We start from the raw sequence: 222,149 nt of genomic DNA, 5'->3' as shown, positions 1-222,149 counted from the left end.
TCATGGAGCGCCAGTTCGGCCACATGACCCGGCTGCTCGAGGACGTCCTCGACACCTCCTATATCTATTACGGCCAGGCGGCGGTGCGGCCGCAGGCGCTGGACTTGAAGGACGCGGTGCTGGCGGCGGTCGAGGGCGCGCGCGCCCTGGTGTCGGCCAGGACGCATACCCTGCTGTTGTCGATGCCGCCGCAGCCGGTTCCGGTGCGGGCCGATCCGACGCGGCTGGCCCAGGCCTTCAACAACGTGATCGCGAATGCAATCAAGTATTCGCGCGCGCCCGTGCGCATTGAAGTCGACGTCGAGCTGCGCGGAACGCAGGCGCTGGTGCGGGTGACCGATAACGGCATCGGTATGTCGCCGCGCACGCTCGCACGCCTGTTCGAGCTGTTCACGCGCGCCGAGGGCGACGGCGATGTGCTGCCCGCGGGCGGGCTGGGCGTCGGGCTGTGGATCACGCGCCAGCTGGTCGAGGCCCACGGCGGGACGATCGGCGCCGACAGCCGCGGCGCGGATCAGGGCAGCACCTTCACGATCATGCTGCCGCTTGCCGACCCAGGCGACTGAGCCGCGCCTCCTTTGCGGTCGGTGGCTGATTAAATAAACAATCTCGTTTACTTATTGCCGAGCCAAGGCGAGAATCGGGGCATGCAAGCATCCCCGACCCGAACCAGTTTGCTCATCGCCAGCGCCTGCCTGCTCGGGCTGCTGTCGACGACCGGCGCCTCGCTGCCGTATCCGATCCTGGCGCCCCTGTTCGCGGGCGATACCGGCAACGGTCTCGTTTCCTTCCTCGGACTGCCGCCCAAGCTCCTGCTCGGCATCGCCCTGATGGTCAACCCGCTGGGCCTCTTGATTGGCAGCGCGGTGCTGGGCGCGGTATCGGATCGCTTCGGCCGGCGCCGCATGCTGCTCGCGACCGCCATCGGCGCGGCCGCCGGCCATGCGCTGACGGCCGCCGCCCTGGTCGCGGAATCCTACCCGCTGTTCCTCCTGGCTCGCTTCGCCACCGGCCTGCTGGAGGGCAACGGCGCGATCATGCGCGGCATGCTGGCGGAAAAGGTGAGCGGGGGCCTGCGCAACCATGCGCTGTCCTGGCAGAACGGCGCCTTCCACCTCGGCTGGCTGTTCGGGCCGCTGCTGGCCGGTCTGACGGTGGGCGTCTCATTGGTGCTGCCGTTCGCGATCGCGGCCGGCGCGCTGATGCTGGGCGCGCTGCTCGCGGCGCTGTCCCTGGAACGCGAAGCGGTGGCGCCAGGGCACGGCGCGCGCTGGTGGACGGTCGCGCGCGAGCGCCACGCCTTCACGCTGCTGCGCCATGCGCCGCTCAAACGCCTGTTCCAGGTGCATTTCGCCTACGCCTGCGGGGTCGCCGCCTTTTATGAATTCTTCCCGCTCTGGCTGGTCGACGTCGGCCGCTACGACGTGCCGCAGATCGCCTTCGTCAACATGGGCATGTGCGCCCTGATGACCTTCGCCGCGCTGTTCGCCGGCCGCGCCAGCGCCAGGGAGCCGCGGCGCCGCGCGGGTGCGCAAGCGGGCGCAGCGGCGCTGGCCATCCTCGCGGTCGGCTTCGGCAGCCTGGAGGTCGGCCTGGCTGCCATCGTCCTGTTCGGTTTGCCGCATGCCTTCTATAACGCCACCATCCAGGGCTGGGCCGCCGACCGGTTCGCGGAGCATGGCCAGGGCGCCGTGATGGGGCTGCTGTCGACTACCTTCTGCCTGGCGAACATCGTGATGGCCCTCGCCGGCGGCATCCTGGCCCTGTTCGATACGCGCATCGTGCTGATCGTCGGCGGGATCTTCGCGGTGGGAGCGGCGCTCGCGCTGCGCCGCTGGAGCGCGCACAGCGCCGTGCGTGCCGTGGAAGCCGCATGAATTCCTTCGACGAGATCCTCGTGCTGCTGAAGACGCGCGGGCCGCAGACGGCCCAGGCGCTGGCCGCGCTGCTGGGTCTGACCTCGATGGGCGTGCGGCGCCAGCTCGAATCCGGCGAGGACAGGGGCTTGCTGGCCTGGGCCGACACTCCCGGCAAGGTGGGACGCCCGGTGCGGCGCTGGACGCTGACCGAAGCGGGTCACGCGCGCTTCCCGGATCGCCATGCGGTGCTCACCCTGGAACTGATCGCGCAGGTGCGCGCCCTGTTCGGCGAGGAGGGCCTGGCGCGCCTGATCGCCGCGCGCGAAACGGCCAGCGAAGCGGCCTACCGGCGCGAGGTGGAGGCGGTGACGACGCTGCCGGAACGGGTGGCCGCGCTGGCGCGTGCCCGCGACGCCGAGGGGTACATGGCCGAGGCCGAAGCGCAGGCGGACGGCGCCATGCTGCTCGTGGAGAACCACTGCCCGATCCGCACGGCGGCGCGCAACTGCCAGGATCTCTGCCGTTCGGAGCTCGAGGTGTTCGGGCGGGTGCTGGGGCCGGGGGTGTCGGTGGTGCGGATCGAACATCAGCTGGCCGGCGCGCGGCGCTGCGCCTACCGGGTCGGCCCGGCCGCGGATGCCGCTGCCGAATAGCTCCCGCTGCCGAATAACTCGCGCTGCCGGATGATTGGCGCCGGCAGGGCCAAAAAAAATGCCGCTGTTTCCAGCGGCATTTCAATTTGCGGGTGCTACGCGGCTCAGTCGGCTGCGTAGATGTTGTTGTCCTTGGTTTCGCGAACGAACAAGCCGCCGATCACGACCGTGATCAGGGCGATGATGATCGGATACCAGAGGCCATAGTAGATGTTGCCGTTGGCTGCCACCAGGGCGAAGGAGATGGTCGGCAACAGGCCGCCGAACCAGCCGTTACCGATGTGGTAAGGCAGGGACATGGCGCTGTAGCGGATCCGGGTCGGGAACATCTCGACCAGCATTGCCGCGATCGGGCCGTAGACCATGGTCACGTACAGCACCAGGATGAACAGCAGCAGCACCAGCATCGGCTTGTTGATCCGGGTCGGGTCGGCCTTTTCAGGGTAACCGGCCGCCTTCAGGGTGCCGACGACTTCCGTCTTCAGCGCGGCTTCCTTGGCCTTGCTGTCCGCATCGAAGTTCAGGCCATCCGCGGTCATGCTGGCGTTGAAGGACTGGATGACCTTGTCGCCCACCTTGATCTGGGCCACGGTGCCGGCCGGCGCGTCGATGGTCGTGTAGTTCACGGAAGCATTGGTCAGCATGCGCGTCGCGATGTCGCAGGAAGCCGGGAACTTGCGCGTACCGCTCGGGTCGACCTGGAAGTTACAGGTGGCCGGGTCGGCGACGACGGTGACCGGCGCGGTGGCGATTGCCTGCTCGAGGGCCGGATTGCCGTAGTGGGTGATGGCCTTGAAGATCGGGAAGTAGGTCGCCGCGGCGATGATGCAGCCGCCGAGGATGATCCACTTGCGGCCGATCCTGTCGGACAGCGAGCCGAACACGATGAAGAAGGGCGTGGCCAGCAGGAGCGCGACGGCGATCAGGATGTTGGCGGTGGCGCCGTCGATCTTGAGCGTTTGCGTCAGGAAGAACAGCGCGTAGAACTGGCCGGTGTACCAGACCACGGCCTGGCCCATCGTCAGGCCGACCAGGGCCAGGATGACGATCTTGGCGTTCTTACCGTTCAGGAAGGCTTCCGACAGCGGCGCCTTCGAGGTCTTGCCCTCGGCTTTCATCTTGGCAAAGGCCGGCGACTCGTTCATCGACAGGCGGATCCAGACGGACACGCCCAGCAGGATCACCGAGAGCAGGAAAGGAATGCGCCAGCCCCAGGCGGTGAAGTCCTCTTCGCCCACGACGGTGCGGGTGGCCAGGATGACCAGCAGCGACAGGAACAGGCCCATGGTCGCGGTGGTCTGGATCCAGGCGGTGAAGAAGCCGCGCTTGCCTTCCGGTGCGTGCTCGGCGACGTAGGTGGCGGCGCCGCCGTATTCCCCGCCCAGCGCCAGGCCTTGCAGGATACGCAGGGTGACGAGGATGATCGGCGCCGCGATGCCGATCGTGGCATAGCCCGGCAGCAGGCCGACGATGAAGGTCGAGGCGCCCATCAGGAGGATGGTGACCAGGAAGGTGTACTTGCGGCCGATCATGTCGCCCAGGCGGCCGAACACGAGGGCGCCGAAAGGACGCACGATGAAGCCGGCTGCAAACGTGAGCAGGGCGAAGATGAACGAGGTGGTGGGATCGCCCAGGAAGAACTGCTTGCCGATGATGGCGGCAAGCGAACCGTAGAGGTAGAAGTCGTACCATTCGAACACGGTGCCAAGCGAGGACGCAAAGATCACTTTGCGTTCTTCCTTGGTCATCCCATGGGAGGAAGGCACTGCCTTGCCGCCCGCGGTCATGCCGGGTGTGATTGCCATTTTTTGTCTCCGTATAATATTTAGAACATCGGATAGCCGAGACTTTGTCAGCTGTGACGCAGTGTGGACCGATAAACTTACGTCATGCTTGCTCCAAACTTACCCGAAACTTACAGTTTATTGACGGGTTCGCTTGTGGAGAAACCGGCAGGGAGCGAACCGGACGAGTCGCTCCTTCATTGGACTCGGCAGCCGCCCCGAAGATCGGAAAATCGTGTTGAGCCCGGTCAGAGAGTTTACGAACGACCGTTCTTAATTGTGCTATTCTCATCTGATCCAATTCCAACAATGTCCGACAACAGGAGACCAGCATGCAAGACGCAGTGATCGTATCGACCGCCCGCACGGGCCTGGGCAAGTCGTGGAAAGGTGCCTTCAACATGACCCACGGCGCCACCCTGGGTGGCCATGTGCTGGCCGCCGCCATCGGGCGCGCCGGCATCGACGCGGGCGAGGTCGAGGACGTGGTCATGGGCTGCGCCAATCCGGAAGGCGCCACCGGTGCCAACATCGCGCGCCAGATCGCGCTGCGCGCCGGCTGCCCGACCACGGTGCCCGGCATGACCGTCAACCGGTTCTGCTCGTCCGGCCTGCAGACCATCGCCCTGGCCGCACAGCGCATCATCGCGGGCGAGGCCGAGATCCTGGCCGCCGGCGGCGTCGAGTCGATCTCCTGCGTGCAGCAGGAAATGAACACCCACATGCTGACCGACCCCTGGCTGCGCGCCCACAAGCCGGAAATCTACTGGCCCATGCTGCAGACGGCCGAGACCGTCGCCAAGCGCTACAACGTGTCGAAGGAGCGCCAGGATGCCTACGGCGTACAGAGCCAGCAGCGCGCCGCCGCCGCCCAGGCCGCCGGCCTCTTCAATGACGAAATCGTGCCGATGACGACCGTCATGGGCGTGGCCGACAAGGCCTCGGGCCGCCTCTTGACGCGCGAAGTGACGATCGCGGCCGACGAAGGCATCCGCGCCGACACCACCATCGAGGCGGTCTCGAAAATCCGCACCGCGCTGCCGGGCGGCGTGATCACGGCCGGCAATGCCAGCCAGTTCTCGGACGGCGCCTCGGTGTCGATCCTGATGAGCCGGTCGATGGCCGAAGCGAAGGGTCTGCAGCCGCTGGGGGTGTTCCGCGGTTTCGCGGTGGCCGGCTGCGAGCCGGACGAGATGGGCATCGGCCCGGTGTTCGCGGTGCCGAAGCTGCTGAAAAAGGCGGGCCTGACGGTAGCCGACATCGGCCTGTGGGAGCTGAACGAAGCCTTCGCGGTGCAGGTACTGTACTGCGCCGACACGCTCGGCATTCCCATGGATCGCCTGAATGTCAACGGCGGCGCGATTGCCGTCGGCCATCCGTATGGCGTGTCGGGCGCGCGCCTGGTCGGCCACGCGCTGATCGAAGGCAAGCGCCGCGGCGTGAAGTATGTCGTGGTCACCATGTGCATCGGCGGCGGCCAGGGCGCGGCGGGCCTGTTTGAAGTGCTGTGATTCACGTGCTCTGATACGTAAAACCATGCAAAGTTACTGCTGAGATTCGAGAAAGATATGATCAAACACATCGTCATGTGGAAGCTGAAGGACGAGGCGGAAGGCAAGGACCGCCTGACCAATGCGCGCGAAATGAAGCGCCGGCTCGACGAATGCGCGGACATCGTTCCGGGCATCCTGACCTTCGAAGTCACGCTGGCCCAGCCGGGCCTGGAAGCGACCTACGACGTCGTCCTGTACTCGGAATTCGAGAACAAGGCGGCCCTGGACGCCTACGCCGCGCACCCGACGCACAAGGCGCTGGTGCCCTTCATCGGCGCCATCCGCGAAGGGCGCCAGTGCATGGATTACGAAGTCTGATACCGACTCAACCCACCCATAAAAACACGGAGACAGCATGCGCACTACCCAGGAACTATTTTCGTTGCAAGGCAAGACCGCGCTGGTGACCGGCGGCTCGCGCGGGCTCGGCCTGCAGATGGCCGAGGCGCTCGGCGAGCAGGGCGCGCGCGTCGTGATTTCGGCGCGCAAGCAGGAAGAACTCGACGAGGCCGTAGCGCACTTGACGGCACGCGGCATCGAGGCGTCCGCCATCGCCGCCGACCTGCAGAGCGAAGCGAATGTCCAGCCCTTCGTGGAAGAAGCGCTGCGCCGCCTCGGCCAGATCGACATCCTCGTGAACAATGCCGGCGCCAGCTGGGGCGCCCCGGCCGAGGAGCATCCGCTCGAGGCCTGGGACAAGGTCATGAACCTGAACGTGCGCAGCATCTTCCTGGTGTCGCAAGCGGTCGGCAAGCTGTCGATGATTCCGCGCCGCTACGGCAAGATCATCAACATCTCTTCGATCGCGGGCCTGGCCGGCAATGCGCCGGGCACGATGAGCACGATCGCCTACAACACCTCGAAAGGCGCGCTGGTCAATTTCACGCGCACGCTGGCGGGCGAGTGGGGCCGCCACGGCATCACCGTCAACTCGATTGCGCCAGGCTTTTTCCCGTCTAAAATGACCAAGGGCGTGCTGGCCTCGATCGGCGTCGACCGCCTGGCGCAGGGCGCGCCGCTCGGCCGCCTGGGCGACGACGAGGATCTGAAAGGCGCGGTGGTGCTGTTCGCCTCCGACGCGAGCAAGCACATCACCGGCCAGATCCTGGCCATCGACGGCGGCGTGTCCGCAGTCTGAGGAGAGCGGCATGAAGAATTTCAGGGGCAAGGTAGCGGTGATCACCGGCGCCGGCAGCGGCCTGGGGCGTGAATTCGCCGACCGCGCGGCCGAACTGGGCATGAAGCTGGTGCTGGCCGACGTCCAGGCCGACGCGCTGGAGCGCGCCACCGACGAACTGCTGGGGCAGGGCGCCGAGGTGCTGGCGATGGTGTGTGATGTCAGCAAGGGCGCCCACGTGCAGGAGCTGGCCGACGCGGCCATCGCCCGTTTCCACGGCATCCACCTGGTGTTCAACAACGCCGGCGTCGGCTCGGGCGGCCTGATCTGGGAGAACACCGAGGCCGACTGGGAATGGGTGCTGGGCGTGAACCTTTGGGGCGTCATCCACGGGGTGCGCGTGTTCATGCACGCCATGCTGGAATGCGCCAAGCGCGATCCGGACTACGAGGGCCACATCGTCAACACGGCTTCGATGGCGGGTCTGCTGAACGCGCCGGCGATGGGGGTCTATAACGTCTCCAAGCATGCCGTCGTCTCGCTCTCGGAAACGCTGTACCACGACCTGCAACTGGTGGGCGCCCCGATCGGCGCCTCGGTGCTATGCCCGTATTTCGTACCGACCGGCATCCACAAGTCGCACCGCAACCGGCCCGAGGAACTCACCCCGGACACGCGCCCGACCGCCAGCCAGATGGCGGCCCAGGCGCTGACGGTCAAGGCGGTCGAGTCGGGCAAGGTGTCGGCGACGGACGTCTCGCGCATCACCTTCGATGCGATCCGCGAGGGCCAGTTCTACATCTATTCGCACCCGCAGGCGCTGGGCGGCGTGCAGGAGCGGATGGAAGCCATCGTGGGCGGCAAGAACCCGCCCGATCCGTACGCGGCGACGCCGCAGGTGCGCGAGATGTTGCGTTCGCGGATGTAAGCGCGGCAGTATCGGCAGAAAGGGCGGAGCCGCTGGGCTCCGCCTTTTTTTACCCGCCGGTGGCGAGTTCGGCGCTGGTGGCGGTGGGATTATTGTTGGGGAAGTCGCCGGCCGAGCCGCCGCTGGTGGTCTGGCAGCCGAGCAGCAGTGCGGCCAGGGTGGCCGAGAGCAATCGCAGTGTGCGCATGGTGAGCCTCCGCGCGGTGAAAGCCACGACGCTAAGCCCGTGGGATGCCACAGGTGCGATCTCGATCAACCGCGCATGCGGAACCAAGTCAGTGTAGGGCGGGCATGCCCACGCGTTACGTGTGCCCGCACGAACGCGGCAACAAACACATCTCGACACGCCCGCACGGCACCGCGTGGCACGGAGTGCCCACCCTACACATTCTCTACGGCTGTACGATCCGCTCGTGCAACTCCGCCGGTGCATTCTCGTACAGCTTCACCACCGTCGAGGTACGCGTGCCATAGCCCGGCGTCTCGATGCACACCGCCGACAGCACGCGCTCCAGGTCGAGCGGCACGCCGGTTTCGGGCAGGCGCATGTCGGGGGCGCGGGTGGTGTCGGCGAGCATCTCGAAATAGGCGTCCTCGGGCGCGCCCTGGCACAGCAGGCTGGCGAACTGGGCTTTCGTACGCGTGACCTTCGGCCAGGGCGCGTCGAGCAGGCCGTTCGAGACGCCGTAGATGCGCCCGGCTTCGAGCGGCTGGCCGTTGCGCGGATCGTCGCCGGCGCGGTTCGAATACCAGTACAGGTTCTCGCGGTCGCCCAGCACCAGGTTGAAGCCGTTGTAGACGTCGCCTCTCGCGTCGACTTCCGCCAGATACTCGGCCGCGGTCAGCGAGCCCTTGAGAAAGTCCGCCACCAGCTCGCCGCGCGAAGGGGCGTTGGCGCGGCCTTCGCCGGGGGCGCGGATGTTGGTCAGCGCCGCGAACTTGGGGCCGTTCGGCCCCTCGCGCGTGATGCCCATCCAGCTCCCGCCATGTTCCAGGTCGCGGCCGGCGATCAGGTTCGGGTGTTCCGGCCAGGGCGCGGCGGGGGCGGCCGGGCGGTCGTAGAACTCGTCGCGGTTGGCCACCGCGATCACCGGCACCCCGGGAATGACGCGCCAGGCGAAAACGATCAGGCACATGGTGGGAACTCCATGAAAACTTCGACCCGGCGCGGGCCTTCGATCAGGCCCTCGAAGCCGGCGCCGGCGGCGGCGGCCTCGAGTTCGGCGGCGAAGCTGTCGGGCACGTCGGGATAGACTTCCATCCAGGTCTGCAGGCCATCGCGGCTTTCCGGACGGCGCAGCAGGCGCGCGGCGCCGGGCTGGATCAGGCGCGCCTGGAAGGCGCAGACCAGCGGCGCGAGCGCGGCGGCGTGTGCGTCGCGCACCTTGTAATACACGTAGAGGTCGATCATGCTAGAGGTCGAGCGCATCCAGCGCATACGGCATCGGCAGGAAGCGCAGTGGCGCGCCACTGCTCGAGCCCAGGTGGACGTCTTCCTCGAGCGCGGCCAGCTTCATCTCGACCAGCAGGTCGGCGCCGCCCAGGCCATTCGGCGCGGCGTTGACCACCATGCCGCAAGGCTGATCCGGGTCGGCGGTGGAAAATACTTCATCGCCGGCGCGCGCCGCCGCGTTCTCGACCGAGGCCAGCGCCGTGCGGCGCTTCAGCTTGCCGAGATACTGGCTGCGCGCGACGATTTCCTGGCCCGGGTAGCAGCCTTTCTTGAAATTGACGCCGCCCAGCAGTTCGAGGTTGATCATCTGCGGGACGAACTGTTCTTGCGTCGCGAGCGTGACTTGCGGCACGCCGGCGTGGATGGCGGCGAGGTGCCAGGCAGCGTTGCCGCCCAGCGCCAGCGTGTTCGCCAGGGCCGGCAGCAGCGTCTCGCCAGCGGCGGTCGCGCCGATCCACAGGAAACGCGGCGCGCCGAAGGCGTCGGCCAGGCGGAGCACGGTGCCGCGCTCGGAAGCGAGGGTCGCGTAGGGCGCGGCCGGCAGGTCGAGGCCCTGGGCGCGCAGGGCCGCTTCGCCCGCGGCGCCGCCGATGCCGATCACCGCGCCGACCGCGTCTTCCTCGGACGCATCGCGCAGCTTGGCTTTCGCGCGCAGCACGAACATCGACAGGCGCTTTTGCAGCGGCGCTTGGATGGCGCGCGGCAGCTGCAGCCAGACGGTCTCGGGATCGCGCCACATCAGGAAGGTCGCCTGCAGGCGTCCCTTCGGCGTGCAGAAGCCGGCCAGGCGCGCCTCGTTCAGACCCAGGTGCTCGACGTCGTTCGTCAGCTGGCCGTGCAGGAAACGGGCGGCGTCCTCGCCGGACACGGCGATCAGGCCAAGATCGGTGACGGGGGCGACGAAACCGGCGGCCAGGTCGGCGGTGCTCAAGCTGCGGCCGAAATCCTCGACCTGGGTGGCTTCGTCGATATGGACGCGGGCGCCATGCCCGGCTAGATATTCTGTCCAGTTGCTCATAAATGCAATATGCTTTGCGGTTTAGGCTTTATCATTACGGCCTCATTATAGAGTTGTCGAGCAATTCGCGCCGGAGACGGCAAAACGAGGCGCCGTACATATGCAAAAGACTGACGAAAACAAATGGCATTCATAAAAAAAACACTCGTCGCCGGCGTCATCGTATCCATCGTGGCGGTCGGCGGTTTCTCGTGGTGGTCGAAGGGGCCGCTGACCACGGATGGCGCGCCCATCGAATTCACGATCACCCCGGGCAGCGGCGTCGGCGCGGCCGCCCAGCAGATGGTCAAGGCCGGCGTGCCCGTCAATCCGACCCTGTTCCAGATCCTGGCGCGCGTCACCGGCGATGCGGCCCGCATCAAGGCCGGCAGCTATGAACTGAAACCCGGCACCTCGCCACGGCGCCTGCTGACCCAGCTCGTGCGCGGCGAATACGCGCAGGAAGCGGTCACCATCATCGAGGGCTGGACCTTCCGCCAGATGCGCGAGGCGATCGCCGCCACCAAGACCCTGCGCCACGAAACGGCCAAGCTGAGCGACGCCGAGCTGATGGCCAAGATCTCGAGCGAATACAAGCACCCTGAAGGCCTGTTCTTCCCGGACACCTATCTGTTCGCCAAGGGCGCGAGCGACCTGCAGATCTACAAGCAGGCGCACCAGATGCTGCTCGACCGCCTGAAGGCGGCCTGGGAAAAGCGCGAACCGAACCTGCCGTACAAGACCCCGTACGAGGCGCTGATCATGGCCTCGATCGTGGAGAAGGAAACCGGGCAGAAGAGCGAACGCGCGATGATCGCCGGCGTGTTTGTGAACCGCCTGCGCACCGGCATGATGCTGCAGACCGATCCGAGCGTCATCTACGGCATGGGCGAACGCTACGAAGGCAAGATCGCGAAGAAGGATCTGACCACCGACACGCCCTATAACACCTATACCCGCTACGGCCTGCCGCCGACGCCGATCGCGCTGCCGGGCACCCAGTCGCTCGCCGCCGCACTGGCGCCGGCCAAGACGCCGGCCCTGTATTTCGTGTCGCGCAACGACGGCACCAGCCAGTTCTCGGACAACCTGAACGACCATAACCGCGCCGTGAACCAGTACCAGCGCGGGGCGAGCACGCCATGAGCGAAGCTGTGGAAATTCGCGGCAAGTTCATCTCCTTCGAAGGCATCGACGGGGCCGGCAAGTCCACCCACATCGGTTTCGTGAAGGATTTCCTCGAGTCGCGCGGCAAGACCGTCGTGTCCTCGCGCGAACCGGGCGGCACGCCGCTCGGCGAGAAGCTGCGCGATCTGCTGCTGCACGAGAAAATGCACCTGGAAACCGAAGCGCTGCTGATGTTCGCCAGCCGCCGCGAGCACATGGCGCAGGTGATCGAGCCGGCGCTGGATACCGGCTCCTGGGTGCTGTCGGATCGCTTCACCGACGCCAGCTTCGCCTACCAGAGCGGCGGACGCGGCCTGGATCGCGTGAAGATGGAAGCGCTCGAGGCCTGGGTGCACCCGCACTTGCAGCCCGACCTGACCCTGTTGTTCGACGTGCCGCTGGAAGTGGCGCGCGAGCGGCTCGACGCCACCCGCACGCTCGATAAATTCGAACGCGAGCAGGGCGAGTTCTTTGCCCGCTGCCGTGCCGAATACCTGCGCCGCGCGAACCAGTATCCGTCGCGTTTCGCCGTGATCGATTCGACGCGCAGCATCGCCGAGACGCAGGGCACCATCGGCGCGGCGCTGGAGAGACTGTTGTGACGCGAGTATTAAAATGATCTACCCCTGGCAGCAAACCGCCTGGACGCAGCTCCAGGCGATGCGCGAGCGCATGCCGCACGCGATCCTGTTCCACGGCCCGGCCGGCATCGGCAAGGCCGACTTCATCGAAGCCTTCGCCCAGGCCCTGCTGTGCGAGAACGTCCAGCCGGGTGGCCAGGCCTGCGGCGCCTGCGCTTCCTGCGGCTGGTTCGTCCAGCACAACCACCCCGACTATCGCCGGGTGCGTCCGGAAGCGCTGGAAGACGAGCCGGCGGGCGAGGGCGAGGAAGGCGGCGAGGACAAGAAGGCGAAAGCCAGCAAGGCGCCCTCGAAAGAGATCAAGATCGAGCAGATCCGCGCCCTGGCCGACTTCATGAACATCTCGACCCACCGCCAGGGCTTGCGCGTGGTGGTGCTGTATCCGGCCGAGGCGCTGAATATGCCGTCCTCGAATGCGCTCCTGAAGACGCTGGAAGAGCCGCCGCCGGGCACCGTTTTTTTGCTCGCCTCGAACAGCCTGGATCGCCTGCTGCCCACCATCCTGTCGCGCTGCCGCAAGTTCGGGCTGCCGATGCCGGATCACGCCGCCGCGCTGGCCTGGCTGCAGGCGGAGGGCGTGAACGACGCCGACAGCTGGCTGCGCGAGGAGGGCGGCGCGCCATTGGCGGCGCTCGACAAGGCCCAGGGCGGCAGCCGCGAGGAACTCGATACCCTGCTCGGTTTCCTGGCCCGGCCCAACGTCGAATCGGCGCTGCGCCAGGCCGACAAGCTGAGCAAGACGCCGCTCTCGTCGCTGGTCTCCTGGCAGCAGCGCTGGCTCTACGACCTCCTGTCGAGCAAGCTGGCAGGCACGGTGCGCTACTATCCGCGCTACCAGAAGGAACTTGCAGCCTTGGCCGGCAACGTGCACACTGCGAACCTGTTACGTGCAATCAAGTCCACGAACGAACGGCGCGCGGTGGCGGATCATCCCTTGTCCGCCAAGCTCTTCGTCGAGGACATGCTGCTGGACTATGCGGCCTGCTGCGGCGCCGCTTGAAAGGATGGACATGACCGGCAATACCACCGACCCGAACGCTTCGCTGGTGCCGCGGCCGTCGGTACTGTCGCTGGCGATCAAGGAAAAAGCGGCCTTGTACGCGGCCTACATGCCTTTCCTGAAGAACGGCGGCATGTTCGTGCCCACCAACAAGCCGTATAAACTCGGCGACGAGGTCTACCTGATCCTGTCGCTGATGGACGACCCGAACAAATACCCGATCGCGGGCAAGGTCGCCTGGCTCACGCCGGCCGGCGCCAACAACAGCAAGGCGCAAGGCATCGGCGTGCACTTCCCGGCCGACGAGACTGGCCAGCGCGCCAAGGCCCGTATCGAAGAAATCCTGGGCGCGGCGCTGCGTTCCTCGCGCGCCACGCATACCCTGTAATCACCCTTCATCTCCATGCCGTCCTACGTACACCGCCTTGCCCGCCGCGATGATCTGCCCGTCATCGTCGACATCTACAATTCGACCATCGCCTCGCGCGAAGTCACCGCCGACACCGAACCGGTGAGCGTCGCTTCGCGCGAAGCCTGGTTCGCCGAACACACGCCCGAACGCCGGCCGCTGTGGGTGATCCACGATGTCAACGACGTGTCCGACGCGCCGGCCGTGATCGGCTGGATGTCCTACTCGAATTTCTACGGCCGCCCGGCGTACTCCGGCACGGCCGAGCTGTCGATCTATATCGACGAGGAATGGCGCGGCCGTGGGCTGGGACGCTACTGCCTGGAACAGGCGATCGCCTTCGCGCCGCGGATCAAGGTGCATACCCTGCTCGGATTTATCTTCGGACACAACGTGCCGAGCCTGGCGCTGTTCCGCAAGTTCGGGTTCGAGACCTGGGCGAATTTTCCGCGGGTGGCGAATCTGGATGGGATCGAGCGCGACCTGATTATCCTGGGCAAGCGCGTCGTCGATTGATCGGGCGGTGAACGCGTGGGCTCGGTGAGCCCACCCTACGAGTGATCGTTCTCGGACGCCGCGTCGTCGATTGATCGGGCGGTGAACGCGCGGGCATGCCCGCGGGTTTCGACAAATGAACCGCGTTGCCTACGGCTGTGGCCACGTATCCGCCCCGCGTGACGCGAGGTCGCCGCTCCCCGTACAATACCGGCATGTACATCGATTCCCACTGCCACATCAATTTCCCCGAGCTCGCGAGCCGGATGCCGGAGGTGCTCGCCAAGATGGCCGAGAACCGCGTCACCCACGCCCTGTGCGTGTCGGTCGACCTGCCCGACTTTCCCTCGGTGCTCGCCCTGGCCGAGCAATATCCCCACATTTATGCCTCGGTCGGCGTCCATCCCGACTATGAAGACACGCTGGAACCAACGGTTGCGCAGCTGGTCGAACTGGCTGAGCATCCGAAGATCGTCGCCATCGGCGAGACCGGCCTGGATTACTACCGCCTCGAAGGCGACCTCGAATGGCAGCGCGAGCGTTTTCGCACGCACATCCGCGCCTCGCGCGAGACCCGCAAACCGCTGATCATCCACACCCGCGCGGCCAGTGCGGATACGATCCGCATCATGCGCGAAGAGGGCGCGGGAACGCAGGACGGCGGCGTGGCCGGCGTGATGCATTGCTTTACCGAGTCGCTCGAAGTGGCCGAGGCGGCAATCGAGATGGGTTTCTATATTTCCTTCTCCGGCATCTTCACTTTCAAGAGCGCGAAAGACCTGCAGGCGGTGGCGCGGGCGGTGCCGCTCGATCGCATCCTGATCGAGACGGATTCGCCCTATCTGGCGCCGGTGCCTTTCCGCGGCAAGATGAACGAGCCGGGTTATGTCGCGCATGTGGCGGAATACATCGCCACTCTGAAGGAAGTGCCGCTGCGCGAGGTGGCCGACCGCACGACGGAGAATTTCTTCAACCTGTTCCAGCACGCAAAGGCCTGACATGGATCCACGGCGCCGCAGCAGTCTTCGCAGTCTCGTCTTCGCCTTCGGCCTGGTGGGCGGCATCGCTCACGCGGCGGCGCCGACGGCGCCCGATCCATCCCAGCTGACCACCTTCTTCCGCGCAGTGCAGATCGACGACGCGCGCACGGTCAAGGCGATGATCGGCACGGTGGTCAACGCCAACCAGATCAATCCGATCGGAGGCGAGCCCGGCATTGTGCAGGCCCTGCGCGAGGATGCGATGGCGGTGTTCCGGGTCTTCCTCGATCATCCGGGCACCAATCCGGAAACGCAGGCGGCCAACGGCAACACGGCACTGATGATGGCCGCCTTCAAACGCAACCGGCCGGCGGTGGAAGCCCTGCTGGCGCGCGGCGCGGCCGTCAACCGGCCGGGCTGGACGGCGCTGCATTACGCGGCGGCAGCCGGCGACGACGAGATCGTGCGACTGCTGCTCGCGCGCGGCGCGAAGGTCGATGCCGTCTCGCCCAAGGCCAGCGGCGGCTACACGCCGATGATGATGGCCGCGCGCGAAGGGCACGACGGCACCGCCCTGGTGCTGATCGCCCATGGCGCCGACCGCCTGCGCAAGAATACCGAGGGCCTCACCGCCGTTCAGCTGGCCGAGCGCGCCGGCAAGCCGCGCGTGGCCAGGGCGCTCGAACAGGGCGGCTGAACGTTCCGCACCGATGAGCGGCCGGCCCTTCCAGGCCGGTTTTTTTTCGCCCGGCTCCACGGAGTCCGACACGCGCGTCGCCCGAACTGGCGGGTAATCCCGTCTTTCCTCCCCTGATCGACAAGCGGCGGCGCAGCCGATAATCTCGGCACCGAATCAAATATTGCGATACAGAAACCTGTGCCGCTCACGGAGGAAATCCATGCTGAACGAACGCGAAATCGAAAGCTGCTATCTCGGCCAATTCATCCCGGTGCACTACCACCACAACATGCTGATGGATCAGAACCGGATGGGCGCCTTCCAGGCCGCCATCGCGCACGCGGTGCGTCCCGGCATGAAGGTGCTCGAACTGGGCGGCGGTACCGGCGTGCTGTCCTTCTTCGCGGCCCAGCAAGCCGATCAAGTGTATTGCGTCGAATTCAATCCGGATCTGGTGCAGGAGGCGCGCCGCTTCCTGGCGAAGAACCCGAACGGCCACAAGGTCGAGGTGATCCACGCCGATGCGTTCGACTATCTGCCGCCGGAACCGGTCGACGTCGTCATCTGCGAAATGATCCACGTCGCCATGCTGCGCGAGAAGCAGGTGGCCGTCATCGAAGCTTTCAAGCAGCGTTACCTCGCGCGTTTCGGCGGCCCGCTGCCCATCTTCATGCCGGAAGCGGTCGTGATGGCGGTGCAGCCGCTGCAGCAGGACTACAATTTCCACGGCTACCACGCGCCCATCGTGCAGTTCCAGGATACCGCCGTCGCTTATCCGGGCACGGTCGAGCTGGCCCAGCCGGCCGTCTACAGCGTGCTCGATTTTGCCGAACCCGTCGACAGCCTGATCGCCTGGCACGGCAGCTTCACCGTCGAGCAGGACGGTGAACTGAATGCCCTGCGCTTCGTGACCAAGAACGTACTCTCCATCGTGGAAGAGCGCGGCAGCACGATCGACTGGCTGAACCATTACATGACGCTGCCGCTGGCCAAGCCCCTGGACGTGGTGGCGGGCGACGTGGTCAACGTATCCTTCCAGTACCGCGCCGGCGCCTCGATTCCGAGCCTGCAAGCCGCGATCCGCGCCAGCATCGCCTTCGACGCGGTGGAAGCGCCACGCCCGGTGGCCGTGCGTACCGTCGAGTTCGCGTAAGAAGCTCCCCGTACCAGGCCGCCCGGCCTGGTTCGTCCCGCTATTTTGCAGCTTGGCCGCGCCAGCCTGCCATTCGTCGCATTCCACCCGCCTGCCTGCCGGCCGCGCCTTACACTCGCTTCACATCCTGACCTGGAGCGACCGATGTTCGGATTCCTGCTGTGGCTATTGCTTCTCTTCCTGTGCTGGCCGCTCGCCCTGCTGGCGCTGGTGCTGTATCCCGTCGTCTGGCTGATCCTGCTGCCGTTGCGGCTGCTGGGCATCGGCGTCAACGCCGTCTTCAGCCTGCTGCGCGCGGTGCTGATGCTGCCGGCGCGCGTGCTGGGCTTGTCGCCGGGGCGCTGAGAAGCCGGTGGCTCTGTCCGGCAGAGTGTGGGGCAATTAACAGACGCCCCGAACGGAACCGCCTACTGTGGAGCCGTACGCTTTCATCCGAAAGCGCGCTTTTTCACTGTAAGGAAACGATTATGCGCCTGGACATTTACCGCAGAGCCGAAAGCGACGGCAAGTTCTCCTACTTGGCCGTGCCGGAAGCCCGCAACATCCCCGAAGAAGCAACCAATACCGACTGGGAAGTGGAGGCCCGCGCCTTCGAGATCGACGACAATGCCGATCAGCTGCCCGACTACGAGATCGACAACCTGACAGGCCAGCTTGCCGAAAAGGGCTATGCGATGACGGCGCTCCACTAAAAGAGCGTACGCTTCATCCGCATTTGCGGCGGCGGACGCACGCCGGCGTGCAAGCGTCGGCATGCACGCAACGAGCGACGCCGTTTTCACCGGGCCTCCAACGGACGCCTGGTGGATATGCTATTCTTGCGCCCTTGTTTAAGTTGATGCTGGCCACGCAGGCCAGGCTGGGGGAAAGATGAAGTGGGCGCTGGTTGGTTTTTATATCCTCGCGGTTCTTCATATTCACTTCCGGGGCAAGGTGCGCTTGCCTTTCGGCCGCCAGCTGTTCGACCATTCGTCGTTCATGGCGCCCATCAATATCTTCATGCACCTGTTCTCGCGGGTGCCGAGCACGCCCTACATCCCTGTTCGTGATTTCGCCGAGCTGGCGCCCTTGCAGGCGAACTGGCAGATCATCCGCGCCGAAGCAGAAAACCTGATCGCGCTCAATAAGATCAAGGCGGCCGAACAGAACGACGACGCCGGCTTCAATTCCTTCTTCAAGACCGGCTGGAAGCGCTTCTACCTGAAGTGGTACGACGCCAGCCACCCGTCGGCGGCGCGCCTGTGTCCGCAGACCCATGCGCTGCTGCAGAAGATCCCGTCGGTGAAGGCGGCGATGTTTGCCGAACTGCCGCCGGGCGCCAAGCTCAACCCGCACCGCGACCCGTTCGCCGGATCGATGCGCTACCACCTGGGCCTGGCCACGCCGAACGACGACCGCTGCTTCATCGAAGTCGACGGCGAGCGTCATAGCTGGCGCGACGGCGAAGGCGTGATTTTCGACGAAACCTATATCCACTGGGCCATCAACGGCAGCGACAGCGACCGCATCATCCTGTTCTGCGACATCGAGCGCCCGATGCGCACGCGCTGGATGGCGGCCATCAACCGCTGGCTCGGCCGCACGATGATGACGGCGGCCAGCTCGCCCAACGAGACCGGCGACCAGACCGGCCTGGTGAGCAAGCTGTTCCGCATTTCGCATGTGATGGGCGGGTACCGGCGCCGTTATAAAGCCTGGAACGGCACGGCCTACAAGGTGACCAAGGTCGCGCTGATCGCGGGCCTGGCTGTCTTCATCTACTGGATTTAAATTCCGCGGCGAACCATCACCGGCCTGCTTGAGCTCAGCGGTAGACCAGCACCGGGATCGAACTGTGCACCAGCACCTTCTGCGTTTCGCTCCCCAGCAGCAGGCCACCCAGGCCGCGCCGGCCGTGCGAAGCCATCACGATCAGGTCGCAGCCACGGTCACGCGCCGTGCGCAGGATGGCTTCGTGCGGATCGTCGGCGCGCACCAGCACCGTGGCGCACTCGACGCCGGCGTCCCTTGCCGCGTCGCTCACGGCCGCCAGCCATTTGCCGGCGCGCGCCTCGCTGGCGGCCAGGTATTCGTCCTCGGTGCTTTCGATCATGTCGGCATTCGCCGTGAAGGTTTTATAGCCGGGCAGGGCGGTCATGCCGATCACCTGCGCGCCGGCCTCCTTGGCGAAGCTCACGCCCGCCAGCCCGGCGCGCGAAGACAGTTCGGATCCGTCGGTCGGTAACAGGATGCGCTTGAACATGGTGGCTCCTCCGTGGGACAGCGGCGCGTCTCTACGCCTGCGAAGCCAGTCTGACGCCCGCCCCGGATGCGCGGTTGATGCGGCTCAAACGCGCGCCGCCACCAATCCGACGGGCGGGCTGGCTCAATCCACGCGAACGATCGTCACCGCTGGCTGGTCGTCGGCGATGCTATCGGCGCCGCGCAGCCAGACGAACAGGACGGCCATGATGAAGGGGCCGACGAACAGGCCGATCACGCCCAGGGTAGACACGCCGCCGAGCAGGCCGAACAGCACGGCCAGGAAAGGCAGGTTCACCTTGTGGCCGATGAGTTTCGGGCGCACGAATTTATCGACCAGGAACAGCTCGACCGTTCCCCACAAGAACAAACCCAGCGCCGCCGCCGAATGTCCCTGGCCCAGCAGCAGCAGCGAGACCATGGTGAACGAGAGCGGCGCGCCGCCCGGAATCAGGGCCAGGTAGCCGGTGATCACGCCCAGCAGCACCGGCGCCGGCGCGCCTGCAATCGCGTAGGCGCTGCCGAGCACGATGCCTTCCAGGATCGCGATCGAGAACAGCCCGAGCGCAGTGCCGCGCACCGACAGCGGCAGCACCCGCCGCAGCATGCCGTAGTGCGCCGGCAGCAGGCGCATGCCGGTCTGGTCGACGTGGCGGATCACGGTCGGGCCGTGCAGGTAGAGCACGAACAGGGTCAGCAGCGTGAGGAACAGGTAAAGCGCATTGGCCAGGATGGTCGAGCCCCAGCTGCGCGCGGCACCGGTCAGGTGCGGCATGAAGTCGCCGACGGTGGTCTGGATCAGGGTATTGAGGCCGCCGGGCACGGCCAGGTGCTTTTCCCACCATTCCTGGGCCGAGGCGGCGATGACGGGCAGATCGGGGATCCAGCCCGGCACCGGCACGCCGCTGGCATTGAGCTCGCTGACAAGGCGGTGCACACCGGCGACTTCGCTGCCCAGGGTGTCGAGCAGGAGGATGGCGGGCCCGACGAAGCTGACGATCAGCACGCCCAGCAGCACGCTCGCGGACAGCGCACGCGGCCAGCCGCGCGCGAGCAAGCTCAGGTGCAGCGGCCAGGTGATAATCGCCAGCAGCGCAGCCCAGGCCAGCGAACCGAGGAAGTGCCGCAGCAGGAGCGCGAGGACGACGGCGAATGCGATCGGGAGAAGCAAACTGGAAAAGCGCATACCGGTCATGGCCAGATCCTGTACTGCGCCGTGGACAGCGAGGCTGCACGGCATGAAGAGAGATTCCCGCTGGAGGGAGGCGTCGGTAGTTTCACTGGGCTGGTTGTTTGCGGCAAAGGCTGGCCGACGCGGGTCGAGATGCGCGTAGTATAGATCAGCGAGGGCTTGTGAAAAATGGAATTAAGCGAAGCCTAAGTGCGGGGAAACGGAAGTGGCGCATGGTGCGGCTTGGGTGAGCGTTGACCTGTGTGGAATAAGGAGAAATGACGGGAATGAGGTGCATAAGGAGTCCTGCTCGCCATTATCTAAAACTTCGCATAATCTATAGATTGGAAAATGCGAAGTCGAGAGGGACTTACTACCTACCCAAGCACGAAATGACGGGGCGTAGCCCGACGTTCCTTGCCGTCCCAAACGGGTAGGAGGTTACGAAAAGACACGGAAAATTTTTCCATAATGCCCGTCCAGCGGGCCTTTTGTTCGGGCGTTTTTGCGCGCTCCGCATTAGCCGCAGCAATCACGGCCAGCGGCTCAATTTGCAGAATCTCAGCAACAGTCAACGCGACGTCATCATCAATGCGGCTTCGGCCAGCGCGGTAGCTGGAAACCGCCTGTTGCGTTACGCCTAGCGCCTTCGCAAGCGCGTAATCGCTCTCAATACCCAAGCGCCGTTTGCACTCGGCCAGGTAATCCAAGGTGTTCATTTTTAGCTCTCCTCAGGGCTAGTTAACTGGCCGAAGCATACTTCAAGGGCTATGTGCACACAACACCACAACAGCCAATGTGCACATAGTCCTTTACCTACACAACGGGCGTAGTGTAGAGTTCGCTTGTCGCGCGGAAATCTTCATCACTCTCCTCGGGCGCAGGCGGCTTAGACCGCGCCGCGCGACATTCCCGCCAGAGGAAAACGAGCCTGAGGAGGCCACATGTCGGAAACACAATCTTACAAAAAAGCAATGCTGATACAGGCATTGCCCTATATCGGCTGCGCGGTCGGTTGCCTGTTCGTCGTCGCCTTCGACTACTTCGCTCGGGGCTGACCATGCGCGCCCACATCGAAAACGCCGCCGCCGCCGTCGTCGGCTCCGCACTGATCGCCGCGCCCTTCGTGCTGTGGTTCTTGGGCGTAGGGGTCTGATATGGCAGCGCCGCATAAGGATGAAGCTGTCGTCGTAAAGCTAAAAGGCCGCTATTTCTACGGCTTCGGCAGAAAGGGACAGGTACTTACAGCGTGGTCGCTCGTTGGCGCGCGCTTGTTCCGCGCTGGAGCGTGCGATCTGCGCGAAGTCGTCGGCAAGCTGGTGGCGAAGCGCCGCTCGTTCGAGGTGATGGTAATTGCGGAGGTCGCGTGAAAACCGCATCTGACAAGAAAACCGGCGAACTCCTGCCGGAGCACGATCTAGCAGGCGAGCGCACGCCAGCGCAGAGCGCCGCCGACAAGGCCCGCGCCCGCCTCGTGCGGTACGCCAAACACAACAAGCTCAAGGCTATGACCGTGTGGTTGCCGGTCGAACTGTGCGCCGAGTTCGATGCCTGGCTCGCCGCGCATCCTGAAAAGAAGCGCGCGGACGTAGTCGCCCGCCTCCTAAAAACGCAACTGCTGCGGAAGCGATAAGCCATGAGCCGCGTCTTTCTGATCCTGCCATCCGACACAGCCGCCGCTGTGCATGAAGTCATCCAAGCGCGCATTGACGAACTGCGCAATATCGAATGCTACAACCCGGTAGTGACAGCTGAGATTAACGCGGAAATCGCGGTGCTTACGCCTGTCGCCGGTCAACTGAAAGAGCCAGCATGAAGGCCGAGCGCATCGAACTCGCCGCGCTGGCCGCTGTCGGCGTCCAACGCACGCCGCAGGAAATCGCCACCGCCGCATACCTCGCCGAATTCGCCGCCGTGTGCGAAAGCATCGCGGCGACGCCTGTCGAAGTCCGTATCGAGCGCGTGCAGGCTGTCCGCAATCTCCTCGTGCGCCCGGCTGACGCCGAGGCCGTGCGCGCCGCCTTCTGGCTCCGTATGCCTCTCGGCGTGCGCACCGTGGCCGTGATGTCGGCGGGTCTGGACAAGGCCCGTGCCGAGGACACCCTGAACAAATTCGACGCGCTCGAGCGCGGCTTGGTGTGGGTCGCGCTCGATAAGCTCGTCGCCGATCTGCAAACCGTCAAAAAGTGCATGAACGGCGGGAATTCGACGCCGCCGCACGCGGTCGACAAGAGGGCGCCGATGAATGGCGGCTTGCCGAAAGGCGTCCACTGATGCGCGCTTTGAATTGGGGAATCCCTACGCGCATGGCGAAAGCCATGTACGGCGTTTTTCAACGCGACGGCCAAGAGGCGCACCAACCGAAGGTTGATCTGATCGACCGCCTGTTACTGGACGACGACCGCATTCCGCTCGCTACAGATACCGGCGCGATTACCGGCGCCGCCGCGATCTGGCACGCCGCCGAGCGGGCCGTCCGCTATGTGCATGAACATTGCCTCTCGCTGCAAACGATGGACGCGATTCTCGCCGCGGTTGGCGTCGAGTGCGCGCGCCGTGGTATCGAGGCGCCGAAGGGCGACACCGAGCAAGAGCAGATTGCGCGGGCGGTCGACAAGGCATGGTGGCGCCGCCACCTTCGCACGGAATGGAAACGCCGGTTCGAGCATGTGTCGATTCAACTTGGCCTGACCTCTGTTCGCAACGATCCCTATGTAAGCCGGGAGTCCGCGCTGTTGCAAGAGGCGCAGAACCGCGCGAACCGCCAATTGCTCGAACAGCGCATCGCCACCAATGAGCACGGCCAGTCCTACACCGTCGCCGAACTGGCCGACAAGGGCATGGCAAACAAGACGCTTCGCCGGGGTGAGTTGATGACTCGCATTCGCGGCTTCGAGGAGTGCGCCGACAGTCGGGGCGATGTCGGCATGTTCTGGACGATTACCTGCCCGTCGAAGTTCCATTCTGTCGGTGGCGCAAACCCGAACTACAACGGCGCGACGCCGCGCCAGGCGCAAGCCTACTTGGTCGAGGTCTACGCGCTGATCCGCTCGGCGCTGCACCGCGTCGGCATTCGTCCCTACGGGTTCCGCATCGCCGAGCCGCATAGCGACGGCTGTCCGCACTGGCACATGTTGCTGTTCGTCGCGCCGGAGCACGCCGAGCGCATGGAGGCCATTGTCCGGCACTACGCGCTGGCCGAGGACGGCGACGAAAAGGGCGCCCAGAAAAACCGCGTCAAGCTGGTGCGGATCGAGGCGGGCAAGGGCACCGCGGCGGGCTACATCGCCAAGTACGTGTCGAAGAACATCGACGGCGCCGGGGTCGGCGATCACAAGACATTCGAGAACGGGACGACCTATGTTATTGCGCCTGATGTATTCGGCGACGTTGAAATTACTCCTTCTGCTCGGGTTACTTACTGGTCGCAAGTGTGGGGCATTCGCCAGTTCCAGCAAATCGGCGGCGCGCCGGTCGGCGTGTGGCGTGAGCTTCGCCGCATCAAGGCTGAAACGATACAGGGCGCGCCGGAAGCGATTAAGGCGGCTCATGCGGCGTGCCAAAAGATTGAATCGGAAGATGCGGCGGTAGCTAAGCAAGCCAGCTTCGCCGACTACCTGAACGCGCAGGGCGGGCCGACTGTCGAGCGCCGCAAGCTGGCCGTGCGCATCGCCGCGCGCCCGGTGACGATCAAAGGCCGGTATGCCACCTATGAGGACGACAAACCCGCAGGCGTGTACGCCTCGGCCTTCCCGAATGAGGTCTACGAGTCGGTGCGGTATCGGTGGACTATCGAAGCCGCCGACGGCGCCGGGGTGGCTCTTGGGTCTCCTTGGACTGGTGTAAATAAGTGTACGGGCGAGCCGGAATTTAGCGGGCGCCCATCGCGCGGTATGTCGATGGAAAACCGGGGCGACGGCCGCACGGCGGGCGCCGGGTGGAGCTTCGACGCCGACAAGGCCCGCGACGAGCGATTTAAAGAACTATCCCCGCGCTTTGCGCCGATGCGCCAGGGCGCCCACCTCAACGAACTACGACGAAAGTACGAATGAACGAATCCGACGAATTGGAGCGCGAGGCTATGGCGCTTATCAGGCAGTACGGGCTTTTTTTGCCCAAGCCCGCTAAGGCGTTTTTTAAACGTCTGGCGGTTTATTTGAAGTGGAAGCAACTGGAGAAAATGCTGTGAACGAAAACGAATTTACCGAACTGGCCTACAACGACCATCGTGCCGCCTTGCTGGCACTGTGGGCTATCTCGCAGAAGATGGCCGATGCGATTACCGGCCTGACCGAGGTCGAGCAAGCGCGCGTCGAAGCCATCGGCACCGTGCGCGAGCAGGTGACGGCGCTGCAAGACACCGTCGCCGGTCTGTTCGAGCAGGTGAACGCGCCCGCAGAGGCGTAATCACGGCGGGCCGTCGACGCGCGGCCCGCATCCAAGACAAGGGAGAAAGACAGCATGGCGAAAGAAGAAAAAGCAATCTTGGGCATGATTCCATGCCCGCATTGCCCCGAGCAGATGGCGGTGAAGCACGACAAGAACGGCGATCCGTTCGGGCATTGCGAGGAGTGCCGGGGGCAACTGCGCGTCGGCGGTAATCCGGCCCGCGTGCGCAAATTCGTCGCGCGGTATCCGTGGGCCGCGCGCCCGGTCGTCGGCGCCGCCGATCCTGTAACGGTAACGGTAACGGAGAAACCCGCCGCGCCCGCGCCTGTAACGGCACCGGAAACGCCGCCAGCGCGCCGCCGCGCCAACTTCGCGGACGCCCTCGGCATCTTGGGGGTGAAACATGCAGCATGACGAACAAGGGCCGGATACCGGCCCAAGCCTGAGCGCCGAAGCCGCCGCCGATCTGCGCGCGCTCGAACGCCAAGCAGAGGACGACCCGAACGCGCTGCCCGATCCAGACGCGCCGCCGCCGCCGCCGCTGCCGCCGCCGCTCGATCAAGAATTGGCGGGCATGTTGCTCATGCTGTCGAAAGTGGTCGCGCCCGCGTTCCCGAGCATCGCGGCAATCTATACCGAGGAGTCGTGCGGCGCCGCTGGCGCGGCGGTGGCAGGGGTGTGTGACAAGTACGGCTGGCTGCAAGGCGGCGTCGGTGGCGAGTACGGGCCGGAACTAATGTGCCTGTTCGTCGTCGGCCCGCTCGCGTTCGCCACCTATGGCGCCGTGAAGGGCGATATCGAGGCCAGGAAGCCAAAACAGGCGCAAGTCGGCGCGGATGGTCGACAGGCGAAGCCGGAGGCCGTGCCGGGCGCGTATGCGGCGCCGGGGGCCGATACGGTAACCATCGGGGCGCCCGTAGCATGAAAACCGTCGACGGACGCCTATACGTCGTTTCGGGGGCTTCTCGGTGCGGCAAGTCGACCCAAGTCGCGCGGATGACGAAGAACAGCCGCCGCGCGGTTGCATGGGATCCGGAGGCGCAATGGTGCGAGCTACCGGGCTGGCGAAAGGTGACGACGCGGAAAGAGCTTCTGGCGGCGATTCAGACGCCGGGGCATATGCGGGTGGCCTATGTCGCGGGCGGCGATCTGAAAGAGGAATTCGACTTCTGTTGCGGCTGCGTGTGGTATGCCGCGCGCCATGTCGCGCCGCTCGATTACGTGGCCGAGGAGCTGGCCGACGTAAGCACGCCGAGCAAGGCGCCGGGGAATTGGGGCATTTTGGTGCGTCGTGGCCTGAAACGCGGGATCAACATTTACGCAATCTCGCAACGGTGGTCGGAGGCCGACAAAACCGCGATGGGGAATGCCTCCTACTACATCGTTTTTACGACGCGCCCGAAAGACATCAAGTATGTGGCGAACTCGACCGGACTCGATATCGAGGAATTAAAAACGCTCGCGCCGTTTCAATTCTTCATGGTCGACCCTGTAACGCACGAAATCACGAAGAAAAAACTTACTTTTTCGCGCTGAAAAAATGGCGAATTCCTGTAACGGTAACGGTAACGGATACGGGGTTTGCCGGGGTCGCTTTTCCTGCTCGACTATACGGTCTGATTTTTGAAAACGAGGAGGCGCCATGTGTGCCTGTTCACAGACCAACAAGGGAAAGACGATGAGTCAAGCTGACATGATGAAATACGGCATCGCTGCCGTCGCGCTGATCGGCGCATACAAGTTCGGCGGCAAGTATGGCGCCGCCGCCGCAATCGCAATCGGTGCTGTCGCTGTCGCTAAGCGCGTGCCGTACGTCAAAGAGGTGCTGTAATGTCGGTCGGCAAACTGACCCGCTACGGCCTGCCGTTCTCGAACGTCGTCGCCGCAGGCACCGCCACGAACAACATCATGGTTGGCCGCACGCTGGAAAACTTCCAACTGAAACTCGGCGGCACGGCGCTCACTAAGGCGATGATTACCCTGTTTCGCATGAAGGCGAACGGCAAAACCATCATCGAAGGCACCGGCACCGAAATCGACAAGCTGAACGCCTATCGTGGCACCGGCACGACCAACGTCAAGTTTCTGGACATTTTCTTCGCCGACTACAGCCTGAACAATGAACTCGACCGCCAAGTGGGTTCGCTCGACACGAATGTCGGTATCGCCAACCTCACGACCGAAGTCACCATTGCGGGCGCAACCGCTCCGGTGCTGACGCCGATCCTGAGCGAATCCGGCTCGCAGAAATCCCGCCAAGGCGAATTCCTGCCTTTCGCCGGTCTGCTGTCGAAAGTGCTGCGCTACCCGTACAACATCGCCAACGGCGGCAAGCTGCCGGTGACGGTTCCATTCGGCCCGCAGAATGGCGCGATCATCAAGCGCTTGCACATCGTGAGCAACAGCAACGTCGTGACCGGCGTCACCGTCAAGCAAGACAGCCTCGTCGTGCATGAATCGGTGAAGGACGAAAACGAGTTCATGCAAACCCGTCATGGCCGCGTCCCGCAGGCGAACATGTACACCGTCGACTTCGTGGTCGACGGCGACATTAAAAAGGCGCTCGATACCCGCGACGCTCGCTCGCTGGAATGGCTGATCGACTTCTCGGGCGCCGACTCCGGCAACATCCTCGTCGAGTACATCGACAGCCTGGGCAACCTGTAACCGGCGTCCGCGCCAGAAAAAGGCCCGCCGCAAACGCGGGCCTTTTTTGTAACTCATAAGGGGGAAAGCATGGAAAGCTGGTCTGACATGCTGCAAGACGCGGCGGGACTGTGGGCGAAAAGTGCGATTGACCATCGCTACAACCAACAGTTCCAGCTGCAAAAAATGGCGATGCAACAGTACGGCCCGAGCGGCGTGCCTTACTACGAGGGCCAGCCGGTGAGCGGTTCGGAGCCGGTAGTTACCGGCTCGATCCCGCAATCGTGGCTCGTGATCGGCGCGATCATCGCCGCCGTCGTGTTCTTGGGGGACTGATGATCGACGTTAGCCAACTCGGGGGTGGCGGGCTTGCGCCCGCATCGCCAGCGATGGCGGCGGCGGGCGGCATCTCGTCGGCGCTCAATAGCGCGATGCCGTGGGGCGCAGCAATCGGCGCAATCGGCCAGGCATTGTCCGCGCCGCCCGCAGGCCCGAGCGAAGCGAAGTCGGCCGGAAGCGTCGGAACCAACTTCGACGGCTCGGGCTGGGTCGTCACCTATGGCGACAACTCGGGCGTCGATTCGGTGCGTAGCCAATCGGCGCCGGGTGTGTCGTCAACGGGCGGCTCGCTGGCCGAGGTAGTGCCGGCATTGGGCGCGTCCATCGGCCTCGGTGGCCTCAAGCTCGAACATGTGCTGCTGGCTGTTGTGGCCGTGGTCGTCATTAAGCGGATGAAGAAAGCATGATTGTGCGCCGCGCGGAATGGTCGCCGGTAACGGAGGCGTATATCGAAAAGGCCGTCATTTCGGGCGGTCTGGACGACATCAAGCGACAGACCGAGCGCGGCGCGCAACTGTTTCAAGTCGAGGACGACGCGGGCGCCGTAGTGTGCGCGTTCGTTCTGCGAGTCGATTACTACGCCTGCCGCACGGTCGGCGTCGTGGTGGCCGCTGGTGGCGCCTGTGACGGCGTCGACCTCACGGCCGTTCTCATGCCGCACATTGAAAAACACATGTTCGTCGGCGTCGACGCTATCGCGGTGCATACCGAGCGGCGCGGGCTGGTGCGCAAACTTGAGCCGCAGGGCTACCGGGTCGCGGAAATCATTCTCGAAAAAGAGGTAAAGAATCATGGGTAGAAGTTCTAGCTCGTCGCAAGCGAATCAGACGACAAACAACGCGCTCAACGACAGCCGCGTAACGAACCGCGACGGCCTTGTCGTCGGCGCCGGGTCGACGCTCGACATGTCGCAAGTCCTCAATACGGACAATTCCATGTCGCTGTCGTCGTGGGACGCTAGTAGCTCGTGGGCCGATAACAGCCTCAAGCTGAGCAACACGAGTAGCAGCAACACGAGCACGAGCACGCACAAGGTCGACGGCTCCTATAACAACAGCGTCGATTCCGTCGTGACCGGGCAAGCCTTCGACTTCGCCAAAGGCGCGGACGCGACGCTTGGCGCGGGCCTGTCGAGCGTCCTTTCCTTCGCAAAGGACATTGCGACGCAAGCCAATGAAAAAACGTCGTCGCTCGCCAGCATGTTCGGCCAGGGCGTGAGCCAAGCCTACGACAGCGCGAACAACACGACGGCGGGCGGCATCGACAACAAAACAATGATCGTTCTCGGGGTGGCGGGCGCCGCCGCCGTGGCCGCGATCGCCATGAACAAAAGGGGCTAAGCCATGCAAGACTTCGACGTAACTTTGGCGCCCGGCGCCGTGCGCATCATCAACGTTCAAGCCGATTACATCTACTACCGCGCGGGCAGTGCGGGCGGCGCTGATTCGGCTATCGAATTCTCGCCGCGCTCGGGCGGCGAGAGCGTGTTCCTGTATCCGGGCCAGTCGTACCGAATTCCGTCGCAACAGCGCGCGCTCGGCTCCGAATGGGCGATGAAGAACCGCAAGGGCGAGGCGACGATTGTCGGCTACGTGCTGATGGGCGAGGGTGCTTTTCAGGACAACCGTATCAGCGGGGCCGTGGAGGTAATCGACGGTGGCAAAGCGAAAACGCTTGCGAATATGGCATTCATCGCGTCGGGTTCCCCTACGTCCGACGGCACCACTGCGCCCGCTCTCTACATGCGGAATCCGGCTGGCTCCGGCAAAAATATTATCGTAAAAACGCTAAGTGTGAGCGTGGGCACAGCACAGGCGTATGGAATGTGCATCGCTGACGGCGTGAGCGGCACGGATAACAGCGTAGCCGGGATCATTTCCAAAAGCCAGGACGGTGTTTTCGCTGCAAAGGTCTATGTCCACACGACCGGCGCGCAGGTGGGCAGCATATACCAAAGCTACGTGACGGCGGCACTGTCTAGCGGACAGATAGACAAAACCGTATTTCAAGAGCCAATCGTGGTCAAGCCTGGGCGTCAGATCAAGGTATTTGGCACGACCGCTGGCACTTCGCTGTTTGCAACGATGGAATGTGTCGAGGAAGCAATCTAATGAACCGGACGCTGTTAGCCGCGGCTGTCGTGGTGGCGGCGGCGGCGTGGTGGTGGACGCAAGACGATGAGGACGACGGCGGCGCGCTGCCGGACGTTCTCGACGCGGCGGCGCAGGCCGTCGACGGAATAACAGGGGGTGTAATGAAACTGTCCGAAATGGCGCGCGTGAGCGCCGTAGACCTGAAAGACCGGAATGTCGCGGCATTCCTGCGGGTGATCCGCAAAGGGGAGGGAACCGGGGACGATGGCGGTTATTCGCGCCTGTTCGGCGGTCGCCAGTTCGCCAGCTTCGCCGATCATCCGCGCGTCACCGTAACGGCTGGCCGCTACGTGAGCACGGCGGCGGGCGCTTACCAGTTCCTGTCCTCCACTTGGGACGAATGCGCGCGCATCATGGGCCTGTCGTCGTTCGCTCCGGCGTCGCAAGACTTGGCGGCGGTCGGCCTGATCGCCAAGCGCGGCGCGCTGGCCGATGTCAAGGCGGGCCGCTTCGAGGTCGCAATCCGAAAGTGCGCGCGCGAGTGGGCGTCGCTGCCGTTCTCGCCATACGGGCAACCGGTGATGTCGATGGATACGGCCCGCGCCGTGTTCGCCAGCGCGGGCGGTCGTGAAGCCGTGGCGGTGGCCGCATGAGCAACGATAAATTGATCCTGGCCGCCGCCGTGGGCTTCGCTGCCTTCATGGTCGCGCAGAAAAAGGGGCTGTTCAAGAAAGCCGCTCTGACCTCGGGCGCCTATCCGTCGTTCGTGTTCAACAACGATTCGGCATTCGCCGCGTCGCCGGAGGAGCAGGGCTACGACCCGCAGAATCCCGGCAAGTACGTGACGACCGACGACCTCATCAAAGGCGCGCTCGATGGCGATTGGGGCTATACCCCGAGCGTGTTCGAGCAGACCGCCAACGACCTGTTCTATTCGCCGAGCTATTACCGATGACCACGCTTTCCCAACGACAGATTCTCATAATCGGCGCGGGCGTCGTCGGCGTGCTCGCGCTCTCCTTCTACCGTCCGCGCGACGATAGCGAGGAGGAGGGCAACAACGGCGGGTTCCTGCAGGACATCGGGGAGGACGCGGGCGCCGCCGTGGTCGACCTTGTCGACGGCGTCGTATCGGGCGCGTCGAAGGGTATCGGCGACATCGTCGGAGTCCCGCGCACGAACAAGACGCGGTGCGAATTGGCGATTGCCGAGGGCCGCACTTGGGACGCTTCCTTCGACTGTTCGGCGGGGACGTTCCTGCAATACATCAATCCATTCAAGTGACCTATGAAAAACATTCAAATTCCGAAAGTCGTAAAAGACATCATCCCGCCGCCGACCGCCATGATCCGCGAAACGATCATCGTTCTTGCGGGCGTGCTCATGGCCGCGTACGTGATTAGCCGATTCCCGGCGCTGAAAAAATTCGTCGGTGACGCGAGCATTACCGTCAACGACCGCCAAGGCAACAACCTCTATTAAAAACGAAGGGATCCACATGAAAAAAGTATTGAGCCGTTTGAAAGAGCCGTCCACTTGGGCGGGCCTCGCCGCGCTGTCCGTGCTGTTCGGCGTCGACCCTGAAAAGGCCAATGCCGTGATGCAGGGCGTTGGCGTGCTGGCGGGCGCCGTGGCCGTCCTGCTGCCGGAAGCAAAAGCCGCGCTGGCGAAGGCGGGCGAGTAAATGACGCTGATCGAGGCAATCCAGCTTGCGCAGGCGCTGGGCTTGGGTTCGCTGGGCCTCGGTCTGGCGAAATGGGGGCTGACGGTCGAGCGCCGTCTGTACAAGATCGAAGTGAAAACCGGAGTCCAAAATGACGCGTAAAAAGAAAACGCCGCCGCGCGGCGCTAATGGTCGTTTCAAGAAGCGCACGAAATGAAAGAAGGTATCGGGGGCGCCTGATCCGGCCCGCCTTGCGCGGGCTTTTTTACGTCCGCGAGCGTGACGACATCGGCCGATACGATCCCGAGGCGCGGTGCGAGAGCGCCCATGCCCATCTGCCGCTGGCGAACGTCGGCCTCGATCTGCTGCAATCTGAGAATCTCGGGAACCCACCAAGGCACGCGGGTTCGGGCATTGATCCAGTCGCGGACGGTGCGCTCGTCGCGGCGTAGTCGGCGGGCCAGGATGGGGAGCGGGACGCCCATCGCGTAATAGGCCAGTTCGGTTGGATTGCCGTATCTCAAATTCGGGTAGCGCACGGGAAAACCTCCTGTGGTCGAGTCGAAAAAAAGCCTGAGAACAATAGTCTCAGGCTATCGAATTTCGGTCTGTGCGTATGTGTCTTGTGCGTTTTTAAACGCTGTGCCTGTCCCTCTCGAACTTCGCATAATCTATATTATGTCAAATGCGAAATTCGTTATGGTCAGCGCGGCGCCTGCCCGTTCCGGAATACAGGCGCGCCGGCGGTCTAACTGACAGCTGGATCAGCGCTGGTTGCACTCTGCTTGCCGCAAATCCCGATGAGTCGAGATCGTGTGGCCTGCTCTGTGACGATGGTCTGTGCGCCGCGATGCTGCAGGTGGCTATGCAAGTTCGCAGGACTGCAGTGCCAGACTCCTCCCTGCGAACCTTCCATCACTCATAGACGACATCGGATGCCACGCGCGGGAGCTGCGCGCAGGATTGAAACGCAGTGCGCCAGTTCTCGGCGCAGAAGCGCGTCGTCGTTGATTGCCGGACGGCTCACGCCAGCCTCAAGAGAAGTCGGACGGTTGCCGTAAGCGATTACGGATGCCTGACGGCGGCTGCGAGCTGGCCGAACCGCCGTAACAAGCTGGCGGCGGTTCGCTGCCGGACATGCTTGGCTGGCGGTACCCGGCAGCCCGCGTTTAGGGGCCGTGCGGCAGCATATCGACAGTGGTAACCGGGCCCCGGCCGATTCCGGCGTCCGCGCCCGGACTGATAGCCTTTCAACGACCATCTGGCGGACGTCGTTGAGCGCCGGCGAGAAACGGCGCCAGCGAAGGCCGTACGGGCGAGCGCAGCCTGGCGACCCCGGGGAATGCAGCTCGCAGCGTGCTTCCTCGCGGGTGTCCAAGGTGTCGTTCCCTCGAAGCGGCCGCCTGTACGGTCGCGGGCAAGACCACGCGGCGAGCCCACCGGCGCCGAATTTTCTAGCGGGCTCAACTTGGATAAAATAGCCGACTGCACGCGGCAGGGTGCTACCTATTCCCCCTGCCGACCGCCCTGATGCATTGAACTCGACAATATAATGCGTAATGTCGAGTTCGATACTGGGTGCGCGGAGCAGACCTTGCCAGGCGTTCTCGGTGTCCTTCGGGCACTCGATTTCCGATCCTCCCAATCAGTCATTCGATTCTTGGTGGCCGCGAGCGAGGCGCAGGCAGGCAATCAAGCGATGCGACCGGTGGTTGAACGCGTGGGCGGCGTCGATGCCGCGGCGAATCGGACAGCGGGGTGTAGCCGACCACCCTACGTCACTCAGCGCAAATCCCGAGGCGCGGCTCCCCGAGCGCCCTCTTCAGCCGGCCAGATAGGCGCCGTCTGGTCGACCTCTGGGGCTCCCTGGCACAACTATCCTATCCCTGCCCGCTCAGGCAGCCGCGCGATCATGAACGCGCAGCGCCCTTCCCTCAGCCTATTTCTCGTCCCGTTTCCGCACTGAGCCGATGATCTCGTCATGCCGCTCGTTATCGGTCTTGTGCAGGTAGCCCGCCGTCGTCGCGATGTTGGCGTGCCCCGCCGTGTCCTGCAGCGTCTTGAGTTGTACGCCATTGTTGGCATGGTTGGTCAGCATGCTGTGGCGCAGCCAGTGAGCCGAGGCGTGGCGCAGGCTGGCGGCGATGTCGCCCTGCCCGGCCCGGGCGGCGGCCTGGGCGGCCTCGGCGAAGACGCCCTTGATCGCTTCCGATGCCGCTTCGTCGGTGAGCCGGGTCACGGCCCGGCTGCGGCTGGACAGAACCAGCGGCATGCGGTCGGCGCGGGCCGTATGCGGTGGCAGGCCGAAGGCCTCGCGGTAGCGGCGGAAGGCGTCGAGCATCTCGGCTGGCACCGGCAGCCGGCGCGGCTTGTTGCCCTTTCCCATGACGTCGAGCCACCAGCGATCCTGCCCTTCCGCATAGATGGCGCCCATGTTCGCGCTGACCAGTTCGTTCAGGCGCGCGCCTGTATGGGCGAAGGCGATCAGCAGGAAGCGGTCGCGTTCGCGCCGGCGCAGGGCCGCGGGCGAATCGGGCACGCGCTGCGAGACCGTGTCGACGGCCAGGGCGATCGCATCCGGCGTGAGGTAGCGCGTGATGCGGCTGGCCACCGGGGTACGCACGTTGCGCACCAGCGCGGCCGGGTTGCGCCGCAGGTAGCCCGTCTGCTCGGCAAAGGCAAGCAGACCTTTGACCGCGATCATCGCCTGGCGCCGGCTGGCGTCGGACAAGGGGCCGGTAAAGGGCCGGTAGCGCGGATCGTTGCGCGGCCATTTGGTGGCGGAGACCCAGTCCGGCGGCGGGTCGCGCAGGAACTCCTTGTAGGCGTTGAGGTCTGCCACGTTCAGCTGCGCGAGCGTCTTCTTCGCTTCTTCGCGGCACCAGGTCAGGAAGCGGAATAATTCCTTTTGGCTGTTGGCGATCGATTTGGGGCCCAGTTCGCCGTTGCCGATGAACTCGCGCGCGATCTCGGCATCGGTCTGGGCTTCGGTGATCGGGTCGTCCGCAACACGAAACATCTTGACGTCGAGCCGGCCACTGGGCGTGTCGGGATCGGCGGCGGAGCGCGGGACGAGGTCGATGGGGGCGAACTTGGTCATATTGTCTTCATGTGATACTGTGTTTTTATACAGTATAACATGCGCTCGCATCGGCACCCACGGCGCCGCCGTGCTAATCTGTTTCGATCAAATAGTTCAATAGGACAAGATATGCAGACTATCCAGCTCAGCCCGGCGGACGCCCTCCTCGTCATCGACATGCAGGTCGATTTCCTGCCTGGGGGCCAGCTTGGGGTGCCGAAAGGCGACGAGGTGATCGCACCGATCAACGCACTGATGGGACTGTTCGCCAGCCAGGGCTTGCCGGTGATCGCCTCGCGCGACTGGCACCCGGAAAACCATTGTTCGTTCAGTGCGCGTGGCGGGCCCTGGCCGCCGCATTGCGTCGCCGATACCGCGGGCGCTGCGTTCTCCGAACGGCTCGCGCTGCCCCCTGGCGCCCTCGTCGTCTCCAAGGCCGATACCGCCGATGCGGACGCCTACTCCGCCTTCAACGGTACGCACCTCGGCGAGCAGTTGCGCGCACGCGGCGTGCGGCGCGTGGTGGTCGGCGGGCTGGCCACCGACTACTGCGTGTTAAACACGGTGATCGATGCGCGCGCAGAAGGTTTCGAGGTGATCGTGGTGCTGGACGCGGTGCGTGCAGTGGAGGTCGCGGCGGGTGACGGCGAGCGCGCCATCGCGCGCATGGAGGAGCTGGGCGCACGGACGGCCGCGCTGGCCGATTTCGAGGGCGTCGCCGCGGCCGCCTGAGCGCGCAAGCCTACCCAAGGAACGTAAAAAAACCTGGCGCGGCGCATGCCGCCGGCCAGGTTTTTTTTATGGCGCCAGGTATGGCGCCATTCTTTACGCCGATATCGCTCAGGCCTGCTTGTTCAGCAGCGAGCGCTGGCGGGCGTAGCCGAAGTAGACGGCCAGGCCCAGCAGCAGCCAGACGCCGAAAGCGATCCAGGTGGTCGCGCTGAGGAAGGACATCAGGGCGACGCAGAAGATGATCGCCAGTGCCGGCACGACCGGCACGCCCGGGCAACGGAATGCGCGGTGCAGATCCGGACGCTTTTTACGCAGGATGATGACGGCCAGCGAGACCAGCGAGAACGCGGCCAGGGTGCCGATGTTGACCAGTTCGGCCAGCACGCCCAGCGGCACCACGGCCGCGATCAGGCCGAAGATGATGCCGACCATCCAGGTGGCGAAGTACGGGGTGCCGTATTTCGGATGCACGGTCGAGAGCTTCTTCGGCAGCAGGCCGTCGCGCGACATGGCGTACAGGATGCGAGTCTGGCCGTAGGCCATCACCAGGATCACGGTGCTCATGCCGAGAATCGCGGCGAGGTCGACGAAGCCGGCGACCCAGTCCTGGCCGGCGTACTGCAGGGCCAGCGAGACCGGGTGGTCGACGCCCTTGAAGTTCATGAACGGGACGATGCCGGTCATGATCGCGGCGACCGCGACGTACAGCACGGTGCAGACGGCCAGCGAGCCGATGATGCCGACCGGCAGATCCTTGCTCGGGTTCTTGACTTCCTCGGCGGCCGAGGTGACGGCATCGAAGCCGATGAAGGCGAAGAACACCAGTGCCGCGGCGCTCATCACGCTGCCGGCGCCGAAGGGCATGAAGGGCTGCCAGTTGTCCGGCTTGACGTAGTTGACGCCCACGAAGATGAACAGCAGGACGACGCCGGTCTTGATCAGCACCATGATGTTGTTGACGCGGGCCGACTCACGCACGCCCAGCGAAAGCATGAAGGTCAGCACCATCATGATCAGGAAGGCAGGCAGGTTGAAGACGCTGTTCACGCCGGGAATGGCGCCCGGGGCCGCGCGCAGCGCCTCAGGCAGGACGACGCCGATGCCCTTCAGGAGCGACTGGAAGTAACCCGACCAGCCCACGGCGACCGTCGAGGTGGCCAGGCCGTATTCGAGCAGCAGGTCCCAGCCGATCATCCAGGCGACGATCTCGCCCAAGGTGACATAGGAATAAGTGTAGATGGAACCGGCCACCGGCACGCTCGAGGCGAATTCGGCATAGCACAGGGCCGCGAAGCCGCAGGCCACTGCGGCGATGATGAAAGACAGCGTCAGTGCCGGGCCGGCCGTGACCGCGCCGGTACCGGTCAGCACGAAGATGCCCGTGCCGACGATCGCCCCGATACCCATCAGGATCAGATCCATCGGCCCCAGAACCTTCTTCAGCCCGCCAGGCGTGCGGCTGTCCGCGACCATGGTATCGAGATTTTTCGTCCTAAAAATGCTCACTGCGTGTTCTCCTGTTTTTCATTATCGTCTCCTGTCGGAAGCCACTGGTGCTTGCCAACGGCTTTCCCGCTTACCTACAGCCCTGCTGCCCTGCTGCCCTGCTGTCCTGCAGTCTTGCCGTCCTTCGCCCGCCGCTGTTTCCGGGTGCGCGCCCTCCTCCGCATGCGCGTCGCGCAAACGGGCTCAGGTCAAGTAATCACCACCGAGGGAAAGCGCCTGCGCTGCCGCGAGGCGCCGATCGACCCACCTTGTCCGCCGCCGCGTCTTTACACGCGAATGGCGAAAAGCGATAACGATAAGCCAGCACATCCGCATTATTGCTCCGGCAACCCCGGTTGAGCAAGCACCGGTCGCACGTACGCGTGCTCAAGCGGCATTTTTCGGGTGCCGCAGCGCCTTTGCCTGCCGCCGGCGGCGCCATATCCACGCGTACAGCAGCAGGTTGATGGCGGCGACGGCTCCCGCCAGGACGAACTGGATGGCGCGCGTCAGGCCCTCGGGGTACAGCAGCCACAGCACATAGTGTTCGAGGAAGCCTTCGCTGTAGCCCGTCATCCCGGCGCGCAGGCGCAGCAGGTTTTCCAGCAGCGTCAAGGGACAACCGCGCCCGCTGACCTCGATGTAGACGCCCCACAGGGCCGCCGGCAGGTGCAGCCAGGCCATGCGCGGCCAGCGCAGCACCAGGACGGCCCCGAAGACGACGAACAGGACGAAGGCGAGATGGGCCAGCAGGACGAGCGCAGCGGCGATGGCGTACCACATGGCCGTTTCCAGCGCCGGGCTTATGGCGGCGGCGCGCCGTCCGTCGCGAGCGCGGCCCGCTCCGCCGCTGTGCCGGGCGCGCCGGCCGCCGCGATGCGTTCGCGCGCGAAATGCGCCAGCGCGCCGATGGCGTTCGCCGCCGAGCGCAGATAAAAGGCCTGCAGGTGGAACACGTGCCAGCGCGCGCGGTGGATCTCGAGCCTGCACGGCAAGTTGCAGGCAGCCGCATGTTCCGCGAGACGCAGCGAATCGGGCAGCAGCACTTCCTGGTCGCCGACCTGCAGCAGCATCGGCGGCAGGCCACCCAGGTCGCAGTGCAGCGGATCGTGGACGCAGGCGTCCGCCGGGCAGGCATACCAGGCCGCGCCCTGCCTCACCCAGCTGCTGCGCACCATCGGGTCGGGCGTGCTGCCGGCGTCGGCATGCTGCATGCGGGTGACCGGGGACACCAGCGCCAGCGCGGCCGGCGCGGTGTAGGAGCCTGCGCGACGCTCGCGCAGCCGCAGCGCGCTTGCCAGCGCCAGGCTGGCGCCCGCGGAGTCGCCGGCCAGCACGATGCGATCGGCCGGAATGCCGGCAGCCAGCATGGCGTCGTAGCAGGCCAGGGCATCGTCGAGTGCGGCGGGGTACGGATGCTCGGGCGCGAGGCGGTAGTCCGGCACCCAGACCGGTACGCCGGCGCCGCGCGCCAGGCGCGTGGTGATGCTGCGGTGGGTGCGCGGACTGCCCAGGCAGAAGGCGCCGCCATGCAGGTAGAGTAAGGCGCCCTCCCCGGCGCGCGGCGGCGTCACGATTTCAACCGGCAGCGCGCCCACCCGCAGCTGCTCGAAAGTCAGTCCGCGCACACCGGGCATCAGCGGCGACAGCAGCGCGACGAAGCGGCGCTGGGTGACCGCGCCGAACGGCGGCCCAATGAGGGGTTTGAAGCAAGTGCGCAGAAAAGCGCGCTGGAAGGCGGCGGCCAGCCGTTCCGGCCACGCGCGCGGCGCCGCCACTTCGACACCGCCCGGCTGGCCGGGGATCGGCGACGTAAAACGGTAAGCCAGCAGGCTCGCATGGCGCGTGAGAAAACGGTAGCTGAAGGTGAAGCCCGGCCAGTTGACGCTGTTGCGGCCCTTGCGGTCGTGGTACCAGCTGCGGCAGCCCTGCCAGACCGTCGTGGCCAGGCGTTCCTGGATGCGGCCGTCGAACGCAGTGTGCGCTTGTCCCTCGACCTCGACCGACGCGGCGCCGGCCGCACGCAGCGCGGCGCGGCAGCGCATGACGTGCGCCACCTGGCTCTCCAGCATGTAGACGATGGAATTGTGGCCGAGGTTCGTGTTCGGGCCGTAGAGCATGAAGAAATTCGGGAAGCCGGGTACCGTCATGCCAAGATAGGCGCTGGCGCCATCCTGCCAGGCGTCGTTCAGGGAGCGCCCCGCCCGTCCGCGGATCGCCATCGGCGCCAGGAAGTCCGTGGCGGCGAAGCCGGTGCCGTAGATGAGCACGTCGAGCGGATGATGGCGGCCATCGCCGGTCTCGACGCCGTCGGGCGTGACGCGGACGATCGGTTCGGTCACGAGCGCGACGTTCGGCCGCGAGAACACGGACAGGTAGTCGTCGCTCAGCAGGATGCGCTTGCAGCCGATCGGATAATCGGGCGTGAGTTTCGCGCGCAGCTGCGTGTCGGGAATTTCGCGCGCCAGCATCGCCTTGAAGGGTTTGCCGACGGCCAGCCACATCATGCTTTTCATGCGGGTAAACGCCAGCGCGCGCGCCTCGTATTTCGCGTAGATGAGGCCGCGGTGCAGACGCATCAGCGGCGGCAGACGGCGGAACAAGGTCTGTTGCCAGCGCGGATAGGCGCGGCCGCCGCGGGCTTTCAAATAGGACGGCGAGCGCTGGAACACGCTTAGCTGCGCTGCTTCGGGCGCGATCTCGGGAATGAACTGGGTGCTCGAGGCGCCGGTGCCGATCACGCCGACGCGCTTGCCGGCCAGCGCGCAGCCGTGATCCCAGTGCGCCGAATGGAAGGCCTGGCCGCGGAAACTCTCGGTTCCGGGAATCCGCGGCAGGATCGGCCGTCCCTGCAGGCCGGCGGCGCTCACCAGCAGACGCGCCAGCAGGCGCTCGCCATTGGCCAGGCGCACGACCCACAGGGCGCGCGCCTCGTCGAAGCTCGCCCCCTCGACCGCGGTGCGCGTGCGGATGTATGGTGCGAGCCCGAAGCGGCGCACGCAATCGTGCAGGTAGGCGTGGATCTCGGCCTGGCGCGCGAAAGTGTGCGACCAGTCCGGGTTCGGCGCAAAGGAAAACGAATACAGGTGCGAAGGCACGTCGCAGGCCGCGCCGGGATAGGTGTTGTCGCGCCAGACGCCGCCGACGTCGGCGCTCTTTTCCAGGATCAGGAAGTTGTCGACGCCGGCGCGGCGCAGCGCCACGCCCATGCAGATGCCGCCGAAGCCCGCACCGATCACGAGCGTCTCGTGGATCGGATCGGACGCGCTGCTGCCAGTGTAGATCCCGGTGTCCGGGGCGAATACTCCTGGGTTGGGAGGCAAGGCGGTCATCGATGGTCTCCTCGTCGCGTGGACGCTGGCGTTGTTGTTTTCACTCGCAACGATACACGAGGAGCCTGACCCTGGCTTGATTCCGGGCCGAAATATTCGCCCTCATGCAGGGCGGATGAAAGCGGTCGCCTCGATGCCAACAGGAGCGCCGTTGGACGCAGTCCTACAGCGCCACGCTGCACGCACCGATGCGGGCGCAGGCATCCAAGGCCATAATGGGAGTCACTGACTAACGGGAATACGGAGAACACCATGGCGACGAATGCCAGCGCACCTCAGGCACCGGGCAGCGTGCCGGATGCCGCCTCGACCACGATGGGCATCGGCGGCACCACCAGCGGCCAGGCCGGCGCCACGCCGGCGCACGAAACCCAACAGGAGACGGGCGGCAGCGGCGGCGATCAGCTCACGCAGAGCACGGGTGAAATCGATGAGGCCCAGAGGGAAGCACCGGCTGCAGCGCCGGATGCGGCCCTGCAGCCGGACGACAGCGCCATGCAGACCGGCGCCCGCGGCGCCTTCGACACACGGGCCGAACAGGCGGGCGGCACCGGCACCGGGCTCGGCACGTCGGAGAGCGGCGCCAACCAGTCCGAGAAGGATCTTCCTCCGGCGCGTTGAAGGACGACGGGTCGATGCGGCGGCGCCGGGCGGCCCGCCGCGCAGGCGTCAAGAGTCCAGCCTGATCGTCCCGTGCTCGCCTGGATCGACGTCGGGCGTCGTCCCCGTCACGGCCGCCTTGGCCATCTGGAACAGGCGCACCATCTTGCTGTCGTTCGAATCCCAGTATTCCGCGCTGTGCGGCGCCACGCGCACCAGTACCACATGCTCGTCGTCCGGGCCATGCGGGAACCAGGCCTGCACCATCGGATTCCACAGGGCGCGGATGCGCTCGCGATCGACCACGCGCTCGGCGGTGCCGCTGATCGACACGTACAGGCTGTCTTCAGGCTGGGCAAAGCTCACGTTGACCTCGGGCTGCTGGGCGATGTTCTGCCACAGCGGCGTATGGATCGAGGTGTAGAACCAGAGTCCGCCCTGCTCGTCCGTCTCCTGGTTCGTCATCGGATGGCTGATCAGGTGGCCGTGCTCGTCAACGGTGGTGAACATCGCAAAGCGCATCGAGCGGATCTTGTCCGCCAGCGCGGCCGCCTGGGTGGAGGCATTTGTCATGGACATGGCATTTTCCTTGAATATTGGATGAACCATCATCCTAGTCGCTGCGCTCATCGCGCTCCGTGCGGCGGCGAACGCAGGCCCGTCCTCACATGAAGACGGCCGCGACGCCGGGCTGGTAGCGCCCCGGCGCCAGGGTGCCGGCCGGGTCGAGCGCGGCCTTGATCGCGCCGACCGTGCGCCAGTAGCTGTCGCCCTGCGGATCGAGCCGTCCCATTGCGTGGTTGCCGACGCGGTAGGGAATGTAGCCGGCCTCGAACATATTGTCGAAGACTTCGTCGTGGCAGGCACGGGCGCGCGCCGCCTCGTTCGGGTCGTCCTTGTCGTAGACGACCCTCAGCACGCCGCCCACGGCGCGTTCGTTGATCATGCTGAAGGTGGCGAACAGGTCGAAGCCATATTGGTCGAAGCTCGACTGCGCCAGGTCGTACACGGCCAGCATGTCGGCGCCGCGCAGGGGCAGCACGGGCGATACCCACAGCAGGCCGCAGTTGTCCTGGGCCGGATTGGCGTTCGCAGGGAAACTGGCCGGCACACCGCCGCGGCGGCGCCAGTAGGCGCCCGCCAGGAAGCGGCCGTCGGGCACGCCGCGGTTCATCGCGAACAGCGACTCGCCCAGCGCGACCTTGGCGCGCAGGCGGCGTCCGGGGCCGGTTTCGCCGAGCAGGCGGGCCGCCAGGGCGCCGGCGCGCAGGCTGCGCTGGCTCACAAAAGCCGGCCGGCCCGCGGTGCCGCGCAAGGCTTTGCGCAGCGCTGTGCGCGCAGCCGCGACCTGGGCATGCGAGCCGTAGAGGGCGCCCGACACCGTCCAGGCGCCGATGCCGGCCTGGGCGCGCATCCGTGCACGCAGGGCCTCGGGCAGGCAGGCGCCCTGCGGCGCGGCCTCGCGCGGAAAGGCGCCGGCGCCCGAAAACACCCGCATGTCGTTCCCGATGTGGAGGATGCTGCGCAGGGTGCCGTCCAGGCGCAGCGGCCGCAGGGCGTCGACCACCGGTGCGATGTCAGCGTGCCGGGGCACGCTGCACAGGAAATGGTTCACGCACTCGGCTTGCGGCATCAGCCAGATGCCGAGTCGGGTGACGATCCCCATGTTCGACTGGGTGAACAGGCCGTCCAGGAAGGGCCCGACGCCGTAGGGGAACAGATGCGCCGCGCGCGCCTGGCGGTAGTGGCCGAAGCCGGTCTCGAGCAGCTCGCCGCTGGCCAGCACGACCTGCATGCCGGCCACGTGCTGCAGGCGGTTGCCGTAGGGGGAATGGCCGAAGCCGCGCTCCATGATGTTGCCGATATAGCTGGTATCCGGCCCGGCACCGGTGCAGTCGGCCCACAAAGGCAGGCGCTGCGCGCGCAGGTAGTCCGACAGCTGGCGCTGGGTCACGCCCGGTTCGATGACGGCATAGGCCAGTTCGGGGTCGACGTGGATGATCCGGTTCATGCGCGACAGGTCGAGGATCACCTGCCCGGCGCCGACGGCGCAGGCATCACCATACCCCCAGTTCTTGCCGGTGCTGATCGGGTACACGGCCAGGCGCGCCCGGCCGGCGATCGCCACCACGCGCGCCACTTCGCCCGCATCGGCCGGCCGCACCAGCGCCAGCGGGCGCACCGCACGCGACGCCGTGCTGCGCGCGTAGCGTTCGCGCGTGGCTGCGTCCGCCAGGACATGGGCGGCGCCGACAACGGCCGCCATTTCGCCAAGGGCGGCTTCCAGCGTCAGGGCGACGCCGGCTGCCTGCGGCAGGTCGTTGAGCTGGCTCATGCGCGTTCCCCTCCCTGACACAGGGCCGCCAGGCGCGCGCTGATGCTGGGCACGTCCCAGAGCGGGAAGAAGTACGGGTAGAAGGAGCGCTCGCCGGGATGCTGCTCGTGGCTACCGCTCCATTTGCGGATCTGCGCGCCCATCTGATCGAGCGGCAGGCGCAGCAGCACGGCGGGCGCGCCGACCCGGCTGCAGGGACGCTCGCCGCCGAAGTCGGTGAAGCCGAGCATGCCCTTGTAGAAGGCTACATGGCGCGGATTGACCTCGATGACGTAGTCGGTGAAGCCGTGCAGGTCGCCGGCGTAGAGGTAGGAGATGTGGATCAGCGCCGCGAACACGCGCTTGGACATGCCCGTGTCGATCGCCAGGCGCGAGGGTTCACACAAGCGCCGGCCCTCGGCGCGCAGCATGTCGAGCCGGTCGCTGAAGTTTTCGTCGGCGGGCAGCAGCTGGCCGCGGTCGAGGCAGAGGCTCATCGTGCCCACCAGTTCGCCGCCCGTTTCAGCGAACAGGGTGACGCGGTCGAAGCCGCCGCCGCCCACTTCGAAAGCGTAGCCGCGCCAGGCATACATGCGCCGTACCAGGGCGCCACTGTCGGCATGGCAGCCGGCGGACAGCGCCACCCGGATATTGAACACCTGGTTTTCGGCGCGCGCTGCCGCCTGGGCCGAACCCGCGGCGTCGGCCGTGCGCGGCGAGAGGATCGGTGGTCCCTGGAACGATGCGATCGGCATTTCATCTACCAACATACTGGTCTCCCTGAAGAAGCGTTCCGCCGTCATTGGCGAAAACGTCGTGACTGCCATTCAGACAAGGTCATCAGTAACAGGGTTCCCGGCGTTTTGCGCGAATCTTTGCTATCTGGATATAGATCAAGCTTGGGAGAAATTTGTCACGATCACTTGACTGATAGCGCTGTAAAGCAGGACATTTCGTAGGTGCACGGATCGCTTTGACCGGTATCAACCGGGAAAAGGGTTACGGAGTCGGCGCGGCCCGCAGCCATATAATTGCGTGAGCCTCGTTGCGTGAGCCTCGCGGCCTTCACCGGAGACCCATCCCCATGTCGCTCGCCCCTGCCACCGGCCGGCCCGGCCGCATCGTCCGTTCGCATTTTCACTTTGCATCGGCCCGTCGCCCGGCGACGTCCGCCGCGGCCGCCCGGCCATGAGCACGCACCGGCTCTTCCTGTGCCGGGCGGCGGTCTGCCATGGGTAACCGACCCGTCGCCGCGCTGGCGCCGGCCTTCGCCCCGCCGCGCCTGGTCGCCCACGTCGTCAACCGGCTCGACTGCAGCGGCGCCGGCAACGGCCTGCTCGACCTGATCGCCCACATGCCGGGCCAACGTTACCGGCACGCCGTGCTGTGCCTGCAGGGCGCCGGCGCGCTGCGCGCCGACCTGCATGCGCATCTGCGCGAGTACGGCGTGGAGGTCATCGACCTGCACAAGCGCGACGGCGCCGACCCGCGCCACTTCGTACGTATGGTGCGCGCCCTGCGCGCGCTGCGGCCCGACCTTGTCCACACGCGCAATTTCGGCGGCCTGGAGGGGCAGCTGGCCGCCGCCCTGGCCGGCGTGCGCCTGCGCGTGCACGGCGAGTACGGCCGCGAATTCTCCGAGTCCGGCCGCACCCGGCCGCCCAGCCTGCTGCGGCGCATGCTGCGTCCGCTCATCAAGCATTACATCGCGGTGAGCGCCGAGCAGGAACGCTGGCTGATCGAACGGATCGGCGCCGAACCCTCACGCGTGTCGCACATCTCGAACGGGGTCGACAGCCTGGAATTCCACCCGCGCCTGGGGCCGCACGCGGCGGTCGGCCCGGACGGCTTCATGCGCGACGACGCCTTCGTGATCGGCAGCGTCGGGCGCATGGACGACGCCAAGAACGACACCACCCTGATCGAAGCCTTCCTGCGACTGATCTCCTCGCCCCATGCGGCGCACAGCCGCCTGCGGCTCCTGATCGTCGGCGACGGGCCGATGCGCGCCGAGTGCCAGGCCATGCTCGATCGGGCCGGCGCCGGCCAGCGCGCCTGGCTGCCGGGCGAGCGGGTCGACATCGCGCAGCTGATGCGGGCGATGGATCTGATGGTGCTGCCGGCGCTGGCCGAGGCCAGCGGCAACGTGCTGCTGGAAGCGATGGCCACCGGCCTGCCGGTCGTCGCGACCTCGGTCGGGGTGCACAAGGAGCTGGTGCAACCGGGGCTGACCGGCATCCTGGTGCCGCCCATGTCGCCGGACGTGATGGCCGCCGCGATCGCCGACTATTGCCGGATTCCCGAAATGGGTGCGCGCCACGGCGCCCGCGCGCGCGGCCAGGTGATCGCCCACCACAGCCTGCCCGCCATGGCGCGCAGCTATCTGGCGGTGTACGACGCGCTGACCGGCGCCGAGACTTGAGGGCTGCGCGCGGATCGAACGAGTCCGCGCGCAGCCCTGGCCCTGTCAGCTGGGTTCGAGCGCGCAGGCGTCCGAGCGCGACTGGAACGCAGCGCCGCCGCGCCGGTCTCGTACCAGCCACTGTTCCAGCATCATCAGCCGCCAGATGGCTTGCCCGTGCGCGCCCGGCTCCTGCGGCAGGCGCCGCGCGAGCAGGAGGTCGATGAATTCGCGGCGCACGATGCGGCGCCGGGCCAGGCTCGAGAGGCTGTCGCAGGCCAGCGTGCGCAGGCGCGCATCGTTCAACAGCCAGCGGCCGAAAGGTAGCCCGGACGGCGTCTCGGCGCGTACGGGCGCAGCCCCGCCGACCTCGCGCAGCGCCCGCGCGAACAGCCGCCGCGGCCCGCTGCCGCTCTTCTGGCGCGGCGTCAGGCGCGCCGACATGGCGACCACGGCGTCGTCCAGATACGGAAACACGGCCGCCACCCCGGCCGCCGCACAGGCGGCCGCGAAGGCCGGCGCGATCCGGCACGGCAGGTCGCCCTGCAGTTCCAGGTCGACCGCACGGTTGACGGCGCTGCGCGCCTGCGCCAGCCACCAGCCCTCTTCCTGCACGCTGCCCGGGGCATCCGGGTCGACCAGCTCCAGGAATGCCGGTTCGAACACGTTGGCGATGCCGTGCGCGAACAGCGGATGGCGGCGCCGCAGCCGTACCAGCGGCGGCGCCATCGACTCCTCGATACGCGTACGCAGGCGCGCGAACATGGCCAGGTGCGCGCCCGGCCCGAACAGCAGCGGTTCGATCAGCAGCTGGCGCAGTGCGCCCGGCAGGCGCTCGTAGCGGTTCGGCCGGGCCAGGGCCGCATAGCCGCGGCTGAGGCCGAACAGCCCGGCAGCGCCGACGCCGCCATGGAGGCGGCCGAGCCCATCCGCGCCTGCCATGCGCGCCGCGAACAGGGTCGCCACCGCCGCCGGATCGCCGCAGGGCGCGTCGGCGCTTGCCGCAAGCTGCGCGACGGCCTCGGCAACGTCTTCGGCACCCAGCAGCTGCTCGCGGTGGCGGCTGCCGATCCGGCGCGCCGCCGTGCGCGCGTCGGCCAGCAGCTCACAGTCGCCGCTGCCCTTTCCGACTTTGTAACCGACCGCATAGGTGTGCAGCGGAACCTCCGCGCCGCGCTGCAGCAGCGTGGCCAGCAGCGAGCCGGCGGCGCCGCCGGTCAGCATGACCCCGGCCGGCGCCGGGCTGCGTTCAGGATCGAGCGCACAGGACAGGGCGTCCAGCAGCCCCGTGTGCGGAGCCGGGTCGAGCGCGTGTTCGGTATAGCGCATGCGCCAGTAGCGGATGCGTTCGACGCGCCCGCCATGCAGGTGCAGGCATTCGCCCGGCGCCAGGCGGCGCTGGCCGGCGAACAAGGTGCGCGGGCCGTGCACCGCGTGCAGGTAGAGATAGTCGAACAACGCCTGCGGATCGAGTTCGCGCCCGCTGCCTGGATGGCGCGCCAGCGCTTCGGAACTGGTCGCGAAGACCAGGCTGCGGCCGGCCATCTGATAGAACAGGGGCCGCGTGGCGCAGCGGTCGACGGCTAGCAGCGCCTCAGCGCGGCGCTCGTCCAGCAGCGCGAACGCGAAATGGCCGGACAGTGCCGCGCAGGCGCGCGCGCCTTGCGTGCGCCACAGGCGCGCCAGTACCTCGGCGTCGATCCCGAAGCAGGCGATCAGCAGGCCATCGTGATGGTACAGCGAGGCCGCGCCGGCTCCGGCCGCGAGCGCGGCGCATCCCAGGCTGTGGGCGGCGCTGCGCAGGGGGCGGCCGCCGGCGAAGGGCGCGGCCATGTCGGCCAGCGGCAGAGCGGCCGGCTCGCGCGAAAACCATCCGCAGAAACCGTCGGATGCGCCGTTCATGGCGCCACGTCCGCGAACAGGGGCGCCAGTTCGCCGGCCAGCAGCGCGCGATCGATCTGGCCGTCGCGCGCGCGCGGCAAGGGCGCGCGCCGCACGTCCACCATCGCCGGCAGCATGTGCTGCGGCAGGCGCGCGCGGCAGGCGCCGAACAGGATCGAGGAGTCGAGCCGGGCGCCGGGGCGTGGGGTGGCCAGCACGGCGATCACCTGGCCCAGTACCGGGTGGGCGACCCCGACCGCGGCCGCCTCGGCCACGAGACCGGTGCCGACGACGATCTTCTCGACCTCGCGGCCGCTGATGCGATAGCCGCCGCTGGTGATGGTGTCGTTGCGGCCCTCGCTCAGATACAGGTAGCCGTCGAGATCCTTGCGCGCGCTGAGGCCCGGCCAGTAGCCGATCTCGCGCCGCGCCAGCCCGGCGCCGGGCGCCAGAAAGCGGAAATGTTCGCCGCTCGCGCGCGCATCGTTCCAGTAGCCCTGGGCGACGAGGGCGCCGCGCCGCACCAGCTCGCCGCTTTCGCCCGGTGCGCATTCGCGGCCGTCGGCGCGCAAGACCAGCCAGTCGGAATACGGGGTCGCGCGCCCGATCGAGCCCGGGCGTTCGTCCAGCTGGGCCGGCATCAGGCTGGTCGAGCGGCAGGCGTCGCCGATGTCGTACAACAGGTGGAAGCGCGTTCGCGGCAGCGCGGCGCGCAAGGCCGCCAGCGCATCGCGATCGAGGCCGCCGCCGGCGCAGGCCGCGTAGCGCAGGCAATCGGCGGCGCGTTCGAGGTCGTGCGCAGCCAGGGCGTTCCAGGTCGCTGGCGCAGCAGCCAGCGCCGTGATCTCGCCGCGTTCGAGCAGGCGCGCCAGTGCCTGCGTCTCGAACGGCGCCAGGCCGGCGCCGGCGCTATCGAGGACAACGGTCGCGCCCGAAGCGAGCGCCGCCAGCATGGCGTTGATCCCGTAGTCGCTGTGCAGCGGCAGCGCCGCCAGCATGCGGTCGCCGGGCCGGATGCCGAGGCAGCGCGCCGTCGATGCCGCCCCGGCCACGAGATTGCGATGCGACAGCGCGAGTGCGCGCCGGGCGCCATCCTCGCCCGGCGCCGCGCCATATACCAGCGCACCGAGGGTGGGCTCGGCGCGGGCGGCGGCGCTGGAAGACGCTGCGGAGGCGAGGAAGGCGTCCCAGGGGAGTTGTGTGACGTTGGTGCTGAGCCGGGCGCCGGCGCCGTGCACGACGATCGCGCGCAGCGCCGCACAGTCGGCCAGACTGGCGCCGAACGTGTCGACGCCGGCCGAATCGGTGACTTGCATCCTTGCGCCGCTGTCGCGCAGCTGCGCCACGCTGGCGGCCGCGTCCAGTTGGGGGTCGAGGGGCACGAAGGCGCAGCCGGCGCTCGACGCGCCCAGCAGGGCCACCACCGCCGGCGTCGAGGCCGGCAAGCGAACGGCCACACGCTCGCCGCTTCCGATGCCGAGGGCGCTGAGCGCGCCGCCGAAGGCCGCGATCGCGCCGGCGAGCCCGGCATAACTGATGCGCTCGGCGCCGTGGCGCACGGCGGTTGCAGTGGGCGACCAGAGTGCCGCCGCGTCCACCAGTTCATGTGCCGGCTGGGCCATGTTTTCTCCAATCTTGCTCAGGATAAAAATCCATGATTGAGAAAAACTGCAAACCGGTTATTGACCCTTATCAAGTGATATTGCTTGGGTTCAGCTGTCTCCGCGCAAGGCGACCCTGACGCGGACATGTCAAATTGACATAAATGCATGATCGTTACACCGATAAACCGGCTTCGACACGCGCCCCTTGCGCGCCGGGCCTTTGAGTGCAGGAGACAACCGGCCATGAATGCTCCGCTGCTGACCACGCCGCGCGTGGAGCCGTTCTTCTTCGATGCCGAGCCTGGAACGCGTTTCAGCCTCTACCACGCCCCCAATCCGCAGGTCGCGCCGCGCGGTGCGATCCTGTACGTCCATCCCTTTGCCGGAGAACTGAGCCGCACCCGGCGCATGGCGGCGCTGCAGTCGCGCGCTTTTGCCAAGCTCGGCTACGCGGTGCTGCAGATCGACCTGTTTGGTTGTGGCGACAGTTGCGGCGAATTCAGCGCCGGCCGCTGGCAGATCTGGAAAGAGGATCTGGCGTTGGCCGCTGCCTGGCTGGCCGACCGCGACAGCGGCCCGCTGACCCTGTGGGGCCTGCGCCTGGGTGGCCTGCTCGCGCTCGACGCCGCCGCGCGCCTGGAGGCGCAACGGGTGCTGCTCTGGCAGCCCTTCATGAGCGGACGCGCCTGCATCAACCAGTTCCTGCGCTTGTCCGAGCAGCTGCAGGATCCGGCGCCCGGCGCGCCGCGCAGCACGGCCGCGCTAAGGGCGCAGCTGGCGGTGCACGGCGCGATCGAGGTCGGCGGCTTCGAAGTGGCGGTGCCGCTGGTGAAAGCCATCGACGCCTGCGACGCCGCCCATGTGGCCTTGCCACCCTGTGCCGTGCATTGGTTTGCCCATGCAGGCCCCACGCCGTCCAAGACGGCGGCCAGCGCGGCACGCTTGGGCGAACGCTGGGAAAAGGACGGCGCCACCCTGCACTTCCACCCGCTCGAGGGTTCGCCGTTCTGGAGCGGCGACGGCGAACTCGACCTGCCGGCCCTGCGCGCGGCCACCAGCGACCTGTTTTCAGGAGACCCGGCATGAAGCTCGAACAACGCGCCCTGCGCTTTCACGTGCGCGGCGAGGCCCTGATCGGCATCGTCGACGTCCCCGAGCGGCCGCTGGCGCGCGGCATGCTGATCCTCGCCGACAGCAGCCAGTACCGCGCCGGCAGCCACCGCCAGTTCACCTTGCTCTCGCGCCTGCTCGCGGCGCGCGGCGTTGCCGTGATGCGTTTCGACCGCCTCGGCGCAGGCGACAGCGAAGGCCAGGCCGCGTTGCAGGGACTCGACGATATCGCCGCGGCGATGAAAGAATTTTTCATCCATGTGCCCGAAATGAAAGAATCTGTCATTCTCTGCGCCGGCGACGCCGCCGCCAGCGCCGCCCTGTATGCGGCGCAGGACGCGCGCGTTACCGGCCTGGCCCTGCTCGACCCGGTGCTGGCGCCGCGCCCGGCGGCGACAGGTGGCGCAGCGGAGACGCCGCAGCCGGGATTACGCTATGGCCCGCGCTCGGCGGCCGACCGCCTGTTCCGCCGCGCCGCGGCTTTCCGCCGCGCCGCCAGCCGCGTTCTCGGCGGCGCGGTCCCGGGCCAGTCGGTTACACCCGCGCAGGCGCAGGCGCAGGCCGGCTTCGGCGGGCGCGTGCTGCTGGTCTGCGGCGGCGCGCAGCCCCCCGGCCAGGACGCCACGCGCGGCTTCGAGGAGCAGCATCCGCGCAGCCGGCGCGTCGAGATTGCCCATGCCGGCCTTGACGCCCGGCGCAGCGTCTGGCGCGACGCCGTCGCCTTCGCCGCCGCCAGCTGGCTCGGCTCCTGGTAAAGCTCTTCGTGCACCGAAGCTCGTTGGAACGCATCCGCAACAAATCGTCTATAGTGATGCTTCTGTACAAATTAAAAATGTGCCATGAAATTTGACGTCGCAATCGTCGGCAGCGGTCTCGCCGGCTTGTCGGTGGCCTTGCACCTCGCGCAGACGCGCAAGGTTGCCATCATCTCGAAACGCGCGCTGCTCGACGGCGCCAGCAACTGGGCCCAGGGCGGCATCGCCGCCGTGCTCGATTCCGGCGACAGCCACGACCAGCACATCGCCGACACCCTGGTGGCCGGCGCCGGCCTCTGCGACGAGGCCGCGACCCGCAGCATCGTCGAACACGGCCGCGCGGCGATCGAATGGCTGATCGAACAGGGCGTCCCCTTCACCCGCGACGCCAGCGCCGAACTGGGTTTCCACCTGACGCGCGAGGGCGGGCATAGCCAGCGCCGCATCATCCATGCCGCCGACGCCACCGGGCACGCCGTGCAGGTCACGCTGGAACAGAAGGTGCGCGCCCACCCGAACATCGCCCTGTTCGAACACCACTGCGCGATCGACGTCATCACCTCCGACAAGCTCACCGGCAAGGGCGTCCACAGTGGGACGCCCCACCTGGTCGGCCAGCCGCGCTGCCACGGCCTCTACGTGCAGGACGAAAAGAGCGGCAAGGTGCTCACCTTCGAGGCCGAGCACACCGTGCTGGCTACCGGCGGCGCCGGCAAGGTCTACCTGTACACGACCAATCCCGACACCGCCACCGGCGACGGCATCGCCATGGCCTGGCGCGCCGGCTGCCGCGTCTCGAACATGGAATTCATCCAGTTCCACCCGACCTGCCTGTATCACCCGTATGCGAAGTCCTTCCTGATCACGGAAGCGATCCGCGGCGAAGGCGGCCTTTTGAAACTGCCGCCGGAAGCGGGCATCGCCGCCGGCACGCGCTTCATGCCGGCCCACGACGAACGCGGCGAGCTGGCGCCGCGCGACGTGGTGGCGCGCGCCATCGACTTCGAGATGAAGAAACGCGGTCTCGACTACGTCCACCTCGACATCAGCCACCAGAGCCCGGAATTCCTGCAGGAGCACTTCCCGACCATTTACGCGCGCTGCCTGGAACTGGGGATCGATATCACCAAGGAGCCGATCCCCGTCGTGCCGGCCGTGCACTTCACTTGTGGCGGCGTCGTGACCGATCTCGCCGGTCGCACCGACATCCCCGGCCTGTATGCGGTCGGCGAGACGGCCTGCACCGGCCTGCACGGCGCCAACCGCCTGGCCAGCAACTCGCTGCTCGAATGCGTGGTCGTCGGGCGCGCTTGCGCCAGCCAGATCGCCGCGGCGCCGCGCGTCGAGAATCCGCCGCTGCCGCCCTGGGACGAAAGCCGCGTCACCAACGCCGACGAGGAAGTCGTCATCGCCCACAACTGGGACGAGCTGCGCCGCTTCATGTGGAACTACGTCGGTATCGTGCGCACCACCAAACGCCTCGAGCGCGCCCAGCACCGCATCGCGCTGCTGAAGGAAGAAATCGACGAGTACTATCGCAACTTCCGCATCACACACGACCTGCTGGAACTGCGCAACCTGGTCGACGTCGCCTCGCTGATCGTCAACAGCGCGCTGTCGCGCCGGGAAAGCCGCGGCCTGCACTATTCGCGCGACTATCCTGACACCCTGCCCAAGGCGCTGCCGAGCGTGCTGACGCCGGATCGCCGCTGATCTCCGCTATGCTGGTGAAAACCCGCCCGTTTGCGGCGGGCGTTCTTCCGCTTCCATGAACCGCAAGCTGACCCTCTCCACCGCCCTGCTGCTGACGGTGCCGCCCCTGCTCTGGGCCGGCAACGCCATCGTCGGGCGCATGGTGCGCGATGCCGTGCCCCCGATGACGCTGAACCTGCTGCGCTGGACGATCGCGCTGCTCGTGCTGCTGCCGCTCGGGCGCGCCCTGTTCGCGCCCGGCAGCGGCGTGCTCGTCAACTGGCGCCGCTACAGCATGCTGGGCCTGCTCGGCATCGGCCTCTACAACTCGCTGCAGTACCTGGCGCTGCAGAGCTCGACGCCGATCAACGTCACCCTGGTGGCCTCGGGCCTGCCGGTGTGGATGCTGCTGGTCGGGAAGCTGTTCTACAAGGCGCCGGTCAAGAAGAAGCAGATCGCCGGCGCGCTGCTCTCGATCGCGGGCGTGCTGGTCGTCCTCTGCCGCGGCGACATCGAGCAGCTGGCCGCGCTGCGCCTGGTGGCGGGCGACCTGTACATGATCCTGGCGACCATCGCCTGGTCGTTCTACAGCTGGATGCTGATGCAGCAGCGCGACGTGGCGAGCCTGCGCGCCGATTGGGCCGCCTTCCTGCTGGCCCAGGTCGGCTACGGCGTGCTCTGGTGCGCGGCGCTCTCGAGCATGGAGTGGGCCGTGAAGGATGTGCAGGTCGCCTGGAGCTGGCCGCTGGCCGCCGCCCTGCTGTACGTGGCCATCGGCCCGGCCATCCTCGCCATGCGCTGCTGGGGCGCGGGCCTGCAAAAAGCCGGGCCGACGCTGGGCTCCTTCTTCATCAACCTGACGCCGCTGTTCACGGCGCTGCTGTCCTCGGCCTTTCTCGGCGAGGCGCCGCACCTCTACCATGCGCTCGCCTTCGGGCTGATCGTCGGCGGCATCGCGGTGTCGGCGCGCTGAAACGCGTTCCATCACTCATTGCAGCATATTCGTCGACCACCAGACGTTCGCGATCTTCCACTTGCCGTCGATATTCTTGAGCATCTGCCAGCTCTCGATGCCGTGGTTCCAGACCTTGCCGTCCTCGACGAACTCGTAGTCGAACATCACCCAGGCCACGTGCTTGTCCTGGGTGATCTTCAGGTTGTAGAAGCGTTCCTCGACCGGTACCTTGCTCTCGCGGATGAAGCGCACGAAGTCGCGAAAGCCCCCGGCGCGCAGGCCGTTCGCGTTCGGATCGTAGCTTTCGCGGATTTTCTTGAGGTTCTCCGGCGAGGGCGGCGACACCCACTCGATGTCGCTGTGCAGCATCAGCGAAGCGAGCTTGTGGATGTCTTTCGCCTTGAGCGCCGCCTGGAAGTCGGCCACGACCTGCCGGATGTCGCGCTGATCCTCGGGCGTCGACGTGTGGCGGCCGACGTGGGCCGGCGACTCGGCCGCCTGGGCCGGGATGGCGGTCGCGATCAGCGCATCGAGCAGCGCGCTCAGCAAAACAAGCAGCAGGTAGCGCATGGAGTCTCCTTGAAAGTGTCGGAGCGCTTAGGCTAGATGGGGAACGAGGGCGCGGCAACCATCGTGGGATGAACACCCGGAATCGTGTGTCGGCTGAACCCGCAAGAGTGCTACGATCCCGACAGAACTGGGAGGATGCATCACGATGGCTGAAGGACTCGACCTGCGCGACGGTGCCGCCGAAGGTATAGACGAACTGGCGGACACGCTGGCGGAATTCCTCGTGCGCCACCCGAAGACGCTCGTGCTGACCGGCGCCGGCCTGTCCACCGCCTCGGGCATTCCCGACTACCGCGACCGCGAAGGCGTGCGCCGCGGCAGGCTGCCGATCCAGGGGCCGGAATTCCGGCGCTCGCCCGCCGTGCAGCGGCGCTACTGGGCGCGCAGCATGATCGGCTGGCCCGTGCTGGCCCAGGCGCGCCCGAACGCCGGACACTTGGCCCTCGCCGCCCTCGAGAGTGCGGGCCGGCTCGGCTCCGTGCTCACCCAGAACGTCGACGGCCTGCACCAGCAGGCGGGCAGCCATGCTGTGCTCGAATTGCACGGCAATATCCATTCGGTGCTCTGCCTCGGCTGCGGCACCCGTGTGGCGCGCGCCTTGGTGCAGGAGCAGCTGGTGGACGCCAATCCGCAGGTGGCCCAGGCCGCGGCCCAGCCGCTGCCCGACGGCGACGCCCAGGTCGAGCCGGAATTCCTCGACGACTTCACGCTGCCGGTATGCAGCCGCTGTGGCGGCACCCTGATGCCGGACGTCGTCTTCTTCGGCGACAACGTACCGGCCGCACGCACGGCCAGCGCCCTCGCGCAAATGGAGGCGGCCGACGCCCTGCTGGTGATCGGCTCCTCGCTGATGGTGTATTCGGGCTTTCGCTTCTGCCGTCTCGCCCACGCGAGCGGCAAGCCGATCGCCGCACTCAACCTCGGCCGCACCCGGGCCGACGACATGATCGCGCTGAAGATCGCGCAGTCGGCCGAAACGCTGCTGCCGCGGGTCGCGCGCCTGCTCGATGCGCACGCCGCTCCGGCGCTCATCGATTTGATCAACGAAAGGGGAGTATTTTGAGTAGATCGTACGATAGCCGTTCCGATGAAATGCACGACCGCCGACGCGGCGGCCTGCGCAGCGGCCTCGCTCTCGGCGCGCTGGCCCTTGCCGCTTCCTACCTGCTCGTGCGCAGCAAGACCGCCCAGGCCGAGCGCGAGAATCCGCCGCGCGGCAAATTCGTCGAGGCCGACGGCGTGCGCCTGCACTACCTGGAGCGCGGCGAGGGCCCGACCCTGGTGCTCCTGCACGGGAACGGCACCTTCGCCAACGACTTCGAGTACAGCGGCCTGGTCGAGGAGTTGAGCGAACGCTACCGCGTGATCGTCTTCGACCGTCCCGGCTACGGCTACAGCGCGCGCCCGCGCACGACGGTCTGGACGCCCGACGCCCAGGCGCGCCTGCTGCACCGCGCGCTGCAGGAGATCGGCGTCGATTCCTGCATCGTCATGGGCCATTCCTGGGGGACGATGGTGGCCCTCGCGATGGGCCTGCAGGTGCCGGACTTCGTGCGCGGCCTGGTGCTGCTGTCGGGCTACTACTACCCTACCCCGCGCCTCGATGTCGCGGTGGTCGCGCAGCCGGCGATTCCCGTCATCGGCGACATCATGCGCTATACGGTGTCGCCGCTGGTCTCGCGCCTGCTGTGGCCTCTGTTAGCGAAGCGGGTGTTCGCGCCGCTGAACGTCGCGGAGCGCTTCCGCCAGCTGTCGCCCTGGATGGCGCTGCGCCCGGGCCAGCTGCGCGCCAGCGGCGCCGAGGCGGCGCTGATGATCCCGGCGGCGATGTCGCTCTCCAAGCGCCTCGACACCTTGCGCGTGCCGGTACAGATCATCACGGGGACGCAGGACAGGATCGTCAAGCCGGCGCCCAATTCCGAGCGCCTGCACGAGGAACTGCAGTCGGCCGGCCACAGCAGCGAGCTGCACCTGCAGCCGGGCGTGGGGCACATGGTGCACTACGCGCATCCGCACCAGATCGTGCGCGCGATCGACGCGATCGCGGCCCAGGTGGGCGAGCCGGTCGGCATGCGCAGTGCGCGCGCGGAAGCGCTGGCAATGGCCAGCGAGAGCGGGGTTTAAGGTTTCGCAAGGAACGCGTGGACGGGAATCAGTCCAGTGGACTGATTCCCGTCCACGCGTCGGTGCCGATATCGCGGGCCGATGAAGCTCAGCCGACGATCCGCAACGAATAGTCCGTCGCGCGCACGTCCTTGGTCAGGCTGCCGATCGAGATGCGGTCGACGCCCGTCTCGGCGATCGCGCGCACGGTCTCCATGTTGATTCCGCCCGAGGCTTCCAGCAGCGCGCGGCCGCCGTTCACGCGCACCGCCTCGCGCATCATGGCCAGGTCGAAGTTATCGAGCAGCACCGACTTGACACCGGCCGCCAGCGCTTCTTCCAGCTGGGCGATGGTCTCGACTTCGATCTGCACCGTCACGCCCGCGTTCAGGGCCGCGGCCTTGTCCAGCGCGGCCGTCACGCCGCCGGCCGCGGCGATGTGGTTTTCCTTGATCAGGATGCCGTCGTAGAGGGCCATGCGCTGGTTCTTGCCGCCGCCGACGCGCACCGCGTACTTCTGCGCCTGGCGCAGGCCGGGCAAGGTCTTGCGGGTGTCGAGGATGGCGGCATTCGTGCCGGCGATGAGTTCGACATACTTGCGGGTGGCGGTCGCCACGCCGGACAATAGCTGCATGAAGTTCAGCGCCGCGCGTTCAGCCGTGAGCAGCGAACGGGGCGAACCGGTGATCGTGCAGACCACGCTGTCCTTCGCCATCAGGTCGCCTTCAGCATACTGCCAATCGATCTCGATGCCCAGGTCGACGGCCAGCATCACGCCTTCGAACCAGGGCGCGCCGCACAGCACGGCCGCTTCGCGCACAATGACGCGGGCCTGGGCGCGCGGCTCTTCGGGCACCAGCATGCCGGTCAGGTCGCCGCTGCCGACGTCTTCGAGCAGCGCGGCCAGGATGTTCTGTTCAAAGGCGGCCTGCAGCTTCTCGTCGAAGGCGTCGTGCGGGTTGCGCAAGGTAGTCGTCATGCCGGCCCCACATTCGAAAAGAGCTTGGTGTTCTGTTCCAGCGCGCCGGTCGGCAGCGCCTGCGCCTTCTTGGCGGCGGCGAAATCGAGCATGCGGTCGATCGCGCGCACGGCTTCGCGGCCGATGGCCGGGTCGACGAAGACTTCGTTGGCGCCGGACTCGAGCACCTCGGCCAGGTTTTTCAGGCCGTTCATCGCCATCCACGGGCAATGGGCGCAGCTCTTGCAGGTGGCGCTATTGCCGGCCGTCGGCGCTTCGATGAAGTGCTTGCCGGGCGCGGCGGCGCGCATCTTGTGCAGGATGCCGTTGTCGGTGGCGACGATGAAGTGGGTCGCGGGCAGCGTCACGGCGGCGTTGATCAGCTGCGTGGTCGAGCCGACCACGTCGGCCTGGGCTACGACATTGGCGGGCGACTCGGGGTGCACCAGCACTTTCGCATCCGGGTATTCGGCCTTCAGCAGGTCGAGTTCGATGCCCTTGAATTCGTCGTGGACGATGCAGGAGCCCTGCCACAGCAGCATGTCGGCGCCGGTCTGCTTCTGGATGTAGGAACCGAGGTGGCGATCCGGCGCCCACAGGATCTTCTTGCCCTGCGCGTGCAGGTGCTTGACGATGTCGAGGCCGATCGAGGAGGTCACCATCCAGTCCGCGCGCGCCTTCACGGCGGCGCTGGTGTTGGCATAGACGACGACGGTGCGATCCGGATGCTGGTCGCAGAAGGCGGCGAATTCATCGGCCGGACAGCCCAGGTCGAGCGAGCAGGTCGCCTCCAGGTCGGGCATCAGGATGGTCTTTTCGGGGCTGAGGATCTTCGCGGTCTCGCCCATGAAGCGCACGCCGGCGACGACCAGGGTCTTGGCCGGGTGGTCGCGGCCGAAGCGCGCCATTTCGAGAGAGTCGGAGACGCAGCCGCCGGTTTCCTCGGCCAGATCCTGCAGGTCGGGGTCGACGTAATAGTGGGCGACCAGGACTGCTTCTTTTTCCTTCAGGAGGCGCTTGATGCGTTCCTTCAGTTCGGCTTTTTCTTCAGGCGATGGCGTCGCGGGAATGCGCGCCCAGGCTTGCGCCGTGCAGGCGTTGCCGCCTTGCGGGTGGTCGTATTCGTAGGTTTGGATGGGCTGGATGTTCATGCGATGTTGGTCTCACATTGATGGAATGCCGGCGCGGATGTGCCGCAGCCGGTTGAACGCGTGGACGGCGAAGCCGTCCACCCTACAGCTACCGCAAACTTAGGCGATGCCCTGGCTCGTCAGGTACTCTTCGTACGTGCCGCGGAAGTCGACGACTTCGTTTTCCTTCACTTCCAGCACGCGCGTGGCGAGCGAGGAGACGAATTCGCGGTCGTGCGAGACGAAGATCAGCGTGCCTTCGTATTTGTCGAGCGCGATGTTCAGCGATTCGATCGATTCCATGTCCATGTGGTTGGTCGGCTCGTCGAGCAGCATCACGTTGTGACGGCCCAGCATCAGCTTACCGTACATCATGCGGCCCTTTTCGCCGCCGGACAGCACCTTCACCGACTTCTTGACTTCGTCGCCACTGAACAGCAGGCGGCCAAGGATCGAGCGCACCGCGAGGTCGTCGTCGCCCTCTTTCGTCCAGCGGCCCATCCAGTCGGTCAGGACATCGTCCTTCGGGAATTCTTCAGTCGGATCCTGCGGCATGTAGCCGACGTTGGCATTCTCGGCCCACTTCACGCGGCCGTGGTCGGCGTCGAGACCGGTGATGTCCTTGCCGCCGATGCAGCGCAGCAGCGTGGTCTTACCCGCACCGTTGGCGCCGATGATCGCAATGCGCTCGCCCGCCTCGACCATGATCGAGAAATTCTTGAACAGGGTGCGGTCGTAGGCTTTGGTGAGGCCCTCGGTCTCCACTGCGAGACGGTGCAGCTTCTTCTCGCCTTCGAAACGCACGAAGGGATAGGCGCGCGAGGATGGCTTGAATTCCTCGATCTTGATCTTGTCGATCATCTTGGCGCGCGAAGTCGCCTGGCGTGCCTTCGACTTGTTGGCCGAGAAGCGGCGCACGAAGTCCTGCAGTTCGGCGACCTTTTCCTTGGCCTTGGCATTGTTCGCCAGCTGCTGATTACGGGCCTGGGTCGAGGCCAGCATGTAGTCGTCGTACGAACCCGGATAGACCTTCAGGGTGCCGTAGTCCATGTCGGCGATGTGGGTGCAGACCTGGTTCAGGAAGTGGCGATCGTGCGAGATGATGATCATCGTCGAGTTACGCTGGTTTAAAACGTCTTCCAGCCAGCGGATCGTGTTGATGTCCAGGTTGTTGGTCGGCTCGTCGAGCAGCAGGATGTCCGGATTCGAGAACAGGGCCTGGGCCAGCAGCACGCGCAGCTTCCAGCCAGGCGCCACGGCGCTCATCGGGCCATGGTGCAGCTCGCTGGCGATTTCCAGGCCGAGCAGCAGCTCGCCGGCGCGCGCTTCGGCCGAGTAGCCGTCGTATTCGGCAACCTTGCCCTCGAGCTCGGCGGCGCGCATGTAGTCGTCGTCGGTCGCTTCCGGATTGGCGTAAATGGCGTCGCGCTGGGCGATGGCGTCCCACAGCTCTGTGTGGCCCATCATGACCACGTCAAGCACGCGCACGTCTTCGTAGGCGAACTGATCCTGGCGCAGTTTGCCGAGGCGCTCGCCCGGGTCGAGGCTGACATTGCCGGCCGAGGGATCGAGGTCGCCGCCGAGGATCTTCATGAACGTCGACTTGCCGCAGCCGTTCGCGCCGATCAGGCCGTAACGGTTCCCTTCGCCAAACTTGACGGAGATGTTCTCGAAGAGCGGCTTGGCGCCGAACTGCATTGTGATGTTAGCTGTGGAGAGCACTGATAAAACCTTATAAGCGAAGAATGCGCCAGACACGGCGCGAGGTGCGCCGCGAGGTACGCCGCGAAGTACACCAATTAACCGGGCATTTTATCACTTCGGGCGACTGACCGGGTCGGATGTGGCGGCAAAACCGGTACGCGTCGGGTAATCGCTCAGAGTGAGCCGGAAACCGTCGCCATTCGACGCCAGTGTCGCTTTTGCGCCAAACGGAATCGTTACCCGGCGCGGGATGTGGCCGAAGGACAGGCCGCTGACGATCGGAATCGGCAGCGTCGCGCGAAGGTAGTCCAGCATGGCGTCGAAATCATAGCCATTGTCGAGCGCGCCGAGGCGGTAGTCCGAAAAATCGCCGAGCACGAGCGCCTGCTGGCGCGCCAGCACGCCCGTCTGCATCAGCTGCAGCAGCAGGCGCTCGATCCGGTACGGGTGCTCGGCGATGTCCTCGACGAACAGGATGCCGCCCTCGATGCGCGGGAACCATTCGGTGCCGATCAACGAGCCCAGCATTGCCAGGTTGCCGCCCCAGATCGTGCCGGCCGCTTCCACGCGCGGATTGCCGGCGCAGGTCTCGACAATGGTGTGCGTGGGCCCGGCCAGGCAGGCCCAGAAATCGTCGAGGGTGAAGGCGACGGGATCGAGCGCGCCGAAGTCGTTGGCGACGAAGGGCCCGGCATAGCTGAGCGCGCCCGTTTTCGCATACAGACCCATCTGCAGCGCGGTGATGTCGGAGTAGCCGACGAACAGCTTGCCGCCGGCGGCCAGGCGCGCGAAATCGATGTCGGGCAGCAGGCGCGTCAGACCGTAGCCGCCGCGCACGGCCATCACGAGGTCGACCTCCGGGTTTTCGGCCGCCGCGTACAGCGCGGCCAGGCGCGCGGCATCGGTGCCGCCGAAGCGCTGATAAATCGCCTGGTGGTCGTAATAGTTGTGGACGCGGCAGCCGCGCGCCTGCAAATAGGCGATGCCGCGGTCAACGGCGCAAGGGTCGGCCACATGGCCGGCGGGCGCGACAATAGCGACGCCGAGTCGAGGATTGGTCACTACGGAGTTCACTAAATGGTCATTGCCTGACGAAGAGGCGCGGTGTTGAGCTGGCGGCCATCTTACCGCGCGCGTTGGCGTCGATCAAGGCAAGCATCCGCTCGGTTAACTGGGCCGGCAAGTCGTGCCCCATGCCCTGGATGACCTCAAGGCGCGCGCCCGGCACCTGGGCCGCCGTGTCCTCGCCGCAGGCCAGCGGCACCAGCGGGTCGGCGGCGCCGTGGACGACGAGCGTCGGCGCCGTGATGGCGCGCAGCAGCTCGCTGCGTTCCGGCGCGGCCGCGATTGCCGCCATCTGGCGCGCCACCCCGGCCGGACAATAGCAGCGCCGCAAGGCCCGCGCCGCGCGCCGCCGCAACTGCTTTTCCGACGTCGGATAGGCCGGGCTGCCGATCGTCCGCTGCAGCGCGACCGCGGCCTCGATGATCGAGTCGACGTCGTTCGGATTGGCGGGCCGCGCCAGCAAGGCCTGGCGCACCTGCGGCGCCGGCCCCGGCAGGCCGCGCTTGCCGCTGCTCGACATGATGGAAGTGAGGCTCAGCACACGCTGCGGATGACGCGCCGCGAGGATCTGCGCCACCATGCCGCCCATCGAGACCCCGACCAGGTGCGCCCGCGCCACGCCCAGCGCCGACAGCACGCCGAGGGCGTCGTCAGCCATGTCGTCGAGCTGGTAGGCGGGCCGCATCGGCAGCTTCAGGCGCGCCTTGAGCCAGTTCCAGGCCTGGTTCGGCTTGCCCGCGCGGTCGAATTTCGTGGACAGGCCGCAGTCGCGGTGATCGAAGCGGATCACGTAGAAGCCGAGCTCGACCAGACCATCGACGAACTCCTCGGGCCAGCTGGTCAGCTGCATGCCGAGCCCGTGGATCAGCAGCAGCGGCGTGGACTTGGCGTCCCCGGCGGTGTCGAAAGCGATGCGGATCCCGTTGGCGGTCAGCGTAGGCATGGACTGGGGCCGGCGCCTGCGCGCGCCGGCATGGTTGTGAAGTCGAGGCTGCGTCCCTGCCGTGCACGGCGTCCGAATCGACGGCGTGATTGCGGGGCAGGTTGAAACCAGCATAGCATTTTCACAGCACGCACGGCGCCCGTGGCTGTGCGTGCGCGCCCACCGCGGCGCATGCGCCACGCTGCACGAGAAATGGGATGTCAGGGCGCGACGTTTCGGCGCGCAGCGGCGCGCCGTTCGGCAAAAAAGCCCTTGAGCATTGCGCTCGCCTCGTCGGCCAGCACGCCGCCGACGACTTTGGTGTGATGGTTCAGTACGGCGTGCGCGAACAAGTCGAGCACCGAGCCGCACACGCCCGTCTTCGGATCGCTCGCGGCATACACGACGCGCGCCAGGCGGGCATGCATCATCGCGCCCGAGCACATGGCGCAGGGTTCGAGCGTGACGTAGAGCTCGCAGCCGGGCAGGCGGTAATTGCCGAGCTTGTCGGCGGCGGCGCGCAGGGCATTTACCTCCGCGTGCGCGGTCGGATCGTGGCGCCCGATCGGCTGGTTGTAGCCGACCGCGATGACCTCGCCATCCTTGACGACGACGGCGCCGACCGGCACTTCGCCCTCGGCATAGGCTTGCCGGGCCTGGTCCAGCGCCAGCTGCATGAAGCGGGCGTCGGCCACAGCGGCCTCGGCTGCCGCGGCGTCGGCGACGACGAGCGTGGACGGGCTGTCAGGCATCCGTGATCTCGGCCCAGCAGTTCGGCGTCTCGTGCAGCACCAGCTTGTGCAGGTGCAGGCCGGTGCCGAAGCGGTCGGTATAGGCCGCCTTGAGGATGCCGAAGGCGACCTGCGCCAGGTTTTCCACGGTCGGGATGCGGTCGATCACGACCGTCTTGTGGCCCGGCAGGCTGGCGAGGAATTCGCGCACCTTCTCGTCCTTCTCGTAGACGATGAAGGCGTGATCCCAGACGTCCACCAGATGCTCCTTGGCGAGCGCCTTGATGTCGGAGAAGTCCATGATCATGCCGTTGTCGGAATTGCCTTCGGCCTGGATCACCTCGCCCACGAGAGTGATCTCGAGCGTGTAGCGGTGGCCGTGCAGGTTGCGGCACTGGCTTTTATGGTCGGGAATCCGGTGTCCGGCATCGAATTCGAGTTTGCGGGTAATGGTCAGCATCGGGGCGTCCAGTCAGGGAATCTGTAAAAGTTTGTGGGTCTGGAGGCTGAGCTTCCATTTGGGGTTATTGCGGCAGGTCTCGATCGCGAGGCGCGTGTTCTGGGCGGCCAGGATGCCATCCATCGGCTGCACGTAGAAATTCTCGAAGTCGAGCTGCTCGTACGCAGCAAGATCCTGGCCCGCCTGCGGGATCACGACCTTGATCTCGTTGCCCTTCTCGACCACCAGCTTCGAACCCATCTTCGGGCTGACGCAGATCCAGTCCACGCCCGGCGGCACCGGCAGGGTACCGTTGGTTTCGATGGCGATCGTGAAACCGCGCGCGTGCATGGCGGCGATAAGGGCCTCGTCGAGCTGCAGCAGCGGCTCGCCGCCGGTGAAGACCACGTACTTGCTGGGCGCATGGCTGGCCGGCCACAGGCTGTCGATCTCGCCGGCGAGACTGTCGGCGTCGCGGAACTTGCCGCCGCGCTCGCCGTCGGTGCCGACGAAATCGGTGTCGCAGAAAGTGCAGATGCTGGCCGCGCGATCCTGCTCGCGTCCCGTCCACAGGTTGCAGCCCGAGAAGCGGCAAAACACCGCCGGCCGCCCGGCGTGGGCGCCCTCGCCCTGCAGAGTATAGAAAATCTCTTTGATGCTGTAAGTCACAATAAACCTCTCGTCAACCTTCCATTATACCCCGGCCTGCGGGGCTTGCCGAGTCCCCGCCGGCGCTTCGACCGACGCCTGTTGTACTTGCTATACGGCACAGGTATTGACTACCAACAACACAATTCGTGTCCACCCGCAGTAACGTCGCAGTAACTTAATCGCAGGAAATTTCTTATAACCCGTCGGAAGGAACGTCATGAAAACAGCCGGCCACCTGCCCGCCATCGTCCTGCTGCTCGGCTGCGCCGCCTGCGCCGCCGGTGCGGCCCTGCCCCCCTCGCCTCCCTTGCAGCCGGGCTTGTCGACGCTGCCGACCATCCTCTGGCTGCTGGGTGCGGGCGGTGCGATCTGCATGTTGCTCAAGCGCTCGATCGACGCCGACGACCGTGGCCGCGAGCTCGCCCTGCGGCTGGCGCGCGAGCAGCAGGCCCGGCGCGGCGTCGAAGAGATCCTGGCCGATACCCAGACCGTGCTCTCGAAAGTCGTGCACCAGCAGGAAAGCGTGCGCGACGCCGAGCGCAGCCGCATGGCGCGCGACATCGACGACCGCCTCGGCCAGGCGCTGCTCACGCTGCGCGTCGAACTCTGCCTGATGCAGGCCGCTTCGAACGGCGTCCAGCCGACCGTGCATGCGAAGACCGGCGGCATGATCGGCACCCTCGACCTGGCCCTGGGCGCCCTGCGCGCTGTGGTCGCCGAGCTGCGCCCGCTGGCGCTCGGCGAAGGCCTGGCCAGCGCGGTGGCGCGCCAGCTCGACGAGTTCACCCGCATTAACGGCATCGCCCATCAGCTCGAATTGCCGGCCGGCCCCGCGGACGAGCCGGAACGGGCCGACTGCGAGAGCGACGCCCTGCTCTACCGTGTCCTGCAGGAAGCGCTGGCCGGACTGGCCTATCAGGCCAACGCAACGGAAGTGCGGGTCGGCCTGCAGCGCAGCGGCAGCGCCCTGACGTTGCGCGTGGACGACAACGGTAGGGGCAGCCGGCGCCCGGGCGGCGCTTGCGGCTGCGGCCTGGCCGCCATGCGCGAACGCGTCGAAGCCTGCGGCGGCGCCCTGCGCATCACGGCGAAAAGCGACGGCGGCAGCGCCCTCAGCCTCACCCTGCCGCGGGTGCGCGGCCTCGCAGCGGCCTGAAAGTCAAGCCGGAGCCTATTGCTCCATATCAACAGCTGGGAATCCCTGCGGTTGCAGAATCGGTTCTTGTCAGCAATCAATAGATTGCTCAACGGAATGTTGAAAAGGCCGACTGATGACCAGTACAGCGATGCAACGCGTGCCGACCCCGGCGAATGACAACATCGCGGGGGCGACGCTCTCCCCCGTCGCCATCCCTGCCGGCCTGCCCGCCGCCAGCCCGCCCCAGGGCCGGCGCCCCGACAGCATCGCCCCTGCCGCCGACCTCGCCTTCGCCTACCAATTGATGGAAATGCTGGCGATCCCGGCCTTCGTACTCGACAGCAAGGCCCAAGTGCTGATCTGGAACCGCGCCTGCGAGCGCCTGACGGGCGTGCCCGCCAGCGAGATCGTCGGCACCGACAACCACTGGCGCAGCTTTTACGACGAGCCGCGCCCGACCCTGGCCGACCTGGTGATCCAGAACCGGCTCGAAGAGATTCGCCATATCTATCCGCGCCACGGCAAGCCTGCAGCGACCGGAAGTACCGCGGCGTCGCCCTTGTCGGTCGAAACCTGGTGCGACATGCCGCGCGCCGGCAAGCGCCGTTACCTGGCGGCCGACGCCAGCCCGATCTTCGACGAGGACGGCCGCCTGAAGGCGGTGGTCGAGACCCTGCGCGACCTGACCGAGGAAAAGATGGCGCAGCTCGCGCTGGAGAAGCTGGCCACCCGCGACGGCCTGACGGGCCTGGCCAACCGGCGCTGCTTCGACGACACCCTGACCGCCGAATGGGAGCGCGCCCTGCGCCTGCGCCAGCCGCTCTCCCTCCTGATGGTCGACGTCGACAACTTCAAAGCCTATAACGATGCCAACGGCCACCTCGGCGGCGATGAATGCCTGAAACGCATCGCCACGGCGGTCGCCAGCGAGATGCGCGCCAACGACCTGGTGGCGCGCTACGGCGGCGAGGAGTTCGCCGTCATCCTGCCGAACCAGTCGCTCAAGGGCGCTGCCATCGTCGCCGAGCGCATCCGCCGCCGCGTGGAGCAACTGCGCCTACCTAACGGCCTGGCGCCGCTGCGCCAGGTGACGGTGTCGATCGGCGCCGCCACCGCCCTGGTCGGGCCGGAAAACCAGGCCAGCGAACTGGTGGCGATCGCCGACGCCGCCCTCTACCGCGCCAAGCACCTCGGCCGCAACCGGATCAGCTTGCCGCTGGCCGAGGGCAGCTGAAGCCGCATGCCTGGTATGCATACCTGATCTTGCTATTCAATCCTTGGGGAATATCTTATGCTTCGGGCTAGATTTTTTCCCAAGGAGACAGTGTGTCCAAACTCATTTCGACGGCGCTGGCGTTGTCCGCGCCGATGCTGCTGGCAGCCGGCGCCGCATCAGCAGCCCCAGCCGCGCCTGCCAAGGCCGCCAAAGCCGCGGGCGCTTCCGCCAAAGCCGCAGGCGCTTCTGACGTCCTGCCGTTCAAAGCGACCGAGAAAACGCTGGCCAATGGCCTGAAGATCATCGTCGTCCCGACCGGCCTGCCGAACCTGGTCTCGGTCACGATTCCCGTGCAGACCGGCTCGCGCAACGAAGTCGAACCGGGGAAGTCCGGCTTCGCCCACTTCTTCGAGCACATGATGTTCCGCGGGACGAAAGCCTATCCTCCCGAAAAGTACCAGGAAGTCATCACCCGTGCCGGTGCACGCCAGAACGCCTATACCAGCGACGACCTCACCAACTACTACACCACCTTCGCCAAGGAAGACCTGGAAACGGTGCTGAAGGTCGAGGCCGACCGCTTCCAGCATCTCGATTATCCGATCGAAGCCTTCAAGACCGAATCGCGCGCCGTGCTCGGCGAATACAACAAGAACAGCGCGAACCCGATGCAGAAGCTGTTCGAGGTGCAGCGCGACGCCGCCTTCAGCACCCACACCTATAAGCACACGACGATGGGCTTCCTGAAGGACATCGAGGACATGCCCAACCAGTACGAATATTCGAAGGTCTTCTTCGACCGCTGGTACCGCCCCGAGAAGACCACCATCATCGTCGCCGGCGACGTCGACCCAACCAAGGCCGTCGCCATGGTCGAGAAATACTGGGGCGGCTGGAAAAAGGGGAGCTATAACGCGCCGGTGCCGGCCGAACCGGCCCCGCGCGGCGCCCAGTACCGCCACGTGCCGTGGCCGACGCCGACCCTTCCGCTGGTGACGGTCGCCTTCCGCGCCCCGGCGTTTTCCGACACCCAGAAGGACGGCGCCGCGCTGTCGATGCTGCTCTCGCTTTCCTTCGGCCGCACCTCGCCCCTGTACAAACGCCTGGTGCAGGACGAGCAGAAGGTCGACCAGCTGTTCGACTTCACGCCGAACCGGGTCGACCCCACGCTTGCCACCATCGGTGCGCGCGTGAAGAAGCCGGCCGACGCCTTGTATGTGCGCGACGCCATCCTGCGGACGGTGGCGCGCCTGCGCGACACGCAAGTGACCGGCAAGGAACTCGATGACGCGAAATCGGCCCAGAAGTACGGCCTGGTGCGTACCCTCGACAACACCGAGCAGATCGCGGCCACGCTCGCCTCATATGTTCACTTCAATCGTTCCTACGGCACCCTGAACCGCTACTACCGCCTGGTCGACAGCCTGACGCCGGCCGACCTGCAGGCCGCCGCGCGCAAATACCTGGTCGACGACAGCATGGTCGTCACCACCCTCGCGCACGAGGCGCTGCCGGCCGGTGTCGAGGCGCTGCCTAAACTGGCGGCGCTGGCGCAAGGGGGAGCAAACAAGGCGGGCGAGGCCAGGTTCGACGTGCTGGTGCAGAAGTCGGCCCTGCCGCAGATCCGCTTCAAGCTATTGTTCGCGGCAGGTTCCGCACACGACCCGAAAGGCAAGGAAGGCCTGGCGGCGCTGACGGCTTCGATGGTGGCCTCGGCCGGTTCGGCCACGCGCAAGATCGACGAAGTCACCAAGGCCCTGTTCCCGCTGGCCGGCAGCTTCAGCGAACAGGTCGACAAGGAGATGACGGTCTTCAGCGGGTCGATCCACAAGGACAACTGGGACGAGTACCTCGGCATCGCGCTGCCGATGCTGCTCGAGCCGGGCTTCCGCGAGGAGGACTTCCGCCGCCTGAAAGACGCGCAGAAGAACGCCCTGCTGCTCGACCTGAAAGACAACAACGAGGAAGAGTTCGGCAAGGAGCGCCTGCAGGCGAACGTCTTCGCCGGCACGGCCTACGCGCATCCGGTGCTCGGCACCGTCAAGGGCATCGAATCGATCACGCTCGACGACGTCAAGGCCTTCTATCGCCAGGCCTATACGCAAGGCGCCGTGCGGGTCGGCATCTCGGGCGACGTCGGCGAAGCGATGACGGCCTCGCTGAAGGACGCGCTGGCACGCCTGCCGTCTGGCGCTGGCCTGCCCGCCACCACCGTGCCGCAGGGCCGCAAGCCGAACGGCCTGGAAGTGGAGATCATCGAGAAGAATACGCGCGCCACGGCGATTTCCTTCGGCCTGTCCCTGGAGGTGACGCGATCGCATCCGGACTTCCCGGCCCTGTGGCTGGCCAAGACCTGGCTCGGCGAGCACCGCGCCTCGAGTTCGCACCTGTACCAGCAGATCCGCGAGCTGCGCGGCATGAACTACGGCGACTACGCCTATATCGAAGCCTTCCCGCGCGGGATGTTCCAGTTCTTCCCGAATCCGAACCTGGGCCGCAAGGCGCAGCTGTTCGAAGTCTGGATCCGCCCGGTCGCGCCGCAGAACGCCCATTTCGCGCTGCGCCTGGCGCTGAATGAAGTCGGCAAGATGGTCGAGGGCGGCTTGTCGAAGGAAGACTTCGAGACCACGCGCGACTACCTGATGAAGAACGTCTTCGTGATGACTGCGACCCAGGATCAGCGCCTCGGCTACGCGCTCGACTCGCAGTGGCACGGCACGGCGGAGTTCACCCAGCTGATGCGCGACGGCCTGGCTAAACTCACGGTCGCCGACGTGAATGCCGCGATCCGGAAGCACCTGTCGGCGCGCAACCTGTCGGTGGTGTTCATCACCAAGGACGCGGCGGGGCTGAAGAATGCGCTCGTGTCGGATACCTTCTCGCCGATCACCTATGACGCGGCCAAGCCGCAGGCGGTGCTCGACGAGGACAAGCGGATCGGGGCAATGAAACTCGGGATCAAGGCGGAGAATGTGCGGATTACGCCGGCGGTGCAGGCGTTTGCCCAGTAAGCGGGACTGAATCCCGGTCGTGCAGGATGCGTTCCTGCAGTACGTAGGGTGGACTCCCGAGTCCACGGGGGTTAAGCTTCCAGGTGCCGCTCCGCTATTTGTGGCGAATCGGTACGCGCACGCTGAACCGCGTGGGCTCGGAGAGCGCACCCTACATTTCGCTAGAAAAAAAGGGCGCCGCAAGGCGCCCTTTCTGGTTCAGGCGGCACTAGCCCGCGATCTCCTACCTTACTTCGTCATCTTGTTCCAGCCGTGACGCACGGCGTCCTTCATGTTTTCCCAGGTCGAGCCGGTGTTCTGGCGTTCCCAGTTCGAGCGCAGATCCGGTTCCACTTCGTCCCATGGACGGTTGCGGTACAGGTCGCTCTGGCGCATTTGCGAGCCGTAGCTGTAGGCCGGCTTGTAGCTGTCGTAGCTCGAGGTGCCGGCGCTGCTGTAGGTCGCGTTGTAGTGGTTGCGGTAGTAGCTGTCGTCGTCGTCCGTGGTCATGCGATCCCAGCCCGACTTGACGGCATCCTTCATCTTTTCCCAGGTCGAACCGGCCTTGTTGCCGGCGCGGGTGGACCAGTCGCTGCTCAGGTCGTTTTCGACGTCGTTCCACTGGCGGCCGCTGTACTTCTGGTTGCGCGCCATTTCCGAGCCGTAGCTGTAGGCCGGTGCATAGTCGTCGTAAGAGCCGCCGCTGCTGCCGTAGGTGCTGGTGAAGTGGTTGCGGTAGTAGTCGTCGTCGCTCATCAGGCCGGAGCGCGCCGAGCCGGCGCCGAGCTGCTCGACTTCGACTTCCGTGTGGCGCACGGTGTCGTTGATCTGCTGCTCGCGCTGTGTGACTTCCTTGTTGATCATGACTTCCTCGACCACGCGCGCCGATTTCTCGACCACGGCTTCCTCGGCCGTTTCGCGCATCTCGATCGACTGTTCCTTGAAGGCGGTGGCGTCCATGCCGCTGATCGGCTCGTTGACCGGACGGCGCTCGACGTTCACGTGCTCTTCGCGCAGGCCGATGCTTTCGTTGACCGGGGTTTCGACGATGCGCGAGTACACGCGCACGCCGCCGCGCTGGACTTCACGCTTGCCGACTTTCAGCTGCTCCTGCACCACGGGAATCGCGGCGCTGGTGGTGTCGCGCGCCATGGCGGTGTCGCGCTGCATTGAGCCGGTGAGCGAGGAACCCGACATCGAGGAGCCCTGCAGGTTCGAGGTCGATGCGGCCGAGCCTTCGAGCGAGGAGCCGGTCAGCGAGCCGGGCTGGTTCTGCTGCAGGCTGCTGCCGGTACCGGCGCCGTAGCTGCCCACCGACAGTTCGTCGCGCGAACCGAGCGGCTCCTGGTAAGTGGTACCCATCGGGTTCGGGTCGTTGAGCGACTGCTGGTTCAGCGGCAGGCGGTCGGTGCCGGACTGGAGCGACATCGACTGGCCGCCGCTCATGCTGCCGGCGCTGCCCATCATGGCGCCGGATGCAGCGCCGGAGGCCCATTTTTCCGACTGCTCGTCGATGTCGATCGGGCCGTAGCGTTCGACGATGTCGGCCGCGCGCTCGACTTCCGGCTCGCTGTCGGTGTTCACCGTCAGCACGTGGTTGCCGCGCTCGACGGCGGACGAATACTTGGCCGAGTGCTCGTCGTTGTCGGCTCCGAAGATATCGCTGAAGAAGTTCTTGATGCTGGCGCCGATGCCCGGCTCGTTGTCGCCCGAGAGGCTGGTGCTGGAGCTCGGAGCGCTGCCGCCGGTGCTCGACATGGTGCCGCCAGGCAGGCTTTCGTCGCCATGCGACAGGCGCACGTCGCTGCTCGAGAATCCCGAGGACAGCAGTTCGTTCTTGGCGCTCATGGCGTCATTGTGATTATCGAAAACTGCGATCAAAGTATGTTGCATGATGAATCCTCCAGATGCTGTTGATTACTTCATTGGCGGGGTGCCGGATTCGTCGAAGCGTTCGACACTGACCTGCTCGGCCTTCAGGGAGACCTGCTCCTGATGGTGTTCCTCGCGACGGATCCGGGTGATGTGAAGCTCTTCCTTGATGCGCACGCGGCGCTCGACGACCAGCACTTCTTCGAGGATGGGCACGATCAGCGTGTCGCCCTCGTAGCGGTTGGCGGGCGCCGACTCAAGCGCGACGATACGATCCACGGGGACGTGCCGGATCTCCACCTCGTCGCGCGCGAGGCGCTCGTCGATGGTGACCGGCTGTTCGACCACGGTCTTGTGGATGCGTACGCCGCGTCCCGTGTCCACCATCCGTGTGCCGACGGCGAGTTCTTCCGCGATGACGGGAATCCGTAATGGATCCTGCATGACTTGATCTTCGGGATTGACTGCCATTGATTCGACTCCGTGTGGTTGCTAGCGCGAGACAGAATCAGCGTACTCCAAACTGCCGGGGCGCCGCGCACCATTGACTCCTGTAAATGTTGAGGTCAAAAAAAAGATAAACGACAAAGAAACCGCGTAGATAAAGGCGAAACGCCGCACAGACGGCTTGTGCCGACTCTGCGATTCGCGCGGCCGCGCGCGCCTCATGCACCCTGAATGAATTGCGCCATGGCCGCCATCGAGGTGATGCCGAAGGCGAAAGAAAAAGGCCCCGAACGAGGCCTTGTGATCACTGCTTAGTTAAAGGGATTCGCGACACGCTGCACGTCGGGCGGCGGCAGACGCTCCGGCAGCTCCTGCGCTTCCAGTTTCACCAGAACGGCATCCAGCACTTCCTTCAGGCGCCGCGCATGGGCCAGGCCGGCCTTGTCGGCGGTGAGGTCGACGTCGCCCGAGAGGGTGATGCGGTCGAGCCGGTTTTCGATGGTCAGGTTGTCGACCTGGAGCACGTCGGCTTCGTTCGCATACGGCACAAAGGTCTTCTTTTTCGCGGTCATGGAGGACTCCGGGATTCAGGGGGAAAGGTCAGGAGAAGCGCGGCGTGAAGCGCGCCTTTTTCTGGCGGATCTTCGGCAGGTTCAGCATGCGTTCCTTCTGCTGGCGCGAGAGCGAGGGCAGAAGCTCGATGCCGACGATGCGTTCGAGTTCAGCCACCGGAATCACCTGGATCTCGGCCTGGGCGCGGTTCTCGGTGAACCAGGCGGCGGCCAGCTTCTGGCGCGGGCTGTAGACGACTTTATACAGGTGCGTCGGCACCAGCACGTTGCCGACCTTGCGCAGGTTCGCGCCGAGGAAGGCCGGGCCCGTGATCACGTAGAGCTGCCCTTCTTTTTTCGCCATCTTGCGCACCGCTTCCTCGATCCGCGCCCAGATGGCGCGGTTGTGCTCGTGATCCTGCGGCACCATGTTGGCCAGGGTAAAACTGTCGCGCTGGCTGCGCGGGTCGGGCATGTTGCCGTTGGGCGCCATGTGGCCACGGTCGAGGCCGCTGCGCGCATAGTCGGCGAGTTCGGCGCGCTCCCCGCGCGGCAGGCGCGATTCGGCATGGAAGGCGTTGTCGCGCTTGAGGCCCTCGGCCGCCTCCAGGTTGTCGGCGCGCAGATTTTCGGCCGACCACAAGGGCGTGCGCGTGACGCCCGAATGCACGACGCCAAAGACGCCGTAGCAAAGTTCGCGCGTGGCGGTTGCCAGCTTCGGATTCTTGATCTCGGGCGCGCGTGCATCGAGGTAGTGACTGGGGCAATTCGAGGCGAGCGCCAGGGACGGTACGAGCGCCGGGGCCAGCAGCGCCGCGCCCAAAGCGAGCCCGGCAAATAGTTTCTGGAACATGGATGAATCGACAGTGTGTGACAAAAGCGCATTGTAGCCGACACACATTACCTTACGTCCAGGAGCACACGTCAATACGGGCGCACGATACGAATGGACGGTGCATTGTCATCCGGAATGGTCTAGAATCACGGCTCTTTCGACAACATTCCATCCCGGAAACAACCACCGTCAATGGATAAGGTCCCGTTCCCGGAGGACTTGCGGCGCTTCGTGCTTACGAGCATACCGTCCGTACCCTTCCTCGAAGCACTGCTCCTGTTGCGCGCGAATCCGACGCAGCAATGGCATGGCGACACCCTGGCGCAGCGCCTCTACGTGCGCGAGCGCACCGCGCAGGCCCTGCTCGACGACCTCTGCCGTGCGGGCATGGTCGCGCCCTGCGCCGAACCGCACCAGGACTGCTACCAGTACCAGCCGACATCAAGCCAGCTGCGCGAACGCATCGACGCACTGGCCGAACTGTACGCGCGGCACCTGGTGGAAGTCACCTTGCTCATCCATTCTTCTCTCGACCGCAAGGCCCAGCAATTTGCCGATGCCTTCAAACTGCGAAAGGACTCGTAAGTGGCCGAAACGATCTACACCCTGTGCATCCTGACCTCGCTCGCCTGTGCCTGGCTGCTGTTCGCGAGTTATCGCCGCACGCGCTACCGGCTGCTGTTCTGGAGTGGTTCCTGCTTTGCCGTGATGACCCTGAATAACCTGTTCCTGCTGCTCGACAAGATCGTGTTCCCGAATATCGACTTCCTGCCGGCGCGGCTGATCAGCGCGCTCGTCGCCATTTCCCTGCTGTTGTACGGCCTGATCTACGAGAAGGAATGAGCATGACCGACTTGTTCACCGGCGCGATCTGCATGGGTTCGATCGTCATCGCCCTCTTCTTCCTGCGCTTCTGGCGCGATTCGAACGACCGCTTCTTCCTGTATTTCGCGGCCTCCTTCTTCATCGAAGGCCTGCACCGGCTGTATTCGGCCCTGAACGACGCGGGCGCCGAGGACTCGCCGTTGCACTACCTGATCCGCCTGCTGGCGTATGGCCTGATTCTGTGGGCGATCCTGGAAAAGAACCTGCCGCGCGAGAGGAAGTAAGCGTGTCGCGTGCGCCCGCGTCAGGCGGGCTCCGACATAATGAAGCCATGTGAACATTTTGATATGGAGAACATCATGGCAAACACCGATCCGCGTAGCCAGCCGCAGAGCCCGCAAGCACCGCAACCCGGCACCGACGAACTTAACCGCTCCGAAAACCTGCTCCCGGGCGACGACGGCGCCGAGGACGGCCGCTTCGAAGTGGCCGAGGAAGTCGCCCTCGACATCCAGGGCGACGACACGCGCCGCGTCGGCCAGTTGCCCGAGGATCTGCCGGGCAGCGTGACCGAATCGATGCCGAGCACGGTGCAGACCGAGCCGGAAGACGAGAACAAGGACACGCCGTAAGGCGGCGGCCTCGCAACGCAGCGGGCACAACACAACGGGCGCCGCGGCGCCCGTTTTTTCGTCTACGACTGGACGGCGGCCATCACATCTTGATCCCCATCTTCAGCCCCTCGATCGTATGCGCCTGCACGATCGGCTCCAGGCGTTCGACCACGCGGCAGGTGATGTGGCGGCGCAGCTCCGGCGGCAGGCTTTCGTAATAGCCGTGGGTCAGCTGCAGGTCGTGCTTGTCGGCGTTGCGCGCGTCGGGCGCATCCACGCCGAGCACGAACACCGGGCGCGAACGGTCGGATTCGTTGGCGGTGCCGCGGTGGATGGTCAGCGCAGAACGCGCCGAGATATCCCCCATCTTCGGCAGCTTGCGCTGGGCGCGCGCCTCGTAGCGCGGCCACAGTTCCTTCGGCGGAAACATCGGGTCGCCGTCGCCGAGGTCGTCCCATTGCGTGCCGGGCGCGATCTCGAAGGGTCCCATGTCCTCCGTCACGTCGACGGTGGTGATGTTGAACGCGAGCGAATTCAGGCGCCGGCCGACCAGGGTGGCTTCGGGCGAGCGGAAGTCGCGGTGCCAGGGCTGGTGCAGCGCACCGGGGCCGGGCACATCGAAGCCGGCCTCGACGACGCGGTAGTCGGGGCCGAGCACGGCGCGGCAGACCGCCACCACCCACGGGTGGCCGATGATGTCGGCGAAGCCGGAAATGCGCTCGGGGTGCACCTCGACGTAATAACGGTTCGGCCCGCGCGCGAGCGCCCCGCCCGGCTGGCGCTGGGCTTCCTCGAACAGGGTGGCGATGTCGCGTCCGAGCCGTTCGACCCAGGCCCGGTCGAAGGCGCCCTTGCAGGCGATGATGCCGTCGCCATACAGGCCGCCCATGATGGCGGCGGCGTCGTGGGTGTCGTTGTCGGTGGCTTGGCTGGGCATGGCGGTCTCCTTTGTTGCTTGGCGGGGTCATGGTACTGCGAAACAGCGGCGCCGTGCGCACGGAGGAAGCTTGTCTGTGGAATTGGCGCGCTACCCATGCCAGATGCATGACGTAGGGTGTGCCCACCCTACGAAGCCCGTGACCACGCGCGCTTCACCAGTCCAGCGTCAGCAGCAGCGCCCCCATGCGTGGCCAGCACAGCTGGCTGATCTCCTCGCGCCGCGCCCAGCGGAAACCGTCCATCTCCGGCGTCGGCTTGCCCGTCTTCGCGTGCGGGAAGTAGCTGCTGCAGTGCAGCTGCGAGAGGTCGCCCAGTTCGTCGCCGGCGTCGACCCGGAACAGGTGCAGGCGCTTGTCGCGCCGGTAGTCGAATTCGCCCAGATCCACGAAGCGCGCGGCCTCGAACACCGCACCGGCTTCCTCGCGCAGTTCGCGCATCGCCGCTTCCAGGCTGGTCTCGCCGGGGTCGCGCATGCCCTTCGGGATGTCCCAGGCCGCCGTGTGCGTCACGTGGCAGAGCAGCAGGCGGCCTGTCGAATCGAGCACCAGGGTGCCGCAGGACACCGTGTGGCGGCTCACGCGCGCCCCTCCATCGCGGTGGCCAGCGCCTGCTCCAGGGCCTCGCGGCTGACCGGCTTGGTGAGATGCTGGTCGAAACCCGCCTGCTGCGACAGCGTCATGTCGCTGGCCGCGCCCCAGCCCGTGAGCGCGACCAGCACGGCGCCACGCAGCTCGCTGCTCGACCTCAGGGCGCGCGCGACTTCGTGGCCGTTCATGCCGGGCAGGCCGATGTCGAGGAAGGCCAGCTCGGGCCGGAAGCTGCGCGCCGCCGCCAGGCCCGCCGGGCCGTCATGGGCCATGCGCGTTTCGTGGCCGAGAGCGCCGAGCAGCGCGACCAGGCTTTCGGCGGCGTCGAGGTTGTCGTCCACCACCAGCACGCGCAGGCGCCGCGCCTGGGCCGGCATGGCCGGCGCCGCCCGCGTTTCCCCGGACTCGCCGTCGCCAGCCCGGCGCCGCAGCGGCAGGCGCACGGTGAAGGTGCTGCCCTGGCCGCGCCCGGCGCTGCTCGCCTGCACCCGGCCGCCATGCAGCTCGACCAGGCGCCGCACCAGCGACAGGCCGATCCCGAGCCCGCCCTGGGCCCGATCGAGGCTGCTGCCGACCTGGGTGAACATCTCGAATACGGATCCGATCGCGTCGGGCGCAATGCCGATGCCGCTGTCGGTGACGGCCACCACCGCCTGCATGCCCTCGCGCCAGGCCGCCAGCGCGATGCGCCCGCCGCCCGGGGTGTACTTGGCCGCGTTGTTCAAGAGGTTCGAGAGCACCTGCACCAGCCGCGTCAGGTCGGCGTCCAGCGGCAGCGGCTCGTCGGGCAGCGCGACCTCGAGCTTGTGGCCGCCGGCCTGGATCAGGGCCGTGCTCGACTCGACCGCCATCGACACCGCGACCCGCAGGTCGATCGCCTCCTTTTTCAGTTCGATGCGTCCGCGCGTGATGCGGGCGATGTCGAGCAGGTCGTCGACGAGGTGGATCAGCTGGCCGAGCTGGCGATCCATCATCGCGTGCACGCGCGCGGCCGTCTCGGCGCTGGGCGGCGCCATGCGCAGCAGGTCGAGGCCGGTGCGGATCGGCGCCAGCGGGTTGCGCAGCTCGTGCGCCAGGGTGGCGAGGAACTCGCTCTTGCGATGGTCGGCCTGGGACAGGTCGGCCGCGATGCGGCGCAGTTCGTCCTCGGCGCGCTTTTGCTCGGTGATGTCGCGCGTGATCGTCGCCAGGCCCAGGTGGGCGCCGTCGGCGCCATGTACGGCAAAGCCCTTGAAATACACGGGGATGGCGTCGCCGGCGCCGCGCCCCGAGAACTTAAGCTCGCCATCCCATTTCTCGGCCGCGCCGGTCAGGGCCGGCAGCACGTCGCTGCGCACGAAGGGGCGGCAGTCGCTCGAGAAGAAATCGAGCAGGCGCGCGCCGCGGATGTCGGACGCCAGGCCCAGGCCCGCCATCGCGCGCCCGGCCGGGTTCAGGTACAGGCCGGCGCCGTCGGGCGCGAAGATGCCGATGAAGTCCGAGGACTGCTCGGCCACCGCCGCCAGGCGCCGCACGCCTTCCTCGGCCACGCGCCGTTCGCTCTCGTCGCGCAGGTAAAGGGCGATGCCGCCGTCGGGCGTCGGGAAGCAGTTGATCTCGTACCAGCCGCCCCAGGCCGGCACCTGCACTTCCAGGCGCTGGGCGCTGCGATCCGCGGCGCAGCGGCGGCAGGCACGCTCCTGTGTGCTGCCCTGCCAGTCGGGGAACAGATCCCAGAACACGTCGCCGAAGAGCTGGTCGCGGCTCATGCCGGTGATGCGCTCGGCGGCGCCGTTGGCGTAGCCGATGCGCCAGCCGCTGTCGAGCGCGAGGAAGCCGTCGTTCATGCTTTCCAGGATGGCGTGCGAGCGCTCCTCGGCCGCCTGGCGCGCGCTGGCCTCGGCGCGCTGGCCGATGACGAGCGAAGCGGTATTGGCCAGCAGGGCCAGCGCCGCGTCGGCCCCGGCACGGTCGGCGCGGTAGCCGGCGCGGTCGTACCAGGTAAAGGCGCCGAGCACCGCGCCCGAAGGCGCCAGGATCGGCAGCGCGCGGCAGGCGGCCAGGCCGGCCGCCAGCGCCTCGGCGCGGCAGCGTTCCCATAGCGGATCGCCGGCGATGTCGGGGCAGTCGACCGGCTCGCCGCGCCAGGCCGCAGTGCCGCCGCCGGCGCCCAGCGGCGCAATGCCGACGGCGTCCAGGGCCTGGCGCAGATCCGCAGGCAGGCTGGGCGCGGCCGCGTGCACCAGCGCGCCGCCGGGGCCGGCCAGCTGGATCGCGGCCAGCGCGGCGCCGCCGGCATAGTCCTCGGCGCTGCGCGCCAGCAGGTCGAGCACGTCGTCCAGCGGCGCATCCGACACGGCCAGTTCGAGCGCCCCGCGCTGGCCTACGGCCAGCAGGTTGGCGCGGGTGCGGTCGGTGACGTCGATACCGTGGATCAGGACGCCCGACACGGCGCCGTCCGGCTCGCGCAGGGCCATGTAGATGAAGTCGACATAGCTGGTGGCGAGCTCCCCGCCCGCCGTCTGCAGCTGCAGGCGCACGTTGCTGCCTTCGTGCGCCACGCCGCTGCGGTAGACGCCGTCGAGGAGTTCGAACAACCCCTGGCCTTCGAGTTCGGGCAGGGCCGCATGCACGCTCTTGCCGAGCAGCGCCCGGCGCCCGACCAGTTCGGCGAAGCGCTCGTTGACCATGTCGAACACCATTTCCGGTTTGCGCAGCACCGCCATGAAGGCGGGGGCCTGGTAGAAGATGTCGCGCATGCGCTCGTTGGCGGTGCGCAGCTGGGCCACCAGGCGTTCGCGTTCCAGGCCCGCCCGCTGGCGCGCGCTGATGTCGGTGAAGGTGAGCACCGCGCCGCCGGCGCCGCCGCCGGTGGTCATCGGATGGAGCGAACAGGCCACCGGCAGGCGCGTGCCGTCCTTGCGCAGCAGGCGCGCATCGTCCAGGCGCAGGGTGGCGCCGCTGCGCACGGCGTCAAGCAGCGCGCTCGCACCGAGGCCCTCCGCTTCGGCCGGTTCTGGCAGCAGGACGGCCGCGGCGGCGCCGGCCAGTTCCTGCGGCGCGTAGCCGAGGCAGGCCGCGCCGGCCGCGTTCAGGAAGGTGCAGCGGCCATCGAGGTCGAGCCCGACGATGCCTTCGCCCGAGGACTCGAGCAGGCGCGCGAAGCGTTCGGTGCTCTCGTGCAGGGCGCGCTCGCTGGCGGCCAGGTGCTCGATCGCCTCGTGCTCGGCGGTGGCGTCGCGCATGATCTTGGCGTAGCCGAGCAGGCGGCCGCGCCGCTCGCCCTCTTCGCGCAGGGCGATCATCATGCCGTCGGCGAAGAAGCGGCCGCCGTCCTTGCGCAGGTACCAGCGCTTGTCGGTCGAGCGGCCGGTGTCGCGCGCGCGCGCGGCCTCCTCGTCCGGCTTGCCGGCGGCGCGGTCTTCCTGCGTGAAGATCATGTCGGCCGAGCGGCCCAGCGCCTCGGCTGCGCTCCAGCCCGTGACCTCCTCCGCCCCAGCTTCCCATTCCGTGATGCGGCGTTCGGTATCGGTGCCGATGAAGGCGTAGCCGTGCAGGTTGTCGAGGATCAGGCGCAGGCGGTCGGACTGGCCCGGCGCGGGTGCGGGTGCGGGTGCGGGTGACTGTGCAGCACGCAGGCGTGCCAGCTCGGCGTTCTGGCGGTACACGACGAGGCACTGGCTCACCCGCGCGCGCAGCACCTGCGCGTTCAGCGGCTTGGCGAGGTAGTCGGCCGAGCCGAGGGCATAGGCGCGCTCGTAAGGGAAGTCGTCGGCATCGCCGGCCGTGATGAAGATGACCGGCACCGCCTGCGAGCGCGGATGCTGGCGCATCAGCTCGGCGGTCTGAAAGCCGTCCATGGTCGGCATCTGGACATCGAGCAGCACCAACGCGAACTCGTCGGCGAGCAAGGCGCGCAGCGCCGCCTCGCCCGAATCGACGGGAACGAGCGCGGCGTCCAGTCCGGCCAGCAGCGCTTCGAGCACCGCGAGGTTGGCAGGCTGATCGTCCACGAGAAGGATGCGGGGCTGGACGGCTGCGCTCATCGGTGAATGGTCGGTCTGGCGCGCCGGGCGCGCAAATGTGTGAGTAATTGTAAAGAAAGCAATGTATGCCTCACGCTTCCGATTGTCAATTGTGCGCGCCTTCCGCCGGGGCGCCCGCACACTAGGGCTTTGCTGCCGCAGCGCAGCACGCTCGTGCATTCGCTTGGAAAGCCTGGAGAACCGATGGATTTCACGTACCTGAACAACACCCTCGAAAGCTGGGCGATCGCCCTGGCCGTGCTGGTAGGCGCGACCCTGGCCATGCACTGGCTGCGGCGCCTGGCCCTGCACCGGATGCAGACCGTGGCCCAGCGCACCGAGACCCTGGCCGACGACCTGGTCGCCAAGATGCTGCGCAAAACCTATCTGCTCATCATGATCACGCTGGCGGCCTATCTTGGCAGCCTCGCGCTGGAGCTGACCGAACGCCAGCGCCTCGTGATCTCGCGCATCGCGATCGCGGCCCTGATCCTGCAGCTGGCGATCTGGGGCGACACCCTGCTGCGCGCCTGGCGCGACCACTCGTATGTGACGGACGCGCCGCGCAAGGCCTCGCGCACCATCCTGTGCTTCCTGATGCGCCTGGCGCTCTGGGTGATCGCCTTCCTGATGGTGCTCGATAACTTCGGCTTCAACATCACGGCCCTGGTGGCCAGCCTCGGCATCGGCGGCATCGCGGTCGCCCTGGCCGTGCAGAACATCCTCGGCGACCTGTTCGCCTCGCTCTCGATCATGCTCGACAAGCCCTTCGAGATCGGCGACTTCATCATCGTCGGCGACGTGCTGGGCTCGGTCGAGCACATCGGCCTGAAGACCACGCGCCTGCGCGGGCTGGGCGGCGAACAGGTCATCTTCGCCAACAGCGACCTGCTGAAAAGCCGCATCCACAACCACAAGCGGATGGAGACGCGGCGCGTGGCCTTTGTCCTGCGCATCGCCTACGGGGCGCCCGACGCCCAGCTGGCGCGCGTGCCGGCCCTGATCCGCGAAGTGGTGGATGCCGAACCGATGGCGGCCTTCGAGCGCGCCCACTTCTTCAACTACGGCGAATGGTCGCTCAATTTCGAAGTCGTCTACCACTTCCAGAGCCCCGACTACATCGCGCACATGGACACCCAGCAGGCCATCCTGCTGGAGATCTACCGCCGCTTCGAACGCGAGGAGATCCGCTTCGCGCACCCGCTGTCGATCGTGCGCATGGCCGATGGGGGCGCGCCGCTACGGCCGCCGGCGGGGAATGTGGCGGCGGGGGCGTTTCGGCATTGAGCCCGCCGGATCTAGCACGATTTGATTTCGCGCCTGCGCATGCGTGCGTTGGACGCGAGGGCGCCGGCACGGCAACGCCGCGCGCAGCATCCGTCCCGACGTAAAAAAACCCGCCGGGCCTTGCGGCCGGGCGGGTTTTCACAAGCTAGCCGACAATCAGGCGGCGCTCTTCTGCGCGACCGGCAGCGGGTTGACGCGGGCGGCAGTGCCGCCTTCGAGCACGGCGGCAGCGGCGGTGCGGGCGGCGCCCGGGGCCGTGGTGCTGATCAGCTCGTGCATGCGGCCGGCGGTCTTGTCCCACGAGGTATTCGCAACGATGTCGCGCATGCGCTCGACCAGCTGCGCCTGCTCGCTCTCGCCCAGCGCCAGCATGCGCTCGCAGGCGGCGATGTATTCGTCGGCGGTCGAGGCGATGGCGACGACGTCGCCATACGGCACCTTGACGTCGGTGATCGGGGTCGAGACGCTCAGTTTTTCGGCGGCCATGTACTCCAGCACCTTGGTCGGGCTGATGAACTTGGTCGAGTCGTTCATGGCGAAGGGCAGCAGGCAGACGTCCCATCCGGCCAGGAACTTCGGCAGTTCGTCATAGTTGCGCTGGCCCATGTAGTGGACGTTGTCGGCGCGCGGCAGTTCGGCCGGATCGATCTTGACGACGGGGCCGACCAGCACGATCTGCCATTCCGGGTGGGCAGCGGCCATCTGGCGCACCAGATCGGTGTCGAAACGCTCGTCGATGACGCCGTAGAAGCCGAGGCGCGGGCCGGCGATCTTGGCCTGCTCAGGGTGCGAGATGGCGCTGTCGAGGGCCTGGCGGAAATGCTTGGCGTCGACGCTGCTCGAGAAGCAGTGGGCGTTGGCGTGCCGGTCTTTCTTCGCTTCGTACAGGCTCGGGCCGCCGGTGAAGACCAGGTCGGCGATGTTCAGCAGGGCCGATTCGCGCTGCAGCAGTTGCTTCGGCGGGTTCTTGAAGGCGGCCAGTTCATCCATGCAGTCGTAGACGACCAGGGAAGGATCGAAGTTCTGCAGCAGCGGCAGTGCCATCGGGGTGTAGAACCACACGACTGGACGCTCGCCTTCCGGCACCAGGTCGGCCAGCAGGCGCTGCATGGTCGGCAGCTGGTCGTCATGGAAGCCCCAGGTGTTCTCGATCGGGGTATGCGGACGGCACACCGTGATGTTCGGCGCCACGGCCGTCTTTTGCAGGTGTGCCTGGCCCTCGCTGTGCACCGGTTCTTCGACGAACAGGATATTGTAGTGTTCCGCCAGGCGCGTCATGAGGTGCTGGGGGCGTTGGAAGACGAAGTCCCAGCGGAGGTGGCAAAACACGATCAGGGTCGGCATGTTGATTTCCTTTCGCCTTTGTGGCGCTTTAATTGATCTTGGATCCCGGTGTTGTGTCGAGGCGGCGGCGGAGTCTTCACACCCTGCGATCGATACCGGAGCGGTGCATCGTAACATGCAAATTTAATATTATTTTCATTTATGCATGGCAACATTAGCGTTCAGAAAGGGCCAGTCGGAAATGAAGAGCGTTTCCTCATAGGAGAGTTCGGTGTCCATCAGGCATCTTCGTAGGCCTATTCCCACATATATACAAGGAAATCCACTACGAAAACTCATCCATACGGGATGCATGCGCAACCGTGCGCACCCCGTGAAACGGGCCTGCTGAGCGGATCCGGGGCGACTGGCGGTGACGAAACGGCGCGCCGCAGGCTGTAGGCATACTCTGCCGTGGCGGACGCGCCAATGATGGGTTGGAGCCGTCTGACGCCCCGTCGGGACGCGGGTGCAGTCACACGCGCGCGCCCTTTGCTGCGGCACGGTATTCGGTTTTCAGGCCGGAGAATAAGGCTGGGCGCCTTCGGGATGGCCTTCGCGGTCGAAGCCGTCGGCGGTGGACACGTCGTCGATGCCGATCGAGCCGAGGGCATCGCACAGCTCGTCGACCTCGGCGCCGAGATCGGCGGCCAGGTCGACGGCCTTGACCGTTCCGCCCCAGGGCGGCCCGCCGTCGAGGGCGTACAGGTTCACGCGCAGTTCGATGTGTTCGCCCGCGTCCTGGGGCGCGACCACGGCGCGCACGCGGTCGGCCGCCAGCTCCTTGGCGGCGAGCAGGCTGTTGATCTCGGTCAGGGTGCCGAGCAGCGCCAGTTCGGCCACGCCCTGCTCCTTGGCGCCATGGAACAGATCCTGGTAGAGGAAGTCGACGCTGATGCTCTCCGGATCGCGCGCCAGGCAGCGCCGTACCAGCGGCGCCACGCGCTCCGTCCAGGCCCGGTAGCGGCGCATGCGGTCGGCGAAATACACGTCGGCGTCGATCTCGTTCTTCGGCACCGCGTAGAACGGGTCGTCCGCGCGCTTCAGCGCGAAGCCGAACAGGAAGCGCAGCTCCATGGCCGTCTCGTCGGGCGCGAAGCGTTCGCCCGTCCAGCCGCGGATGCTTGCTTCCAGCAAGGGCGCGGCGACCGGCTTCTTGCTCGAGAGCGAGGCGGCCGCTTCGCGCAACAGTTCCTGCAAGGTCGAATAGCCGATGTGATCCGCCTCGGCCAGGTCGTAGGCGTGGCGCACCAGGGCCACCTTGGCCTGCGGGCTCTCCAGTTCGCAAGCGGTGAAGCTGGCCGCCAGCGCCTCGTAGGCCTCGTCGTCCGGGAAGATGTCCTGCGAGACCAGGCCGCCCGTGCTGCGCACGAAAAGCGGGATCATGAAGGCGTCGATCTCGAATTCGTCCTCGCCTTCGCGGCGAAAGCGCAGCGTGGCCGACTGCTCGCCGACGTGGGCGCGCAGCAGGCGGCAGGCTTCCGGATCGGTGAAGCGGGCCAGCTCGATCGCGCCGTAGAGCACCTCGTCGCGCTTCTTGCGCAGCGCCTTGCGGATTGCGACCAGCAGCTCCTCTTCCTTGGCGGCGGCCCCTTCCGGGTCGGCGTCCTCCCCCTCGGCTACCTCGAGCGCGAGATCGGCCAGCGCCTGGGCCAGGGCGTCGGTGTCGGCTTCGGCGGCGGAGACGGCGGCCGACTTGCGCGGCACGGGCTTCTTATTTTTCGGCATGGTAAGCGTGGTGAATGATGAAAGCGCCATGGTAGCGCATTGCGGCCCATGCGCGGCCCGCACGCAGATGTGTCCCGTCCCTGTGGGCCTTACTCGGCGCGTTCGGTCTCCGGCGTGGCCTTGGCCATGCTCAGCGCCGCCAGCACTTGCTCCGGCTCGGCAGGCTTGGCGATGTGCAGGTCGAAGCCCGCTTCGCGTGCGCGCACCTTGTCGGCGAGCTGGCCGTAGCCGGTCAGAGCGATCAGCAAGGTATGCGAGAACTGCGGCATCGCGCGCAGGCGCCGCGCCAGTTCGTAGCCGTTCATGTCGGGCAGGCCGATGTCGAGGATGAACACGTCGGGACGCTCGAATGCAGCCCATTCGAGCGCGCTGGCGGCGTCGTAATAGGTCGACACCAGGTGGTCGCCGGCCGCCTCCAGCAGCAGCGACAGGCTGACGGCGGCGTCGATGTTGTCGTCGACCAGCATCACGCGCAGCGCACTGGGGACAGCGCCCTGCCCGCCGTTCTGTCCGTGGACGCCATCGCGGCTGGCATACAGGCCGGCCTCCCGCACGCGGCGCGAGGGGTGCGGCGTGGTCAACGCCGCCAGTTCGGTCTTCAGGGGCAGGCGCACGGTGAAGACGCTGCCGCCGCCGCGCCCCGGGCTGCTCGCCTCGACGCTGCCGCCATGCAGCTGCACCAGGCTGCGCACCAGCGCCAACCCCAGGCCGAGTCCGCCCTGGGCGCGGTCGGCCTTGCGCTCGCCCTGCGAGAACAGGTCGAATACGCGCGGCAGCAGTTCCGCGGTGATGCCCTCGCCGTCGTCGGCCACCGAGACGCTGGCCTCGTCGCCGCTGCTGCCCAGCGCAAGCTGGATCGCGCCGTGCGGCGGCGTGTACTTGGCCGAATTGGTGAGCAGATTCGCCAGCACCTGGGTCAGGCGGGTCTGGTCGCCGCGCACCCTCACCGCGCCGTTGGGCAGGCGCAGCTCGAGGCGGTGCTGGCGCTCCTCCATCAGCGGGCGGGTCTGCTCGACGGCGCGCTCGACGATGTTGCGCAAGTCGACGTCTTCCATGTTCAGGCTCACCAGGCCGCGTGTGACGCGCGAGACGTCAAGCATGTCGGACAGCAGGCGGTTCATGTGCTCGACCTGGCGCCCGATCACGTCGCCGGCGTAGCGCGCGCGGTGGACGTCGAGGTTGGGCAGCTTGAGGAGCTGGGCCGCGGTGCCGATCGGGGCCAGCGGGTTGCGCAGTTCGTGGCCGAGCATGGCCAGGAACTGATCCTTGGCGCGGTTTTCTTCCTCGGCCATCTGGCGCGCCTGCTGGGCGCGTTCGAGCTGGGACTGGCGCTCGTAGCCGGCCGTGTCGCGCGTGGCCTGGGCCCGGCGCAGCTCGTTGCCGGCCTTGCGCAGGGCAGTGAGCAAACGGTCGATCTCGACGATGCGCGAGCGCTGCGGCGGGGGCAGCTCGCCGCGTCCCAGGCTGCTTGCCGCCTCGACTGCCATCCGGATCGAACGTGCATGGCCGCGCCCGAACCAGGCCGAGACCGCGGCCGCACCCAGCAGCGCGGCGACCAGGGCCAGCGCGGCCGCGCGCCGTGTGCCGCCGGGCTCCGCCGCGGAGATCGCTGCGGCAGGCGCCGCGACCGCGATCAGCCAGCCGGCCGATGCCGTCCGTTCGAAAGCGACGCTGCCGCTGCCGCCATGGCGCAGCGCCGTCTCGACTCTGCCGGCGCGGCTGCGCGCGGCGGCCGCCAGCAGCGATGGCGCCCCCGCCTCGCCCACGAGTTCGGCCGGCCCCTGGTTCGAAGCCACCAGGCGGCCCCTGCGGTCGACGATATCGACCTGCCAGTCGGGCGGCAGCTTGGCGTCGCGCAGCAGGCGCCGAAAATGGTCGGTGCCGTAGCCCACCGCCAGCACATGGCGGCGCGCGCCCGACGCGTGCGGCAAGGCGACGACGGTGACCAGGCGCTCGCCGGCCGGGCCGGGCACGATGTCGCTGACGACGGCGCGTCCTCCCGCCAGCATGGCGGGGAAATAGGCGGGAACGGCGTCGGCCGGCAAGGGGCTGCCCATCAGGCCCAGGGTGGACAGCAGCACACTGCCGCGCTCGTCCATCAGGAGGCCCCAGGAATCGTGGCCGTCGGCCGCGGCCTTGGCTTCTTTATGAAAAGCCTGGAGGTCGTTTGAGGCCAGCGAGGGCGAACCGGCCAGTACCCGCAGCGAGGCGGTTGCTGCGGCATGTTCGGCGTCGACCAGCATCGCGATGCGCTCGGCGGTTCGCGCCAGGCTCGACCGTGCCAGCTCGCGCTCGGTGTCCTCGATCAGGCGCAGGGCGAACCCGGCGAAAAAGATCACCGGCACCAGGATTGCTGCGGCCATCAAATACAGGTAGGCACGGATTTGCATCGCGGGCTCACAGGTAGACGGCCGTCGACATGACAGCCAGCAAATTGATGATACCAATGTCTCAACGTAAAGCAACAAAATAGTAGATCGGGAGCAAATGAGCGGCGAATGCGCGGGGGCATGCGCCGCCGGGCATGCACGGCGCATGGCGTGCGGGCCGCTTCCGGCGGCGCAGGGCGCCGCGGCGGACGGTGCGGTGTTATGCTTCGGTCATCCCAACCACACGCTGTGCAAGGCGACGCGCCCGCGCCGCCTTCGACCGCCCAGCCAACGCAATTCTCATCCACGATGCTCGACAACTATTTCAAACTCAAGGAAAGCGGCACCGACGTTCGCACCGAACTGCTGGCCGGCCTGACGACTTTCCTGACGATGGCCTACATCATTTTCGTCAATCCCTCGATCCTCGGCGACGCCGGCATGCCGAAGGAAGCCGTGTTCGTGGCCACCTGCCTGGTGGCGGCGCTGGGCAGCGCGATCATGGGCCTGTACGCCAACTACCCGATCGGCATGGCGCCGGGCATGGGCCTGAACGCCTATTTCGCCTACGCGGTGGTGCTCGGGATGGGCGTGGCCTGGCCGGCGGCGCTGGGCGCGGTCTTCCTTTCGGGCTGCCTGTTCATCCTGGTGTCGGTGTTCGGCCTGCGCGGCATGATCGTGAACGGCATCCCGCACTCGCTGCGCGTGGCGATCACGGTCGGCCTGGGCATGTTCCTGGCCCTGATCGCGCTGAAGAACGCCGGCATCGTCGTCGGCAGCGAACCGACCCTGGTCAAGGCGGGCGATCTGCACAAGCCGGAAGCGGTCATGGCGATCGTCGGTTTCCTGCTGATCGTGACGCTCGACCGGCTGAAGGTGCGCGGCGCCATCCTGATCGGAATCATCGTCGTCACCGTCCTCTCCTTCTTCTTCGGCGGGAACACCTTCAAGGGCATCTTTTCGGCCCCGCCTTCGATCGACCCGACCCTGTTCAAGCTCGACATCGCGGGCGCCCTCTCGGTCGGCATCATCAACGTGGTCTTGGTGTTCTTCCTGGTCGAGCTGTTCGACGCCACCGGCACCCTGATGGGCGTGGCCAGCCGTGCCGGCCTGCTGGTCGAGGGCAAGATGGCGCGCCTGAACAAGGCCCTGCTGGCCGACAGCGGCGCCATCGTCGCCGGTTCCGTGCTCGGCACCTCGAGCACCACCGCCTATATCGAGAGCGCCGCCGGCGTGCAGGCGGGCGGACGCACGGGCCTGACCGCCCTGATGGTGGCGGTGCTGTTCCTGGCCTGCCTGTTCATCGCGCCGCTGGCCGGCGTGGTGCCGGCCTACGCCACCGCGCCGGCCCTGCTGTTCGTGGCCTGCCTGATGCTGCGCGACCTCGGCGACATCGAATGGGGCGACACCACCGAAAGCATCCCGGCCGCGATCACGGCCCTGGTGATTCCGTTCACGTATTCGATCGCGGAAGGCATCGCCTTCGGCTTCATCACCTATGCCGCGCTGAAGCTGCTGACCGGACGGGCGCGCGACGTCAAGCCGGTGGTGTGGGTGATTGCGGGGCTGTTCATCTTCAAGATCGTGTATATCGGGACGTGAGGTGGCGGTTCGAGCGGTGAACGCGTGGGCACGGGTGCCCACGCGTTCACCGGCTCCGATCAGGCCCGCTCCGACAAGATCCACGACCGTTTTACGACACAATTCCCCTGCTTCTGGGATACAATCAGGCCCGAGCCCCTTTGCCGCACGGCGTGCACCGGCGCTCTTTTCCCGAACGACCGGCAGGTTGGCGGCGCGGCGGTTCGCCGGCGCCGCGGCCGCAGAACAGCTTATGAAATCATCTTCTTTCCTCGCGCTGGCCCTGTTTGGGCTTGCCCACTGCAGCGCTTTCGCCGGCGCCGCCGACGACTTGCCGGAAATCGGCAACATCCACAGCGCCCTCTCGGTCAACCGTCCCGAAATCATCCCCAATGGCGGCTGGTTCACCTCGGCCGAACTGGGCGCGATCAGCACCTCGGGCAACACCACCGGCACCTCGATCAGCGGCAAGATTGACGCCCGCCACGAGACGGCCGACTGGAGCAACGAATACATCGTCAGCGGCTTCTTCAAGGAAGACGAGATCACCGATGACGACGGCGAACGCTACCGCACGCGCTCGGCCGAGCGCTGGGCCGCGTCGGCCAAGGCTGCCTACAAGCTGATGAAGGAAGGTTCGCGCGCCTTCGTCCTCGGCTCGCACGTGAACGACAAGTTCGGCGCCTACACGCGCTATTCCTCGTTCGCGGCCGGCCACGGCTCGCAGCTCTACAACACCGACACCAAGGCGCTCGACGTGGAGATCGGCCCGGGCTATTTCAAGGGCCAGCGCGAGACCGGCGAGATCGAAAGCGGCCTCACCGTGCGCGGCGCCGCCCGCTTCCGCTGGCAGGTCAGCCCCTCGGCCGCCTTCGTGCAGACCGTCAGCGTCGAACGCGGCACCTCGAACGTGCACTCGATCGCCGAGTCGGCCCTGTCGACCAAGATCAACGACACGATGCAGATGAAGGCCGCCTTCTCGGCGCGCAACGACACCAACGTCCCGGTCGACAAGAAGAACACCGACACCCAGACCTCGCTGACCCTGGTGTATTCGTTCTAGGACGGCGCCCGCCGCCCTCCCGTGCGAGAATGCGCGCATGGATCGACGAACCGACTACAAGACCGCCCTGCTGATCGACGCGGCCATCAAGACGCCCGCGCCTGCATCCCCGGCGCGCGTGATGGCGGGCATGGGCGTGCCCTTCGAGACGGCGCGCAGGGTGCTGACCCGGCCCGACGAGCGCCGCCATCCGTTGCCGGCGCCGGAGTTCAAGCGCGAGGCGGGTTAACGCTGCCGACGGGATGCGAGCTGCACGCTCTACGGCTGCGGCTCGTGGACGTCGTCGACGCTCACCGGCTCGGCCGCGATCTTCTCTTCGGCCAGTTCGTGGTCGTCCTCGTCCGCCTGCAGGCCTTCCTGCTCCGCCCCGCGCACCTCGTCGTAGAGCAGCTCGACCAGCACCGGGAAGTGATCCGAACCGAAATGCGGCAGGCGGCGGATGAAGCCGAGCGTGAAATGACGGCTGTGGAACAGGTGATCCAGCGGCCAGCGCAGGAACCAGTGGTCGGCGTGGAAGGTGTTGAACATGCCGCGCCCGACGCGCGGGTCGAGCAGGCCGCTGATCTTGCGGAACAGCCGCGTCGTGGTCGACCACGCGACGTCGTTCAGGTCGCCCGCCACGATCACGGGCGTGTCCAGGCCGGCCACGCTTTTCGCCACCACCAGCAGTTCTGCGTCGCGCTGGGTCGATTCGTCGTGTTCGGTCGGGCTGGGCGGGGCCGGATGGAGGAAGTGGATGCGGATCTTGCGCTTCGAGGGCAAGACCACCAGCGCGTGCATCGAGGGGATGTCGTCCTCGACCAGGAACTGGATCTTCGCGTCCTCCAGCGGCAGGTTCGAATACACGTGCATGCCGTACAGGTTGTCGAGCGGGCATTTCATCGTGTACGGATACTCGGGTTCGAGCACATCCAGCCGATCCTGCCACCACTGGTCGGTTTCCAGCGTGACGAAGACATGCGGCTTGTGCTCGCGGATCAGGGCGATCAGGCCGTCGGTGTTCCGGTTCGGCGTGAGGACGTTGGCGGTCAGGATGCGGATGCGGTCGCCCGGCGCGGCATCCACCGCCAGCTTGACTTCGTTCGGGAAGGGCCGCGTGTAGGGGATGATCCACCAGGCCTGGTAGGCCAGGCAGGCGCCCGTGACGATCATCAGGATGGGCGATTCGCGCTCGCCCATGTCGAGCAAAAAAGCCTCGGCCACCAGCACGGCGAGCGCCACGATGGCGATCTGCAGGCGCGGGAAATCCATGTCGCGCACCCACCACTCGGTGTGGCGCGACAGCGGCAGCAGGGTGGCAATCACAATCAGTCCGACCAGGGTTGCGATGACGACAAATGACATGGTGAAGGCGTCCTGAGTCCTGTTTTAGTTTTAGTGACAAGTAGACAACACGCACAGTATGCCCTGTAAATGGAGATCGGACTGTGCGCTAGCGTGCATAGCGCGCCCTGCCATCCGTGCGTTGGCAAATCGACCAGATACGCGATACTCTGCGTTCGAATTCTTACCGTGACAACCGAACCGATGAGCACATCCGAGACCGCCTTCCTGATCCTGACCCGCGCCGGCCTGGCCGACATCGGCGAGCGCCTGCAGCCGGCTGGCGCCGCCGTTTACCTGAACCCCGGCGTCGCCAGCGCCGCCGAGATCGCACAACTGGAGGCGGACGGCGCCACCGTGGCCGTGCTGCCGCAGGAGCTGCCGGCGAACCTGTCCGGCCAGTTCGAGGGGGCGCTGCTCGCCGCCGGGCTGCCCGCCGGCCGGCTCTGGATCGAGCATTCCCGCTCCGCTGCCATGCAGGCGCCGCTGGGGCCCACCGAAGCGGCCGCACCCGCCGCGTTGGCCGATGAGGAAGAACCCCTGCACGAGCGCCTGGCGCGGCGCGCCGGCCGGTTCGCCAGCGGCGCCCTGCGCCGCCTGCGCAGCGCCGGCATCGACCGGCCGCTGCTTGTGCTGCCCTATCTCGGCTTCGGCAATGCGGAGAAACTCTGGATCAAGGGGCGGGTGCTGGACGAGGCGAGTTTTCGCGAGCAGACCGGCCAGGACAGCAGCTGGAGCAACCTGGTCGCCCTCTACCACCGGCTCGAATCGGACGAAGTGGCCGGCGCGCGCGTGGTCGCCCATTTCGACGGCCGCAGCTGGGAGACCGTGACCGACGGCGGCGGCTATTTCTCCTTCGAGATCCCGTCCGCCACGCCGCTGGCCGGTGGCTCGCACCGGGTCGAGCTCGAACTGCCGGAGTGGATGGGCGCCGACAAGGCGCCGATCCGCGCCTCGGCCGAAGCCTTCGTGCCGGCGGCCTCGGCCCGCTTCGGCATCATCAGCGACATCGACGACACCGTGCTGTGGACGAACGTCACCAACAAGCTGAACATGGCCCTGATGCTGGCGCGCACCAACGCCCATACGCGCAAGCCCTTCAAGGGCGTAGCCGCCTTCTACCGCGCGCTGCGCGACGGCACGGGCGGGGACGAGAACAACCCGATGTTCTATGTGTCGAGCAGCCCCTGGCACCTGTTCGGCTTCCTGGTCGACTTCCTGCGCCTGCAGGACATCCCGGTCGGCCCCCTGCTGCTGCGCGAACTGGGCCTGCAGAATGTATTCCAGCTCCAGAACCACGGCAGCCACAAGCTCGACAAGATCGAACTGATCCTGAAATTTTACCCGGGCATGCAGTTCGTGCTGATCGGCGACAGCGGCGAAAAGGATCCGGAAATCTATACCGAGATCGTGCGCCGCCACCCGAAACAGGTGCGCATGATCTACATCCGCAACGTGAACCCCGACCCGATGCGCATCGAAGCGCTGGATCGCCTGATCGAGGAAGTGAGCAGCACCGGCACCCAGCTGATCCTGGCGCCGGACAGCGTCTTCGCCGCCTCGCACGCGGCCGCCGAGGGCTTGATCAAGGTCGATCGCCTGGCGTCGGTGCGGTCGGACAAGCGGGAAGACGACAACCTGCTGACGGCGGAGCCAAGCGGAGGCGGTGCCTGACGCGTTAACGGTAGAGCTGAAACGCGTGGGCTCCCCGAGCCCACGCGTTTCACGCAACTAGAACGCTCAAGCCAGCGACACCCCGCTACGCCGCCCCTCGCTGCGCACCAGCATCAGCGCGATCAGGCTCAGCAGCGCCGCACCTGTCAGGTAATAGCCGACATACTCGATCCCATGCTTGGTCGCCAGCGAGGTCGCAACATACGGCGCCAGCGAGGCGCCGAGGATGCCGGCCAGGTTGAAGGTCAGCGAGGAACCGGTATAGCGCACCTCGGGCGGGAACAGCTCGGCCAGCAGCGTGCCCAGCGGCCCGTAGGTCAGGCCCATCAGCGACAGGCCGATCACCAGGAACAGGCCGGCCAGCACCAGGTTGTTGGCCACGAACAGCGAACCGAAGAAGAGGCCGAAGACCATGATCGCCGCCGTCACCCCGATCATCGCGGCGCGCCGTCCGAAGCGGTCGGCGATGATGGCCGAGGGCGGGATCAAGAGGCCGAAGAAGATCACGGCGCCCAGCTGCAGCACCAGGAACTGGGTGCGCGAATACCCGAGGCCCGTCGTGCCCCAGGACAGCGCGAACACGGTCAGCAGGTAGAACAGGACAAAAGTAGAGGTCGCCATCAGCGTGCCCAAGACCAGGGCCCGGCCGTGATCCTTGAACACGGTCACGACCGGCACCTTGACGCGCTCGTTCTTGTCGAGCACGGCCTGGAAGTCGGGCGTCTCATGGATTTTCAGACGCACGTACAGGCCGACGGCGACGAGGACGGCGCTGGACAGGAAAGGCACGCGCCAGCCCCAGGCGAAGAACTGCTCTTCGGTGAGCGATTGCGTCAGCAGCAGGAACACGCCGCCCGACAGGAAGAAGCCGATCGGCGCGCCCAGCTGCGGGAACATGCCGTACCAGGCGCGCTTGCCGGGCGGGGCGTTTTCGGTGGCGAGCAAGACCGCCCCGCCCCATTCGCCGCCCAGGCCCAGGCCCTGGCCGAAGCGGCACAGCGCGAGCAGGAGCGGCGCCAGCGTGCCGATCGCGGCATAGGTCGGCAGCATGCCGATCACGATGGTCGAGATGCCCATGGTGAGCAGGGCCGCCACCAGCGTGGCTTTCCTGCCGATGCGGTCGCCGAAGTGGCCGAACAGGGCCGAGCCGACCGGACGCGCGAAGAAGGCGATGGCGAAGGTGGCGAAGGATTGCAGCACGGCGGCGGCCGGGTCGGCCGCCGGGAAGAACAGTTTCGGGAACACCAGCACCGCGGCGGTGGCGTAGATATAAAAGTCGAAGAACTCGATCGTGGTGCCGATCAGGCTGGCGAAGAGGACGGTACGAGCCTTGTTGGCGGGCGCCTTGTTTGCTTGGCTCATGCGTTCACCGCCTTGGCCAGTGCTTCGCGCACTTCGTCGGCGCTGTCGGGACGGGTGACGCGGGCGACTTCGACGCCGTCTTTCAGCACGACGACGGTCGGCCACAGCTTGATCCGGTACGAGCGGCCGAGCGGGCGGCCGGGGCCGTCCTCGACCTGGATGTGGCGCGCATCCGGATAGTCTTTCAGCGCACCCGCAATGTGCGGCTCGCCCGCGCGGCAATAGCCGCACCAGTTGGTGCCGAAGTCGAGGGCGACGAGGCCGGGCAGCGCATCGACCGCGCTGCGCTCGGGCTGGGAGGTTTCATATGCCATTTGATGCTCCTCAATAATGCCGATTAGACAAGCGTACCTGAAACATCGGCGCGGAGCCAAGGGTTTTATTGCATTATCGGAACGATATTGTGTGGCGGCGAGGTCTCTCTCCGCTTGCGTTAGAAACCCGCGGGCATGCCCGCCCTACGGTGCACCACCATTGGAACTGTCGGTGGTACGTAGGGCGGGCATGCCCGCGGGGTTATTAAGCGCACCTCAATGCGCGTGACTTCCCCCTTCCCCTTCGCAATGTTGCGGCGCTTCCCGGCACAACTTCTCCTGCGCCGCCAGCGCCAGCTTGCGCGCCGCCAGCTGCGCGGGCGTCCTCGCCGGCGCCAGGATCTCGTCCTGGGTGTACACCCGCCCGTTCTTGACCACCAGCCGCACGTCCGCCGCCGCCCGCAGATCCGCCAGAGGATTGCCGCCGACGACGATCAGGTCCGCCAGCTTGCCCTCCTCGACCGTCCCCAGATCCTTGTCGACCAGGGCGACCTTCGCCGCGTCGCGCGTCACCGAGTACAGCACCGACAGGTTGTCCTGCACCAGCGCCGCGCCGCGCATGTTCAGGTGCAGCGAGATGCCCGGCACCACCAGCGGCGAGTCGGTGCCGTTTGCCACCAGCGCGCCGGCGGCTTTCACCTTGGCCTGCTGGGCGGCGTCGTTGGCGATCGCGGCCAGCTGGGCGGGCGTGGGCGGCTGGGCGTTTTGCAGGCCGGGGACGAAGTTCGGCGGCACCAGGATGAAGCGCGGATCGGTCACGATGCCAGGATCCAGCCCGGCCAGCGCGCTGCTCGAGAACAGGGTGTCGATCAGGCGGAAGTCGGCCTTGCCGTAGACGTCGGCCGCGTCCTGGTAGGTGATGGCGCGTGCAAAGGACTTCGACCAGCCGTAGCCCATGCGCTGGGTGGCCGACAGGTGGGTGGTGCCGCCCAGGCCGGTCGCCGCGCCCGGCTGCACCATGTGGGTACCGCTCGGCACGCCCAGGTCGAGCGCGCCCTGGGCGATGCGCTCCATGATCGGGATCGGCGCGCGCACATAGCTCTTCAGGAAGTCCGCGTCCATGCGCTTGGCCTTGGCAATCTCGATCTCGGCGATCGAGGGCGTGCGCAGGGTGCGCGCGAAGCTGTAAAACAGGCGGTTGCCTTCCCATAGCGGCGGCGAGACGAACAGGCGCGGCCCGATCAAATTGCCCGCTTCAAGCGCCTCGCGCATCTCGATACTCTGGTGCAGCGGGCCCGCCACCGACTGCGCGCTGGTGATCCCGTAGGAGAGCATCAGCTGCGCGATCTGGCCGAACTGCCCGCCCTGGTACAGGGTCAGCGGGTGCAGGTGGGTTTCGATCAGGCCCGGCATCACGGTGAGCGCGCCGGCGTCGACCACCCGCGCGTCGTCGTCGTGCTCGGCATGCGGCGCGACCGAGACGATGCGGTTGCCCTCCACGACGATGTCGACGTTCCGGCGCAGGGTCGCGCCCACGCCGTCCCACAGGGCGCCGGCGTGGATGATCGTGCGTCCTTCGGGCACGGCCTGGCGCCAGCTCAGCTTGACCGGTATGTCGCGCCGGCCGCTGCCGTCGGCGCGGATCGTGCGCACGCGTTCGGCCGACTTGTAGAGGATGGTCTCCGAGTCGCCGCCCCAGGCCGGCAAGTCCGCCATGTCCTCGCTTACCTGGCGCGCCGGGCCGGTGGGCGCGCCGTTGGCGCCGAGGGGCATCACGTGCAGGCGCGAATCCATGATGAAGGCGACCTTGCTGCCGTCCGGCGACAGCGCGGCCGCGCCTTCGTCGCGCTCGGCGATCTGGCGCGGCTCGGGCGCGACGGCGTAAAAGCTTCCCTGGCGCGTGGCGAGGTCGATCACGCGCAGCTTGTTGTAGCCCTCGCGGAAACGGTTGTTGATGCGCTCGTTGTCGACCAGGAGGATGCGCTGCCCATCCGGCGTCCATTGCGGCGTGCTGACCTGGGTGCTGACCGAGGGCAGGATCACTTCGGAGGTGCCGGTCGCCAGCGTCCAGATCTCAAGCTGGCCGGAGAGCGTGGTGTAGGCCAGGCGCGTGCCGTCGGGCGAGAGCTTCGGCGTCACCAGCGAGCGCCCGGGAATGGCGGCCAGGCGCGTGCGGGCGCCGGTCGCCAGCTCCACCTGGTCGACGGCGAGCTGCCCGGCGTTGCCGCGTTCGGACGAGAAGTAGACGGCGCGCCCGTCCGCCGTCCACTGCGGGTTGGCGTCGCGATCCGCATCGTTCGTCACGCGCACCGGTTCTTCGCCGATGCGCATCGTCCAGACGTCGTTCAGGGCGACAAAGGCGATGCTGCGTCCGTCGGGCGAGAGCACCGGCGCGCTGATGCCGCGTACCGGGCGTTTGCGCAGGTCGTCGAAGTGGCGATCCTTCGGCTTCTTGAACTCGGGTCGGCGCAGCTTCAATGCGGCCGTGAAGCCGATATCGGTGCGGTCGGCGCCGGTCGCCGCGCGGGTGCGGATGCGGCCATCGGCCGTGTAGAGGAAGCGCCCATCTGGCAGGAAGCGCACCGGGAAGGGGAAGATGTCTTCGTCCTGGGTGACCTGGATGCCGGCCCCCACCAGCTGGCGCGCGGCGTTCTGGTAGACCAGCGCGCCGCTGTCCGGCGTCCAGGCCGGCGCCGTCCCCGGCGCGACCACGGTCGGCGTGCCGCCGGCGAGGTCGCGCATCACCACGTTGGCGCCGTCGACATAGGCCAGGTGCGCGCCGTCCGGCGACACCACAGGATTACTTTCCGCCCCCGGCCCGGTCGTGACCTGGGTGGGCGCGCCGCCGTCGGCATCGACGCGCCAGATTTTATATTGGCCGTCGCGGCTGCGGTCGGAGGCGAAGACCAGGCCGCTGCCGTCGGGCAGCCAGGCCGGCTCGCGGTCGTCGTAAGGGCCCTCGGTCAGTTCGCGCGGGTTGCGTCCGTCCGGGCCGATCGTCCAGATATGGAAATTCCCTTCCGGCGCGTAGTTCTGGAAGGCGATGCGCTTGCCGTCGGGCGACCACACGGGCGCGGTCGGCTCCAGCGTCCAGTCGGTGATGCGTTTGGCCTTCCCGCCGCCGGCAGGCATCACCCACAGCGCGCCCTGGGCCGAGAAGACGATCTTGCTGCCGTCGGGCGAGGGGGCGGCCGCCATGTTGGTGCCTTCGCGCAGTTCGACGGTGACGTCGCGCGTCGGGCCGCGCAGGTCGTTGAGTTGGTCGACGCGCCCCGGCCCTTGGCAGCCGGCGATCAAGGCGGCGCCGACGGCGGCGGCCAGGACGGTGCGCACGAGGGCGGGACGGCGCTGGGGGTGTGGATGTTGATGCGGCTGCTGCTGCTGCGTTTTCATAGAATGCCTCCAAGTGGGTTGCCAAAATGCACCGAATTGGTGCAGGGCTGACCCTTCGATCATCGGACTGGAGACTGACGAAACCCTGACTGTTGAGTCAGCTCGGCAATGTGAAACGCGCAGATGCGCTTTCGGCTGAGGTCGATCAAACATCGCTGCTGACGCGCAGGAACTTTCTGACGGCTGAGCTGCACCCTCGCAATATGCGCCGAACGTGAAATGCTTAACCGACAAGGGTCATTGCGACTGGCATATTGGATTCAAACTCGTCAATAGGAGCTCATCATGTCCGATAATCTGCAACAAGCCGGTCAACAGGATCGCAGCCGCATCAACGTGCACGAGGAATGGGAAGTGCGCCACTGGACCGAGGCCCTGGGCGTGAGCCGTGAAGAGCTGGAACGCGCCGTCGCCGAAGTCGGCGTCTCGGCCAATGCCGTGCGCGAGCACCTGAAGCGCAATAAATAACCGGTCTCCCAGCCTCGCTTGTAATGGTTTTCGCGGGCGCCCTGCGCGCCCGCCCGGCGCCGCGGCTTCACGCCGCGGCCATCCCGCGGTGCGTCTCGACATAGACGGTTGAATCCGCCTGACCGGATTCGCTCGTCGAACGCCCCATCCGGCGACCCCGTGCGCCGGTGACAGTTGCGCGCCCTTGCGCCCCCTCTTCGATAAAAAAAAGGAGCCCACAGTGGATATCCGCGCCTTCATTGCGTCCCTCGACGTCTCGCTCCCGAACGCCCTCTTCGCCCTGGCCCTGGCCGTGGCCAGCTTCGTCGCCATCCACGGCGCGCTGATGCTGTTCCGGCGCCGCCTCGACCAGCTGAGCGACGAAAGCGCTCACCGCCCCGTGGCCGAAGTGCTGCGCAAGACCCTGGCCCGCACCAGCAACCTGGTCGTCTTCGCCACCAGCGTCCTGATCGGCCTCTCGGCACTGGATCTGCCGCCGCCCTGGAACGCCCGCGTCAGCCACCTGTGGTTCCTGACCCTCGGCCTGCAGCTCGCCATCTACCTGCACAGCGCGATCAAGGTCACCGCGCGCCGCTATTTCCAGACCCACGACCGTTCCGCCGCCGACGCCCAGGTCACCATTGCCCACACCCTCATCATCTGGGTGCTGCAGACCAGCGTCTGGGTGATCTTCGCGCTGGCCCTGCTGTCCAACCTCGGCATCAACATCACGACTTTTGTCGCCAGCCTCGGGATCGGCGGCATCGCCATCGCCCTGGCCGTGCAGAACGTGCTGGGCGACCTGTTCGCCTCGCTCTCGATCGCGATCGACAAGCCCTTCGAGGTGGGCGACTTCATCTCCACCTCCGACACCTCGGGCACGGTGGAAAAGGTCGGCCTGAAGACGACCCGCCTGCGCGCCTCCAGCGGCGAACAGATCATCGTTTCGAACGCCGAACTCCTCAAGAGCACGGTGTCGAACTTCAAGCGCATGGTCACGCGCCGCATCGTCTACAACCTGCGCGCCCATCCGGACACGCCGCCAAGTCTCGCCGCCAAGGTGCCGACCGCGGTCGCCGAATTCATCGGCCGCATCGACAAGGTGCGTTTCGACCGCGCCCACCTGGCGAAGTACACCCAGGACTTCATCGAGTGGGAGATCGTCTACACCATCCTCGAGGCCGACTACGACCTGTTCATGAATACCCAGCAGTCGGTGATCCTGGCCTCGATGCAGATGTTCGCCGACCTCGGCATCTCGACCGCGCCGCGCGCGCAGCAACTGCTGCTGCAGGAAGCGGTCGAACCGGATGCGCCGGACGTACCGCAGGACCGCGTCCGCCATCCCGCAACCCTGCGCAGCCTGCCCAAAGGGGCATGAACGCGGACGGGCTGCGAATTCCACGACCGTTATTTTGAGGAGCATGCGATGAACCAGCCCACTCAGCAACAGCAGCCGCCCGGCGTCGAAGCCGCGCTGATGCCCAAGGCCGACCACGGCGAAACCAGCTACCAGGGATCGAACAAGCTAGCCGGCAAGGCCACGGTGATCACCGGCGGCGACAGCGGCATCGGCCGCGCCGTGGCCCTTGCCTTTGCGCGCGAAGGGGCGGACGTGCTGATCGCCTACCTGAACGAGCACGAGGACGCGAAGGAAACGGCGCGCCTGGTGGAGGAAGCGGGACGGCGCGCGATCCTGATGCCGGGCGACCTGGCCGAGCCGGCCCACTGCCGCGCCATCGTCGAGCGCGCGGTGCAGGAGTTCGGGCGCATCGACGTCCTGGTGAATAACGCCGCCTTCCAGATGAGCCACGATTCGATTGAGGAGATCCCCGACGAGGAATGGGATTACACCTTCCAGGTCAACATCACGGCCATGTTCCACACCTGCAAAGCGGCGGTGAAGCACATGAAGCCGGGCGCCTCGATCATCAACACCACCTCGATCAATTCCGACAACCCGAAACCGACCCTGCTCGCCTATGCCGCGACCAAGGGCGCGATCGCCAACTTCACGGCGGGCCTGGCGCAGCTGCTGGCGGAAAAAGGCATCCGCGTCAATTCTGTCGCGCCGGGGCCGATCTGGACGCCCCTGATTCCGTCGACCATGCCGCCGGATCAGGTCGAGAGCTTCGGCCAGCAAGTGCCGATGAAGCGGCCCGGCCAGCCGGCCGAAGTGGCGCCGGCGTATGTGCTGCTGGCGTCGGATCAGGCGAGTTACATGTCGGGTGCGCGCATCGCCGTGACGGGCGGGACGCCGATTTTGTAAGCGGCGCAAAAACCCGCAGGCATGCCGCGCCATTTGTTTACACCCCGAACGCCGAGGTAAGGTAGGGCGGGCATGCCCGCGTACGACGCCAAGCATCACCGCGCCGCGTCCGGAGACCGCGCCTGCCTTGCGAATCAATACATGGGCGTCGGCACCGGTTGCGGCGGTGGCGGCGGCACGCCTTCCATCGGCGCGTCGATCACTTCCTCGGCCTCGTCCTCGGGCGGCTCCACTTCCTGCGGCTCTTCGGCCGGCATGCCTTCGATGATGTCGCCCGGTTCGATGAATTCCTCTTCCGGCTCTTCCTCCTCGCGTGCGCGCGGCGGGGCCGGTGGGCGGCCGCCCGGGAACAGGGCGGCGCGGTCGATCTTGCCCGTGTCGAGCGCGCTCTTGAAGAAGTCGCCCACCAGCAGGATGGCGTTGTGGCCGCCCTGCCCCCAGTAGCTCGAGCGCATGGTCACGCGGTTATCGTTGAAGCCGACCCAGGCGCCGGCCACCAGGTTCGGGTGCATCAGGATGAACCAGCCGTCGGCATTGTTCTGGGTGGTGCCGGTCTTGCCGGCCACGTCGCCGTTGATGCCGAAGCGGTAGCGTACGCCGGTGCCGGTGCCGCGGTTCACCACCCCGCGCAGCATGTCGATCAGGGTCGCGCTGGCCGCCTGCGACATCGCGCGTTCGGGACGGACGTTGGCGAAATCGGCGATCACATTGCCCTCGCGGTCCGAGATGCGGCGCACGAACACGGGCTTGCGGTATTCGCCCTGGGCCGCGATGGTGGCATAGCTGCTCACCATTTCCAGCAGCGTGACGGGGCTGGTGCCGAGGGCCAGCGAAGGCACCGCCGACAGTTTACTTTGGCGCACGCCCAGGTTCTGCGCCAGCTTCACGACCGGCGGCAGGCCGACGTCGCGCATCACCTGTGCCGTGATGGTATTTTTCGAGAACACCAGGCCGTCGCGCATTGTCATCTGGCGTCCGGTCGTGCCCGACATGTCGGTCGGGCGCCAGACCGTGCCGTCGGCGGCGCGGATGTCCATCACCGCGTCGACATAGGGCTGCTCCGGCGGGATGCCGTTTTCCAGCGCCGCTCCATACACGAAAGGCTTGAAGGTGGAGCCGGGCTGGCGCGTGGCCTGGGCCACGTGGTCGAACTGGTCGCGCGCGAAGTCGCGGCTGCCGACCCAGGCCTTGACTTCGCCCGTGGTCGGATCGACGGCCACGAAACCCGCCTCCAGGCGCGCCTTGGCTTCCTTCAGGCGCTTCATGAAGGCGCGGTCGCCCTTGATGCGTTTCAGTGCGGCGGCCGGCGCTTCGCCGCCCTCGACCGCCTTGCGGTACTCGCCCGACTCGCGGACAAACGCGTCCAGTTGGGCGCGATGCGTGTGCCAGTAGTAGTCGAAAGGCGCCACGCTGCTGCGCATGGCCGTATAAGTGCCGATCGAGCTCGAGCCCGGCAGGCCCGGATTGGCCCATTCGACGTCGGCCACCGCCTGCAGCGCGCTCGCCTGCTTTTCCACCGCGCGCAGCGCCGCTTCCTGCAGCTCGGCGTCGAGCGTGGTCTGCACGATCAGGCCGTCGAGCGCGAGGTCGTAGTCGTTTTCGTCGGCCCACTCGAGCAGCCACTTGCGCACGTGGGCGGTGAAGTGGTTATCGCGGCCGCTGCGTTCGGCCAGGCGCTCGAAGTCCAGGCGCAGCGGACGCTTCTTCAGCGCCGCCAGGCGCTTCTCGTCGAAGGCGCCATGCTTGGCCATCTGGCCCAGCACCACGTTGCGGCGCGCGAGCGAACGCTCGGGATTGGTGACGGGATTGTAGTAATAGGTTCCTTTCAGCATGCCGACCAGGGTGGCCGCCTCCAGCACGTCGAGCTTCAGCGCGGGCTTGCCGAAATAGGTGCGCGCCGCCATCTCGATGCCGCGCGCGTTGTACAGGAAGGGCACCGTGTTCAGGTAGGCCTCGAGGATCTCTGTCTTGCTGTAGGTGTTCTCGATCTTGATCGCGGTGATCAGTTCCTTGAGCTTGCGGTTGATGCTGCGCGCGCGCCCGATCTCGTCCGGGAACATGTTGCGCGCCAGCTGCTGGGTGATGGTCGAGCCGCCCTGGGCATCGCCCTTCAGGCTGGCCAGCAGGGCGCCGGCGATGCGCGTGAAGTCGACGCCGTGGTGTTCGTAGAAGCGGTGATCCTCGGTCGAGATCAGCGCTTTCACCACGTGCGGCGAGACCTGCGACAGCTTGATACGCTCCTGCAGGCCCTGCTCGAAGGTGCCGAGCTCCTTGCCGTCGCTCGAGATGATGCGGCTCGGGCGCGCGCTGCTGACCTGTTTCAGGTCGTCGATGCCGGGCGTGAGCGGAATCAGGACGATCAGGTAGGCGGCCAGGGCCAGCATCAGCGCCGCCGCCGACAGCATGCCGACGATCAGCACCTGCTGGTGGCGCGGCCGGCCCGATAGAAAACCATGCGCCTGGCGCACCCCGGCGCGCGCCCTGCCTCCCGCGCTGCCGAACAAATCCCTGGCCTGCTGGCGAATGCCGGTTTCGGTCTTCTCGTCCTGATCCACTGTTTTCCTTGCGAATATGATTCTATATTCGGCAAGTATAGCCGACGGCGACAGTGAGCCGCGCTGGAGCGCGCCTGCGGTGAACGCCCGGCCCGGCGGCCGAGTTCGCGGCCGAGCTCGCGGCCGAGCTCGCGACCTACTATCGCGGCGGCCTGCGCTTTCCGTTATGATGTCACAATGTCTTTACAATTGACCCAACCCGATTCGCCCGATCCCGAGCCGGCCACCCGTGTGCTGCGCCAGTTCCGGATCGTTTTCAATTCCGTCAAAAGCCATTTCCGCCAGGTCGAGCGCGAAGCCGGCCTGGGCGGCGCGCAGCTGTGGGCCCTGTCGGTGATCGCGCAGTCGCCCGGAATCGGCGTGACCGACCTGGCGCGCTCGCTCGACATTCACCAGTCCACCGCCAGCAACCTGGTGCGCACGCTCACCACGCGCGGCCTGGTGTCTGCTGCGCGCGAAGGTTTCGACCGGCGCGGGGTCGCGCTGCGCGCCCTGCCAGCGGCCGACGCCCTGCTCGAGCGGGCGCCACTGCCGTTTGCAGGCGTGCTGCCCGATGCGCTGTCGAGCCTCGATGAAGCGACCCTGCGCCGCCTGGAGGCGGATCTGGCGCGCTTAATCGAACTGCTCGCAGCGGATGAAGATGGCGCCCAGGTACCGCTGGCCCATCTCTGATCACCGAAGCAGGCAGGCCGGCAAAGTGTCCTGTCGGAAAACTTTACATATGACAATCAGTTTTATCAGCTTGCTAACGCAAGTGCCTGAACAGGCAGGGTATTTACTCAATGGCATGGACATTGCTTAATGTCAAACATCTTCCCCTGACCTGGAGTCCAACGATGTTTATCAAGTCCCTGTTCGCCGTGCTTGCCCTGTGTGCTACCGCCGGCGCCGGCGCCGCCCCTGTCCTTAACGGCGATTTCGAAGCGGGCCTCGCCAACTGGAGCACGAACGGCAATGTCGACACTGCGGAAATCGGCGGCACTTCCTACTTCGGCGCAGGCAACCCGGCGCAAAACGGCGTTTACGCCATCGCCTTCAATGGCGGCGACAGCACCCCGAACGGCAGCATCTGGCAGCGTTTCGCCACCACGAGCAAAGCGCAGTACACGGTGAACTTCGATTTCGGCGCCACCAGCTGCACGATCAGCTGCGGCCAGTCGCTGCTGGCCTCGGTGCTGGGCGCCGACGGCCTGACGGTGCTCGCATCGCAGACCGTGTATGGCGGCTCCAATGGCGCCTTGACCAGCTTCAGCTTCAACTTCGGCGCTAACGGCACCGCCACCACCCTGCGCTTCTCGGATCTCGCGACCAACCAGACGATCTCGCTCGACGGCGTGCTCGACAATGTCAGCGTGACGGCCGTACCGGAGCCGGCGTCGCTGGCCCTGCTGGGCCTGGGCCTGGCCGGCATCGCCGCGCGCCGCCGCCGCGCCTGAGCGCAGCGCCCGAAAAGAACCCGCCGCCGGCGGGTTTTTTTTCGCTTGTGGGTAGCAGCCAACGCACTGGACACCAGATGGGCGCCGCCACTGCCAGCGTCATGCGCCCTTGCCGGTCGTGACGCAAAACTGACACATTTGCCGAGCTGACTAATGGTTTCTTAGGATTAGGGTATGATCGATATTGCACCTAGGTAATGAACCAGATCCGCGGTTTCCATGCATTTCCAGACCTCCACCACACGCCCGCACACCGTCGGCACCTTCCTCAACGTCCTGGTTATGGCCTGCCTCCTCCCGGGCATCGCCGCCAGTGCGATCTTCCTGCTGGTCGAGTACCGGCAGGAACGCGGACGTGTGCAGCAGCAGGCCATCGAACTGGCCAGGACGGTGGGCGAGGCGGTCGACACCCACTTGCTGCGTACCCAGGCCCTGGCGCGTGCGGTGGCGCGCGCCCAGGCACTCACCAACGATGACGCGACCGGCTTTGCGCACCGTACGGCGCAGGCCTTTTCAGCTACGGGCCTGGGCAGCAGTCTCTCGCTGTTCCAACTGGACGGCGGCAAGGTGGTCGACATCCTGCAGGGCAAGGAACGGCTTGCTCCGACGGCCACCTCGGTGCAGGCGGCAGGCCAGGTCTTCCGTACCGGTCTGCCCGTGATATCGAGCCTGCATGGAGATCCCGCCGCCGGAGGGGCAATGGTCAGCACCCATGTCCCCGTGGCGACGCAAGGCAAGGTGCTCTATTCGCTTGCGATCGGCATCTCCTCGAACCAGCTCGGCGGCGTCCTGGCTTCTCACCACCTTGACGAAGGCTGGCTGGCCAGCCTGGTCGATCCCGAGGGCCGGATCGCGGCGCGCACGCGTAATACGGGCCTGGTCGGCCGCCCCGCAACCGACAGCCTGCGCCACGCCATCGCCCGCAGCCCGGCCGGCATGATGGAAACGGTGTCGCTCGACGGCGTGGCCAACTTCACGGCCTTCTGGCGCTCGCCGAAAACCGGCTTCACCACCGTCGTCGGCGTTCCCCGCGCGACCGTGTTCGGTGCGCTGCAATGGCGCCTGGCCGGTCTGGCCGCCGCCGTCGCGCTGCTGTTCGGATTCGGGCTGCTGCTGGCGCGCTCGATGAGCGCGCGGATCGCGCGTTCCTTCCGCGTCCTCATCGCGCCCGCCATGGCCCTCGGCGAGGGCAAGCCGCTGGCGGTGCCCGCCGTGCGCTTGCGCGAGAGTGCCGAGGTCGGCGCCGCCATCGAACGTGCGGCGCTGTTGCTGGGCCAGCGCGACGCCGATCTGCGCGCGCAGCAGGAAGAGCTTGCCCAATTCAAGTTTTTCAGCGAACACGCCAACCAGATGCTGCTCCTCTTCGACGAGGACGCCAGATTCCACTACGCGAACCGGATGGCCTGTACGCGCCTCGGCTATACACGCGACGAAATGTTGGGAATGACACTGCCCCAGATCGATCTCGCGGCCGAGGTCGGGAAACTGCAGGCGGTGTTCGAACTATGCCGCTCCGCGCCGCCGCCGCCGTTCGAGCGCACCTATACCTGCAAGGACGGCTCCAGCTTCCCGGTCGAGATCGGCGCAACCGTGCTCCAGCACCGCGGCCGCTGGCTGATGTACGTGATGCCGCGCGAAATCACCGAACGGCGCGAGGCCGAACAGGCGATCCATTGGGCTGCCAGCCACGACGCCTTGACCGGCGTCGCGAACCGCGGCGCGGCGCTCGATTTCGTCGAGGCCGCCGTTGGACGCGCGCATAACGGCGCTGCGGGCGGCGCCTTGCTGTACGTCGACCTCGACCGCTTCAAGCCCGTGAACGACCAGCATGGGCACGAGGCGGGCGACGCCGTGCTGCGGGAAGTCGCGCGCCGCCTGCAGTCCTGCGTCCAGGAAGGCCAGCTGCTGGCACGCTTCGGCGGCGACGAATTCGTTTTGGTGGTCGCCGACGCCGCCGATCCGGGCGGCCACGCGGCGCAGGCGGCCCATCGGCTCATCGACGTCCTCCAGCCACCGATCCGGGTCGGCAAGCTGGAAGTGAACCTCTCCGCCTGTATCGGCATCAGCTACTATCCGGAACACGGTAAGGATGCCGGCGCCCTGCTCCATGCGGCCGACCTTGCGATGCTGCGCGCGAAACGGCAAGGCAGCGGCAACGTCGTCGTGTATTCCCCGGCCCTGGACGAGCAGGCGCGCTTCGTGCTGGCCGTCGAGCGCCGCTTGCAGAACGCCCTCGACCACCACGGCCTGGCCTTGCACTACCAGCCGATCGTCGATCTCCGCAGCGGCGCCACGATCGGGCTGGAGGCCCTGGTGCGCCTCGAAGACGGGCAGGAGCCGGCGCTGGGGCCGGCGGCTTTCATTCCGGTCGCGGAAGCCTGCGGCCTCATCGCGCCGCTCGGCGACTGGGTCGCGGGCGAGGCTTGCCGCCAGCAGGTGCAATGGCAGTCCGAGGGCTTGCAGCTCACCGTAGCGGTCAACGTCTCTCCGCTCCAGTTCCGGCGCCCCCGCTTCGCTGCGCAAATCCGCGAATTGATCGACGCCTCCGGCATCGATCCGCGCTCCCTCGTCATCGAATTGACCGAAACGGCCGTCATGGAAAACCTGGGCGAGGCCGTCGCCGTGCTGCACGAGCTGAAAGCGCTCGGCGTCAGGATCGCACTCGACGACTTCGGCACCGGCTATTCGAGCCTGAGCAGCCTGTCCACGCTGCCGATCGACAAGCTCAAGATCGACCAGTCCTTCGTGCGTGCCATCGACAGCGGCGATGCGAGCCGCGCGGTCATCGACGCCGTCATCGCGCTGGGCAAAAGCCTCTCGCTCGAACTGGTCGCGGAAGGGATCGAAACGCAGCAGGCGTGGGACTTCCTGCGCGAACGTGGCTGTCATCAGGGTCAGGGCTATTTCTTCAGCCGGCCACTGGCCCCCGACGCGCTGCGCCTTTGGTACGCGCAGCGCGCAGGCGCGGCTGCGCAGGCCTGAACCCGGCGGGCTCGCGCGCGCTTACCCGGCAGCCTCCCTGAAGCAGCGCAGCGCCGCATCGACGATGCCTTCGGTGCTGCCCGCCTCGGCAAACGCATCGCGCAGCAGCTGGGCGTCGCTGCCCGTGTGCGTTTCGCGGTAGAGGTGTTCCAGCGCCGCTTCGCTGCCCAGTGCTTTCGCATGCGGTTCCAGGCGGCGCAGGGTAGTCAGGATGTCTTCGCGCAGCGAGATCGTCTCGTGCGTCTGCGGGTGAACCAGCGTGCCGTCCAGACCGAAGCGGCAGGCCTGGAAGCGGTTGTAGTTATAGACCAGGTAGTCGTCCTCCAGCGGCGGCGGCTCGTTGCCTTCCAGCAGATAGCGGCACAGCGCCTGCAGGTAGCAGGCCAGGCTTGCCGCGCGCTCCACCGTCAGCGGCGTGTCGCAGACGCGCAGCTCGATCGTGCCGTATTCCGGCTTGGGCCGCAGATCCCAGTAAAAATCCTTCATGCTGCGCACGATGCCGGTGTTTTCCATGCGCCGGAAGTAGTCGCGCTCGAAGGCGTCCCAGCTGAGGATGAAGGGCGCGCGCCCCGACAGCGGAAAGGGAACACGGAATTCAGGCGCGCCGAATTGAACTGGGTGTCGCTCCCCTGCAGGAAGGGCGAGGAACTCGAGAGCGCGATGAAATGCGGGATGTAGCGGTTCAGCGCGTGCAGCAGGTACAAGGCTTCGTCGCCCGACTTGCAGCCGATGTGCACGTGCTGGCCGAAGACCGTGAACTGCTTGGCCAGGTAGCCGTACAGCGCCGACACTTCGCGAAAGCGCGGCTTCGAAAAGATCTTTCGCTGCGACCATTGCTGGAAGGGGTGGGTGCCGCCGCCGCATACGCCCACGTTCAGGCGGTCGCCGGCGCGCAGGAGCGTGTCGCGGATCTCGCGTAATTCCTTCAGCAGTTCGCCATGGTGGGTATGCACGCTCGAATTAATCTCGATCATGCTTTCGGTGATCTCGGGCGTGACGTTGCCGGGGAATGGCGCCCGCTCCAGCAGTTCGAGCATGTCGGGGGAGGCGGCGACCAGGTCGAAGTCGGACAGGCTGACCAGCTGCAGTTCCAGCTCGACGCCCATGGTGAGCGAATGCGATTGCGCGAATGGTGGCAAGGCCATGTCATACCTCCTTCATGTTGCGGGTTTCATCGGCCCAGACCACGGCGCGCTGGGTGAGCACGGGGCCGAGCACGTCGAGCAGCAGCATCACGGCCGCCAGCGGCGCCAGGCTGTCGAACAGGTCGACGCCGATCCAGCGCGTCTGCTCCATCAGCAGGATGGCAAAGACCGCCATCGGCGTCAGGGCCAGCCCCGACAGGGCGCCCTTCCTCGCCGAGATGCCCGAAACGCGTGCAAAGGCCGTGCAGACGCCGACTTTGACCAGCGCCCGCACCAGCACCAGCAAGAGGCCCAGGGCGATGCCGCCGCCCAGGTGTTCGATCTCGACCTTGGTGGCCACAAAAAAGAACATCAGCACGGCCAGCAGGTCGCCCAGCACGCCGAAGTTGCGCTGGGCGGGAGAGAGCGCGATGCGGCGGTGCCGGGCCACGAGACCGAAGGTGAGCGCGGCCAGCACCGGCGAGAATTGCAGCACGTGGGTGACGGACACCAGCAGCACGACGGCCAGCGCAAAGGCCAGCGTCGCGTCGCGCGCAGCGTCGATCATCCTCAGCCACAGCGGCACCAGGGCCCCGAACAGCGCACCCAGTACGCTCGACGCGCCCAGCACCAAGAGGCTGCTGCCGGCCGCATGGGCCAGGTCGCCCGAGGTCTGGAACACGCCGATGCCGACGACCACATTGAAGGTGAAGACGGCCATCACGCAGTTCAGCGCGGTCAAGTGCATGGCCCGTTCCGTCACCTGGCCGGCGGCGCCCTGCTCGTTCAGCACGCGCAGCAGGCCCGCCGGAGAACTCGACATCGCCAGCGAGGCGGTAAGCGCGGCGGCCAGCGGCTCCATGCCGCAGGCGCCCGCCACCAGGTAGACGGCGGCGAAGGTCAGCACCGCTTCCAGCACCGAGGTGGCAACGATCCAGGGATTATTGCGCAGCCAGCGCAGGTTGATGCGGTAGCCCAGTTCGAACAGGATCAGGCCGAAGCCCAGGTTCGCCAGCAGCATGAAGTTCTTCGATTCGGACGGCGGAAGATAGCCGGCGGCCAGGTTGCCGAACACGAAACCGGCCAGGCCATACACGGCGATGCGCGGCAGCGCCGTCCAGCGGAAAATCAGTTCGCCCGCCATCCAGGACAGGGCGATGGCCAGCGGCCAGGCCAGTTGCAGGCCGAGATCGGCATAGTTCGGAAAGGATTCGGGCATGGATTCTCCTCGATGGGACGGGAGGATGCGTGCGCACCGGGCGGTGCGCCTCCCGCGAAAAAACGGCCCCCGACATCTGGCATGAAGTTCGGGTTGGAGTCCAAGCCGGCCTCGGGGGCACAAAAGAAACGCAAGAGCGCCTCATCGCTGATCGGGAGCCCGCCGTGGCGGCTGTGCTCCGAACCCCGCCATATTGCCTGAAATATATTTCATTGGCAACTACATTTGTGCGAACGTATTGTCGTTCACTTCACCTGCGTCTTCACCTGCGTTACCTCGCAGCGCGATTTTTTCCCCGTCACCTGGCAGCGGTTGCGCTCGCGTCCGTCGAGATCCCATACCTTCACCAGCCAGGCCTCCGGGCCGGTGCGCTCCATGCTCATGAAGCCGAAGCCGCCGATCCAGGAGCTCATGTGCTCGACGACCGCGCCTGGCGCCGGCGTCACGCCCGGCGGCGGCATCGCCGGCAGCGGCACCGTGTCTTCCGCCGACCCCGAGATGCCGGCGATGAACTGGGTCGGATGCGCGCTGGCGAAGCTGACCTGCTCCCACAGGTGCACGTGGCCCGAGAGCAGCATGCCGACACCGGCCGGCATGTAGCGCGGATCGACGTCGCCGAAGGCATCGAGCAGGCCGGCGTCGCCGCCGAACAGGCTGATCGCGCCCGTCTTCGCGTCGCGGTTGGCGCCAAAGCCGAACAGGGGATGGTGGTCGACGCCGATGCTGTAGCGCGCCCCGCGCGCCAGGCGCTCGATCTTGCGGTAGCTGTCGGCATAGATGGCGCGGCGCGGGTCGGTCTTCGGCAGACCCTTCCAGTTGGTGTTGGCGGTGTCGAACACGATCAGCTGGGCGCCGGCGCCGAGCGGCACGGCGTAGGGGTCGCTGTATTCGCCGAGCAGGTCGTTGGCCGGATCATCGCAATCGCGCCCGGTCTGGAAGGCGCGCGGATCGAGCCAGCGCCACCAGCCCTGCCCGGCGCGGCTGCAGTTCTCGTGGTTGCCGCGCGCCAGCACCCAGGGCGCCGCCGCCAGCAGCTTGCGCGCCGGGGTGAAGAAGTCGGCGGCCCAGGCGTCGTAGCCATAGCCGTAGGGACTGCCGGCGCAGCCGGGACGGTCGGCCGGGCACGGGTCTTCGCGATAATGGTAGTCGCCGACGTGGATCACCAGATCCGGTTCGAACGCGGCGGCGCGCGCCGCCACCCGCGCGAAGGGAAACTGGCTGGCGTCGTTGCAGTCCTGGATTTCCTTGCCCTTCAGGCGGCAGCCGGTGTCGCCGATGACGACGATGCGCTTCGGTTCGGCCTTCGGGATCGGCAGCGCGATCCCGGCCACGCTGGCCGTGACACTGCCGGCGGCGACCGGCGCCTCGCAAGCCAGCACTGCGCTCGAGGGCGGCGTGTGCGCCTGGCCGGGCCGCGCCGGGATGGCGGACTTCGGCACCCGCACCCGCATCGGCATGGCGCGGTTGTCGACGACCAGCGGCGGGCACGCATCCGCCGCGGTGATCAGGCGCGCAGTGGCCGCGCCGTCCTCGCCGATCACGACAAAGGCGACGTCGTCCGGGCCGGGGGCGCCTACCAGGCCGGCGCAGCCGGACAGCAGCGCTGCCAGCAAGGTCCACGACAGCATCGACGGAAACGGTCTCATGCGCTTCTCCGTATTTCTCCGTAAAAAACGGCAATGTAGCACAGCCATATGACGCCTGGGCTACTGGCGGGCGCTGCGGCTTCCCGCACACGCGTACCATGTTGACAAAACGACAGGAGGCACGATGGAGGGAGTACCGATGTGGCTGCAGGCGGGTGGCTGGGGACTGCTGGCGGGGGCGGCGCTGCTGATCGGCGCCTTTGTCGGCTACCACTTCGAGGTGCCGGCGCGGCTCGTCGCCGCGATCATGGCCTTCGGCAGCGGCGTGCTGATCTCCGCCCTCTCCTTCGAGCTGATGGACGAAGCTTTCGAGACCGGCGGTTTCCCCGCCACGGCGCTCGGCTTCCTGGCCGGCGCCTCGGTCTACACGCTGGCGAACTGGTGGCTGGCCCATGGCGGCGCGCGCCACCGCAAGCGCTCTAATTGCCAGCCGAGCGAACAGGAACACGGCGGCAGCGGCCGCGCCATTGCCGTCGGCGCCCTGCTCGACGGTATTCCGGAGTCGATCGTGATCGGCCTGTCGATGCTCGGCGGCGGCAAGGTCAGCCTGGTGGCGGTGTCGGCCATCTTCCTGTCGAACGTGCCCGAGGGCCTGTCGAGCGCGGCCGGGATGAAAAAGGCGGGGCGCGGCGCGGCCTACATCTTCGGCATCTGGGGCGCGATCGCGCTGGCTTCGGGCCTGGCGGCGCTGGCCGGCTTTACCCTGTTCGAGGGTGTCCCGCCGGCCGGGGTGGCCGCCACCAACGCCGTCGCGGCCGGGGCGATTCTGGCCATGCTGGCCGATACCATGATCCCCGAGGCCTTCGAGGAGGCCCACGACTTCGCCGGCCTGATCACGGTGCTGGGTTTCCTTGCGGCGTTCGCGCTCAGCAAGACGGCGGGATGATCAGCCGGCTTCGAGGCTCGGCTCGAAGGCGGCCTTCGGGCGCGTGCACTGCTCGACCGGTTCGGGCTTGCTGCTGTCCCAGGTGCGCTTGTAGCAGTCGTCGAATACCGAGCAATAGCAGACCGAGACCTTGATGTCGTTCATCTGCGCGTGCAGGGCCTCGAAGGCGGGATTGGTGCTGCGCGGTGCTTCCCAGGTGAAGGTATGCAGCTCGCGGCCTTGCGGAATCAGGGTGCCGGTGACGACGCCGCGGTGGTTCAGGCCGACGGTGTCGTACTGTGGCTGCTTGCAGCAGGCGTCCAGCAGTTCGCGCAGGCTGGCCATCGGCTTGCCCTTGAATTCGAGCTGCACCCATTCGATGCGCGCCGGCCCGACGCCATTGTTCGCCAGGACGTAGTCGATCTGCTTGGTGTATTGGCCGGTTTCAGGATCGCGCTCCGCAGTGCGGTTCGAGCGCCCCGTTTCGACGTAGGGATAGCTGTTCGAGGCCACCAGCTTCTCCATCGAGTGCGCCGAATGCAGCCCGAGCCAGAGCGACACCAGCGAAACGATGCCGGCCGCCAGGCCGAGGCCGAGGTCGAGCCAGCGCACGCCGGTCTTGTGCGGGTGGTGATGATGATGGCTTTCGTGTTCCAAACCTGCTCCCTTGCGGTCGATTAAGGTGTTGTTCAGAATTAAGATTATAGCAATTGAACAACTTCTTGGGTCGGCCGGCGGTTGGGATGACCGAACTTTTTTGCGCTCTCTACCCGCCGCCACTGACGCCTCGACTTCCCTTACAATACCGGGCCCGTATCCGCCTATCGAAAGAACACGCATGATCCTCCTGAAGGTTCCCTACGCCGAAAAAGACGAAGCCAAGGCCCTCGGCGCGCGCTGGAACCCGACCCGCAAATGCTGGTACGTCCCCGACGGCAAGGACGCCGAGCCCTTCGCGCGCTGGATCGCCGCCGGCGGCGCGGCGCCCTCCGCCGACGCCGGGGCACCTGTCTCGCGCGACGCCCACGGCGCCAAGCCGGTGATCGGCAAGAACTATCTCGAGCTGCCGCATGCCTGCAATCCCTTCGAGGAATGCGCCGAATGCCGCCCGACGCTGGCCGAGAGCGGCTGGCTGGAGGCGCACCAGGCCGTGCGCAAGCTGCTCGCCGGCCTCTGAAGCGCAACAGCGGCGGCTAAATTTGGCCACGCGTGCCCGCCTCGCCGGCCCGGCCGTTATACTATCGCCCGGCGCTGAAATCCGCGCCCGCACCTCATCATCATTTCAAGGACACCATGCACAGTGAACCGATCTCCCAGCGCCTGCGCTCCCTGGTGCGATCCCTGCCGCCAACCGGCATCACCCTCGCCGAACTCGTGCACCGGGTCGGCAACGACGGCCTGCTGATCCTGACCGCCCTGCTGACCCTGGTCTTCCTGATTCCGGTGTCGATTCCGGGCGTCAGCACCGTGTTCGGCGCGGCCATCCTGCTGATCGGGCTGGCGCGCCTGTTCCGGCGCGAACTCTGGATTCCTTCGAAGATCGAGCACCGCGTGATCGCCACCAAGAAGCTGCGCCCGCTGCTGCGCAAGGCCCTCCCATGGCTGCAGAAGATCGAACGCGTCAGCCGTCCCGACCGCATCCGCTGGCTGGTGGCCGACGGCGCCATGGCCCACTTGAACAATGCGTCCCTGATCCTGGGCGCCGTGCTCTTGATGATGCCCTTCGGCCTGATCCCGTTCAGCAATACCTTCCCGGCCGTGGCCCTGCTCTTCTTTGCCATCGGCCTCTTGCAGCGCGACGGCGTCTGCGTGCTGCTGGGCCACATCAGCAACATCGCGACCATCGTCTATTTTGCCCTGCTGATCGGCGGCGGCGGGTTGGCGGCGCGCGAAGTGTTCCAGCGTTTGACGGCTTGATTTTCCCTACAACACAACAAAGGAGACAGGATGTTTAGTCATGTGATGGTCGGTTCCAACGATATCGAGCGCTCGAAGCGCTTTTATGACGCGGTGCTGGGCACGCTCGGCGTCGGCGAGCCCTTCCGCAACGTGGCGGCAACGGGCCACACCCGCTTGTTCTACCGCCACGAGGGCAACAGCTTCTGCGTCACCGAGCCGATCAACGGCGAAGCAGCGACCTGCGCCAATGGCGGCACCATCGGTTTCAAGTGCAGCTCGCCGGAACAGGTGAAGCAGTTCCACGACACGGCCGTCGCCCATGGCGGCACCACGGCCGAAGAGCCGCCCGGCCTGCGCGAAGGCGCGCTGGGCGCGCTGCACCTGGCCTATGTGCGCGACCCGGACGGCAACAAGCTGTGCGCGCTGTACCGTCCTAAATAAGCCTTACCGCGAAGCTCCACCGCGAAGCTTTACGGCGGCGCCGCCCGGCGCCGCCGCTTTTCTTTCACCAGCTACTTCACCCGCTGCTTCTCCAGCTTCCTCGCCAGCGTGCGCCGGTGCATGCCCAGCCTGCGCGCCGCCTCAGAAATATTGAAATCCGTTTCGGCCAGCACGGCGTGGATGTGCTCCCATTCCAGCGTCTTGATCGAGGTCGAGCGATTGGTGACCTCGATGTCGGCGTTGCCCGCGACATGGCCGAAGGCGGCCTCGATGTCGTCGGTGTTCGAGGGCTTGGCCAGGTACTGGCAGGCGCCCAGCTTGATCGCCTCGACCGCGGTGCCGATGCTGGCGAAACCGGTCAGCACCACGATCAGCATCTCCGGGTCGTGCGCATGCAGCAACTGCACGCAGTTCAGGCCCGAGGAATTGCCCTTCAGTTTCAGGTCGACCACGGCATAGCCGGGATCGTGTTCCTTCAAGATGTCCGCCGCCTCCTCGTGGCCGGGCGCATGCAGCACCCGGTAGCCGCGCCGCTCGAAGGAGCGGCCGAGGGTGCGGGCGAAGGCCTCATCGTCCTCGACGATCAGCAGCAGCGGGCTCTCCTGAACAATGCCGTGGTCCAGTTCAGACATGCTCGCCCTCTCCCTGCAGCGCGATCGCGGCCAGCGGAATGGTGAGCGTCACCTCCGCCCCGCCCTCCGGCCGGTTGCGCGCGGCCACGCCGCCGCCCAGGGTGCGCGCCACGTTCACCACCAGAAACAGACCGACGCCGGCGCCGGGCCGGCTCTTGGTCGACTGGTAGGGCTTGCCGAACTGGGTCAGCATGGCGGGCGCGAAGCCCGGCCCGCGGTCGGTCACCACCAGGCGCAGGGTGCCGTCCTCGACGCCGGCTTCCAGCCCGACCCAGTCTGGCGAGCTTTCCAGCGCGTTGTCGAGCAGGTTGTCGATGGTCTGCTTCAGGGCCGAATCGAAGGCGACCGGGATGTCCTCGCCGATCCGGTTCTCGTAGGCGAAGGTGGCCACCTTGCGGCTGTCTTCCCACTCCTCGGCCAGGCCGTCGAGGAAGGTGTGGATGGTCGTGCGCACCGCCGACTCGCCGCGGGTGCTGCCGGCCGAGAGCAGGATGCCGCTGACGATGGACTTGCAGCGTTTCAGTTGGGTCTGCATCTCGGCGATTTCTTCCAGCAGCTCGGGATTGCCGCGGAACGCGGGCATGCGCTTCCAGTCGCCCAGGATCACGGATACGGTCGCGAGCGGCGTGCCCAGTTCGTGGGCCGCGCCCGAGGCCAGCAGGCCCATGCGCACGATATGGTCTTCCTCGGCGGCGCGCTGGCGCAGATCCGCCAGCTGGGCCGCCTTGGTGCGCAGGGTGCCGCTAATGCGGGTGATGAAGATCACCAGCAGCGCCGCATTGATCGCGAAGCACAGCAGCATGCCCTGCACGTACAGGCTGGCGATCCCGCGCGCATGGTCGAAAGGCAGCGCGAGCGGCTGGGCATAGACGGCCAGCAGGGCCAGGCAGAGCAAGGTAATGACGACGATGGTCCAGGTCGACCAGGGCGCCAGCAGCACGGCCGAGATAATGATCTGCAGCAGGTAGAGGAAGGCGAATGGATTGGTGGTGCCGCCCGACAGGTAGAGCTGCACGGTGAGCGTGGCCACGTCCACCAGCAGGGCCATGAACAGCTCGCTGTTGGCGACCGGACGGCGCTCGTGCCAGCGCAGGTGGCTGGCGATGTTAAAGGCGATCAGGCAGGCCAGCACCTGCAGCATGTGCACCAGCGGCAGGTTGATGTCGAAGACGAGGATGGCGGCCGCGATCGTCGTGATCTGGCCGATGACGGCGATCCAGCGCAGCTCGATGAGCTGCAGCATGTTCTTGTGGCCGGCGGCGTATTCGACGCTGGCTTCGGCCGACGGCCCCGGCGCAGGCGTCAGCACCGGCGCCAGTGCCGGACTTATTTTCGTGAGTAGATCAAGCTTTACTGCCATCGTTCCTTGCCTTGCCGGTTTCCATGTTGTTTCCGGAGCGGGCAACGAACCACCAGGCCCCGGCAACCATCAAGGCGAGAGCATACCAAGTGATTGCATACACGAGGTGATTGTTTTGGAAGGAAATGACGGTCAGGCCGCCGACCGGGCGTTCGGGCGCCCCTGCCGGATCCTGGTTGCGCTTGGCGTCGACGAAGTACGGCGCGACATTGCCCAGGCCGCGCGCCGCGGCGATGCCGGCGACGTCGCGCGAGAACCAGCGGTTGTTCGCGGGATCGTTTTCGCGCAGGAAGCCGCCGCCCGGCTCGGCGATGCGCAGCAGCCCGGTCAGGCTGTGCGGCGCGCCGGCCACATTCGCGCAAGGATTGCCGCTGGCGCGGCGCGCCGGATAGCTGCCCGGCCGGTTGGCGGCGGCCGGGATGAAGCCGCGATTGACCAGCACGATCGTGCCGTCCGCCATGCACAGCGGCGTGACGAGCCAGTAGCCGGCGCCCAGTGCGGACACGGCCTGCACCGGCGTGGAAAATTCGTAGAGGAAGTGCCCGGCCAGGCGTACGTGCCGGTATTCGTCGGATTCTCTTGAGACGGAAGGCCACCGGGCGCCCGTCGGCGCCGCGGTGGCCGGTGCGCTGACGCGCGATTCGACACGCTCGATCAGGGCCAGTTTCCATTGCAGGCGTTGCACCTGCCAGGTTCCCAGCCCCGCGAACAGCACGATCAGGAACAGCCCGATGACCGCGAGGATCGCCCGCACCACGGAGCGTGGACGGGGATCGGTCGCAAGCAAAGTGGCGTCCGGATCGTGCCGGCCCATCATTGCATGTCGTGGGCGCCGTGGCCGGTCATGCCGGCGGCGTCGCCCATGCCGGGCATCATGTTGGCGTTCATGTGGTACATGACCCAGATCGAGCCGCCCAGCACGATGACGAGCAGGACGATGGTCAGGATCAGCGCCATCATGTTCCAGCCGCCCTCGGACTTCGAGTTCATGTGCAGGAAGTAGATCATGTGCACGACGACCTGGACGGCCGCGAAGCCCATGATGACGAAACGCGTCATGCTCGGGTCGAGGATGTTGCCCATGACCAGCCAGAACGGAATCACCGTCAGGATCACGGCCAGCACGAAGCCGATCGTGTAGTCCTTGGCGCTGTAGTGCACGCCGGGATGGTCGCCGTGGGTGTGGCCGTGCAGTGCATCGTGACCGGCGTGAGCGTCATGGCCGTGATGGCCTTGGTGGTTGTGGTCGCTCATGGCAGCACTCCCATCAGGTAAACAAAGGTGAAGACGAAGATCCAGACCACGTCCAGGAAGTGCCAGAACAGCGACAGGCAAGCCATGCGGCGCAGGTTCTCGACCGACAGACCGTGCTTGGCCAGCTGGAACATCAGCGTCACCAGCCACACGATACCGAACAGCACGTGCAGGCCGTGGGTGCCGACCAGCGAGAAGAACGCGGTGAGGAAGGCGCTGCGCGCGGGGCCGGCGCCCTGGTGGATCAGGTGGTAGAACTCATAGATTTCCAGCGCCAGGAAGCAGGCGCCTAGCACACCGGTGATGGCCAGCCAGAGCTGGGTCTTGGCCAGGTTCTTGGCCTGGGCCGAGATCATGGCGAAACCGAAGGTGATCGACGAGACCAGCAGGAAGGCGGTGTTGATGCCCACCAGAGTCAGGTCGAACAGCTCCGCGCCCGACGGGCCGCCGGCGTAGTTGCGGCCCAGGACGGCCCAGGTCGCGAACAGGCTGGCGAAGATGAGGCAGTCGCTCATCAGGTAGATCCAGAAGCCCAGCATGGTGCCGTGCTCCGGATGATGCTCGCGCACGTGGTAGCGCGCGCCGGCGTCGGCGCCGGGGACGCCGGCGGACGAAGTCATGGTTGCGTTAATTTCAGACATGGGCTTCCAGCAGTTTGGTGCGTGCTTCCTCGGTGCGGGCAACTTCTGCCGCCGGGATGTAATAGTCACGCTTGTAGTTGAACGTATGGACAATGGTGGCCACGACCGTCGCGACGAAGGCGACCGCGGTCAGCAGCCACATGTGCCAGATGATCGCGAAACCCACCACCATCGACAGCGCCGAGATCACGAAACCGGCCCAGGTGTTCTTCGGCATGTGGATCGCGACGAAGTCGTTCAGCGGACGCTTCCAGCCGTTCTTCTTCATGTCGGCGAAGGTGTCGTTGTCGTACACCACCGGCGTGAAGGCGAAGTTGTAGTCAGGCGGCGGCGACGAGGTGGCCCACTCCAGCGTACGGCCATCCCATGGGTCGCCGGTGACGTCGGCGTTCTTCTTGCGGTCGCGCCAGGAGACGAAGATCTGCATCAGCAGCGCGCCGATACCGCCGGCGATCATCAGGGTACCGATGAAGGAGATGACGAACAGCGTCTGCAGTTCCGGATCTTCGAAGTGGCTCGAACGGCGGGTGACGCCCATGAAGCCCAGGATGTAGCCCGGCAGGAAGGCGACCCAGAAACCGATCGACCACAGCCAGAACGAGACCACGCCCCAGAAACGGTTCAGCTTGAAGCCGAACATCTTCGGGAACCAGTAATTAAAGCCCGCGAACAGACCGAACAGCACGCCGCCGATGATGACGTTATGGAAGTGCGAGGTCAGGAACAGCGAGTTGTGCAGCACGAAGTCCGCCGCCGGGATCGCCAGCATCACGCCGGTCATGCCGCCGATGGTGAAGGTCAGCATGAACGACACCGTCCACATCATCGGCAGTTCATAGCGGATACGGCCGCGGTACATCGTGAACAGCCAGTTGAAGATCTTGGCCCCGGTCGGGATCGAGATGATCATCGTGGTGATGCCGAAGAACGCGTTGACGCTCGCCCCCGAACCCATGGTGAAGAAGTGGTGCAGCCAGACCAGGTAGGACAGCACCATGATGACGACGGTCGCATACACCATCGAGGTGTAGCCGAACAGGCGCTTGCTCGAGAAGGTCGAGACGACTTCCGAGAAGATGCCGAAGGCCGGCAGGATCAGGATGTACACCTCCGGGTGGCCCCAGATCCAGATCAGGTTCACGTACAGCATGGCGTTGCCGCCCTTGTCGTTCGTGAAGAAGTTGGTGTCGAACAGGCGATCCATGCCCAGCATCGCCAGGGTGGCGGTCAGGATCGGGAAGGACATGACGATCAGGATGTTGGTGCAGAGCGAAGTCCAGGTGAACACCGGCATCTTCATCAGATCCATGCCAGGGGCGCGCATCTTGACGATCGTGACGATCAGGTTGACACCGGATAGCAAGGTGCCGACACCCGCGATCTGCAATGACCATATGTAGTAGTCGACGCCGACACCGGGACTGGCCAGGATGCCCGACAGCGGCGGGAAGGCCAGCCAGCCGGTACGCGCGAATTCGCCGACGAACAGCGAAGCCATGACCAGCACGGCGCCCATGGTCGTCATCCAGAACGAGAAGTTGTTCAGGAACGGGAAGGCCACGTCGCGGGCGCCGATCTGCAGCGGCACGACGTAGTTCATCAGGCCCGTCACGAACGGCATCGCCACGAAGAAGATCATGATCACGCCGTGGGCGGTGAAGACCTGGTCGTAGTGGTGCGGCGGCAGGAAGCCGGCGTTCTCGCCGAAGGAGATGGCCTGCTGGGCGCGCATCATGAGCGCGTCGGCGAAGCCGCGCAGGAACATCACGAGGCCGAGCACCATGTACATGATGCCGATTTTCTTGTGGTCGATACTGGTGATCCAGTCGCGCCACAGGGTGCCCCACAGGCGGAAGTAGGAGATGAGGCCAAGGAGGGCCGCACCGCCGACGAGCACGCCTGCGAAGGTAGCGATCAGGATCGGCTCATGGAACGGAATCGCGTCCCAGCTGAGCCGTCCGAAGATAAGCTTCGTCAAGTCAAATGAGTCTTGCATGGTTACTTCTTCACAGGATTGGTAGGGGTTTCGCACACTTCGGCGTCCGCCTGCGCCACGTTGCGCTTGGCGTCTTGCGGGAGCTGCTTGAGGGCGATGTCGTTACGCACGCGCTGGGCGTCCATGGCCATCTGGTGGTTCATGCAGACGGCGCCTTCGGCCACGCAGCGGTTCACGATCGACAGGAACAGGTTCGGCATGACGCTGCCGTAATGCTTGACCGGTTCTTTTTCCGACGGCTTTTCAAGGGTCAGGTAGTCGTTGCGGCCGAGGGCCGTGCTGCTGGTCTTGACCTTGTTGACCCAGGCGTCGAAGTCGGCCTGGCTGGTGCCGCGGTAGGCGAACTTCATGTGCGAGAAACCGTCGCCGCTGAAGTTGGCCGACTGGCCCTTGTAGTCGCCGGCCTTGTTGATCACCGCGTTCAGCGTCGTCTCCATGCCCGGCATCGTGTAGATCATGCCGGCCAGGGTCGGGATGTAGAAGGTGTTCATCACGGTCGACGAGGTCAGCTTGAAGCGCACCGGGGTGTCGACCGGGGTGACCAGTTCATTGACGGTGGCGATGCCCTGCTCCGGGTAGATGAACAGCCACTTCCAGTCGAGCGAGACCACCTGCACTTCCAGCACCTTGGTGCCGGCCGGGATCGGGCGGTTCTCGTCCAGGCGTTCGAGCGGACGATAAGGGTCGAGCTTGTGGGTGCTGATCCAGGTGATCAGGCCCAGCGCGATGATGATCAGCAGGGGCGCGCCCCAGATCACCAGTTCGAGCTTGGTCGAGTGATCCCAGTCCGGCTCGTACTTCGCGTTCGCGCTCTTGCGGTATTTCCAGGCGAAGAACACGGTCAGGAGCATCACCGGGACGACGATGATCAACATGAGCAGGACGGAGACCGTAATCAGGTCGGCCTGCTGCTTGGCAATATCACCGGAGGGGTTCATTACCACCGTGTTGCAGCCGGACAGCACCGCAAGCAGGAGTAAGGACAGTCCGGGTCGGACAATTTTAGGAATCATGCTAGGTATCTAACGTTACATGGGAATGAGAACATGCTACTGTACTGCCATCGGCCTTCGTTGCACATTGGACGTTTTGTCCCACCCTTGCCCAGGCCAGGGGATCACTCTGGGGGCCGCGCACTTACCTGGAGACGAAGAATATGCAAAGCACGAATACCTACGGCGGCGCAGGAGCCGCTCCCGTCACTGCCCCGCATAGCGGAGCCCGTAATATCAACGCCCGGGACGGCCATATTTCCCCGGGCGACATCGCCGTCGGCGTGGTCATCGGCCGCGCCTCCGAATATTTCGACTTCTTCGTCTACGCGATCGCTTCTGTCCTCGTCTTTCCCGCGGTATTTTTCCCGTGGGCTGACCGGCTGGAAGGCACACTCTACTCGTTTACGATTTTTGCGTTCGCATTCATCGCGCGCCCGATCGGCACCATCGTCTTCATGAAGATCCAGGAGCGCTTCAGCCGGGAAATCAAGCTGACCATTGCCCTCTTCCTGATGGGCACCGCGACCGTCGTGATTTCCTTCCTGCCCACTTACGCCCAGATCGGTTCCACGGCGATCGTGCTGCTCTCGCTGATGCGCATCGCGCAAGGCGTAGCCCAGGGCGGTTCATGGGACGGCCTGCCGTCGCTGCTGGCCCTGAACGCACCCGAACACAAGCGCGGATGGTACGCGATGCTCGGACAACTGAGCGCACCGTTAGGATTCCTGATCGCCGCCGGTATCTTTGCCTACATGCTGGACAACTTGCAGACCGACGACTTCCTGGTCTGGGGCTGGCGCTTCCCCTTCTTCGTCGCATTTGCGCTGAACGTCGTCGCCCTGTTCGCGCGCCTGCGCCTCATCTCGACCTCGGAATATTCGCGCCTGCTCGACTGCCATGAACTCGATCCGGCCCCGGTCGGCGAACTGGCCCGCACCCAGGGCGCCAACATCGTCATCGGCGCCCTCGCCGCCCTGGCCAGCTACGCCCTGTTCCACCTGGTGACCGTGTTCCCGCTGTCCTGGATGCAGCTCTACGACACCCGACCGATCAGCGGCTTCCTGTACATCCAGATGTGGGGCGCCGGCGTGGCCGCCGTCTGCATCCTGATCTCGGGCATCGTCGCCGACAAGGTCGGCCGCCGCACCACGCTCGGCACCCTGGCCGCCCTGATCGCGATCTTCTCGGCCTTCGTCCCGATGCTGCTCGACGGCGGCGAGGCCGGCCAGAACGCCTTCATCCTGATCGGCTTCGGCCTGCTCGGCCTGTCCTACGGCCAGGCCGCGGGCGCCGTGACCTCGAACTTCGAATCGCGCTTCCGCTACACCGGCGCGGCCTTGACGAGCGATCTGGCCTGGCTGGTGGGCGCTGCCTTCGCCCCGCTGGTCGCCCTCGGCCTGTCGGCCAACTTCGGTCTCGGCTACGTCAGCCTCTACCTGCTGTCGGGCGCGGTCGGCTCGCTGGCGGCGCTGAGCCTGAACCGCAAGCTGGAGATCCGCGACTAGACAGTCGACGAATGCCGCCCTCCCCCGGGCGGCACGTTGCACCTGAAATCCGGCCGAACCTTCGCGTTCGGCCGGATTTTTTGCGAATTTTTTGCGAATTTTTCGTTATGTGGATGCTGTCCAACGAGTTTGTGCGGAGATGGCCATGACTCCTCATCAGCCCGTGAACCGGCTCGTCACCGTCAACGCGGGCGCGGCCGGCCTCGAAGGCATGCTCGCCCTGCCCGCCGATCCGATCGGCGTCGTCCTGTTCGCCCACGGCAGCGGCAGCAGCCGCCACAGCGTGCGCAACCTGCAGGTGGCGGCCGCGCTGCAGGACGCCGGCGTGGCCACCCTGCTGCTCGATCTCCTCACGGTCGAGGAAGACACGGACGTGCGCAACCGCTTCGACATCGAGGTGCTGGCCAGCCGCCTGCAGGCCGCCGCCCGCTGGCTCGGCACCGAACCGCTCACTGCGCCGCTACCCCTGGGGCTGTTCGGCGCCAGCACGGGCGCGGCCGCCGCGCTGCGCGTCGCGGCCGACAGCGGCACCGGCATCGCCGCCGTGGTCTCGCGCGGCGGCCGGCCCGATCTCGCCGGGCCGGCCGCCGCGCAGGTACTCGCGCCGACCTTGCTGATCGTCGGCGGCGAGGATGGCGCCGTGCTCGGGCTGAACCGGGAGGCGCAGGCGCAATTGCGGTGCGAGTCGAGGCTGGAGGTGGTGCCGGGCGCCGGACACCTGTTCGAGGAGCCGGGGGCGCTGGATCGGGTGGGAGAGTTGGCCGCGCAGTGGTTCGTGCGGCATTTCGACCCGTGATGGCGCCGGTCGACAATGACCGTGCAACATGCCGGCGACCGTCACGCGGGCATGCCCGCCCTACGGTGCGCGACCGTCAACGATGTTTGCCGTACGTAGGGCGGGCATGCCCGCGTTACGTGCCTCCGCACGCCGCACATTCACCCGTGCCGGAAACGGTGAAAAACAAGCAAGGATTCAAGCCAATGCCGTATCCAGCACCGTCATCAAAATGAACCCGAAGACAAGCGCAATCGTCGCCGACGTCCCGTTCCCGTTCTCGCGCATCTCCGGAATCACGTCGTTGACGATCACGAACAGCATCGCCCCACCGGCGGCTGCCAGCGCAAACGGCAGCAAGCCGCCTGAAATCCCGATCAGGGCCACGCCAAACGCCGCCGCGACCGGCTCGATCACGCCAGACAAGACCCCGAGCCCGACCGAGGTCAGGCGGCTGTAGCCTACCGTGCGCAGGGCGAGCGCCACCACCAGTCCCTCCGGCACGTCCTGGATCGAGACGCCCGTGGTCAGCGAGTGCGCCTTTTCGATGTCGATACCCGCATAGGCAACACCGATCGCCATCCCTTCGGGCAGGTTGTGCAGGGCCACCGCCGTGACGAACAGCCAGGCGCGACGCAGCGAGTTGCCGTGGACGTCGCCCACCAGCACCTGGGCCGGCGCCGTGGCCCGGCTCAGCAGGAGGATGGCGCCGGCGCCGGCCATGATCCCGGCGCCGGCCGACAGGCTCGCTTCCCACGCGCCCGCGCCGGCCGCGCGCGCGGCGGCCAGGGCCGGAATGACGAGCGAAAAGGCCGTCGCGCCCAGCATCACGCCGGCGCCGAAGCCGAGGAAGCCGTCATAGGTGCGCTTCGAAAAATTCTGTGAAAACAAGACCGGCAAGGTGCCCAGCGCGGTGGCTGCCGCCGCCGTGGCGCCGCCCAGCAGCGCCGCATGCATCTTCGGATTGGCATTGATCAGCTGCTCGACCAGGCTGCCGAGCAATAACAGGCAGCCCGCCGAACAGATCAGCAGGCCAATGACGCGCCGTACCGTGAGCGCGCGCATGAGCGCGCCGATCCAACGCAATTTCTGTGTTCTGGATTCCATCCACGATCCCTTCTGTCCGCCGGAGCAGATGCCGCCGCCATAAGCCAGCGTAACAAAAACCCCGACGGCCGCGGCGCGCGCGAGGCGGTTTCGTGTCCGCCCCTGCGCGCGCCGCTCGTTACTGCTCAGCCCAAGCTAGTCGCTCAGGGCTTGCTCACCGCCGAAGCGCCCTTCGGCGTCGACGGATCGAGGCCCAGTTCGGCGCCGGTCTGCGGATCCTTGGTCGGATCGGACATGGTGCGCATCTGCATCTGCTTCAGCACCTCGACGTCACTCGTCGGCAGCTTGACCTCGGCTTCGCCAGAACCGCCGTCGACGCCCATCTGCTTCTCGCGGTCGGTGACGAAGTCCCACTGCGGGCCCTGGTTCCATGGGCCGCGCATTTCGCCCGGGCCCTGGGACATGTTGTAGTACACGCTGGAGAAGCGTGGATCGACTGGCATTTTGCCGGCCGGGAAGTTCGACTCCATCGAGTACAGCGCCTTCTCGAAGGACTTCTGGTGCGCCACTTCGCGCGTCATCAGGAAGCCGAGCGCCTCCTTCACGCCCGGGTCGTCGGTCAGCGCGATCAGGCGCTCGTAGACGATCTTGGCGCGCGACTCGGCGGCGATGTTCGAACGGAGGTCGGCCGTCGGCTCGGTGATCGAGTCGATATAGGCTGCCGTCCAGGGCACGCCGGCCGAGTTGGTCAACGGGGTGCCGGCGCCGTACAGCACCTGGGTGATGTGGGAATCGTTGCCGGCGCCGGTGATCTTGCGGTACATCTCGGCTTCAGTATCGACGGCTTCCGCCAGCTGGCCCTTGGCGCCCTTGTTCAGCATCGCGACGATGTGGCCGATCACCTCGAGGTGGCTCAGTTCCTCGGTCGCGATATCGAACAGCATGTCCTTGCGGCCTGGATCGTCTTCCGATACGGCCTGGGTGAAGTAACGCATGGCCGCCGCCAGCTCGCCCTGCGGGCCGCCGAACTGCTCGAGCATGAGGTTCGCCAGTCCAGGGTTGGGCCCGGCGACACGCACGGTGTATTGCAGGCGTTTGTTATGTGCAAACATTCCGACTCCTCCGATAGATGAAAACTAAGCGTCCACGCGACAGCGTGCGACGCCCTACCAATACGGCTGCACGGCCTTGCACCGTCAGTCGAACATGGCTCATCTTCTCAGGCGGAGGATGACAAGTAATCAGCATGCTGGCCGTGTCGATGTAGGACATGGGTGACAAACTATCAAGCCCGAAACGTCTGTTTCCGGCTGGATTTAGCCTATATTTACGACTTTCGGTTACACAACAATTACGTACGCCGCCTGCCCCCCCTGGCGGCGCTAAGATCGGAGCTACCCTAGCTGCCCATATAAATAGAAGATGCAGACTCCGTTTGCGCACGAGGCGCATTCCGGAATGCTGGACGCTGACGTCGTTCAGGACGCGGCCGCCATGCGCCTGCCCCTGGTCGACGATGACCCCTTCGACGCCGAACCGTTCGCCCATCACCTGCGCCGTGCCGGTCTCCCCGCGAACGTCGAGCGGGTAACTGACGACGCCGCTTTCCGCGCGGCGCTGGCGCAGGGGGCGAAGCCCGACCTGGTGCTGGCCAACGTCGTACTGCCCGCCTTCGGCGCGCTCGAGGCGCTCGCCATCCTGCGCGCGGCGCATGCCGACATTCCCCTGATTGCAATGGCGGCCGTGACGCGCGAGGAGGCCATCGTCGACGCGCTGCGCGCCGGCGCCGTCGACTACCTGTTCAAGAACCAGCTGGCGCGCCTGCCGCTGCAGCTCGTGACGGCCCAGGAAAACGAGCGCAAGCGGCTCGCGCGCGGGCTGCACGACGAACTCGGCCAGCGCCTGACGGTGCTGAACATGCTGCTGTAACTCTTGCAGCCGCCGGACGTCGACGTCGACGGCCAGGCAACCTGGCAGCAGGCCGAGCAGGAGCTGACCGGCATGGACAACCGCCGCTAGACGGGGCGAGAGGAGGCAGAGACGCCGGCATTCGAGTTGTTTTGATGGCGTTGTTTGGATGGTAAACGCGCGGCCTTGGCCGACAACGCCATGCGAAGCATTCCTACGTCGTGCGCCTGCTGACCGGACTACGATCTTAATTATTCGTCAATCCGGAGGGTCTACAAAATGTTTTCTTTGAACCAACTGAGCCCGACCATCACCGACATGATCCGCTTCGATCACTCGCATGTGATGGTGACGTTCCACCAGTACACGAAGGACAAGTCGCCGAGCGTGAAGAAAGCATTGGCCGATACCATCTGCACGGCGCTCGAGATCCACGCCACGCTGGAAGAGGAAGTCTTCTATCCGGTGATGCGCCAGCTCGACAAGGGTGAGCCGTTCGTCCACAAGGCCGAGCCTGAGCACAACGACATGCGCCGCCTGATCGCGGAACTGCGCCGCACCAGCGCGTCCGATCCACGTCACGACAAGATCTTGCTGGAACTGATGCGCGACGTGATCCACCACGTGGCCGACGAGGAAACGACGCTGCTGCCGCAGGCCGAAACCCTGATGAGCAAGGCGCGCCTGTCGGAACTCGGTTCGCAGATGACCAAGCGCCGCATGGAACTGATCGCGCCGAAAGCCGGCAAGCTGGCCAAGAGCCACGCCGTGGGCTTTTCGCACAGTACCACTGCGCTGGTGGTGGGCGGCGTCAGCGCCTTGCTGGCGCTGGGCTCGCTGATCAAGAAGCCGGGCACCCCCGCGGCGAATACCCAGACCTGGGCCAATCCGACCTGAGAAGGCCCACGGGCGCGACCTGGTCGCGCCCGATCGGCGCGGATACCAAGCCAGGGCGGACTCCCGAGTCCACCCTGCATCGGCCGCGACGCTTACGCCGCTTCCGCCGCTTCCGCCGCCTGCCCGATCGCGCCGCGCTTCACCTGATCGCGCTCGATCGACTCGAACAACGCCTTGAAATTCCCCTCGCCGAAGCCGTCGTCGCCCTTGCGCTGGATGAATTCGAAGAACACTGGCCCGAGCTGGGTTTCCGAGAAGATCTGCAGCAGCAGGCGCGGCTTGCCGTCCACGACGTTACCGTCGAGCAGCAGACCGCGCGCCTGGAGTTCGCCCGCATTCTCGCCGTGGCCCGGAATGCGGCCGTCGAGCATCTCGTAATAGGTTTCAGGCGGCGCGCTCATCAGGGGCACGCCGGCGGCGCGCAGGCCGTCGACGGTTGTGATCAGGTCGTCTGTCAGCAGGGCGATGTGCTGGATGCCTTCGCCGTTGAACTGCATCAGGAATTCCTCGATCTGGCCGCCGCCCGCTTTGCCCTCTTCGTTCAGCGGAATGCGGATCTTGCCGTCCGGCGCCGTCATCGCCTTCGAGGTCAGGCCGGTGTACTCGCCCTTGATGTCGAAGTAGCGGATCTCGCGGAAGTTGAAGAGTTTTTCGTAGAAGCCGGCCCAGAAGGCCATGCGGCCGCGGTAGACGTTGTGGGTCAGGTGGTCGATGATCTTCAGGCCGTGACCGGCCGGGCGGCGCTCGACATCCGGCAGGAATTCGAAGTCGATGTCATAGATCGACTTGCCGTCTTCGAAGCGGTCGATCAGGTAGAGCGGCGCGCCGCCGATGCCCTTGATGGCAGGCAGGCGCAGTTCCATCGGGCCGGTCGGGATGTCGACGGCCTGGGCGCCCAGTTCCAGCGCGCGCTTATAGGCGGCGTGCGAATCCTTGACGCGGAAGGCCATGCCGCAGGCCGAGGGGCCGTGCTCGGCGGCGAAATAGGCCGCGTAGCTCTTCGGTTCGTTGTTGACGATGAAATTGATCTCGCCCTGGCGGTAGAGCACGACGTTCTTCGAGCGGTGGACGGCCACCTTGGTGAAGCCCAGTTTCTCGAAGAGCGGTTCGAGCACGCCCGGCGTCGGCGAGGCGAACTCGACGAATTCGAAGCCCATCAGGCCCATTGGATTGTCAAACAGGTCAGCCATCTCTTTTCCTTTTCGGTGCATATGATCTCCTCCAGCCGGCGCCCGCCTCATGAGCGTGCTGCCTGGCGGAACCCTGCGGGCGGCGCAGCGCGGAACCTGCGCCGATCCCGAGCATGGCGTCCCTTCGGGACGGATGCGGAACGACCGGAATGATACGCCAGTTACGCGCCGCTCCGCGGACGACGATGTCGAATCGTCATGCTCGCGGCGGAGCATACCCGACAGCCGGGCGCGCGCAAAGACGATTTTTTCCGGCGCTTTTGGAGCTCACTGGCCGAAGGTATCGGCGACCATGCCGCGCAGCCACTGGTTACCCGGATCCTGGTTGTAGCGCCGGTGCCAGAACATGTTGGTCTGCAGGAGCGGCAGTTGCAGTGGCGGCGTGATCCAGGCCAGGCCGAAGGGGGGGCCGGCGCGCTCGGCCAGCCGCTGCGGCACCGTGACCACCAGGTCGCTGCTCCCGATGATGTAGGGGACGGCGGTGAAATGCGGCACCCGGAAGCGGGTCGAGGCGCCGATCCCCGCTTTTTCCAGCAGCTGGTTGATGCGGTCGTAGGGGCTTTCGCTGGAGTCGACGAACAGGTGCTCCGCCGCGGCGAAGCGCGCCAGGTCGACCTTGCCGACGGTCAGCGGATGCCCCCGGCGCACCATGCTGACATAGGGCTGGCGAAACAACAGCCGCTGGTACAGCGCTTCCGAGATGTCGTCGAAGGGGCCGATCACGAGGTCGACGCGGCCGCTTTCCATCTCTTCCTTGAGTGCGATGCTGCCGGCGCGGCGCGAGCTGAGTTGCACAAGCGGCGCCAGCGCGCGGCAGCGCTCGATCAGGGCGGGCATGAAATGCACCTCGCCCACGTCGGTCATGGCGATGCTGAAGCGGCGCGTGCTGCCGGCCGGGTCGAAACCGCTGCGGCGGTTCAAGGCCAGCGTGACCTGTGCCAGGGCGCTGCCGACCGGCTCGGCCAGGCTTTCGGCGAAGGGCGTAGGCTGCATGCCCTGCCCGGTGCGCACGAACAGCTCATTGCCGAACAGGCGGCGCAGCCGCGCCAGCGCGTTGCTGACGGCCGACTGGCTCAGGTTCAGGCGCCGCGCGGCGCCCGAGATCTGCCGTTCGCGGTAGACCTCCTGGAACACGGCCAGCAAGTTCAAGTCGACGTCGTGGGGTTCGATCATGGCTTGTCCAATATTGATATGATGAATAGTCTACATTTTTCTATTCACGTCGTAAAACGCCAACGCCTGACTTAGAGTGCGGAAAACCATGCTCGCCAGGAGACGCAATGACCATCCACATCGGCACCCAAACCGACCAGCTCGCCGGCTACCAATCCGGTTTCGGCAACGAATTCGCCAGCGAAGCCCTGCCCGGCGCCCTGCCCGCGCACCGCAATTCGCCGCAGCGCGTGGCCTACGGCCTGTATGCCGAACAGATTTCCGGCACGGCGTTTACCGCCCCGCGCGCGCACAACCGCCGCTCCTGGCTCTACCGCATCCGCCCGGCCGCCATGCACGGCCCCTTCCGGCAGATCGACAAGGGACGCATCGTCGGCAACTTCGCCGAGGTGGCGCCGCCGCCCGACCAGATGCGGTGGAGCCCGCTGCCGATGCCCGCCGCGCCCACCGATTTCGTCGAGGGACTGGTGACCATGGCGGGCAACGGTTCGGCCGAGAGCATGAGCGGCTGCGCCATCCACCTGTACGCGGCGAACCGTTCGATGACGGACAAGTTCTTCTATTCGGCCGACGGCGAACTGCTGATCGTGCCGCAACAGGGACGGCTGGAAATCGCCACCGAGCTCGGCACGATCGCGCTGGAACCGCAGGAAATCGCCGTCGTCCCGCGCGGCATCCGCTTCCAGGTGCGCCTTCCGGATGGCGAGGCGCGCGGCTATATCTGCGAGAATTTCGGCGCCCTGCTGCGCCTGCCCGACCTGGGCCCGATCGGCTCGAACGGTCTGGCCAACCCGCGCGACTTCCTCGCGCCCGTGGCCCGCTTCGAAGAACGCGAGGGCGATTTTGAACTGGTCGCCAAGTTCTGCGGCAACCTGTGGAGCGCGAAGATCGGGCACTCGCCGCTGGACGTGGTCGCCTGGCACGGCAACTACGCGCCCTATAAATACGACCTGCGCCACTTCAATACCATCGGCTCGATCAGCTACGACCATCCCGACCCGTCGATCTTCCTGGTGCTGCAGGCGCCAAGCGACACGCCGGGCGTGGACACGCTCGACTTCGTGATCTTCCCGCCGCGCTGGCTGGTGGGCGAAGACACCTTCCGCCCGCCCTGGTTCCACCGCAACGTCGCCAGCGAGTTCATGGGACTGGTGCACGGCGCCTACGATGCCAAGGCCGAGGGTTTCGTTCCGGGCGGGGCCAGTCTGCACAACTGCATGAGCGGCCACGGGCCGGATGCGGCCACCTTCGAGAAAGCCAGCAATGCCGACACGGGCAAGCCGGCCAAGGTGGGCGACACCATGGCCTTCATGTTCGAGACGCGCCACGTGCTGTGCCCGACCACACACGCACTGGCCTCGCCCCAGCTGCAGGGCGGCTACCAGGACTGCTGGGCCGGCATCCAGAAAAACTTCCGGCGCACGCCCTGAGCAAAGAGGCCGCCATGGCGCACCAGGAAATCCTGCAAGTTGAGACGCGCGGACGCGGCACCCAGGACATCACGCGCGCCGTCAACGCGGCGGTCGCGCGTGCCGGCGTGGACACCGGCATCGCCCATGTCTTCGTGCAGCACACGAGCTGCTCGCTGACGATCACCGAGAATGCCGATCCCGACGTGCGGCGCGACCTCGAGACTATCCTGGCGCGCCTGGCGCCGGACGGCGATCCGGCCTACCGCCATGACGACGAGGGGCCGGACGACATGGCCGCCCATGCGCGCAACGTCCTTACCGACACCGGCGTCACCATTCCGGTGGGCGGCGGTGCGCTCTTGCTGGGAACCTGGCAGGGCCTGTATCTGTGGGAGCACCGCAGCGCACCGCACCGGCGCACGGTGGTCATCACCGTTCTGGGTTGAACACTGAACGCTGTCGGGAAACTTTACATTAAACAACTAATATGGAAGTTTTATTATCTTTGATTGATTTAAATCAATAAGTTATACTCTCAGGCATGATGTTTGCTAATAGTTGAGCTTGTATCCAACCTGGGGGAATCCATGAAGCCATCGAACTTGAAGAGCGTCCTGAGCGCGGCGGTCGCCGCAATGATGTTTGCAGCGGGCAGTGCCACGGCGGTGCCGATCGCCGATACCATCCTCGAGGCTTACGCCATGAAGAACTCCGGCGACCCCGACGTGCTGCTCAAATTCGAAGCGCTGAGCAAGCTGGACTTCGACAAGGGCGACCTCCAGTACGACAATACCCCGAGCGTGCGCTACGACAGCGCCAGCGGACTGTGGATCCTGCAGGATGCACCGACCGAGGCCGGCTATTTCCTGCTCAAGTTCGGCATGCCGAAGAACACCAAGTTCAATACGAACCTCGATACCTATTTCTTCCGCAACGAGAAGGACGTGGCCCAGCTGGCCTTCCGCGCCCAGGACGTGAACTACCTGATCGGCGGCGACTGCGCCGTCGGCGACGACAGCAAGTGCAATGCCCAGCGCCTGAGCCACTGGCGCTTCGTCGCCGGCGCTCCGCTTGTCGAGCCGCCGCCGCCCGCCAAGGTGCCCGAACCAGGCTCGCTGGCCCTGCTCGGCCTGGGCCTGGCGGGCGTCCTGCTGCGCCGCCGCGGCTGATCCGCTCCTCGCGCAAGCCTGCATCACGCACATGGCGCCCCCGCGGGGCGCCATTTTTCTTAGGGCCGCTCCTCTCGCACAGGGGAGTCCTTCATGTACGGCGGCCGGTTCCGGGCCACCTGCTCGAACTCGCCTGCCGTCAGCGGCAGCTTGCGAAAGGCCGCCCAGGCCTCGCGCGGGCGCAGGTTGCCGCCTTGCGCCGAGTCGGAGCCGTACAGCACCTGCGTCAATCCGATCTGGCGCAGGCGTTTGGCCAGCTCGGCCGCGTCCTCCGGCGTGGTGTCGTTCTGCGCGATCGAGGCCACGTCGAACCACAGGTTGCGCGTCGCCGGGTGACGCTTTTCCATCGCCTCGGCCAGCACGGCGAGCACGTCGCGCGAGGGCGGATCGTCGTAGCCGGGGCCGGTGCCGGCCAGGTGCGCGACCTGCACCGGCACGTTCGGCGCCGCCGGCAAGACCTTGTCGAGGAATGCCTGCGCCTCGGCCGCGCCGTAGGGCCGCTTGTGGCGGATGCTGGCGCGCATGTGCACCAGGATCGCCATCCCGGCGCGGTCGGCCCCGGCGAACACCTCGGCCAGGCGCGCCTGGTGGGCCGGCTCGCCGAGCTGCACGTCCGAATTCCCGAGGTGCAGCTTGATGCCGTGCTTCAGGCCGGGCCGGCCGGCGCAGCGCCTGATCTCCTCGAGCGCATAGTCCTTCATCGGCGCGATGCCGCAAAAGGCGATCAGGCGATCCGGGTACTGCGCGGCCTGCTCCGCCGTCCAGTCGTTCTCGCGGCGCACACGCGCATATTCATTGTCGACCTTCCGGTTCGCGCTGCCGTACATGTAGGCGGTCGAGAGCAGCACGGCCTTCCGGATGCCGGCCGCGTCCAGCAGCGGGATCAGGTCTTTCGCCGGCAGCGGCACGAGGCCCGAGCCGGGGCCGATCAGGGCGATGATCTCGTCGCTGAACACGTGCTGGTGATAGTCGGCGGCGGGCGTGGGCTGGGCGGGGGCCTGGTGTCGAGCGTGCGCGGCGCCGCAGAGCAGCGCGGCAGCCGCCAGCAGGGCCGTGAGTGTGTGGTGCATGGGTGTCTCCTCGTGGATGGGTAGAATGGACGCAAGGCTTTTTTGAAAGCCGTCCCGCGGACGGCCCCTTTTGATTCATGACGAAGATCGTGCTCGACGACGCAGCCTTGCAGGCCGTGCTCCGCTTTAACGCGCGGCTGGCACGCCTGCCGCGCTTCCGGATCCGCAACCGCTTCACGCCGGCGGTGGCGCAATGGCTGCTGCGCGCCGGCCAGCTCGGCGCCGACGGCAGATTGGCGCGGCGCGGCATCCGCGTCGAACGGCATTGGGCGGCGATCGACGGCCTGCGCGTGCCCTTGCGTGTCCTGCGCCCGGCCGGCCCTGTGAAGGGCGTGGTGCTCGACATCCACGGCGGCGGCTGGGTGATCGGCAATGCGCGTATGGACGACCGCCTGAACGCTGCGCTGGCCGCCGCCTGCCAGGTGGCGGTGGCTTCGGTCGACTACCGGCTGCTGCCGCGCGTAGCGCTGCAGGGCGCGATGGACGATTGCCTGGCCGCCGCGCGCTGGCTGCTCGGCCCCGGCCTGCGCGAATTCGCGGAGCTGCCCCTGTTCATCCTCGGCGAGTCCGCCGGCGCCCACCTGGCCGCGACCGTGCTGCTGCGCCTGAAGGCGGCCGCGCCCCTGCCGCAGCGCATCGCCGGCGCCGTGCTTTATTACGGCGTGTACGACCTCGGCGGCAGTCCGAGCGTACGCGCGGCCGGGCCGGAGACGCTGGTGCTGGACGGGCCCGGCATGGTCGGGGCGCTGCGCATGCTCACTCCCGAATGCGGCGACACCGAACGGCGCCAGGCGCCTTGCTCGCCCCTGTACGGCGACCTCTCCGGCCTGCCGCCGGCCCTGCTGTTCGCGGGCGAACGCGATCCGCTGCGCGACGACAGCTTGCTGATGGCCGCGCGTTGGAACGAGAGCGGCGACGCCGAGCTGCAGCTGCTGCCGGAGGCGCCGCACGGCTTCCTTCATTTCCCGACGCCGCTGTCCGCCCTGGCCCAGGCGCGCACCCACGCCTGGATTCGCGCATGCATCGCGGCGTGGGAGTGCAGCACTGTCCGCAGCACAGCGTGAGCCTGCGGTGCGCGGGCCGTGCGCGCGAACGTGCGATGATGTCATTTCACTATCGACAAGTTCGAACCTGACGACATCGGCGCCGCAGCGCGCCCCGGCACCGGCCCGGCAAGCCCTTCGGAGACCCGACCCCGCGCCATGATGACCGATATCCTGATCATCCTTTTCCTGATCCTGCTGAATGGCGTGTTTGCGATGTCGGAACTGGCGCTGGTCTCGGCCAAACGGATGCGGCTCGAAAAGGCGGCCCTCGAAGGCAGCCGCGGTGCGCGCGCCGCGCTCGACCTGGCCGACGAACCGAGCCACTTCCTCTCCACGGTGCAGGTCGGCATCACCCTGATCAGCATCTTCAACGGCGCCTTCGGCGAGGCCTCGCTGGTGGCCCACCTGACGCCGCAGTTCAAGGAAATCCCCGTCATCGCGCCGTATGCCTACCAGGTCGCGCTCGGCCTGGTGGTGGTCTGCATCACCTTCGCCTCGATCATCCTGGGCGAACTGGTGCCCAAGCGGATCGCGATGCAGTATCCGGAAGCGATGGCCACGCTGATCGCGCCGCCGCTGCGCCTGCTCTCGATGGTGATGTCGCCCTTCGTGAAGATCCTTGCGCTGGCCACCGAGGCCATCGTGCGCCTGCTCGGCATCGGCCGCCACAAGGAAGCGGCGCCGACCGAGGAAGACATCACCGGCATGATCAAGGAGAGCACCGACGCCGGCGTGTTCGAGAAGACCGAATACGACATCGTCTCGCGCGCACTGCGGCTGGACGACCAGCACCTGAAGGCCCTGATGACGCCGCGCGTCGACCTCACCCTGGTCGACCTCGACATCCCGCGCGAGGACAACCTGGCGCGCATCGCCTGCAGCCGCTACAGCCGCATGCCGGTCTGCCGCGGCGACCGCTCGCAGATCATCGGCTTCGTCCACACGCGCGACCTGCTGGCGCAGGCCGTACGCACCGGCAACGTCGATGCGATCGACATCGAACGGGCGGTGCAGGAGATCCTGTACGTGCCCGAGAGCGTGAGCGCGATGGGCGTGCTCGAACTGTTCAAGAAGAACAAGGCGGAGATCGCCCTGATCGTCGACGAATACGGCGACATCCAGGGCATGGTCACGCTGACCGACGTGATGAGCGCTCTGGTGGGCGATGTCTCCGTCATCGGCGAGGACGACGAGATCGACGCTGTCCAGCGCGAGGACGGCAGCTGGCTGGTCGACGGCAGCGTCGCGCTCGAGCGCTTCCGCGACCTGATGGGAACGAACCTGCGCTTCCCCGGCGAGGACACGGGCGCCTACCACACGCTGGCCGGCTTCATGCTCTTCCAGCTCGGCTACATCCCGCGCGGCGCCGACTGCGTCGAATGGGGCGAGTACCGCTTCGAGGTGGTCGACATGGACGGCAACCGCATCGACAAGCTGCTGGTGACCCACGTGCCGCCCGCGCCCGCGGAAGCCGACGAGGACGGGGTGCGCGGCGACGCGGCCTGAAGCCGTCTTCAACCTCCTTCCTTCCATTTATCCCTCCTTGTCGTTTGGCGCGACTATGCCAAACGTGGGCGCCGCGCGCACGGGCGATCGGACGAAACGACGAAACGCCGGGTCGATCGGTGCGAGGCCGGGCGCCGGCTGCAATCGGCGATCGGCGATCGGCATGCCGTCGCCTTCCTTAACGTTCCGTTAATACTGCCGCATTATCCTTTGCGCTTTCGATCGACGACGGAGCGCAGCATGGATGCCATCAACCTCGGGCCTTTGGTCTTGCCGCTGCGCGTGCTCGCGCCGCTGGGCGCGCTGTTCGCGGCGAACGGGGCGGCCTGGCTGTGGCAGAAGCGGCGCGGCGTCGACGCTGCCCCGGCCCTGTGGCAGATGACCTTGTGGGGCTTCGTCGCCGCGCGCGCCGCCTTCGTACTGGAGCACTTCGACACATATCGCGGCACCCCGCTCGCCATGCTCGACATCCGGGACGGCGGCTTCGTCGCCTTTGCCGGCCTGCTGGCGGCCTGCGCGGTGGGCTTCGAACAGCTGCGCCGCCATCCGGCCTTGCGTCGCCCCTTGACGACGGCGGCCCTGTGCGGCGTCGTGGTCTGGGCCGGCGCCACGGTCGCGATCCGCGCCGGCGCGCCGGCCGCAACGCCGCTGCCGGCCATCGCCCTCCAGCGGCTCGGCGGCGGAGCCGTCGCGCTGGACGCATTCAAGGGGCGCCCGGTCGTGGTCAACCTGTGGGCCAGCTGGTGCCCGCCCTGCCGGCGCGAGATGCCGGCCCTGACCGCCGCCCAGGCCGCGCATCCCGGGGTCGCCTTCCTGTTCGTAAACGTGGGCGAGGACGGCGCGACCGTCGGCGCCTACCTGCGTGAAGCCGGCGTCGCGCCGCAGAATGTCCTGCTCGACCCTGCGCGCACGGCCGCGCGCGCCTTCGACGCCGTCGGCTATCCGACCACCCTGTTCTACGACGGACGCGGTATGCTGGCGGGACGCCACATGGGCGAACTCTCGCGCGCGGCGCTCGAGGAACGGCTGGAGACGCTGGCCGCGCCGCACTGAACCGGGCAGGAGGACACATGCACATCGACTGGAATGCGTTCACGCCATGGACAGCGCTTGCCGGCGGCATGCTGATCGGCCTCGCGGCGGCCCTGCTGATCCTCGTAAACGGCCGTGTCGCGGGCATCAGCGGCATCCTCGGCGGCCTGCTCCCGCCCCGGCGCGGCGAGACCGCCTGGCGCGTGCTGTTCCTGCTCGGCCTGGTGCTGGCGCCGGTCGTTTGGGGGCTGCTGCGTCCGCTGCCGGAGCTGCACATCGCCGCCGGCGACGGCATGCTGGTCGCTGCCGGGCTGCTGGTCGGCGCCGGCACCCGCTACGGCAGCGGCTGCACCAGCGGGCACGGCGTGTGCGGCATGGCGCGCCTGTCGCCGCGCTCGCTGGCTGCCACCTGCGTGTTCGTGGGCGCCGGCTTCGTCACCGTCTATCTGCTGCGCCATGTGGCCGCCTGAGAATCCGCATGTACCTGATCGCCACCTTCCTCATCGGCCTGCTGTTCGGGCTCGGATTGATCCTCTCGGGTCTCACCGATCCGGGCAAGGTGCTCGCCTTCCTCGACCTGGCCGGGGCCTGGGATCCTTCGCTGCTGTTCACGATGGGCGGCGCGATCCTGGTCGCGGCCGTGGGCTTCCGGCTGGCGCGCGGGCAGCCCGCGTCGCTCCTGGGAACCCCGCTGCGCCTGCCGGCTGCAGGCGGCATCGACCGCCGCCTGCTGCTGGGCAGCCTCGTGTTCGGCGTGGGCTGGGGACTGGCGGGGTTTTGTCCGGGGCCGGCGCTGGCTTCGCTGGCGACGGGCTTGCGCGGGCCGCTGTTGTTCGTCGGGGCGATGGTGGCGGGGATGGCGGCGTTTTCCTTCCTCGAAGGGCTGGCGCAGCGGCGGCGCAAGGCCGCTTCAGCGGCCGTCACGCGGGCATGCCCGCCCTACGGTGCGCAGCTGTTGTAGGGTGGGCTCTCCGAGCCCACGCGTTGCAAACGTGTCCGTCGGCCATTTATAGATAAACCTTGCTCCGCGGCGCGCGCGTCCGTATTCATCCCCCCGTTTGCCCAAATGCATTAGAATCATTGACTTTTGTACACCGGCAGGCGGCCATGGCAGAACCCTCGCAGCAACTCAAACGCGGCTTGAAAAGCCGGCACATCCAGCTGATCGCCCTCGGCGGCGCCATCGGCACCGGGCTCTTCCTCGGCATCGCGCAGACCATCCAGATGGCCGGCCCCTCGGTGCTGCTCGGCTACGGCATCGCCGGCATCGTCGCCTTCCTGATCATGCGCCAGCTGGCCGAGCTGGTGGTGGACGAGCCGGTCGCCGGTTCGGTCGCCTATTTCGCCGACAAGTACGGCGGCCACATGGCCGGCTACATCGCCGGCTGGAACTACTGGGTGATGTACATCCTCGTCACGATGGCCGAGCTGTCCGGCGCCGGCATCTATGTCCAGTACTGGTTCCCCGAGGTGCCGACCTGGGTCTCGGCGCTGGTCTTCTTCGTCATCATCAATTCCTTCAGCCTGCTCAACGTGAAGGCCTTCGGCGAGCTCGAATTCTGGTTCGCGGTGATCAAGGTCGTGGCCGTGATCGGCATGATCCTGTTCGGCGGCTACCTCCTGGTCTCCGGCACGGCCGGCCCGGAAGCGGGCGTGGCCAACCTGTGGCAGCATGGCGGCTTCTTCCCGAACTGCGTGAGCGGCATGGTGATGGCGATGGCCGTCATCATGTTCTCCTTCGGCGGCCTGGAACTGATCGGCATCACCGCGGCCGAAGCGGACGATCCGGCGCGCTCGATCCCGCGCGCGACCAACCAGGCGCTGTGGCGCGTGCTGATCTTCTATGTCGGCGCCCTATTCATCCTGCTCTCGCTGTTCCCGTGGCAGAAAGTGGCGGGCGGCGGCAGCCCCTTCGTGCTGATCTTCGCGGCGCTCGACAGCCCCATGGTCGCCACGGTGCTCAACGTCGTCGTGCTGACGGCCGCGCTGTCGGTCTACAACAGCGGCGTGTATGCCAACACGCGCATGCTCTACGGCCTGGCCGCGCAGGGCAATGCGCCGCGCTTCCTGATGAACGTGACGAAGCACGGCGTGCCGCTGGCGGCGCTGGGCGTGTCCTCGCTGGTGACGGCGGCCTGCATCGCGGTAAATTACTTCCTGCCGCGCGAAGCCTTCGGCATGATGATGGGCCTGGCCGTGTCGGGCCTGATCATCAACTGGGCGACGATCTCGATCGTGCACCTGCGCTTCAGGAAAGCCAAGGCTGGACAGCGGACGCTGTTCCCGAGTCCTTTCCACCCGCTGGCGAACTGGCTGTGCCTGGCCTTCCTGGCGGGGATCACGGTGGTGATGTACATGACGCCGGGGCTGCGGATGTCGGTGTACTTGATCCCGGTGTGGCTGCTGGTGCTGTGCGTGGGGTATGCGATCCGGCAGCGGCGGGTCGCGCGCTGAGTCGGCGCTGAAGATTCGTTACTCCGCGTGGGCGCGGGGCGCCCACCCTACGAGCGCCGGTAATCGCAAACGCGTACGACGCCGCAGCGCACCGTAGGGTGGGCTCCCCGAGCCCACGTGTTACGCACGCCTCCTTGCACCCTCTTCGGTAACGGGCCGCTCCCCTCCACCCAATCCCCAGCCGTGCGCTCATTCGCGCCGCATCGCAGTATTCTGGTCTGAACCAACCGGACAACGGTGTCCACAACCATGACCTTACTGCGCTCCGATGCCGCGCTGCGGCGCGACCAGATTCTCGATGCCGCCGATGCGGTGTTCTCCGAACGCGGCATCACGGCCCCGCTCGACCTGGTCGTCACGCGCGCCGGCGTCGGCCGCGCCACCTTGTACCGCAACTTCCCCGACCGCGCGGCGCTGGTCGAGGCCCTGTTCGAACGCGCGATCGGCGTCCTGGAAAGCGCTGCGCCGGCGCACGACCTGTTCGGCCTCGTCGAGCAGGTCGGCCTGGCGCTCGTCGCGTCGCCCGCGCTGGCCGACTACTGGCGCGCGCTCGAACCCGGCCATCCGGCGGCCACGGGCGCGCGCGAACGCCTGGCGAAGCTGTTCCGGGCGCCGCTGGCCGCCAGCCAGGCGCGCGAGGAATGCCGCGCCGACCTGCGTCCGGCCGACCTGGTGCTGGTGGCGGGCATGCTGGGCGCCGCGCTGCGCGGCGCCACCCCGGCCAAACGCCGCAACCTGGTGCGGCGCGCGCTCGAACTCCTGCAGGACGGCCTGGGCCCACCCCGGCGGGGACGCTAGATGGCCCAGCTACTGAAGCCGACGCCGGACTGGGAGGAGCACGAAAAGCCCACCCTGCCAGGCTCGGCCTCGATGCCCTATCACACGCCGGCCGTGCGCCTGGCCTATGCGGCGGTCGCGCTCCTGGTCGGCATCACCGGCGGCCTCGGCAACGCGCTGGTCTCGGCCAACCTGCCGGCGATCGGCGGCCAGCTCGGCCTGACGCCGAGCGAGGCGACCTGGCTGCCGGCCGCCTACGTGATGGTCAACATCACGGTCAACCTGGTGGTGTTCAAGTTCCGCCAGCAGTACGGCCTGCGCCTGTTCACCGAGATCGGCCTGGCCCTGTACGCGGCCGTGACCCTGCTGCACCTGATGGTGGGCGGCTTCACCATGGCGGTCGCGGTACGCGCGGTGAGCGGCTTCGCGGGCGCGGCGGCCACCACCCTGTCGATGCTCTACATGCTGCAGGCCATGCCGCGCGCCTATACCGGCAAGATGGTGGTGGTGGGCGTCGGCATCCCGCAGCTGGCCACGCCCCTGGCCTGGCTGCTCTCGCCTACCCTGCTGGTCTACGGCCAGTGGCACAACCTGTATCTGTTCGAAGCCGGGCTGGCCCTGTGCTCGCTGGCCGCGGTGGTCGTACTGAAGCTCCCGCCAGGGATGCACATCAAGGTCTTCGAGAAGCTCGACTTCCTCACCTTCGCCCTGATGGCGCCCGGCGCGGCCATGCTGGTCGCGCTGCTGGCCCAGGGCTATGCGCACTGGTGGTTCGACGAAGTCTGGCTGGCCTACCTGGCGATCGGCGCCCTGGTGCTGCTCAGCGCGGCCCTCTACATCGAGCACCACCGTGAAAATCCCCTGATCCAGACGCGCTGGCTGGCCACGCCGACCATGCTGCGCTTCATCGTCGGCGCCTTCCTGATCCGTTTCCTCACCACCGAGCAGACCGTGGGCGCGGTCGGCCTGCTGCGCGTGCTGGGGATGGGGCCCGATCAGATGCAGCCGCTGTTCGCCGTGATCCTGGCCGGCACCGTCTGCGGCATCGCAGCCAGTTCGCTCACCTTCAGCCCCAAGACCCTGATCCCGCAGATCATCGTCGCCATCGTGCTGTTCGGTGCTGCCGCGGCCCTCGACTACGGCCGCACCAGCCTGGACCGGCCGCAGGACTTTTACTTCAGCCAGTTCCTGGTCGCCCTCGGCAGCGGCATGTTCCTCGGCCCCCTGGTGCTGCTCGGGATCACCCAGGCCCTGAAGTTCGGCCCGAACTACGTGATTACCTTTACGGTCGTGCTGTCGATGACCCAGACCCTGGGCGCCCTCACCGGTTCGGCCCTGCTCAGCACCTATCAACTGCACCGCGAACAGGTGTATTCGACCGAGCTGGTGTCGCAACTGAACCCCGCCGATCCGCAGGTGGCCCGGCGCCTGCAGCTGCAGGCCGGGATCTACGGCGGCACCGTGGCCGATCCGGCCCTGCGCGCTGCGCAGGGAACCGCCCTGCTGGCGCAGATCGCGCGGCGCGAGGCCAACGTGCGCGCCTTTAACGACGTCTTCGCGCTGTCCGGCGTGCTGGCCCTGCTGTTCCTGTTCTGGTCCCTGTTCGTGGCGGTACGCGCCGCGATCCGCAACCGCCGCCTCGACGCGGCCGCTTCCAACCCGGCGTCGCCCAACGCCACCACCTGAAACCTCGTATGCAAGCTCCACACCCGCCCACCCGCGAAGAAACCGAAGCCGCCGAGGCCAACCCGCCCGCGCCCGCCGATTCCGACGACGGCGCCGCGGCGCCCGCACCGGCGCAGCCGGCTGCGCCGCCGAAGAAGATCAAGGCCACCCCGGCCTCGATCGGCATCATGGTCGTCGTCGCCGCGGTCGGCATCGCCCTCATCATGTGGGCCTGGCACCTCGGCCCCTTTAACACCACCCGCGTCAGCACCGACAACGCCTATGTGCGCGGCGCGATCACCGTGCTCGCGCCCCAGGTGAGCGGCTATGTGGCCGACGTGGCGGTGAAGGACTTCCAGTACGTGAAGGCAGGCCAGGAACTGCTGCGTATCGACGACCGTATCTATGCGCAGCGCGTACGCGCGGCCGAAAGCCAGGTCGCCAACGCCACCGCGCAGCTGAACAACGCCGAGCAGACCCAGGCCCAGAACACGGCCACCGTCGGCTCGGCGCGCGCCAACCTGGTGGCGGCGCAGGCCGAAAGCGCGCGCGCCCGCGCGGAGCAGGCCCGGGTCGACGAACTGGCCGAACGCGGCTCGGTCTCGCTGAGCGAACGCGATCGGGTGCGTACCTCGGCGCGCCTGGCCGCGGCCAACGTCCTGAAGGCCCAGGCCGAGATCGAGATCGCCCAGCAGCGCGTGAAAGGCACGACGGTCTCGCGCGGCGGCCTCGAGGCGCAGGTGGCCGCGGCCGAGGCCCAGCTGGCACTGGCGAAGATCGACCTCGCCAACACCGTGATCCGCGCGCCGCGCGACGGCCAGGTGAGCGAAGCCTCGGTGCGGCGCGGCCAGTACGTCACGGCCGGCTCGCAGCTTCTGTTCCTGGTGCCCGATACGCTGTGGGTGGTGGCCAATTTCAAGGAAGGCCAGACCTGGCGCATGCGCATCGGCCAGCAGGCGACCTTCAAGGTCGACGCCTTCGAGGGCGCAACCCTCACCGGTTATGTGGAACAGATCGCGCCGGCGACCGGCTCCGAATTCTCGGTGCTGCGCCCGGATAACGCGTCCGGCAATTTCACCAAGGTGGTGCAGCGCCTGCCGGTGCGGATCGCGATCGACCCGGATCAGCCGCTGGCCAAACGCCTGCGGCCCGGCATGTCGGTGACGGCCGAAGTCGACACGGGCGCCGCATTGCACGAGACGGCGCGCGGGGCGAGGCCCGGAGTTGGCCAATGAGGCGGCGCCGCTTCAACGCCGCGCTGGCGCTGGCGGGCACGGGCGCGTTGACCGGCTGCCTGCCGGCCCAGCGCCCCTCCCCGGCACTGGCGCAGGTCGTCGCGCCCGGCTCCTGGCGCGAGCCGGGCGACGGCACGGCCGCCATCGACCCGCACTGGTGGCGCGCCTTGGGCGACCCGCAACTGGCCGCGCTGGTCGAGGCGGCCTTGGCGCGCAACAGCGACGTCCTGATCGCAGTCGCCCGGGTGGACGAGGCGCGCGCCCAGGCGGCGCTGGCGGAAAGCGCGCGCCTGCCGGCCCTGAATGCGGCGCTCGGCGTCCAGGCCGGACGCGCGCTGGAAGCCACCGGTATCAGCAATACGAAGGTCGTTCAGCCTGGGCTGCAGGCGAACTGGGAACTCGACCTGTTCGGCCGCTTGCGCGACCAGATCCGCGCCGCCAACCTGCAGTTTCGCGCGAGCCAGGCGGAACGCGATGCGGCCGCGCTCGCCGTCGCCGCGGCCACCGCCCAGAACTACGTCGCCCTGCTCGCGCTCGACGCCCAGCTCTTCATCACGCGCGAAACCGTCGCCTCGCGCGCCGAGGCGCTGCGACTGGCCGAGGATCAGGCCCGCGTCGGTTATATCTCGCAGCTGCAGCTGACGCAGGCCCAGTCCGAATACCAGTCGGTGCTGGGCGCGCTGCCCGAGCTGGAACTGGCCCTGCGGCGCCAGGAGAACGCGCTGCGCCTGCTGGCGGGCGAGGTGCCGGGGCCGGTATTGCGGTCAAACCCGCGCGGCGCCGGCTTCGCGGCCTTGCGCTTGCCGCCGGTGCCGGCCATGCTGCCCTCGCAGCTGCTGGAGCGCCGCCCGGACATTGCCCAGCGCGCCCTGCTGCTGGCGGCCAGCGATGCGGCGCTGGCCGTGCGGCGCCAGGCTTTCCTGCCCCAGGTGAACCTGAGCGCGCAGCTGGGCAGCTTGCTCGTCAACGCCCTCGACTACGATCCGGTCGCGGTCTGGAGCCTGGGCGGCAGCGTGCTCGCGCCATTGTTCTCGGGCGGGCGGCTGGACGCCCAGCTGGAAGCGGCCGCCGCGCAGCGCGACCAGGCCGCCTTTGCCTACCGGCGCACGGTGCTGACCGCGTTTTCCGAGGTCGAGAACGCGTTGGCCGGCGTGCCGCGGCTGGCGGAACAGGTGAGCCATGCCATTCAGCGGCGCGATATCCTGGCGCGTTCGCTGGGGTATGCGACGGATCGCTACCAGGCCGGGTATGCCTCCTATCTGGAGCAGCTCGACGCCCAGCGCAATTTATATCAGGTGGAGGTAAGCCTGGTTACGCTGCAGCGCACACAGATCGAGAACTTGATCGGGCTGTATCGGGCGCTGGGGGGTGGGTGGATGCCTTGAGGCGCGCACGCTTGGTTTCGGTCGGGTTTACGCGCGAGGCCGCGTGATACGTTTTCGAAGGACGTGGGCGCCGGTGCGTGCGGGGCTTCTGGAAAGATAGCGATCACCGCGTGGACGGCGAAGCCGTCCACCCTACGGCGTGATGTAGGGTGGACGGCTTCGCCGTCCATGCGTTGATACGCGGCGCATGATCATTCGCGAACGCGCAGCCCCCTCCTAAATATGCCGCACCGCAGCACGAAAATACTTCTCTGCAATGCTCGTGCGCGCACTCCCACGATTTATCATCTCGCCTTGCCGCACATCACCTCACAAAGGAAACGCGCATTATGAGCCAGGGTAACCCTCTGTCGCTGCATGTCCCGGAGCCAACCGGCCGGCCGGGTTGCAAGACCGATTTTTCGTATCTACAAATGAGTCCTGCCGGCGCCGTACGCCGGCCCGACGTGGACGTCCTGTTCGGCGACACCGCCGACCTCGTCTCCTCCCTGATCCGCGTGCTCGACGAGGACGGCAATGCCGTCGGCCCGTGGGCGCCGCAGATCGACGTCGACCAGCTGCGCTTCGGCCTGCGCACGATGATGAAGACGCGTATCTTCGATGCGCGCATGGTCATCGGCCAGCGCCAGAAGAAGATGTCCTTCTACATGACCTCGCTCGGCGAGGAAGCGATCGGCACCGCGCACGCGCTGGCCCTGAAGGACGGCGACATGTGCTTCCCGACCTACCGCCAGCAAAGCCTCCTGATGGCGCGCGAATACCCGATGGTCGACATGATCTGCCAGCTGCTCTCGAACGAGCGCGATCCGATGAAGGGCCGCCAGCTGCCCGTCATGTATTCGGTCAAGGAGAAGGGATTCTTCTCCATCTCCGGCAACCTGGCCACCCAGGTGCCGCAGGCGGTCGGCTGGGCCATGGCCTCGGCGATCAAGGGCGACACGAAAATCGCGTCGGCCTGGATCGGCGACGGCGCCACCGCGGAAAGCGACTTCCACACCGCGCTGACCTTCGCCCACGTCTACCGCGCGCCCTGCATCATCAACGTCGTCAACAACCAGTGGGCGATCTCGACCTTCCAGGCGATCGCCGGCGGCGAGAGCGTGACCTTCGCCGCGCGCGGCGTCGGCTCGGGCATCGCCAGCCTGCGCGTGGACGGCAACGACTTCCTGGCCGTCTACGCGGCTTCCTGCTGGGCCGCCGAACGCGCGCGCCGCAATCTCGGCCCGACCCTGATCGAATGGGTGACCTACCGCGCCGGCCCGCACTCCACCTCCGACGATCCTTCGCGCTACCGCCCGGCCGACGACTGGAGCCGTTTCCCGCTGGGCGACCCGATCGCCCGCCTGCGCCAGCACCTGACGAAGATCGGCGCCTGGTCGGACGACGAGCACGAACGCGTCCAGGCCGACCTGGAAGCGGAAGTGCTGGCCGCCCAACGGCAAGCCGAACAATACGGCACGCTGGCTGATGGCCGCGTCCCGAGTGCTGCGTCGATGTTCGAGGATGTCTATAAAGAGATGCCCGAGCACCTGCGCCGCCAACGTCAACAATTGGGAGTGTGAGATGGCGCGCGACGATAACGATCAAAACCCGGGCGGCAAGGAGCCCGAGAACAACAAGACGACCACCCAGATGACGATGATCCAGGCCCTGCGTTCGGCCATGGACGTCATGCTGGGCAAGGACGACAACGTCGTCATCTACGGCCAGGACGTCGGTTACTTCGGCGGCGTGTTCCGCGCCACCGACGGCCTGCAGGGGAAGTACGGCAAGCAGCGCGTGTTCGACGCGCCGATTTCCGAAGGCGGCATCGTCGGCACGGCGGTCGGCATGGGCGCCTACGGCCTGCGTCCGGTCGTGGAAATCCAGTTCGCCGACTATTTCTATCCGGCGTCCGACCAGATCGTCTCCGAAGCGGCGCGCCTGCGCTACCGCTCGGCCGGCGACTTCACGGCGCCGCTGACCATCCGCATGCCCTGCGGCGGCGGCATCTACGGCGGCCAGACCCATAGCCAGAGCCCGGAGGCGCTGTTCACCCACGTCTGCGGCCTGCGCACGGTGATGCCGTCCAATCCGTACGATGCGAAAGGCCTCCTGATCGCCTCGATCGAGAACGACGATCCGGTCATCTTCCTGGAACCGAAACGCCTCTACAACGGCCCCTTCGACGGCCACCACGACCGTCCGGTGGTGTCCTGGGCCAAGCATCCGATGGGCGAAGTCCCCGACGGCTACTACACCGTCCCGCTCGACAAGGCAGCCATCTTCCGCCCGGGCGCCGAACTCACCGTGCTCACCTACGGCACCATGGTCTGGGTCTCGGAAGCGGCGGCCGCCGAAACCGGCATCGACGCCGAGATCATCGACCTGCGCACTCTCTGGCCGCTCGATCTCGACACCATCGTCGAGTCGGTCAAGAAGACCGGCCGCTGCGTGGTCGTGCACGAAGCGACGCGTACCAGCGGCTTCGGCGCGGAGCTCGCGTCCCTGGTACAGGAACACTGCTTCTATCACCTGGAAGCGCCCATCGAGCGCGTCGCCGGATGGGATACGCCCTATCCGCACGCGCAGGAATGGGCGTATTTCCCGGGGCCCGACCGTGTCGGCGCCGCGTTCAAACGTGCGATGGAGGCGAAGTAAATGGGTATTCATGTCATTAAAATGCCCGACCTCGGTGAAGGCATCGCCGAAGTCGAAGTCGTCGCCTGGCACGTCAAGCCGGGCGACACGGTCAAGGAAGACCAGGTGCTGGCCGACGTCATGACCGACAAGGCGACCGTCGAGATTCCCTCGCCGGTGAACGGCACCGTCACTTCCCTGGGCGGGAAGCTGGGCGAAGCCATGGCCGTGGGCGCGGAACTGATCCGCCTCGAGGTCGAAGGCGCGGGTAATTTCAAAGTCGACGCCAAGACCCCGGCGCAGGCGATGCGCAACGAAGCCGTCGCGGCGGCCGAAAGCGCCGGCACCACAGCCGCGCGTGCAGGCGGCGGCGCCACCGTCGACGAGTTCATCCCGATCACGGTGGCGCAGCCGGAAACCGTGGTCACCAGCGTGACCAGCGAAGCGACGGTGGCGCCGGCGCAGGTGGCGCCGCCGCGTTCGGCCCCGGCCCATGCACAGCCTTCGCACGGCGCCAACGCCCCGGCCCACCACGGCCGCGCGCCCGGCGAAAAGCCGCTGGCCGCACCCGCCGTGCGCCAGCGCGCCTGGGACATGGGCATCGAGCTGCAATACGTCACCGGTTCCGGCCCGGCCGGCCGCATCAGCCACGCCGACCTCGACGCCTATGTGCAGCGCGGCCAGCAAAAGGCGGCCGAAGGCGACCGCCGCTACGCCGTGCTGGAGGGCGAGCAGGCCATGCCGGTCATCGGCATGCGCCGCAAGATCGCCGAGAAGATGGCGGAGGCCAAGCGCCGCATCCCGCACTTCACCTATGTCGAGGAGATCGACGTCACCGAACTGGAAGCGCTGCGCGTGCAGCTCAACGCCCGCTACGCCGGCCAGCGTCCGAAACTGACGCTGCTGCCGCTGATCATGCGCGCCGTCGTGCTGGCGATCCGCAAGTACCCGTCGGTGAACGCCCGCTTCGACGACGACGCCAACATCGTCACCACCTACAACCCGGTACACCTGGGCATCGCGGCCCAGACCGATGCCGGCCTGATGGTGCCGGTGGTTCGCAATGCCGAAGCGCGCGACCCGTGGTCAAGCGCCGCCGAGGTGGCGCGCCTGGCCGAAGCCGCGCGCACCGGCAAGGCCCTGCGCGAGGAATTGACGGGGTCGACCATCACCATCACCAGCCTCGGCGCGCTGGGCGGGATCGTCACCACGCCGGTGATCAACCGTCCGGAAGTGGCGATCGTGGGCGTGAACCGCATCATCGACAAGCCGGTGATCCTGAACGGCGCCATGGTCGCGCGCAAGACGATGAACCTGTCGTCCAGTTTCGACCATCGCGTGATCGACGGCATGGTGGCCGCCGAATTCATCCAGACCATCCGCGGCTACCTCGAGTGCCCGGCAACCCTGTTCGTGGAGTGACCCGATGAACGACATCAGCACGACCCTGTTGGTCATCGGCGGCGGCCCCGGCGGCTATGTCGCCGCCATCCGCGCCGGCCAGCTCGGCATTCCGACCATCCTGGTCGAAGCCGGCCAGCTGGGCGGCACCTGCCTGAACATCGGCTGCATTCCCTCGAAAGCCCTGATCCACGCGGCCGAGGAATTCGAAAAGGCCGGCCACTACGCCGGCGATTCGCCGCTCGGCATCGCAGCCGCGGCGCCGACCATCGACATCAACCGCACCGTCGGTTGGAAGGACGGCATTGTCAAGCGTTTGACGGGCGGCGTCGGCAGCCTGCTGAAAAAGAACGACGTCCAGGTGATCAATGGCTTCGCGCGCATCCTCGACGGCAAGACGGTCGAGGTGAAGGCGGCGGACGGGGAACTGCAGCGCGTGCGCTGCGAGCACCTGCTGCTGGCCGCCGGCTCCGAAGCCGTCGAGCTGCCCTTCATGCCCTTCGGCGGCATGGTCGTGTCCTCGACCGAAGCGCTGTCGCCGACTTCGATTCCGAAGCAGCTGGTCGTCGTCGGCGCCGGCTACATCGGCCTGGAGCTGGGCACGGCCTACCGCAAGCTGGGCGCGGAGGTCACCGTGATCGAAGCGGCGGAGCGCATCCTGCCGGCCTATGACGCGGAACTGACGAAACCGGTCGGCGCGGCGCTCAAGCGCCTCGGCATCGACGTGCGCCTGGGCACCTCGGTACTGGGCCTGAACGCGGCCGACGATGGCGTGCGCGTGCAGACGGCGCACGGCGAAGAGATGGTGCTTTCGGCCGACCGTGTGCTGGTGGCCGTCGGCCGCCGTCCGCGCGCCGGCGGCTGGGGGCTGGAGTCGCTGCGGCTCGACATGAACGGCCGCGCCGTGAAGATCGACGACCAGTGCCGCACCTCGATGCGCAATGTCTGGGCCATCGGCGACCTGGCCGGGGAGCCGATGCTGGCGCACCGCGCGATGGCGCAGGGCGAGATGGTCGCCGAGATCATCTCCGGCAAGCGCCGCCACTTCCAGCCGGCGGCCATGCCGGCGGTCTGCTTCACCGATCCTGAAGTCGTCGTGGTCGGCATGGTGCCGGGCGAGGCGGAAGCGGCCGGCATCGATGCGATCGTCGCCAACTTCCCCTTCGCCGCCAACGGCCGTGCGATGACGATCGAGTCGACCGACGGTTTCGTCCGCGTCGTGGCGCGCCGCGACAACCACCTGATCCTGGGCTGGCAGGCGGTGGGGCGCGGCGTGTCGGAACTGTCGACGGCCTTCAGCCACTCGATCGAACTCGGGGCGCGGCTGGAAGACGTGGGCGGCACCATCCATGCCCACCCGACCCTGGGCGAGGCGGTGCAGGAAGCGGCGCTGCGCGCGCTCGGCCACGCGCTGCATATCTAGTTCCGACGGCACGCAAAAAGCCAGGGTATGGAACTGATCGGCATTGCCGGCGTTGTCGCCGCCGTCGCGCTCGCGCTGCTGGCGATGCACCGCCGTGCGGCGGCACTCGCGGCGGCTGCCTCCGCGCCGCTGCCCGGCGGCGCCCCCGCCCGCATCCCGTGCGAGGGCGACGACGACGCCGTCGCGGCCTGGATCTGGCGGCACCTGGTGCCCCGCTCCGGACAGTCGCTGACGGTGCAGGGCGAACTGCTGCGCGCCGTCGAAAAGCTGCGCCATGAAGCCCAGGGCAACGGCAACATCAACTGGAACGAGCATTTTGAGAAGCTGATCGATTTCCTCCACACCCACCTGGTGAGGCGCGGCGCCCTGCCGTCCGGGATGGCGCTGGCGGTGCTGGCCGATCTTGCCCGCCTGCGCAACTTCCTGCCGGTCGAGGCGCTCGAACACGACGACCAGGCCGACGGGCTGCCCTACGTCGACGACGATCTGTACGACCGCCTGACGGCGGCCGTCGTCGCCTTTGCGCGCATGCACACGCTGGTGATTCCGCGCGGGGCCGATCCGGAACTGCTGGTCTAGCGGCGACGTCATAAAAAAAGGCCTGCGCGAGCAGGCCTTTTCTTTCCGGCGCCACCGCACGGCGGCCCGTGCGCCAGCCGGTGCGTACTCACTGGGCGGCAGCGACCGCGGTCAGGTATGCCGGTTCGGATACGGCCACCGGCTCTCCGGCCGCAGCGGGCGCGCCCAGGATGGCGACGAGGATTGCAGCCGGCGTCGGCTTGTTGCGGGACTGGAAGCGCACGGTGCGGATGCCCGCCTGTTCGAGCCGGGAATCGCGCAGCTGATCCTTCGCCTGGGAATGCGTCCTGTCATCGAGCTCGACGACGGCGATCACTTCGCCGGCGACATCGCACACGACGTAGTCGGCGCGCTGCTGGGCAATGCGTAAACGGTCACCATGCGCTGTCTTCCTGTCGCTGCTGGCCGCTTCGATCAGCGCGGCCATGGCCACCTGGGGAAAGACGTAATGCCCGGGAAGCGCTGCCACGAGCCTGCCGAAGAACTCGCGTTCGTTGTCGGTCATGAGCTTGCGCCGGCGGTAGGCGCCCGTGCGCTTGCTTCCCTTCCCTTTCTTCAGCTGGATCGCGACGACAGCGGCGAACAGGAAGAACACGACGAAGAACGCGACGATGACAAGGGCTGTTTTCATTGAAATACCTAGATAAAAAGAGTGGGTTACTGCACGCGTGCACAGGCCAACATATTGCCACAAGGAAATACTACAACATCCGCGTGTCCCGCAGAACCCTTTGTTGCTTTTAAAGCTCTTAAACACGAATTACCCGCGCTGCATTGCACCGAGCCGGTGCATTTTTGCAAAGCATGCGATAATCCGCGCCCGGTCGAAGCTTCGTCTTTCGGCCTTCTCATTCACCTAACATAAGAGAGCTGAACATGTTCAAGAAAATCGCTGCCGCCGCCGCCCTGATCGCCGCCTCCAACGCCGCTTTCGCCGTCGAGCCGCAGCCGTTCTATGCCGGTATCGATGCCGGTTCGACCAAGATCGAAGGCTTCGACCGCGAAGGCGGCTACGGCGCCTTCATCGGCTACAAGTTCTCCCCTGGCTTCGCCGTCGAAGCGGGCTACCACCGCCTGGCCGACACCGAGTTCCGTTCGGGACCGCTGACCGCCAACGTCACCGTCGACCAGATCGACGTCTCGCTGCTCGGCAGCGTGCCGCTGTCGAACGGCTTCGACGTCTACGGCCGCCTCGGCTACAACCGCCTGGAAGCCGATGCCGACGTGGCTGGCTTCAGCGCCAAGGAACACGATTCGAACGTGCTGTACGGCCTGGGCCTGGGCTACAGCTTCAGCCCGGTCGTCCAGGGCCGCCTGGAAGTGCAAAAGCCTTCGAGCGACGCGACCCGCGTCCTGGCCGGCGTTTCCTTCCGCTTCTAAATTCTTTAGTATGCAGTACGCCGCTTGAGCGGCAACCGGAACCGGGAAGTGCGCTTCCCGGTTTTTTTTCGTCCCGGCAAACGTGCGCGCCGGTCGGCACGGCCGCGTGCATCATGGCTGCTCTTCCTGACCATGAAAGGACGCACCGTGAACCCGCGCTACCGACCGATCACGCGCCTGGGCCTTGGCGGCACCGGGCTGGGCGACATGTACCACACGACGAGCGACGAGGCCGGCCGCACGACGGTCGATGCCGCCTGGGAGGCCGGCATCCGCTACTTCGACACCGCGCCCCACTACGGCGCCGGCCTGTCGGAACACCGCTTCGGCCAGGCCCTGCGCCGCCATCCGCGCGATGAATACACGCTGTCGACCAAGGTCGGCCGCCTGCTCCGTCCCGATCCCGTGGGCGAGATCGCCGCGCCCTTCGTGTCGAGCCTGCCCTTCCGGCGCGTGCTCGACTACACGGCCGACGGCGCGCGCCGCGCGGTCGAGGACAGCCTGCAGCGCCTCGCCCTCGGCCACATCGACATCGTCTACGTCCACGACCTCTCCACTGACCAGTTCAGCCGGGCCGAGTTCGAGCACCATTTCGCCATCGCGGCCGGCCCTGGCGGCGCCTTCGAGGGACTGGTGAAACTGCGCGAGGAGGGCATCATCAAGGGCTGGGGCATGGGCGTGAACACGGTCGAACCCTGCATGCGCGCACTGCAGGCGTCCGACCCCGACGTCTTCCTGCTCGCCGGCCGCTACACGCTGATGGAGACGACGCCGCTGGCCGAGTTCTTCCCGCTGTGCGCCGAACGCGGCGCCTCGGTGGTGCTGGGCGGCCCCTTCAATTCCGGTTTCCTCGCCGGCGGCGACCATTACGACTACGCGCCGGCGAGCGCAGAAAAACACGCCCAGCGCGAGCGCCTGCGCCAGGTCGCGGCGCGCCACGGGGTCGATCTGGCCGCGGCCGCGCTGCAGTTCGGAGCGGCGCACCCGGTGGTGTCGGCCACGATCCCCGGCGCGAGCAGCCCGCAGCACCTGCGCCGCAACGCGGCCCTGATGGACATGGCCATTCCGCGCGCGTTCTGGGAGGAACTGGTGCACGAAGGCCTGCTGCCTGAGGAGGCGCCACTGCCGGGCTAGCGCAGACCACGGCGAAGGGAGCGGCAGCCGCACGCAGGCTGTACAATTGGCAAAACAACAAGGTCACTCCCCATGCCCGATACCCGCATCCTCGTCCTCTACGCACATCCCGCCCCGCACCGCTCGCGCATCAACCGCCGCCTCGCCGAGGCCGCGCGCGCCCTCGACGGCGTGCTGGTGCACGACCTGTACGAAACCTATCCCGACTTCTACATCGACGTCCCCCGCGAGCAGGCCTTGCTGGCGCAGGCCGAGCTGGTCGTCTTCCTACACCCGATCCGCTGGTACAGCATGCCCTCGCTGCTGAAGGAATGGGTCGACAGCGTGCTGGTGGCCGGCTGGGCCTACGGGCCGGGGGCCACGGCGCTGCGCGGCAAGGGCTACCTCCTGGCGGTCACCACCGGCAGCCCGGAGGACGCCTACCAGGCCGGCGAACGCCACGGCCGTCCTTTCGAGGCCTACCTGCCGCCCTTCGAACAGACGGCCCTCCTGTGCGGGATGGACTGGTGGCCGCCGCACATCCTGCACGGCGCCCATGGCGCGGACGACGCCGCCGTCGCCGCCCACGTGGCCGCCTTCCGCGCCCGCCTGGAAGCCTTCCTTCTCACCCCGGCAAAGGAGGCCGTCCATGGAGCATAACCTGCTGGCGAACGCCGTCGTCTACCTGGCCGCCGCCGTCCTCGCAGTGCCGCTGGCCAAACGCCTGGGCCTGGGCGCCGTGCTCGGCTACCTGCTGGCCGGGATGGCGATCGGCCCCTGGGGCCTGAAACTGATCACCGAGGTCGAGACCATCCTGCATTTTTCCGAATTCGGCGTGGTGCTGCTGCTGTTCCTGATCGGCCTGGAGCTGGAACCGGCGCGCCTGTGGTCGATGCGGCGGCCGATCTTCGGCTGGGGCACGGCCCAGGTGCTGGGCGTGGCCGGCGCGCTGTTCGGCGCGGCGCTGCTGGCCGGCGTGGCCTGGCAAGTGGCCCTGGTCGCCGCGCTCGGCCTGTCGCTATCGTCGACGGCCATCGCGCTGTCCACGCTCGGGGAACGCAATCTGATGGCGACGCCGGCCGGCCAGGCCGGATTTGCCATCCTGCTGTTCCAGGACATCGCCGCGATCCCGATGATCGCCCTGATTCCCCTGCTCGGCGTGGCCGCGGCCGACAGCGGCGGCGGCGAAGGCTGGTTCGGCGCCGCGCGCCTGGGCGCGGTGATCCTCGGCGTGATCCTGGCCGGGCGTTTTCTCGTGCGCCCGGCGCTGCGCATCATCGCCAAGTCGGGCATGCGCGAGATCTTCACCGCCTTCGCGCTGCTGCTGGTGATCGCGATCTCTCTGCTGATGCAGTGGGTCGGCATGTCGATGGCGTTGGGCGCCTTCATGGCCGGGGTGCTGCTGGCCGATTCCGAGTACCGCCATGCGCTGGAAACCGACCTGGAACCGTTCAAGGGCCTGCTGCTCGGCCTGTTCTTCATCGCGGTCGGCATGTCGGTCGACTTCGGCGTGTTCGCCTCCCACCCCTGGCTGATCCTGGGCGCGGTCGCCGGTTTCCTTCTCATCAAGCTGGCGGTGCTGTTCGGGCTGTCGTACCGCTTCGGCATCGCGCGCGGGCAGCGCTGGCTGTTCGCCTTCCTCCTCTCGCAGGGCGGCGAATTCGCCTTCGTCGTGTTCGGCGCGGCCGGTGCGGCGCGCGTGTTCACGCCGGAGGTCGGCTCGATCCTGGTGGCGGTGGTGGCGCTGTCGATGGTGACGACGCCGCTGCTGCTGGTGCTGTACGACCGCGTGCTGGAGCCGCGCTACCACGGCCAGAACCTGCGCCAGGCCGACGCCATCGAGGGCAACGAGGGCCATGTGATCGTCGCCGGCTTCGGGCGCTTCGGCCAGATCGTCGGGCGTCTCCTGAACGCCAACCGCATCAAGCTGACGGTGCTCGACCACGACCCCGACCAGATCGAGCTGCTGCGCCGCTTCGGCTGGAAGGTGTTCTATGGCGACGCCACCCGGGTCGACCTGCTGCACGCGGCTGGCGCGGCCAAGGCGCGGGCCCTGGTGCTGGCCATCGACGACGTCGAGGACAGCCTGGCCCTGGTCGACGCCGTGCGCGAGCATTTCCCCGGCCTGCCGATCCTGGCGCGGGCGCGCAACGTCACGCATTACTACCAGCTGATGGACCGCGGCGTGACCGTCATCGAACGCGAGACGTTCGAGGCGGCCCTGCAGCTGGGCCGGCGCGTGCTCTGCCAGCTCGGCTACGGCGCCTACCGCGCGCGCGAGGCGGCGCTCAAGTTCCGCGAACATAACAAGGCCAGCGTCGACGCCGTCTACCCGTTCTACAAGGATCGCGAGCAGTACGCCTCGCTGTCCAAGCAGGCGCGCGACGAATTGAACGAAATGTTCGCGCGCGACCTGAAACGCTACGAGCGCGAGTCGGAGCGGGGCTGGGATTGAGCATGCTTACTCCGGCGCCTGTCTCGCCGGCGCAACGCGCGATCGCGCACGATGTGAATGTTTTCGCTTGGAAACGTCAAGGATGGCGTAGACTCGCGGAATGCTCAAATCCGATAAAATCGATACTTCAGCGGCAGCGGCAGCGTCTGCGGCCTGGCCGGCGCAGGCGCCCACGGCCGGCAGCGGATATCGGTTTTCGGAGCTCGACCTTAACGTCTCGGCAACTCCTGTAGAATATGGAGCTTTTCAGCCCGGGGCGACTGTGAACGAGCAAGACAGGCAGGTCGGTTTCCTGGACAACGGCGGCAGGATCGGCCGTGAAATCCGCGAGCGCGACTGGTCGGAGCACCCGCTGGGCCCGATCGCGGGCTGGGACGCGCTGCTGCGCACCAGCCTGGGCATCGTCCTCGGCTCTTCCTTCCCCACCTTCCTGGCCTGGGGCGACGACCTGACCCTGTTCTACAACGACCCCTACGAATCCATGTTGGGCCGCAAGACGAACTGCCTGGGCGCGCCCTTCCCGGCCGTCTGGCACGAAGTCTGGGACAGCCTCGGGCCCTACGTGCGCCGCGTGCTGGGGGGCGAATCCTTCTTCTTCGAGAACTATGCCGTCACGCTCGAGCGCAACGGCTATCCCGAGCAGGCCTGGTTCACCTTCTCGTACAGCCCCCTGCGCGACGAGCGCGGCGTCGTGCGCGGCCTGATCTGCACCTGCGTGGATGTCACCGACAAGGTGCAGGCACTGGCCCGCCACAAGGAGGCCGAGGAGCGCCTGGCGCTCTCGCTCGAAGCCTCCGGCAACATCGGCACCTGGTCCTATGATCTGGACGACGGCACGACCTACGTCGACGAGCGCTTCGCGCGCCTGTTTCAGATCGACGCGGCGCTGGCCCAGTCCGGCACCGAGCTGGAACGCTTCACCGACATGATCCATCCCGACGACCGGCCGCGCGTGCTCGCCGCGATCGCCGCCGCCATCGCCACGGACAGCCGCTACGACATCGACTACCGGATTCCGCAGCGCTCCGGTGTCGATGTCTGGGTCAACGCGCGCGGCAAGGTGTTCACGGATCCGGCCAGCGGCCAGCGCCGCTTCGCCGGCATTGCCGTCGACATCACCGCACGCGTCGCCAGCGAGGAGCGCGCCGCGGCCGCGACGCTGCGTGCGGAAGACAGCCGGCGCCGCCTGGACGCCCTGCTGGAAGCGGCGCCGGTCGGCATTGCCTATGCCGGCCTCGATGGACGCATGCAGCTGGCGAACGCCGCCAACCGCGCGATCTGGGGCGGCGACCTGCCGTCCGCCGGCGGCCTCGGCTTCGATGCATGGAAAGGCTGGGTTCCCGGCGAGGGCAGTGTACCCCCGCGCCCGCTGGCACCGGGGGAATGGCCGATCATGCGGGCACTGGCCAGCGGTAGCAGCCACGAGGCGGAGATCGAGATCGAGCCGCTCGACGCGCCCGGCCAGCGCAAGACGGTGCTGGTGCGCGCCCAGGCGATGCGCGACGCGCATGGCAATCCGGCCGGCGCGGTGGCGGCGACGATGGACATCACCGCCCAGGTCGCGGCCGAGCGCGCGCTGGCCGAGAGCGAACAGAAGTTTCGCGGCATCGCCAACGTGATTCCACAGATGGTCTGGTCGAGCAATGTCGAAGGTACCGAACAGTATGTCAACGACCGCTGGCACGAATTCACCGGCATCGGCGACGCGGAACTGGGCGCCGACATCTGGCGCCGCGTGGTGCATCCGGACGACTGGTCCGCGCTGCTGGCCCAGTGGAAGACGAGCTTCGCCGCCAACCGGCCCTTCGACGCAGAGCACCGCCTGATGCACCATGCGGGCGGCTACCGCTGGGTGCTCAACCGCGCCCTGCCCTCGTTCGACGAGAACGGCCGGGCCACCCACTGGATCGGCACCCTTACCGACATCCAGGACCAGAAGATCGGCACTGACGAGCTGCGCGCCGCGTCGCGCCGCAAGGACGAGTTCCTGGCGATGCTGGCGCACGAATTGCGCAATCCGCTGGCGCCGATCAGCAATGCCGCCCAGCTGCTGACCATGGCCGGCTCGAGCACGCAGCGCATCCGCCAGTCGAGCGAAGTCATCATCCGCCAGGTGCGCCACATGACGGCGCTGGTGGACGACCTGCTCGACGTGTCGCGCGTCACGCGCGGCCTGGTGACGCTCGAGCGTGCGCCGGTCGAGGTCGCGGCGGTGGTGGCCGGCGCCGTCGAGCAGGCGCGCCCGCTGATCGAGGCGCGCGGCCATCTGCTGGAACTGGATCTGGACGGCCTCGGCGCCGGCACACGCATCCTCGGCGACCGCACGCGCCTGGTGCAGGTGCTGGCCAACCTGCTGAACAACGCCGCCAAGTACACGCCGCAGGGCGGGCGCATCGCGCTCTCGGCGGGGCTGATGCGGCACGACAGCGGCGCGAGCGTCGTCATCGCCGTGCGCGACAACGGCATCGGCATCGATCCGGCCATGCTGCCGCGCGTGTTCGACCTGTTCTCGCAGGCCGAGCGCACGCCCGACCGTTCGCAGGGCGGGCTCGGCCTGGGCCTGGCCCTCGTGAATAGCCTGGTGCAGCTGCACGGCGGCCGCGTCGAGGCGCACAGCGACGGGCTCGGACGCGGCAGCACGTTCCGCCTTGTGTTCGACGCCATCCTGGCCGCCGGCCCTGGCGCGTCCCCGCCGGCGGACGCCGCGTCGACGCCAGCGTCCCAGGCGCAGGCGGAGGGGCCGGCGCCGCGGCGCGTGCTGGTCGTCGACGACAACGCCGACGCCGCGCAGTCGCTGGCCGAGGTGCTCGGCGCCCTCGGCCATGCGGTGACGAGCACCTTCGATCCGCACGCGGCGCTCGATCTCGCCGCCGGCGACTGGCCCGACGTCTTCATCCTCGACATCGGCCTGCCCGACATCGACGGCTATGAACTGGTGCGGCGCCTGCGCGCGCAGGAAGCCGGCCGCCCGACGCGTTATATCGCATTGACCGGCTATGGCCAGGCCCACGACAAGGTGCTTGCGCGCGGCGCCGGATTCGACCACCATTTCGTCAAACCGGTCGACCTGGAGGCGCTGTGCGCCGTTCTGGACGATCCTGTCCACATTACCCCAGCTGCGGCTGCAGGCGCAACCGCAACCATTTCACCATCGGCGCCGGCCGCAGCGACTGCGCTGCCCGTCATGCCGAACGATTCGTAATCATGCAAAGACCCGACGCCCACTCCGACCTCGCCTACAACGCCGCAGAATTCTGCTCGACCAAGGACGCCGCCCGCCTGCTCGGGGTGTCGCACCGCACCGTCCAGCTCTGGGTCGAGAACGGCGCCCTGCAGGCCTGGAAGACGGCCGGCGGCCACCGCCGCATCACCATGACCTCGGTGCACAAGCTGGTCAACGAGCGGCGCGAAGTCACGGGCGCGGCGCCGATCGCGCAGGAAGCGGCGCCGAGTGCGCCCAGCCGCAAGAAGCTGCTGCTGGTCGACGACGACCGCACCCTGCTGCGCCTGTACGAGCTCGAAATCGCCGGCTGGAACCTGCCGCTCACGCTGGTGAAGGCCCCGGACGGCTTCGAAGCGCTGCTGCGCATCGGCGAACAGCGGCCCGACGTGCTGGTGAGCGACCTGAGCATGCCGGGCATGGACGGCTTCCGCATGATCCGCACCCTGCGCGCCGATCCGCTGCTGGCGAACATGGCGATCATCGTCGTCAGCGGCCTGGATCGCCCGACCATCGACTCGATGGGCCTGCCGGGCGACATCCCGGTCTTCCCGAAACCCGTGCCCTTCGGCCAGCTGCGCGCCGCCGTCGAGGACGCGATCGGCATGCCGGCCGCGGCCTGAGGCGCGTCGATGTCCGCAGCGACCCGCCCTCCCCTCGGCGACAGTGACGCCTGGCTGACGGCGCTGCTCGCGCAGCTGCCCGAGGGTGTCCTGCTGCTCGACGGCGATCTGCGGATCGTCGCGGCCAATCCGGCCGCCGGCCTGTTGTTCGGCCGCGAACCCGGGCAGCTCGCCGGGCGCGGCGTCGGCACCCTCTTCGTGGAAGCCGTCGGCGCCGCGCTGAGCGGCCAGGGCGCGGATGCGCCGCTTTCTCTTCAGCTCACCGGCCGCGGCGCGGACGGCGCCACCCGGCCGATGCACGCCAACGCGCGCCTGCATGGCGCACACGGCGCGCGCCGCACCGTCCTCACCGTGCGCGACAGCGCGCCGGACGCCGAGCAGGCCTGGCGCGTGCGCGCCGCCGGCGAGCGCCGCCACAAAACCTTCACCCAGGCCGCGCACGAACTGCGCACCCCGCTGGCGAGCATCCTCGGCTTTTCCGAACTGCTGATCAAGCGCGAGTTCGCCCCAGGCGAGGCGCGCGAGCTGCTCGAGATCATCCACGCCCAGGGGCAGCGCATGGCCACCGTGATGAACCAGGTGTTCGACCTGGCCCGCATCGAGGCGGGAGGGCGTGCCGCGCTGCGCCTGGCCGCCACGCCGCTGGACGGCGTGCTGGTGCAGGCGCTCGCCGCCGTCAAGCTGCCCGACGCGCAGGCGCGCGTGCAGATCGATCTGGCCCCCGGCCTGCCCCCGCTGGCGGCCGACCCGCACCGGCTGGCCCTGGCCCTGGCGAATGCGCTCGACAACGCCCTACGCTATTCGGCGCCCGAGACCCCGGTGCGGGTGCATGCGAGCGCCGCGCCCGATGGCTCGCTTGTGCTGCTGGAAGTGGCCGATGCCGGCGCCGGCATGACGCCCGAACAGCGGGAACGCCTGTTCGAGCCCTTCCACCGCGGGCCGCAGGCGCAGGAGGACGGCACCGGCCTGGGCATGGCCATCTTCAAGGAAATCATGGATGTCCACGGCGCCGCCGTCGCTGTCCGTTCGGCGCCGGACGCCGGCACGACGCTGACGATCCGCCTGCCGGCGGCGCAAGCCGAATCGGGAGACCGGCATGGGTAACTTCATCCTCGTCGTCGACGATCAGCGCGAACTGCGGCTGCTGATCCGCCTCAGCCTGATCACCCTGGGACGGGTGGAGACGGCCGGCACCGTCGCCGAGGCGATGGCTTTCGTGCGCGACGATCCGCCGCGCCTGATGGTGCTCGATGTCTCGCTCGGGATCGAGAGCGGCCTGGAACTGTGCCGCGCGCTGAAGGCTGACCCGGCCACCAGCGCCATCCGCATCCTGCTGCTCTCGGCCTACGGCCAGGACGCCGACGTCGCCGCCGGCATGGCCGCGGGCGCCGACCGCTACATGGTCAAGCCCTTCAGTCCGCGCGACCTGCTGGCGGCAGCCGCGGAACTGATGGCCTGATGCCCTACGCCGGCATCCGCGCCGGCAGCCTGACGCAGAACAGCGCGCCGCCGCCCGGCGCGTCGCCGATCGTGATCGTTCCGCCATGCTCCTCGACGATGCGCTTGCAGATCGCCAGGCCGAGCCCCGTGCCGCCCTTGGGGGCGCTGCCGGCATCGCCGATCTGCACGAATGGCTGGAACACGCGCTCGCGCAGCGCCGGCGCGATGCCCGGCCCGCTGTCGGCCACCGCCAGGTTGGCGCCCTCGCCATCGGCCGCGACCCTCAAGACGACTTGCGTCCCGCCCGGCGCCACACGGATCGCGTTCGACAGCAGGTTGACCAGCACCTGGGTCATGCGGTCGTAGTCGAAGGCGGCCGTTGGCCCCTCGCCCGCCGTTTCGCCTTCCAGTACCAGGCACACGCCGGCGGCGCCGGCCATGCCGCGCATCGTGCGCACCGCTTCGCGCGCCAGCGGCAAGAGCGGCTGCAGCACGGGCGCGAAGGACATCATGCCGGCCTCGATCTTCTGGATGTCGAGCATGTCGTCGACCAGGCGGTTCAGGCGCATGCAGTTGTTGTTCGAGATCTCGATCAGTTCCAGCACGTCCGGCGGCAAGGCCCCGAGCGCGCCATCGGCCAGCAGCGCCAGCGAAGCGCGGATCGAGGTCAGGGGCGTGCGCAATTCGTGCGAGACGGTGCCGACGAACTCGTTCTTCATCGCCTCGATGCGCTTCCTTTCGGTGATATCGCGCAGGAAGATGCTGAACACCGCGCTGTCGCCCTCGCCGGTCAGGCCGGTACTCATTTCGACCGGGATCTCGGCGCCGTGGCGGTCCGTCACCACGCGTTCCACACGCTGGTTCAGATGGTCGAGGCGGCGGCGCGCGCCGCCCGCGAAATCGGCCAACGCGCCGCCCGCGGCCGCGCGCAGCTCGGCCGGCAGGATCAGGTCGGACAGGATCTGGCCGACCGCCTCCTCGCGCCGCCAGCCCAGCAGCAGCTCGGCCTGGCGGTTCCAGTCGAGGATGCGGCCCGTCATGTCGACGCCGATGAAGGCGTCCTGCGCCGTCTCGACGATGGCGCGGATGCGCGCTTCGCTGGCCTGCACGCCGGCCAGTGCGCGTCGCAGTTCCACTGTGCGCGCCTCGACAACCTGCTCCAGGCTGCCGTTCAGGCGCTCGAGCTGTTCGCGGCGCGCCTCCAGGTCGGTCACCAGCGCGTTGAGCGCACGGCCGAGCGCGCGCACTTCGGCGTAGTCGTCGGCACGCGCATCGATGGTCTCGATGCCGCCCTGGCGCAGGCGCGTGGCGGCGCCGGCCAGGCGCGCCAGCGGCCGCGTGATGCTGCGCGCCACCCACACGCCGACGATCGAGAACAGCAGGGCCAGCGCCGCGCCGCTCCACAGCACCTGGGCGCGCATGTCGCGCACCGGCGCATAGGCCTGGCTCACGTCCTGGCGCACCAGCACCGTCCAGCCCAGGCCAGGATAATTGCCGTGTCCACTGCCCTGCTGGTAGCCGACCACGTACGTGCGGCCATCCGGCCAGGCTTCCACCAGGTGGCCGCCGCGGCGGGCGGTGCGCGCACGGCGCAGGCTCTCGAGGGCGAGCACCTTGTCGGCTAGATCCGGCGGCCCGAGCAGCACCCGCCCTTCGCCGTTCAGGATCAGCGCCTGCACGGGGCTGGTACGCGCCGCCGAGCCGACCACCGAGCGCTCGACGTCGCGCGCCCAGTTCCAGGACAGGTGGGCGCCGAGCACGCCCTGCACCCGGCCTTCGGCATCGGCATAGGGAAAGGCGACGTCGACGAAACGGCGCGGTTCGGATTGGGGCGGCAATAGCTTGGCGAGCAGTACCGCGTCGTGCACGTCGCCCACGAAGCCGCCCTCGAGACCCTGGCGGAACCAATCGCGCCTCGAGACGTCGACGCCGACCAGCAGGCCGTTGCCGGCCGCCTTCACCTTGCCGTCCACGCCCACCATGCCGATCCATTCGTAATAGGCGTAGCTGTCCTGCACCCGCCGCAGCATGGCCGCCATGCGTGCGGCGTCCTGCGCCGCGTCGCCGGGCGCGATCCGGCCGGCGATCAGCTCGACCTCGCGGTAGCGTTCGAACATGCCGCGCTCGAGCTTGTCGGATGTCTGGAACGCGAGATCCGCCAGGCCTTCGCCGATCTGGTTCTCGAGCCGGCCGACGGCGCGCCGCTCGACCAGGCCGAGCAGGGCCAGGGTCAGGATCACCGACAGCAGCGAAAAGGCCAGGGCCAGCCGCGCGCGCAGCCCGCGCGGCAGGAGTGATCGAAGTCCGATGCGCACGGATCGCCTCAGGCGCGCGCGCGCACGGGCTGCGCCAAGACCATGCCGAGCCGCAGCGCGGCGTCGGTCACCTCGCTCAGCGGCGGCTGGTAGCCGTTGCCGATCCAGCGCAGCGCGATATGCATCACGCCGCCGACGATGCCGGCCTGGAGCAATTCGTCCGGCGCTGCCTCTTTCGGGGCGATCTGGCGCGCCACCTCGGCGCCGATGGCCTGCAGGGCGGCGTCGAAGGCCTTGTCGACTTCGCGGCTGACGCCGCGGATCTCGACCAGGTAGACGCGCGCCGAGGCCGGGTCGCGCTGGAGGGCGCTGAAATAGGCGTCCAGCATGGCGCGGGCGCGCGCGATACGGCCGCGCCCGGCGCCGGCCGCCGCCGCCGTGATCTCGCCGAAGACCGCGTAGGTGACCGCATTGAAGGAGGTGACGAGCAGTTCTTCGCTGTTCTCGAAGGACTCATAGAAATAGCGTTCGGTGAGCCCGGCCGCCTCGCACACGGCCTTGACGGTGGCCTGGCGGTAGCCGCGCTCGCCATACACGGCGATCGCCGCGGCAATCAGCTTGGCGCGGCGCTCGGCGCGGCGCTGCTCGGGAGAGGCGCCGCGGTAGGCGCGGGAGGCGGTCGGTTCGGTGTTCATGCCGCTATTCTGACATATTTACTTGTCACAAAGAATGTGACAACATACAGTGTCAATTATCAGAATAACAGTGCGAGACACATGCATACCCCTTCATCCTCCAGCCTCGGCGACGGCGACGAGATCCTGGACGTGCTGATCGTCGGCGCCGGCCTGTCCGGCATCGGCGCGGCCGCCATGCTGCAGCGGCGCTGTCCCGGCAAGCGCTACGCCATCCTCGAGGCGCGCGCCGCCATCGGCGGCACCTGGGACTTGTTCCGCTATCCCGGCGTGCGCTCGGACTCCGACATGTACACGCTCGGCTACGGCTTCAAGCCCTGGCTGGCGGCCAAGGCCATCGCAGACGGGCCCGACATCCGCGCCTATATCGAGGACACCGCGCGCAGCCACGGGATCGAGCGCCACATCCGCTTCAATCACAAGGTGGTGCGCGCGTCCTGGTCGAGCGCGGACGCGCTGTGGACGATCGAAGCGGAGACCGGAGACGAGCGTACGCTGCGCACCGTGCGCACGCGCTTCCTGCACATGTGCAGTGGCTACTACAGCTACGACCATGCCTACCGGCCGCGCTTCGAGGGCGAGGACGCCTTTGCCGGGCGCATCGTCCAGCCCCAGTTCTGGCCCCAGGATCTGGACTACGCCGGCAAGCGCGTGGTCGTGATCGGCAGCGGCGCCACCGCCGTCACCCTGGTACCGGCCATGGCGCAGACGGCCGCCCACGTGACCATGCTGCAGCGCTCGCCCACCTATGTGGTCTCGCGTCCCTCCGAATACCGCTTCGCGCGGCGCCTGCAGAAGCGCCTGCCGGCGGGCCTGGCCTACTGGGCCACGCGCTGGCGCGTGATCACCGAATCGATGCTGCTCTACCGCGTCGCGCGCGGCAAGCCGGAACTAGCCAAGCGCAAGATCGTCGAGATGGCGAAGCACCAGCTCGGCCCGAACGTCGACGTCGCCCATTTCACGCCCGACTACAAGCCCTGGGACCAGCGCGTCTGCGTCGTGCCCGACGGCGACCTGTTCCGCGCCCTGACGAAGGGCCAGGCGGAAGTCGTCACCGACCATATCGCGCACTTCACGGAACGCGGCATCGTGCTGCGCTCGGGACGCGAGCTGGAAGCGGACGTCGTCGTCATGGCCACCGGCCTGTCGCTCTCGGTGCTGGGCGGCGCCCGCATCGAGGTCGACGGCCAGCCCTACGCGCCGAGCGAGCACATGGCTTACAAGGGCATGATGCTGAGCGAGATGCCCAACAGCGTCATGACCTTCGGCTACACCAACGCCTCCTGGACGTTGAAAGCCGACCTGACGGCGGGCTGGGTGTGCCGCCTGCTGCAGCACATGGACCGCAGCGGCCAGGCGATCGCCGTGGTACGGCGCGACCCGGGCGTGGCGGACGAGCCCTTCCTCAGCTTCACCTCCGGCTACGTGCAGCGCGCCCAGGCCCTGCTGCCGAAGCAGGGATCGCGCCGCCCCTGGCAGGTCTACCAAAACTATTTACAGGACATGTTCACCATCCGCTTCGGCCGCATCGCCGACGGCGTGATGCGCTTCGGGCCGAAAGGACAGCTACCATGAACGTATCGAACCGGGTCGCCGTCATCACCGGTGCCGGCAGCGGCATCGGCCGCGCCACCGCGCTGGCGCTGGCGCGCCGCTCCTGCCACCTGGCCCTGGCCGACATCGACGCCGCCGGCCTGAAGGAAACCGCCGCGCAGCTGGCCAACCTCGGCGTGCGCGTCTCCACCCACGCGCTGGACGTGGCCGACCGCGCCGCCGTGCGCGCGCTGCCGGCCCAGGTGCTCGACGCCCACGGCCGGGTCGACCTGCTGGTCAACAATGCGGGCGTGGCCCTGGGCGGCACCTTCGAACAGGTGAGCGAGGACGATTTCGACTGGCTCATCGACATCAATTTCAACGGCGTGGTGCGCATGACGCGCGCCTTCCTGCCGCTGCTGCGCGCGAGCGACGAGGCGCGCATCGTCAACGTCTCGAGCATCTACGGCATCGTCTCGCCGCCGGGGCAGGCGGCCTACTCGGCCAGCAAGTTCGCGGTGCGCGGCTTTTCCAACGCGCTGCGCCACGAGCTCGAAGGCAGCACCGTCGGCGTGAGCGTGGTGCATCCGGGCGGCGTGGCGACTTCCATCGCCCGCAACGCCCGCGTGCCCGCCGACACCCCGCCGGACGAGATCGCGCGCGGGCGCAAGATCGCGGAGAAGCTGCTGCGTCTCGCGCCCGAAGCCGCCGGCGAGATCATCGCGCGCGGCATCGAGCGGCGCCAGTCGCGCATCCTGGTCGGGAGCGACGCCAAGGTGGTCTCGCTCCTCGAACGCATTTCCCCTGTTAATTACTGGCGTATCCTCAAGAAAGCGACCGCCCGATGAAAATCCTGTTCCTCGTACTCGCGCTGTTCGTCCTCGTCTTCATTGTCCTGGCCTGGTTCACCGGCCGCACCGCGCGCCGCATCGAAGCCTTCCTGCCGGCCCGGGGGTGGTTCGTGGACGTGCCCGGCGCGCGCCTGCATATCCGCGAGGCCGGCGTCGGCCCGGCGATCCTGCTGGTGCACGGTCTCGGCGGCCAGTCGGCCCACTTCGACTACGGCGTATTCGAAACGCTGGCGCGCAATCACCGGGTCATCGCGGTCGACCGGCCCGGCTCCGGCTGGTCCGAGCGCGTCCCCGGCACGCCGGCCGATCTCTCGACCCAGGCGGCCGCGCTGGCAGCGCTGATCGGCTCCCTGGGCCTGGAGCGCCCGACCGTGGCCGGGCATTCGCTGGGCGGCGCGGTCGCGCTCACCCTCGCGCTCGAGCATCCCGACAAGGTCGGGGCGCTGGCCCTGATCGCGCCGCTGACCCATGTGCAGAGCGCGCCGCCCGAGGTGTTCCGCGCGCTGGCAATCGGCTCGCCCTGGCTGCGTACCCTGTTCGCCTGGACGCTGGCCACGCCGGGCGCGATCGCCGGGGGCAAGAAGGTGCTGGCCACGGTGTTCGCCCCCGAAAGCGTGCCGCGCGATTTTCCCGTCAAAGGCGGCGGCATGCTCAGCCTGCGTCCGCGCCAGTTCCTGGCCGCCTCCAGCGACATGCAGGCCCTGCCCGCCCACATGCCGCGCCTGGTGGATCGCTACGGCCAGCTGGCCGTGCCGACGGGCGTGCTGTATGGCCGCGGCGACGCCATCCTGGCCTGGGAAGAGCACGGCCAGGCCCTGGCCGACAAGGTGCCGGGGCTGCGCCTGGAACTGGTCGAGGGCGGCCACATGCTGCCGGTGACCCAGCCGCAGGCGGTGGCCGACTTCGTTTCGCGCTGCGCGCAATTCGCCGCGCCGGAGCGGGCCGCCGGCTGAGCCTCGGCCGCACGCGCGCACGCGCCGAAGCCTGAACCGGTATCATCTGTGCTTCTTGTCCGCCGGCGCGACGCCGGCCGGGCGGCTTCAAACGGAACAGGCACGGGAGTTCAGCATGGTAGTGGTAACACATAGCGGCAAGTTTCACGCGGACGACGCATGGGCGGTGGCCGTCCTCTTCATCCTGTACCCGGACAGCCACCTGGTGCGCACGCGCGACACGGCTACCATCGAGGCGGCCGACTTCGCCATCGACGTCGGCGGCATCCACGACCCGAGCACGGGCCGCTTCGACCACCATCAGAAGGGTTTCGATACGGCGCGCCAGAGCGGCGTGCCCTACGCCAGCGCAGGTCTGGTCTGGCGCGAATACGGCGCGCGCTGCGTCGCGGCGCTGGCTCTGGAACACGCCGGCCACACCCTGTCGCCGGATGCGGCCCAGCAGATGGCGTATGCGATCGACGCCGACATCGTCCAGTACCTGGATCTGTCGGATGTCGGCGCGGCCAAGAACGCGCCCGGCGGCTATGGCCTGTCGGCGGTGGTCTCGGGTTTCAATCCGAACTGGATGGACGAGCAGCGCCTGGGCTACGGCGAAGCCTCCGACGCCTACCGCCTGAGCCAGTTCCGCAAGGCGATGGCGCTCCTCACCGATATCATGATCAATGCCGTCAAGTACCGCGTCGGCGCCCTGCTGGCTTTGGCCCAGGTGCGCGGAGCGGAGGTGCTCGAGGGCGGCCGCGTGCTGTTCCTGGATAACGGCGCCCTGCCCTGGACGGCCGTGGTGCGCAAGGAGATGCCGAAGGTGCTCTTCGTGATCAGCCACAGCATCGCCGAGCAGCGCTACATGATCCATACGGTGCCGGTCAGCGCCGAGAGTTTCGACGCCAGGGCCGACCTGCCCGAAGCCTGGGCCGGCCTGCGCGACGCCGACCTGGCGCGCGCCAGCGGCGTGCCGGACGCCACCTTCTGCCACAACGGGCGCTTCATCGCCGCCGCCAAATCCTACGAGGGCATCCGCGCGCTGGCGCGCCTGGCGCTGCAGGAAGTCGACCACGCGCTGCTGCCCGGCCACGCCTGCTGAAGGCCGGCGCCCATGTTTTCGATCGTCCTCAACCTCGTCGGCACCCTGTTCCACTTCTATGTCGCACACCGCCTGTTCGCCCTGATCCCGGTGCGCGCACGCATTCCCGCCAAGGCCTGGTGGCTGGGCGCGCTGCTGGTCTGGCTCGTCTACATCGGCGGCGTGCAGCTGGGCGACGAGGCGCTCGACTGGCGCTGGTGGCCGGGGCAGTTCGCGCTCACCTGGCTCGGCATCCTGTTCGTGATGACCCTGTGCCTGCTGCCGGCCGACATCGTCACCGGTTTCGGCTTCTGGTGGCGCGCGCGGGCCCAGCGCCTGCTCGCGATCGGCGCACTGGCGGGCGTGCTGCTGAGCGCCTATGCGATCTTCCAGGGCGTGCGCGCCCCGGTCGTGGTGGACTACGAGGTGGCCATGCCGAAGCTGCCGGCGGCCCTCGATGGCACGGTGCTGGTGATGGTCACCGACCTGCACCTGGGCGCCCAGCGCCGGGCCGACTGGATGGAGAAACGCGTCGCCCAGATCAATGCCCTGCAGCCGGCCGCCGTGCTGATGGTGGGCGACCAGGTCGAGGACAATCCGCTGGGCGAGCCGCGCCTGGCGAACGTGCTGCGCGGCCTCCAGGCCTCGCGTGGGGTCTGGGCCGTGACCGGCAACCACGAATTCTACGGCGACGTCGAGACGACGGTGCGCGAATTCGAGGAAGGCGGCGTGCGCTGGCTGCGCGACGCGCAAGTGGAACTGGCGCCGGGCCTGATGCTGGCGGGGATCGAGGACGTGGGGCGCGCCATGCGGCGCGAAGGGCAAATCACGGGCGGCCTGGCGGGCGTTCTGCCGGCGCCGGTCGACAAGGCCACCATCCTGCTCTCGCATATTCCGGCCGCGCCCGTGCTCGAGATGGCGTCCGCGCGCGGGGTCGGTCTGATGGTGTCGGGCCATACCCACGGCGGCCAGATCTGGCCATTCAGCTACCTGGTGCAGCGGCGCTTCCCGCAACTGGTCGGCCAGCACGCGCTCGGGCCGCTGGCGCTGGTCATCAGCCGCGGCGCCGGCAGCTGGGGGCCGCGCATGCGCCTGTGGCAGCCGGGCGAGATCGTGCGGATCACGCTGCGCGCGCCGCGCTAGCGGGCGCGCTCCGGCCAGGACAAGCGTCAGCGATTCTGCTGGCCCTTGTTCCCCTTGTCGTCGTCGCCGCGGTCTTCCGCGCGGCGCACGGTCTGCCGGTCCTGGACGCCCGACTGGCGGTTGCCCTGTGCGCCGCCGCTCAGGTTGCCGATGCCTTCCAGTCCGGTCTCGACCTGTCCCCCGCGCGAATAGCCGGTGTCCTGCTCCTGCGAGGAACCGTCGTCGAGCAGGTCGTCGGTGCGGCTGCCCGATTGCTCGTTGCCGGCCTCGCGCTGCAGCTTGCCGCTGTCGCCGGTGCCGCCCACGCCCATGCTGCCGGCGCTGCTGGTGCCGTTCTTGGTGATCTGATCCCAGGAACGGCCCTTGGCATCCTTCTTGTCGTCGTAAGTGGACATCGTGTTCTCCTCATGCGTTGATATACATGCATGATAGTGTGCGCGCGCGAGAGGACTAGCGGCGCACGGGAGGGCGCGTTGTAGGACTCGGCCGTATGAACCTCATGGCCAAAAAAAAGGCGTCCCCTGGGACGCCGCTCGCTTCGGTTCAAGCCCGGTTATTTTTTGAAGTACAGCACGCGGCCGGTCAGCTTGATGTTGCCGGCGCCGGTGATCATGTCTTCACCGCCGGTCAGGGTGCCGCCGCCGGTCATCTTGGCGTACTTGCCGGTGCCGCCGGTGACCTGGAAGGTCGCACCGGAGAAGACGTATTTCGCGCCCTCGCCCGTCGGCACGAACTGGCCGCTGTAGTTGGCGTAGATCTGGTCGCCCGAGGTGGTCATGACGATGAACTTGCCGCCGCTGAAGTTGAACAGCGGGCCGACCGGGGTGATGCAGTCAGTCGCGATGAAGACGACTTTGCCGCCCATCATCTTGCTGTCGCCATGGCCGCTGATCGTGCCGCCGAATTTGGACAGGCAGCGGTCGGCCGGGCCGACTGCTTCCACCAGCACGCCTTCGACGTCGAGCGGCTCGACGACCCAGCTTCCCGCAGAGGCCGTGGCCGAGGCCGCCAGCAGAAGGGTGACGGCGGCTGGACGGGCGATCGTGCGCAGGAAGGAAGTGAACATGTGTGTCTCCGGAGTTGAATAGGATTTAATAATATCTTTTTTGCAAAAATTGTCGCGCACACTCAACAGTGCGTGTGGTTCTCAAGATACATGTCTTTTCGGCAATATTGACAGCCTGGCGTGCGCCGGTTACTGCCGGGCTGCGTTAGCGTGTGGAGCGTGCAATCAGAATGGAGAAACCATGCGTGTCGCCACCTTCAACATCAACGGCATCGGCAGCCGCCTGCCTGCGCTGCTCGACTATCTCGAAGAGAAAAAGCCGGATGTGGCCTGTCTGCAGGAGCTGAAGGCGCCGCAGGAACGCTTCCCGCTGGCGGAGATCAACGCAGCTGGCTACGGCGCGATCTGGCAGGGGCAAAAGAGCTGGAACGGGGTCGCGATCCTGGCGCGCGGCGTGGATCCGGTCGAGGTCACGCGCGGCCTGCCGGGCGACGACAGCGACAAGCAGAGCCGCTACCTGGAAGCGGTGGTGAACGATATCGTCGTTGCCTGCCTGTATCTACCGAATGGCAATCCGGCGCCGGGGCCGAAATTCGACTACAAGCTGGCCTGGTTCGAGCGCCTGATCGCGCGCGCGCAGCAATTGATCGACACCGGCGCGCCGGTCGTCATCGCGGGCGACTACAACGTCATGCCGACCGAGCTGGACGTCTACAAGCCGGAACGCTGGCTGACCGACGCCTTGTTCCGTCCCGAATCGCGCGAGGCTTTCCACCGGCTGATCGGCCAGGGCTGGACGGATTCGCTGCGCGCCATGCATCCGGACGAAGTCATTTACACCTTCTACGATTACTTCCGCGATGCCTACGGCCGCAACGCCGGGCTGCGCATCGACCACCTGTTGCTCAGCCCTGCCCTGGCGCCGGCCTTGCGCGCGGCCGGAACGGATCACGACATTCGCGGCAAGGCGAAGCCGAGCGACCACGTGCCGACCTGGATCGAGCTGGACTTGAGCGCATTGGCGACGCAGAAAGCCGCCGGGAAACGGTGATCAGCGGCCGCTGCGGTCGGCCAGGAACTGCCGGGCGCGCGGATGCTGTGGCTGCGTGAAGAATTCTTCCGGCGCGGCGCGCTCGAGGATGCGCCCTTCGCTCATGAACAGGACGCGGTCGGCCACGTCGCGCGCGAAACCCATCTCGTGGGTGACGCAGACCATGGTCATGCCCTGATCGGCGAGCCGGCGCATCACCTGCAGCACTTCGCCCACCATTTCCGGATCGAGCGCGCTGGTGGGCTCGTCGAAGAGCATCACCGGCGGGCGCATGGCCAGCGCGCGGGCGATGGCCACGCGCTGCTGCTGGCCGCCGGACAGTTCGTGCGGATAGGCGTTTGCCTTGTGCGCGAGGCCGACGCCGTCGAGCAGCTCCATGGCATAGGCACGCGCCTCGGCCGTGCCGGCGCGTTTGAGGTTGACGGGCGCCAGCATGCAGTTCTCCAGGCTTGTGAGGTGCGGGAACAGATTAAAGTGCTGGAATACGAAGCCGATGCCGGCGCGCAGGGCGTTCACGTCGAGTCCGCGCGCATGGATGTCGCGCCCGTCGATGGCGATGCGCCCGCCGTCGATCTCCTCGAGCCGGTTGAGGGTGCGGATCAGGGTCGATTTGCCCGAACCCGACGGGCCGCACACGACGACCACTTCGTTCTTCTCGACGCGTTCGGTGACGTCGACGAGGGCGTGATACTGACCGTACCACTTGTTGACGCCTTCGAGCGCGATCATGACATTTCCTTTGCCGATTCTGCAGAAACAAGTGCCGGGCGCCGGCCCAGGCGGCGCTCGAGCAGGAAGGCCAGGCGCGACAGGCCGAAGCACAGGATGAAATAGGTCGCCGCCAGCACGATATACACTTCCACCGCCTTGGTGAACACCAGGGTATTGACCTGGGTGGCGATAAAGGACACTTCCGACAGGCCGATAATGTAGCCGAGCGAGGTGGCCTTGATGGTCGCCACCAGCTGGCTCACCAGCGAAGGGGAGACATGGCGCAGCGCCTGCGGCAGGATCACCAGGCGCAGCGCCTGGGCATACGACAGTCCCAGCGAGCGCGCCCCTTCCAGCTGCCCTTTCGGCAGCGCCTTGATGCCGGCGCCGACGATCTCGGCCAGGTAGACGGCGTCGAACAGGACAAGGGTCATCAGCATGGTCGTCGCCTGGCCCGTCTTCACGCCGGTCACGGCCGGCAGGAAGAAATAGGCCCAGAACACGACCAGCAGCAGCGGCACGGCGCGTACGAGCTGCACCAGCACGGCGACGGGCCAGCGCACGGCGCGGTAGGGGCTCACGCGCGCCACGCCCAGCACCAGGCCGAGCGGCATGGCGAGGATCAGCGCGGCGGCGGACAGGAGGACGGTCAGCGACAGGCCGCCGAGCGGCCCGTTCGGATACTGCCCGACGAGGAAATACAGCCAATAGTCTTGTATGAGTTCGAGCATGGCCGTCTCAGATCGTCCGCACCGGGAAGCGGCGCGCGTACAGCTGCGCGGCCAGCGAAATCGCCAGCGACACCGTCAGGTAGGCCAGCGTGGCAAAGGTGAACGCTTCGACGCTGCGGAAGGTCGCGGTCTCCACGCGCGCGGCCTGGTACATCATCTCGGCGGCGCCGATCACGGTGGCGACGCTGGTGTCCTTCCACAGGTTGACCGTTTGCGACAGCAGCGGCGGCACCGCGATGCGGATCGCTTGCGGCAGCAGCACCAGGCGCAGCGCGGCGATGCGGCCCAGGCCCAGCGAGCGCGCCGCTTCCATCTGGGCGGCGGGCACGGCGCGGATGCCGCTGCGGATGTCCTCGGCCATGTGCACGCCCGCGTACAAGCTCAGCGCGATGGTGGCGCAGATGAATTCGGGATTGCTGTCGTAGAGGGCCAGCTTGACCGTCTCGGGAAGCAGTTCGGGGAAGGCGAAATACCAGAACAGCAGGTGCGCCAGCAGCGGCACATTGCGGATGCCCTCGACGATGGCCGCGCCGGCGCCGCGCAGCACCCGGCTGCCCGAGGTGCGCATCAGCGCGATCGCCACGCCCAGCGGCAGCGCGATCACGAAGCTGGCCGCCAGCAGCTGCAGCGAAAGAACGAGGCCTTGCACCAGCCAGTCGTGGTATTGCCCCGACTGAATCAGGCTTGCGTCGAAAAACGTCAAAAGAGGCTACTCAGATCTTGTCGGTATGGATGGTAAAGGCGCGCTTGGCGATGTTCGGGCGCGTGCCCGGGCCATACCACTTGTTGAACAGGGCATTGGCCGCGCCGCTCGCCTCCAGCTCGCGCAGGGTGGCGTCGACCACGGCTTTCAGCCCCTTCTCCCCCTTGCGCAGGCCGAGCGCGATCGACTCGACGCCGATGCTGCTCGGCAGGATGGTGAAGTTCTTCGCGTTCGGGCCCAGCTTGCCGTAGTCGGCCAGCAGCGAGGATTCGTCGTTCACGTAGGCGATGCCCTTGCCCTGCTGCAGGGCCTGGAAGGCTTGCTGGGTGTTCTCGAAGGTGACGACGGTGGCGCTCGGCACGGCGGCGCGGATGTTGGTTTCCTGGGTGCCGCCGCGCACCGTGACCACCTTCTTGCCGGCCAGTTGCGGCAGCGCGGTGACGCCGCTGGCGGCGCGCACCATGACCTTCGAGCCGGTCACGAAATGGGTCAGCGCGAAGTCGACCTGCGATTCGCGCTCCTTGTTGTGGGTGAGCGTGGCGGCCAGCACGTCGACATGGCCTTGCTGCAGCTCAGGGATGCGCGCCGCGACCGACATCTGCTTGAACCTTGGGGTGACGCCGATTTTCTTGGCTACGGCCTTGGCCAGGTCGATCTCGTAGCCGACCAGTTCGCGCGTCTTCGGGTCGATGAAACTGTTCGGCTCGTCGGTGCCGAGGACGCCGAAGACGATCTCGCCCTTCTTCTTGATGTCCGCCAGCTGGTCGGCCTGGACGGCGCCCGCCAGGGCGAATTGGGCGGAAAGCGCGATTGCGCAGGCAAGCAGGGTGCGGCGGGTGGCCATGGAAACTCCGGGGTCGTGAATGGACGAACCAGCGAGTATACGCGATGTGAATGAACGGACGAAGGATCGAATTCCCATAAGAACATGTGCATCTGGCATAAAGACCCGCCCTGCCCGACTGCCAAGCGCGCTCTCCCAAAGTAGACAGAATGAAACATGCAATCCCCGGCCGATAGCATAGAATTCACATTGCCAAGCTTGACATTGCCGTTTTCATCGGTCTGGCCCAGCCGATGAGGTTTCAAGAATAAAAAGTTGTCCGACGAAAGACCCGTACCATGAACTATCCCGACGATATCCTGATGGCCTATGCCGACGGCGCCCTGGCCGAACCTTTGCGCAGCGAGGTGGAACGCGCCGTGCGCGCCGATCCGGCGCTGGCCGCCATCGTCGAACAGCACCGCGCCCGGCGCCGCGCCATCGTGGCCGGCGAACCGGGGCCGGCGCGCCCGCAGCCGGCGGCCACCGGCAAGGTACTGTCGCTGGAAGCGGCGCGCAGCGCCCGTGCTCGGGTCGCCGCTCCGCCGCCGGCGCCCGCCCCGGCCGCGCCCAGCGCCTGGCCGCGCTGGGGCGCGCTCACCGCAGCCCTGGTGCTGGGTGTGCTGGCCGGCAGCTTCTGGTTCGACGGCAGCAGCGGCGAGGGCAGCATGGTCACGGCCCAGGCCGACGGGCGCCTGGTGGCGCGCGGTCAGCTGGCCGGCGCGCTGGCGCGCCAGCTGGCGACCGATCCGGCGCCGACCAGCCCGGTGCGCATCGGCGTCAGTTTCGCCACCCGCGCCGGCGGCTACTGCCGCAGCTTCAGCATCGGCGCCAGCACGGGCCTGGCCTGCCGCGACGGCGAGACCTGGCGTATTCCGGTGCTGAGCGAAGCGAAGGCTGCGCGCGGCGAGGCGCGCCCGGCCGCGGGCGTGACGCCGGTAGCCGTGCTCGACGCCATCGACGAGCGCATCGCCGGCACGCCCTTGAACGCGGCCGCTGAACGGGCCGCGCGCGACCGCGGCTGGAAGCGGTGAGGGCGGCGCTCATCTTTGTTACAGCATCGGCATCGAAGAAAGACGCCGTTTACTGAAAATTTTCGCGAGGAATACCTTGAGCAGGGCCCTAGGGTGGGCAGGTTCCCCGCCCACGCATTCAACGCACGGTTGCCTGGACGCAGTGCATTTAGAACCGTATAGGTTTGCTTAAGGATTGGCGCGCAGGCCCTTCGCTCGCTGATTGAACGCGCGGGCGGGAGACCCGCCCACCCTACGGGTAAACGAGAACCGGTAGAGGTATGCTCCTAAGCTCCGTTCTTCCGCGCCCGCTCCTCCAGCAGCGCCCTCTCCCGCGCATTCGCCGCCATCCCCGCCGCCCGCCTGAACTCCGCGGCCGCTTCCGCGTGCCGCCCCAGCTTTTCCAGCAAATCCCCGCGCACGCTCGGCAGCCACTGGTAGCGCTCCAGCGCGCCGCTGGAAGCCAGCGCATCGACCAGCGCCAGCCCGGCCGCCGGCCCCTCGGCCATGCCGACCGCCACCGCCCGATTCAGTTCGACCACCGGCGAGGGACTCACCCGCGCCAGCGCGCCGTACAAGGAAGCGATCCGCGCCCAGTCGGTCTCCTCCGCCGTGCGCGCACGGGCGTGGCAGGCGGCGATCGCGGCTTGGAGCGTGTATGGCCCGGGCTCGCCCAACAGCTCGGCGCGTGCGAGCGCCGCCAGGCCGCGGCGGATCAGGATGCCGTCCCAGCGCGCCCTGTCCTGTTCCAGCAGCAGCACCGGCCGGCCCACGGCGTCGACCCGGGCCGCCGCGCGCGAGGCCTGCAGTTCCATCAGGGCGACCAGTCCCTGCGCTTCCGGCTCGCGCGGCGCCAGTCCGGCCAACATACGGCCCAAACGCAGGGCCTCGTCCTGCAGTTCCATGCGCATCCAGTCGCCGCCGCTGGTGGCCGTATAGCCCTCGTTGAAGATCAGGTAGACGACTTCCAGCACGGAAGCGAGGCGCTCCCCCAGTTCTTCCGGCGGCGGCAGCTCGAAGGGCACGCGCGCCTGGCCGAGGCTGCGCTTGGCGCGCACGATGCGCTGGGCGACCGTCGGCTCGGGCACGAGGAAGGCGCGCGCGATCTCCTGGGTGCTGAGCCCTCCGAGCAGTTTCAGGGTCAATGCCACCCGCGCCTCGGTCGGGAGGATCGGGTGGCAGGCGGTGAACATCAGCCGCAGCAGGTCGTCATGGACGACGTCGTTGCGGGCGGCGTCGAGGTCGTCGACAAAGTCGGGCACAACATGCGCCTCCTGCGCTTCGAGGTCGTGGCCGATCTGCACGCACTTCTCGCGAAACACCTTGTCGCGGCGCAGGTGGTCGAGCGCCGCGTTCTTCGCCGTGCGCATCAGCCAGGCGCCCGGATTATCGGGGATGCCGCAGGCCGGCCAGGTTTCCAGCGCGGCGACCAGGGCGTCGCCGGCCAGCTCCTCGGCCAGGCCGATGTCGCGCACCAGGCGCGCGACGCCGGCGACGATCTTGGCCGACTCGATGCGCCAGACGGCGCCGATGGCCTGATCGACCGCATGTGGCGTCGGCCTCGCCATCAGTCTCCCTGCGCCAGCGGTGCCATCGCGGCCGGATCCATCCACGCCAGCTCCCAGATATGGCCGTCCGGATCCTCGAAACCGTGGCCGTACATGAAGCCGTGGTCGCGCGCCGGATTGGGCGCGCGCCCGCCCGCGGCCAGGGCCTTCGACACCAGGGCGTCGACTTCCGCACGGCTTTCGCACGACAGGCAGGTCAGCACCTCGGTCGCCTCCCTGGCGTCGGCCAGCGGCTTGTTGGTGAAGGTCTTGAAGAAGGGCTCGACCAGCAGCATGGCGAAGATGTTTTCGCCGATGACCAGGCAGGCCCCGTCGTCGTTACTGAATTCCGGATTGAAGCTGAAGCCGAGGCTGGTAAAGAACTGGCGGCTGCGCGCCAGGTCTTTCACCGGCAGGTTCACGAAAATATGCTTGTGCATGGCGTCTCCTTTGTCGTGATTAATCGACGGTTCAGGACTGCGCGGCCTGGCCGGCCTCGAGTTCGCGGAAACGATCCAGCGCATCGGAAGGCGTGAAGTCGTCGAGCTCGAACACCTGGCGTAGCTCGATTTCGGCGTCGATGTTTTCGCCGCGCGGGTTGGGGAACCGGCGCGCCCATTCCAGCGCCTCTTCGCGGGTGCGCACGCTGATCATGGTGTAGCCTGCGATCATTCCCTTCGACTCGGTGAAGGGGCCGTCGACCACGCTGCGCTCCTTGCCCTGGTAGCGGATGCGCCAGCCCTGGCTGCTCGGGTGCAGGCCGTTGGCGTCGAGCAGCACGCCGGCGCGCGCCAGTTCGCCGTGGTAGTCGGCCATCGCGTTGAGCAGGGTTTCCTCGGGCATGCAGCCGGCTTCGGACTCGGGGGTGGCCTTGACGATGATCATGAAACGCATGGTGCTCTCCTGTGGGATCCGGGCGCGGCGATGGCCGCGCAGTGACCGTTCTTGCACATACGACGAACCGGCACGCCGTATTTCGACACGCGCGCAAAAATTTTTTTCAGGCCTCGAAACAGGGAGCCAGCGCCCGCACCTCGACCGTCGCCCACTCGGCGGCCGGACAGCGCGCGGCGATGGCCACCGCCTCCTCATGGGTCGCCACGTCGACGTGGAAGAAGCCGCCGATCATTTCCTTGGCCTCGGCGAAGGGCCCGTCGACGGCGCGCGCCCGACCGCCCTCGACCCGCACCCGCGTGGCCCGGCTTTGCGGGGCCAACGACTGCGCGCCCAGCAGCACGCCCTCCTCGCGCAGCGCGTCGCCGAAGCGCAGCATGCGGTCGTAGAGGGCGCGCCCTTCCTCGTCGGTACGGGTGGCGCGCTGGCCGACGGCTTCATGGATCAGCAACATGTACGACATCGACTGTCCCTTCAAAAGATAGACACAAGAACAATGAGTATGCAACGCCGCGCCGGACGAGTAAAGCATCCGCGGCCCCGATTGCTCACCGCGCCGGATCAATCGTGCGCGCTTCGATCGCGCTGATGCCGAGACCGCGTCCGACATTTCCTACAAGGCTCTCTCGCATGCGCCTATTGTTCCCTGCCGGGCTGGCGTTACCATCGGGGAACCAATCACCGACAGCAGGAGGCAGCAATGGGCGAAAACAAAGGCAAGGGTACGAAGGGCCGCAACTACGACGAACTGACGGGCGTGGGCACCAGCAGTGCCGGCATCACCGGCACCACCGGCAACCTGAACACCGGCACGCGCGATGGCGGCATCGGCATGCCGTCGCCCGACGACAGCGGCTATCGTGCAGGCAACCGCCAGTCGGCCGAACCCGACGACGGCGAGACCACGCCAGCGCTCGGACGCGGCACCCGCGGCCGCGCCAGCCAGCAGCCGCAGGGCAGCCAGGCCGGCCAGTCCAGCCAGGGCGGCGCGCGCAGCGGCAGCCAGCAGAGCGGGCAAGGCAGCAGCCAGGGCGGCCAGGAACAACAGGGTTCGCTCGGCCGTAGTCTCGACCAGGACGTGATGGGCAAGGAGCAGTAAGCCGCCAGCCCCGACACGCGACCAGCGCGCCGGCGGCGCGCGCAAGCTCCGCGAACGCCCCGCACGCAGCCCGGCGTTCGCTTCGCCGCGTCCGTTTCCCCCACCATCCTCATCCGGAGATCCGATGCGCACCGTCCTGCGCTCGCTGCTGCGTCTTGCCCTGCTCGCGTCCCTGCTGCTGGGCGGCTACGCCCTGCTGGGGCCCTACATCAAGAACATGCTGTACGCGATGCGCCTGGCCTCGATGCCGGCGCCAGCCACACTGCCGGTGCCGGTGCGCGGGATTGAGCCGCGCGGCTTGCGCGACACCTGGCACGGCGCCCGCAGCGAGGGCCGCAAGCACGAAGGCATCGACATCTTTGCCAAGCGCGGCACGGCGGTGGTCGCGGCCACCGAAGGCGTGGTGCTGCGCGTCTCGACCAACCGCCTGGGCGGCCAGGTGGTGTGGGTGCTGGGGCCGGGCGGACAGCGCCATTATTATGCGCACCTGGACAGGTGGGCCGATATCGAGAACGGCCAGCGCGTGCGCGCCGGCACGGTGCTCGGCTATGTCGGCACCACGGGGAATGCAGCCGGCACGCCGCCGCACCTGCATTACGGGATCTACGAGGCCGATGGGGCGATCAATCCCTATCCTCTGCTGCGCCCGCCGCCGCGCACGGCATCGAAGAGAGACTGGTAGACTTGGCCGGGCCTCGAACCACAATCGAACCACGGAGCTGACATGGACACCCGACTCGACGACGACACCCTCGCCTTTGCGCGCCGCGTCTTCCAGCACGCAAGGGTCGGCGAGACCGCCGCACTGGCCGATCTGCTCGCTCAGGGCCTGCCCGCCAACCTGCGCAACGAGCGCGGCGACAGCCTGCTGATGCTGGCCTGCTACCACGGCCATGCCGACACGGCGCGCGTCCTGCTCGAGCACGGCGCCGACCCGGAACTGCTGAACGACGCTGGCCAAACCCCGCTCGCGGGCGCCGCCTTCAAGGGCGATGCCGCCGTGGTCGAGCTGCTGCTCGAACGCGGCGCCGAGGTCGATGCGGCCGGGCCGAACGGCAAGACGGCGCTGATGATCGCGGCCATGTTCAACCGGGTGGAGATGATGCGCTTGCTGGTCGCGCACGGCGCCGATCCGCGCGTGGTGGACGCGGACGGGGTGTCGATGCGGGAGGCGGCGGCGAAGATGGGGGCGGTGGAGGCGGTGGCGTATTTGAATGGGGTGGTGGGGGATTGAGCGTGAACACCGATCGAGCGCCGGAACGCGGGCATGCCCGCCCTACGTTACTCCGCCCAGCCCACGCGCCAACTAATGCATGCCCCGTAAAAACTCCGTCGCCGCCCCCGCCGGCATCGGCCGGCTGAACAGAAACCCCTGGAACAGATCGCAATCGCAGTCCGCCAGCGTCCGATGCTGTTCGGCCGTCTCCACGCCCTCGGCCACCACGTGCATGTCGAGCTTGTGCGCCAGCGCCATGATGCCGGCGCAGAGATCGGCGTCCTTCGGGTCGACGGCGCAGTTCTGCACGAAGGAGCGGTCGAGCTTGAGGTAGTTCACCGGCAGCTGGCGCAGGTAGGACATGGAAGAAAAGCCGGTGCCGAAGTCGTCGATCGAGAGCGCCACGCCGCCGCTGCGCAGCCGGTGCAGGATGGCGATCGCCAGATCCGGATCGGACATCATCATCGATTCGGTCAGTTCCATCTCCAGGCAGCCGGGCTCGATGCGGTGCTCGCGCATCAGGTCGAACACATAGTCGGGCAGCGCCGCGCTGGTGAGCTGGCTGGTGGAGAGATTCACCGCGACCGGGATCGTACCCAGGCCGGCGTCGCGCCAGGCGGCGATCTGGCGGCAGGCCTGCTCGATCACCCAGCGTCCCAGGTGCAGCAGCAGGCCAAGCTGCTCGGCGAGCGGAATGAAATTGTCGGGCGCGACCAGGCCGACGCCGGGCCGGTTCCAGCGGATCAGGGCCTCAAAGCCGGCGATGCTGCCGTCGCGTCGCATTTTCGGCTGGTAGTGCAGCGCGAATTCGGCCGTGCCCACGGTTGTGCCGACGGCGGCGCGCAGGTCGCGTTCGAGTTCGACGCGGCGCGCGACCGTCGAGCCCAGCTCGGGCGAATAGAAACGGTACTGGTCGCGCCCGTTGTCCTTGGCCGAGTACATGGCCGCCTCGGCGCGCCCGAGCAGCTCGGCCGCCCCGTGCAGGCTGCCGCGCGAGAGCGCCACCCCCGCGCTGAAGGTCAGGTGCAGCGGCTGGCGCAAGACCGGATAAGGCTGGGCCAGGAAGGCGCGGATCTGCTCGACCTGGTGCGCCACCTCCTCGATCGTCTCGGCCAGGGGCAGCGTGAAGGCGAATTCGTCGCCGGACAGGCGCGCCAGGCTGCCGAGCACGACGTTCGACTGCTGCAGGCGCTGGCCGACGAGCTGGATCAGCTGGTCGCCGACCGCCTGGCCGAAGTTGTTGTTGATGTACTTGAACTGGTCGAGATCGATGATCACGACGGCGAGCCGGGCGCCGCCGAGCGTGGCCATGACGAGCTGCTCCTCCAGGGCCGACTCGAACATCACGCGGTTGGCCAGGCCCGTGAGCGAATCGGTGATGCGTTCCTGCTCGAGCCGGGTGCGCAGGCCGCGCAGCTCGGTGATCTCGGTCGAGAAGCCGATCAGGCAGGTCGGCTGGCCGGGCAGCTGCAGCTTCACCTTGCGCGACCTGAAATGGTGTTTGTTGCCGTCGGCGCCGACGATGGTTTCCTCGCGCACGGCACCGCCTTCGCCGGCGAACACATCGGCATCGTACTCGGCCACCAGCGCCGCGCTTTCGGGCGGCATCAGTTCGCGGTCGGTGCGGCCGATCAGGTCGCCAAGTTCGCGGTCGTACAGCGCCAGCACCGGCCGGTTGGCATACAGATAGCGGCCCTGCGCATCCTTGAGGTAGATGGCGGCGTCGACATTGGCCAGGATAGTGTTGAGCAGGGCGTTGCGCTCGATGAGTTCGTCGACGGCGCGGCGCTGCTCGGTGATGTCGGTCGAGATGCCGCACAGGCCGACGACACGGCGCTCGGCATCGAAGAGCGGCAGTTTCACGCTGCGAAACGTGCGGCAGGTGCCGTCCATCATGCACACCACCTCGTCGGTAGCGACTTTTTCTCCGGTCGAGAGGGCCTGCGTGTCGGTCGCGCCGATACCCGAGGCGGCGAGATCGACGAAGCTGTCGTCGCGCTGGCCGACGATGCGCGCCGGGTCGGTGCCGAATACGGCCCCCAGCGCCTGGTTGGCAAACAGGTAGCGTCCTTCCAGATCCTTGACGTAGAAACAGGCGTCGAGCTTATCGACCAGCGTCCACAGGCGCTGCAACTGGACAGGATCGGGCGCGGCCGCGCCGGCAGCCGCAGCGCCGGAAGCGTCATCAGGCGCAGCCCCGTCGGCCGCAGGCTCCTGCGGGGTGTTCATGCTGCCCTTCCTCCCTGGCGTCTACGCATGGCTGTCCTCGTGCATGGTATGCCGGCCTTATGCGGGCGGCATGCGACGCTGCCAGTGTAGCGCCCTTGCAGGCACTTTCGGCGTCCGGTTCATCCACGCCGGAAAAAAGATGCAAACCAGCCACAACGGCAAGATTGCTGTTTTCTTGTCAACACATTTACGGTAGCCTATTGCCGCCATAACAGCCAAGGACGTCCATGTCTCTCGCCCTCCGCCGCCGGCGCGTCCTGTCGGCGCTGCCCCTTGCGGCTTTGCTGCCTCCCGTGCTGCTGTCCGCCTGCGCCGGCAGCCCGGCCCGGACACCGTCGCCGGATCTGCTTGCCGCGCACGTGTCGCCGGACTACAACGGCGTCGTTCTGCTGCGCGCGTCGCGCGGCGGCGCGCCCCTGGTGCGGGCCTACGGCCAGGCCGAGTTCGAGACGCCGGCGCCGCTCCTGCCCGACAGCCGCTTCATGATCGGCTCGGTATCGAAATGGATCACGGCGGTGACGGTGCTGCGCCTGGCCGAGCAGGGCAAGCTCGATCTCGACAAGCCGGTCACGGCATGGCTGCCGGAACTGCCGGCCGGCAGCGGTGCGGTCACGCTGCGCGCCCTGCTCTCGAATACGAGCGGGATCGAGAACGGGCTGGGCCTGGCCTTGAAGCAGGATCGCGCCGTCGAACGCCTGACGATCCCGGCAAGCGAAGCGGCCCTGCGCTTCGGCAGCGGCGCCTTGCGCTTCGCGCCGGGTGCCCAGTTCGACTATTCGCCGACGAACTGGCTCATCGTCGCCGGCGCGATCGAGCGCGCGACGGGCGAACCCTTCATCCGCAACGTCGAGCGCCTGGTGCTGGCGCCGAGCGGCGCGCACGATACCGGCTTCGTCGTCCTGGATGCCACGCCCGCCGGGCTGGCCGCGCCCTACGAGGCGAACCGAGCCAGGCGCAAGATGATGCCGGCGCCGCCGATGGTCGCGGCCAGCGGCACGCTCTACAGCACCGCGCGCGACCTGGTCAAGATCGCCGACGCCGTATACGGGAACGCGCTCTTGAAGCCGGCTTCGCGGCAAGAACTGCTGACGGTGCAGTACGCGGCGGAAGACTATGCGCTGGGAGGAAGGGTGAAACGGGCCGGCAGCGGCGCGGCGGTACGCACACTGGCCTGGGAGACGGGCGTCAGCGGCGGCTTCAAGACCCTGCTGGCCTACGCCCCGGCCGACGGCCGCGTGGTGGTACTGCTCAACAATACCGACATGGCGCAGTCCGAGCAGGCGAGGCTCGGACTGGCGTTGCTGGAGGCGCTGGCGCCCTGACTACCCGCTGTTATTTCGTCACGGCGAGCACCGTGCGCTTGCCGCCCTTGAAGGTGTAGAGCGTGATCGTGCCGTCGCGGATGTCGCCTTTGGCGTCAAAAGCGATCGGGCCGGTCACGCCCTTGTACTGGGTCTTCGCCAGCAGCGGCAGGTACTTGCCCGGCGCGCTCGAGCCGGCCTTGACCATGGCGTCGGCCATCGTCATCACGGCATCGTAGGCATAGGGCGCGTTGATCTGGACGTCGATGCCGAAGCGCTTCTTGTAGTCGGTACGGAACCGGTCGAGCGCGGCGCGCCCGGCGGCGTCGACCCCGCCGGCTTCGGCGCAGAATACCTGGCCGTCGGCCATCGCGCCGCCGGAGAGCTTGTGGATCTCGTCCGAGCAGATGCCGTCGCCGCCCATCATCCTGGCGTTGAAGCCGAGCTGCTTCATCTGGCGCAGCATCGGGCCGGCCACGGCGCTCATGCCGCCGAAGAAGACCAGGTCGGGCTTGGCCGCGCGGATCTTGGTGAGGATGGCGTTGAAATCGGTCGCCTTGTCGTGCGTGAATTCGCGCGCCACCACCTGCGCGCCCTGGCTTTTCAGGCCCTTGGCGAATTCCACGGCCAGGCCCTGGCCATAGGCGGTGCGGTCGTCGATCACGGCCACGCGCAGCGCCTTCATGTCCTTGACGGCGTAGCGGCCCAGCGCCTGGCCCAGCTGGACGTCGTTGGCCACCACGCGGAAGGCCGTGTTGAAGCCTTGCTGGGTATATTTCGGGCTCGTGCTCGAGGGCGAGATCTGCGGAATGCCGGCCTGGTGGTAGATCTTCGAAGCGGGAATCGTGGTGCCCGAGGTCTCATGGCCGACCACGCCGTTGACGCGGGCGTCGACCAGTTTCTGGGCGACGTTGGTGGCCTGCTTGGGGTCGCCGCCATCGTCCTCGGCCAGCAGTTCGAAGCGCGCCTTCTTGCCGCCGATGAGGACGCCGCGCGCGTTCAGCGCTTCGATCGCCATGCGCGCGCCGTTTTCGGTGTCCTTGCCGAAGTAGGCGACCGGGCCAGTGACGGCGGCCGAGTGGCCGATCTTGACGACTTCCTGGGCGTGCGCGAGGCCGGCGGCGGCCAGCGCGGCGAGTGCGACTGCGGTGTTCTTCATGCATTCCTCTGGATGGTGTGCCGCCGCTATCGGTGGCGGCGAAAGGAGGAATTCTAGCAAGGATGAGCCGGGCGCGTGCGCGGCGGGCGGCGGTGCAGGCGCCGTCCACCCCCGTGGGCATGCCCACCCTACGCACGATCTCGCCTCGAACGTACCCGTAGGGCGGGCATGCCCGCGCGAAGACAGTACCGAACAGCGCGCCGCCACCCGCCCAGCCTGCGGCATACTGCCTCCACCGCAGGGGCGCACGCGCCCGGGGAGCCGGCATGACCAGCGAGCACCACGGCGGCGAACGGGGTGAAGTGCACGAACTGCGCTTTCGCACCCTGCTCTACCGCTTCATCTTCTTCGACTGGCTCTTCAAGGACGTCAGCGGCGCGCGCACGCCCATCGAACGCCATGCGGCCACCCAGCACAACCGGCGCATGAGCAAATACCTGCCGGTCTACCTGCGCCGCTGGTCCTTCCTCACCGTCCTCGATTTCGCCCTCGGTTGCCTGGTCGAGCGGGCCTTGCAGGCGACCCTATTGTCGGCCTGGTTCTTCACCTGGAGCTGCATCACGGCTACCGGCGCCGTCGTCATTACGGTCGCCTGGATCTTCCTGACCCAGCCGCAACAGCCCTGACGCACTGCACAAATGAACGCTTGACAGCCTCCCGCCGTCGCGCTTAGAGTTGACTCAATGACTTCCTCACTGCATCTGTCGACCCTTCTACCAAACGCCGGCGTCCTATCGCTAGCGCTACTACTACGCGCCTGATTTCCCGCGTCCGGCCCTGCCGGTTCCCAGTAAGTAGCAAGAAGGATTCGACCGATGTCCGCTTTCCAGCACACCACCCAGCTCTTCACCCAACCGCTGCCTCTCCCACTGGGCGCACGCGCTGTCGTTCGTCTGCTGCTAAAACTACCGATCGGTTGCCGGGCCTAGCGTTCCGTGGCCCGTCCGGCAGCCTCTTCGCCACTCCCGCGCCGATACCGGCACCGTACACCCAGCAGGAGTAACGAACATGATCACCAATCCGATTTCGAAGTACCGCCCTTTCCCCGCCGTCGACCTGGCCGACCGCCAGTGGCCAAATATGACCATCACCCGTCCGCCGATCTGGATGAGCACCGACCTGCGCGACGGTAACCAGGCGCTGATCGAGCCGATGAGCCCCGAGAAAAAACTGCGTTTCTTCGAGATGCTGGTGAAAATCGGCGTCAAGGAGATCGAGGTCGGCTTCCCCTCGGCTTCGCAGACCGATTTCGATTTCGTGCGCATGCTGGTCGAACACAACCGGATTCCCGACGACGTCACCATCATCGTCCTGACCCAGGCGCGCGAAGAACTCATCCGCCGCACGGTGGAGTCGGCGGCGGGCGCCAGACGCGCCATCGTCCACGTCTACAATTCGGTGGCGCCGGTGTTCCGCAAGGTCGTCTTCGGCATGACGCAGGACGAGATCGTGAACATCGCCGTGAGCGGCACGCGCCTGATCAAGGAGTTGGTGGCGCAGCATCCGCAGACGCAATGGGGCCTGGAATATTCGCCGGAGTCCTTCTCGACCACGGAACTCGACTTCTCCAAGCGCATCGTCGACGCCGTCAGCGCCGAGTGGCAGCCGACCCCGGACAAGCCGATGATCGTCAACCTGCCCTCGACGGTGGAGGCGAGCACGCCGAACGTGTATGCCGACCAGATCGAATGGATGTGCCGCCACCTGGAACGGCGCGAGTCGCTCGTCATCAGCGTGCACCCGCACAACGACCGCGGCACCGCCGTGGCGGCGGCCGAACTGGCCGTGCTGGCCGGCGCCGACCGCGTCGAGGGCTGCCTGTTCGGGAACGGCGAGCGCACCGGCAACGTCGACCTGGTGACGCTGGCCCTGAACCTGTACACCCAGGGCGTGCACCCGGGCCTGGATTTTTCCGACATCGACGGCGTGCGCCAGCTGGTCGAGGAGTGCAACCAGCTGCCGGTGCACCCGCGCCACCCGTATGCGGGCGACCTGGTGTTCACCGCCTTCTCCGGTTCGCACCAGGACGCGATCAAGAAGGGCTTCGCGCGCCAGCAGCCCGAGGCGATCTGGGAAGTGCCCTACCTGCCGATCGATCCGGCCGACCTGGGGCGCAGCTACGACGCCGTGATCCGCGTCAACAGCCAGTCCGGCAAGGGCGGCATGGCCTACCTGCTGGAGCAGGAATACGGCCTGGAGCTGCCGCGCCGCCTGCAGATCGAATTCTCGCGCGTGGTGCAGCGCCTGGCCGACAGCAGCGGACGCGAGATCGCCGCCAGCGACATCCACGCCCTGTTCGCACGCGAATACCTGGAACAGGAAGCGCCCTACCGCTACGCCTCGCACCGGATGAGCGAGGACACGGCGGCCGGCGAAGCGGTGCAGGTGGAAGTATCGGCCTTCGAGAACGGCATGCAGCGCGTGCTGCGCGGCAGCGGCAACGGCCCGATCGACGGCTTCGTCAACGCGCTCGGCATCGACATCCGCCTGATGGACTACCACGAACATGCGATCGGTTCGGGCGCCAACGCGCGCGCCGCCTGCTACGTGGAGCTGCGCGTGGGGAACGGGCCGACCCTGTTCGGCGCCGGCATCGACAGCAATATCGTCACGGCCTCGTTCAAGGCGGTGCTGTCGGCGGTGAACCGGCAAATGGGGAGCGCGTCCGCAAGCGCGCCGGCACAGGCGATGGCCGCCTGAAGTGCGGGCGGGCGGCCGCCGCTATAATCGGGGCAGCCGCGTTTCGTCTTTCTCGCCGCATGCGCAGACTCGCCCTCATCCTGCTGGCCGCGATGCCCTTCGCCGCCCACGCCGCCGACCTGGCCAAGGGCCAGCGCCTGTTCGCCTCGCGCTGCGGCTCCTGCCACAGCGTCGGCCCCGCGGCGCGCGCCGGCTTCGGCCCGCAGCTGAACGCCGTCTTCGGCCGCCGCGCCGGCGCCACGCCGGACTTCCGCTATTCGCCGGCGATGGCGAAATCGGGCATCGTGTGGAACGAGCAGACCCTCGCCGCCTTCATCGATGCGCCGGACGACGTCGTCCCCGGCAACAAGATGCGCTTCTGGGGCATGAGCAACCGCCAGCAGGTCGGCGACCTGCTGGCCTACCTGCGCAGCATTCCGGCCGCTGCGCCGCGCTGAAGCGCTTCAGGCTTCGTCGGCGCTGAGGTTGGCGCTGAGGTTGGCGCGCACGCGTTCCAGTAATGCCAGCAGGCGCGCGCGTTCGTCCTCCGGCACGCCTTCCAGCGCCTGCGCCGCCGTCTCGGCGCCCACTCGGTGCCACTGCGCGTGCAGGGCCTCGCCGCCGGCCGACAGGCGCAGGCGCGTGCTGCGGCGGTCGGCTTCGTCGGCCTGCGCTACCAGCAGCTCCTTCTCGCGCAGGCCGCGGATCAGGCGCGTCAGCTGCGCCTTGTCGCGTCCCGAATAGGCCACCAGGTCGCTCAGCGTCGCGCCCGGATGGCGCGCGAAGAAACCCAGCACCTTGCCTTCCATGTGGGTCAGTTCCGGCGCGGCGCCCGCCGGGGTGCGCATCTGGCGTGCGCGGTAGAGGTGCATGATGGCATGGATGGACTCGAAGACATCCTGCGCCGCGGACGTGTGATTTTGGTTGACTTTATCAACGGTTTTTTTCATAATAGGGGACATTATCAACCAAATTCAGGATCCATGATGGAACACAGCAAACGCCGCGGCATCAAACGCGTGCGCCACGAACTGCACCGCCGCGACGTGGTCGTGGCGCGCGTCGCACCGCTCGGCGCCCACTTCGTGGCCATCACTCTTCATGCAGACTCGCTGGCCGGTTTCCTTTCGCTCTCGTTCGACGACCATGTGAAATTCATGTTCGACGACGGCAGCGGCGGACAGGTGCGGCGCGACTATACGCCGCGCCGCTTCGACGCACAAGCGCGCGAACTGACGATCGAATTCGCCCTGCACGGCGAGGGCGCCGCCTCCGACTGGGCGCGCCGCGCGCGGGTCGGCGACACGGCCGTGATCGGCGGGCCGCGCGGCTCGATGATCATCCCGATGGACTACGACTGGCACCTGCTGGCGGGCGACGCCAGCGCCCTGCCGGCGATGCGCCGCCGCCTGGAAGAACTGCCGGCAAGCGCGCGCGTGATCGTCGTCGCGGCCGCCGCGCAGGACGACCGCATCGCCTTTGACGGCGCGGCCCGGGCCGAGGTGCACTGGATCGACGACGCCGACGCGCTGGCCGAGGCGGTGCGCGCCCTGCCCCTGCCTGGCGGCGAAGGCTTTGCCTGGGCGGCCGGCGAGGCCGGTGCGATGCGCGCGCTGCGCGAAGTGCTGGCGATTGAAAAGGCGCTGCCGAAGGAAGCGATGCGCGTGTCCGCCTACTGGAAGCGCGGCGTGGCCGAGCACCACGAACAGCTCGACTAATCGGCGCGGGGCCAGCCGACACGCGCCGCGCGGCGCAGGCTGGCCCTGACCACTAGCCGGTGAAAAGGCGCGATCACGTACAGGTAGCTGCGGCCCAGAAGGTTATGACAGTGCACCACGGTCGATATCGTCAGCCGCGCATCGGCAACCGGCGCGCGCTCGACCAGCACCGACACCCTGAAATCGAGATGCCGGTCGTCCTCTCCCACGACGATCTCGGCGGCGCCGCTGGCATAGACCTTGAAGATGCCGACCCGTTCGGCCTTGGCGCCCGGCCCGAGCGCCGCCAGCTGCCTGCCCGTCTTCAGGCCGAAACAGGCGACGACGGCGTCGCGGATCCCCATCAGCCATCCGACCCAGGCCGGCTGCTGCGCGAACAGGAAGCGCGCCAGGCGCTCGGGCTCATGCGAGGCCCCGACAGGCAGCGCGATCGAAAATGCGTCGGCCAGGTGCACCCTGCCGTAGACGTGGGTAATTGCCGATTGCGCAGGCAGGGCAACCTGACGTGCGCGGAGCTGGTCGATGGCTTGCATGCATTCCTTTCCCGATGATTTCGCGAGTTGCATTCAAGACATGACTATAATGAGCATCGCTCATCTTTCCTACTCGCCTTTCGCTCAGATTTCAGACCAACGCCCGCTATGCCGACCAAGCTCCGCCCGACTGCCGTTTCTCCTTCGACGCCGCCGCGGCGCATCCCCTCGCAGGCCCGCGCCGAGCACACGATCCGCGTCATTTTCGAGGCGACGGCTCAGGTTCTGGACGAGCACGGCGAAATGGCCCTGACGACCAACCGCATCGCGCAACGGGCCGGCGTCTCGATCGGCAGCCTGTACCAGTACTTCGACAGCAAGGAGGCGATCGTGCTCGCCATGCTCGCGCACGAACGCACGCAGTGCATGGCCAAGCTCGACCTGCTGCTGGGCCACGCCGGTGCGGCCGAACCCGATCCGCGCACGCTGCTGCGCGCCTTTATCCGTTTTTATCTCGAGACCTTCGGCACCGGCGGGCCCGGGCGACGCGCCTTGATCCGGCTGGCATGGCGGCTCGACAACCAGCAGTTGCTGGTGCAGTACCTGCGCGAAGCGAGCGAGCGCATCGCCCTGCATATCGAGCGCATGCGCCATCCGCTGCTGCGCGCGCCCTCGCCGGCCACGGCCTTCGTGCTGACGCGCCTGCTGGCGGGGACGGTGCGCTCGGCTTCGCTGGAGGACTCGCCGCTGCTCGGGACGATCGAATTCGAGGACGCGCTGGTCAATGCCTGCTGGGGCGTGATGCAGGCGGAGCCGGGCTGAGGCCGGGCCGTCCTGCCTTCACTCAGGTGCCGGCCGCCCCGAATTCGTAGGACGCCATCGGCACCTTCATCACGTGGTCGACGAACAGCACCCGGCCGCGGTCGTCCCCGGCGGCCCCGGCGACCACCATCAGCGGCACCAGGTGGTCTTCGCGCGGGTGGGCCTGGCGTGCGCCGGGGCCCTGTTCCCAATCGACCAGCATGGCGTTGCGCACCTGGGCGTCGGGCTGGGCGATGGCCCCGTTCAGCCAGTTCTCGAAGGCCGCGGCCACGGGCGTCGATTCGTCGCGGCCGAAGCCGCGCATGTTGTGGTAGGTGAGGCCGCTGCCGACGATCAGCACGCCCTCGTCGCGCAGCGGCGCCAGCGCCCGGCCCAGGCGCAGGTGCTCGGCGGGGTCGTAGTCCGATTTCATCGACAGCATCAGGATCGGGACGTCGGCCTCCGGGTACATCAGGCTCAAGGGGACGAAGACGCCATGGTCGAAGCCGCGCCCCGCATCGCGCGCGACCGGCATGCCGGCCTGGGCCAGCAGCGCCTCCACCCGCGCCGCCAGTCCGGGCGCGCCCGGCGCCGGATAGCGGATGCGGTAGGTGTGCTCGGGGAAGCCGTAATAATCGTATTCCATCGGCGGCTGCGCCGCGGTGGCGACGGTGAAGGCGGGCGCTTCCCAGTGGCCGGAGACGACCAGGATCGCCTTCGGTTTTGCCGGCAGGCGCTGGGGCAGCGCGGCGAATTCGGCCGCGGTGCGCGCGTACATGCCGCGCATCCCCTCGATCCAGGGCCAGGGCCCACCGCCGTGGGAGATGAAATAGACGGGGAGTCGGGAGGTGGTCATGGTGGCTCCTTGGGGCGTAGTGGATGGCCGCTTGCTTTGGCCGATACCCCTACTGTAAGGTCGCGTGCGGGTTTCCACTAGACGGCCAGCGAGGGAAACAGTGTCCCGTCAGCGGCACAATGGGGCGGCTGCGCGGCGGCCGGAACGCGTGGGCATGCCCGGTGAACCCGTCATTGCGGCCATTGGCCACAATGCCCACTACGGTGCACGACAGCCTCAGGCCGATGCGTACCGTAGGGTGGGCATGCCCACGCGGATCACCGGTACCCATCACGCTCCGCGGCCGGGAGCCACGCGCCTCTGAAATCCACGGCTCTTTAACGCGTCCTGCCATGCAGCGCCTGCCGCGAGCGCTTGCGCTCCTCCGCCTTCGCAAAGCGCCGCCTCTGCTCCTCGGTCTCGGGCACCAGCGGCGGCACCGCCTGCGGCTTGCGGTTCGCATCGACCGCCACCATCGTGAAATAGCAGCTGTTGGCATGGCGCTGGGTGCGCTGCTGGATGTTTTCGGTCACGACGCGGATCCCGATCTCCATCGAACTGGTGCCCGTGTAGTTGACCGAGGCGAGGAAGGTCACCAGTTCGCCCACGTGGATCGGCTGCAGGAACATCACCTGGTCGACGGAGAGGGTCACGACATACGAGCCGGAATAGCGGCTGGCGCAGGCGTAGGCTACGCTGTCGAGGAATTTCAAAATCGTGCCGCCGTGGACGTTGCCGGAAAAGTTGGCCATGTCGGGGGTCATCAGCACCGTCATCGTCAGTTCGTGGACGGGTCTTCCGTGGTGGTCGTTCATATGTGGAGGGAGCTTGGCCCGGCGCGACAGTGCGCCGCAAAATCATTGTACGGGGCTTTGCGCGTCTCCACCGGGCGGGCCTCCGTTTTGCCGGCGGGCGCCGTCAGGCCAGGGTGAAGGCGCCGTCCGCGGCAGGCCGGCCGGCGCAGAACAGGACGTAGCGATCGGGCGCCTCGCCGCGCGTCAGCACGGCCGCTTCGCCCAGCGGCACCGGCGCCGTGAAGCGCACCGACAGCCGCGTCACCGCCCGGCCATGAACCTGCTCGAGAGCGGCGCAGGTTCTGGCGAGCGAATGCATGCCGTGGATGATCGGCGCGGGCAGTCCCATCAGGCGCGCGCTCCAGCGCGTGAGGTGGATCGGGTTCCAGTCGCCCGAAACGCGCGCGTAGTCGCGGCCGCTGGCCGGCCCCGGCGTCCAGCTGTCGATCACCGCGCCCTGTTCGGCGGCCGGGCGCGTGCCCTTGCCCTTGCCGGTGCGCCGGCCGCGCACGGCAAGGTACTTGCTGGTGCAGGTGAAGACAGGCGCGCCGTGCGCGGTGCCGACCGTTTCGAGGCTGCAGTAGACGGCGCCGGAGGCCGTCGGCGGCAGGATGTCGATGCGGGTGGCGAGTACGATCGGCGCAGCGGCCGGCGCGGCGAGGTGGGCGACCGGTGCGTGGGCGACCAGTTCGTTCTCGACGTGGACGATGCCGGCCAGCCGGTAGGGAAAGCCCTCGCCCAGCATGGTCGCCATGTGCGCGCGCTGCACCGGTAGATACCAGTACGTCAGCGGCACCGCGCCCGGCCCGAAGCCGAGCGCGGCGCTGTAGCGCGCAACGTGGGCCTGGTCGAGGCCGGACAGGGTGAAGCGCGATCGCAGCGGCGCCACCGGGCCGTCCGGCGGCGGGCCAGCGCGCTTGGTGAGCATGCGAAGCACGAGGGCGAGGCCCAGCGGCGGCAGCGGCGGCGCCGGGTCAGCGTCAGACGAAAGCGGCATTCTTTCCTCCGGATCGAGGCCGCGTCGGCGCAGCCTGCATGATGTCATCGATCGGGCCCCCGTCCCGCACGGCGCCCGTACCGCCCTCAGCCGGCAGCCGCCTTTGCCTGGCGCGCGGCGATGTTGCGCTGCTTGAGGCGGCGCTGCGCTTCCTTGATGCGCGCGACGACGCCGTCGGCGGCGTGTTGCCACACCCGGTGCGCAGCCAGCAGCGCAGCGGTGGCGCTGCGCGCGCGGCAGACCAGCACGGTGCAGCGGTGTTTCAGCACATGCGTCGCCCGGAAGTCCTGGTTCGGCGAACCGTAGCCGAAGTCCGCATCGGCGAACGAGAAATGGGTGATCACGTCCTGCAGTGCCAGGTGCACGGCGCTGGTGCCGGCGGACAGGGCATGGTATTTCGGCAGCGCGGCGATGTTGTGCACGTGCCAGACGTCGGAGGAACGCGTTCCGAGGACGACGGCCACGTCCTGCACGCCGCAGCGGATCACGTAGGAATGCATCAGTCCATGCCTTGCCATGCGTTCGAGGCGCGCCGCATTGGCGAGCTCGGCAAAATGCCCGGCCGGCAGGATCGCGCGCATCGCCTCGATCAGGCCGGCCACCTGCTCCGGCGCCTCGATGCGGCACACCTGCACTTCACCGGCCTCGGCGCCGAGCAGGCGCACCTGGCGCGTCAGGTTGTAGCGCTTCTTGGAACTGAATTTCTGCAGGTAGGCGTCGAAATTCTCCGGCAACGGCACCGTATGGCAGCCGCGCATGCCGTTGAACACCTTGGCCGTCAGTCCGGCCAGGCTGTCGAGGGCGTCGACCTGCGGCGCCGGCACGGCCTGCATCGACAGCACCTGGCACTCCGGATGGCGGCGCAGCAGGCTGTCGAACACGAAGGCGGCCAGGCCCGGCTCGCTGCGGTCGAGCAGCGGCACGCTGCCCAGCACCTGCAGCGTCGCCAGCTTGCGGCCGCCGAAGCGCAGCGGGCCGACGCCGAAGCCGACTTCCTGCGCACTCTTGCGGACGGGGACGATGCCGACGCAGGCGCCATCGCTGCGGCGGTGAACGGCGTACAGTGCGTGGGTGCGCGTCGTGCCGTGTTCGGATTCGACGATGCAGCGGAAGAATTCCGGGGACTGGTAAAGCTTTTCCGGACTCGTCCCACGGCCGAGCATGTCGCGCCATGCGGCGAGCAATTCGGGCGCGTCGTGCCGGTCGGTGACGTCGGCAAGCTCGAAGCGCTGGGCGGCATCGGGCAGGCTGGCGGCCGCTTGCGCACGGGGGGCGCCAGCCGGTAGCTCGTCTTCATCGACCAGCTGGTGGGTAAAGTCATTCATCGACACGGAATCCTTGTGCAGGCGGAATTAAAAATGCCAATTGGAAATATGTAAAGACACGCGATTTTATCTCGGAGCAATACAACCCGCCAACAATTTCTTGATACTTTGTGTTGTCGCAAGACAGTCGCGTCCGTTTTGCGCGTATTTCCCAGGCTCAGGCATGCCAAAGTACCCACCAGTTCCCGCGAATTGATTGATAATTACGGTTTTGCCTGGCGCCACCTGTCCAGAATTCACGGAGACTGTATGAACAACCTTGGATCATCGACCCTGTCGATCCAGAAAAGCCTGATGCCCCTTCCACCGGCCGACCGTTCGGCGCTGCTTGCCAATCCCGGTTTCGGCCGCGCCTTCAGCGACCACATGGTCACGATCCGCTACACCGAAGGCCGTGGCTGGCACGACGGCAAGGTCGAGGCGCGCGGCGCGCTGCCGCTCGACCCGACGACGATGGTGCTGCACTACGCCCAGGAAATCTTCGAAGGCATGAAGGCCTACCCGCAGCCGGACGGCGGCGCCGCCCTGTTCCGCCCTGAAGCCAACGCCCGCCGCTTCCGCAAGTCGGCCGCGCGCCTGGCGATGGCCGAGCTGCCGGAAGAGCTCTTCCTCGAATCCGTGCACGCGCTGGTCAGCACCGACCGCGACTGGATTCCGCAAGCCGAAGGCTCGGCCCTCTACCTGCGCCCCTTCATGATCGCCACCGAAGCCGCGCTCGGCGTGCGCCCGGCGGCCGAGTACCTGTACTGCGTGTTCGCGAGTCCTGCCGGTAACTACTTCAAGGGCGGCGCCGCCGGCGTGACCCTGTGGGTGTCCGAGAACTACATCCGCGCCGCGCCCGGCGGCACCGGCGACGCCAAGTGCGGCGGCAACTACGCCGCCAGCCTGGCGGCGCAGGCCGAAGCCACGCGCGAAGGCTGCGACCAGGTCGTGTTCCTGGACGCCGTCGAGCGCAAATGGGTCGAGGAACTGGGCGGCATGAACATCTTCTTCGTGTTCGAAGACGGCTCGATCCAGACGCCGCCGCTGACCGGCACCATCCTGCCGGGCATCACCCGCGATTCGCTGATCGTACTGGCGCGCGACCTGGGCCTCACCGTGCGCGAAGAGCCGTACTCGATCGACCAGTGGAAGGCGGACGCCGCCAGCGGCCGCCTGACCGAGGCCTTCGCCTGCGGCACCGCCGCCGTCGTCACCCCGATCGGCAAAGTCAAAGGCCGCGGCTTCGAAGCGGCGATCGGCAGCGGCGACGCCGGCCCGGTCACCACCCGCCTCAAGAGCGCCCTGCTCGACATCCAGAACGGCCGCGCCGAAGACAAGCACGGCTGGATCCAGCGCGTGTTCTAAGTTGCTCGCCTGAGTCGTTCGTGGACGCTGCCTGCCGCCGGCCGTGTCCACCTTTCCTCCCCGGCTCCGCCGGTGGCGCCAACATATGTTCGTAAAAAAACAACAAATGTTGGTCGCTTCTCGTTTGGTTATTGCTTTGTAGAAATTATCTCTTTATCATGTCGCTCCACGGAACACGCAAGCCCGCGTCGTCCGGAACGATCAATACCAAGATAAAGACATGAACAAGATTGCATTCGGATTTGCCCTCGCCCTCGCCTCCCTGACCGCCCAGGCACAAACCTGGGAACCGGTTCCGGACCTCGCCTCGAAGCCGCTGCGCTTCGTGGTCGGCGCCGGCGTCACCTTCGGCGGCGAGAAACTGGTCACGGTCGCCTATGAAGACGGCGACCAGGTCGACATCGACGGCGGCGGCAGCATCGCCTTCCTGGCCGGCCTGGACTACCGCGTCAACCCGCAGTTCTCGGTGCAGGGCACGATCGGCTACCACGTCGACAACGCCAGCGGCGAAAACGGCGACGTGCGCTTCCAGCGCGTGCCGCTCGAGCTGCTCGGCTACTACCACGTGAACGACAAGGTGCGCGTCGGCGGCGGTCTGCGCTACGTGACCGGCACCGAACTGCGTTCGAGCGGCGCGGCCGACTTCGGCGACTACAAGTTCAAGGACAGCACCAGCCCGGTCGCCGAGATCGAATACCTGTACTCTCCGCGCATCGGCTTCAAGCTGCGCTACGTGAACGACAAGTTCAAGGAAAAGACGACGAGCGGTTCGGTCAAGGGCGACCACGTCGGCGCGCTGGTGAACTTCTACTTCTAAGCCTGGCATCCGGCGGCGAAGAAAAAAGACCACGGGCGACCGTGGTCTTTTTTGTCCGCGTTATTTGTACAGCACCTCCGGCAGCCATAGCCCGATGGCCGGAAAGGCATACAGCAGCACGATCCCCAGCACCTGGATGCCCATGAAGGGCAGCATGCCCATGAAGATCTGGTTCAGGGTCACGTGGGGCGGCGACACGCCCTTGAGGTAGAAGGCCGACATCGCCACCGGCGGCGACAGGAAGGCCGTCTGCAGGTTCATCGCCACCAGCAGGCCGAAGAACAGCGGGTCGATGTTGAAGTGCGCCAGCAGCGGAACGAAGATCGGCATGAAGATCACGATGATCTCGGTCCATTCGAGCGGCCAGCCGAGCAGGAAAATCACCACCTGCGCCAGGATCATGAACTGCACCGGGCTCAAATCCATCCCCAGCACCCAGTCGTTGATGATCTCCTGTCCGCCCAGCAGCGCGAACGCGGCCGAGAAGATGCTCGACCCGACGAACAGCCAGCACACCATCGCCGTCGTCTTCGTGGTCAGGTGGGCCGATTCGCGCAGCAGATTGAAGTTGAAGCGGCGGTAGGCGATCGCCAGGATCAGGCCGCCGAAGGCGCCCATCGCCGCCGCCTCGGTCGGCGTGGCCAGCCCGAACACGATACTGCCGAGCACAGCCAGGATCAGGATCGCCAGCGGGAACAGGGAGCCGAGCAGCATCTTGAAGATTTCCAGTCGCGCGAAGCTGAAGAAAAGGTAGAACAGCGCCAGCAGGGCGAGGCCCGCGGCCAGCACGATCCAGAAGGTCTTGGAGGCCGGCTTGGAGACAGGGTTCGAGGCAGGCTCGCCCGGCGCCGCCCCGCCCGCGGGGGCGACGTCGGTGCGGGTGACCGCGGCGGCGTCGGTGGCCGGGGCCGGGCGCGGCACCACGGCGGCGGCGGACGTCCCGGTTGCGCCTTCCACCGGCGGCTCGGCCAGTCCGCCGTCGACGGGCGGCTCGGCCAGGCCGCCCTCGGCCGGCGGCTCCTGCAGCCCCCCGGCGTCGCTGCCGGCGTCGCTGCCGCCGGCCGCATCGAATCCCTGCGCGCCCATCTCGACCAGCTCGGTCGGCGCGGCCTCCGGCGCGGTGACGAGCCGATAGCTCACGCCCATGACGGCGACAAAGGCGAGCGCGGGCAGCAAGGCCACGAAGATGTTCGCCGCGCGCGCGCGGGTCGGCAGGCTGGCGCGCATGAGGCCCGGGAGCGCGCGCTTGTGGTAGGCGTCCGGGATGGCGTGCGTGAAGGCGGGCAGCGCGACGATGCGCTCCGCCTCCGGCAGCGGCGGCGCGGCCGAGGGCTTCAGCTTGGCCACGATCAGCACATAGCCGACGTACAGGGCGGCCAGCATGATCCCCGGGAAGAAGGCGCCCGCATACAGCTTGACCACCGAGACGCCGGCCGTCGCGCCGTACACGATCAGCAGCACCGAGGGTGGAATTAGGATGCCGAGGCAGCCGCCCGCCGTGATGCAGCCGGCCGACAGCTGGGTACTGTAGCCCGCCTTGAGCATGGCCGGCAGCGCGAGCAAGCCCATCAGCGTGACCACGGCGCCGACGATGCCGGTGGCGGTGGCGAAGATGGCGCAGGTGACGATGGTCGCCACCGCCAGCGAGCCAGGCACGCGCGCCATGGCGATGTGCAGGCTCTTGAACAGGCGCTCGATCAGGTTGGCCCGCTCGACCAGGTAGCCCATGAAGATGAAGAGCGGGATCGAGATCAGGACGTCGTTCGCCATCACCGAATAAGCCCGCTGCACCATCAGGTCGAGGGTCAGACGCACCGCCGCGTCAGGATCCTGGCTGCGGAAGGCGAGCCAGGCGAAGATCACGCCCATGCCCATCAGGGTAAAGGCCGTGGGAAAGCCGAGCATGATGGCCACCACGACCAGCGCCAGCATCAGCAGGCCCAGGTGACCGTTGGTCATCTCGCTTGGGGCCGGCATCAGCGCGAACAGGGCGACCACGATCGCCACGAGGATGGAAAGGCCGAACCAGATTTCTTTTTTCATTGTGTTTTCGCCTCGTCCGCGTGCACCATGGCCTTGAGCTTGTCGACATCGACTTCCTCGACGTCCGCCTCGCGCGAGGGCCAGGCGCCGTCCCGCAGGCAGACCGCGCAGCGCACGATCTCGACGAAGCCCTGCAGCAGGAGCAGCACCCCGGCGGCCGGAATCACCATCTTGAAGGGGTATAGCGGCGGCCCGTTGGCGGTCAGCGTGGAATGCTCCTGGATCGCCAGCGATTCGGCCGCGTAGGTATAGCCGGCCCAGACCAGGGCGACCACGCCGGGGATGAAGAAGACGATGTACAGGATCAGGTCGAGGCCCGCCTGCAGCCGCGGCGGGAAGAAGGTGTAGAGCACGTCGCCGCGCACATGGCCGTTCTTGGCCAGCGTATAGGCGCCGGCCATCATGAAGGCGCTGCCGTACATCATGATCATCAGGTCGAAGGCCCAGGGGTTCGGGGTGTTGAAGGCATAGCGCGCGAACACTTCCCAGGTGATGAGGAAGGTCAGCGCGACGATCAGCCACGAAAAGGCCTGCCCGACCCAGCTGCTGAGCCGGTCGACGAATAACAATAACTTCTGCATGAAGATGCTCCTGCTCGCTGGCGACGGACACCACGCGCCATCCCGGGCAAGCCCGGGATGGCGTTCACACTGCTACGCGTAAGCTGCTAAACAAGCTTATAGATAAGCGCGCGAACCCCGGGCTCAGGCCTTGGCCGGCGCCGGTGCCTTGCGTGCGAAGTAGTGGTTGTAGGCCATGCGGCGCGGATTGTTGGTGTCCATGTCCCACTTCATGGCGCGCTCGGCGAAGGCCCGCATCGAGGCCTCCACCTTCTTGAACAGCGGATTGGTCGCGCCCTTCTTGGCCACGACCTCGTCCCACACCCTCAGCTGCGCCTGCAGCACCGCGTCGGGCGTCTTGTAGAACTTGACGCCCTGCTGGGCCTGCATGTCGCGGTAGTCCTTGGAGTAGCGGTCGACCGCCTTCCAGGCCATGTCCGAGGATGAGGCCTCGACCGCGTTCTCGATGATCGATTTCAGCTTGGCCGGCAGTGCGTTGTACTTGGGTTTGTTGAAGGTGATTTCGAACTGCTCCGAGCTCTGGTGGAAGCTCTGCAGCATGCAGACCTTCGACACGTCCGGGAAGCCGAGCAGGCGATCCGAGCTGGCATTGTTGAATTCGGCGCCGTCGAGCAGGCCGCGGTCCATGGCGGGCACGATCTCGCCGCCGGGGAGCGCGTTCACCGCCGCGCCCATGGCCGTGAACAGGTCGATGGCCAGGCCGTTGGTGCGGAACTTCATGCCCTTCAGGTCTTCGACCTTGCTGACGGGCTTCTTGAACCAGCCCAGCGGCTGGGTCGGCATGGGGCCGGTGAGGAAGGAGACGATGTTGGCGCCGATGCCGTTGTACAGTTCGGCCAGCAATTCCTTGCCGCCGCCGTACTTGTGCCAGGCGAGCACCATGTTGGCGTCCATGCCGTAGGCCGGGCCGGACGTCCAGAGCGCGATCGCGGCCTGCTTGCCGTAGTTATAGCCCATCACGCCGTGGCCGCCGTCGAGGGTGCCCTTGGAGACGGCGTCGAGCAGGCCGAAGGCGGGAACGACGGCGCCGGCCGGGAGCACCTCGATGCGCAGCTCGCCGCCGGTCATGTCGTTCACCTTCTTGGCGAAGTCGAGCGCGTATTCGTGGAAAATGTCCTTGCTGGGCCAGGTGCTCTGGAAGCGCATCCTGGTCGGTGTCTGCGCCGTGGCGATCATCGGAGCGGCGAGTGCCGCGGTGCCGGCGGCGGCGCCGCCGAGGAACTTCCTGCGGTCGGCCATGGACTGCGTGGTTGGCTTGCTACCCTTCGCGTTATCACCCTTCTTCATGGTATGTCTCCTGTCTGGTTTTTATAAACGGACTGAATCGATACATGCACGTTCCGGCTTCGAGCGAACTTCGCGCGTGTGAAATTGTCTGGCAGTGTCACACGCTTTTTCCGGTCAATACCGGCACATCAATGCGCAGGATGTGCCTGTTTCCTTACGGATTTCTTACACGGGACTTACGAAGGATGTTGTTGGTTTGTTATAGCTCAAAAATTTGTTCGCTCGAGAGGCTGGGAAATTGATTGCCATCAATTGCTGAGCTGTCCGGACGGTGGGTTATCATGCGGGCATCGTTCCAGCCTCCTTCAGCGCCCGCATGCTCAAACTCAGCCTCGACGCCCTGCTCACCGTCGACACCATCGCCCGCCGCGGCTCGTTTGCCGCCGCCGCCAAGGAACTGTTCCGGGTGCCCTCGACGATTTCGTATACGGTCTCCAAGCTCGAGGAAGACCTGGGCGTGCAGCTGTTCGAGCGCTTCGGCCCGCGCGTCGAACTGACGGCGGCCGGCGCCGAGCTGCTGAAGGAAGGACGCTACCTGCTCAAGGCGGCGGGCGACCTGGAGCGCCGGGTGCGGCGCGTCGCCTCGGGTTGGGAGACCGAATTCACCATCGCCATCGACTCGATGTGCTCGCCCTGCGCCCTGATGGACGACATCACCGCGTTCTACGAGGCGGCCGACCAGACCCGGCTGCGCCTGCGCAAGGAGGAATTGTCGGGCACCTGGGACGCGCTGCTGGAACGGCGTGCGGACTTGCTGGTGGGCGCGGCCGGCAGCGGCCCGTCGGGCGGCGGCTACACGGCCGAGCCGATCGGAACGGTCTCCTTCGTGTTCGTAGTGGCGCCGAAGCACCCGCTGGCGCAGGTGGCGCATCCGCTCTCGAAAAGCGATCTCGGCGCGCACCGCGCGGTGTCGGTGGCCGATTCGGCGCGCCAGCTGCAGGCGCGCACGGTCGGCCTGCTGTTCGGCCAGGACACGATCTCGGCGCCGGACATGCAGACCAAGTACGACTTCCAGCGCGCGGGGCTGGGCTTCGGCTTTCTGCCCGCGGCCTGGGTCGGCGCGGACATCGCGGCCGGGCGCCTGATCGTGAAGGAAGTGGAAGAGCCGAAGCCGGACGAGACCTTGTACCTGGCCTGGCGCACGGGGGAAGACGGGGCCGCGCTGCGCTGGTGGCGGCAACGGCTGCGCGGCTCGGCCAGCGTGGGGCGCTTGCTCGAGCCGCGCTGAGGCGGGCGTTTCGATATGCGGCCTGCGTACCGCGTGGAGTCGGGGACTCCACCCTAGGTTACGCGGCTGATCCGGGCTTCCGATCCTGCCCGCGGCGGTGGTACACCGTAGGGTGGAGTCGCGACTCCACGCCTTTACACCGCCTGCAAGCCGGCTAACCGCTTACTGCGGCAAATCGAACAGCAGCACTTCCGCATTGTCAGCGTCACTCAACTGCACGCTCGCCTCGTCGTCGACGCGCACCGCGTCGCCCGCCCTGAGGGCCACGCCGTTCACGTTCAGGGATCCGCGCGCCACATGCACGTAGGCGATGCGCCCCGCCTGCAGCGGAAAGGCCAGGTCGTCGCCGCCGTTCAGGATGGCCGCGTAGAGCGACGCATCCTGGCGCATCGACACCGAGCCTTCGCGCCCGTCGGGCGACGCCACAAGGCGCAGGCGTCCGGTCTTCGAGGCCGTGTCGAAATGCTTCTCCTCGTAGCCGCCCGGCTTGCCGATCTCGTTCGGCTGGATCCAGATCTGCAGGAAGTGCACCGGCTCGGTCTTCGAATGATTGAACTCGCTGTGCACCACGCCCTGGCCGGCGCTCATGCGCTGGACGTCGCCGTAGCGCAGCACCGAGCCGTTGCCCATGCTGTCCTTGTGTTCCAGCGCGCCGTCGAGCACATACGAGATGATTTCCATGTCGCGGTGGCCGTGCGCATCGAAGCCGCGGCCGGCGGAGACGCGATCCTCGTTGATCACGCGCAGCGGGCCCACGCCCATGTGGGCCGGATCCTGGTAGTGGCCGAAGGAGAAGGTGTGCTTCGAATCGAGCCAGCCGAAGTTGGCGACGCCGCGGTCTTCGCTTTTACGTACTTTCAACATGATGCGCTCCTTTTGTTATCGGCCGTTCGAACGATTCGAACTTCGGCGCCGCTCCGGGTTCTTCCCTCTGCGGCGCTGCCGTGTTGTGCATGTGTTGAATTATGCGCGCCGGCCGGGCGAACAAAAAGCGAGTAGTTTGCAGTCCTATCGTCGAAATTTTCGAATGCCTTATTCGTCGGCGCGCTCGCGGGCATGCATCGCCTCGCCGATCGCATAGAAATGGCCGCCCGCCACATGGTGGATGCTGCGCCATTCCGGCCCCGCGCTGTCGAACTGCCAGTGCCCGTCGCGGAACACCCGGTCGTCGGCCCAGGCGGCGACCACCTCGCCGATGAAGAGGTCATAGGTTTGCTGGTTATGCGGCTCGGGCACCAATGCGCATTCGAGCCAGGCGGAGCAGCCATCCACGAAAGGCAGCGTGCCGCCGGACAGGCGCAGCAACCCGATCCCGGCCTGCTGCAATTTGTCCGGATGATGCGCCAGGCTGCGCTTGCCGACTTCGTTCGTCAGATTCAGCAGCGCCGCGGTCGGCACCTGCACCACGAAGCGCCCGCTCGCTTCGACCAGCTCGCGCGTCCTGGTTGCCTTATCCAGCACCACCGTCAGTTTCGGCGGCGCGAAATCGAGTGCGCAGGCCCAGGCCGCGGCCATGACGTTGTCGACGCCGTCGAAGTGGCTCGATACCAGCACGGTCGGGCCGTGATTGAGCAAGCGGTAGGCTTTGTCGAGCGGAACGGGGCGGATATGGTCGGTCATCGGTTCTCCATCGGCGTGCTGGGCCGGCACAAAAAGGCTTGCTGCGCGAACAGCGCTTCGATCCACTGCGCGAACACACGCAGGCGGGGCGCGGCCAGGCGCCCTTTCGGATAGACCAGCGACACCGGCATCGGCACGCTCGGCCAGTCTGCCAGCACCTGCACCAGCGTGCCGCGCGCCAGGTGCTCGTCCACCATGTAGGTCGCGGCCTGGATCAGTCCCAGTCCCTGCAGGCCGCAGGACACATACGCGTCCGCGTCGTTGACGGCGATCGTGCCGGGCACGCGGCGGCGCTCGGCGCGACCGTCCACCATGAAGTCCCAGTCGAAGGGCCGGCCGCTGCGCCCGGAGAAATGGACGATGCCGAGGTGCCGGGAGAGATCGTCGATATGCTGCGGCGTGCCATGGCGGGCAAGGTAGCCGGGCGCTGCGCAGGTCACGAAGCGCATGCTGCCGATGGGCCGCGCGATCAGCGACGAATCCTCGAGCTCCCCTACCCGCAGCGCGCAATCGATGCCGTCGCGCGTCAGGTCGGCGAGCCGGTCGGAAAGGCCGACGACCAGTTCGACGCCGGGATGGCGCGCGTGGAAATCGGCGAGGCGCGGCACCACCACGCGCCGCCCGAGGGCACCGGGCAGCTCGATCCGCAAGCGCCCCTGCGTCGCATCGCCGCCGCCGCGAAACGGCCCCTCGGCCGCGTCGACCGCGGCCAGGATTTCCACGCAGCGCGCATAGAACTCGGCGCCGTCGCTGGTCAGCGAGATCGAACGGGTGGTGCGCTGCAGGAGCTGGGTTCCGAGATAGGCTTCGAGGTTCTGCATGGTCGCCGTCAACGAAGCGCGCTGCAGGCCGAGCGTCTCGGCGGCGCGCGTGAAACTGTCTGCCTCGACGATCCGGACAAAGATCTGCATGGCCTTGAACCGATCCATGACGCCTCCGATTGTTCACAAAATCTGAATTGTATAGCAAGCGGAAACGTATTTATCTTTACAATCGGCGGCCGGAGAATAGCGCGATACCCAACAAGGAGCCGCCATGCACCCCACTTCCGCACCTGACATTTCCCCCGGCATGACCCGGCTGCTTGCCGTCGCCGCCGGCCTGATCGTCGCCAACCTGTACTACGCGCAAACGCTGGTCGGCCCGATTAGCCAGGCCACGGGCCTGTCGCCGGACGCCGCCGGCCTGATCGTCACCCTGACCCAGGTCGGCTATGCGCTCGGCTTGCTCTTCATCGTGCCGCTCGGCGATCTGTTGGAAAACCGCAAGCTCGTCGTCGGCCTGCTGCTGGCCACCAGCGCCCTACTCGGCGCGGCGGCGTTCAGCGGCAGCGCATGGCTGTTCCTGGCAGCCTCGCTGGGCATCGGTCTGGGATCGGTAGCCGCCCAGGTGCTGGTGCCTTTCGCGGCCCATCTGTCGGCCGAAGCGACGCGCGGCCAGACCGTTGGCAAGGTGGTAAGCGGCCTGCTGCTGGGGATCATGCTGGCGCGTCCGGCCGCCAGCCTCGTGGCGGATCACCTGGGCTGGCATGCCGTCTATGGCGGCGCCGCGCTGGCCGTCGCCGCGCTGGCCGTGCTGCTGCGCGCCCGCCTGCCGCAGCGTCGTCCAGGCACGTCCCTGCCTTATCCGCGCCTGATCGGCTCGATGTGGACGCTGCTGGCGACGACGCCCGTGCTGCGCCGCCGCGCCGCCTATCACGCCGGCATGTTCGCCGCCTTCAGCCTGTTCTGGACGGTGACGCCGCTCGTGCTGGCCGGCCCCGCCTTCGGCCTGTCGCAGACCGGGATCGCGGTCTTCGCCCTGGTCGGCATCAGCGGCGCGGTCGCCTCGCCGATCGCCGGGCGCCTCGCCGACCGCGGCCATACGCTCTACGCCACAGCCGCGGCACTGCTGCTGGGCGTGGGCGGCTTCGCCCTGCCGCTGTTCGCACCGGATGCGCGCACGATCGCGCTCGGCCTCCTGGCGCTCGCCTCGATCGTTCTCGACATGGGCGTGGCCGCCAACCTGGTGCTGGGCCAGCGTGCCATCTTCGCGCTCGGCGCCGAAGTGCGCAGCCGGCTGAACGGCATCTTTTTCGCTCTGTTCTTCACCGGCGGCGCGGTCGGGTCGGCGCTCGGCGCCTGGATGTTCGCGCGCCACGGCTGGGATGCAGCGCTGCTCACGGGCATGGCATTCCCGGCCGCCGCGCTGGCCTGGTGGACGGGCGAATGGATGGGGCAACGCCTCACGCGAAGCGCGCAAGCTCCTCTTCGCTGAAACCTGCGCGGCGGCGTGCCTCGAGATTGAACGGGCCCTTGAGAACCGGGGCCCGGTACTTCACCACCAGTTCGTCGTAGGTGGCGCGCAGCGGCAGGCCGCGGGCTTCGCACAGGAAGCCGTACCAGCGGTTGCCGATCTCGACGTGGCCGACCTCGTCGCGCAGGATGATGTCGAGGATGGCCGCGGCGGCCAGGTCGCCGGCCTGGGCGATCTTCGCGCGCAGCGGCGGGATCGCATCCAGCCCGCGCGCTTCCAGCGTGCGCGGCACCAACGCCATGCGCGCCAGCACGTCGCCTTTCGTACTCTCGACCATCTCCCACAAGCTGTCGTGGGCGGTGAAGTCGCCGTAGGCGTGGCCCAGCGTCGCCAGATGATCGGCCAGCAGCGTGAAGTGATAGGCCTCTTCCCGCGACACCTGCAGCCAGTCGGTGTAGTAGGCGTCGGGCATGCCGGGAAAACGCCAGAGCGCATCCAGGGCCAGGTTGACGGCGTTGAATTCGATGTGGGCCAGGGCGTGCACCAGCATGGCACGGCCTTCGACGGTGGCCATCGAGCGGCGCCCGACCAGGCGCGGCGGGACGAGTTGCGGGCGCACCGGACGGCCGGGGATACCGCCCGTATCGCGCAGCACCGCGGCACTGTCGAGCGCCAGTGCGCCGGCCGCGAAGGCCTGGGCCAGCGCGGCCACGCCTGCGGCTTTCGTGTACGGGTCGGTCTCCAGCAGGCAGGCAAGCGCCCCGGCCCGCAATTCGAGCGCGTCAAGCATGGTCAGTCTCGAGCAGATAAAAGCGGCAGTGTAGCAAATGCGGCGTATGCCCTAGGGGGGACGGGTTCCCCGTCCCGCGTCCAGCTTGAGCGGCATGGGGTAAGCTTGCCAAACCGCCCTCCGCCCCCAACTGCACAGCATGAACGACCGCGCGCCCTTCGACCTCCACCACGACTTCCACCCCGCCGTGGCGGGCTGGTTCGCCGCCAGCTTCCCCTCCGCGACCGAGGCACAGCTGCGCGCCTGGCCGCTGATCCAGGCCGGCCGCCCGACCCTGGTGGCCGCGCCGACCGGCTCGGGCAAGACCCTGACCGCCTTCCTCGCGGCGATCGACGAGCTGGTGCGCGAGAGCGCCGACGGCCCGCTGCCGGATGCGACCCAGGTGCTGTACGTGTCGCCACTGAAGGCGCTGTCGAACGACATCCGCGTCAACCTGCAAGGCCCTTTGGCCGGCATCGGCCGCCAGTTGGATGCCATGGGCCTGCCGCCGCACGGCATCCGCACGGCCGTGCGCACCGGCGACACCACCACCGCCGAGCGCGTGGCGATGCGGAAGCGCGCGCCGCACATCCTGGTCTCCACGCCGGAGTCGCTGTATGTGCTGCTCGGTTCGAAAAGCGGTCGCGCCATGCTCTCCACCGTGCGCACGGTGATTGTCGACGAGATCCACGCCGTCGCCGGCAGCAAGCGCGGCAGCCACCTGGCGCTCAGCCTGGAGCGCCTCGACGCCCTGTGCGGGCGGCGCACGGTGCGGGTCGGCCTATCGGCGACCCAGCGGCCGCTGTCGCTGGTGGCGGATTTCCTGGTCGGGCGCGCCGGCAAGAAAGGCAAGGATGCGTGCGCCGTGGTCGACGTCGGCCACGTGCGCGCGCGCGACCTTGGCCTGGAGCTGCCGCCGGTGCCGCTCGAAGCGGTGCTGCCGAACGAAGTCTGGGAGCGCGTCTACGACCGCATGATGGAGCTGGTCGTCCTGCACCGCACGACGCTGATCTTCGTGAACACGCGCCGCATGGCCGAGCGCGTGGCGCGCCACCTGGGGGATCGGCTCGGCAGCGAACACGTGGCCGCGCACCACGGCAGCTTGGCCAAGGAATTCCGGCTCGAGGCCGAACAACGGCTGAAACGGGGCGATCTGCGCGTGCTGGTGGCCACCGCCTCGCTGGAGCTGGGCATCGACATCGGCGACGTCGACCTGGTCTGCCAGGTCGGCTCGCCGCGCAATATCGCGGCGTTTTTACAGCGGGTCGGGCGCTCGGGCCACCAGGTCGGCGGTACGCCCAAGGGCCGGCTGTTCCCGACCTCGCGCGACGACCTGGTCGAATGCACCGCCCTGCTCGACTGCGTGCGGCGCGGCGAACTCGACCTGCTGCGCATTCCGCGCGCACCGCTCGACGTGCTGGCCCAGCAGATCGTGGCCGAGGTGGCGAGCCAGGAATGGAGCGAGGACGCGCTGTTCGAGCTGGTGCGCGGCGCCGCGCCCTATGCGGAACTGGACCGGCGCAGCTACGACGCCCTGCTGCGCATGCTGGCCGAAGGCTACGCCACCCGCAACGGCGTGCGCGGCGCCTACCTGCACCGCGACGCCGCCACCCGCTCGCTGCGCGGCCGGCGCGGCGGCCAGCTGGCGGCCGTCACCTCGGGCGGCACGATTCCGGAAAACGCGGACTACACGGTGCTGCTCGAACCGGCGGGCCATTCGATCGGCACCGTCAACGAGGACTTCGCGGTCGAGAGCCTGGCGGGCGACGTCTTCCAGCTCGGGAACGCCTCCTACCGCATCATACAGGTCGAGAGCGGGAAGGTGCGCGTCGAGGATGCCGGCGGCGCGGTACCGAACATCCCCTTCTGGCATGGCGAAGCGCCCGGCCGCAGCGACGAACTGTCGATGGGCGTGGCCCGCCTGCGCGCCGAGATCGAAGCCCAGCTGGCGAGAAGCAGCGGCGAAGCAGCCCTCGACCTGGCCGTCGACTGGCTGCTGGAACACCTCGGTCTGAACGAAGACGCGGCGCGCCAGATCGTCGACTATCTCGCCCGTTCGCGTGCGGCCCTGGGCGCCCTGCCGACCCACGACACGCTGGTGATGGAGCGCTTCTTCGACGAATCCGGCGGCATGCAGCTGGTGCTGCACAGTCCCTTCGGCAGCCGCATCAACCGCGCCTGGGGCCTGGCGCTGAGGAAGCGCTTCTGCCGCAGCTTCAATTTCGAGCTGCAGGCCGCCGCCACCGAGGATGCGATCATCCTCTCGCTCTCGACCAGCCACAGCTTCCCGCTGGAAGAGGTCTGGCGCTATCTGAAAGCGGCCACCGCCGAGCCGATCCTGGTGCAGGCCTTGCTGGATGCACCGCTGTTCAACGTGCGCTGGCGCTGGAACGCGACCACGGCGCTGGCCCTGCCGCGCTTTGCCGGCGGCAGAAAAGTCGCGCCCCAGCTCCAGCGCATGAAGAGCGACGATTTGTTGGCCTCGATCTTCCCCGACGGCGCGGCCTGCCTGGAAAACATCGCCGGCGACCGCGAGCTGCCCGACCATCCGCTCGTTGCGCAGACCCTGGACGACTGCCTGCACGAGGCCATGGACAGCGAGGGCTGGCTGGCGCTGCTGCGCCGGATCGAGTCTGGCGCGGTCCGCTTGCTGGCGCGCGACCTGCCGGCGCCCTCGCCGCTCGCGGCCGAGATCCTCAACGCCCGTCCCTACGCCTTCCTCGACGACGCGCCGCTGGAAGAGCGGCGCACGCAAGCCGTGATCAACCGGCGCTGGAGCGACCCGGCCAGCACCGACGACATGGGCGCGCTCGACCTCGACGCCATCGCGGGCGTGGCCGAGGAAGCCTGGCCCGCGGCGAGGAATGCCGACGAAGTGCAGGAAGCGCTGGTCGCGCTGGCCCTGGTCACGCAGGAGGAGGCGCGCGCACGCGAGGGCTGGCCGCAATGGCTGGAGGAGCTGGCCGAGGCCGGGCGCGCCACACGCGTGCGCAGCGAGGGCTTGCAGGCATGGGCCGCGCTGGAACGGCTCGACGGCGTGCTGGCCGCCTACCCGGACGCCGAGACCTCGCCGGTGCTGACCATCCCCGACAGCCACCGCGGCAACGACGGCGCCCCCTGGACGCGCGACGACGCCCTACTCGAACTGGTGCGTGCGCGCCTGTCCGGCTTCGGGCCGCAGACCCTGGTCGCCATCGCGGCGCCGCTGGCCCTGGCGCAGAGCACCGCGGCGATTGCGCTGGGCGCGCTCGAGTCGCAGGGCTATGTGCTGCGCGGGCGCTTCACGCCGGGCGCCGAGGAAGAAGAATGGTGCGAACGCCACCTGCTGGCCCGCATCCACCGCTACACGATCCGCCGCCTGCGCCGCGAGATCGAGCCGGTCGAACTGCGCGACTTCATGCGCTTCCTGTTCGACTGGCAGCACCTGACCGAGGACACGCAATGGCAGGGCCAGGACACCCTGCCCCTGCTCCTGAACCTGCTGGAGGGCTACGAAGCCGCCGCCGGCGCCTGGGAAGCGGACGTGCTGGGCCTGCGCCTGCGCGACTACTCGATGCTCTGGCTCGACGATCTCTGCCGCGCCGGCAAGATCGTCTGGACGCGCATCGACGCGCCGCGCACGGCCGCCGGCGGCCCGGTGCGCGGCACGCCCATCGTGCTGCTGCCGCGGCGTCACTCGGCGCTCTGGCACGCGCTGCCGCAACCTTCCGGGCCGCCGGACACTTCTCCCCGTGCGGCCAAGGTATTGGAGTCCCTACGCCGCGACGGCGCCATGTTCTTCGACGAGCTGCAGTTCGATACACGCATGATGCCGGTCGAGCTGGAGGCGGCGCTGGGCGAACTGGTGGCCACCGGCATGGTGAACGCCGACAGCTTCGCCGGCCTGCGCGCCATGTTGCTGCCGGCCGCCAAGCGCGCCAGCAACGACCGCAAGAAGCGCCGCGGCGCCGGCCCGACCATGGAGGAAGCCGGCCGCTGGGCGCTGGTGCGGCGCGCCGCGCCCGACGAGACAGGCACGCCGCCGCGCCGGCGCAAGCTCGACCCGGAGACGCTCGACTATGTCGCCATGACGCTCCTGCGCCGCTACGGCGTCATGTTCTGGCGCCTGCTGGAACGCGAGGCGGCCTGGATGCCGTCCTGGCGCGAGCTGCTGCCGGTCTATCACCGGCTGGAGGCGCGCGGCGAGATCCGTGGCGGGCGTTTTGTGGCCGGCTTCTCGGGCGAGCAGTTCGCGCTGCCGGACGCGGTGCCGCTGCTGCGCGAGGTGCGCCGCCGTCCGCTCGACGGTTCGCTGGTCGTGATCTCCGGCGTCGATCCGCTCAACCTGTGCGGCATCTTGCTGCCCGGCGACAAGGTGCCGGCTCTGGGCGCGAACCGCATCCTGTTTCGCGACGGGGTGCCGGTGGCGACGGTCGTCGCCGGCAAGATCCACTACCTCGTCGATCCGGGCAAGGAACGCGAGCTGCTGCATGCGCGGCTGGTGTGGCGTCACTATTGAAAGAGTGTCATCTGTCGTCGGTCAAGGCGGCGCGGGAACCAAAACCGGCTCGGCAGCGTCGAACCTGGACGTCAAGTATTTCCAGGTCGGCGCAAGCGAGCAAGCCGGCGCCGATGTGATCAAGCCGCAGTCGAACCAGGGTCTCACGCCATGGACCGGAACGCCTCAGAGGGTATTGCCGCAGCAAACACGGCCGCCGGTCCGCGGCCCGTGCTCGGCCTGCGCGAGGCGGTTGCCCTGATCGTCGGCGTGGTCATCGGGGCCGGCATCTTCAAGGCGCCGGCGATCGTCGCCGGCCTGTCGGGCAGCGCCGAGGGCATGTTCGGCATGTGGCTGCTGGGCGGCCTGGTGTCGCTGGCCGGCGCCCTGTGCTACGCCGAGCTCGCCACCTCCTGCGCCCACCCGGGCGGCGACTACCACTTCCTGCGCCGCGCCTACGGCCGCACGGTCGCCTTCCTCTTCGGCTGGGCGCGCTTTTCCGTCATCACCACCGGCTCCATCGCCCTGCTCGCCTTCGTCTTCGGCGACTACATGCAGCAGGCCTGGCCCCTGCCCGGCCTGCCCGCCGGCTGGGGCCCGGCCGCGTATGCCGCCGCCATCATCGCCCTGCTCTCCCTGGTCAACCTGTGCGGCCTGCGCAGCGGGGCGGCCGCGCAGAGCTGGCTGACCCTGGCCGAGATCGCCGGACTGCTGCTCATCGCGGGCGCCGCCCTGCTCTTCACCGGCCCCGGCCCGGCGCAAGCCGCCCCGGCGATCGACAGCTCGGTCTCCTTCGGCATGGCCATGGTCTTCGTGCTGCTCACCTACGGCGGCTGGAACGAGGCGGCCTATATCAGCGCCGAGGTACGCGACGGCCCGCGCAACATGGTGCGCGCCCTCACCCTCTCGATCCTGATCATCACCACGCTCTACCTGCTCGTCACCTGGGCCTGCTGGAAGACCCTGGGCATGAGCGGCATGGCCGCCTCCGAAACCCTGGCCGCCGACGTCATGCGCAAAACGCTCGGCAGCGGCGGCGAAAAGGCGATGTCGCTGCTGGTGGCGATCTCCGCGCTCACCTCAATCAACGCGACCATGATCGTCGGCGCGCGCTCGGGCTATGCCATGGGCTGCGACTGGCAGCGCCTGCGCCGGCTCGGCCACTGGAACTTCGAGCGCGGCACCCCGGCCGCCGCCATGCTGGTGCAGGGCGTGGCGGCCCTGCTTCTGGTCGCCCTCGGCACCGCCTTCGGCAGCGGCTTCAAGGCCATGGTCGAATTCACCGCGCCCGTGTTCTGGCTGTTCTTCCTGCTTGCCGGCCTGTCCCTGTTCGTGCTGCGCCGGCGCGAGCCCGGCCTGGCGCGGCCCTACAAGGTGCCCCTGTTCCCGCTGCTGCCGCTGCTGTTCTGCGCCACCTGCGCCTGGATGCTGTATTCGAGCCTGTCCTATGTCACCAGCCAGACGCTCGGCGGGCTGAACGCCGCCTGGATCGGGGTTGCCGTGCTTGCGGTCGGCTTGCTGCTCCTGCCCTGGATGCGCGCGCGGCCCGACCCCGACACCTGATGCGTCCCATCACCTCAACAAGGAGATCGTCGATGACTTCGCTACCACGCCGCCAGACCCTGACCCGCCTCGGCGCCGGCGCCGCCGGCCTGCTGCTGCCCGCGGCGCCCCTGCTGGCCCAGACCACCGTCACCACGCCCTCGCTGGACGTGCCCTACGTGCCCACGCCCCAGGAAGTGGTCGAGCGCATGCTGCAGATGGCGAAGGTGGGCAAGAACGACGTGCTGTTCGATCTGGGCTGCGGCGACGGCCGCATCGTGGTGACGGCAGCGAAATCCCATGGCGCCCGCGGCACCGGCATCGACCTCGATTCCGAACGCATCGGGGAGGCGCGCAAGAACGCGCAGCAGGCGGGCGTGGCCGACAAGGTCAGCTTCAAGGTGGCCGATCTGTTCGAGACCGACGTCTCGGCCGCCTCGGTCGTCACCCTCTACCTGTTGCCGAACGTGAACACCCGGCTGCGACCGCAGCTCTGGAAGCAGCTGAAGGTCGGCTCGCGCGTCGTGTCGCACGCCTTCGACATGGGCCCGGAATGGCCGCCGGAGAAAACCGAGAGCGTCGAAGGCCGCACGATTTATTACTGGACGATCAAGCAGGCGCACAAGAAGGCGGCCAAGGCCTGAGCGGCGGCCAGGCCGGCCGGGATTGTCCGGTAATACCTGGCGCGCGCCGTCGGCGGCTGGCTCACCTGCTGACTCAGTTGCTGACTCAGTTGCTGACTCAGTTGCTGAGCCTACCGCTGCGTCACCGGATCGTCCTTCGTGGTATCGTTTTCCGGACTGGCCGGTGTGCCGGCCGGGCCTGGATCGGCGCGGCTGCCAGGCCGGCCCTCCGGGAGACGCCATGTCCAGGACGCTTGTCCGCTCGCTGCCGATCGCCTCGCTGTCGATCGTTTGTCTCGCGCTGCCCGCGTACGTCGCGCCGGCGGTGCCGCTGCGCGTGGTCATGGATCGCAACTACCCGCCCTATTCCTTCCTCGATGCCTAGGGCAAGCTCGACGGCTATACGGTCGACCTCTGGCGCCTGTGGCAGCAAAAGACCGGTTTGCCGGTACAACTGATTCCCGCCAACTGGGCGCAGGTGCTGCCGATGCTGGATGCGGGCCAGGCTGACGTCATCGATCCCATCTTCCAGACGCCGGCGCGCGCCGCACGCTTCGATTTTTCGCCCTCGTACGCGACCGTCTCCACCGGCGTATATGCGAACGCCTCGATCGGCGGCATCCACGACCTGCGCAGCCTGCAGGGCTTCGAGGTCGGCGTGCAGGAAGGCGACGCCTGCGCCGAGCAGCTCGCGCGCGCCGGCATCCGCACCATGCGCGTGTTCCCCACCTACGAGGCGCTCATCGCCGCGGCCACGCGTCAGGAACTCAAGCTGCTGTGCCTGGACGAGTACTCGGCCGACTACCGCCTCTACCGCGAAGGCATGCACCGCACCTATGTCAGGGCGTTCGAGGTCACGCGCGACCGGTTGCGGCGCGCCGTGCGCAAGGGCGATACGGCCACTCTGGCGCAGGTCGAACGGGGCATGGCCGCCATCGGCGCGGGCGAACTCGAGGCGCTGCGCGACGAGTGGATGGGGCGCCCGCTGGTCTCCACCCGCTATGCCGAACGACTGGTGCAGGTGCTGGTGGCCCTGTTCGCCATGTTGTTGCTGCTGGCGGCCTGGCTGGCGTCGGTGCGGCGCGCGGTACGCGGACGCACTGCGCAGCTCGAGCGCGAGCAGGCCCAGTTGCGCACCCTGCTGGAAAACAGTCCCGACCTGATCTGGCTGAAAGACCGCCGGGGCGTCTATCAGGCTTGCAACGCCCAGACCGCGGAGGTGTTCGGGACGGCGCGCGAGAACATCCTCGGCAAGCGCGACACCGAATTGTTCGACGCGCGGACGGCGGGCAAGTTCGCGCACGACGACGCGGCCGCGGTCGCCAGGGGCGGCCCCGTGACGGTCGAGGAAACCGCGCCAACGGGCCACTTCGCGGGACATGTCTTCGAAACCATCAAGACCCCGGTCACCCGGCCGGACGGCACCGTGATCGGCGTGCTCGGCGTGGCGCGCGACATCACCGAGCGGCGCCAACAGGAGCGCACGATCCGCGAGCAGGATCAGCTGCTCAAGGAAATGAGCACCCTGGCCCAAATCGGCGCCTGGGAAATCGACCTGGCCACCGACGCCTTCCACTGGACGGACGAGCTGATGCGGATCTACGAGATCCCGCCCGGCCTGCCGGTCACGCCGGCCACCTGCACCGCCTGCTACAACGAGGAAAACCGCGCCCTGATCGGCAAAACGCTCGACGCGGCGGCCCGGGAGGGCCGCCCGTTCACGATCGAGCTCGAGATGGTCAGCGGCGCGGGCAAGCGCAAGTGGGTGCGTTCGGTCTGCGGCGCCGTGATGGAGGACGGCCGCCCGGTCAAGCTGCGCGGCACCGTCCAGGACGTGACCCAGCGGCGCGACCTCGAGGAGTCGATGCGCATGGCGAACCTGATCTACCAGACCAGCCTGGAAGCCATCGTCGTCACCGACGAGGCCAACCTGATCGTCGACGCCAATCCGGCCTTTAGCCGCCAGACCGGCCGCAGCCTGCGCGAGGTGTCGGGCACCCGGCCGGCGCTGTTCGAATCGAACATGCACGACAGCTGCTTCTACGAGCGCCTCTGGCAGACCCTGCTGGCGGAAGACCACTGGGAAGGCGAGATCCTGGAGCGCGCGGAGAACGGAGCGATCAATGCCAAGTACGTCGACATCCGCGTGATCCGCCATCCGGACGGGCGCATCCACCGCCACGTACTGCAGTTCCACGACATCAGCGAGCAGAAGGAGAAGGACGAGCTGATCTGGCGCCAGACCAATTTCGACGCCCTCACCGGCCTGCCCAACCGCCGCCTCTTCCTCGACCGCCTGACCCAGGATCTGAAGAAGGCACAAGGGGCAGGCCAGGGCTTGGGCGTGCTGCTGCTCGACCTCGACCGCTTCAAGGACATCAACGACAGCTATGGGCACGCCAGGGGCGATGCCGCGCTGGTGGAGCTGACCCGGCGCCTGGCGCGCTGCGTCTCGCCCGAGGCCACCATCGCCCGCCTCGGCGGGAACATGTTCGCCCTCGTGGTCGACGAGTTCGAGGGCCGGCGCCACCTCGAGACGACCGCCGACGCCGTCATCGGCGCCATGGCTGCGCCGCTCGATCTCGGCGGCGAGGCCGTTGCGTATGTCTCTGCCAGCGTCGGCATCAGCGTCTTCCCCGACGACGGCATGGATGCGGCCGAGCTGGTGCGCAATGCCGAACACGCCGTCTACCTGGCCAAGAGCGCGGGACGCGGCCGCTTCCAGTACTTCACGCCCGCGCTCCAGCAGCATGCGCGCGAGCGCCTGAGCCTGACCAACGAGCTGCGCGCGGCGCTGGCGCGCAAGCAGTTGCAGGTGCATTACCAGCCCATCGTCGAGACGGCCACGGGCCGTATCCGCAAGGCCGAGACCCTGCTGCGCTGGCAGCACCCGGAACTAGGCATGATCAGCCCGGCGCGCTTCATCCCGCTGGCCGAGGAAACGGGCCTGATCCACGAGATCGGCGAATGGGTGCTGGTCGAGGCGATCGCCAGCATCGAGCGCTGGCGGCGCGTGTACGGTGTGGATGTCGAGCTGTCGGTGAACGTCTCGCCGGTGCAGTTCGAGCAGCACGCCAAGCTGCCCTGGCTGACGCGGGTGGTGAACGCCGGCCTGCCACCCAACAGCCTCACCATCGAACTGACCGAGGGCGTACTGGTGAGCGACGCCGCCCAGGTCACGCGCTGTCTCGACGCCCTGCACGCGGCCGGTGCGCGTGTCTCCATCGACGACTTCGGCACCGGTTTCTCCTCGCTCTCTTACCTGAAGCAGTTCGACGTCGACTACCTCAAGATCGACAAGTCCTTCATCGACCGCCTGACCGAGGACGGCAGCGACCGCGCCCTGACCGAGGCCATCGTCGACCTGGCGCACCGCCTCGGCATCGAGACGATCGCGGAGGGCGTCGAGACCGGCGCCCAGCGCGCCATCCTCGCCGCCCTCGGCTGCGACTACATCCAGGGCTACCATTTCTCGCCGGCCGTCCCGCGCGAGGCCTTCGAGCGCTTGCTCGAACGGGAGATGGTGCACTGAGCGCCGCGCCCCATTACTGTCTCCTCTGCCAGGCGCGGGATTTTTTCCGTTCACGTATGATGAGCGGACAACCCCAAGACCAGCGGGCCGCCCCATGCGCGGCGCATACGCGCACTGCATAAGCGCGCTGCATGAGCGCATTGGATGCGCTCCATCCGCACGCACGGCGCCGGCCCAGACAAGGAGACCACATGAGCACCGAAAGCAGCCAGGACGAGTCGCGCGACAGCCAACTGCGCGCCGACGCCCTCGAGTACCACCGCAGCCCCGTGCGCGGCAAGATCGAAGTGGTGGCCACCAAGCCGCTGTCGAACGGGCGCGACCTGTCGCTGGCCTATTCGCCGGGCGTGGCCTATGCCTGCGAAGAGATCGCGGCCGATCCGTCCAAGGCGGCCGAGTACACCTCGCGCGGCAACCTGGTGGCCGTGATCAGCAACGGCACCGCCGTGCTTGGCCTGGGCAACATCGGGCCGCTGGCCTCGAAGCCCGTCATGGAAGGCAAGGGCTGCCTGTTCAAGAAATTCGCCGGGGTCGACGTGTTCGACCTCGAACTGGACGAACTCGACCCGGATAAACTGGTCGACGCCATCGCGATGCTCGAGCCCACCGTCGGCGGCATCAACCTGGAAGACATCAAGGCGCCCGAATGCTTCTACATCGAGAAGCAGCTGCGCGAACGGATGAACATCCCCGTCTTCCACGACGACCAGCACGGCACCGCGATCATCTCCAGCGCCGCGCTGATGAATGCCCTGAAAGTGGTCGGCAAGGACATCGGCAGCGTCAAGCTGGCCGCCAGCGGCGCCGGCGCGGCGGCCATCGCCTGCCTCGACATGATGGTCAGCCTCGGCGTCAAGCGCGAGCACATCTACGTGGCGGACTCGAAGGGCGTGATCTACACGGGCCGCGAGGCCAACATGGAAGCGAACAAGGCGCGCTATGCCCAGACCACGAGCGCGCGCACCCTGGCCGACATCGTCCAGGACGCCGACGTCTTCCTCGGCTGCTCGACCGCGGGCGTGCTCAGCGCGGAGATGGTCAAGACCATGAAGGAGCGCCCGGTGATCCTGGCGCTGGCGAATCCGGAACCGGAGATCCGGCCCGAGGTGGCACGCGCGGCGCGGCCCGACTGCATCGTCGCCACCGGCCGTTCGGATTATCCGAACCAGGTCAACAACGTACTTTGCTTCCCCTACATCTTCCGCGGCGCCCTCGACTGCGGCGCGACGCGCATCACCGACGAGATGAAGCTGGCCTGCGTGTCGGCGATCGCGGAACTGGCCGAGGCCGAGCCGAACGACGCCGTGGCCGCGGCCTATGCCGGCGAAGACCTGCGCTTCGGTTCCGACTACATCATCCCGAAGCCCTTCGATCCGCGCCTGATGGCGGCCATCGCGCCGGCAGTCGCCATCGCGGCCGAGCAGTCGGGCGTCGCCGCACGTCCCATCACCGACATGGCGGCCTACCGCGAGCGCCTGGCCGAGATGATCTACCACACCGGCTTCTTCATGCGGCCCGTCTTCGCCCAGGCCAAGGCCAACCCACGCCGCGTGGCCTATGCCGAAGCGGACGACGCGCGCGTACTGCGCGCCGTGCAGACGGTGGTCGACAGCGCGCTGGCGCAGCCGGTGCTGATCGGCCGCGCCGACGAAGTCGCCCAGGCGATTGCCGCCAACGGCCTGCGCCTGCGCGCGGGCGTCGACTACACCCTGGTCGAAGCAGAAGGCGACACCACGCTGCAGGGCACGCGCCTGCTCGCCGCCAGCGAAGTCGACGCCCTCATCTGCGGCATGCGCGGCAGCTACGACAGCCACCTGGTGCACGTGAAGGACGTGATCGGCATGGCGCCAGGCGCGAACGTGCTGGCGGCCATGAACGCCCTGGTGCTCGACAAGCTGACCCTGTTCATCACCGACACCTATGTCAACGACAGTCCGTCCGCCGAGGAGCTGGCGGCGATCACGCGCCTTGCGGCCACCGAATTGCGCCAGTTCGGCCTCGAGCCGAAGGTCGCGCTGTTGTCGCATTCGACCGCGGGTTCGTCGGATCGACCGTCGGCGCGCCGCATGCGCGAAGCACGCGACCTGCTCGCGTCCTCCGATCCGGATCTGGCGCTGATCGGCGAGGTGCACGGCGACGCCGCCCTGTCCGAAGAGATCCGCCAGGTCTACCAGCCTTCGGGCGCCTTTGCCGGCAGCGCCAACCTGCTCGTGATGCCCTCGCTGGACGCCGCCAACATCACCTTTAATCTACTCAAGGTCTCCACGGGCAAGGGTGTGACGGTCGGCCCGATCCTGCTGGGCGCGGCCAAGCCGGTGCACATCCTGAGCCCGAGCGCGACCGTGCGCAGGATCGTCAACATGACGGCGCTGGCGGTGGCGGGCGTGCGCGCGTAGCCGTCGTGATGGAGGCGGCATCGGTTGCGGCCTCCCTCGGGTTTCAGCGTGGCTCGACAAAGGCTTCATGGCGGCCATGCGCTGCTGTATAGTCCGGCCATGCAAACACCGTCCACCGTCTTCTTTCTGCCTGGCGCCCTGGGCCGCACTGAATTCTGGCATCCCGCGGCCGCACTGCTGCAGCATGCCGCGCGCCAGGTTCATGTCGATTGGCCGGGCTTCAACGGCGTTCCGCGCGACCCCGCCGTCACGCGCATCGACGACCTGGCGGACAGGCTCCTGGCCCGCATGCGCACACCCGGTGCGCTGGTCGCGCAATCGATGGGCGGCGTCATCGCCATGCTGGCGGCGCTGCGCAGGCCCGATCTGGTGACGCACCTGGTGCTGTCGGCCACCTCGGGCGGGATCGACATGGGGGCCTTCGACGCCGAAGACTGGCGTCCGGCGATGCGCGCCGCCCATCCGGGCTTGCCCGACTGGTTCGAGGGCTACCGCGACGACCTTGCCCCGCGTCTGCCGACGCTGCGCATGCCGGTGCTGCTGCTGTGGGGAGACGCCGATCCGATTAGTCCGGTACAGGCCGGAGAGGCGCTGGCGCGCCTGCTCCCGCGCGCCACCCTGCACGTGTTTCCTGGAGCGGATCACAGTCTCGGCTGCACGCTGGCCGAGCGCGTGGCGCCGCTCATCGACCGCCATTTGTCCCTGCCGAGCGAAATCGCATGACCGACACGAACATTCACGTCCAGTCCCGCTGGGGCGCCAGCGCCGATGCGCCGACGGAGCAGCAGCTGGCCGACATCGTCGCCGAACTGTATCGGGAGGAGGATCCCGAACATGCGGGCGCCTGGATGGTGCGCAGGGATACGCTATGGACGCTGCGCCTCGACGAAGACCGTTCCGCCTATCTCGAACGCGACGAAGAAAATGCGGTGTCGCACCTGCCCGGGGTGACGCCGCAGATGGCGCTGGAACTGTGGCCGCGCTTTGCCGAAGGCGGCCTCGAGGCCGTCGCCGGCTTCCCCTGGCGCCCGGGCCCGCGCCTGTAAGCGTGATGACGGCGCCATTGTGCGGCAGCGTGTCCATGCCGCCGCTGGCCATGGCCACCACGCGGTGCAGCACCTCGAGCGGAATTTGCGCGTCCTGCGTGCCCTGGATGAAGAGATCAGACATGGCGGCGAGCGCGATGCGCATGCCGCCCCAGGCCGTATTCCGAAGCCGTGTTCATGGCCGCCAGGAGCGCGCCGCCGACGGCCGCTTTCGACCCGGCCGCGAAGCGATCCTTGATGCGCCCGAAGGCGGTGACGACCACCGATCCTACGCTGCCCGTGTCTTACGAGCAATTATTGCGACCTGATCCGCCATTGCGTGCTTTATCTTCTACGGCGCAACCCGGTTGCAGCGCCGATCTAGCGCGCCACATGTCCGCGTATCAGCCGGATGCGGCTGCCCTGGCCGGGCACCAGGCTGCGGTTGACGATGGCGATGCGCCCGTCGCGGCCGAGCGCCAGCTTGCTGCCCAACAGGCCTTGCTGGGAACCGTTGCTGCCGCCGTGCGGCGCGGCGCTACCCGGCACGACCGACGGTGCGGTGAAACTGCGTCCGCCGTCGCGCGAGACGCTGATGCCGAGGGAGCGCGGACGGCCGTCGCGTCCGAGGATTTCCCAGACGATGGCCAGCCCGCTCGCGCCGTCGCCCGCCAGCATCGGATAGGCGGCCCCGCCGGCGCCGAGCGGCGCGGCCAGGGTGCGCGCGGGCGCGAAGCGGACAGCGTCGTCCGCAAGCGCATGGCGCACCCGCGCGCTTGCCGCACCGTGCTCGGCGTAGACCATGTGCAGGCGGCCGGCGCCGTCGAAGGCCAGGCGCGGCGCATCGGCGCGGCCCTCCTCGCCGCCCACCAGGCGCGGCGCGCCGAAGCTGGCGCCCTTGTCCTGCGAGCGTGCGACGCGGATGGCGGCGCGCGCGTCTTCTCCCACTGCCCAGGCGAGGTGGACGGCGCCGTCCGGCCCGATCGCCAGCGCCGGGCCGCGCGCCGGCCGCTTTCCATCGCCCGCAAGTCGCTGCGGCGCGGAGAAGCTGGCGCCGCCGTCCAGCGAGCGCGCCAGCCACAGCGCGCCCTCGTATTCCGTCCAGCTGGCCAGCACCAGGCCGCCGGCGCCGATGGCGATATCGAGGCTGCCGTTCGACCAGGTGGCGCGATCGAGCCTTCCCTTGCCGTCGCCGCCGCGCGAGCGCGACAGGTTGAGCGGGGCCGAGAAGGTGCGGCCGCCGTCGTCCGAGCGCGCGAACAGGATGTCGCCGCCGTGCGACCCGCCGGAAAAAACGATCTCCTGCCAGAGCAGGCAGATGCGCCGCGGCTGCCCGGGGTCGACGGCGATGCGCGGCAGCCAGGAAAACGTCGCCGGGCTGCGCGACACGTTCACGGGCGCACTTAGGCGCCCTCCCATTGCCGTGCGCAGCCAGACATCCTTGCTTCCCTGCTCCACCCAGGCCAGGTACTGCTCGCCGTCCGGGGCGAGAGCGACGGTGGCGTCGTCGACATAGTCGTAGCGCGAATCGTTCTGGCGCCAGGCGCCCTTCTCGCCGCGGCCCGCGGCGATCTCGCGCGGCGCCTCCCACACAAGCGCGGGCGCGGCGGGTAATGCAGGCAATGCGACGCCCAGCGCGAACCAGGCGGTCAGGCGTATTCGGATCATGGCGGCCTCCTCGCCGCAAGGCTAGCACCGCCGGCGCCCAGTGCGCGCGCCGCTTCGCGCGCCATCGGACTAATATGGATGAGTAGCGTGAATCGCCAGGATTGCAGGCGGATTTCCAGGTTGCCGCAGGAATAAGGATGAGCGTTGCAATGCGTGCAATTGCGGTTTTCCCTTAGTTGCATATCAATCTATTTGCTGGTACAACCGAGCCTGCGTACATACCTGTTCAACAAGATCCCTCGAGGCTACTCGCGTGGAAGCACGGGATCTTGCGGTTCAAGTGGACGGTTGGGCAATACTTATAAACAGAGACCGAGGAAGACACCATGAAAATCACCCTGATGCGCGCCGCCGCATGCCTGGCCTTGTTTGGCAGCGCAATGGCCCATGCCCAGACCTATCCAACCAAGACGATCACCATGATCGTACCCTTCGCCGCCGGCGGCCCCACCGACACCGTCGCGCGCCTGGTGGCCCAGTCGATGGGCACCAAGCTCAAGCAGCAGATCATCATCGAGAACGTCGGCGGCGCCGGCGGCACGATCGGCGCGGCGCGCGTGGCCAAGGCCGCACCTGACGGCTACACGCTGTTCCTGCACCACATCGGCCATTCCACCGCGCCTTCGCTGTACCGCAAGCTTGCCTATAACGCCCAGACGGACTTCGAGACGATCGGCCTCGTCACCGACGTGCCGATGATGATCGTCGCGCGCAAGGACTTCCCGGCCAAGGACATGAAGGAGCTGCTCGCCTACGTCAAGGCCAACAAGGACAAGGTCACCTACGCCAACGCCGGCGTCGGCTCAGCCTCGCACCTGTGCGGCATGCTGTTCATGACGGCCATCGGCACCGACCTCACCACGGTTCCGTACAAGGGCACCGGCCCGGCCATGAACGACCTGCTCGGCGGCCAGGTCGACTTCATGTGCGACCAGACCACCAACACCACCAGCCAGGTCAAGGGCGGCAAGATCAAGGCCTATGGCGTGACCACCAAGACGCGCCTGCCCTTCATGAAGGAACTCCCGACCCTGGCCGAATCGGGCCTGCCGGGCTTCGACGTGGCGGTCTGGCACGGCCTGTACGCGCCGAAGGGCACG

Annotated in this window: 218 protein-coding genes and 2 pseudogenes (2 of these 220 cut by a window edge); 132 read left to right on the top strand and 88 right to left on the bottom strand. The window is 67.3% G+C overall.

The genetic code is table 11. From position 1 onward, the window contains the following. From ASF77_RS05800 to ASF77_RS05790, 3 genes are all read left to right on the top strand, one after another. Window positions 1-566: the final stretch of a PAS domain-containing sensor histidine kinase gene (locus ASF77_RS05800; RefSeq protein WP_082493575.1), read on the top strand. It extends 1,048 nt beyond the left edge of the window; 566 of the gene's 1,614 nt are visible here — the last part of the coding sequence; the start codon falls outside the window, past its left edge; its stop codon occupies window positions 564-566. An 81-nt stretch (window positions 567-647) separates the two neighbouring features. Then, complete coding sequence (locus ASF77_RS05795; protein WP_056335719.1) at window positions 648-1,877, top strand: MFS transporter; 1,230 nt, start codon at window positions 648-650, stop codon at window positions 1,875-1,877. Beyond that, entirely contained in the window at window positions 1,874-2,512 is a 639-nt protein-coding gene (locus tag ASF77_RS05790; protein ID WP_056335716.1) for a metalloregulator ArsR/SmtB family transcription factor, read from the top strand. Before ASF77_RS05795 ends, ASF77_RS05790 begins: the two co-directional genes overlap by 4 nt. 104 nt (window positions 2,513-2,616) lie before the next feature. Here the strand turns inward: ASF77_RS05790 and ASF77_RS05785 are convergent, their stop codons facing one another. Continuing rightward, window positions 2,617-4,317: an MFS transporter gene (locus ASF77_RS05785; RefSeq protein ID WP_056335713.1), complete on the bottom strand. Its 1,701-nt coding sequence runs from the start codon at window positions 4,315-4,317 to the stop codon at window positions 2,617-2,619. Window positions 4,318-4,628: 311 nt separating this feature from the next. Between ASF77_RS05785 and ASF77_RS05780 the strand changes: the two genes are divergently transcribed. The 4 genes from ASF77_RS05780 to ASF77_RS05765 are packed head-to-tail and all read left to right on the top strand — an operon-like array spanning window position 4,629 to window position 7,894. Beyond that, the gene (locus ASF77_RS05780; protein WP_056335710.1) at window positions 4,629-5,807 is read left to right on the top strand and encodes an acetyl-CoA C-acyltransferase; all 1,179 of its coding nucleotides are present in this window, start codon (window positions 4,629-4,631) and stop codon (window positions 5,805-5,807) included. 57 nt (window positions 5,808-5,864) lie between these two features. Beyond that, window positions 5,865-6,167, top strand: coding sequence for a Dabb family protein (locus ASF77_RS05775; RefSeq protein ID WP_056335707.1), 303 nt, complete (start codon window positions 5,865-5,867; stop codon window positions 6,165-6,167). Between the two features lie 37 nt (window positions 6,168-6,204). Then, the gene (locus ASF77_RS05770) at window positions 6,205-6,987 is read left to right on the top strand and encodes an SDR family oxidoreductase (RefSeq protein ID WP_056335705.1); all 783 of its coding nucleotides are present in this window, start codon (window positions 6,205-6,207) and stop codon (window positions 6,985-6,987) included. A gap of 10 nt (window positions 6,988-6,997) precedes the next feature. Beyond that, window positions 6,998-7,894, top strand: a complete 897-nt coding sequence (locus tag ASF77_RS05765) for an SDR family oxidoreductase (RefSeq protein ID WP_056335702.1) — start codon at window positions 6,998-7,000, stop codon at window positions 7,892-7,894. Window positions 7,895-7,943: 49 nt separating this feature from the next. Here ASF77_RS05765 and ASF77_RS24055 read toward each other — a convergent pair whose 3' ends face one another. The 4 genes from ASF77_RS24055 to ASF77_RS05750 all read right to left on the bottom strand — a co-directional run bounded on the left by ASF77_RS24055 (window position 7,944) and on the right by ASF77_RS05750 (window position 10,365). Beyond that, on the bottom strand, window positions 7,944-8,081 hold the full coding sequence (locus ASF77_RS24055; protein WP_156648741.1) for a hypothetical protein: 138 nt from the start codon (window positions 8,079-8,081) through the stop codon (window positions 7,944-7,946). Between the two features lie 205 nt (window positions 8,082-8,286). Then, window positions 8,287-9,030 carry an NRDE family protein gene (locus ASF77_RS05760; RefSeq protein ID WP_056335699.1) on the bottom strand — a complete coding sequence of 248 codons (744 nt, stop codon included), beginning with the start codon at window positions 9,028-9,030 and terminating at the stop codon, window positions 8,287-8,289. Continuing rightward, complete coding sequence (locus ASF77_RS05755) at window positions 9,021-9,305, bottom strand: DUF4936 family protein (RefSeq protein ID WP_056335696.1); 285 nt, start codon at window positions 9,303-9,305, stop codon at window positions 9,021-9,023. Before ASF77_RS05755 ends, ASF77_RS05760 begins: the two co-directional genes overlap by 10 nt. 1 nt (window position 9,306) lies before the next feature. Continuing rightward, window positions 9,307-10,365 (bottom strand): folate-binding protein YgfZ, encoded by a 1,059-nt coding sequence (locus ASF77_RS05750; RefSeq protein ID WP_056335693.1) that lies wholly within the window; start codon window positions 10,363-10,365, stop codon window positions 9,307-9,309. Between the two features lie 123 nt (window positions 10,366-10,488). Here ASF77_RS05750 and mltG point away from each other — a divergent pair, with 123 nt between their 5' ends. The 11 genes from mltG to lpxO all read left to right on the top strand — a co-directional run bounded on the left by mltG (window position 10,489) and on the right by lpxO (window position 18,638). Beyond that, window positions 10,489-11,490, top strand: coding sequence for an endolytic transglycosylase MltG (gene mltG / locus ASF77_RS05745; protein WP_200934126.1), 1,002 nt, complete (start codon window positions 10,489-10,491; stop codon window positions 11,488-11,490). After that, a complete protein-coding gene (gene tmk / locus ASF77_RS05740; RefSeq protein ID WP_056335690.1) occupies window positions 11,487-12,113 on the top strand; it encodes a dTMP kinase in 627 nt (208 codons plus the stop codon). Before mltG ends, tmk begins: the two co-directional genes overlap by 4 nt. 13 nt (window positions 12,114-12,126) lie before the next feature. Next, window positions 12,127-13,152: a DNA polymerase III subunit delta' gene (locus ASF77_RS05735; protein WP_056335687.1), complete on the top strand. Its 1,026-nt coding sequence runs from the start codon at window positions 12,127-12,129 to the stop codon at window positions 13,150-13,152. Between the two features lie 10 nt (window positions 13,153-13,162). Then, window positions 13,163-13,540 carry a PilZ domain-containing protein gene (locus ASF77_RS05730; RefSeq protein WP_056336456.1) on the top strand — a complete coding sequence of 126 codons (378 nt, stop codon included), beginning with the start codon at window positions 13,163-13,165 and terminating at the stop codon, window positions 13,538-13,540. 15 nt (window positions 13,541-13,555) lie between these two features. Next, a complete protein-coding gene (locus ASF77_RS05725) occupies window positions 13,556-14,077 on the top strand; it encodes a GNAT family N-acetyltransferase (protein WP_056335683.1) in 522 nt (173 codons plus the stop codon). A gap of 194 nt (window positions 14,078-14,271) precedes the next feature. Beyond that, complete coding sequence (locus tag ASF77_RS05720) at window positions 14,272-15,054, top strand: TatD family hydrolase (RefSeq protein WP_056335681.1); 783 nt, start codon at window positions 14,272-14,274, stop codon at window positions 15,052-15,054. Between the two features lies 1 nt (window position 15,055). Next, on the top strand, window positions 15,056-15,733 hold the full coding sequence (locus ASF77_RS05715; protein WP_056335677.1) for an ankyrin repeat domain-containing protein: 678 nt from the start codon (window positions 15,056-15,058) through the stop codon (window positions 15,731-15,733). 202 nt (window positions 15,734-15,935) lie between these two features. Next, window positions 15,936-16,868 carry a methyltransferase domain-containing protein gene (locus tag ASF77_RS05710; protein WP_056335674.1) on the top strand — a complete coding sequence of 311 codons (933 nt, stop codon included), beginning with the start codon at window positions 15,936-15,938 and terminating at the stop codon, window positions 16,866-16,868. 144 nt (window positions 16,869-17,012) lie between these two features. Beyond that, window positions 17,013-17,213, top strand: coding sequence for a hypothetical protein (locus tag ASF77_RS05705; protein ID WP_056335672.1), 201 nt, complete (start codon window positions 17,013-17,015; stop codon window positions 17,211-17,213). 122 nt (window positions 17,214-17,335) lie between these two features. Then, the gene (locus ASF77_RS05700; RefSeq protein WP_056335670.1) at window positions 17,336-17,560 is read left to right on the top strand and encodes a DUF6139 family protein; all 225 of its coding nucleotides are present in this window, start codon (window positions 17,336-17,338) and stop codon (window positions 17,558-17,560) included. Window positions 17,561-17,738: 178 nt separating this feature from the next. Further along, window positions 17,739-18,638 (top strand): lipid A hydroxylase LpxO, encoded by a 900-nt coding sequence (gene lpxO, locus ASF77_RS05695; protein WP_056335667.1) that lies wholly within the window; start codon window positions 17,739-17,741, stop codon window positions 18,636-18,638. 34 nt (window positions 18,639-18,672) lie between these two features. Here the strand turns inward: lpxO and ASF77_RS05690 are convergent, their stop codons facing one another. From ASF77_RS05690 to ASF77_RS05680, 3 genes are all read right to left on the bottom strand, one after another. Next, window positions 18,673-19,110 (bottom strand): universal stress protein, encoded by a 438-nt coding sequence (locus ASF77_RS05690; protein WP_056335663.1) that lies wholly within the window; start codon window positions 19,108-19,110, stop codon window positions 18,673-18,675. 123 nt (window positions 19,111-19,233) lie between these two features. Beyond that, window positions 19,234-20,304: an AI-2E family transporter gene (locus tag ASF77_RS05685; protein ID WP_229445246.1), complete on the bottom strand. Its 1,071-nt coding sequence runs from the start codon at window positions 20,302-20,304 to the stop codon at window positions 19,234-19,236. Window positions 20,305-20,657: 353 nt separating this feature from the next. Further along, window positions 20,658-20,999, bottom strand: a complete 342-nt coding sequence (locus tag ASF77_RS05680; RefSeq protein WP_056335660.1) for a helix-turn-helix domain-containing protein — start codon at window positions 20,997-20,999, stop codon at window positions 20,658-20,660. A 438-nt stretch (window positions 21,000-21,437) separates the two neighbouring features. Here ASF77_RS05680 and ASF77_RS05675 point away from each other — a divergent pair, with 438 nt between their 5' ends. From ASF77_RS05675 to ASF77_RS24040, 23 genes are all read left to right on the top strand, one after another. Then, window positions 21,438-21,650, top strand: coding sequence for a hypothetical protein (locus ASF77_RS05675; RefSeq protein WP_056335657.1), 213 nt, complete (start codon window positions 21,438-21,440; stop codon window positions 21,648-21,650). Continuing rightward, window positions 21,647-21,913 carry a hypothetical protein gene (locus tag ASF77_RS05670; RefSeq protein ID WP_056335653.1) on the top strand — a complete coding sequence of 89 codons (267 nt, stop codon included), beginning with the start codon at window positions 21,647-21,649 and terminating at the stop codon, window positions 21,911-21,913. The genes ASF77_RS05675 and ASF77_RS05670 overlap by 4 nt, the downstream gene beginning before the upstream one ends. Window positions 21,914-21,916: 3 nt before the next feature. Next, window positions 21,917-22,096: a hypothetical protein gene (locus ASF77_RS05665; protein WP_056335651.1), complete on the top strand. Its 180-nt coding sequence runs from the start codon at window positions 21,917-21,919 to the stop codon at window positions 22,094-22,096. Further along, window positions 22,093-22,554, top strand: coding sequence for a hypothetical protein (locus tag ASF77_RS05660; protein WP_056335647.1), 462 nt, complete (start codon window positions 22,093-22,095; stop codon window positions 22,552-22,554). The genes ASF77_RS05665 and ASF77_RS05660 overlap by 4 nt, the downstream gene beginning before the upstream one ends. Before the next feature lie 32 nt (window positions 22,555-22,586). After that, window positions 22,587-24,332: a replication endonuclease gene (locus tag ASF77_RS05655; protein ID WP_162244827.1), complete on the top strand. Its 1,746-nt coding sequence runs from the start codon at window positions 22,587-22,589 to the stop codon at window positions 24,330-24,332. Further along, window positions 24,329-24,469 (top strand): hypothetical protein, encoded by a 141-nt coding sequence (locus ASF77_RS24050; protein ID WP_156648740.1) that lies wholly within the window; start codon window positions 24,329-24,331, stop codon window positions 24,467-24,469. Before ASF77_RS05655 ends, ASF77_RS24050 begins: the two co-directional genes overlap by 4 nt. Beyond that, window positions 24,466-24,687, top strand: a complete 222-nt coding sequence (locus ASF77_RS05650) for a hypothetical protein (RefSeq protein ID WP_056335639.1) — start codon at window positions 24,466-24,468, stop codon at window positions 24,685-24,687. The genes ASF77_RS24050 and ASF77_RS05650 overlap by 4 nt, the downstream gene beginning before the upstream one ends. A gap of 54 nt (window positions 24,688-24,741) precedes the next feature. Then, on the top strand, window positions 24,742-25,083 hold the full coding sequence (locus tag ASF77_RS05645) for a hypothetical protein (RefSeq protein ID WP_056335636.1): 342 nt from the start codon (window positions 24,742-24,744) through the stop codon (window positions 25,081-25,083). Next, on the top strand, window positions 25,073-25,594 hold the full coding sequence (locus ASF77_RS05640; protein WP_056335633.1) for a hypothetical protein: 522 nt from the start codon (window positions 25,073-25,075) through the stop codon (window positions 25,592-25,594). The genes ASF77_RS05645 and ASF77_RS05640 overlap by 11 nt, the downstream gene beginning before the upstream one ends. Continuing rightward, the gene (locus ASF77_RS05635) at window positions 25,591-26,205 is read left to right on the top strand and encodes a hypothetical protein (RefSeq protein WP_156648739.1); all 615 of its coding nucleotides are present in this window, start codon (window positions 25,591-25,593) and stop codon (window positions 26,203-26,205) included. The genes ASF77_RS05640 and ASF77_RS05635 overlap by 4 nt, the downstream gene beginning before the upstream one ends. Before the next feature lie 142 nt (window positions 26,206-26,347). Beyond that, window positions 26,348-26,500, top strand: coding sequence for a hypothetical protein (locus tag ASF77_RS24045; protein ID WP_156648738.1), 153 nt, complete (start codon window positions 26,348-26,350; stop codon window positions 26,498-26,500). After that, a complete protein-coding gene (locus ASF77_RS05630; RefSeq protein WP_056335627.1) occupies window positions 26,500-27,336 on the top strand; it encodes a major capsid protein P2 in 837 nt (278 codons plus the stop codon). The genes ASF77_RS24045 and ASF77_RS05630 overlap by 1 nt, the downstream gene beginning before the upstream one ends. 69 nt (window positions 27,337-27,405) lie before the next feature. Continuing rightward, window positions 27,406-27,651 (top strand): hypothetical protein, encoded by a 246-nt coding sequence (locus tag ASF77_RS05625; protein WP_056335625.1) that lies wholly within the window; start codon window positions 27,406-27,408, stop codon window positions 27,649-27,651. Beyond that, window positions 27,651-28,061 (top strand): hypothetical protein, encoded by a 411-nt coding sequence (locus tag ASF77_RS05620; RefSeq protein ID WP_156648737.1) that lies wholly within the window; start codon window positions 27,651-27,653, stop codon window positions 28,059-28,061. Before ASF77_RS05625 ends, ASF77_RS05620 begins: the two co-directional genes overlap by 1 nt. Then, window positions 28,058-28,453, top strand: a complete 396-nt coding sequence (locus ASF77_RS05615) for a hypothetical protein (protein WP_056335619.1) — start codon at window positions 28,058-28,060, stop codon at window positions 28,451-28,453. Before ASF77_RS05620 ends, ASF77_RS05615 begins: the two co-directional genes overlap by 4 nt. Before the next feature lie 106 nt (window positions 28,454-28,559). After that, window positions 28,560-28,994 (top strand): hypothetical protein, encoded by a 435-nt coding sequence (locus tag ASF77_RS05610; RefSeq protein WP_056335617.1) that lies wholly within the window; start codon window positions 28,560-28,562, stop codon window positions 28,992-28,994. 3 nt (window positions 28,995-28,997) lie between these two features. Continuing rightward, a complete protein-coding gene (locus tag ASF77_RS05605) occupies window positions 28,998-29,765 on the top strand; it encodes a hypothetical protein (RefSeq protein ID WP_056335614.1) in 768 nt (255 codons plus the stop codon). Beyond that, window positions 29,765-30,400: a glycoside hydrolase family 104 protein gene (locus ASF77_RS05600; protein ID WP_229445244.1), complete on the top strand. Its 636-nt coding sequence runs from the start codon at window positions 29,765-29,767 to the stop codon at window positions 30,398-30,400. The genes ASF77_RS05605 and ASF77_RS05600 overlap by 1 nt, the downstream gene beginning before the upstream one ends. Continuing rightward, a complete protein-coding gene (locus ASF77_RS05595) occupies window positions 30,397-30,702 on the top strand; it encodes a hypothetical protein (RefSeq protein WP_056335610.1) in 306 nt (101 codons plus the stop codon). The genes ASF77_RS05600 and ASF77_RS05595 overlap by 4 nt, the downstream gene beginning before the upstream one ends. Then, entirely contained in the window at window positions 30,699-31,031 is a 333-nt protein-coding gene (locus ASF77_RS05590) for a hypothetical protein (protein ID WP_056335607.1), read from the top strand. The genes ASF77_RS05595 and ASF77_RS05590 overlap by 4 nt, the downstream gene beginning before the upstream one ends. Window positions 31,032-31,034: 3 nt before the next feature. Continuing rightward, on the top strand, window positions 31,035-31,229 hold the full coding sequence (locus ASF77_RS05585; RefSeq protein WP_156648736.1) for a hypothetical protein: 195 nt from the start codon (window positions 31,035-31,037) through the stop codon (window positions 31,227-31,229). Window positions 31,230-31,245: 16 nt separating this feature from the next. Next, the gene (locus ASF77_RS05580; protein WP_056335604.1) at window positions 31,246-31,431 is read left to right on the top strand and encodes a hypothetical protein; all 186 of its coding nucleotides are present in this window, start codon (window positions 31,246-31,248) and stop codon (window positions 31,429-31,431) included. Then, entirely contained in the window at window positions 31,432-31,572 is a 141-nt protein-coding gene (locus tag ASF77_RS24040) for a hypothetical protein (RefSeq protein WP_156648735.1), read from the top strand. Between the two features lie 35 nt (window positions 31,573-31,607). Here the strand turns inward: ASF77_RS24040 and ASF77_RS05575 are convergent, their stop codons facing one another. Further along, window positions 31,608-31,949, bottom strand: a complete 342-nt coding sequence (locus ASF77_RS05575) for a hypothetical protein (RefSeq protein ID WP_156648734.1) — start codon at window positions 31,947-31,949, stop codon at window positions 31,608-31,610. A gap of 1,400 nt (window positions 31,950-33,349) precedes the next feature. Continuing rightward, on the bottom strand, window positions 33,350-34,510 hold the full coding sequence (locus tag ASF77_RS05570) for a tyrosine-type recombinase/integrase (protein WP_056335598.1): 1,161 nt from the start codon (window positions 34,508-34,510) through the stop codon (window positions 33,350-33,352). Between the two features lie 111 nt (window positions 34,511-34,621). On the opposite strand from ASF77_RS05570, the gene ASF77_RS05565 reads away from it, so the two are divergent. Further along, window positions 34,622-35,224, top strand: a complete 603-nt coding sequence (locus tag ASF77_RS05565; protein WP_056335595.1) for an isochorismatase family protein — start codon at window positions 34,622-34,624, stop codon at window positions 35,222-35,224. 108 nt (window positions 35,225-35,332) lie between these two features. On the opposite strand, the gene ASF77_RS05560 is transcribed toward ASF77_RS05565, so the two are convergent. The 3 genes from ASF77_RS05560 to ASF77_RS05550 form a co-directional block, all read right to left on the bottom strand. Beyond that, the gene (locus ASF77_RS05560) at window positions 35,333-36,730 is read right to left on the bottom strand and encodes an amino acid permease (protein WP_056335592.1); all 1,398 of its coding nucleotides are present in this window, start codon (window positions 36,728-36,730) and stop codon (window positions 35,333-35,335) included. Between the two features lie 366 nt (window positions 36,731-37,096). Then, window positions 37,097-37,492, bottom strand: a complete 396-nt coding sequence (locus ASF77_RS05555) for a DUF2784 domain-containing protein (RefSeq protein ID WP_056335589.1) — start codon at window positions 37,490-37,492, stop codon at window positions 37,097-37,099. Window positions 37,493-37,512: 20 nt separating this feature from the next. After that, entirely contained in the window at window positions 37,513-40,041 is a 2,529-nt protein-coding gene (locus ASF77_RS05550) for an alpha/beta hydrolase fold domain-containing protein (protein ID WP_082493573.1), read from the bottom strand. 252 nt (window positions 40,042-40,293) lie between these two features. On the opposite strand from ASF77_RS05550, the gene ASF77_RS05545 reads away from it, so the two are divergent. After that, entirely contained in the window at window positions 40,294-40,662 is a 369-nt protein-coding gene (locus ASF77_RS05545) for a hypothetical protein (protein WP_056335585.1), read from the top strand. 48 nt (window positions 40,663-40,710) lie between these two features. Here ASF77_RS05545 and ASF77_RS05540 read toward each other — a convergent pair whose 3' ends face one another. The 3 genes from ASF77_RS05540 to ASF77_RS05530 form a co-directional block, all read right to left on the bottom strand. Further along, complete coding sequence (locus tag ASF77_RS05540) at window positions 40,711-41,220, bottom strand: pyridoxamine 5'-phosphate oxidase family protein (protein WP_229445242.1); 510 nt, start codon at window positions 41,218-41,220, stop codon at window positions 40,711-40,713. An 85-nt stretch (window positions 41,221-41,305) separates the two neighbouring features. Next, window positions 41,306-42,976, bottom strand: coding sequence for an FAD-binding oxidoreductase (locus ASF77_RS05535; RefSeq protein WP_056335581.1), 1,671 nt, complete (start codon window positions 42,974-42,976; stop codon window positions 41,306-41,308). After that, window positions 42,973-43,725 carry a long-chain N-acyl amino acid synthase gene (locus tag ASF77_RS05530; protein ID WP_082493572.1) on the bottom strand — a complete coding sequence of 251 codons (753 nt, stop codon included), beginning with the start codon at window positions 43,723-43,725 and terminating at the stop codon, window positions 42,973-42,975. Before ASF77_RS05530 ends, ASF77_RS05535 begins: the two co-directional genes overlap by 4 nt. 461 nt (window positions 43,726-44,186) lie before the next feature. Between ASF77_RS05530 and ASF77_RS05525 the strand changes: the two genes are divergently transcribed. Then, window positions 44,187-45,377 (top strand): glycosyltransferase, encoded by a 1,191-nt coding sequence (locus tag ASF77_RS05525; RefSeq protein WP_056335577.1) that lies wholly within the window; start codon window positions 44,187-44,189, stop codon window positions 45,375-45,377. A gap of 45 nt (window positions 45,378-45,422) precedes the next feature. Here ASF77_RS05525 and ASF77_RS05520 read toward each other — a convergent pair whose 3' ends face one another. Next, window positions 45,423-47,258, bottom strand: coding sequence for an asparagine synthase-related protein (locus tag ASF77_RS05520; RefSeq protein WP_056335574.1), 1,836 nt, complete (start codon window positions 47,256-47,258; stop codon window positions 45,423-45,425). Next, window positions 47,255-48,859: an AMP-binding protein gene (locus ASF77_RS05515; protein ID WP_056335571.1), complete on the bottom strand. Its 1,605-nt coding sequence runs from the start codon at window positions 48,857-48,859 to the stop codon at window positions 47,255-47,257. The genes ASF77_RS05520 and ASF77_RS05515 overlap by 4 nt, the downstream gene beginning before the upstream one ends. Before the next feature lie 225 nt (window positions 48,860-49,084). Between ASF77_RS05515 and ASF77_RS05510 the strand changes: the two genes are divergently transcribed. The 4 genes from ASF77_RS05510 to ASF77_RS05495 all read left to right on the top strand — a co-directional run bounded on the left by ASF77_RS05510 (window position 49,085) and on the right by ASF77_RS05495 (window position 53,371). After that, window positions 49,085-49,927 carry a hydrolase 2, exosortase A system-associated gene (locus ASF77_RS05510; protein ID WP_056335568.1) on the top strand — a complete coding sequence of 281 codons (843 nt, stop codon included), beginning with the start codon at window positions 49,085-49,087 and terminating at the stop codon, window positions 49,925-49,927. Then, window positions 49,924-50,706, top strand: coding sequence for a hypothetical protein (locus ASF77_RS05505; protein ID WP_056335563.1), 783 nt, complete (start codon window positions 49,924-49,926; stop codon window positions 50,704-50,706). The genes ASF77_RS05510 and ASF77_RS05505 overlap by 4 nt, the downstream gene beginning before the upstream one ends. 84 nt (window positions 50,707-50,790) lie before the next feature. After that, the gene (gene nadB / locus ASF77_RS05500; protein WP_056335560.1) at window positions 50,791-52,419 is read left to right on the top strand and encodes an L-aspartate oxidase; all 1,629 of its coding nucleotides are present in this window, start codon (window positions 50,791-50,793) and stop codon (window positions 52,417-52,419) included. A 55-nt stretch (window positions 52,420-52,474) separates the two neighbouring features. Beyond that, window positions 52,475-53,371: a DMT family transporter gene (locus tag ASF77_RS05495; RefSeq protein ID WP_056335556.1), complete on the top strand. Its 897-nt coding sequence runs from the start codon at window positions 52,475-52,477 to the stop codon at window positions 53,369-53,371. Window positions 53,372-53,386: 15 nt separating this feature from the next. Here the strand turns inward: ASF77_RS05495 and ASF77_RS05490 are convergent, their stop codons facing one another. Beyond that, the gene (locus ASF77_RS05490) at window positions 53,387-53,923 is read right to left on the bottom strand and encodes a nuclear transport factor 2 family protein (RefSeq protein ID WP_056335553.1); all 537 of its coding nucleotides are present in this window, start codon (window positions 53,921-53,923) and stop codon (window positions 53,387-53,389) included. A gap of 145 nt (window positions 53,924-54,068) precedes the next feature. On the opposite strand from ASF77_RS05490, the gene ASF77_RS05485 reads away from it, so the two are divergent. Together ASF77_RS05485 and ASF77_RS05480 are read left to right on the top strand one after the other, a co-directional pair. Next, window positions 54,069-54,986 (top strand): NAD-dependent protein deacetylase, encoded by a 918-nt coding sequence (locus ASF77_RS05485; protein WP_056335550.1) that lies wholly within the window; start codon window positions 54,069-54,071, stop codon window positions 54,984-54,986. A 29-nt stretch (window positions 54,987-55,015) separates the two neighbouring features. Continuing rightward, window positions 55,016-56,047 carry an alpha/beta fold hydrolase gene (locus tag ASF77_RS05480; RefSeq protein ID WP_056335541.1) on the top strand — a complete coding sequence of 344 codons (1,032 nt, stop codon included), beginning with the start codon at window positions 55,016-55,018 and terminating at the stop codon, window positions 56,045-56,047. Window positions 56,048-56,135: 88 nt separating this feature from the next. Here ASF77_RS05480 and nadC read toward each other — a convergent pair whose 3' ends face one another. The 8 genes from nadC to queE form a co-directional block, all read right to left on the bottom strand. Further along, complete coding sequence (gene nadC, locus ASF77_RS05475) at window positions 56,136-57,005, bottom strand: carboxylating nicotinate-nucleotide diphosphorylase (protein WP_056335537.1); 870 nt, start codon at window positions 57,003-57,005, stop codon at window positions 56,136-56,138. Beyond that, window positions 57,002-58,135 carry a quinolinate synthase NadA gene (nadA, locus tag ASF77_RS05470; RefSeq protein ID WP_056335534.1) on the bottom strand — a complete coding sequence of 378 codons (1,134 nt, stop codon included), beginning with the start codon at window positions 58,133-58,135 and terminating at the stop codon, window positions 57,002-57,004. Before nadA ends, nadC begins: the two co-directional genes overlap by 4 nt. A 99-nt stretch (window positions 58,136-58,234) precedes the next feature. Beyond that, window positions 58,235-59,836 carry an ABC-F family ATPase gene (locus tag ASF77_RS05465; RefSeq protein WP_082493571.1) on the bottom strand — a complete coding sequence of 534 codons (1,602 nt, stop codon included), beginning with the start codon at window positions 59,834-59,836 and terminating at the stop codon, window positions 58,235-58,237. Window positions 59,837-59,929: 93 nt separating this feature from the next. Continuing rightward, window positions 59,930-60,880, bottom strand: coding sequence for a muramoyltetrapeptide carboxypeptidase (gene ldcA / locus ASF77_RS05460; RefSeq protein WP_056335529.1), 951 nt, complete (start codon window positions 60,878-60,880; stop codon window positions 59,930-59,932). Between the two features lie 19 nt (window positions 60,881-60,899). Further along, window positions 60,900-61,826, bottom strand: coding sequence for an alpha/beta fold hydrolase (locus ASF77_RS05455; RefSeq protein ID WP_056335526.1), 927 nt, complete (start codon window positions 61,824-61,826; stop codon window positions 60,900-60,902). Between the two features lie 200 nt (window positions 61,827-62,026). After that, entirely contained in the window at window positions 62,027-62,557 is a 531-nt protein-coding gene (gene tadA / locus ASF77_RS05450; protein WP_082493570.1) for a tRNA adenosine(34) deaminase TadA, read from the bottom strand. Then, entirely contained in the window at window positions 62,550-62,996 is a 447-nt protein-coding gene (queD, locus tag ASF77_RS05445) for a 6-carboxytetrahydropterin synthase QueD (protein WP_056335523.1), read from the bottom strand. Before queD ends, tadA begins: the two co-directional genes overlap by 8 nt. A 12-nt stretch (window positions 62,997-63,008) precedes the next feature. Further along, on the bottom strand, window positions 63,009-63,644 hold the full coding sequence (gene queE / locus ASF77_RS05440) for a 7-carboxy-7-deazaguanine synthase (RefSeq protein ID WP_056335522.1): 636 nt from the start codon (window positions 63,642-63,644) through the stop codon (window positions 63,009-63,011). Window positions 63,645-63,843: 199 nt separating this feature from the next. Here queE and ASF77_RS05435 point away from each other — a divergent pair, with 199 nt between their 5' ends. The 3 genes from ASF77_RS05435 (at window position 63,844) to ASF77_RS05425 (ending at window position 68,991) form a co-directional block, all read left to right on the top strand. Next, complete coding sequence (locus tag ASF77_RS05435) at window positions 63,844-64,782, top strand: sensor histidine kinase (protein WP_056335520.1); 939 nt, start codon at window positions 63,844-63,846, stop codon at window positions 64,780-64,782. Window positions 64,783-65,068: 286 nt separating this feature from the next. Then, window positions 65,069-65,998 (top strand): diguanylate cyclase, encoded by a 930-nt coding sequence (locus tag ASF77_RS05430; RefSeq protein WP_056336436.1) that lies wholly within the window; start codon window positions 65,069-65,071, stop codon window positions 65,996-65,998. Between the two features lie 92 nt (window positions 65,999-66,090). Then, window positions 66,091-68,991 (top strand): pitrilysin family protein, encoded by a 2,901-nt coding sequence (locus tag ASF77_RS05425; protein ID WP_229445240.1) that lies wholly within the window; start codon window positions 66,091-66,093, stop codon window positions 68,989-68,991. Between the two features lie 228 nt (window positions 68,992-69,219). On the opposite strand, the gene ASF77_RS25140 is transcribed toward ASF77_RS05425, so the two are convergent. From ASF77_RS25140 to ASF77_RS05405, 4 genes are all read right to left on the bottom strand, one after another. Continuing rightward, the gene (locus ASF77_RS25140) at window positions 69,220-70,863 is read right to left on the bottom strand and encodes a YsnF/AvaK domain-containing protein (RefSeq protein ID WP_056335517.1); all 1,644 of its coding nucleotides are present in this window, start codon (window positions 70,861-70,863) and stop codon (window positions 69,220-69,222) included. Window positions 70,864-70,887: 24 nt separating this feature from the next. Further along, on the bottom strand, window positions 70,888-71,286 hold the full coding sequence (locus ASF77_RS05415) for a YsnF/AvaK domain-containing protein (RefSeq protein WP_156648732.1): 399 nt from the start codon (window positions 71,284-71,286) through the stop codon (window positions 70,888-70,890). 314 nt (window positions 71,287-71,600) lie between these two features. Then, a complete protein-coding gene (locus ASF77_RS05410) occupies window positions 71,601-71,861 on the bottom strand; it encodes a hypothetical protein (RefSeq protein WP_056335512.1) in 261 nt (86 codons plus the stop codon). A gap of 28 nt (window positions 71,862-71,889) precedes the next feature. After that, entirely contained in the window at window positions 71,890-72,693 is an 804-nt protein-coding gene (locus tag ASF77_RS05405) for a DNA/RNA non-specific endonuclease (RefSeq protein WP_056335509.1), read from the bottom strand. A 174-nt stretch (window positions 72,694-72,867) separates the two neighbouring features. On the opposite strand from ASF77_RS05405, the gene ASF77_RS05400 reads away from it, so the two are divergent. The 4 genes from ASF77_RS05400 to ASF77_RS05385 all read left to right on the top strand — a co-directional run bounded on the left by ASF77_RS05400 (window position 72,868) and on the right by ASF77_RS05385 (window position 74,132). Next, window positions 72,868-73,260: a hypothetical protein gene (locus tag ASF77_RS05400; RefSeq protein ID WP_056335506.1), complete on the top strand. Its 393-nt coding sequence runs from the start codon at window positions 72,868-72,870 to the stop codon at window positions 73,258-73,260. Then, window positions 73,261-73,518, top strand: coding sequence for a DUF5985 family protein (locus ASF77_RS05395; RefSeq protein WP_056335503.1), 258 nt, complete (start codon window positions 73,261-73,263; stop codon window positions 73,516-73,518). A gap of 2 nt (window positions 73,519-73,520) precedes the next feature. Further along, window positions 73,521-73,784, top strand: a complete 264-nt coding sequence (locus ASF77_RS05390) for a DUF5985 family protein (protein WP_056336429.1) — start codon at window positions 73,521-73,523, stop codon at window positions 73,782-73,784. Between the two features lie 75 nt (window positions 73,785-73,859). After that, window positions 73,860-74,132 (top strand): hypothetical protein, encoded by a 273-nt coding sequence (locus tag ASF77_RS05385; RefSeq protein ID WP_156648731.1) that lies wholly within the window; start codon window positions 73,860-73,862, stop codon window positions 74,130-74,132. 82 nt (window positions 74,133-74,214) lie between these two features. Here ASF77_RS05385 and ASF77_RS05380 read toward each other — a convergent pair whose 3' ends face one another. The 3 genes from ASF77_RS05380 to ASF77_RS05370 form a co-directional block, all read right to left on the bottom strand. Further along, window positions 74,215-75,051, bottom strand: a complete 837-nt coding sequence (locus ASF77_RS05380) for a phytanoyl-CoA dioxygenase family protein (protein ID WP_056335498.1) — start codon at window positions 75,049-75,051, stop codon at window positions 74,215-74,217. 154 nt (window positions 75,052-75,205) lie between these two features. After that, entirely contained in the window at window positions 75,206-75,631 is a 426-nt protein-coding gene (locus ASF77_RS05375; protein WP_056335496.1) for an NUDIX hydrolase, read from the bottom strand. Next, window positions 75,628-79,665 (bottom strand): PAS domain S-box protein, encoded by a 4,038-nt coding sequence (locus ASF77_RS05370; protein WP_056335493.1) that lies wholly within the window; start codon window positions 79,663-79,665, stop codon window positions 75,628-75,630. The genes ASF77_RS05375 and ASF77_RS05370 overlap by 4 nt, the downstream gene beginning before the upstream one ends. 183 nt (window positions 79,666-79,848) lie before the next feature. On the opposite strand from ASF77_RS05370, the gene ASF77_RS05365 reads away from it, so the two are divergent. Beyond that, window positions 79,849-80,931 (top strand): mechanosensitive ion channel family protein, encoded by a 1,083-nt coding sequence (locus ASF77_RS05365; RefSeq protein WP_056335490.1) that lies wholly within the window; start codon window positions 79,849-79,851, stop codon window positions 80,929-80,931. Window positions 80,932-81,087: 156 nt separating this feature from the next. On the opposite strand, the gene ASF77_RS05360 is transcribed toward ASF77_RS05365, so the two are convergent. The 3 genes from ASF77_RS05360 to ASF77_RS05350 all read right to left on the bottom strand — a co-directional run bounded on the left by ASF77_RS05360 (window position 81,088) and on the right by ASF77_RS05350 (window position 86,372). Continuing rightward, complete coding sequence (locus tag ASF77_RS05360; protein WP_082493566.1) at window positions 81,088-82,275, bottom strand: glycosyltransferase; 1,188 nt, start codon at window positions 82,273-82,275, stop codon at window positions 81,088-81,090. Window positions 82,276-82,770: 495 nt separating this feature from the next. Further along, complete coding sequence (locus ASF77_RS05355; RefSeq protein WP_056335486.1) at window positions 82,771-83,982, bottom strand: hypothetical protein; 1,212 nt, start codon at window positions 83,980-83,982, stop codon at window positions 82,771-82,773. An 89-nt stretch (window positions 83,983-84,071) separates the two neighbouring features. Continuing rightward, a complete protein-coding gene (locus ASF77_RS05350; RefSeq protein WP_056335483.1) occupies window positions 84,072-86,372 on the bottom strand; it encodes an ATP-binding protein in 2,301 nt (766 codons plus the stop codon). A 288-nt stretch (window positions 86,373-86,660) separates the two neighbouring features. Here ASF77_RS05350 and ASF77_RS05345 point away from each other — a divergent pair, with 288 nt between their 5' ends. The 3 genes from ASF77_RS05345 (at window position 86,661) to ASF77_RS05335 (ending at window position 89,224) form a co-directional block, all read left to right on the top strand. Then, the gene (locus ASF77_RS05345) at window positions 86,661-87,953 is read left to right on the top strand and encodes an NCS2 family permease (RefSeq protein WP_056335480.1); all 1,293 of its coding nucleotides are present in this window, start codon (window positions 86,661-86,663) and stop codon (window positions 87,951-87,953) included. A 232-nt stretch (window positions 87,954-88,185) separates the two neighbouring features. Then, complete coding sequence (locus ASF77_RS05340; RefSeq protein WP_056335476.1) at window positions 88,186-88,995, top strand: YdiY family protein; 810 nt, start codon at window positions 88,186-88,188, stop codon at window positions 88,993-88,995. A gap of 37 nt (window positions 88,996-89,032) precedes the next feature. After that, complete coding sequence (locus ASF77_RS05335; RefSeq protein WP_056335474.1) at window positions 89,033-89,224, top strand: hypothetical protein; 192 nt, start codon at window positions 89,033-89,035, stop codon at window positions 89,222-89,224. Window positions 89,225-89,253: 29 nt separating this feature from the next. Here ASF77_RS05335 and ASF77_RS05330 read toward each other — a convergent pair whose 3' ends face one another. Next, a complete protein-coding gene (locus tag ASF77_RS05330) occupies window positions 89,254-90,339 on the bottom strand; it encodes an endonuclease/exonuclease/phosphatase family protein (RefSeq protein ID WP_056335470.1) in 1,086 nt (361 codons plus the stop codon). Between the two features lie 183 nt (window positions 90,340-90,522). Here ASF77_RS05330 and ASF77_RS05325 point away from each other — a divergent pair, with 183 nt between their 5' ends. Continuing rightward, window positions 90,523-91,992: an App1 family protein gene (locus ASF77_RS05325; protein ID WP_056335467.1), complete on the top strand. Its 1,470-nt coding sequence runs from the start codon at window positions 90,523-90,525 to the stop codon at window positions 91,990-91,992. Window positions 91,993-92,058: 66 nt separating this feature from the next. Here the strand turns inward: ASF77_RS05325 and ASF77_RS05320 are convergent, their stop codons facing one another. The 3 genes from ASF77_RS05320 to ASF77_RS05310 form a co-directional block, all read right to left on the bottom strand. Beyond that, on the bottom strand, window positions 92,059-93,354 hold the full coding sequence (locus ASF77_RS05320; RefSeq protein ID WP_056335464.1) for an MFS transporter: 1,296 nt from the start codon (window positions 93,352-93,354) through the stop codon (window positions 92,059-92,061). Beyond that, the gene (locus ASF77_RS05315; RefSeq protein WP_056335461.1) at window positions 93,351-93,668 is read right to left on the bottom strand and encodes a thioredoxin family protein; all 318 of its coding nucleotides are present in this window, start codon (window positions 93,666-93,668) and stop codon (window positions 93,351-93,353) included. The genes ASF77_RS05320 and ASF77_RS05315 overlap by 4 nt, the downstream gene beginning before the upstream one ends. A gap of 216 nt (window positions 93,669-93,884) precedes the next feature. Further along, window positions 93,885-97,001 carry an amidohydrolase family protein gene (locus ASF77_RS05310; RefSeq protein WP_056335458.1) on the bottom strand — a complete coding sequence of 1,039 codons (3,117 nt, stop codon included), beginning with the start codon at window positions 96,999-97,001 and terminating at the stop codon, window positions 93,885-93,887. 285 nt (window positions 97,002-97,286) lie between these two features. On the opposite strand from ASF77_RS05310, the gene ASF77_RS05305 reads away from it, so the two are divergent. The 3 genes from ASF77_RS05305 (at window position 97,287) to ASF77_RS05295 (ending at window position 99,717) form a co-directional block, all read left to right on the top strand. After that, on the top strand, window positions 97,287-97,469 hold the full coding sequence (locus ASF77_RS05305; protein WP_056335456.1) for a DUF3606 domain-containing protein: 183 nt from the start codon (window positions 97,287-97,289) through the stop codon (window positions 97,467-97,469). A gap of 220 nt (window positions 97,470-97,689) precedes the next feature. Beyond that, a complete protein-coding gene (locus ASF77_RS05300) occupies window positions 97,690-98,829 on the top strand; it encodes a mechanosensitive ion channel family protein (RefSeq protein WP_082493562.1) in 1,140 nt (379 codons plus the stop codon). Window positions 98,830-98,877: 48 nt separating this feature from the next. Then, on the top strand, window positions 98,878-99,717 hold the full coding sequence (locus ASF77_RS05295; RefSeq protein ID WP_056335453.1) for a glucose 1-dehydrogenase: 840 nt from the start codon (window positions 98,878-98,880) through the stop codon (window positions 99,715-99,717). Window positions 99,718-99,851: 134 nt separating this feature from the next. Here ASF77_RS05295 and ASF77_RS05290 read toward each other — a convergent pair whose 3' ends face one another. Further along, complete coding sequence (locus ASF77_RS05290; protein WP_056335450.1) at window positions 99,852-102,272, bottom strand: penicillin-binding protein 1A; 2,421 nt, start codon at window positions 102,270-102,272, stop codon at window positions 99,852-99,854. Window positions 102,273-102,449: 177 nt separating this feature from the next. On the opposite strand from ASF77_RS05290, the gene ASF77_RS05285 reads away from it, so the two are divergent. The 3 genes from ASF77_RS05285 to ASF77_RS05275 all read left to right on the top strand — a co-directional run bounded on the left by ASF77_RS05285 (window position 102,450) and on the right by ASF77_RS05275 (window position 106,690). After that, window positions 102,450-102,944, top strand: a complete 495-nt coding sequence (locus ASF77_RS05285; protein ID WP_056335446.1) for a MarR family winged helix-turn-helix transcriptional regulator — start codon at window positions 102,450-102,452, stop codon at window positions 102,942-102,944. Between the two features lie 164 nt (window positions 102,945-103,108). Next, on the top strand, window positions 103,109-103,708 hold the full coding sequence (locus ASF77_RS05280) for a DUF642 domain-containing protein (protein WP_056335443.1): 600 nt from the start codon (window positions 103,109-103,111) through the stop codon (window positions 103,706-103,708). Window positions 103,709-103,927: 219 nt separating this feature from the next. Then, complete coding sequence (locus tag ASF77_RS05275; protein ID WP_056335440.1) at window positions 103,928-106,690, top strand: EAL domain-containing protein; 2,763 nt, start codon at window positions 103,928-103,930, stop codon at window positions 106,688-106,690. Between the two features lie 21 nt (window positions 106,691-106,711). On the opposite strand, the pseudogene ASF77_RS05270 reads toward ASF77_RS05275, so the two are convergent. The 3 genes and pseudogenes from ASF77_RS05270 to ASF77_RS05260 form a co-directional block, all read right to left on the bottom strand. Beyond that, window positions 106,712-107,835: pseudogene (locus ASF77_RS05270) on the bottom strand (YbdK family carboxylate-amine ligase). Between the two features lies 1 nt (window position 107,836). Continuing rightward, window positions 107,837-109,033: a cation:proton antiporter gene (locus ASF77_RS05265; RefSeq protein WP_056335437.1), complete on the bottom strand. Its 1,197-nt coding sequence runs from the start codon at window positions 109,031-109,033 to the stop codon at window positions 107,837-107,839. 245 nt (window positions 109,034-109,278) lie between these two features. Further along, entirely contained in the window at window positions 109,279-110,679 is a 1,401-nt protein-coding gene (locus ASF77_RS05260; protein ID WP_156648728.1) for a metallophosphoesterase, read from the bottom strand. Between the two features lie 124 nt (window positions 110,680-110,803). On the opposite strand from ASF77_RS05260, the gene ASF77_RS05255 reads away from it, so the two are divergent. Next, a complete protein-coding gene (locus ASF77_RS05255) occupies window positions 110,804-111,565 on the top strand; it encodes a ZIP family metal transporter (protein ID WP_056335431.1) in 762 nt (253 codons plus the stop codon). Here the strand turns inward: ASF77_RS05255 and ASF77_RS05250 are convergent, their stop codons facing one another. Further along, complete coding sequence (locus ASF77_RS05250; protein WP_056335429.1) at window positions 111,566-112,201, bottom strand: hypothetical protein; 636 nt, start codon at window positions 112,199-112,201, stop codon at window positions 111,566-111,568. It lies immediately after the preceding gene. A 181-nt stretch (window positions 112,202-112,382) separates the two neighbouring features. Here ASF77_RS05250 and ASF77_RS05245 point away from each other — a divergent pair, with 181 nt between their 5' ends. The 3 genes from ASF77_RS05245 (at window position 112,383) to ASF77_RS05235 (ending at window position 113,884) form a co-directional block, all read left to right on the top strand. Further along, window positions 112,383-112,721 (top strand): DUF5710 domain-containing protein, encoded by a 339-nt coding sequence (locus tag ASF77_RS05245; protein ID WP_056335426.1) that lies wholly within the window; start codon window positions 112,383-112,385, stop codon window positions 112,719-112,721. 116 nt (window positions 112,722-112,837) lie between these two features. Continuing rightward, window positions 112,838-113,461, top strand: coding sequence for an exopolysaccharide biosynthesis protein (locus ASF77_RS05240; protein WP_056335421.1), 624 nt, complete (start codon window positions 112,838-112,840; stop codon window positions 113,459-113,461). A 30-nt stretch (window positions 113,462-113,491) separates the two neighbouring features. Next, window positions 113,492-113,884 (top strand): VOC family protein, encoded by a 393-nt coding sequence (locus tag ASF77_RS05235; RefSeq protein ID WP_056335419.1) that lies wholly within the window; start codon window positions 113,492-113,494, stop codon window positions 113,882-113,884. Between the two features lie 71 nt (window positions 113,885-113,955). Here the strand turns inward: ASF77_RS05235 and ASF77_RS05230 are convergent, their stop codons facing one another. From ASF77_RS05230 to cyoA, 7 genes are read right to left on the bottom strand one after another with little or no spacing between them, the layout of a single operon-like run. Continuing rightward, complete coding sequence (locus ASF77_RS05230; RefSeq protein ID WP_056335415.1) at window positions 113,956-114,516, bottom strand: response regulator transcription factor; 561 nt, start codon at window positions 114,514-114,516, stop codon at window positions 113,956-113,958. Beyond that, window positions 114,509-115,876, bottom strand: a complete 1,368-nt coding sequence (locus ASF77_RS05225) for an ATP-binding protein (protein WP_056335410.1) — start codon at window positions 115,874-115,876, stop codon at window positions 114,509-114,511. Before ASF77_RS05225 ends, ASF77_RS05230 begins: the two co-directional genes overlap by 8 nt. Further along, window positions 115,860-116,693, bottom strand: a complete 834-nt coding sequence (locus ASF77_RS05220; protein ID WP_056336426.1) for an SURF1 family protein — start codon at window positions 116,691-116,693, stop codon at window positions 115,860-115,862. Before ASF77_RS05220 ends, ASF77_RS05225 begins: the two co-directional genes overlap by 17 nt. Then, a complete protein-coding gene (gene cyoD, locus ASF77_RS05215) occupies window positions 116,690-117,130 on the bottom strand; it encodes a cytochrome o ubiquinol oxidase subunit IV (protein ID WP_056335407.1) in 441 nt (146 codons plus the stop codon). The genes ASF77_RS05220 and cyoD overlap by 4 nt, the downstream gene beginning before the upstream one ends. Continuing rightward, window positions 117,127-117,771 (bottom strand): cytochrome o ubiquinol oxidase subunit III, encoded by a 645-nt coding sequence (gene cyoC, locus ASF77_RS05210; protein WP_056335403.1) that lies wholly within the window; start codon window positions 117,769-117,771, stop codon window positions 117,127-117,129. Before cyoC ends, cyoD begins: the two co-directional genes overlap by 4 nt. Beyond that, on the bottom strand, window positions 117,764-119,767 hold the full coding sequence (cyoB, locus tag ASF77_RS05205; protein ID WP_056335400.1) for a cytochrome o ubiquinol oxidase subunit I: 2,004 nt from the start codon (window positions 119,765-119,767) through the stop codon (window positions 117,764-117,766). Before cyoB ends, cyoC begins: the two co-directional genes overlap by 8 nt. A gap of 2 nt (window positions 119,768-119,769) precedes the next feature. Next, the gene (cyoA, locus tag ASF77_RS05200) at window positions 119,770-120,780 is read right to left on the bottom strand and encodes a ubiquinol oxidase subunit II (RefSeq protein WP_056335397.1); all 1,011 of its coding nucleotides are present in this window, start codon (window positions 120,778-120,780) and stop codon (window positions 119,770-119,772) included. 143 nt (window positions 120,781-120,923) lie between these two features. On the opposite strand from cyoA, the gene ASF77_RS05195 reads away from it, so the two are divergent. Beyond that, window positions 120,924-122,267: an MFS transporter gene (locus ASF77_RS05195; RefSeq protein ID WP_056335395.1), complete on the top strand. Its 1,344-nt coding sequence runs from the start codon at window positions 120,924-120,926 to the stop codon at window positions 122,265-122,267. Window positions 122,268-122,412: 145 nt separating this feature from the next. After that, complete coding sequence (locus tag ASF77_RS05190; protein WP_056335392.1) at window positions 122,413-123,063, top strand: dienelactone hydrolase family protein; 651 nt, start codon at window positions 122,413-122,415, stop codon at window positions 123,061-123,063. A gap of 177 nt (window positions 123,064-123,240) precedes the next feature. Here ASF77_RS05190 and ASF77_RS05185 read toward each other — a convergent pair whose 3' ends face one another. Both ASF77_RS05185 and ASF77_RS05180 read right to left on the bottom strand, forming a co-directional pair. Continuing rightward, complete coding sequence (locus tag ASF77_RS05185; protein WP_056335389.1) at window positions 123,241-124,107, bottom strand: ZIP family metal transporter; 867 nt, start codon at window positions 124,105-124,107, stop codon at window positions 123,241-123,243. A 185-nt stretch (window positions 124,108-124,292) separates the two neighbouring features. Further along, window positions 124,293-125,201, bottom strand: coding sequence for a manganese catalase family protein (locus ASF77_RS05180; protein WP_056335386.1), 909 nt, complete (start codon window positions 125,199-125,201; stop codon window positions 124,293-124,295). A gap of 346 nt (window positions 125,202-125,547) precedes the next feature. On the opposite strand from ASF77_RS05180, the gene ASF77_RS05175 reads away from it, so the two are divergent. After that, complete coding sequence (locus tag ASF77_RS05175) at window positions 125,548-126,018, top strand: response regulator (RefSeq protein ID WP_056335383.1); 471 nt, start codon at window positions 125,548-125,550, stop codon at window positions 126,016-126,018. A gap of 258 nt (window positions 126,019-126,276) precedes the next feature. Next, window positions 126,277-126,894 carry a hemerythrin domain-containing protein gene (locus ASF77_RS05170; protein WP_056335379.1) on the top strand — a complete coding sequence of 206 codons (618 nt, stop codon included), beginning with the start codon at window positions 126,277-126,279 and terminating at the stop codon, window positions 126,892-126,894. Window positions 126,895-126,986: 92 nt separating this feature from the next. On the opposite strand, the gene hppD is transcribed toward ASF77_RS05170, so the two are convergent. Beyond that, window positions 126,987-128,084 (bottom strand): 4-hydroxyphenylpyruvate dioxygenase, encoded by a 1,098-nt coding sequence (gene hppD, locus ASF77_RS05165; protein WP_056335374.1) that lies wholly within the window; start codon window positions 128,082-128,084, stop codon window positions 126,987-126,989. 267 nt (window positions 128,085-128,351) lie between these two features. Then, on the bottom strand, window positions 128,352-129,257 hold the full coding sequence (locus tag ASF77_RS05160; RefSeq protein WP_056335371.1) for a LysR family transcriptional regulator: 906 nt from the start codon (window positions 129,255-129,257) through the stop codon (window positions 128,352-128,354). 107 nt (window positions 129,258-129,364) lie between these two features. Here ASF77_RS05160 and hmgA point away from each other — a divergent pair, with 107 nt between their 5' ends. The 3 genes from hmgA to ASF77_RS24490 all read left to right on the top strand — a co-directional run bounded on the left by hmgA (window position 129,365) and on the right by ASF77_RS24490 (window position 131,838). Further along, entirely contained in the window at window positions 129,365-130,687 is a 1,323-nt protein-coding gene (hmgA, locus tag ASF77_RS05155; protein WP_056335368.1) for a homogentisate 1,2-dioxygenase, read from the top strand. A gap of 14 nt (window positions 130,688-130,701) precedes the next feature. After that, a complete protein-coding gene (locus tag ASF77_RS05150) occupies window positions 130,702-131,115 on the top strand; it encodes a secondary thiamine-phosphate synthase enzyme YjbQ (protein WP_056335365.1) in 414 nt (137 codons plus the stop codon). Window positions 131,116-131,256: 141 nt separating this feature from the next. Further along, window positions 131,257-131,838: a PEP-CTERM sorting domain-containing protein gene (locus tag ASF77_RS24490; RefSeq protein WP_056335361.1), complete on the top strand. Its 582-nt coding sequence runs from the start codon at window positions 131,257-131,259 to the stop codon at window positions 131,836-131,838. Between the two features lie 59 nt (window positions 131,839-131,897). Here ASF77_RS24490 and ASF77_RS05140 read toward each other — a convergent pair whose 3' ends face one another. Beyond that, the gene (locus tag ASF77_RS05140; RefSeq protein ID WP_056335358.1) at window positions 131,898-132,908 is read right to left on the bottom strand and encodes an amidohydrolase family protein; all 1,011 of its coding nucleotides are present in this window, start codon (window positions 132,906-132,908) and stop codon (window positions 131,898-131,900) included. Window positions 132,909-132,985: 77 nt separating this feature from the next. Between ASF77_RS05140 and ASF77_RS05135 the strand changes: the two genes are divergently transcribed. From ASF77_RS05135 to ASF77_RS05065, 15 genes are all read left to right on the top strand, one after another. Then, entirely contained in the window at window positions 132,986-133,972 is a 987-nt protein-coding gene (locus ASF77_RS05135; protein WP_056335355.1) for an alpha/beta hydrolase fold domain-containing protein, read from the top strand. 138 nt (window positions 133,973-134,110) lie between these two features. Continuing rightward, complete coding sequence (locus tag ASF77_RS05130; RefSeq protein ID WP_307180134.1) at window positions 134,111-135,460, top strand: hemolysin family protein; 1,350 nt, start codon at window positions 134,111-134,113, stop codon at window positions 135,458-135,460. Between the two features lie 240 nt (window positions 135,461-135,700). Then, window positions 135,701-136,513: a TlpA disulfide reductase family protein gene (locus ASF77_RS05125; protein ID WP_056335351.1), complete on the top strand. Its 813-nt coding sequence runs from the start codon at window positions 135,701-135,703 to the stop codon at window positions 136,511-136,513. 17 nt (window positions 136,514-136,530) lie between these two features. After that, window positions 136,531-136,962, top strand: a complete 432-nt coding sequence (locus tag ASF77_RS05120; RefSeq protein ID WP_056335348.1) for a YeeE/YedE family protein — start codon at window positions 136,531-136,533, stop codon at window positions 136,960-136,962. 8 nt (window positions 136,963-136,970) lie between these two features. Next, window positions 136,971-137,453 carry a DUF6691 family protein gene (locus ASF77_RS05115; protein WP_056335345.1) on the top strand — a complete coding sequence of 161 codons (483 nt, stop codon included), beginning with the start codon at window positions 136,971-136,973 and terminating at the stop codon, window positions 137,451-137,453. A 146-nt stretch (window positions 137,454-137,599) separates the two neighbouring features. Continuing rightward, a complete protein-coding gene (locus ASF77_RS05110; RefSeq protein WP_056335342.1) occupies window positions 137,600-138,946 on the top strand; it encodes an amino acid permease in 1,347 nt (448 codons plus the stop codon). A 249-nt stretch (window positions 138,947-139,195) separates the two neighbouring features. Continuing rightward, window positions 139,196-139,744, top strand: a complete 549-nt coding sequence (locus ASF77_RS05105; RefSeq protein WP_056335339.1) for a TetR/AcrR family transcriptional regulator — start codon at window positions 139,196-139,198, stop codon at window positions 139,742-139,744. After that, window positions 139,745-141,409: an MFS transporter gene (locus ASF77_RS05100; protein WP_056335336.1), complete on the top strand. Its 1,665-nt coding sequence runs from the start codon at window positions 139,745-139,747 to the stop codon at window positions 141,407-141,409. It begins immediately after the preceding gene. 8 nt (window positions 141,410-141,417) lie between these two features. Then, window positions 141,418-142,623: an HlyD family secretion protein gene (locus ASF77_RS05095; protein WP_056335333.1), complete on the top strand. Its 1,206-nt coding sequence runs from the start codon at window positions 141,418-141,420 to the stop codon at window positions 142,621-142,623. After that, window positions 142,620-144,008, top strand: coding sequence for an efflux transporter outer membrane subunit (locus ASF77_RS05090; RefSeq protein ID WP_056335328.1), 1,389 nt, complete (start codon window positions 142,620-142,622; stop codon window positions 144,006-144,008). The genes ASF77_RS05095 and ASF77_RS05090 overlap by 4 nt, the downstream gene beginning before the upstream one ends. A gap of 329 nt (window positions 144,009-144,337) precedes the next feature. Continuing rightward, window positions 144,338-145,570 carry a 3-methyl-2-oxobutanoate dehydrogenase (2-methylpropanoyl-transferring) subunit alpha gene (locus tag ASF77_RS05085; protein WP_056335326.1) on the top strand — a complete coding sequence of 411 codons (1,233 nt, stop codon included), beginning with the start codon at window positions 144,338-144,340 and terminating at the stop codon, window positions 145,568-145,570. Between the two features lies 1 nt (window position 145,571). Beyond that, window positions 145,572-146,648, top strand: coding sequence for an alpha-ketoacid dehydrogenase subunit beta (locus ASF77_RS05080; RefSeq protein ID WP_373961670.1), 1,077 nt, complete (start codon window positions 145,572-145,574; stop codon window positions 146,646-146,648). Next, a complete protein-coding gene (locus tag ASF77_RS05075; RefSeq protein ID WP_056335323.1) occupies window positions 146,649-148,049 on the top strand; it encodes a dihydrolipoamide acetyltransferase family protein in 1,401 nt (466 codons plus the stop codon). Between the two features lie 4 nt (window positions 148,050-148,053). After that, entirely contained in the window at window positions 148,054-149,451 is a 1,398-nt protein-coding gene (gene lpdA / locus ASF77_RS05070; RefSeq protein WP_056335320.1) for a dihydrolipoyl dehydrogenase, read from the top strand. A gap of 27 nt (window positions 149,452-149,478) precedes the next feature. After that, complete coding sequence (locus ASF77_RS05065; protein WP_200934125.1) at window positions 149,479-150,030, top strand: hypothetical protein; 552 nt, start codon at window positions 149,479-149,481, stop codon at window positions 150,028-150,030. Between the two features lie 88 nt (window positions 150,031-150,118). Here ASF77_RS05065 and ASF77_RS05060 read toward each other — a convergent pair whose 3' ends face one another. Continuing rightward, window positions 150,119-150,661, bottom strand: coding sequence for a DUF2726 domain-containing protein (locus tag ASF77_RS05060; RefSeq protein ID WP_056335316.1), 543 nt, complete (start codon window positions 150,659-150,661; stop codon window positions 150,119-150,121). Between the two features lie 245 nt (window positions 150,662-150,906). Here ASF77_RS05060 and ASF77_RS05055 point away from each other — a divergent pair, with 245 nt between their 5' ends. The 8 genes from ASF77_RS05055 (at window position 150,907) to ASF77_RS05020 (ending at window position 160,280) form a co-directional block, all read left to right on the top strand. Next, window positions 150,907-151,410 carry a porin family protein gene (locus ASF77_RS05055; protein WP_056335313.1) on the top strand — a complete coding sequence of 168 codons (504 nt, stop codon included), beginning with the start codon at window positions 150,907-150,909 and terminating at the stop codon, window positions 151,408-151,410. Between the two features lie 132 nt (window positions 151,411-151,542). Then, window positions 151,543-152,544, top strand: a complete 1,002-nt coding sequence (locus ASF77_RS05050; protein WP_056335310.1) for an aldo/keto reductase — start codon at window positions 151,543-151,545, stop codon at window positions 152,542-152,544. Window positions 152,545-152,616: 72 nt separating this feature from the next. Next, entirely contained in the window at window positions 152,617-153,183 is a 567-nt protein-coding gene (locus ASF77_RS05045) for an NAD(P)H-dependent oxidoreductase (protein WP_056335307.1), read from the top strand. Continuing rightward, entirely contained in the window at window positions 153,173-154,978 is a 1,806-nt protein-coding gene (gene kefC / locus ASF77_RS05040; protein WP_056335303.1) for a glutathione-regulated potassium-efflux system protein KefC, read from the top strand. The genes ASF77_RS05045 and kefC overlap by 11 nt, the downstream gene beginning before the upstream one ends. 262 nt (window positions 154,979-155,240) lie before the next feature. Continuing rightward, a complete protein-coding gene (locus ASF77_RS05035; protein ID WP_056335300.1) occupies window positions 155,241-158,180 on the top strand; it encodes a PAS domain-containing protein in 2,940 nt (979 codons plus the stop codon). A 2-nt stretch (window positions 158,181-158,182) separates the two neighbouring features. Next, window positions 158,183-158,821 carry a response regulator gene (locus ASF77_RS05030; RefSeq protein ID WP_056335296.1) on the top strand — a complete coding sequence of 213 codons (639 nt, stop codon included), beginning with the start codon at window positions 158,183-158,185 and terminating at the stop codon, window positions 158,819-158,821. 9 nt (window positions 158,822-158,830) lie between these two features. Then, window positions 158,831-159,925: a HAMP domain-containing sensor histidine kinase gene (locus ASF77_RS05025; protein ID WP_056335293.1), complete on the top strand. Its 1,095-nt coding sequence runs from the start codon at window positions 158,831-158,833 to the stop codon at window positions 159,923-159,925. After that, window positions 159,918-160,280, top strand: a complete 363-nt coding sequence (locus ASF77_RS05020) for a PleD family two-component system response regulator (protein WP_056335290.1) — start codon at window positions 159,918-159,920, stop codon at window positions 160,278-160,280. Before ASF77_RS05025 ends, ASF77_RS05020 begins: the two co-directional genes overlap by 8 nt. Window positions 160,281-160,284: 4 nt before the next feature. Here the strand turns inward: ASF77_RS05020 and ASF77_RS05015 are convergent, their stop codons facing one another. After that, on the bottom strand, window positions 160,285-162,576 hold the full coding sequence (locus ASF77_RS05015; RefSeq protein WP_056335286.1) for an ATP-binding protein: 2,292 nt from the start codon (window positions 162,574-162,576) through the stop codon (window positions 160,285-160,287). Between the two features lie 8 nt (window positions 162,577-162,584). Then, a complete protein-coding gene (locus ASF77_RS05010) occupies window positions 162,585-163,211 on the bottom strand; it encodes a TetR/AcrR family transcriptional regulator (RefSeq protein WP_056335283.1) in 627 nt (208 codons plus the stop codon). Window positions 163,212-163,292: 81 nt separating this feature from the next. Between ASF77_RS05010 and ASF77_RS05005 the strand changes: the two genes are divergently transcribed. The 5 genes from ASF77_RS05005 to ASF77_RS04985 all read left to right on the top strand — a co-directional run bounded on the left by ASF77_RS05005 (window position 163,293) and on the right by ASF77_RS04985 (window position 168,754). Then, window positions 163,293-164,786 (top strand): NAD(P)/FAD-dependent oxidoreductase, encoded by a 1,494-nt coding sequence (locus ASF77_RS05005; protein ID WP_056335280.1) that lies wholly within the window; start codon window positions 163,293-163,295, stop codon window positions 164,784-164,786. Then, window positions 164,783-165,592, top strand: a complete 810-nt coding sequence (locus ASF77_RS05000) for an SDR family oxidoreductase (protein WP_056335276.1) — start codon at window positions 164,783-164,785, stop codon at window positions 165,590-165,592. Before ASF77_RS05005 ends, ASF77_RS05000 begins: the two co-directional genes overlap by 4 nt. Then, entirely contained in the window at window positions 165,589-166,548 is a 960-nt protein-coding gene (locus ASF77_RS04995) for an alpha/beta fold hydrolase (protein ID WP_056335273.1), read from the top strand. The genes ASF77_RS05000 and ASF77_RS04995 overlap by 4 nt, the downstream gene beginning before the upstream one ends. Before the next feature lie 115 nt (window positions 166,549-166,663). After that, entirely contained in the window at window positions 166,664-167,632 is a 969-nt protein-coding gene (locus ASF77_RS04990; RefSeq protein ID WP_056335270.1) for an MYG1 family protein, read from the top strand. Between the two features lie 12 nt (window positions 167,633-167,644). Further along, window positions 167,645-168,754: a metallophosphoesterase gene (locus tag ASF77_RS04985; RefSeq protein ID WP_056335266.1), complete on the top strand. Its 1,110-nt coding sequence runs from the start codon at window positions 167,645-167,647 to the stop codon at window positions 168,752-168,754. Window positions 168,755-168,780: 26 nt separating this feature from the next. Here the strand turns inward: ASF77_RS04985 and ASF77_RS04980 are convergent, their stop codons facing one another. Together ASF77_RS04980 and ASF77_RS04975 are read right to left on the bottom strand one after the other, a co-directional pair. Continuing rightward, a complete protein-coding gene (locus ASF77_RS04980; protein ID WP_056335263.1) occupies window positions 168,781-169,149 on the bottom strand; it encodes a hypothetical protein in 369 nt (122 codons plus the stop codon). 158 nt (window positions 169,150-169,307) lie between these two features. Further along, complete coding sequence (locus tag ASF77_RS04975) at window positions 169,308-169,820, bottom strand: hypothetical protein (protein ID WP_056335261.1); 513 nt, start codon at window positions 169,818-169,820, stop codon at window positions 169,308-169,310. A gap of 181 nt (window positions 169,821-170,001) precedes the next feature. Between ASF77_RS04975 and xth the strand changes: the two genes are divergently transcribed. After that, window positions 170,002-170,811, top strand: a complete 810-nt coding sequence (gene xth / locus ASF77_RS04970) for an exodeoxyribonuclease III (RefSeq protein WP_056335258.1) — start codon at window positions 170,002-170,004, stop codon at window positions 170,809-170,811. Here the strand turns inward: xth and ASF77_RS04965 are convergent, their stop codons facing one another. The 4 genes from ASF77_RS04965 to ASF77_RS04950 are packed head-to-tail and all read right to left on the bottom strand — an operon-like array spanning window position 170,812 to window position 173,800. Then, window positions 170,812-171,540, bottom strand: coding sequence for an amino acid ABC transporter ATP-binding protein (locus ASF77_RS04965; RefSeq protein ID WP_056335255.1), 729 nt, complete (start codon window positions 171,538-171,540; stop codon window positions 170,812-170,814). After that, entirely contained in the window at window positions 171,537-172,253 is a 717-nt protein-coding gene (locus ASF77_RS04960; protein ID WP_056335252.1) for an amino acid ABC transporter permease, read from the bottom strand. Before ASF77_RS04960 ends, ASF77_RS04965 begins: the two co-directional genes overlap by 4 nt. A gap of 7 nt (window positions 172,254-172,260) precedes the next feature. Continuing rightward, entirely contained in the window at window positions 172,261-172,956 is a 696-nt protein-coding gene (locus tag ASF77_RS04955) for an amino acid ABC transporter permease (protein WP_056335249.1), read from the bottom strand. Window positions 172,957-172,966: 10 nt separating this feature from the next. Beyond that, window positions 172,967-173,800, bottom strand: coding sequence for an ABC transporter substrate-binding protein (locus ASF77_RS04950; RefSeq protein WP_056335246.1), 834 nt, complete (start codon window positions 173,798-173,800; stop codon window positions 172,967-172,969). Between the two features lie 278 nt (window positions 173,801-174,078). On the opposite strand from ASF77_RS04950, the gene ASF77_RS04945 reads away from it, so the two are divergent. Then, a complete protein-coding gene (locus tag ASF77_RS04945) occupies window positions 174,079-174,813 on the top strand; it encodes a hypothetical protein (protein ID WP_056335243.1) in 735 nt (244 codons plus the stop codon). Between the two features lie 266 nt (window positions 174,814-175,079). Here the strand turns inward: ASF77_RS04945 and ASF77_RS04940 are convergent, their stop codons facing one another. The 4 genes from ASF77_RS04940 to ASF77_RS04925 form a co-directional block, all read right to left on the bottom strand. After that, window positions 175,080-176,360 carry an RNA polymerase sigma factor gene (locus tag ASF77_RS04940; protein ID WP_056335239.1) on the bottom strand — a complete coding sequence of 427 codons (1,281 nt, stop codon included), beginning with the start codon at window positions 176,358-176,360 and terminating at the stop codon, window positions 175,080-175,082. Further along, on the bottom strand, window positions 176,360-176,779 hold the full coding sequence (locus ASF77_RS04935; RefSeq protein ID WP_056335236.1) for a VOC family protein: 420 nt from the start codon (window positions 176,777-176,779) through the stop codon (window positions 176,360-176,362). The genes ASF77_RS04940 and ASF77_RS04935 overlap by 1 nt, the downstream gene beginning before the upstream one ends. A 31-nt stretch (window positions 176,780-176,810) precedes the next feature. Beyond that, entirely contained in the window at window positions 176,811-177,233 is a 423-nt protein-coding gene (locus tag ASF77_RS04930) for a YciI family protein (protein WP_056335232.1), read from the bottom strand. Between the two features lie 106 nt (window positions 177,234-177,339). Beyond that, window positions 177,340-177,696, bottom strand: coding sequence for a YciI family protein (locus tag ASF77_RS04925; RefSeq protein WP_056335230.1), 357 nt, complete (start codon window positions 177,694-177,696; stop codon window positions 177,340-177,342). 237 nt (window positions 177,697-177,933) lie between these two features. Here ASF77_RS04925 and ASF77_RS04920 point away from each other — a divergent pair, with 237 nt between their 5' ends. The 3 genes from ASF77_RS04920 to ASF77_RS04910 all read left to right on the top strand — a co-directional run bounded on the left by ASF77_RS04920 (window position 177,934) and on the right by ASF77_RS04910 (window position 179,566). Next, window positions 177,934-178,332, top strand: a complete 399-nt coding sequence (locus ASF77_RS04920; RefSeq protein WP_056335227.1) for a hypothetical protein — start codon at window positions 177,934-177,936, stop codon at window positions 178,330-178,332. A gap of 124 nt (window positions 178,333-178,456) precedes the next feature. Beyond that, window positions 178,457-179,014 (top strand): M23 family metallopeptidase, encoded by a 558-nt coding sequence (locus tag ASF77_RS04915; RefSeq protein ID WP_056335224.1) that lies wholly within the window; start codon window positions 178,457-178,459, stop codon window positions 179,012-179,014. Window positions 179,015-179,056: 42 nt separating this feature from the next. Continuing rightward, window positions 179,057-179,566 (top strand): ankyrin repeat domain-containing protein, encoded by a 510-nt coding sequence (locus tag ASF77_RS04910; protein ID WP_056335222.1) that lies wholly within the window; start codon window positions 179,057-179,059, stop codon window positions 179,564-179,566. Between the two features lie 72 nt (window positions 179,567-179,638). Here ASF77_RS04910 and ASF77_RS04905 read toward each other — a convergent pair whose 3' ends face one another. Then, complete coding sequence (locus ASF77_RS04905) at window positions 179,639-181,777, bottom strand: EAL domain-containing protein (RefSeq protein WP_056335218.1); 2,139 nt, start codon at window positions 181,775-181,777, stop codon at window positions 179,639-179,641. 227 nt (window positions 181,778-182,004) lie between these two features. On the opposite strand from ASF77_RS04905, the gene ASF77_RS04900 reads away from it, so the two are divergent. Continuing rightward, complete coding sequence (locus ASF77_RS04900) at window positions 182,005-183,099, top strand: serine hydrolase (protein WP_082493559.1); 1,095 nt, start codon at window positions 182,005-182,007, stop codon at window positions 183,097-183,099. 10 nt (window positions 183,100-183,109) lie between these two features. On the opposite strand, the gene ASF77_RS04895 is transcribed toward ASF77_RS04900, so the two are convergent. After that, window positions 183,110-184,237, bottom strand: coding sequence for a branched-chain amino acid ABC transporter substrate-binding protein (locus tag ASF77_RS04895; protein WP_056335215.1), 1,128 nt, complete (start codon window positions 184,235-184,237; stop codon window positions 183,110-183,112). 266 nt (window positions 184,238-184,503) lie between these two features. Between ASF77_RS04895 and ASF77_RS04890 the strand changes: the two genes are divergently transcribed. The 3 genes from ASF77_RS04890 to ASF77_RS04880 all read left to right on the top strand — a co-directional run bounded on the left by ASF77_RS04890 (window position 184,504) and on the right by ASF77_RS04880 (window position 187,374). Further along, window positions 184,504-184,863: a hypothetical protein gene (locus ASF77_RS04890; RefSeq protein WP_056335212.1), complete on the top strand. Its 360-nt coding sequence runs from the start codon at window positions 184,504-184,506 to the stop codon at window positions 184,861-184,863. Between the two features lie 382 nt (window positions 184,864-185,245). After that, a complete protein-coding gene (leuA, locus tag ASF77_RS04885) occupies window positions 185,246-186,937 on the top strand; it encodes a 2-isopropylmalate synthase (RefSeq protein ID WP_056335209.1) in 1,692 nt (563 codons plus the stop codon). A gap of 59 nt (window positions 186,938-186,996) precedes the next feature. Continuing rightward, on the top strand, window positions 186,997-187,374 hold the full coding sequence (locus ASF77_RS04880; RefSeq protein ID WP_056335204.1) for a cytochrome c family protein: 378 nt from the start codon (window positions 186,997-186,999) through the stop codon (window positions 187,372-187,374). A gap of 6 nt (window positions 187,375-187,380) precedes the next feature. Here the strand turns inward: ASF77_RS04880 and ASF77_RS04875 are convergent, their stop codons facing one another. Then, window positions 187,381-187,866, bottom strand: a complete 486-nt coding sequence (locus ASF77_RS04875) for a MarR family winged helix-turn-helix transcriptional regulator (RefSeq protein ID WP_056335203.1) — start codon at window positions 187,864-187,866, stop codon at window positions 187,381-187,383. A 36-nt stretch (window positions 187,867-187,902) separates the two neighbouring features. On the opposite strand from ASF77_RS04875, the gene ASF77_RS04870 reads away from it, so the two are divergent. After that, a complete protein-coding gene (locus ASF77_RS04870; RefSeq protein WP_082493558.1) occupies window positions 187,903-188,634 on the top strand; it encodes a siderophore-interacting protein in 732 nt (243 codons plus the stop codon). On the opposite strand, the gene ASF77_RS04865 is transcribed toward ASF77_RS04870, so the two are convergent. Further along, entirely contained in the window at window positions 188,631-189,167 is a 537-nt protein-coding gene (locus ASF77_RS04865) for a DUF2867 domain-containing protein (protein WP_056335197.1), read from the bottom strand. The genes ASF77_RS04870 and ASF77_RS04865 overlap by 4 nt on opposite strands. A gap of 108 nt (window positions 189,168-189,275) precedes the next feature. Here ASF77_RS04865 and ASF77_RS04860 point away from each other — a divergent pair, with 108 nt between their 5' ends. Beyond that, window positions 189,276-189,929 carry a TetR/AcrR family transcriptional regulator gene (locus ASF77_RS04860; protein ID WP_082493557.1) on the top strand — a complete coding sequence of 218 codons (654 nt, stop codon included), beginning with the start codon at window positions 189,276-189,278 and terminating at the stop codon, window positions 189,927-189,929. Window positions 189,930-189,951: 22 nt separating this feature from the next. Here the strand turns inward: ASF77_RS04860 and ASF77_RS04855 are convergent, their stop codons facing one another. The 4 genes from ASF77_RS04855 to ASF77_RS04840 form a co-directional block, all read right to left on the bottom strand. Then, window positions 189,952-190,764, bottom strand: a complete 813-nt coding sequence (locus ASF77_RS04855; RefSeq protein ID WP_056335192.1) for a class III extradiol ring-cleavage dioxygenase — start codon at window positions 190,762-190,764, stop codon at window positions 189,952-189,954. Window positions 190,765-191,081: 317 nt separating this feature from the next. Further along, entirely contained in the window at window positions 191,082-191,558 is a 477-nt protein-coding gene (locus ASF77_RS04850) for an acyl-CoA thioesterase (protein ID WP_056335189.1), read from the bottom strand. Window positions 191,559-191,661: 103 nt separating this feature from the next. Next, window positions 191,662-192,534: a MaoC/PaaZ C-terminal domain-containing protein gene (locus tag ASF77_RS04845; RefSeq protein WP_056335185.1), complete on the bottom strand. Its 873-nt coding sequence runs from the start codon at window positions 192,532-192,534 to the stop codon at window positions 191,662-191,664. Window positions 192,535-192,620: 86 nt separating this feature from the next. After that, window positions 192,621-193,859 (bottom strand): GNAT family N-acetyltransferase, encoded by a 1,239-nt coding sequence (locus ASF77_RS04840; protein ID WP_056335180.1) that lies wholly within the window; start codon window positions 193,857-193,859, stop codon window positions 192,621-192,623. A gap of 249 nt (window positions 193,860-194,108) precedes the next feature. On the opposite strand from ASF77_RS04840, the gene ASF77_RS04835 reads away from it, so the two are divergent. After that, window positions 194,109-195,206: a branched-chain amino acid aminotransferase gene (locus ASF77_RS04835; RefSeq protein ID WP_056335178.1), complete on the top strand. Its 1,098-nt coding sequence runs from the start codon at window positions 194,109-194,111 to the stop codon at window positions 195,204-195,206. A 220-nt stretch (window positions 195,207-195,426) separates the two neighbouring features. Beyond that, window positions 195,427-196,023, top strand: coding sequence for an outer membrane beta-barrel protein (locus ASF77_RS04830; protein WP_056335176.1), 597 nt, complete (start codon window positions 195,427-195,429; stop codon window positions 196,021-196,023). A gap of 60 nt (window positions 196,024-196,083) precedes the next feature. On the opposite strand, the gene ASF77_RS04825 is transcribed toward ASF77_RS04830, so the two are convergent. The 3 genes from ASF77_RS04825 to ASF77_RS04815 all read right to left on the bottom strand — a co-directional run bounded on the left by ASF77_RS04825 (window position 196,084) and on the right by ASF77_RS04815 (window position 199,934). Next, window positions 196,084-198,066, bottom strand: a complete 1,983-nt coding sequence (locus tag ASF77_RS04825; protein ID WP_056335174.1) for a TRAP transporter large permease subunit — start codon at window positions 198,064-198,066, stop codon at window positions 196,084-196,086. Further along, window positions 198,063-198,647 carry a TRAP transporter small permease subunit gene (locus ASF77_RS04820; RefSeq protein ID WP_056335171.1) on the bottom strand — a complete coding sequence of 195 codons (585 nt, stop codon included), beginning with the start codon at window positions 198,645-198,647 and terminating at the stop codon, window positions 198,063-198,065. Before ASF77_RS04820 ends, ASF77_RS04825 begins: the two co-directional genes overlap by 4 nt. A 123-nt stretch (window positions 198,648-198,770) precedes the next feature. Continuing rightward, a complete protein-coding gene (locus tag ASF77_RS04815; protein WP_056335168.1) occupies window positions 198,771-199,934 on the bottom strand; it encodes a TRAP transporter substrate-binding protein in 1,164 nt (387 codons plus the stop codon). 316 nt (window positions 199,935-200,250) lie between these two features. Between ASF77_RS04815 and ASF77_RS04810 the strand changes: the two genes are divergently transcribed. Next, entirely contained in the window at window positions 200,251-201,162 is a 912-nt protein-coding gene (locus tag ASF77_RS04810) for a LysR substrate-binding domain-containing protein (RefSeq protein ID WP_056336410.1), read from the top strand. Window positions 201,163-201,324: 162 nt separating this feature from the next. On the opposite strand, the gene ASF77_RS04805 is transcribed toward ASF77_RS04810, so the two are convergent. The 3 genes from ASF77_RS04805 to ASF77_RS04795 all read right to left on the bottom strand — a co-directional run bounded on the left by ASF77_RS04805 (window position 201,325) and on the right by ASF77_RS04795 (window position 203,711). Continuing rightward, complete coding sequence (locus ASF77_RS04805; RefSeq protein ID WP_056335165.1) at window positions 201,325-202,026, bottom strand: pirin family protein; 702 nt, start codon at window positions 202,024-202,026, stop codon at window positions 201,325-201,327. Between the two features lie 168 nt (window positions 202,027-202,194). After that, window positions 202,195-202,782 carry a flavin reductase family protein gene (locus tag ASF77_RS04800; protein ID WP_056335162.1) on the bottom strand — a complete coding sequence of 196 codons (588 nt, stop codon included), beginning with the start codon at window positions 202,780-202,782 and terminating at the stop codon, window positions 202,195-202,197. Further along, complete coding sequence (locus ASF77_RS04795) at window positions 202,779-203,711, bottom strand: LysR family transcriptional regulator (protein ID WP_056335158.1); 933 nt, start codon at window positions 203,709-203,711, stop codon at window positions 202,779-202,781. Before ASF77_RS04795 ends, ASF77_RS04800 begins: the two co-directional genes overlap by 4 nt. A 106-nt stretch (window positions 203,712-203,817) precedes the next feature. On the opposite strand from ASF77_RS04795, the gene ASF77_RS04790 reads away from it, so the two are divergent. After that, window positions 203,818-205,038, top strand: a complete 1,221-nt coding sequence (locus ASF77_RS04790) for an MFS transporter (protein WP_056335155.1) — start codon at window positions 203,818-203,820, stop codon at window positions 205,036-205,038. Here the strand turns inward: ASF77_RS04790 and ASF77_RS04785 are convergent. Further along, window positions 205,007-205,807 carry a ferritin-like domain-containing protein gene (locus ASF77_RS04785; protein WP_056335152.1) on the bottom strand — a complete coding sequence of 267 codons (801 nt, stop codon included), beginning with the start codon at window positions 205,805-205,807 and terminating at the stop codon, window positions 205,007-205,009. The genes ASF77_RS04790 and ASF77_RS04785 overlap by 32 nt on opposite strands. 139 nt (window positions 205,808-205,946) lie before the next feature. On the opposite strand from ASF77_RS04785, the gene ASF77_RS04780 reads away from it, so the two are divergent. The 9 genes and pseudogenes from ASF77_RS04780 (at window position 205,947) to ASF77_RS04750 (ending at window position 219,402) form a co-directional block, all read left to right on the top strand. Further along, entirely contained in the window at window positions 205,947-210,284 is a 4,338-nt protein-coding gene (locus ASF77_RS04780) for a DEAD/DEAH box helicase (RefSeq protein WP_056335149.1), read from the top strand. Between the two features lie 150 nt (window positions 210,285-210,434). Beyond that, on the top strand, window positions 210,435-211,826 hold the full coding sequence (locus tag ASF77_RS04775; RefSeq protein ID WP_056335146.1) for an APC family permease: 1,392 nt from the start codon (window positions 210,435-210,437) through the stop codon (window positions 211,824-211,826). Window positions 211,827-211,858: 32 nt separating this feature from the next. Then, window positions 211,859-212,449: a cyclopropane-fatty-acyl-phospholipid synthase family protein gene (locus ASF77_RS04770; protein WP_056335144.1), complete on the top strand. Its 591-nt coding sequence runs from the start codon at window positions 211,859-211,861 to the stop codon at window positions 212,447-212,449. A gap of 220 nt (window positions 212,450-212,669) precedes the next feature. Further along, window positions 212,670-212,813 (top strand): hypothetical protein, encoded by a 144-nt coding sequence (locus ASF77_RS24030; RefSeq protein WP_156648726.1) that lies wholly within the window; start codon window positions 212,670-212,672, stop codon window positions 212,811-212,813. Window positions 212,814-212,825: 12 nt separating this feature from the next. Further along, window positions 212,826-213,395: pseudogene (locus ASF77_RS25100) on the top strand (transporter substrate-binding domain-containing protein); the annotation flags it as partial. Between the two features lie 6 nt (window positions 213,396-213,401). Then, window positions 213,402-215,960, top strand: a complete 2,559-nt coding sequence (locus tag ASF77_RS04765; protein WP_307180208.1) for an EAL domain-containing protein — start codon at window positions 213,402-213,404, stop codon at window positions 215,958-215,960. A 191-nt stretch (window positions 215,961-216,151) separates the two neighbouring features. Beyond that, window positions 216,152-218,356, top strand: coding sequence for an NADP-dependent malic enzyme (locus ASF77_RS04760; protein ID WP_056335138.1), 2,205 nt, complete (start codon window positions 216,152-216,154; stop codon window positions 218,354-218,356). Window positions 218,357-218,455: 99 nt separating this feature from the next. Continuing rightward, entirely contained in the window at window positions 218,456-219,079 is a 624-nt protein-coding gene (locus tag ASF77_RS04755; RefSeq protein WP_056335135.1) for an alpha/beta fold hydrolase, read from the top strand. Beyond that, a complete protein-coding gene (locus tag ASF77_RS04750; protein WP_056335132.1) occupies window positions 219,076-219,402 on the top strand; it encodes a hypothetical protein in 327 nt (108 codons plus the stop codon). The genes ASF77_RS04755 and ASF77_RS04750 overlap by 4 nt, the downstream gene beginning before the upstream one ends. A 116-nt stretch (window positions 219,403-219,518) precedes the next feature. On the opposite strand, the gene ASF77_RS24805 is transcribed toward ASF77_RS04750, so the two are convergent. Together ASF77_RS24805 and ASF77_RS04745 are read right to left on the bottom strand one after the other, a co-directional pair. Then, window positions 219,519-219,665 (bottom strand): hypothetical protein, encoded by a 147-nt coding sequence (locus tag ASF77_RS24805; protein ID WP_229445237.1) that lies wholly within the window; start codon window positions 219,663-219,665, stop codon window positions 219,519-219,521. Between the two features lie 97 nt (window positions 219,666-219,762). Then, window positions 219,763-221,049 carry a sialidase family protein gene (locus tag ASF77_RS04745; RefSeq protein WP_056335129.1) on the bottom strand — a complete coding sequence of 429 codons (1,287 nt, stop codon included), beginning with the start codon at window positions 221,047-221,049 and terminating at the stop codon, window positions 219,763-219,765. A gap of 326 nt (window positions 221,050-221,375) precedes the next feature. Here ASF77_RS04745 and ASF77_RS04740 point away from each other — a divergent pair, with 326 nt between their 5' ends. Next, a protein-coding gene (locus tag ASF77_RS04740) for a tripartite tricarboxylate transporter substrate binding protein BugD (protein ID WP_056335126.1) crosses the window boundary here: on the top strand, window positions 221,376-222,149 show its 5' portion. It continues 201 nt past the right edge of the window; 774 of the gene's 975 nt are visible here — the first part of the coding sequence; its start codon is at window positions 221,376-221,378; its stop codon lies off the right edge, out of view.

The sequence above is a fragment of the Massilia sp. Leaf139 genome (assembly GCF_001424165.1).
Taxonomy (GTDB): Bacteria; Pseudomonadota; Gammaproteobacteria; order Burkholderiales; family Burkholderiaceae_D; genus Telluria.
Note: the sequence above shows the minus strand (reverse complement) of the source record. Positions and strands in the feature narration are given on the sequence as shown.

Coding starts and splice junctions, on each gene's coding strand:
- ASF77_RS05240 (WP_056335421.1), top strand. CDS start 112,838: ATGCACAGTGAACCGATCTCCCAGCGCCTGCGCTCCCTGGTGCGATCC.
- ASF77_RS05635 (WP_156648739.1), top strand. CDS start 25,591: ATGAAAACCGTCGACGGACGCCTATACGTCGTTTCGGGGGCTTCTCGG.
- ASF77_RS05570 (WP_056335598.1), bottom strand. CDS start 34,510: ATGACCAAGTTCGCCCCCATCGACCTCGTCCCGCGCTCCGCCGCCGAT.
- ASF77_RS04935 (WP_056335236.1), bottom strand. CDS start 176,779: ATGCACAAGCATATTTTCGTGAACCTGCCGGTGAAAGACCTGGCGCGC.
- ASF77_RS04960 (WP_056335252.1), bottom strand. CDS start 172,253: ATGCTCGAACTCATACAAGACTATTGGCTGTATTTCCTCGTCGGGCAG.
- ASF77_RS05605 (WP_056335614.1), top strand. CDS start 28,998: ATGCAAGACTTCGACGTAACTTTGGCGCCCGGCGCCGTGCGCATCATC.
- ASF77_RS05735 (WP_056335687.1), top strand. CDS start 12,127: ATGATCTACCCCTGGCAGCAAACCGCCTGGACGCAGCTCCAGGCGATG.
- ASF77_RS05275 (WP_056335440.1), top strand. CDS start 103,928: ATGCATTTCCAGACCTCCACCACACGCCCGCACACCGTCGGCACCTTC.
- ASF77_RS05060 (WP_056335316.1), bottom strand. CDS start 150,661: ATGAAAACAGCCCTTGTCATCGTCGCGTTCTTCGTCGTGTTCTTCCTG.
- ASF77_RS05245 (WP_056335426.1), top strand. CDS start 112,383: ATGATCCTCCTGAAGGTTCCCTACGCCGAAAAAGACGAAGCCAAGGCC.
- ASF77_RS04945 (WP_056335243.1), top strand. CDS start 174,079: ATGAACTATCCCGACGATATCCTGATGGCCTATGCCGACGGCGCCCTG.
- ASF77_RS05755 (WP_056335696.1), bottom strand. CDS start 9,305: ATGATCGACCTCTACGTGTATTACAAGGTGCGCGACGCACACGCCGCC.
- ASF77_RS05330 (WP_056335470.1), bottom strand. CDS start 90,339: ATGTCATTTGTCGTCATCGCAACCCTGGTCGGACTGATTGTGATTGCC.
- ASF77_RS05130 (WP_307180134.1), top strand. CDS start 134,111: ATGATGACCGATATCCTGATCATCCTTTTCCTGATCCTGCTGAATGGC.
- ASF77_RS05645 (WP_056335636.1), top strand. CDS start 24,742: ATGGCGAAAGAAGAAAAAGCAATCTTGGGCATGATTCCATGCCCGCAT.
- ASF77_RS05045 (WP_056335307.1), top strand. CDS start 152,617: ATGCCCGATACCCGCATCCTCGTCCTCTACGCACATCCCGCCCCGCAC.
- ASF77_RS05640 (WP_056335633.1), top strand. CDS start 25,073: ATGCAGCATGACGAACAAGGGCCGGATACCGGCCCAAGCCTGAGCGCC.
- leuA (WP_056335209.1), top strand. CDS start 185,246: ATGATCACCAATCCGATTTCGAAGTACCGCCCTTTCCCCGCCGTCGAC.
- ASF77_RS05195 (WP_056335395.1), top strand. CDS start 120,924: ATGCAAAGCACGAATACCTACGGCGGCGCAGGAGCCGCTCCCGTCACT.
- ASF77_RS05550 (WP_082493573.1), bottom strand. CDS start 40,041: ATGACCGCCTTGCCTCCCAACCCAGGAGTATTCGCCCCGGACACCGGG.
- ASF77_RS05365 (WP_056335490.1), top strand. CDS start 79,849: ATGGATTTCACGTACCTGAACAACACCCTCGAAAGCTGGGCGATCGCC.
- queD (WP_056335523.1), bottom strand. CDS start 62,996: ATGCTGACCATTACCCGCAAACTCGAATTCGATGCCGGACACCGGATT.
- tmk (WP_056335690.1), top strand. CDS start 11,487: ATGAGCGAAGCTGTGGAAATTCGCGGCAAGTTCATCTCCTTCGAAGGC.
- ASF77_RS04925 (WP_056335230.1), bottom strand. CDS start 177,696: ATGTCGTACATGTTGCTGATCCATGAAGCCGTCGGCCAGCGCGCCACC.
- ASF77_RS04805 (WP_056335165.1), bottom strand. CDS start 202,026: ATGTTGAAAGTACGTAAAAGCGAAGACCGCGGCGTCGCCAACTTCGGC.
- ASF77_RS05025 (WP_056335293.1), top strand. CDS start 158,831: ATGTCCGCAGCGACCCGCCCTCCCCTCGGCGACAGTGACGCCTGGCTG.
- ASF77_RS05785 (WP_056335713.1), bottom strand. CDS start 4,317: ATGGCAATCACACCCGGCATGACCGCGGGCGGCAAGGCAGTGCCTTCC.
- ASF77_RS04990 (WP_056335270.1), top strand. CDS start 166,664: ATGGTAGTGGTAACACATAGCGGCAAGTTTCACGCGGACGACGCATGG.
- ASF77_RS04950 (WP_056335246.1), bottom strand. CDS start 173,800: ATGGCCACCCGCCGCACCCTGCTTGCCTGCGCAATCGCGCTTTCCGCC.
- ASF77_RS04915 (WP_056335224.1), top strand. CDS start 178,457: ATGCGCACCGTCCTGCGCTCGCTGCTGCGTCTTGCCCTGCTCGCGTCC.
- nadC (WP_056335537.1), bottom strand. CDS start 57,005: ATGACGACTACCTTGCGCAACCCGCACGACGCCTTCGACGAGAAGCTG.
- ASF77_RS05775 (WP_056335707.1), top strand. CDS start 5,865: ATGATCAAACACATCGTCATGTGGAAGCTGAAGGACGAGGCGGAAGGC.
- ASF77_RS24040 (WP_156648735.1), top strand. CDS start 31,432: ATGACGCTGATCGAGGCAATCCAGCTTGCGCAGGCGCTGGGCTTGGGT.
- ASF77_RS04795 (WP_056335158.1), bottom strand. CDS start 203,711: ATGGATCGGTTCAAGGCCATGCAGATCTTTGTCCGGATCGTCGAGGCA.
- ASF77_RS05535 (WP_056335581.1), bottom strand. CDS start 42,976: ATGAGCCAGCTCAACGACCTGCCGCAGGCAGCCGGCGTCGCCCTGACG.
- ASF77_RS05525 (WP_056335577.1), top strand. CDS start 44,187: ATGGGTAACCGACCCGTCGCCGCGCTGGCGCCGGCCTTCGCCCCGCCG.
- ASF77_RS05065 (WP_200934125.1), top strand. CDS start 149,479: ATGGAACTGATCGGCATTGCCGGCGTTGTCGCCGCCGTCGCGCTCGCG.
- ASF77_RS24490 (WP_056335361.1), top strand. CDS start 131,257: ATGAAGCCATCGAACTTGAAGAGCGTCCTGAGCGCGGCGGTCGCCGCA.
- ASF77_RS05090 (WP_056335328.1), top strand. CDS start 142,620: ATGAGGCGGCGCCGCTTCAACGCCGCGCTGGCGCTGGCGGGCACGGGC.
- lpxO (WP_056335667.1), top strand. CDS start 17,739: ATGAAGTGGGCGCTGGTTGGTTTTTATATCCTCGCGGTTCTTCATATT.
- ASF77_RS05595 (WP_056335610.1), top strand. CDS start 30,397: ATGAGCAACGATAAATTGATCCTGGCCGCCGCCGTGGGCTTCGCTGCC.
- ASF77_RS24030 (WP_156648726.1), top strand. CDS start 212,670: ATGTCCAGGACGCTTGTCCGCTCGCTGCCGATCGCCTCGCTGTCGATC.
- ASF77_RS04780 (WP_056335149.1), top strand. CDS start 205,947: ATGAACGACCGCGCGCCCTTCGACCTCCACCACGACTTCCACCCCGCC.
- ASF77_RS05285 (WP_056335446.1), top strand. CDS start 102,450: ATGTCTTTACAATTGACCCAACCCGATTCGCCCGATCCCGAGCCGGCC.
- ASF77_RS05590 (WP_056335607.1), top strand. CDS start 30,699: ATGACCACGCTTTCCCAACGACAGATTCTCATAATCGGCGCGGGCGTC.
- ASF77_RS05410 (WP_056335512.1), bottom strand. CDS start 71,861: ATGACCGCGAAAAAGAAGACCTTTGTGCCGTATGCGAACGAAGCCGAC.
- ASF77_RS05380 (WP_056335498.1), bottom strand. CDS start 75,051: ATGCCCAGCCAAGCCACCGACAACGACACCCACGACGCCGCCGCCATC.
- ASF77_RS05505 (WP_056335563.1), top strand. CDS start 49,924: ATGAAGCTCGAACAACGCGCCCTGCGCTTTCACGTGCGCGGCGAGGCC.
- ASF77_RS05405 (WP_056335509.1), bottom strand. CDS start 72,693: ATGTTCCAGAAACTATTTGCCGGGCTCGCTTTGGGCGCGGCGCTGCTG.
- xth (WP_056335258.1), top strand. CDS start 170,002: ATGCGTGTCGCCACCTTCAACATCAACGGCATCGGCAGCCGCCTGCCT.
- ASF77_RS05185 (WP_056335389.1), bottom strand. CDS start 124,107: ATGCGCGCGCTCACGGTACGGCGCGTCATTGGCCTGCTGATCTGTTCG.
- ASF77_RS05190 (WP_056335392.1), top strand. CDS start 122,413: ATGACTCCTCATCAGCCCGTGAACCGGCTCGTCACCGTCAACGCGGGC.
- nadA (WP_056335534.1), bottom strand. CDS start 58,135: ATGAACATCCAGCCCATCCAAACCTACGAATACGACCACCCGCAAGGC.
- ASF77_RS05710 (WP_056335674.1), top strand. CDS start 15,936: ATGCTGAACGAACGCGAAATCGAAAGCTGCTATCTCGGCCAATTCATC.
- ASF77_RS05220 (WP_056336426.1), bottom strand. CDS start 116,693: ATGATGGGCCGGCACGATCCGGACGCCACTTTGCTTGCGACCGATCCC.
- ASF77_RS05050 (WP_056335310.1), top strand. CDS start 151,543: ATGAAAGGACGCACCGTGAACCCGCGCTACCGACCGATCACGCGCCTG.
- ASF77_RS05105 (WP_056335339.1), top strand. CDS start 139,196: ATGACCTTACTGCGCTCCGATGCCGCGCTGCGGCGCGACCAGATTCTC.
- ASF77_RS04775 (WP_056335146.1), top strand. CDS start 210,435: ATGGACCGGAACGCCTCAGAGGGTATTGCCGCAGCAAACACGGCCGCC.
- ASF77_RS25140 (WP_056335517.1), bottom strand. CDS start 70,863: ATGCAACATACTTTGATCGCAGTTTTCGATAATCACAATGACGCCATG.
- cyoC (WP_056335403.1), bottom strand. CDS start 117,771: ATGTCTGAAATTAACGCAACCATGACTTCGTCCGCCGGCGTCCCCGGC.
- ASF77_RS05660 (WP_056335647.1), top strand. CDS start 22,093: ATGAAGGCCGAGCGCATCGAACTCGCCGCGCTGGCCGCTGTCGGCGTC.
- cyoD (WP_056335407.1), bottom strand. CDS start 117,130: ATGAGCGACCACAACCACCAAGGCCATCACGGCCATGACGCTCACGCC.
- ASF77_RS05455 (WP_056335526.1), bottom strand. CDS start 61,826: ATGCCTACGCTGACCGCCAACGGGATCCGCATCGCTTTCGACACCGCC.
- ASF77_RS04770 (WP_056335144.1), top strand. CDS start 211,859: ATGACTTCGCTACCACGCCGCCAGACCCTGACCCGCCTCGGCGCCGGC.
- ASF77_RS05115 (WP_056335345.1), top strand. CDS start 136,971: ATGTACCTGATCGCCACCTTCCTCATCGGCCTGCTGTTCGGGCTCGGA.
- ASF77_RS05630 (WP_056335627.1), top strand. CDS start 26,500: ATGTCGGTCGGCAAACTGACCCGCTACGGCCTGCCGTTCTCGAACGTC.
- ASF77_RS04920 (WP_056335227.1), top strand. CDS start 177,934: ATGGGCGAAAACAAAGGCAAGGGTACGAAGGGCCGCAACTACGACGAA.
- ASF77_RS04835 (WP_056335178.1), top strand. CDS start 194,109: ATGAACAACCTTGGATCATCGACCCTGTCGATCCAGAAAAGCCTGATG.
- ASF77_RS05580 (WP_056335604.1), top strand. CDS start 31,246: ATGAAAAAAGTATTGAGCCGTTTGAAAGAGCCGTCCACTTGGGCGGGC.
- ASF77_RS05545 (WP_056335585.1), top strand. CDS start 40,294: ATGGCGACGAATGCCAGCGCACCTCAGGCACCGGGCAGCGTGCCGGAT.
- ASF77_RS05705 (WP_056335672.1), top strand. CDS start 17,013: ATGTTCGGATTCCTGCTGTGGCTATTGCTTCTCTTCCTGTGCTGGCCG.
- ASF77_RS05310 (WP_056335458.1), bottom strand. CDS start 97,001: ATGAAAACGCAGCAGCAGCAGCCGCATCAACATCCACACCCCCAGCGC.
- ASF77_RS05565 (WP_056335595.1), top strand. CDS start 34,622: ATGCAGACTATCCAGCTCAGCCCGGCGGACGCCCTCCTCGTCATCGAC.
- ASF77_RS05160 (WP_056335371.1), bottom strand. CDS start 129,257: ATGATCGAACCCCACGACGTCGACTTGAACTTGCTGGCCGTGTTCCAG.
- ASF77_RS04995 (WP_056335273.1), top strand. CDS start 165,589: ATGAAAATCCTGTTCCTCGTACTCGCGCTGTTCGTCCTCGTCTTCATT.
- ASF77_RS05125 (WP_056335351.1), top strand. CDS start 135,701: ATGGATGCCATCAACCTCGGGCCTTTGGTCTTGCCGCTGCGCGTGCTC.
- lpdA (WP_056335320.1), top strand. CDS start 148,054: ATGAACGACATCAGCACGACCCTGTTGGTCATCGGCGGCGGCCCCGGC.
- ASF77_RS05715 (WP_056335677.1), top strand. CDS start 15,056: ATGGATCCACGGCGCCGCAGCAGTCTTCGCAGTCTCGTCTTCGCCTTC.
- ASF77_RS04880 (WP_056335204.1), top strand. CDS start 186,997: ATGCGCAGACTCGCCCTCATCCTGCTGGCCGCGATGCCCTTCGCCGCC.
- ASF77_RS04830 (WP_056335176.1), top strand. CDS start 195,427: ATGAACAAGATTGCATTCGGATTTGCCCTCGCCCTCGCCTCCCTGACC.
- ASF77_RS04875 (WP_056335203.1), bottom strand. CDS start 187,866: ATGAAAAAAACCGTTGATAAAGTCAACCAAAATCACACGTCCGCGGCG.
- ASF77_RS05555 (WP_056335589.1), bottom strand. CDS start 37,492: ATGTGGTACGCCATCGCCGCTGCGCTCGTCCTGCTGGCCCATCTCGCC.
- ASF77_RS05080 (WP_373961670.1), top strand. CDS start 145,572: ATGGCGCGCGACGATAACGATCAAAACCCGGGCGGCAAGGAGCCCGAG.
- ASF77_RS05340 (WP_056335476.1), top strand. CDS start 88,186: ATGAAATCATCTTCTTTCCTCGCGCTGGCCCTGTTTGGGCTTGCCCAC.
- ASF77_RS05530 (WP_082493572.1), bottom strand. CDS start 43,725: ATGTTGGTAGATGAAATGCCGATCGCATCGTTCCAGGGACCACCGATC.
- ASF77_RS05260 (WP_156648728.1), bottom strand. CDS start 110,679: ATGAGACCGTTTCCGTCGATGCTGTCGTGGACCTTGCTGGCAGCGCTG.
- ASF77_RS05520 (WP_056335574.1), bottom strand. CDS start 47,258: ATGAACGGCGCATCCGACGGTTTCTGCGGATGGTTTTCGCGCGAGCCG.
- ASF77_RS24045 (WP_156648738.1), top strand. CDS start 26,348: ATGAGTCAAGCTGACATGATGAAATACGGCATCGCTGCCGTCGCGCTG.
- ASF77_RS05685 (WP_229445246.1), bottom strand. CDS start 20,304: ATGACCGGTATGCGCTTTTCCAGTTTGCTTCTCCCGATCGCATTCGCC.
- ASF77_RS05720 (WP_056335681.1), top strand. CDS start 14,272: ATGTACATCGATTCCCACTGCCACATCAATTTCCCCGAGCTCGCGAGC.
- ASF77_RS05515 (WP_056335571.1), bottom strand. CDS start 48,859: ATGGCCCAGCCGGCACATGAACTGGTGGACGCGGCGGCACTCTGGTCG.
- ASF77_RS04745 (WP_056335129.1), bottom strand. CDS start 221,049: ATGATCCGAATACGCCTGACCGCCTGGTTCGCGCTGGGCGTCGCATTG.
- ASF77_RS05620 (WP_156648737.1), top strand. CDS start 27,651: ATGATCGACGTTAGCCAACTCGGGGGTGGCGGGCTTGCGCCCGCATCG.
- ASF77_RS05315 (WP_056335461.1), bottom strand. CDS start 93,668: ATGGCATATGAAACCTCCCAGCCCGAGCGCAGCGCGGTCGATGCGCTG.
- ASF77_RS05480 (WP_056335541.1), top strand. CDS start 55,016: ATGCACGACCGCCGACGCGGCGGCCTGCGCAGCGGCCTCGCTCTCGGC.
- ASF77_RS05335 (WP_056335474.1), top strand. CDS start 89,033: ATGGATCGACGAACCGACTACAAGACCGCCCTGCTGATCGACGCGGCC.
- ASF77_RS05615 (WP_056335619.1), top strand. CDS start 28,058: ATGATTGTGCGCCGCGCGGAATGGTCGCCGGTAACGGAGGCGTATATC.
- ASF77_RS05295 (WP_056335453.1), top strand. CDS start 98,878: ATGAACCAGCCCACTCAGCAACAGCAGCCGCCCGGCGTCGAAGCCGCG.
- ASF77_RS05750 (WP_056335693.1), bottom strand. CDS start 10,365: ATGAGCAACTGGACAGAATATCTAGCCGGGCATGGCGCCCGCGTCCAT.
- cyoB (WP_056335400.1), bottom strand. CDS start 119,767: ATGCAAGACTCATTTGACTTGACGAAGCTTATCTTCGGACGGCTCAGC.
- ASF77_RS04940 (WP_056335239.1), bottom strand. CDS start 176,360: ATGGCGAGGCCGACGCCACATGCGGTCGATCAGGCCATCGGCGCCGTC.
- ASF77_RS05675 (WP_056335657.1), top strand. CDS start 21,438: ATGGCAGCGCCGCATAAGGATGAAGCTGTCGTCGTAAAGCTAAAAGGC.
- ASF77_RS04850 (WP_056335189.1), bottom strand. CDS start 191,558: ATGAACGACCACCACGGAAGACCCGTCCACGAACTGACGATGACGGTG.
- ASF77_RS04810 (WP_056336410.1), top strand. CDS start 200,251: ATGCTCAAACTCAGCCTCGACGCCCTGCTCACCGTCGACACCATCGCC.
- ASF77_RS04910 (WP_056335222.1), top strand. CDS start 179,057: ATGGACACCCGACTCGACGACGACACCCTCGCCTTTGCGCGCCGCGTC.
- ASF77_RS05400 (WP_056335506.1), top strand. CDS start 72,868: ATGGATAAGGTCCCGTTCCCGGAGGACTTGCGGCGCTTCGTGCTTACG.
- ASF77_RS04980 (WP_056335263.1), bottom strand. CDS start 169,149: ATGTCCACTTACGACGACAAGAAGGATGCCAAGGGCCGTTCCTGGGAT.
- ASF77_RS05385 (WP_156648731.1), top strand. CDS start 73,860: ATGGCAAACACCGATCCGCGTAGCCAGCCGCAGAGCCCGCAAGCACCG.
- ASF77_RS05265 (WP_056335437.1), bottom strand. CDS start 109,033: ATGCCCGAATCCTTTCCGAACTATGCCGATCTCGGCCTGCAACTGGCC.
- ASF77_RS05230 (WP_056335415.1), bottom strand. CDS start 114,516: ATGTCTGAACTGGACCACGGCATTGTTCAGGAGAGCCCGCTGCTGCTG.
- ASF77_RS04900 (WP_082493559.1), top strand. CDS start 182,005: ATGTCTCTCGCCCTCCGCCGCCGGCGCGTCCTGTCGGCGCTGCCCCTT.
- ASF77_RS05700 (WP_056335670.1), top strand. CDS start 17,336: ATGCGCCTGGACATTTACCGCAGAGCCGAAAGCGACGGCAAGTTCTCC.
- ASF77_RS05095 (WP_056335333.1), top strand. CDS start 141,418: ATGCAAGCTCCACACCCGCCCACCCGCGAAGAAACCGAAGCCGCCGAG.
- ASF77_RS05345 (WP_056335480.1), top strand. CDS start 86,661: ATGCTCGACAACTATTTCAAACTCAAGGAAAGCGGCACCGACGTTCGC.
- ASF77_RS05790 (WP_056335716.1), top strand. CDS start 1,874: ATGAATTCCTTCGACGAGATCCTCGTGCTGCTGAAGACGCGCGGGCCG.
- ASF77_RS05325 (WP_056335467.1), top strand. CDS start 90,523: ATGAGCACATCCGAGACCGCCTTCCTGATCCTGACCCGCGCCGGCCTG.
- ASF77_RS05795 (WP_056335719.1), top strand. CDS start 648: ATGCAAGCATCCCCGACCCGAACCAGTTTGCTCATCGCCAGCGCCTGC.
- ASF77_RS04815 (WP_056335168.1), bottom strand. CDS start 199,934: ATGAAGAAGGGTGATAACGCGAAGGGTAGCAAGCCAACCACGCAGTCC.
- ASF77_RS05225 (WP_056335410.1), bottom strand. CDS start 115,876: ATGGCAGTAAAGCTTGATCTACTCACGAAAATAAGTCCGGCACTGGCG.
- ASF77_RS05000 (WP_056335276.1), top strand. CDS start 164,783: ATGAACGTATCGAACCGGGTCGCCGTCATCACCGGTGCCGGCAGCGGC.
- ASF77_RS05150 (WP_056335365.1), top strand. CDS start 130,702: ATGGCGCACCAGGAAATCCTGCAAGTTGAGACGCGCGGACGCGGCACC.
- ASF77_RS05680 (WP_056335660.1), bottom strand. CDS start 20,999: ATGAACACCTTGGATTACCTGGCCGAGTGCAAACGGCGCTTGGGTATT.
- mltG (WP_200934126.1), top strand. CDS start 10,489: ATGGCATTCATAAAAAAAACACTCGTCGCCGGCGTCATCGTATCCATC.
- cyoA (WP_056335397.1), bottom strand. CDS start 120,780: ATGATTCCTAAAATTGTCCGACCCGGACTGTCCTTACTCCTGCTTGCG.
- ASF77_RS05100 (WP_056335336.1), top strand. CDS start 139,745: ATGGCCCAGCTACTGAAGCCGACGCCGGACTGGGAGGAGCACGAAAAG.
- ASF77_RS24055 (WP_156648741.1), bottom strand. CDS start 8,081: ATGCGCACACTGCGATTGCTCTCGGCCACCCTGGCCGCACTGCTGCTC.
- ASF77_RS05435 (WP_056335520.1), top strand. CDS start 63,844: ATGAAAACAGCCGGCCACCTGCCCGCCATCGTCCTGCTGCTCGGCTGC.
- ASF77_RS04825 (WP_056335174.1), bottom strand. CDS start 198,066: ATGAAAAAAGAAATCTGGTTCGGCCTTTCCATCCTCGTGGCGATCGTG.
- ASF77_RS05625 (WP_056335625.1), top strand. CDS start 27,406: ATGGAAAGCTGGTCTGACATGCTGCAAGACGCGGCGGGACTGTGGGCG.
- ASF77_RS05540 (WP_229445242.1), bottom strand. CDS start 41,220: ATGTCCATGACAAATGCCTCCACCCAGGCGGCCGCGCTGGCGGACAAG.
- ASF77_RS04870 (WP_082493558.1), top strand. CDS start 187,903: ATGGAACACAGCAAACGCCGCGGCATCAAACGCGTGCGCCACGAACTG.
- ASF77_RS05280 (WP_056335443.1), top strand. CDS start 103,109: ATGTTTATCAAGTCCCTGTTCGCCGTGCTTGCCCTGTGTGCTACCGCC.
- ASF77_RS05390 (WP_056336429.1), top strand. CDS start 73,521: ATGACCGACTTGTTCACCGGCGCGATCTGCATGGGTTCGATCGTCATC.
- ASF77_RS05120 (WP_056335348.1), top strand. CDS start 136,531: ATGCACATCGACTGGAATGCGTTCACGCCATGGACAGCGCTTGCCGGC.
- ASF77_RS05765 (WP_056335702.1), top strand. CDS start 6,998: ATGAAGAATTTCAGGGGCAAGGTAGCGGTGATCACCGGCGCCGGCAGC.
- ASF77_RS24050 (WP_156648740.1), top strand. CDS start 24,329: ATGAACGAATCCGACGAATTGGAGCGCGAGGCTATGGCGCTTATCAGG.
- ASF77_RS05495 (WP_056335556.1), top strand. CDS start 52,475: ATGAACCGCAAGCTGACCCTCTCCACCGCCCTGCTGCTGACGGTGCCG.
- ASF77_RS04765 (WP_307180208.1), top strand. CDS start 213,402: ATGGGGCGCCCGCTGGTCTCCACCCGCTATGCCGAACGACTGGTGCAG.
- ASF77_RS05135 (WP_056335355.1), top strand. CDS start 132,986: ATGACGAAGATCGTGCTCGACGACGCAGCCTTGCAGGCCGTGCTCCGC.
- ASF77_RS05430 (WP_056336436.1), top strand. CDS start 65,069: ATGGAAATGCTGGCGATCCCGGCCTTCGTACTCGACAGCAAGGCCCAA.
- ASF77_RS04965 (WP_056335255.1), bottom strand. CDS start 171,540: ATGATCGCGCTCGAAGGCGTCAACAAGTGGTACGGTCAGTATCACGCC.
- ASF77_RS05175 (WP_056335383.1), top strand. CDS start 125,548: ATGCTGGACGCTGACGTCGTTCAGGACGCGGCCGCCATGCGCCTGCCC.
- ASF77_RS05030 (WP_056335296.1), top strand. CDS start 158,183: ATGCAAAGACCCGACGCCCACTCCGACCTCGCCTACAACGCCGCAGAA.
- ASF77_RS04975 (WP_056335261.1), bottom strand. CDS start 169,820: ATGTTCACTTCCTTCCTGCGCACGATCGCCCGTCCAGCCGCCGTCACC.
- ASF77_RS05600 (WP_229445244.1), top strand. CDS start 29,765: ATGAACCGGACGCTGTTAGCCGCGGCTGTCGTGGTGGCGGCGGCGGCG.
- ASF77_RS05510 (WP_056335568.1), top strand. CDS start 49,085: ATGAATGCTCCGCTGCTGACCACGCCGCGCGTGGAGCCGTTCTTCTTC.
- ASF77_RS04860 (WP_082493557.1), top strand. CDS start 189,276: ATGCCGACCAAGCTCCGCCCGACTGCCGTTTCTCCTTCGACGCCGCCG.
- ASF77_RS05370 (WP_056335493.1), bottom strand. CDS start 79,665: ATGAGCGCAGCCGTCCAGCCCCGCATCCTTCTCGTGGACGATCAGCCT.
- ASF77_RS05075 (WP_056335323.1), top strand. CDS start 146,649: ATGGGTATTCATGTCATTAAAATGCCCGACCTCGGTGAAGGCATCGCC.
- ASF77_RS05320 (WP_056335464.1), bottom strand. CDS start 93,354: ATGAGCCAAGCAAACAAGGCGCCCGCCAACAAGGCTCGTACCGTCCTC.
- ASF77_RS05355 (WP_056335486.1), bottom strand. CDS start 83,982: ATGCCGAAAAATAAGAAGCCCGTGCCGCGCAAGTCGGCCGCCGTCTCC.
- ASF77_RS05490 (WP_056335553.1), bottom strand. CDS start 53,923: ATGCGCTACCTGCTGCTTGTTTTGCTGAGCGCGCTGCTCGATGCGCTG.
- ASF77_RS04800 (WP_056335162.1), bottom strand. CDS start 202,782: ATGACCGACCATATCCGCCCCGTTCCGCTCGACAAAGCCTACCGCTTG.
- ASF77_RS04755 (WP_056335135.1), top strand. CDS start 218,456: ATGCAAACACCGTCCACCGTCTTCTTTCTGCCTGGCGCCCTGGGCCGC.
- nadB (WP_056335560.1), top strand. CDS start 50,791: ATGAAATTTGACGTCGCAATCGTCGGCAGCGGTCTCGCCGGCTTGTCG.
- ASF77_RS05010 (WP_056335283.1), bottom strand. CDS start 163,211: ATGAACACCGAACCGACCGCCTCCCGCGCCTACCGCGGCGCCTCTCCC.
- ASF77_RS05780 (WP_056335710.1), top strand. CDS start 4,629: ATGCAAGACGCAGTGATCGTATCGACCGCCCGCACGGGCCTGGGCAAG.
- tadA (WP_082493570.1), bottom strand. CDS start 62,557: ATGCCTGACAGCCCGTCCACGCTCGTCGTCGCCGACGCCGCGGCAGCC.
- ASF77_RS05110 (WP_056335342.1), top strand. CDS start 137,600: ATGGCAGAACCCTCGCAGCAACTCAAACGCGGCTTGAAAAGCCGGCAC.
- ASF77_RS04750 (WP_056335132.1), top strand. CDS start 219,076: ATGACCGACACGAACATTCACGTCCAGTCCCGCTGGGGCGCCAGCGCC.
- ASF77_RS05485 (WP_056335550.1), top strand. CDS start 54,069: ATGGCTGAAGGACTCGACCTGCGCGACGGTGCCGCCGAAGGTATAGAC.
- ASF77_RS04845 (WP_056335185.1), bottom strand. CDS start 192,534: ATGCCGCTTTCGTCTGACGCTGACCCGGCGCCGCCGCTGCCGCCGCTG.
- ASF77_RS05350 (WP_056335483.1), bottom strand. CDS start 86,372: ATGCAAATCCGTGCCTACCTGTATTTGATGGCCGCAGCAATCCTGGTG.
- ASF77_RS04760 (WP_056335138.1), top strand. CDS start 216,152: ATGAGCACCGAAAGCAGCCAGGACGAGTCGCGCGACAGCCAACTGCGC.
- ASF77_RS04785 (WP_056335152.1), bottom strand. CDS start 205,807: ATGCTTGACGCGCTCGAATTGCGGGCCGGGGCGCTTGCCTGCCTGCTG.
- ASF77_RS05360 (WP_082493566.1), bottom strand. CDS start 82,275: ATGCCGACCCTGATCGTGTTTTGCCACCTCCGCTGGGACTTCGTCTTC.
- ASF77_RS05235 (WP_056335419.1), top strand. CDS start 113,492: ATGTTTAGTCATGTGATGGTCGGTTCCAACGATATCGAGCGCTCGAAG.
- ASF77_RS05655 (WP_162244827.1), top strand. CDS start 22,587: ATGGCGAAAGCCATGTACGGCGTTTTTCAACGCGACGGCCAAGAGGCG.
- ASF77_RS05305 (WP_056335456.1), top strand. CDS start 97,287: ATGTCCGATAATCTGCAACAAGCCGGTCAACAGGATCGCAGCCGCATC.
- ASF77_RS05725 (WP_056335683.1), top strand. CDS start 13,556: ATGCCGTCCTACGTACACCGCCTTGCCCGCCGCGATGATCTGCCCGTC.
- ASF77_RS05730 (WP_056336456.1), top strand. CDS start 13,163: ATGACCGGCAATACCACCGACCCGAACGCTTCGCTGGTGCCGCGGCCG.
- hppD (WP_056335374.1), bottom strand. CDS start 128,084: ATGGCTGACCTGTTTGACAATCCAATGGGCCTGATGGGCTTCGAATTC.
- ASF77_RS05140 (WP_056335358.1), bottom strand. CDS start 132,908: ATGCACCACACACTCACGGCCCTGCTGGCGGCTGCCGCGCTGCTCTGC.
- ASF77_RS04985 (WP_056335266.1), top strand. CDS start 167,645: ATGTTTTCGATCGTCCTCAACCTCGTCGGCACCCTGTTCCACTTCTAT.
- ASF77_RS04820 (WP_056335171.1), bottom strand. CDS start 198,647: ATGCAGAAGTTATTGTTATTCGTCGACCGGCTCAGCAGCTGGGTCGGG.
- ASF77_RS05690 (WP_056335663.1), bottom strand. CDS start 19,110: ATGTTCAAGCGCATCCTGTTACCGACCGACGGATCCGAACTGTCTTCG.
- ASF77_RS04865 (WP_056335197.1), bottom strand. CDS start 189,167: ATGCAAGCCATCGACCAGCTCCGCGCACGTCAGGTTGCCCTGCCTGCG.
- ASF77_RS04930 (WP_056335232.1), bottom strand. CDS start 177,233: ATGCGTTTCATGATCATCGTCAAGGCCACCCCCGAGTCCGAAGCCGGC.
- ASF77_RS05055 (WP_056335313.1), top strand. CDS start 150,907: ATGTTCAAGAAAATCGCTGCCGCCGCCGCCCTGATCGCCGCCTCCAAC.
- ASF77_RS05770 (WP_056335705.1), top strand. CDS start 6,205: ATGCGCACTACCCAGGAACTATTTTCGTTGCAAGGCAAGACCGCGCTG.
- ASF77_RS05255 (WP_056335431.1), top strand. CDS start 110,804: ATGGAGGGAGTACCGATGTGGCTGCAGGCGGGTGGCTGGGGACTGCTG.
- ASF77_RS05170 (WP_056335379.1), top strand. CDS start 126,277: ATGTTTTCTTTGAACCAACTGAGCCCGACCATCACCGACATGATCCGC.
- ASF77_RS04905 (WP_056335218.1), bottom strand. CDS start 181,777: ATGAACACCCCGCAGGAGCCTGCGGCCGACGGGGCTGCGCCTGATGAC.
- ASF77_RS04840 (WP_056335180.1), bottom strand. CDS start 193,859: ATGAATGACTTTACCCACCAGCTGGTCGATGAAGACGAGCTACCGGCT.
- kefC (WP_056335303.1), top strand. CDS start 153,173: ATGGAGCATAACCTGCTGGCGAACGCCGTCGTCTACCTGGCCGCCGCC.
- ASF77_RS05585 (WP_156648736.1), top strand. CDS start 31,035: ATGAAAAACATTCAAATTCCGAAAGTCGTAAAAGACATCATCCCGCCG.
- hmgA (WP_056335368.1), top strand. CDS start 129,365: ATGACCATCCACATCGGCACCCAAACCGACCAGCTCGCCGGCTACCAA.
- ASF77_RS04895 (WP_056335215.1), bottom strand. CDS start 184,237: ATGAAGAACACCGCAGTCGCACTCGCCGCGCTGGCCGCCGCCGGCCTC.
- ASF77_RS05760 (WP_056335699.1), bottom strand. CDS start 9,030: ATGTGCCTGATCGTTTTCGCCTGGCGCGTCATTCCCGGGGTGCCGGTG.
- ASF77_RS05610 (WP_056335617.1), top strand. CDS start 28,560: ATGTCGCAAGTCCTCAATACGGACAATTCCATGTCGCTGTCGTCGTGG.
- ASF77_RS04890 (WP_056335212.1), top strand. CDS start 184,504: ATGACCAGCGAGCACCACGGCGGCGAACGGGGTGAAGTGCACGAACTG.
- ASF77_RS05415 (WP_156648732.1), bottom strand. CDS start 71,286: ATGCAGGATCCATTACGGATTCCCGTCATCGCGGAAGAACTCGCCGTC.
- ASF77_RS04855 (WP_056335192.1), bottom strand. CDS start 190,764: ATGACCACCTCCCGACTCCCCGTCTATTTCATCTCCCACGGCGGTGGG.
- ASF77_RS05180 (WP_056335386.1), bottom strand. CDS start 125,201: ATGTTTGCACATAACAAACGCCTGCAATACACCGTGCGTGTCGCCGGG.
- ASF77_RS05085 (WP_056335326.1), top strand. CDS start 144,338: ATGAGCCAGGGTAACCCTCTGTCGCTGCATGTCCCGGAGCCAACCGGC.
- ASF77_RS05005 (WP_056335280.1), top strand. CDS start 163,293: ATGCATACCCCTTCATCCTCCAGCCTCGGCGACGGCGACGAGATCCTG.
- ASF77_RS04790 (WP_056335155.1), top strand. CDS start 203,818: ATGCACCCCACTTCCGCACCTGACATTTCCCCCGGCATGACCCGGCTG.
- ASF77_RS05020 (WP_056335290.1), top strand. CDS start 159,918: ATGGGTAACTTCATCCTCGTCGTCGACGATCAGCGCGAACTGCGGCTG.
- ASF77_RS05665 (WP_056335651.1), top strand. CDS start 21,917: ATGAGCCGCGTCTTTCTGATCCTGCCATCCGACACAGCCGCCGCTGTG.